General features: G+C 59.6%; 194 protein-coding genes and 8 pseudogenes (1 of these 202 cut by a window edge). 95 read left to right on the top strand and 107 right to left on the bottom strand.

Going from position 1 to position 230,686, the window contains the following annotated elements; all coding sequences use genetic code 11:
- Window positions 1–104: 104 nt before the first annotated feature.
- Complete coding sequence (locus WHX55_RS14800) at window positions 105–995, bottom strand: LysR family transcriptional regulator (RefSeq protein ID WP_150755277.1); 891 nt, start codon at window positions 993–995, stop codon at window positions 105–107.
- Between the two features lie 180 nt (window positions 996–1,175).
- Between WHX55_RS14800 and WHX55_RS14795 the strand changes: the two genes are divergently transcribed.
- Together WHX55_RS14795 and WHX55_RS14790 are read left to right on the top strand one after the other, a co-directional pair.
- Window positions 1,176–2,165, top strand: coding sequence for a zinc-dependent alcohol dehydrogenase family protein (locus tag WHX55_RS14795; protein ID WP_150755276.1), 990 nt, complete (start codon window positions 1,176–1,178; stop codon window positions 2,163–2,165).
- A gap of 729 nt (window positions 2,166–2,894) precedes the next feature.
- Window positions 2,895–3,413: a cysteine hydrolase family protein gene (locus tag WHX55_RS14790; protein ID WP_150755275.1), complete on the top strand. Its 519-nt coding sequence runs from the start codon at window positions 2,895–2,897 to the stop codon at window positions 3,411–3,413.
- A gap of 151 nt (window positions 3,414–3,564) precedes the next feature.
- Here WHX55_RS14790 and WHX55_RS14785 read toward each other — a convergent pair whose 3' ends face one another.
- Both WHX55_RS14785 and WHX55_RS14780 read right to left on the bottom strand, forming a co-directional pair.
- The gene (locus tag WHX55_RS14785) at window positions 3,565–3,885 is read right to left on the bottom strand and encodes an isochorismate lyase (protein ID WP_150755274.1); all 321 of its coding nucleotides are present in this window, start codon (window positions 3,883–3,885) and stop codon (window positions 3,565–3,567) included.
- 309 nt (window positions 3,886–4,194) lie between these two features.
- Window positions 4,195–4,725, bottom strand: coding sequence for a DUF2867 domain-containing protein (locus WHX55_RS14780; RefSeq protein ID WP_151213471.1), 531 nt, complete (start codon window positions 4,723–4,725; stop codon window positions 4,195–4,197).
- Between the two features lie 649 nt (window positions 4,726–5,374).
- Between WHX55_RS14780 and WHX55_RS14775 the strand changes: the two genes are divergently transcribed.
- Complete coding sequence (locus WHX55_RS14775) at window positions 5,375–6,478, top strand: Gfo/Idh/MocA family oxidoreductase (RefSeq protein ID WP_151213470.1); 1,104 nt, start codon at window positions 5,375–5,377, stop codon at window positions 6,476–6,478.
- Window positions 6,479–6,482: 4 nt separating this feature from the next.
- On the opposite strand, the gene WHX55_RS14770 is transcribed toward WHX55_RS14775, so the two are convergent.
- On the bottom strand, window positions 6,483–7,367 hold the full coding sequence (locus tag WHX55_RS14770) for a LysR family transcriptional regulator (RefSeq protein WP_150723855.1): 885 nt from the start codon (window positions 7,365–7,367) through the stop codon (window positions 6,483–6,485).
- A 147-nt stretch (window positions 7,368–7,514) separates the two neighbouring features.
- Between WHX55_RS14770 and WHX55_RS14765 the strand changes: the two genes are divergently transcribed.
- The 3 genes from WHX55_RS14765 to WHX55_RS14755 all read left to right on the top strand — a co-directional run bounded on the left by WHX55_RS14765 (window position 7,515) and on the right by WHX55_RS14755 (window position 10,430).
- On the top strand, window positions 7,515–8,615 hold the full coding sequence (locus WHX55_RS14765; RefSeq protein WP_151213469.1) for an alkene reductase: 1,101 nt from the start codon (window positions 7,515–7,517) through the stop codon (window positions 8,613–8,615).
- Entirely contained in the window at window positions 8,612–9,049 is a 438-nt protein-coding gene (locus WHX55_RS14760) for an ester cyclase (RefSeq protein WP_257605503.1), read from the top strand. The genes WHX55_RS14765 and WHX55_RS14760 overlap by 4 nt, the downstream gene beginning before the upstream one ends.
- Before the next feature lie 208 nt (window positions 9,050–9,257).
- A complete protein-coding gene (locus WHX55_RS14755) occupies window positions 9,258–10,430 on the top strand; it encodes a heparan-alpha-glucosaminide N-acetyltransferase domain-containing protein (protein ID WP_353743052.1) in 1,173 nt (390 codons plus the stop codon).
- A gap of 211 nt (window positions 10,431–10,641) precedes the next feature.
- On the opposite strand, the gene WHX55_RS14750 is transcribed toward WHX55_RS14755, so the two are convergent.
- The 7 genes from WHX55_RS14750 to WHX55_RS14720 form a co-directional block, all read right to left on the bottom strand.
- Complete coding sequence (locus WHX55_RS14750) at window positions 10,642–12,039, bottom strand: LLM class flavin-dependent oxidoreductase (RefSeq protein WP_150758559.1); 1,398 nt, start codon at window positions 12,037–12,039, stop codon at window positions 10,642–10,644.
- Between the two features lie 35 nt (window positions 12,040–12,074).
- Window positions 12,075–12,920 carry an amino acid ABC transporter permease gene (locus WHX55_RS14745; RefSeq protein ID WP_353742972.1) on the bottom strand — a complete coding sequence of 282 codons (846 nt, stop codon included), beginning with the start codon at window positions 12,918–12,920 and terminating at the stop codon, window positions 12,075–12,077.
- Complete coding sequence (locus tag WHX55_RS14740; RefSeq protein ID WP_150755351.1) at window positions 12,917–13,738, bottom strand: ABC transporter substrate-binding protein; 822 nt, start codon at window positions 13,736–13,738, stop codon at window positions 12,917–12,919. Before WHX55_RS14740 ends, WHX55_RS14745 begins: the two co-directional genes overlap by 4 nt.
- Window positions 13,739–13,928: 190 nt before the next feature.
- Complete coding sequence (locus WHX55_RS14735; RefSeq protein ID WP_353742971.1) at window positions 13,929–14,891, bottom strand: DHH family phosphoesterase; 963 nt, start codon at window positions 14,889–14,891, stop codon at window positions 13,929–13,931.
- Window positions 14,892–14,905: 14 nt separating this feature from the next.
- On the bottom strand, window positions 14,906–15,694 hold the full coding sequence (locus WHX55_RS14730) for an SDR family oxidoreductase (RefSeq protein WP_353742970.1): 789 nt from the start codon (window positions 15,692–15,694) through the stop codon (window positions 14,906–14,908).
- 54 nt (window positions 15,695–15,748) lie between these two features.
- On the bottom strand, window positions 15,749–16,918 hold the full coding sequence (locus WHX55_RS14725) for a sulfotransferase (RefSeq protein ID WP_353742969.1): 1,170 nt from the start codon (window positions 16,916–16,918) through the stop codon (window positions 15,749–15,751).
- On the bottom strand, window positions 16,915–18,030 hold the full coding sequence (locus tag WHX55_RS14720) for a DUF1214 domain-containing protein (protein ID WP_223446899.1): 1,116 nt from the start codon (window positions 18,028–18,030) through the stop codon (window positions 16,915–16,917). The genes WHX55_RS14725 and WHX55_RS14720 overlap by 4 nt, the downstream gene beginning before the upstream one ends.
- 210 nt (window positions 18,031–18,240) lie before the next feature.
- On the opposite strand from WHX55_RS14720, the gene WHX55_RS14715 reads away from it, so the two are divergent.
- The 7 genes from WHX55_RS14715 (at window position 18,241) to WHX55_RS14685 (ending at window position 26,089) form a co-directional block, all read left to right on the top strand.
- Complete coding sequence (locus WHX55_RS14715; protein WP_353742968.1) at window positions 18,241–18,711, top strand: SRPBCC domain-containing protein; 471 nt, start codon at window positions 18,241–18,243, stop codon at window positions 18,709–18,711.
- 112 nt (window positions 18,712–18,823) lie between these two features.
- On the top strand, window positions 18,824–19,720 hold the full coding sequence (gene cysD, locus WHX55_RS14710) for a sulfate adenylyltransferase subunit CysD (RefSeq protein WP_150723865.1): 897 nt from the start codon (window positions 18,824–18,826) through the stop codon (window positions 19,718–19,720).
- Entirely contained in the window at window positions 19,720–21,612 is a 1,893-nt protein-coding gene (gene cysN, locus WHX55_RS14705; protein ID WP_353742967.1) for a sulfate adenylyltransferase subunit CysN, read from the top strand. Before cysD ends, cysN begins: the two co-directional genes overlap by 1 nt.
- A 398-nt stretch (window positions 21,613–22,010) precedes the next feature.
- Complete coding sequence (locus tag WHX55_RS14700; RefSeq protein WP_353742966.1) at window positions 22,011–23,183, top strand: helix-turn-helix transcriptional regulator; 1,173 nt, start codon at window positions 22,011–22,013, stop codon at window positions 23,181–23,183.
- Between the two features lie 246 nt (window positions 23,184–23,429).
- Window positions 23,430–23,885 (top strand): glycine zipper 2TM domain-containing protein, encoded by a 456-nt coding sequence (locus WHX55_RS14695; RefSeq protein ID WP_353742965.1) that lies wholly within the window; start codon window positions 23,430–23,432, stop codon window positions 23,883–23,885.
- A 201-nt stretch (window positions 23,886–24,086) separates the two neighbouring features.
- On the top strand, window positions 24,087–24,902 hold the full coding sequence (locus WHX55_RS14690; RefSeq protein ID WP_353742964.1) for an AraC family transcriptional regulator: 816 nt from the start codon (window positions 24,087–24,089) through the stop codon (window positions 24,900–24,902).
- Window positions 24,903–25,012: 110 nt separating this feature from the next.
- On the top strand, window positions 25,013–26,089 hold the full coding sequence (locus WHX55_RS14685; RefSeq protein ID WP_224789644.1) for a low specificity L-threonine aldolase: 1,077 nt from the start codon (window positions 25,013–25,015) through the stop codon (window positions 26,087–26,089).
- A gap of 67 nt (window positions 26,090–26,156) precedes the next feature.
- On the opposite strand, the gene WHX55_RS14680 is transcribed toward WHX55_RS14685, so the two are convergent.
- The 4 genes and pseudogenes from WHX55_RS14680 to WHX55_RS14665 all read right to left on the bottom strand — a co-directional run bounded on the left by WHX55_RS14680 (window position 26,157) and on the right by WHX55_RS14665 (window position 28,733).
- Window positions 26,157–26,414 carry an Atu4866 domain-containing protein gene (locus WHX55_RS14680; RefSeq protein WP_353742963.1) on the bottom strand — a complete coding sequence of 86 codons (258 nt, stop codon included), beginning with the start codon at window positions 26,412–26,414 and terminating at the stop codon, window positions 26,157–26,159.
- A gap of 15 nt (window positions 26,415–26,429) precedes the next feature.
- Window positions 26,430–27,151, bottom strand: a pseudogene (locus WHX55_RS14675) (SDR family oxidoreductase).
- A gap of 142 nt (window positions 27,152–27,293) precedes the next feature.
- Window positions 27,294–28,217 (bottom strand): NADP-dependent oxidoreductase, encoded by a 924-nt coding sequence (locus tag WHX55_RS14670; protein ID WP_353742962.1) that lies wholly within the window; start codon window positions 28,215–28,217, stop codon window positions 27,294–27,296.
- Window positions 28,218–28,292: 75 nt separating this feature from the next.
- On the bottom strand, window positions 28,293–28,733 hold the full coding sequence (locus WHX55_RS14665) for a DoxX family protein (protein WP_151213460.1): 441 nt from the start codon (window positions 28,731–28,733) through the stop codon (window positions 28,293–28,295).
- Window positions 28,734–28,928: 195 nt separating this feature from the next.
- Between WHX55_RS14665 and WHX55_RS14660 the strand changes: the two genes are divergently transcribed.
- The 3 genes and pseudogenes from WHX55_RS14660 to WHX55_RS14650 all read left to right on the top strand — a co-directional run.
- Window positions 28,929–29,846 carry a LysR family transcriptional regulator gene (locus WHX55_RS14660; protein ID WP_353742961.1) on the top strand — a complete coding sequence of 306 codons (918 nt, stop codon included), beginning with the start codon at window positions 28,929–28,931 and terminating at the stop codon, window positions 29,844–29,846.
- A 52-nt stretch (window positions 29,847–29,898) separates the two neighbouring features.
- Window positions 29,899–30,357 (top strand): metallophosphoesterase family protein, encoded by a 459-nt coding sequence (locus WHX55_RS14655; protein ID WP_150755348.1) that lies wholly within the window; start codon window positions 29,899–29,901, stop codon window positions 30,355–30,357.
- A 26-nt stretch (window positions 30,358–30,383) separates the two neighbouring features.
- Window positions 30,384–31,253 (top strand): annotated as a pseudogene (locus WHX55_RS14650) (MFS transporter); the annotation flags it as partial.
- Between the two features lie 102 nt (window positions 31,254–31,355).
- Here the strand turns inward: WHX55_RS14650 and WHX55_RS14645 are convergent.
- Window positions 31,356–31,934 (bottom strand): DUF4157 domain-containing protein, encoded by a 579-nt coding sequence (locus WHX55_RS14645; protein WP_150724310.1) that lies wholly within the window; start codon window positions 31,932–31,934, stop codon window positions 31,356–31,358.
- Window positions 31,935–32,330: 396 nt separating this feature from the next.
- On the opposite strand from WHX55_RS14645, the gene WHX55_RS14640 reads away from it, so the two are divergent.
- A complete protein-coding gene (locus tag WHX55_RS14640; protein ID WP_353742960.1) occupies window positions 32,331–33,653 on the top strand; it encodes a DUF1329 domain-containing protein in 1,323 nt (440 codons plus the stop codon).
- A 134-nt stretch (window positions 33,654–33,787) separates the two neighbouring features.
- Here WHX55_RS14640 and WHX55_RS14635 read toward each other — a convergent pair whose 3' ends face one another.
- Window positions 33,788–33,949 (bottom strand): DUF2986 domain-containing protein, encoded by a 162-nt coding sequence (locus tag WHX55_RS14635; protein ID WP_150723880.1) that lies wholly within the window; start codon window positions 33,947–33,949, stop codon window positions 33,788–33,790.
- Between the two features lie 951 nt (window positions 33,950–34,900).
- On the opposite strand from WHX55_RS14635, the gene WHX55_RS14630 reads away from it, so the two are divergent.
- Both WHX55_RS14630 and WHX55_RS14625 read left to right on the top strand, forming a co-directional pair.
- Entirely contained in the window at window positions 34,901–35,710 is an 810-nt protein-coding gene (locus WHX55_RS14630; RefSeq protein ID WP_150755253.1) for a glycosyltransferase, read from the top strand.
- Between the two features lie 83 nt (window positions 35,711–35,793).
- Window positions 35,794–36,597 carry a 2OG-Fe(II) oxygenase gene (locus WHX55_RS14625; RefSeq protein ID WP_150723882.1) on the top strand — a complete coding sequence of 268 codons (804 nt, stop codon included), beginning with the start codon at window positions 35,794–35,796 and terminating at the stop codon, window positions 36,595–36,597.
- Window positions 36,598–36,711: 114 nt separating this feature from the next.
- Here the strand turns inward: WHX55_RS14625 and WHX55_RS14620 are convergent, their stop codons facing one another.
- Window positions 36,712–37,296, bottom strand: coding sequence for a nucleotidyltransferase family protein (locus WHX55_RS14620; RefSeq protein WP_353742959.1), 585 nt, complete (start codon window positions 37,294–37,296; stop codon window positions 36,712–36,714).
- Between the two features lie 262 nt (window positions 37,297–37,558).
- Here WHX55_RS14620 and WHX55_RS14615 point away from each other — a divergent pair, with 262 nt between their 5' ends.
- Window positions 37,559–38,896, top strand: coding sequence for an MFS transporter (locus WHX55_RS14615; protein ID WP_150758579.1), 1,338 nt, complete (start codon window positions 37,559–37,561; stop codon window positions 38,894–38,896).
- A gap of 25 nt (window positions 38,897–38,921) precedes the next feature.
- Here WHX55_RS14615 and WHX55_RS14610 read toward each other — a convergent pair whose 3' ends face one another.
- The 3 genes from WHX55_RS14610 to WHX55_RS14600 form a co-directional block, all read right to left on the bottom strand.
- Entirely contained in the window at window positions 38,922–39,617 is a 696-nt protein-coding gene (locus WHX55_RS14610) for a tRNA (adenine(22)-N(1))-methyltransferase TrmK (protein WP_353742958.1), read from the bottom strand.
- A 284-nt stretch (window positions 39,618–39,901) separates the two neighbouring features.
- Window positions 39,902–42,340 (bottom strand): alpha/beta hydrolase fold domain-containing protein, encoded by a 2,439-nt coding sequence (locus WHX55_RS14605; RefSeq protein ID WP_353742957.1) that lies wholly within the window; start codon window positions 42,338–42,340, stop codon window positions 39,902–39,904.
- Window positions 42,327–43,997 (bottom strand): GMC family oxidoreductase N-terminal domain-containing protein, encoded by a 1,671-nt coding sequence (locus WHX55_RS14600; RefSeq protein WP_151213455.1) that lies wholly within the window; start codon window positions 43,995–43,997, stop codon window positions 42,327–42,329. The genes WHX55_RS14605 and WHX55_RS14600 overlap by 14 nt, the downstream gene beginning before the upstream one ends.
- A gap of 223 nt (window positions 43,998–44,220) precedes the next feature.
- Between WHX55_RS14600 and WHX55_RS14595 the strand changes: the two genes are divergently transcribed.
- The gene (locus WHX55_RS14595) at window positions 44,221–45,246 is read left to right on the top strand and encodes an AraC family transcriptional regulator (RefSeq protein WP_353742956.1); all 1,026 of its coding nucleotides are present in this window, start codon (window positions 44,221–44,223) and stop codon (window positions 45,244–45,246) included.
- A gap of 193 nt (window positions 45,247–45,439) precedes the next feature.
- Here WHX55_RS14595 and WHX55_RS14590 read toward each other — a convergent pair whose 3' ends face one another.
- The 6 genes from WHX55_RS14590 to WHX55_RS14565 form a co-directional block, all read right to left on the bottom strand.
- A complete protein-coding gene (locus WHX55_RS14590; protein ID WP_191629399.1) occupies window positions 45,440–45,727 on the bottom strand; it encodes a hypothetical protein in 288 nt (95 codons plus the stop codon).
- Window positions 45,728–45,878: 151 nt separating this feature from the next.
- Window positions 45,879–46,784 (bottom strand): amino acid ABC transporter substrate-binding protein, encoded by a 906-nt coding sequence (locus WHX55_RS14585; protein ID WP_150723890.1) that lies wholly within the window; start codon window positions 46,782–46,784, stop codon window positions 45,879–45,881.
- 48 nt (window positions 46,785–46,832) lie between these two features.
- Window positions 46,833–48,173, bottom strand: a complete 1,341-nt coding sequence (gene potE, locus WHX55_RS14580; protein ID WP_150723891.1) for a putrescine-ornithine antiporter — start codon at window positions 48,171–48,173, stop codon at window positions 46,833–46,835.
- A gap of 132 nt (window positions 48,174–48,305) precedes the next feature.
- Complete coding sequence (gene speF, locus WHX55_RS14575) at window positions 48,306–50,489, bottom strand: ornithine decarboxylase SpeF (protein ID WP_353742955.1); 2,184 nt, start codon at window positions 50,487–50,489, stop codon at window positions 48,306–48,308.
- Window positions 50,490–50,713: 224 nt separating this feature from the next.
- Window positions 50,714–51,586 (bottom strand): DNA/RNA non-specific endonuclease, encoded by an 873-nt coding sequence (locus tag WHX55_RS14570; protein WP_150723892.1) that lies wholly within the window; start codon window positions 51,584–51,586, stop codon window positions 50,714–50,716.
- Between the two features lie 328 nt (window positions 51,587–51,914).
- Window positions 51,915–52,349: a GFA family protein gene (locus tag WHX55_RS14565; RefSeq protein WP_150752999.1), complete on the bottom strand. Its 435-nt coding sequence runs from the start codon at window positions 52,347–52,349 to the stop codon at window positions 51,915–51,917.
- 280 nt (window positions 52,350–52,629) lie between these two features.
- Between WHX55_RS14565 and WHX55_RS14560 the strand changes: the two genes are divergently transcribed.
- The 3 genes from WHX55_RS14560 to WHX55_RS14550 all read left to right on the top strand — a co-directional run bounded on the left by WHX55_RS14560 (window position 52,630) and on the right by WHX55_RS14550 (window position 56,638).
- A complete protein-coding gene (locus WHX55_RS14560) occupies window positions 52,630–54,138 on the top strand; it encodes a PLP-dependent aminotransferase family protein (RefSeq protein WP_150752819.1) in 1,509 nt (502 codons plus the stop codon).
- A gap of 112 nt (window positions 54,139–54,250) precedes the next feature.
- Entirely contained in the window at window positions 54,251–55,321 is a 1,071-nt protein-coding gene (locus WHX55_RS14555) for a TIM barrel protein (RefSeq protein ID WP_150752818.1), read from the top strand.
- Window positions 55,322–55,372: 51 nt separating this feature from the next.
- Complete coding sequence (locus WHX55_RS14550; protein ID WP_150723895.1) at window positions 55,373–56,638, top strand: MFS transporter; 1,266 nt, start codon at window positions 55,373–55,375, stop codon at window positions 56,636–56,638.
- Window positions 56,639–56,704: 66 nt separating this feature from the next.
- Here the strand turns inward: WHX55_RS14550 and WHX55_RS14545 are convergent.
- Window positions 56,705–58,495, bottom strand: a pseudogene (locus WHX55_RS14545) (acyl-CoA dehydrogenase C-terminal domain-containing protein).
- 83 nt (window positions 58,496–58,578) lie between these two features.
- Here WHX55_RS14545 and WHX55_RS14540 point away from each other — a divergent pair.
- Window positions 58,579–59,496: a LysR family transcriptional regulator gene (locus tag WHX55_RS14540; protein ID WP_150752998.1), complete on the top strand. Its 918-nt coding sequence runs from the start codon at window positions 58,579–58,581 to the stop codon at window positions 59,494–59,496.
- 19 nt (window positions 59,497–59,515) lie between these two features.
- Here WHX55_RS14540 and WHX55_RS14535 read toward each other — a convergent pair whose 3' ends face one another.
- The 7 genes from WHX55_RS14535 to WHX55_RS14505 are packed head-to-tail and all read right to left on the bottom strand — an operon-like array spanning window position 59,516 to window position 65,810.
- On the bottom strand, window positions 59,516–60,883 hold the full coding sequence (locus WHX55_RS14535; protein WP_150752816.1) for an ATP-binding protein: 1,368 nt from the start codon (window positions 60,881–60,883) through the stop codon (window positions 59,516–59,518).
- The gene (locus WHX55_RS14530) at window positions 60,880–61,542 is read right to left on the bottom strand and encodes a response regulator (protein ID WP_150723897.1); all 663 of its coding nucleotides are present in this window, start codon (window positions 61,540–61,542) and stop codon (window positions 60,880–60,882) included. Before WHX55_RS14530 ends, WHX55_RS14535 begins: the two co-directional genes overlap by 4 nt.
- A gap of 11 nt (window positions 61,543–61,553) precedes the next feature.
- Window positions 61,554–62,198: a tetratricopeptide repeat protein gene (locus WHX55_RS14525; RefSeq protein ID WP_150723898.1), complete on the bottom strand. Its 645-nt coding sequence runs from the start codon at window positions 62,196–62,198 to the stop codon at window positions 61,554–61,556.
- Window positions 62,195–63,004, bottom strand: coding sequence for an SDR family oxidoreductase (locus WHX55_RS14520; protein WP_150752815.1), 810 nt, complete (start codon window positions 63,002–63,004; stop codon window positions 62,195–62,197). The genes WHX55_RS14525 and WHX55_RS14520 overlap by 4 nt, the downstream gene beginning before the upstream one ends.
- Window positions 62,991–63,665, bottom strand: a complete 675-nt coding sequence (locus WHX55_RS14515) for an iron-containing redox enzyme family protein (protein ID WP_150723900.1) — start codon at window positions 63,663–63,665, stop codon at window positions 62,991–62,993. The genes WHX55_RS14520 and WHX55_RS14515 overlap by 14 nt, the downstream gene beginning before the upstream one ends.
- A complete protein-coding gene (locus tag WHX55_RS14510; RefSeq protein ID WP_150752814.1) occupies window positions 63,662–65,143 on the bottom strand; it encodes an AMP-binding protein in 1,482 nt (493 codons plus the stop codon). Before WHX55_RS14510 ends, WHX55_RS14515 begins: the two co-directional genes overlap by 4 nt.
- Window positions 65,133–65,810 carry a thermostable hemolysin gene (locus WHX55_RS14505; protein WP_353742954.1) on the bottom strand — a complete coding sequence of 226 codons (678 nt, stop codon included), beginning with the start codon at window positions 65,808–65,810 and terminating at the stop codon, window positions 65,133–65,135. Before WHX55_RS14505 ends, WHX55_RS14510 begins: the two co-directional genes overlap by 11 nt.
- 322 nt (window positions 65,811–66,132) lie before the next feature.
- Here WHX55_RS14505 and WHX55_RS14500 point away from each other — a divergent pair, with 322 nt between their 5' ends.
- Window positions 66,133–66,411: a DUF2790 domain-containing protein gene (locus WHX55_RS14500; protein WP_150752812.1), complete on the top strand. Its 279-nt coding sequence runs from the start codon at window positions 66,133–66,135 to the stop codon at window positions 66,409–66,411.
- 138 nt (window positions 66,412–66,549) lie between these two features.
- Here WHX55_RS14500 and WHX55_RS14495 read toward each other — a convergent pair whose 3' ends face one another.
- From WHX55_RS14495 to WHX55_RS14485, 3 genes are all read right to left on the bottom strand, one after another.
- Window positions 66,550–68,676 carry a TonB-dependent siderophore receptor gene (locus WHX55_RS14495; protein WP_353742953.1) on the bottom strand — a complete coding sequence of 709 codons (2,127 nt, stop codon included), beginning with the start codon at window positions 68,674–68,676 and terminating at the stop codon, window positions 66,550–66,552.
- A 231-nt stretch (window positions 68,677–68,907) separates the two neighbouring features.
- Window positions 68,908–70,263 carry a dicarboxylate/amino acid:cation symporter gene (locus tag WHX55_RS14490; protein ID WP_353742952.1) on the bottom strand — a complete coding sequence of 452 codons (1,356 nt, stop codon included), beginning with the start codon at window positions 70,261–70,263 and terminating at the stop codon, window positions 68,908–68,910.
- Between the two features lie 106 nt (window positions 70,264–70,369).
- A complete protein-coding gene (locus WHX55_RS14485; protein ID WP_150752810.1) occupies window positions 70,370–71,425 on the bottom strand; it encodes a tartrate dehydrogenase in 1,056 nt (351 codons plus the stop codon).
- Between the two features lie 136 nt (window positions 71,426–71,561).
- On the opposite strand from WHX55_RS14485, the gene WHX55_RS14480 reads away from it, so the two are divergent.
- Entirely contained in the window at window positions 71,562–72,485 is a 924-nt protein-coding gene (locus WHX55_RS14480; RefSeq protein ID WP_056724978.1) for a LysR family transcriptional regulator, read from the top strand.
- 98 nt (window positions 72,486–72,583) lie between these two features.
- Here WHX55_RS14480 and WHX55_RS14475 read toward each other — a convergent pair whose 3' ends face one another.
- From WHX55_RS14475 to WHX55_RS14460, 4 genes are all read right to left on the bottom strand, one after another.
- The gene (locus WHX55_RS14475; RefSeq protein WP_150752809.1) at window positions 72,584–74,080 is read right to left on the bottom strand and encodes a multiheme c-type cytochrome; all 1,497 of its coding nucleotides are present in this window, start codon (window positions 74,078–74,080) and stop codon (window positions 72,584–72,586) included.
- 545 nt (window positions 74,081–74,625) lie between these two features.
- Window positions 74,626–75,084 carry a MarR family transcriptional regulator gene (locus tag WHX55_RS14470; protein ID WP_008051025.1) on the bottom strand — a complete coding sequence of 153 codons (459 nt, stop codon included), beginning with the start codon at window positions 75,082–75,084 and terminating at the stop codon, window positions 74,626–74,628.
- Between the two features lie 127 nt (window positions 75,085–75,211).
- On the bottom strand, window positions 75,212–75,664 hold the full coding sequence (locus WHX55_RS14465) for an Ohr family peroxiredoxin (RefSeq protein ID WP_057714894.1): 453 nt from the start codon (window positions 75,662–75,664) through the stop codon (window positions 75,212–75,214).
- Between the two features lie 601 nt (window positions 75,665–76,265).
- Window positions 76,266–76,916, bottom strand: a complete 651-nt coding sequence (locus WHX55_RS14460) for a hypothetical protein (RefSeq protein ID WP_150724312.1) — start codon at window positions 76,914–76,916, stop codon at window positions 76,266–76,268.
- 337 nt (window positions 76,917–77,253) lie between these two features.
- Between WHX55_RS14460 and WHX55_RS14455 the strand changes: the two genes are divergently transcribed.
- Entirely contained in the window at window positions 77,254–77,586 is a 333-nt protein-coding gene (locus WHX55_RS14455) for a DUF2252 domain-containing protein (RefSeq protein WP_224789646.1), read from the top strand.
- Window positions 77,587–77,640: 54 nt separating this feature from the next.
- Here WHX55_RS14455 and WHX55_RS14450 read toward each other — a convergent pair whose 3' ends face one another.
- The gene (locus WHX55_RS14450) at window positions 77,641–78,477 is read right to left on the bottom strand and encodes an alpha/beta hydrolase (protein WP_150752997.1); all 837 of its coding nucleotides are present in this window, start codon (window positions 78,475–78,477) and stop codon (window positions 77,641–77,643) included.
- A 234-nt stretch (window positions 78,478–78,711) separates the two neighbouring features.
- Complete coding sequence (locus tag WHX55_RS14445) at window positions 78,712–79,503, bottom strand: cysteine hydrolase (RefSeq protein WP_191633608.1); 792 nt, start codon at window positions 79,501–79,503, stop codon at window positions 78,712–78,714.
- 193 nt (window positions 79,504–79,696) lie between these two features.
- On the opposite strand from WHX55_RS14445, the gene WHX55_RS14440 reads away from it, so the two are divergent.
- On the top strand, window positions 79,697–80,686 hold the full coding sequence (locus tag WHX55_RS14440; protein WP_150752808.1) for a GlxA family transcriptional regulator: 990 nt from the start codon (window positions 79,697–79,699) through the stop codon (window positions 80,684–80,686).
- 108 nt (window positions 80,687–80,794) lie between these two features.
- On the opposite strand, the gene WHX55_RS14435 is transcribed toward WHX55_RS14440, so the two are convergent.
- Window positions 80,795–81,751 carry a threonine dehydratase gene (locus tag WHX55_RS14435; protein WP_150752807.1) on the bottom strand — a complete coding sequence of 319 codons (957 nt, stop codon included), beginning with the start codon at window positions 81,749–81,751 and terminating at the stop codon, window positions 80,795–80,797.
- A gap of 96 nt (window positions 81,752–81,847) precedes the next feature.
- On the opposite strand from WHX55_RS14435, the gene WHX55_RS14430 reads away from it, so the two are divergent.
- The 3 genes from WHX55_RS14430 to WHX55_RS14420 all read left to right on the top strand — a co-directional run bounded on the left by WHX55_RS14430 (window position 81,848) and on the right by WHX55_RS14420 (window position 83,812).
- Window positions 81,848–82,669, top strand: coding sequence for an AraC family transcriptional regulator (locus tag WHX55_RS14430; protein WP_150752995.1), 822 nt, complete (start codon window positions 81,848–81,850; stop codon window positions 82,667–82,669).
- Between the two features lie 157 nt (window positions 82,670–82,826).
- Window positions 82,827–83,117, top strand: a complete 291-nt coding sequence (locus WHX55_RS14425) for a hypothetical protein (RefSeq protein ID WP_150723913.1) — start codon at window positions 82,827–82,829, stop codon at window positions 83,115–83,117.
- Between the two features lie 134 nt (window positions 83,118–83,251).
- The gene (locus WHX55_RS14420; RefSeq protein ID WP_150723914.1) at window positions 83,252–83,812 is read left to right on the top strand and encodes a magnesium transporter; all 561 of its coding nucleotides are present in this window, start codon (window positions 83,252–83,254) and stop codon (window positions 83,810–83,812) included.
- Window positions 83,813–83,844: 32 nt separating this feature from the next.
- On the opposite strand, the gene WHX55_RS14415 is transcribed toward WHX55_RS14420, so the two are convergent.
- Genes WHX55_RS14415 through WHX55_RS14395 form a run of 5 tightly spaced genes read right to left on the bottom strand, consistent with a single transcriptional unit; the run spans window position 83,845 to window position 88,879 of the window.
- Window positions 83,845–84,162, bottom strand: coding sequence for a cytochrome C oxidase subunit IV family protein (locus tag WHX55_RS14415; RefSeq protein ID WP_150723915.1), 318 nt, complete (start codon window positions 84,160–84,162; stop codon window positions 83,845–83,847).
- A gap of 13 nt (window positions 84,163–84,175) precedes the next feature.
- Window positions 84,176–84,889: a heme-copper oxidase subunit III family protein gene (locus WHX55_RS14410; RefSeq protein ID WP_150752806.1), complete on the bottom strand. Its 714-nt coding sequence runs from the start codon at window positions 84,887–84,889 to the stop codon at window positions 84,176–84,178.
- Between the two features lie 6 nt (window positions 84,890–84,895).
- Entirely contained in the window at window positions 84,896–85,588 is a 693-nt protein-coding gene (locus WHX55_RS14405) for a cytochrome c oxidase subunit 3 (protein ID WP_150752805.1), read from the bottom strand.
- Window positions 85,585–87,357: a cytochrome c oxidase subunit I gene (gene ctaD, locus WHX55_RS14400; RefSeq protein WP_150752994.1), complete on the bottom strand. Its 1,773-nt coding sequence runs from the start codon at window positions 87,355–87,357 to the stop codon at window positions 85,585–85,587. Before ctaD ends, WHX55_RS14405 begins: the two co-directional genes overlap by 4 nt.
- Before the next feature lie 49 nt (window positions 87,358–87,406).
- Window positions 87,407–88,879, bottom strand: coding sequence for a cytochrome c oxidase subunit II (locus WHX55_RS14395; RefSeq protein WP_150752804.1), 1,473 nt, complete (start codon window positions 88,877–88,879; stop codon window positions 87,407–87,409).
- Between WHX55_RS14395 and WHX55_RS14390 the strand changes: the two genes are divergently transcribed.
- From WHX55_RS14390 to WHX55_RS14375, 4 genes are all read left to right on the top strand, one after another.
- Window positions 88,873–89,136, top strand: a complete 264-nt coding sequence (locus WHX55_RS14390; protein WP_353742951.1) for a hypothetical protein — start codon at window positions 88,873–88,875, stop codon at window positions 89,134–89,136. The genes WHX55_RS14395 and WHX55_RS14390 overlap by 7 nt on opposite strands.
- A 58-nt stretch (window positions 89,137–89,194) precedes the next feature.
- Window positions 89,195–89,533, top strand: a complete 339-nt coding sequence (locus tag WHX55_RS14385; protein ID WP_150723919.1) for a hypothetical protein — start codon at window positions 89,195–89,197, stop codon at window positions 89,531–89,533.
- Between the two features lie 624 nt (window positions 89,534–90,157).
- On the top strand, window positions 90,158–90,811 hold the full coding sequence (locus WHX55_RS14380) for a hypothetical protein (protein ID WP_150723920.1): 654 nt from the start codon (window positions 90,158–90,160) through the stop codon (window positions 90,809–90,811).
- Window positions 90,812–90,895: 84 nt separating this feature from the next.
- Window positions 90,896–91,102 carry a co-regulatory protein PtrA N-terminal domain-containing protein gene (locus WHX55_RS14375; protein ID WP_150723921.1) on the top strand — a complete coding sequence of 69 codons (207 nt, stop codon included), beginning with the start codon at window positions 90,896–90,898 and terminating at the stop codon, window positions 91,100–91,102.
- 284 nt (window positions 91,103–91,386) lie between these two features.
- On the opposite strand, the gene WHX55_RS14370 is transcribed toward WHX55_RS14375, so the two are convergent.
- Both WHX55_RS14370 and WHX55_RS14365 read right to left on the bottom strand, forming a co-directional pair.
- Window positions 91,387–91,707: a hypothetical protein gene (locus WHX55_RS14370; protein WP_257605558.1), complete on the bottom strand. Its 321-nt coding sequence runs from the start codon at window positions 91,705–91,707 to the stop codon at window positions 91,387–91,389.
- Window positions 91,708–92,015: 308 nt separating this feature from the next.
- A complete protein-coding gene (locus WHX55_RS14365) occupies window positions 92,016–92,657 on the bottom strand; it encodes a response regulator transcription factor (RefSeq protein WP_150752802.1) in 642 nt (213 codons plus the stop codon).
- Between the two features lie 297 nt (window positions 92,658–92,954).
- Here WHX55_RS14365 and WHX55_RS14360 point away from each other — a divergent pair, with 297 nt between their 5' ends.
- The 6 genes from WHX55_RS14360 (at window position 92,955) to WHX55_RS14335 (ending at window position 101,315) form a co-directional block, all read left to right on the top strand.
- Window positions 92,955–97,817, top strand: coding sequence for a HAMP domain-containing protein (locus tag WHX55_RS14360; protein WP_151214716.1), 4,863 nt, complete (start codon window positions 92,955–92,957; stop codon window positions 97,815–97,817).
- Window positions 97,818–97,866: 49 nt separating this feature from the next.
- Window positions 97,867–99,000 carry a response regulator gene (locus tag WHX55_RS14355; protein WP_150723925.1) on the top strand — a complete coding sequence of 378 codons (1,134 nt, stop codon included), beginning with the start codon at window positions 97,867–97,869 and terminating at the stop codon, window positions 98,998–99,000.
- Window positions 99,001–99,257: 257 nt separating this feature from the next.
- Window positions 99,258–99,536: a DUF2790 domain-containing protein gene (locus WHX55_RS14350; RefSeq protein ID WP_150752800.1), complete on the top strand. Its 279-nt coding sequence runs from the start codon at window positions 99,258–99,260 to the stop codon at window positions 99,534–99,536.
- A 277-nt stretch (window positions 99,537–99,813) separates the two neighbouring features.
- A complete protein-coding gene (locus WHX55_RS14345) occupies window positions 99,814–100,467 on the top strand; it encodes a hypothetical protein (protein WP_150758073.1) in 654 nt (217 codons plus the stop codon).
- Window positions 100,468–100,550: 83 nt separating this feature from the next.
- A complete protein-coding gene (locus WHX55_RS14340; protein ID WP_150758074.1) occupies window positions 100,551–100,757 on the top strand; it encodes a co-regulatory protein PtrA N-terminal domain-containing protein in 207 nt (68 codons plus the stop codon).
- A 51-nt stretch (window positions 100,758–100,808) separates the two neighbouring features.
- Window positions 100,809–101,315 (top strand): thiol-disulfide oxidoreductase DCC family protein, encoded by a 507-nt coding sequence (locus WHX55_RS14335; protein WP_353742950.1) that lies wholly within the window; start codon window positions 100,809–100,811, stop codon window positions 101,313–101,315.
- On the opposite strand, the gene WHX55_RS14330 is transcribed toward WHX55_RS14335, so the two are convergent.
- Both WHX55_RS14330 and WHX55_RS14325 read right to left on the bottom strand, forming a co-directional pair.
- Complete coding sequence (locus tag WHX55_RS14330; RefSeq protein WP_353742949.1) at window positions 101,303–103,426, bottom strand: TonB-dependent siderophore receptor; 2,124 nt, start codon at window positions 103,424–103,426, stop codon at window positions 101,303–101,305. The genes WHX55_RS14335 and WHX55_RS14330 overlap by 13 nt on opposite strands.
- Before the next feature lie 212 nt (window positions 103,427–103,638).
- The gene (locus WHX55_RS14325) at window positions 103,639–104,595 is read right to left on the bottom strand and encodes an AraC family transcriptional regulator (protein WP_353742948.1); all 957 of its coding nucleotides are present in this window, start codon (window positions 104,593–104,595) and stop codon (window positions 103,639–103,641) included.
- A gap of 187 nt (window positions 104,596–104,782) precedes the next feature.
- Between WHX55_RS14325 and WHX55_RS14320 the strand changes: the two genes are divergently transcribed.
- Entirely contained in the window at window positions 104,783–105,736 is a 954-nt protein-coding gene (locus WHX55_RS14320; RefSeq protein ID WP_353742947.1) for a diiron oxygenase, read from the top strand.
- Between the two features lie 78 nt (window positions 105,737–105,814).
- Window positions 105,815–106,237 carry an MAPEG family protein gene (locus WHX55_RS14315; protein WP_353742946.1) on the top strand — a complete coding sequence of 141 codons (423 nt, stop codon included), beginning with the start codon at window positions 105,815–105,817 and terminating at the stop codon, window positions 106,235–106,237.
- Between the two features lie 11 nt (window positions 106,238–106,248).
- Here WHX55_RS14315 and WHX55_RS14310 read toward each other — a convergent pair whose 3' ends face one another.
- Window positions 106,249–106,641 (bottom strand): GFA family protein, encoded by a 393-nt coding sequence (locus WHX55_RS14310; RefSeq protein ID WP_150752794.1) that lies wholly within the window; start codon window positions 106,639–106,641, stop codon window positions 106,249–106,251.
- A 34-nt stretch (window positions 106,642–106,675) separates the two neighbouring features.
- Window positions 106,676–107,244: pseudogene (locus WHX55_RS14305) on the bottom strand (hypothetical protein).
- Window positions 107,245–107,551: 307 nt separating this feature from the next.
- Here WHX55_RS14305 and WHX55_RS14300 point away from each other — a divergent pair.
- From WHX55_RS14300 to WHX55_RS14255, 10 genes are all read left to right on the top strand, one after another.
- Window positions 107,552–108,232, top strand: coding sequence for a DUF3313 domain-containing protein (locus tag WHX55_RS14300; protein WP_150723934.1), 681 nt, complete (start codon window positions 107,552–107,554; stop codon window positions 108,230–108,232).
- Window positions 108,233–108,347: 115 nt separating this feature from the next.
- Entirely contained in the window at window positions 108,348–108,809 is a 462-nt protein-coding gene (locus WHX55_RS14295) for a hypothetical protein (protein ID WP_150752993.1), read from the top strand.
- Window positions 108,810–108,894: 85 nt separating this feature from the next.
- Window positions 108,895–109,236: a hypothetical protein gene (locus tag WHX55_RS14290; RefSeq protein WP_353742945.1), complete on the top strand. Its 342-nt coding sequence runs from the start codon at window positions 108,895–108,897 to the stop codon at window positions 109,234–109,236.
- A 664-nt stretch (window positions 109,237–109,900) separates the two neighbouring features.
- Window positions 109,901–110,722, top strand: a complete 822-nt coding sequence (locus tag WHX55_RS14285; RefSeq protein ID WP_150758081.1) for a winged helix-turn-helix domain-containing protein — start codon at window positions 109,901–109,903, stop codon at window positions 110,720–110,722.
- Window positions 110,719–111,201 carry a hypothetical protein gene (locus WHX55_RS14280; protein ID WP_150723937.1) on the top strand — a complete coding sequence of 161 codons (483 nt, stop codon included), beginning with the start codon at window positions 110,719–110,721 and terminating at the stop codon, window positions 111,199–111,201. Before WHX55_RS14285 ends, WHX55_RS14280 begins: the two co-directional genes overlap by 4 nt.
- 183 nt (window positions 111,202–111,384) lie before the next feature.
- On the top strand, window positions 111,385–111,684 hold the full coding sequence (locus tag WHX55_RS14275) for a hypothetical protein (protein WP_223448835.1): 300 nt from the start codon (window positions 111,385–111,387) through the stop codon (window positions 111,682–111,684).
- A gap of 177 nt (window positions 111,685–111,861) precedes the next feature.
- Entirely contained in the window at window positions 111,862–112,194 is a 333-nt protein-coding gene (locus WHX55_RS14270; RefSeq protein WP_150723939.1) for a hypothetical protein, read from the top strand.
- A 127-nt stretch (window positions 112,195–112,321) separates the two neighbouring features.
- Window positions 112,322–113,335: a helix-turn-helix domain-containing protein gene (locus WHX55_RS14265; protein ID WP_151214708.1), complete on the top strand. Its 1,014-nt coding sequence runs from the start codon at window positions 112,322–112,324 to the stop codon at window positions 113,333–113,335.
- Between the two features lie 263 nt (window positions 113,336–113,598).
- Complete coding sequence (locus WHX55_RS14260; protein ID WP_353742944.1) at window positions 113,599–115,194, top strand: EAL domain-containing protein; 1,596 nt, start codon at window positions 113,599–113,601, stop codon at window positions 115,192–115,194.
- A gap of 70 nt (window positions 115,195–115,264) precedes the next feature.
- Window positions 115,265–115,765: an outer membrane beta-barrel protein gene (locus WHX55_RS14255; RefSeq protein ID WP_150723942.1), complete on the top strand. Its 501-nt coding sequence runs from the start codon at window positions 115,265–115,267 to the stop codon at window positions 115,763–115,765.
- Between the two features lie 153 nt (window positions 115,766–115,918).
- On the opposite strand, the gene aspT is transcribed toward WHX55_RS14255, so the two are convergent.
- The 32 genes from aspT to WHX55_RS14095 form a co-directional block, all read right to left on the bottom strand.
- The gene (aspT, locus tag WHX55_RS14250; RefSeq protein ID WP_353742943.1) at window positions 115,919–117,610 is read right to left on the bottom strand and encodes an aspartate-alanine antiporter; all 1,692 of its coding nucleotides are present in this window, start codon (window positions 117,608–117,610) and stop codon (window positions 115,919–115,921) included.
- A gap of 25 nt (window positions 117,611–117,635) precedes the next feature.
- A complete protein-coding gene (locus WHX55_RS14245) occupies window positions 117,636–119,246 on the bottom strand; it encodes a mechanosensitive ion channel domain-containing protein (RefSeq protein WP_353742942.1) in 1,611 nt (536 codons plus the stop codon).
- Window positions 119,247–119,583: 337 nt separating this feature from the next.
- Entirely contained in the window at window positions 119,584–120,039 is a 456-nt protein-coding gene (locus WHX55_RS14240) for a hypothetical protein (RefSeq protein ID WP_353742941.1), read from the bottom strand.
- Between the two features lie 67 nt (window positions 120,040–120,106).
- Complete coding sequence (locus tag WHX55_RS14235; RefSeq protein WP_150752786.1) at window positions 120,107–120,460, bottom strand: Rieske 2Fe-2S domain-containing protein; 354 nt, start codon at window positions 120,458–120,460, stop codon at window positions 120,107–120,109.
- On the bottom strand, window positions 120,457–120,774 hold the full coding sequence (locus tag WHX55_RS14230) for a YciI family protein (RefSeq protein WP_150752785.1): 318 nt from the start codon (window positions 120,772–120,774) through the stop codon (window positions 120,457–120,459). The genes WHX55_RS14235 and WHX55_RS14230 overlap by 4 nt, the downstream gene beginning before the upstream one ends.
- 3 nt (window positions 120,775–120,777) lie before the next feature.
- On the bottom strand, window positions 120,778–121,650 hold the full coding sequence (locus WHX55_RS14225; protein ID WP_150752784.1) for a dioxygenase: 873 nt from the start codon (window positions 121,648–121,650) through the stop codon (window positions 120,778–120,780).
- A 37-nt stretch (window positions 121,651–121,687) separates the two neighbouring features.
- Window positions 121,688–122,755: a maleylacetate reductase gene (locus WHX55_RS14220; RefSeq protein ID WP_150752783.1), complete on the bottom strand. Its 1,068-nt coding sequence runs from the start codon at window positions 122,753–122,755 to the stop codon at window positions 121,688–121,690.
- Between the two features lie 8 nt (window positions 122,756–122,763).
- Window positions 122,764–124,227, bottom strand: a complete 1,464-nt coding sequence (locus tag WHX55_RS14215) for an aldehyde dehydrogenase family protein (RefSeq protein ID WP_353742940.1) — start codon at window positions 124,225–124,227, stop codon at window positions 122,764–122,766.
- 93 nt (window positions 124,228–124,320) lie between these two features.
- Window positions 124,321–125,340 carry a hydroxyquinol 1,2-dioxygenase gene (locus WHX55_RS14210; RefSeq protein ID WP_150723950.1) on the bottom strand — a complete coding sequence of 340 codons (1,020 nt, stop codon included), beginning with the start codon at window positions 125,338–125,340 and terminating at the stop codon, window positions 124,321–124,323.
- Window positions 125,341–125,388: 48 nt separating this feature from the next.
- Complete coding sequence (locus WHX55_RS14205; protein ID WP_353742939.1) at window positions 125,389–125,883, bottom strand: hydroxyquinol 1,2-dioxygenase; 495 nt, start codon at window positions 125,881–125,883, stop codon at window positions 125,389–125,391.
- 242 nt (window positions 125,884–126,125) lie between these two features.
- On the bottom strand, window positions 126,126–127,055 hold the full coding sequence (locus tag WHX55_RS14200; protein WP_353742938.1) for a LysR family transcriptional regulator: 930 nt from the start codon (window positions 127,053–127,055) through the stop codon (window positions 126,126–126,128).
- Between the two features lie 207 nt (window positions 127,056–127,262).
- On the bottom strand, window positions 127,263–128,297 hold the full coding sequence (locus WHX55_RS14195) for a branched-chain amino acid ABC transporter permease (RefSeq protein WP_353742937.1): 1,035 nt from the start codon (window positions 128,295–128,297) through the stop codon (window positions 127,263–127,265).
- Window positions 128,297–129,160: a branched-chain amino acid ABC transporter permease gene (locus tag WHX55_RS14190; RefSeq protein ID WP_150758092.1), complete on the bottom strand. Its 864-nt coding sequence runs from the start codon at window positions 129,158–129,160 to the stop codon at window positions 128,297–128,299. The genes WHX55_RS14195 and WHX55_RS14190 overlap by 1 nt, the downstream gene beginning before the upstream one ends.
- Before the next feature lie 2 nt (window positions 129,161–129,162).
- Complete coding sequence (locus WHX55_RS14185) at window positions 129,163–129,855, bottom strand: ABC transporter ATP-binding protein (protein ID WP_116261334.1); 693 nt, start codon at window positions 129,853–129,855, stop codon at window positions 129,163–129,165.
- 3 nt (window positions 129,856–129,858) lie between these two features.
- Window positions 129,859–130,584 carry an ABC transporter ATP-binding protein gene (locus tag WHX55_RS14180; protein WP_150723955.1) on the bottom strand — a complete coding sequence of 242 codons (726 nt, stop codon included), beginning with the start codon at window positions 130,582–130,584 and terminating at the stop codon, window positions 129,859–129,861.
- Window positions 130,585–130,609: 25 nt separating this feature from the next.
- Window positions 130,610–131,920, bottom strand: a complete 1,311-nt coding sequence (locus tag WHX55_RS14175; protein ID WP_353742936.1) for an ABC transporter substrate-binding protein — start codon at window positions 131,918–131,920, stop codon at window positions 130,610–130,612.
- A gap of 87 nt (window positions 131,921–132,007) precedes the next feature.
- Window positions 132,008–133,354 carry an outer membrane beta-barrel protein gene (locus WHX55_RS14170; protein WP_353742935.1) on the bottom strand — a complete coding sequence of 449 codons (1,347 nt, stop codon included), beginning with the start codon at window positions 133,352–133,354 and terminating at the stop codon, window positions 132,008–132,010.
- Between the two features lie 356 nt (window positions 133,355–133,710).
- Entirely contained in the window at window positions 133,711–134,073 is a 363-nt protein-coding gene (locus WHX55_RS14165) for a DUF6124 family protein (RefSeq protein ID WP_150752774.1), read from the bottom strand.
- 496 nt (window positions 134,074–134,569) lie between these two features.
- Complete coding sequence (locus WHX55_RS14160) at window positions 134,570–135,280, bottom strand: NAD(P)H-dependent oxidoreductase (protein WP_353742934.1); 711 nt, start codon at window positions 135,278–135,280, stop codon at window positions 134,570–134,572.
- Window positions 135,281–135,367: 87 nt separating this feature from the next.
- Entirely contained in the window at window positions 135,368–136,783 is a 1,416-nt protein-coding gene (locus WHX55_RS14155) for an aldehyde dehydrogenase family protein (RefSeq protein ID WP_353742933.1), read from the bottom strand.
- The gene (locus tag WHX55_RS14150) at window positions 136,776–137,966 is read right to left on the bottom strand and encodes an aminotransferase class I/II-fold pyridoxal phosphate-dependent enzyme (protein ID WP_353742932.1); all 1,191 of its coding nucleotides are present in this window, start codon (window positions 137,964–137,966) and stop codon (window positions 136,776–136,778) included. The genes WHX55_RS14155 and WHX55_RS14150 overlap by 8 nt, the downstream gene beginning before the upstream one ends.
- A 24-nt stretch (window positions 137,967–137,990) precedes the next feature.
- The gene (locus WHX55_RS14145) at window positions 137,991–139,598 is read right to left on the bottom strand and encodes a 5-guanidino-2-oxopentanoate decarboxylase (RefSeq protein ID WP_353743051.1); all 1,608 of its coding nucleotides are present in this window, start codon (window positions 139,596–139,598) and stop codon (window positions 137,991–137,993) included.
- A gap of 10 nt (window positions 139,599–139,608) precedes the next feature.
- The gene (locus WHX55_RS14140; RefSeq protein WP_353742931.1) at window positions 139,609–141,708 is read right to left on the bottom strand and encodes an acetate--CoA ligase family protein; all 2,100 of its coding nucleotides are present in this window, start codon (window positions 141,706–141,708) and stop codon (window positions 139,609–139,611) included.
- 18 nt (window positions 141,709–141,726) lie between these two features.
- The gene (locus tag WHX55_RS14135) at window positions 141,727–142,887 is read right to left on the bottom strand and encodes an acyl-CoA dehydrogenase family protein (protein ID WP_150723967.1); all 1,161 of its coding nucleotides are present in this window, start codon (window positions 142,885–142,887) and stop codon (window positions 141,727–141,729) included.
- Between the two features lie 40 nt (window positions 142,888–142,927).
- On the bottom strand, window positions 142,928–143,719 hold the full coding sequence (locus WHX55_RS14130; protein WP_150723968.1) for an enoyl-CoA hydratase-related protein: 792 nt from the start codon (window positions 143,717–143,719) through the stop codon (window positions 142,928–142,930).
- A 331-nt stretch (window positions 143,720–144,050) separates the two neighbouring features.
- Window positions 144,051–145,463, bottom strand: coding sequence for an amino acid permease (locus tag WHX55_RS14125; RefSeq protein ID WP_353742930.1), 1,413 nt, complete (start codon window positions 145,461–145,463; stop codon window positions 144,051–144,053).
- A gap of 208 nt (window positions 145,464–145,671) precedes the next feature.
- Window positions 145,672–147,927 carry an ATP-binding protein gene (locus WHX55_RS14120; protein ID WP_353742929.1) on the bottom strand — a complete coding sequence of 752 codons (2,256 nt, stop codon included), beginning with the start codon at window positions 147,925–147,927 and terminating at the stop codon, window positions 145,672–145,674.
- The gene (locus WHX55_RS14115) at window positions 147,924–148,697 is read right to left on the bottom strand and encodes a transporter substrate-binding domain-containing protein (protein ID WP_150723972.1); all 774 of its coding nucleotides are present in this window, start codon (window positions 148,695–148,697) and stop codon (window positions 147,924–147,926) included. The genes WHX55_RS14120 and WHX55_RS14115 overlap by 4 nt, the downstream gene beginning before the upstream one ends.
- 5 nt (window positions 148,698–148,702) lie before the next feature.
- Window positions 148,703–149,419 (bottom strand): response regulator, encoded by a 717-nt coding sequence (locus WHX55_RS14110; RefSeq protein WP_353742928.1) that lies wholly within the window; start codon window positions 149,417–149,419, stop codon window positions 148,703–148,705.
- A 92-nt stretch (window positions 149,420–149,511) separates the two neighbouring features.
- A complete protein-coding gene (locus tag WHX55_RS14105) occupies window positions 149,512–150,159 on the bottom strand; it encodes a TetR family transcriptional regulator C-terminal domain-containing protein (protein WP_110659255.1) in 648 nt (215 codons plus the stop codon).
- A gap of 246 nt (window positions 150,160–150,405) precedes the next feature.
- Entirely contained in the window at window positions 150,406–151,194 is a 789-nt protein-coding gene (locus WHX55_RS14100) for a class II aldolase/adducin family protein (protein WP_353742927.1), read from the bottom strand.
- A gap of 75 nt (window positions 151,195–151,269) precedes the next feature.
- Window positions 151,270–152,319, bottom strand: a complete 1,050-nt coding sequence (locus tag WHX55_RS14095; protein WP_353742926.1) for an ABC transporter substrate-binding protein — start codon at window positions 152,317–152,319, stop codon at window positions 151,270–151,272.
- 313 nt (window positions 152,320–152,632) lie between these two features.
- On the opposite strand from WHX55_RS14095, the gene WHX55_RS14090 reads away from it, so the two are divergent.
- Window positions 152,633–154,594, top strand: a complete 1,962-nt coding sequence (locus WHX55_RS14090; protein WP_353742925.1) for an FAD-dependent oxidoreductase — start codon at window positions 152,633–152,635, stop codon at window positions 154,592–154,594.
- 176 nt (window positions 154,595–154,770) lie between these two features.
- The gene (locus WHX55_RS14085; RefSeq protein WP_353742924.1) at window positions 154,771–155,358 is read left to right on the top strand and encodes a cupin domain-containing protein; all 588 of its coding nucleotides are present in this window, start codon (window positions 154,771–154,773) and stop codon (window positions 155,356–155,358) included.
- Here WHX55_RS14085 and WHX55_RS14080 read toward each other — a convergent pair.
- Entirely contained in the window at window positions 155,355–156,287 is a 933-nt protein-coding gene (locus WHX55_RS14080) for a helix-turn-helix domain-containing protein (protein ID WP_150723979.1), read from the bottom strand. The two genes, WHX55_RS14085 and WHX55_RS14080, sit on opposite strands and share 4 nt — an antisense overlap.
- Before the next feature lie 162 nt (window positions 156,288–156,449).
- Here WHX55_RS14080 and WHX55_RS14075 point away from each other — a divergent pair, with 162 nt between their 5' ends.
- The 3 genes from WHX55_RS14075 to WHX55_RS14065 all read left to right on the top strand — a co-directional run bounded on the left by WHX55_RS14075 (window position 156,450) and on the right by WHX55_RS14065 (window position 160,369).
- Complete coding sequence (locus tag WHX55_RS14075; protein WP_090455086.1) at window positions 156,450–157,808, top strand: glutamine synthetase family protein; 1,359 nt, start codon at window positions 156,450–156,452, stop codon at window positions 157,806–157,808.
- A 174-nt stretch (window positions 157,809–157,982) separates the two neighbouring features.
- Complete coding sequence (locus WHX55_RS14070; RefSeq protein WP_353742923.1) at window positions 157,983–159,071, top strand: polyamine ABC transporter substrate-binding protein; 1,089 nt, start codon at window positions 157,983–157,985, stop codon at window positions 159,069–159,071.
- Window positions 159,068–160,369: an FAD-binding oxidoreductase gene (locus tag WHX55_RS14065; RefSeq protein WP_353742922.1), complete on the top strand. Its 1,302-nt coding sequence runs from the start codon at window positions 159,068–159,070 to the stop codon at window positions 160,367–160,369. Before WHX55_RS14070 ends, WHX55_RS14065 begins: the two co-directional genes overlap by 4 nt.
- 92 nt (window positions 160,370–160,461) lie before the next feature.
- Here the strand turns inward: WHX55_RS14065 and WHX55_RS14060 are convergent, their stop codons facing one another.
- On the bottom strand, window positions 160,462–160,674 hold the full coding sequence (locus tag WHX55_RS14060) for a hypothetical protein (RefSeq protein WP_224789082.1): 213 nt from the start codon (window positions 160,672–160,674) through the stop codon (window positions 160,462–160,464).
- Window positions 160,675–160,831: 157 nt separating this feature from the next.
- On the opposite strand from WHX55_RS14060, the gene WHX55_RS14055 reads away from it, so the two are divergent.
- From WHX55_RS14055 to WHX55_RS14025, 7 genes are all read left to right on the top strand, one after another.
- A complete protein-coding gene (locus WHX55_RS14055; RefSeq protein WP_150756068.1) occupies window positions 160,832–161,428 on the top strand; it encodes a paraquat-inducible protein A in 597 nt (198 codons plus the stop codon).
- Entirely contained in the window at window positions 161,425–162,081 is a 657-nt protein-coding gene (locus WHX55_RS14050; RefSeq protein ID WP_150756067.1) for a paraquat-inducible protein A, read from the top strand. Before WHX55_RS14055 ends, WHX55_RS14050 begins: the two co-directional genes overlap by 4 nt.
- Complete coding sequence (locus WHX55_RS14045; RefSeq protein ID WP_150756066.1) at window positions 162,062–163,738, top strand: MlaD family protein; 1,677 nt, start codon at window positions 162,062–162,064, stop codon at window positions 163,736–163,738. The genes WHX55_RS14050 and WHX55_RS14045 overlap by 20 nt, the downstream gene beginning before the upstream one ends.
- 17 nt (window positions 163,739–163,755) lie before the next feature.
- Complete coding sequence (locus tag WHX55_RS14040) at window positions 163,756–164,313, top strand: PqiC family protein (protein ID WP_150756065.1); 558 nt, start codon at window positions 163,756–163,758, stop codon at window positions 164,311–164,313.
- A gap of 373 nt (window positions 164,314–164,686) precedes the next feature.
- Complete coding sequence (locus WHX55_RS14035; protein WP_353742921.1) at window positions 164,687–165,700, top strand: iron ABC transporter substrate-binding protein; 1,014 nt, start codon at window positions 164,687–164,689, stop codon at window positions 165,698–165,700.
- Window positions 165,701–165,704: 4 nt separating this feature from the next.
- Window positions 165,705–167,303 (top strand): iron ABC transporter permease, encoded by a 1,599-nt coding sequence (locus WHX55_RS14030; protein WP_150758110.1) that lies wholly within the window; start codon window positions 165,705–165,707, stop codon window positions 167,301–167,303.
- A complete protein-coding gene (locus tag WHX55_RS14025; protein WP_353742920.1) occupies window positions 167,300–168,370 on the top strand; it encodes an ABC transporter ATP-binding protein in 1,071 nt (356 codons plus the stop codon). Before WHX55_RS14030 ends, WHX55_RS14025 begins: the two co-directional genes overlap by 4 nt.
- Window positions 168,371–168,374: 4 nt before the next feature.
- Here the strand turns inward: WHX55_RS14025 and WHX55_RS14020 are convergent, their stop codons facing one another.
- Complete coding sequence (locus tag WHX55_RS14020; RefSeq protein WP_150756061.1) at window positions 168,375–169,313, bottom strand: tyrosine-type recombinase/integrase; 939 nt, start codon at window positions 169,311–169,313, stop codon at window positions 168,375–168,377.
- A 371-nt stretch (window positions 169,314–169,684) separates the two neighbouring features.
- Here WHX55_RS14020 and WHX55_RS14015 point away from each other — a divergent pair.
- The 6 genes and pseudogenes from WHX55_RS14015 to WHX55_RS13990 form a co-directional block, all read left to right on the top strand.
- Window positions 169,685–169,774, top strand: a pseudogene (locus WHX55_RS14015) (4-amino-4-deoxy-L-arabinose-phospho-UDP flippase); the annotation flags it as partial.
- Complete coding sequence (locus WHX55_RS14010) at window positions 169,771–171,150, top strand: UDP-glucose/GDP-mannose dehydrogenase family protein (RefSeq protein WP_150756060.1); 1,380 nt, start codon at window positions 169,771–169,773, stop codon at window positions 171,148–171,150. The pseudogene WHX55_RS14015 and the gene WHX55_RS14010, both read left to right, overlap by 4 nt.
- Window positions 171,151–171,152: 2 nt before the next feature.
- Window positions 171,153–171,317, top strand: a pseudogene (locus WHX55_RS14005) (MFS transporter); the annotation flags it as partial.
- A 242-nt stretch (window positions 171,318–171,559) separates the two neighbouring features.
- Window positions 171,560–172,267: an HPP family protein gene (locus WHX55_RS14000; RefSeq protein WP_150756059.1), complete on the top strand. Its 708-nt coding sequence runs from the start codon at window positions 171,560–171,562 to the stop codon at window positions 172,265–172,267.
- Between the two features lie 97 nt (window positions 172,268–172,364).
- Window positions 172,365–173,837, top strand: coding sequence for a nucleobase:cation symporter-2 family protein (locus WHX55_RS13995; RefSeq protein ID WP_353742919.1), 1,473 nt, complete (start codon window positions 172,365–172,367; stop codon window positions 173,835–173,837).
- Window positions 173,838–173,895: 58 nt separating this feature from the next.
- Window positions 173,896–174,384, top strand: coding sequence for an LEA type 2 family protein (locus WHX55_RS13990; protein ID WP_353742918.1), 489 nt, complete (start codon window positions 173,896–173,898; stop codon window positions 174,382–174,384).
- 17 nt (window positions 174,385–174,401) lie between these two features.
- On the opposite strand, the gene WHX55_RS13985 is transcribed toward WHX55_RS13990, so the two are convergent.
- Entirely contained in the window at window positions 174,402–175,418 is a 1,017-nt protein-coding gene (locus WHX55_RS13985; RefSeq protein ID WP_353743050.1) for an AraC family transcriptional regulator, read from the bottom strand.
- Between the two features lie 168 nt (window positions 175,419–175,586).
- Entirely contained in the window at window positions 175,587–176,930 is a 1,344-nt protein-coding gene (pssA, locus tag WHX55_RS13980; RefSeq protein ID WP_353742917.1) for a CDP-diacylglycerol--serine O-phosphatidyltransferase, read from the bottom strand.
- Between the two features lie 215 nt (window positions 176,931–177,145).
- Here pssA and WHX55_RS13975 point away from each other — a divergent pair, with 215 nt between their 5' ends.
- The 3 genes from WHX55_RS13975 (at window position 177,146) to WHX55_RS13965 (ending at window position 179,205) form a co-directional block, all read left to right on the top strand.
- Window positions 177,146–177,709 carry a TetR/AcrR family transcriptional regulator gene (locus tag WHX55_RS13975; RefSeq protein WP_353742916.1) on the top strand — a complete coding sequence of 188 codons (564 nt, stop codon included), beginning with the start codon at window positions 177,146–177,148 and terminating at the stop codon, window positions 177,707–177,709.
- 56 nt (window positions 177,710–177,765) lie between these two features.
- On the top strand, window positions 177,766–178,242 hold the full coding sequence (locus WHX55_RS13970; RefSeq protein ID WP_353742915.1) for a nuclear transport factor 2 family protein: 477 nt from the start codon (window positions 177,766–177,768) through the stop codon (window positions 178,240–178,242).
- Between the two features lie 183 nt (window positions 178,243–178,425).
- The gene (locus WHX55_RS13965) at window positions 178,426–179,205 is read left to right on the top strand and encodes a TSUP family transporter (protein WP_150723998.1); all 780 of its coding nucleotides are present in this window, start codon (window positions 178,426–178,428) and stop codon (window positions 179,203–179,205) included.
- Here the strand turns inward: WHX55_RS13965 and nudC are convergent.
- Both nudC and WHX55_RS13955 read right to left on the bottom strand, forming a co-directional pair.
- On the bottom strand, window positions 179,173–180,003 hold the full coding sequence (nudC, locus tag WHX55_RS13960; RefSeq protein ID WP_353742914.1) for an NAD(+) diphosphatase: 831 nt from the start codon (window positions 180,001–180,003) through the stop codon (window positions 179,173–179,175). The genes WHX55_RS13965 and nudC overlap by 33 nt on opposite strands.
- A gap of 6 nt (window positions 180,004–180,009) precedes the next feature.
- On the bottom strand, window positions 180,010–180,822 hold the full coding sequence (locus tag WHX55_RS13955) for a crotonase/enoyl-CoA hydratase family protein (protein ID WP_150724000.1): 813 nt from the start codon (window positions 180,820–180,822) through the stop codon (window positions 180,010–180,012).
- Window positions 180,823–181,380: 558 nt separating this feature from the next.
- Here WHX55_RS13955 and glgA point away from each other — a divergent pair.
- The 12 genes and pseudogenes from glgA (at window position 181,381) to WHX55_RS13895 (ending at window position 200,379) form a co-directional block, all read left to right on the top strand.
- Entirely contained in the window at window positions 181,381–182,964 is a 1,584-nt protein-coding gene (gene glgA / locus WHX55_RS13950) for a glycogen synthase GlgA (protein ID WP_151214676.1), read from the top strand.
- A 12-nt stretch (window positions 182,965–182,976) separates the two neighbouring features.
- Window positions 182,977–184,773: a malto-oligosyltrehalose trehalohydrolase gene (gene treZ / locus WHX55_RS13945; protein WP_353742913.1), complete on the top strand. Its 1,797-nt coding sequence runs from the start codon at window positions 182,977–182,979 to the stop codon at window positions 184,771–184,773.
- Complete coding sequence (gene malQ / locus WHX55_RS13940) at window positions 184,770–186,848, top strand: 4-alpha-glucanotransferase (protein WP_353742912.1); 2,079 nt, start codon at window positions 184,770–184,772, stop codon at window positions 186,846–186,848. Before treZ ends, malQ begins: the two co-directional genes overlap by 4 nt.
- The gene (locus WHX55_RS13935; protein ID WP_353742911.1) at window positions 186,845–189,640 is read left to right on the top strand and encodes a malto-oligosyltrehalose synthase; all 2,796 of its coding nucleotides are present in this window, start codon (window positions 186,845–186,847) and stop codon (window positions 189,638–189,640) included. The genes malQ and WHX55_RS13935 overlap by 4 nt, the downstream gene beginning before the upstream one ends.
- Before the next feature lie 21 nt (window positions 189,641–189,661).
- Window positions 189,662–189,982, top strand: coding sequence for a DUF2934 domain-containing protein (locus WHX55_RS13930; RefSeq protein WP_150724005.1), 321 nt, complete (start codon window positions 189,662–189,664; stop codon window positions 189,980–189,982).
- 190 nt (window positions 189,983–190,172) lie between these two features.
- Entirely contained in the window at window positions 190,173–192,335 is a 2,163-nt protein-coding gene (gene glgX / locus WHX55_RS13925) for a glycogen debranching protein GlgX (RefSeq protein WP_353742910.1), read from the top strand.
- Window positions 192,336–192,548: 213 nt separating this feature from the next.
- A complete protein-coding gene (locus WHX55_RS13920) occupies window positions 192,549–193,307 on the top strand; it encodes a PIG-L family deacetylase (protein ID WP_353742909.1) in 759 nt (252 codons plus the stop codon).
- 96 nt (window positions 193,308–193,403) lie between these two features.
- Window positions 193,404–194,204 carry an endonuclease/exonuclease/phosphatase family protein gene (locus WHX55_RS13915; RefSeq protein WP_150724007.1) on the top strand — a complete coding sequence of 267 codons (801 nt, stop codon included), beginning with the start codon at window positions 193,404–193,406 and terminating at the stop codon, window positions 194,202–194,204.
- Window positions 194,205–194,385: 181 nt separating this feature from the next.
- Window positions 194,386–196,983 carry an autotransporter outer membrane beta-barrel domain-containing protein gene (locus WHX55_RS13910; RefSeq protein ID WP_353742908.1) on the top strand — a complete coding sequence of 866 codons (2,598 nt, stop codon included), beginning with the start codon at window positions 194,386–194,388 and terminating at the stop codon, window positions 196,981–196,983.
- 110 nt (window positions 196,984–197,093) lie between these two features.
- Window positions 197,094–197,350 (top strand): annotated as a pseudogene (locus WHX55_RS13905) (autotransporter outer membrane beta-barrel domain-containing protein); the annotation flags it as partial.
- Window positions 197,322–197,447, top strand: a complete 126-nt coding sequence (locus WHX55_RS13900; RefSeq protein WP_257605560.1) for a hypothetical protein — start codon at window positions 197,322–197,324, stop codon at window positions 197,445–197,447. The pseudogene WHX55_RS13905 and the gene WHX55_RS13900, both read left to right, overlap by 29 nt.
- Window positions 197,448–197,529: 82 nt before the next feature.
- The gene (locus tag WHX55_RS13895; protein ID WP_353742907.1) at window positions 197,530–200,379 is read left to right on the top strand and encodes an RHS repeat-associated core domain-containing protein; all 2,850 of its coding nucleotides are present in this window, start codon (window positions 197,530–197,532) and stop codon (window positions 200,377–200,379) included.
- Window positions 200,380–200,668: 289 nt separating this feature from the next.
- Here the strand turns inward: WHX55_RS13895 and glgB are convergent, their stop codons facing one another.
- The 3 genes from glgB to WHX55_RS13880 all read right to left on the bottom strand — a co-directional run bounded on the left by glgB (window position 200,669) and on the right by WHX55_RS13880 (window position 208,325).
- Complete coding sequence (gene glgB / locus WHX55_RS13890; protein WP_150758124.1) at window positions 200,669–202,900, bottom strand: 1,4-alpha-glucan branching protein GlgB; 2,232 nt, start codon at window positions 202,898–202,900, stop codon at window positions 200,669–200,671.
- A 2-nt stretch (window positions 202,901–202,902) separates the two neighbouring features.
- Window positions 202,903–206,244, bottom strand: coding sequence for a maltose alpha-D-glucosyltransferase (gene treS / locus WHX55_RS13885; RefSeq protein ID WP_150756044.1), 3,342 nt, complete (start codon window positions 206,242–206,244; stop codon window positions 202,903–202,905).
- 83 nt (window positions 206,245–206,327) lie between these two features.
- Window positions 206,328–208,325 carry an alpha-1,4-glucan--maltose-1-phosphate maltosyltransferase gene (locus WHX55_RS13880; RefSeq protein WP_150756043.1) on the bottom strand — a complete coding sequence of 666 codons (1,998 nt, stop codon included), beginning with the start codon at window positions 208,323–208,325 and terminating at the stop codon, window positions 206,328–206,330.
- A 214-nt stretch (window positions 208,326–208,539) separates the two neighbouring features.
- On the opposite strand from WHX55_RS13880, the gene WHX55_RS13875 reads away from it, so the two are divergent.
- Together WHX55_RS13875 and WHX55_RS13870 are read left to right on the top strand one after the other, a co-directional pair.
- The gene (locus WHX55_RS13875; protein ID WP_353742906.1) at window positions 208,540–208,707 is read left to right on the top strand and encodes a hypothetical protein; all 168 of its coding nucleotides are present in this window, start codon (window positions 208,540–208,542) and stop codon (window positions 208,705–208,707) included.
- 245 nt (window positions 208,708–208,952) lie between these two features.
- A complete protein-coding gene (locus tag WHX55_RS13870) occupies window positions 208,953–209,189 on the top strand; it encodes a hypothetical protein (protein ID WP_353742905.1) in 237 nt (78 codons plus the stop codon).
- Window positions 209,190–209,212: 23 nt separating this feature from the next.
- On the opposite strand, the gene WHX55_RS13865 is transcribed toward WHX55_RS13870, so the two are convergent.
- Window positions 209,213–209,713: an MgtC/SapB family protein gene (locus WHX55_RS13865; RefSeq protein ID WP_150758129.1), complete on the bottom strand. Its 501-nt coding sequence runs from the start codon at window positions 209,711–209,713 to the stop codon at window positions 209,213–209,215.
- Window positions 209,714–209,835: 122 nt separating this feature from the next.
- On the opposite strand from WHX55_RS13865, the gene WHX55_RS13860 reads away from it, so the two are divergent.
- The 3 genes from WHX55_RS13860 to mapR all read left to right on the top strand — a co-directional run bounded on the left by WHX55_RS13860 (window position 209,836) and on the right by mapR (window position 213,165).
- Complete coding sequence (locus WHX55_RS13860) at window positions 209,836–210,069, top strand: DUF3203 family protein (protein WP_150756041.1); 234 nt, start codon at window positions 209,836–209,838, stop codon at window positions 210,067–210,069.
- A gap of 195 nt (window positions 210,070–210,264) precedes the next feature.
- Entirely contained in the window at window positions 210,265–211,677 is a 1,413-nt protein-coding gene (gene ccoG / locus WHX55_RS13855) for a cytochrome c oxidase accessory protein CcoG (RefSeq protein WP_353742904.1), read from the top strand.
- A 78-nt stretch (window positions 211,678–211,755) separates the two neighbouring features.
- Entirely contained in the window at window positions 211,756–213,165 is a 1,410-nt protein-coding gene (gene mapR / locus WHX55_RS13850) for a GntR family transcriptional regulator MpaR (protein WP_353742903.1), read from the top strand.
- Window positions 213,166–213,205: 40 nt separating this feature from the next.
- Here the strand turns inward: mapR and WHX55_RS13845 are convergent, their stop codons facing one another.
- From WHX55_RS13845 to tpx, 8 genes are all read right to left on the bottom strand, one after another.
- On the bottom strand, window positions 213,206–215,890 hold the full coding sequence (locus WHX55_RS13845) for an RHS repeat-associated core domain-containing protein (protein ID WP_353742902.1): 2,685 nt from the start codon (window positions 215,888–215,890) through the stop codon (window positions 213,206–213,208).
- A 203-nt stretch (window positions 215,891–216,093) separates the two neighbouring features.
- Window positions 216,094–216,840: an SDR family oxidoreductase gene (locus tag WHX55_RS13840; RefSeq protein WP_150756037.1), complete on the bottom strand. Its 747-nt coding sequence runs from the start codon at window positions 216,838–216,840 to the stop codon at window positions 216,094–216,096.
- 85 nt (window positions 216,841–216,925) lie between these two features.
- On the bottom strand, window positions 216,926–219,043 hold the full coding sequence (locus WHX55_RS13835; protein WP_353742901.1) for an EAL domain-containing protein: 2,118 nt from the start codon (window positions 219,041–219,043) through the stop codon (window positions 216,926–216,928).
- Between the two features lie 282 nt (window positions 219,044–219,325).
- Window positions 219,326–220,807 carry an efflux transporter outer membrane subunit gene (locus tag WHX55_RS13830; protein ID WP_353742900.1) on the bottom strand — a complete coding sequence of 494 codons (1,482 nt, stop codon included), beginning with the start codon at window positions 220,805–220,807 and terminating at the stop codon, window positions 219,326–219,328.
- On the bottom strand, window positions 220,804–223,911 hold the full coding sequence (locus WHX55_RS13825; protein ID WP_353742899.1) for an efflux RND transporter permease subunit: 3,108 nt from the start codon (window positions 223,909–223,911) through the stop codon (window positions 220,804–220,806). Before WHX55_RS13825 ends, WHX55_RS13830 begins: the two co-directional genes overlap by 4 nt.
- Complete coding sequence (locus tag WHX55_RS13820) at window positions 223,908–227,012, bottom strand: MdtB/MuxB family multidrug efflux RND transporter permease subunit (RefSeq protein ID WP_353742898.1); 3,105 nt, start codon at window positions 227,010–227,012, stop codon at window positions 223,908–223,910. The genes WHX55_RS13825 and WHX55_RS13820 overlap by 4 nt, the downstream gene beginning before the upstream one ends.
- The gene (locus tag WHX55_RS13815; RefSeq protein ID WP_150724023.1) at window positions 227,009–228,325 is read right to left on the bottom strand and encodes an MdtA/MuxA family multidrug efflux RND transporter periplasmic adaptor subunit; all 1,317 of its coding nucleotides are present in this window, start codon (window positions 228,323–228,325) and stop codon (window positions 227,009–227,011) included. Before WHX55_RS13815 ends, WHX55_RS13820 begins: the two co-directional genes overlap by 4 nt.
- Before the next feature lie 179 nt (window positions 228,326–228,504).
- Entirely contained in the window at window positions 228,505–229,005 is a 501-nt protein-coding gene (gene tpx, locus WHX55_RS13810; RefSeq protein ID WP_103393591.1) for a thiol peroxidase, read from the bottom strand.
- A 410-nt stretch (window positions 229,006–229,415) separates the two neighbouring features.
- Between tpx and WHX55_RS13805 the strand changes: the two genes are divergently transcribed.
- From WHX55_RS13805 to WHX55_RS13795, 3 genes and pseudogenes are all read left to right on the top strand, one after another.
- Window positions 229,416–229,841 carry a YciI family protein gene (locus WHX55_RS13805; protein ID WP_353742897.1) on the top strand — a complete coding sequence of 142 codons (426 nt, stop codon included), beginning with the start codon at window positions 229,416–229,418 and terminating at the stop codon, window positions 229,839–229,841.
- A gap of 368 nt (window positions 229,842–230,209) precedes the next feature.
- A pseudogene (locus WHX55_RS13800) lies at window positions 230,210–230,489 on the top strand (hypothetical protein); the annotation flags it as partial.
- 79 nt (window positions 230,490–230,568) lie between these two features.
- On the top strand, window positions 230,569–230,686 hold the 5' end (the start) of the coding sequence (locus WHX55_RS13795; protein ID WP_353742896.1) for a DUF1254 domain-containing protein. It continues 1,334 nt past the right edge of the window; only the first 118 of its 1,452 coding nucleotides appear in the window; it begins with the start codon at window positions 230,569–230,571; its stop codon lies off the right edge, out of view.

Here is a 230,686-nt window from a genome sequence, read left to right as displayed (position 1 = left end):
CGTTGTCGGTCGCGGCGGGATTGTTCCTGGAGCACTTGCTCGAAAGGGAGTAAGCGATATCAGGCTCAAGGGCTCGAAGGTGCAGTTACGAGTGGGTTCATCGATCAGGGGGCTCGGCCAAACGCAGCACTGGCAAAGTCCAGAAAGCTTCGCAGCTTGGGAGTCAACCGACGGTCAGGCGCATATAAAAGGTTCATGGGTGAGACCGGCACCTCGTAGTGAGGTAAAAGGCTGACCAACGTCCCATCCCTCAATGCATCCTTGACCAGCTCCAACGGCTGAAGCATCACGCCCAATCCAGCGACGGCGGCTGCGAGTAGCGGATCGCCCTGATTAATCGTCAATCTGCTTGTAATGGGCACATCTATACGCCCTTCCTTCCCGTCGAAACTCCAGTGTGAGCGCCCGTCGGAATACGCAAAGCCCAGGCACTCGTGCTGTTGCAGATCCCAGGGTGTAGTAATGCGAGGCCGCCGAGCCAGATAGGACGGCGCAGCGCAGAGCACCATCTGGTAGGGTCTCAATGGCAACGCTTTCAAACCGCTGTCCGAAAGCCCACCAACCCGAAACACTACGTCATAGCCGTCTTCCACGAGGTCTACGATCTCGTTTGATAACGTAAGGTCCACTGAGACCTGCGGATACTTGACCATGTACTCCAGCAGGCGCGGCGACAGCGTACGCATACCGTATGTGACGGGTGCGTTGATTCTCAGTCGACCGCTTGGAACCCCGCGCGTCACGGCAGCCATGCTTTCCGCAGCGTCCATATCGGCAAGGATCATCTTTGCTCGCGGATAGAACGCGCGGCCAAATTCGGTGAGGCTTTGTTTGCGAGTCGTTCGGTTAAGCAGCGACACCCCCAAATGCTGCTCGAGCATTTTCACCTGTTTACCTACCAGTTGCGGGGATAGATTGAGATCTTCCGCCGCCGCACTGAAGGAACCGAGCTGTACCGCCTTGACGAATGTGGCCATCTGGGTGAGACGATCCATTGGAAACCCATTGTTTCTAGTGTTGCGCCATCCTAGTCCTTTATCCGAGGGGGGGCCAAAGCCTATATTTGATTGCCATGACTCAGGCGCGCTCACAATCCCGACCACTGCCTGGGTTCCCGCTTTCACTCAAATCAGGTCGGCATTCACCCCGGCCCCTTGATTACAACAGAGGTAACGATGGCCCGCATTGTCAGAATCCATGAGTACGGTGACGCAAGCGTCTTGAAGCTGGAAGCAGTCGATGTGCCTGCTCCAGGATCGGACGAGGTGCAAATTGAAGTAAAAGCCATAGGGCTGAACCGGGCGGAAGTCATGTTCCGCAACAATGCCTACCTGCAAGAGGCGGAATTTCCAAGTCGTCTGGGGTATGAAGCCGCCGGCGTTGTCGTCGCGGTCGGTACCGGCGTCACTGACTTCAAGGCAGGCGATGTTGTCAGCGTCATTCCGCCACTGGACATTGCACGCTGGGGCACATATGGCGAATTGGCGAACGTGCCCGCCAACCTCACTGTCAAGCATCCCGAAAACCTGTCTTTTGAACAGGCTGCGGCCTCCTGGATGCAGTACGTTACAGCGTGGGGTGCATTAGTCGAGCAGGCAAAACTGCAAAAAGGTGATTTTGTTCTGGTTACCGCTGCTTCCAGCAGCGTCGGATTGGCAGCCTTTCAGATTGCCAGAATGGTGGGCGCCACCGCCGTCGCCGTTACCCGCACGCGGGCAAAGAAACAGGCGTTGCTGGATGCAGGCGCCGCACATGTCATCGTCAGCGAGGAAGAGGATATTGTCGAAGCGACAATGGCGCTGACCGGCGGATTGGGTGCCCGTGTCGTTTTCGATCCCATAGGCGGCCCCTCCTTCGTACCTCTCACCCAAAGCATGGCCAAGGGCGGTATCCTGCTTGAGTATGGTGCGTTGAGCCCGGAACCCACGCCATTCCCATTGTTCACCGTATTGGGTAAAACCCTGACCCTCAAGGGCTACCTCTATTCTGAAATCGTTTCCGACCAGGTGACCTTGTCGCGGGCCAAGGCGTTCATCCTGAATGGACTCGAATCAGGCGCGCTTCGGCCGATCATCGCCAAGACCTTCACACTCGATAACATTCAAGAGGCGCACCGCTTCCTTGAAACCAACCAACAGATCGGAAAGATCGTGGTGACCGTTTAACGTTTGCATCAGAACCGCGTATGGCCGGTTTGCTTCTCAAAACAGGAGAGATCCTGAAAGCGAAACAACCGGCCTCTCTGCGAGGCATCGGAGTTCGTCCTGATCGAGTGGAAAAGCAGTTCAAGCTGCTTGAATACCCCCCCCGGCGTCGGTTTTAAAACCGGAATCGCCCCTTTCTCCGCGTATAGCCTTGGCTACCGGGTCCATGTCAAATATGACGCAGGACCACGCATCAAAGTACATCTCTACGCTCACGACGAAAAACAGGTAATTGCATAGATTTGCCCACCCATTTGCATTCGACCTGACCAATCATTTGCATCGGATTTGACCAGCACGCTTCGTGGTCATGACCGTCAGAGAGCGACCCATTGCTGCCGGTGGCGATAGTCAAAAACGGCCATTTGCATTCGTTAGCGAACGGCTATATTGGGTCGATTTCAGCCGGTCGTGAAAGGCAGAAATCGGCCAGGAGCTGTCGTTGAGTCCCATCTGCATGAAATGACTTTCATCCCGGGCATGCTCACTTGCAAGACCGGCGCGCCACAGTTAAGGTCATGCTTCATGACTACGCCATGCATCGAATCGACCACAACCTTCACGACCGCCACAGGCGGGTCGTGGGAGGTTGTGTGAGTTAAAACAACGCATAACCCCAAAGACCCGCCAGTAATGGACCGGGTCTTTTTTTTGCCCCGGTTTTATTGGCACAAACGTAAGGAAACGCACATGTATGCACTTCTGATTCTCGACATGCAGGTAGGGCTTGTTCACGGCCCGGATAGACCTTGGGGCAGTGAAGCGCTTCTCGATACATTGAATAGGCTGATGAGAAGTGCACGGGAGACTGGCGCCCCCATCTTTCTCGCCCGCCACATAGGTCCGGCCGGGTCTCCTATCGAGCCGGGTAGTCCGCTCACCGAGCTTGTCCAGGAGTTGCAGCTAAGAGGTGACGAAGTGATTTTTGAGAAAAAACGTCCCAACGCCTTTGCTCAGACTGAGCTGGCTGGTCAGCTACGCGAACGCGGCTGTGAAGGCATCGTCGTTACAGGAATGAAAACTCAATACTGCGTAGATAGTACTTGCCGTGCTGCCCGCGATTGCGGCTTCGATGCTGTGCTCATCGCCGACGGACATACCTGCTCTGATACTCCAACGCTCAAAGCAGAGGCCATCGTTGCCCACCACAATGCAACCTTGGCGGGGCCATTCTGCCGAGTCGTTCAGGCTGAGGAATGGAGTTTCTAAGAAACTCCCCTGATCGACCCCGGCCAGGGTCGATCAGTCCGCTTGGCGCTGATGGGTTTCTTCTCCACTGGCCACTATCGGCCAGCCCGTCAATCACAGCGTGAGTCAGTGTCCGCTTCACGCCCCGAGGAAGTCAGTCCGGACACTAGAGTCAGGTGTCGGATTGATGAGCCGTCCAGTGTTTCATTTCTTCTGCAATGAAGTGGTTCACCAGGTCACTGTACATCTTCTCGATTGCATCCGGGCTCAGGCCCTCAGCCTCGGCCCACTCGCGTCGTGTCGCCAACATGGCCTTGAAACGCTCCGGAGCACGCACCGAAGTCACTGAGGTCTTGTACTTCGAGGCAGCCAGTACGTAGTGAAAGCGCTTACCCAACAGCTTGATAACAACCTGATCTAGGGCATCGATTTCGCGTCGGATATCCTCCATGCCTGCACACTCTTCGGGCTGCAGCTGATTGATGACGTCCATGTTAGGTGACTCCGTTTGCTGAAAAATTCGTGTGCCTTCGGAAGAAGTATCGGCGCGCTGACTTCCGTGAACGATACAGCCTGAATACCATAAAATCCGCTGTCCGCCGCACGATGAGCGTTTTTTCGCTAAGGCAGATCGGCGAACTCTTTAGACCACGTTAATCGAAAAGGCAGTGTGCAATGGTACCGGTGTTTGACTGTCCGCTTGTGGCCGATTGTTGCCTGTCATGAAGGGCTGCAATCGACTGTGGATTCAATCGCTCGATGGAAGGGTTAAACTTCAGAGGGGCACACAGCGTTCTCAGCCTTAGGGGCAGGTAGCCAGAGGCCAACCGACGCGCGCCGCACGCAGGAGGCTGGCTTTAACAACCAAGCGGTGAAATGGGGCAATGACGAAGATGTAGGCCCGGCCTAGACGGTTGTGGCACTGGACCACGGTTGAAACAACGAGTTGGTGACTGCCTTCTGGCTCTGCCTCTCCAGAACACAGAACCGATATCCGGAAGTCGAGGTGCTTGTCGTCCTCTCCCAACACGATTTCAGTCTGGTTAGTGCTGTAGACCTTGAAGATTCCAATCCGATTAGCAAGTGTTGCCAAGTGTTTGGCTGTCTTGAGACCGAAACAGGCAACGATAGTGTCTCGGACTTTCATGAGCCATCCGATCCAGGATGGCTGGTGGGAAAAGATGAATCGAGCCAGCAAATCTGGATTGCTAGATGTGCCCGCAGGGAGCCGAATCGCAAAAGCGTCCGCTAGGTTCATCGACTTGTAAAAGTGGGAGATGCCGGACCTCGAGGGGACTGGCACGGACGTAATGAGCTCGAACTCTCTGGGCATCGGGGATCTCTCCTGAGATCTAACTACTAATTAGGCGACATGCCATGTCATGTTTCTTGTTGCGATGGCTTGTCGTATAACGCTCCTTGTCGCCCTGTCAGTGCTTGTCTAGCTTAGGGCAAACGCGACATCGCCCTGAGAGAAACACGACAAGGGCGACGGTAGGCCCTGTTGCCTTCTAGACTCGAAAGCAGCATCGGTAACGCTACCCATTTGCCATCACTGTGTCCACCGTCCGCTCCTGGCCGTTCTCTGCCGATCGTGGTTACAAAGCATTCCGGTCAAATCCGTCGCAATCACTGGTCAGGTCGAATGCAATCGGGTGGTCAAGTACCGTGCAATTTTCCCAAAAAAGGACTGAAGTCAATACGGAAGGCTTGGGCCAAACGTTTCGGTAGTCCTGGTGCGGAGTATTCCGGACACCAGCGTCCGAAGTGTTCGGATCTCTAACGCATTTTTTCCGACTACATCTCTTCCTACACTGGCTCGACCAGGTTTTCCGCAGTTGGAATACCTCGGCGCCATGACGTTATTTGCCGTGGCCAACCTTGGCTTTATCAGCGCCCTTTGCGCGGTATTGGCCTTATGCCGCCAGCCGTCGTCGCCCGACAACGCAACCTTTCCCTTCAAACCAGGCTCAGGAGCTTCCATGACCCTGTCATCAAAAAAAATTCGAGTGGGTCTCATTGGCGTCGGTCATTGGGCCGAGTACGGTCACTTGCCCGCCCTCCAGTTGCTTCCCGACTATGAGCTGACGGCAGTCCACAGTCGCAGCCCGGAAAAAGCCGCCGACCTGGCGCGGCGCCACGGCATCCGCTTTGCGCTCGATTCCGTGGAGGCTCTGGTCAACCATCCGGAAGTGGATCTGGTGCTCGTGCTCAACACGGCACCCCAGCACGAGGCCACCGTACGAGCAGCCATCGCCGCCGGAAAAGATGTGTACTGCGAATGGCCGCTGACGCCCAGCAAGGCCGTGTCGCAGGAACTGATGGCGCTTGCCGAGAAGGCTGGCGTTCGGCATATCGTCGGATTGCAGCGTCGACTGAACCCGGATTATCGCTATGTACGCGACCTGTTAAAGGACGGCTACATCGGGGAACTGCGTTCGGTGCGGTTGCATGTCAGCGTCGAATATTTCCAGCGCGAACGCCTGGCCGCCCTGTACTTCACCATCCCGCCGGAGAACTTCTCCAGCCTGCTTTCCATCTATGGCGGTCACTATTTCGATGCGGTGTTCAGCATGCTGGGCCATCCGCAGAGCATCAGCGCGCTGACTGTCAACCAGTTCCCGGAAGTGACGCTGATCGAGACAGGTGAGGTACTGAAACACACAACGGCCGACCAGGTTCTGGTCAACGGTACCTTCTCCAACGGGGCTGTGCTGACGGTCCATATCGAAGCCGGGAAACGCAGCAACCATGGCATACAGCTGGACCTGACCGGCACCCAGGGTGATCTCAAGATCTGGAACACCACCAGTTTTGGCGACCAGTTCAATACCATCGAAGCGGCCCAGGGCGACTCGCAACCGATGCATACACTCACGGTGCCGCCGCGCTACAACTGGCTCCCGGAGAATGACCTGGGCGGCAGCCAGCAGGAACTGGCCCACTTGTATGCCGCCTACGCCAATGATGTGCGCGACGGTACCCAGGTTGCACCGACCATGGCGGATGCCTTGCGCATGCACGAATTGATCGATGCCATCGAAATCTCCAACCGCGACGGTGTGCGCCTGAAGCTGCAGGCGTAAGCGATCAGATGCGCAAGTGCGCACTCATGTAGTCAATGAAAACGCGCAACTTGGGCGAGGCATACCGGCTGGCTGGCCACAGCATCCAGAAGACGACTTGGCGGTCAATGTAGTCGTCCAGCACGGTGACCAGTTGGCCGCTTTCCAGCGCTTCGCGCACCAGGAAAGTCGGCAGAAAGGCAATGCCCCTGCCCTGGATTGCGGCGTAGGCAAGAGGCTCGATGGTGTTCGACGTCATCGTGGCGGGCAGCACCAGTTCAGCCTCGGAAGCTTCGAGCCGCAGCGGCCAACGCTCCAGCTTTCCGGTTGCGGGGAACTTGTGCTGCAAGCATGCATGGCGTTCCAGTTCACGCGGATACGCGGGTACACCATGCCGCTTGAGATACGTCGGCGACGCCACCAGCACATGTGCGCAGGAACCGAGGCGGCGCGCAGTCAAGCGAGAATCGGTCTGCTCGCCGGTGCGAATCACCGCGTCGAACCCCTCCTCGATCACATCGACCATGCGGTCGCAAAAATCGATATCCAGTTCGACTTCCGGATACTGCTCCATGAACCCGTCAAAGGCCGGCATCATCAGGTCGCCCAGTAGCGGCGTGCCCACCCGAAGCCGCCCCCGTGGACTGCCAGCCAGGCCTGACAGCTCGGACTCGGCAGCAGTGACCTCGCTGAGGATGCGGCGGCAGCGCTCAAGGAACAGGGTCCCCTCGGCCGTCAGCGTGATGCTGCGTGTACTGCGATGAAACAGTCGCACATGCAAGCGCTCCTCCATCCGCGCAATGGTTTTGCCCACGGTCGAGGATGACACCCCCAACTGGCGGGCGGACTCGGTAAAGCTGCGCGTTTCGGCAACCTGCACGAACATCGAGATGCCATTCAGACTTTCCATCGCTTTTCCTGCCTGCTCCGGTAGAACCCCACCAACAAGGTGGGATTACGGAAAAAACATCCGAAATGTTCGGCATCGCGGGATATTTTTCTCCGCGAATTTTACGCCTACATTGCGCCCATCCCACCACTGACAGGTATCGTTGTCATGTCCAAACTGCATACGAACATCCAGATAGGCCCATACCGGATTTCCCATCGCGTCGTTCTGGCGCCACTTACCCGTATGCGTGCCGAGCCGGGCGCCATCCCTGGCCAGTTGATGGCCGAGTACTACGCCCAGCGTACCACCGCCGGTGGCCTGCTGATCGGCGAGGCGACTATCGCCGCAGCCAATGGTAATGGCTACCTCGGTGCTCCCGGTTTGTATGACGACAGCCAGATCGCCGGCTGGAAGCTCGTGACCGACGCCGTTCATGCCAAGGGCGGGAAAATCTTTTTGCAGCTCTATCATGCGGGGCGCCAGTCCAATAGCCTCCTGCAGCCAGGCGGCGCCCAACCGGTGGCCCCTTCCGTCGTAGACCACGGCGGCCTCGCCTTCACCGAAACCGGCTGGACCCCCGGCTCCCCGGCGCGCGAACTGACCATCGCGGAAATCCGCGGGCTGGTGGAAAGCTTCCGCGCCGCAGCCGAACGCGGTATCGCAGCCGGATTCGACGGTGTGGAGTTGCACTCAGCCAACGGCTACCTGTTTGATCAGTTCCTCCAGGACGGCAGCAACAAACGTACGGATATCTACGGTGGCTCGTTCGAGAACCGCAGCCGGTTCCTGCTCGAAGCAGTAGAAGCGGTGATCTCCGTCTGGGGCAGCAATCGGGTGGCGGTACGCCTGGGGCCGAGCGGCAATTTCGGTGATATGTCCGACAGCGATCCCATTGGCCTGTTCACCTATATCGCGCGCGAACTGAACAAGCTGGACCTCGCCTATCTGCACCTGATCGAACCGCGCATCCTGGGTGTCGCCGAAGACGAGCGCCGTGACCAGAGTCCGGTGGCGTCCCAACTCATCCGCCAGCACTACAAGGGCACCCTTATCGCGGCGGGCGGCTTCTCCGGTGAATCGGCCAACGCGATCCTCGAGGCCGGCGATGCAGACCTGGTCGCGTTCGGCCGCCACTTCATCGCCAACCCTGACTTGCCGGAGCGCCTGCGCAATGGCTGGCCACTGAACCCGTACGACCGCGAGTCGTTCTTCGGTGGCACGGAAGTGGGTTACACGGACTATCCTTTCCATACTGAAGTTGCGTGAAAACCTGTTCCACTGGTAACTGGGGTCATAGTGCCCCAGCTACTGCCCCTTCAAAAAAAAACACTCACCCATGCACCGATTGCGCCAGCTTACTGCCCTGTTTCACCGTAGCTTCTGCCAGCGGACTCAAGGCGCTAACCCATGAAGGATCTTTTCTCCTACAGGCTTTTCACAAGGGTGACGCGACCAATCGCAAGGATCTGGCTGCGGCCGAACGCTTCTGGTCGCCCTCCTATATTCAGCACAGTGCCCATGTACCCCCGGGTCGCGAGGGTCTGTTCGAGCTGGTCGCCGCAGGAGCACCCGATTTGCGTTACGAATGCCAACTGGCAGTCGCTGAAGACGACTTCGTCATGTTTGTGATTCAGGACGAGGCGACGCGCGAAGGTTCCGCCGGCGGGTACCCGATGTTTGGGGATCAGTTCCCAGGCTGATGCTCCATTAAACAGTTCAAAGAGTTCAGGCCGAACTCAGGCGACGCTCGATTGCGGGACGCATTCCTTGAGTTGAAGGCGTCTCGGTAGACAGCTATCAACGCAATCAGGCGGTCGTTCTTGGTGGGCGTGTTATGTTATACCTTATACAAATATATACTGTCAGTCGCCACTGGCAGAGCCATCCACTCCTTGCTTGCGACATTCGATGACAACTTCTACTCATATCCCACCCATCACACGCTTGAACCAACGCCTGCTGTCCATTGATGCCCTGAGGGGACTGGTAATCCTCCTGATGCTGCTGGATCACGTGCGCGAGACGTTCTTTTTGCACCGTCAGGTAACAGACCCGATGGACATCGGCTCCACTGAGCCGGCGCTATTTTTCAGCCGCACACTTGCCCATTTGTGTGCGCCGATTTTCATACTGCTCACTGGACTTTCCGCTTACCTGTATGGCCAAAAGCACCAGGGCAAGGGCGATGTGTCAGCCTTTTTATTCAAGCGCGGTCTGTTCCTGGTACTGCTGGAGTTCACCCTGGTGAATTTCGCCTGGACCTTTCAGTTCCCGCCTACGGCGATCTACATGCAAGTGATCTGGGCCATTGGCATCTGCATGATTGCCCTGGCCGGACTGGTCTGGTTACCCAGGTCCATGCTGTGCTGCCTGGGTCTGGTGATCGTGGCCGGGCACAACCTGCTGGATAATGTGCACTTCGCGACAGGCTCGCCCATGCATATACCTTGGGCGATTCTGCATGATCGCGGCTGGATCGACTTCTCCGACAGCTTGCGTCTGCGCACCTCGTATCCTGTACTGCCGTGGATCGGTGTGATCGCCCTTGGATACAGTATCGGCCCCTGGTTTGCTGGCCAGGTTTTGGCCGCGGAGCGTCAACGTAATCTGCTGCTGGCAGGGGCCGGGACATTGATCGGATTTGTCGCACTGCGAACCGTCAATGGTTATGGCGAGGCGCATTGGGTCGCCCATGAAGGCCTCACGCAAACCCTCATGAGCTTCTTCAACATTACAAAATACCCACCCTCCCTGCTGTTCCTTTCGCTGACCTTGGGCATGGGCCTGTTACTGCTTCGTGCCCTGGAACGGGTTCAACAACGCAAGTGGGTCAATGCATTGGCAGTCTTTGGTGCGGCGCCGATGTTCTTCTACTTGCTCCACCTTTACTTACTCAAGACGCTGTATCTGGTCAGCGTGGCGTTGTTCGGATTGAACCAGGGAATTTTTTTCGGTTTCGACGGCATTTGGGCTGTGTGGCTGACGGCGGTGCTCTTGGCTTTATCCCTGTATTTACCCGTGCGCTGGTTCGCGGCATTGAAGTCACGCCGTCGCGATATCGGATGGCTCAAATACTTCTGATCAGGACATTTGCCCACAAAAGGGGCCTCTGGAGAGAATGCCCGTCAGTTAAGTGTTTGAACACCGCAAACCTTGTGGGAGCGAGCTTGCTCGCGATGACAGTCGCACATTCAAAATCAATGTATCTGACAGTCCGCCATCGCGAGCAAGCTCGCTCCCACAGTGTCCCGGGCTTAACTGACTGGCATTAGCCTCTGGAGAGCCCCTTTTTTTAGACTGCCCCGTCCTGAAAACCTTTATCAAAGCGGAATGAAGCGCCGTAGGCCGAATCTGGTAAATGGTTAGCGCCATCGTCCCGTAACCGCGAACGGAAAGTACCGCTCTGTGGCTGGGTGCGATACAAACCACGTTTTTGCAGTTCAGGAATGACCAGTTCAACGAAGTCCTCAAGGCTGCCCGGGCTGATCAGCGGGTTGAGCATGTAGCCGCTGGTGCCGGAAATACGGGCGTGCTCTTCGATCCGGTCGGCCACTTGTTGCGGTGTTCCCACCAGAATCAGATCACTGCCCCGGGTGACGTTGGCAAAGCGCTGTTTGACATCGCCGGCGGTCAAGGGCTTGCCACTGCCATCGGGACGCATCACGTAGGAGGTCATTCCTTCGGTGTGAGTGGACAACGCGTCGCTGTCCGCGTAGCGGCTGATGTCGATACCGGTATCACCGGCATAGCTAACCAGTTGCGCCTGCAAGTGATAGTTGCTTTGCAGCTCGTCATATTTGCGTTGAGCTTCGATCTCGGTCCTGGCCGTGACGATGCGCAGTACCGTCAGTGATTTAACATCTTCAGCGTGACGCCCCCATGCCCTGGCCTGCGTCCATATATCTTCCAGTCCCTGGCGAATCTCCAGTGGGTTGGACTTGGCGATGAAAATCAGTTCGGCGTGCTTGGCCGCAAACTCGCGACCACGGCCTGACCAACCGGCCTGGATCAGCAAGGGTGTGCGTTGCGGTGACGGGGACGTCAAATGCGGCCCGGCCACCCGGTAGTGCTCGCCAACATGATTGATCGGTCGCACGCGATCGCCCTTGGCATAGACCTGGCGAGACTTGTCGGCCACCACGGCATCGTTTGCCCAGCTGCCTTCCCAGAGTTTGTAAACCACATCGAGAAACTCCTCTGCGCGTTCATAGCGATCATCGTGCTTGATCATCTGCTCCAGGCCGAAGTTGCGGGCGGCACTGGTCAGGTAGGAGGTGACGATGTTCCAGCCGACCCGGCCATTGGTCAGGTGGTCCAGCGTGCTGAAGCGCCGGGCATGGGTGAAAGGATGCTCGTAACTGGTGGTCACAGTGACGCCGAAGGCGAGGTTTTCCGTCACGGCGGCCAATGCCGGGATGATCATCAACGGATCGTTGGCCGGTGCTTCCACCGCCCACTTCATGGCCGCGTCGGCATTACCGCCAAACACATCGTAGAAACCCAGCACATCACCAAAAAACAGCATGTCGAGATGAGCCTGGTCGGCGATGCGTGCCAGGTTCGACCAGTAGCCCAGCGAGTTGATGGTCAGTCGCTCGTCAGCCGGGTGCGTCCAGAGGCTCGGCGCGCCGCCACAGCCAACACTGGCTTGCTCGTATAACGCAAACAACAGAGGTTTTGGATCGGACATCGTAGTACCTGTAAAAAGTCATTAAACGGAGCGGGTCAGCGCTGATGCTTGAAACCTTTGCCGTAGTGGCGTTCAAGACGGTTCTGTATCAACTCCAATCCAATGGACAGGAGCCAATAGATAACGGCTGCGGTGGTGAGCATTTCGATGTAGCGGTAGGACGAGCGACCGTACGACTGCGCCAGGAACATCACTTCCCAAACGCCCATCACCGATATCAACGAGGAGTCCTTGAGCATTGAAATGAACTGACTGGTTGTCGGGGGAATGATCGTGCGCATGGCTTGCGGCAAGACGACATGCAGGAACGTTGCCGCCGGCCTCAGACCCAGGGCCATCGCCGCTTCGCGCTGCCCGGGTGCTACAGCCATGATACCGGCACGAAAAATCTCGCTGAGGTAGGCACCATAGTTGAGCGAGAGCGCAATGATCCCCGCACTGATGGCGCCAGGAACAACACCCAACTGCGGCAGACCCAGGTAGATCAGCAGGATCTGGATCAGCAGCGGAGTACCTCGAAAAAAGGACGCATAGAAACTGGCAATGCCGAAAGCCACTGCACTGCGAGACAGGCGCGCCAGTGCCGTCACGAAGCCAAGGAGCAACGAAAGCCAGATCGAGCAGAAGCACAAGAACAGCGTCAGCGCGGCGCCTTGCAAGAAACCGTCAGGCCCCAAATGCAGGCCGACCAGGTTGGGCAGCTTCTGCAGAATGATTGAGAACTTCAGATCGAAGCTCATGAAAAACATGACGCACAGGCCGAACAGCACGGTCCAGGTCAAATACAGGCGAGAGCGAAAACCCAGTAGCGGGCTGAAACGACGCGTCTCGGCTTCGGGGGCGACAGCCGTCTTGGCCGGGTGTGGATTGAGGGCTGTCATTGGCTGATATCGGCACCGATCCACTTCTGTGAAATCTTGCTTAATGTGCCGTCGGCCTTGAGTTGGGTGACGACCTCAGTGACTTTGGCGTTCCATTGCGGATCGCCCTTTTCAATCGCGACCACGTTGGGCTCTGCATACAGCGTGTCGCCGGCAATTTTGAAGCGAGGATCCTGGGCGATGCGTTCGCGAGCGGTGATGAGGTTGGTGACCATGGCATCCAGACGCACGCCTGTGCCCAAGGCCAGATCCTGGAAGGCTACCGTTTCGTTGTCGTATGGCGCGACCTGGACGCTTTCGAATGGATAGCTCAACGGCTTGTCCTCGGCGCCCTCGATCACCAGATCCTTGTTCAGATAGGCTTCATAGGTCGACGCACTGATCACACCGACTTTTTTACCTGACAGATCCTTGCCCGTGACAATGTCCTGGTCTTTGGCATTCACCACGATCACGGCAGGTGACTGGTAATACTCCACCGGGAAGTCGAACACTTCGGCGCGTGCCTTGCTCGGGGTCATCGAGCAGACGCAGATGTCATATCGTCCGTTCCAGTGTCCGGCAGCGATGACATCCCAGGACGGTGTTTGCAGCTTCAGCTTCACCCCTAGCCGTTGCGCAACAGCCTTGGCGACATCGACGTCAAACCCGTCCAGTTGGTTCTGTTCATTGAGAAAGGAGAATGGCGGATAGCTTTCCATCAGAACGCCGGTCAGCTCCCCGCTCCTGGTTACGCGATCCAGAGTGGCGCCCGCGAAAGCCGTCGAGCAGGTAGCCAGTAATGCCAAGCCAAAAGGTAAAAGCGCCTTAGTGTTCACAGACAAGTGCTCCAATCGATTCAAAATACTGAATAGATTAAAACGCACTATAAAAATACTTTGTACTTCCTTTATGGAATATAAGACTGCATTCAAGCTATATTGGATCGAGCGGTCCAGGCGCTTGCAGCGCTGACTCCTGGTGACAAGCAACACCCCCGACCGATCCGTTCGGGGCGTTGCTCTTGGCTCAGCGATAGCAATCGAGCAGGCGTGCGGCGACTTCCTTCAACTGCGTGTCGGCCAGACGGTTGATCCCGGCAGCACGCTTGCGCCCGCCCCCCGTGGGAAACTGCCGGCAGAAGGCATCCGCCGCCAGCCCGGCCTCCTCCGGTACCCGCAGGCTGAACGCCCAGTCACCGTCCGCCCTGGCGCTGAGCAAGCCGATCGCCTTGCGCGGAGAACCGGCCGCCAGCTGGTTGGCCAGCACGCCGCTGACCCGCCGCGCCCAGGGTTGCGCGGGCAGGCGGTACAGCCGCGCGCCCCGGCCCTCGTGCCAGGGTTCAAGGCCTGCAGCAGCGGCCATGTCGGCGGCGTGGCCCATGCGCAGGGTGGTGAAGCTTGTGCTGTGGCGGATGAAGTCCAGCGGGTCGTAGTAAGGCAGCAGCTCGGCGGCCAGCGCCAGCGGCTCGAAGTGCAAGTCCGACAGGCTGTCACCATAGGCGTTGTAGTTGAGCAGCAGGCCCAGCTCCTCCAGGGCCTGCACCTCATCGTTGGCCAGGCCATGCTGCGTCGCCAGCGCCCGTGCCGGGCCGGTCAGGCCGTCACCAAAGGCGGCGGCCACCGCCCAGCGGTGATGACGCCCGTCCAGGTAGGTGTTGACCAGCAGGCTCGTGCACACCTGGGCGCCAGTGTCGATGAAGGACTCGAATGCCGGGTGCCGCGGCAGTTCGCCGGCAAAGTGGTGGTCGAAGTAGCGTACCCGGGCGCCGCCGTCGAGCAGGCGCCGGGTGGCCTCGCGGTTCTGCTCGTGGGCCACGTCCAGCACCGTGACCCGCTCGCCGGGCCCGGCGTGGACCCGGCACAACAGCTCGATGTCGCGCTTGACCCCGCTGACCAGACGCACCTGCGAATCCAGTTCGCCCGCCAGGCGCAACTGCTGCAGGGCACAGAGGCCGTCTGCATCGCCATTGAAGGCACAGTGATCAATCATTTTTATCTCCACTGTCAGTGCATCACTTCGCCGCCGTTGGCATCGAGTTGCGCGCCATTGATCGCACTGGCGTAGTCCGAAGCCAGAAACAACGCAGCGCGGGCGCACTCCTCGTCGCTGCGCATGCGCCCACCGGGGATGCCGACACTGAACTCGGAGCGCACCTGTTCTTCGCTGACACCCCGGGCAGCAGCCGTCTGGCGTACCAGGGCCTGCACCGGCTCGCCCCACATCCAGCCACAGGCCAGAGCGTTGACCCGCAAACCGTGGGCCGCCTGCTCGCTGGCCAGGTAGCGCACGCTGGCCGCCAGGGCGCTTTTCGACGCGGCATAGGCCGCCCCACCCTGATACGGCTTGCGCACACCCAGGGTGTTGATCATGACGATCGCCCCCGCGCCCTGCGCGCGCATGGGTGCCAGCACCGCGCGGCTCATGTTCAGCGAGCCCAGCAGGTTGACCTCCAGCGCCTCGCGCAGCGGGTCGTTGTTCGCCTCGTCCACCGCCTGGAAACCGCCATGGGAAAAGGCGCTGTTGATCAGCGCATCGATTCGGCCGAATTGCTCGAGGGTGGCTTCGGCGAAACGCTTGCAGGCCTGCATATCGGTGATGTCGGTGGCCACGCACAGCACTTGGCAATGCCCGGCAACCGCCTTGATGCGCTGTTGCGCCTCAAGCAGGCGGCCCATGTCGCGGGCGCCGATGGCCACGGCCCGCGCCCCTTCGCGCGCGGCCTCCAGGGCCAGTTTGATACCCAGCCCGGGGCCGATGCCCGAGACCATCACGACTTTATCTTTCAATAGCATGAGTGAATCCTTTTATTGTTATGGGCGACTTGCAGCGTCTGACCAGCACAGGTTTCAGGCTGGAATATGCCGGGTTCGATACTCCGCATAATCACGTTGCAACATGTCCTCGCTGAGGCCGAACTGGCCGGGGTTGTAGTGATGTACAGCTCGTTTTTCACGGCCGTTTTCCGCCAGCCAGCGTCCCATGGCGATCTCGACCTGCGGTGTCTGCTCGAGGCCGGCAAAACGATAGATACGCTCGACTACGGCTTGCGGTGCGGCCAGCGTGTCCTCGAAATGCACATCGAGGAAGCGTTCGGAAGGCATGCGTTCGCGGACCGCCATGGTGTGGCGCAGAGCACGTGCCATACGCCGGTTCCACTGTTCGCCAACGGCCTCGGCATCGGCCTCGTCGCTGTAGAGCATCCAGAGGGTATGGATAAAACTGGCCAGGGAGGGAATGGTCTTGGCCGGTTCACGATGAGTGAGGATCACCTGCGCTTTCGGGAAAACCTCGAACAGCAGTTCCAGGGTATGCAAGTGCTGAGGACTCTTGAGCAACCAGCGACGGCCAGGCTCGATGCCACGACGTGCTTGCTGCCATTGCAGGAATTGCAGGGTTCGCTTGAGATACTGATAAACCTGGGTCTGGTCCTGGCGATCAAGCCACGAGGTATAGCTCGGCACGTTGACATAGGAGTCCATGGCGCACAGGAACGAGTGCTCCATGAGCATGAATTCTTCATCGGGCTGCTCTGCATCGAGGGGGTGAATGGCGAGTAACTGCGGGAGGAACTCAATCATCCCCGCCACTTCGTCACGTGCCCGGGCAATGCGCAGCAGCGGCTGTTCCAGGGTTTCACCCGGCAATGGCGCAGGGTAACGGGTCTCCCACCACTGCGCCTTGCTGAACTGTGGGTCCACCGCCAGGGTGCGTTGCAGCAGCGTGGTGCCGGTGCGTGGTAGGCCGACGATCACCAGTGGGTCGTTGATTTCCAGTTCGAGGATTTGTGGGTAACGCCGACAGTGATCCTCGATGATCAGACGGTTGACCAGTTGCGCCAGCAGCTTCTCACGCAAGAGTCCGCGCCCCGACGGTGATAGCCGCGCTTCTTTCTCCAGGGCGTCAGCCAGCACCACCAGGCCCTGGCGAAAATCGCCCGGGCCGAAATCGTCGAGGCCGCCCGCACGTGCGCAGGCTTCAGCCAGCAAGGCATCCAGGGCGAAGTCATTGGCACTCATCGCACAAGCTCCTTCAGATCATTGAGTTTGACCACGCGTGTCGTTGGCTGCACCGGCTGCTTTGCTCCCACCCATCGCAGGCAGAGGGTGCCATGCGGATGGCTGGCAGTTTCCAGCCAGTTCGCCAGACCGGGGTCAACGGCGCAGAGGATCATGCGCAAGCGGCCATCCGCCTCCAGCTGCGCCGACTGTTTGTTCAGGCAGATGCGGTGATAGCGGTAGTCGAGCGACTCCATCCAGTAGTTGTTGATCTGCACATTCCAGAAATCGCAGTCGGGTACCTGATCGACCTCGATCAGCAATGCCTCGTCATCCGCCAGCGCCCAGTAAGAGTGGTAATAGAAAATGTTCGGGTCGCCTCCCACCGACTGGCACAGTGCCTGGTCGGCGGCGGGCAGTTGATTGGTGTGCTTCTGGTAACCCTGAGCCCAGTCGGCGAATAACCGCGCGGTGTTCTCGACGAAACTGCCCACCCGCTGCAGGCTTTGTTGCAAGCGCGGCGCATCCAGCGGTTCGGGTGTCTGGCGGGCATTCAGACGTTCAATGCGCAGTTGCGCCGGCTGCTCGCTGCTACGGTCCAGAAAGGTTTGGCGGACAATCAGGGCATTGCTCTGCGGTTCAAGCCGCAGCCAGTTACCGATGCCAGGCGGGTGCTGGCTGAGGATGATTTCGAAGTTGCCCTCGGCATCCGACTGCAACATCCCCGCATCGAGAAAGCCGGTCTGGATCATCTTGCCATCTGTCTCATAGCCCCCCTTCTGGGAGCCGAAACTGAGGTAGGCAACACTGCCGCGCTGGCCGCTGACCCGATACTCGTGCGCGCCGTTGAGGCGCGCATAGCTATACAAATTATCGGGGTTGTCAGCGCCAATTTTCGCCGTTTCATGGGAGGGGGTGATGAAGCCCGGGAAGTCCGGATCAGCAAATTCCAGGTGCATTTCCAGCGCAATGCGCAGCAACCGCGTGAGATAGCGAAAACCTTCGGCGCGGGTCTGCACATCGGCCGGAGCCTCGGCGCGCAATATTTGCTCGCCGCTACGTCGCAGTTGCTCGCAGAAGAGGTTCCAGCTTTCGCCGCTGAGTACCTCCTGATCGATCCTGTCTGTAACCATGTCGGTCTCCTCTGTTGGCGGAAAGTCCGCCGCTGCCAGTGACCTTAGGGAGGACCCGCTTGCCGATTCTTCGTCCAAGCGGACTAAATCGCCGGTTAGTCCGCACGGACGAGGAGCCGTCCACCGTGAGCGGCGAGGATCGCGCCTGAGCCCTTGGCTTACTCCCCACCGCAGTTTCGTGGCGCGGAGTCATCCTCAGAGGAGTTACCCATGACCGCAGAGAAAAACCTGGTCCGTTCAGTGACCGTGGACATCGCCGCACCGGCCGAATTTGTCTGGTCGGTACTGATCGACCTGGTGCGTTATCCGCAGTGGAACCCCTACACCGTCAAGATCGAGTCCAGCTTGCGATTGGGCGAACCGGTCAATCTGTTTCTGCCCAATCCGGGGCGGCCAGGTGAATTGCTGCACGTGATCGAGTACCTGGCGGACTTCGAACCCCACCGGCTGCTCGCCTGGGAGATGTATGCCAACGCCGACAATCCCGACGCTGCCCGTCGCGAGCAGCACATCGAGCACACCGGCGCGGCCCGTTGCCGCTACCACACCACCGACCAGTTCCTCGGCGCCACCGCCGACCAGGTCATGACCGATCATGGCGCCTGGGTCAAACAAGGGTTCGATGCCGTTGCCCACGCCCTGAAGATCCGTGCCGAGACGCTGTACGCGTCCGTCGCGTGACCTTCAACTGCCGGCGCCTCTTCGTCCGAGCAGACGAAGAAGCGCCGGCGGTGCTTTACCTACCGTGGTGTTCAGCCGGCGCCAATCCCGGCAGAACACGAGGAGGTATCCGATGTTGACTCATCTGCAATGGCTGGAAGCGGAAAGCATCCAGATCATCCGCGAAGTGGTGGCCGAGTGTGAAAACCCGGTGATGCTCTACTCCATCGGCAAGGACAGCGCGGTCATGCTGCACCTGGCGATGAAAGCCTTCGCCCCGGGCAAGCCGCCCTTCCCCCTGCTGCACGTGGACACCACCTGGAAGTTTCGCGAAATGATCGCCTTTCGCGACCAGACCGCCGAACGCCTGGGCCTGGAGCTGCTGGTGCACATCAACCCCGAAGGCGTGGAAAAGGCCATCGACCCCTTCATCCACGGCTCGGCCTTGCACACCGATGTGTGGAAGACCCAGGGCCTTAAGCAGGCCCTGGACCACTACGGTTTCGATGCCGCATTCGGCGGCGCCCGGCGCGACGAAGAAAAGTCGCGGGCCAAGGAGCGGGTGTTTTCGCTGCGCTCCGAGCAGCACCGCTGGGACCCCAAGCAGCAGCGCCCGGAGCTCTGGCGCCTGTACAACACCCGCAAGCGCAAGGGTGAAAGCCTGCGGGTGTTCCCGCTGTCGAACTGGACCGAGCTGGATATCTGGCAATACATCTACCTGGAACAGATCCCCATCGTGCCCTTGTACTTCGCCAAGGAGCGCCCGGTGGTGCGCCGTGACGGCACGCTGATCATGGTCGATGACGAGCGCTTGCCGTTGCGGCCCGGAGAAACCCCGGAACTGCGCAAGGTGCGCTTCCGCACCCTGGGCTGCTACCCGCTGACCGGCGCCATCGACAGTGACGCCGACAATCTGCCGGCGATCATCAGCGAGATGCTGGTCAGCCGCACCTCGGAACGCCAGGGCCGCCTGATCGACAGCGACTCGGCGGGCTCCATGGAGAAGAAGAAACAAGAGGGGTATTTCTGATGAACGCGATCACCGATGCACGCAATGACGACCTGACGCCCTACCTGCAACAACAGCAGAACAAGCAACTGCTGCGCTTCATCACCTGTGGCAGTGTCGACGACGGCAAGAGCACCTTGATCGGCCGCCTGCTGTATGAGTCCAAGGCGCTGTTCGAGGACCAGCTTGGCCAGCTCGAAGCCGACTCGAAAAGACTCGGCACCCAGGGTGACGAACTGGATTTCGCCCTGCTGGTCGACGGCCTGAGCGCCGAGCGCGAGCAAGGCATCACCATCGATGTGGCCTACCGTTTTTTTGCCACTGACAAGCGCAAGTTCATTGTCGCCGACACCCCCGGCCACGAACAGTACACCCGCAACATGGTCACTGGCGCCTCGACCGCGGACCTCGCGGTGATCCTCATCGATGCTCGCCAGGGCCTGTTGACGCAGACCCGTCGGCACAGTTACCTGGTGTCGCTGCTGGGCATTCGCAAGGTCGTTGTCGCCATCAACAAGCTGGACCTGGTGGGCTTTTCACAAGCGGTGTTCGAACGCATTGAAACCGAGTATCGCGCGTTCGCCACGCAGATCGGCCTGCATGACATTCAGTGCATCCCGCTCTCTGCGCTACGTGGCGACAACATGCTCGAAGCCAGTGCGAACACCCTCTGGTATCAGGGGCCGACCCTGCTCCAGCATCTGGAGAACGTCCCTCTGGAGCAGGCTCGACAAGTCGAGGCAGCGTTCCGCCTGCCCGTACAGTGGGTAAACCGTCCCAATCTGGATTTTCGTGGCTACTGCGGCAACGTTGTCGCAGGCAGCGTCAACGTGGGTGACCGCATTCGGGTGCTGCCATCAGGGCAACAGAGTGAGGTCACCGCGATCTTCGGTAGTGCCGGGGAACAGCAACAAGCCCTGTGCAACCAGGCTGTCACCCTCGTTCTCAAGGATGACATCGATATCAGCCGTGGCGACTTGATTGCTCTGGCCGACGCACCACCGGCAGTGGCCGACCAGTTCGAGGCGACTCTGGTGTGGATGGACGATGAGCCGATGTTGCCCGGGCGTCCTTACTTGATGAAGATCGGTTGTCGGACCATCGGCATGAGTTGCGCCAACCTCAAGCACCGGGTCGATGTGAATAGCCTGGAGCACCTGGCGGCCAAGACCCTGGAACTGAATGGCATTGGCGTATGCAACCTGCATCTGGACCGTCCGATCGCCTTCGATGCCTATGCCGACAACCGCGATACCGGGGGTTTTATCGTCATCGACCGTTTAAGCAATCGCACGGTCGGTGCCGGCATGCTGCACTTCGCCTTGCGCCGTGCGCAGAACGTGCACTGGCAGGCCATCGACGTCAATCGCGAGGCCCACGCCGCGCTCAAGGGCCAGTCGCCGCGGGTGCTGTGGTTTACCGGTTTGTCCGGCGCGGGCAAATCGACCATCGCCAACCTGGTCGAGCGCAAGCTGCATGCCCTGGGCCGGCACACCTATCTGCTCGACGGCGACAACGTGCGCCACGGCCTGAACCGCGACCTGGGCTTTACCGAAGCCGACCGGGTGGAAAACATCCGCCGGGTCTCGGAGGTGGCCAGGCTGATGCTCGATGCCGGGCTGATCACCCTGGTCTCGTTCATCTCGCCGTTCCGTGCCGAGCGTGACATGGCCCGCAGCCTGGCCGGCGACGGCAACTTCCTCGAGATCTTCATCGATGCGCCGCTGGCCCTGGCCGAGCAGCGCGACCCCAAGGGCCTGTACCTCAAAGCCCGGCGCGGTGAGCTGAAGAACTTCACCGGCATCGACTCGCCCTACGAGCCGCCGGTGGCGCCGGACATCCATATCGACACCCAGCACGAGTCTGCCGAGGCCGCCGCCGAACGCATCGTCCAGGCCCTGCTGGGGCTGTAACGGCTACCGGGCGCAGCCTTGCCCCTTGGGTATGCGCTGCGCCCGTCAGTGCCTAGGGGGCGTTCTCAATTAGTTTCCCTACCGCGCCGGGTCTGCTGTTGTGCAGGGCAAGGCGCGAGAAGCGCAGTTTGGTCATTCCAAATCAGCTTCGAGCAACACAGCCCTGCACAACAGCAGGCCCGGCCCTTCGGGTTGTGCCTTAAAGCTGGCCATGCTGCGTTGCAGGCCTTGGAAAGGGAACAACCATTCCCGGCGGCCTACGCCTTGCCTGGCCAGCTTTAAGGCGACAACGCGGTAGGGAAACTAATTGAGAACGCCCCCTAGGCCAAACGGACGATTTTGCCGTCGTGACCCCGGTCGATACTCGCCCATGACAACACGCAGCCAAAGAGGCGCGCATGACCCTGCCCTTTTCCACCTGCCCGGACCTGCACGCCAGCATCGACATCCCCTCTGCCGAGCTCAGCAGCCTGCTCGGGCTGGTCTACCACGGCACGCTGGAGCCCACGCCCTGGGCCAGCTTGCTGGAAGCGCTTCGCCAGCGCTTCGCCGCTAGTTTCTTCACCCTGGTGCTGCGCAATCCCGACCATGAACGCCCCGGGCTGATCGTCAATGCCTCGGTGCATGGCACGCTGTTGCCCGGCGAGCCCTCCTACAGCGAGCATTTCTATTCGATCTGCCCGTTCCTCGACTGGCCCGCAGACCAAGTGGCCAGTGCCGACCAGGTGCTGGGCACAGAGGCGTGGCTGGCCCATGATTTCTACCGCAACTACCTGCAGCCACTGGACCTGCGCGATGTGCTGGTGGCCAACATGCGCACCACCGCCGGCATGCACTGCGCGCTGTTCGCCTGCCGCGACCACGCCAGCGAAGCGTTCACCCCGGCGCAGATCAACCTGATCCGCCTGTTGTTGCCGCACCTGCAACAGGCAGTGGACCTGCACTCAGCGGTGGACCAACTGGATGCCGAACGCCAGCTCTACGCGGCCACCATCGACCGCCTGATGGTGGGCACGGCCATCCTCGACGAGAACGGTCGGATGATGCGCTGCAACCGCGCCGCCCAGCGCCTGTTCGACAGCCATGACGGCCTGGAATGCAGGCACGACAAGCTCAGTGCCTTCGCCGGCCATGAGAACCGCACACTGCAGCAGGCCATCCAGGCGGTGCTGAAACAGCGCCCGCGCGGCCTCGACGACCTGCAAGTCCTGACCTTGTCGCGGCCCAGCGGCGAGATGCCACTGAACCTGCTGCTGCGCCCGATTGCCATGAACTACCAGACCCACAACAGCACCCGACGCCCGGCAGTGGTGGTGTTCATCCGCGATCCCGCCGACTCGCCCCAAGCCTCGCGCGACCTGCTGCGTAGCCTGTTCCAACTGACCCGCACGGAAACCGAAGTGGCCATGCTGGTCATGAACGGCCAGACCCTCGATGAGACGGCCGAAGCGCTCGGGGTTTCGCGCAACACCGTGCGCGCCCACTTGCGCGGTGTGTTCGCCAAGACTGGCGCCACGCGCCAGGCGCAACTGGTCAAGACCTTGCTTAATAGCGTGGCGTCTTTGGGCTAGCCGTCTGCCCCTGATGCCCATGACTGCACCTGGTCGGCCCAGAGGGATGAACCCGAACTCCAGAGAATCCTGTTTACTGAAACGCTGTGTCAACAGCGCGTGAAGCCCGCTTATCCGCGCCTGGCGTTCTGATTCACCCACCTCAAGCGCTGTGCGCAGCCAAACAAGCGCATGCACCGGACTTTTTCGTCTAACGTGAATGGATGCGTTTGCATGATCCACTTCCTCTGAAAATGGAGTTCGACGATGAACACAATCGCTTCCTGGCTGACGATTACGCTTTTGGGTCTGGTGCTTGGCGGCTGTGCCGCGGTGGGCGCCGGGAGCGGAGGCGCTGGCGAGATGGAAATTCGCTCGGGGAAGATCGAGCAAATTACACAGACCCAGATGCAGACCAATCACGATAGCGGTGTCGGCGCCATAATGGGGGGTATTGGCGGTCTGGCCCTGGGAAGCCTGATCGGCCAGGGTACCGGCCGGGATGTGGCCATGGTCGCCGGTGCCCTCGCGGGTGCGGCAGGCGGCAACTACGTCGAAAAGAAAAAATATGATCAGCCCGTGGACGCACAGCAGATCATCGTTCGCACCCAGAGCGGCGTACTGGTTCAAGTGACCCAGCCGATCAACCCGGTGCTGAGAAAAGGCATGAACGTTTATGTCGAGGGTGCGGGCAACGAAGCGCGGGTGGTGCCACAAAGCTAGGGGCGGCTACCGGACGTTGCGCAGCGGACAAGTGAGCCGTCGTCACTTGCTGCGCAACATCCTCATGGCGAGCGAGTTCGGTTGCCACTCAATGACTCATGCACGACCTCAGGCCAATTGCTGGAAACCCATGGATCTATAGCGCTTGCGGACCTAAACTTTGGGTGCCTCGCCCTCCTCGCCGATTGTTGAACGGGTTTCATGACTGAGCATGCCAAGTACCATCACGTGTCCGAAGTACCAGGCTTGGTGCTGGGGTCCGCACGCTTTGTAGACAGCGGTTTCGATCGCCATTACCACCTCGATTTCCACGTTGGTTTGGTCACCGAGGGCATCCAGCGTCATCGATCCAAAGGCGAGTCGTTTCTTTTAGGTCCGGGACGGATTGCCCTGATGCCGCCGGGTGAAATCCACGATGGTGTGCCCGAGGGCGGCGACGCTTATACGCTCAAGACATTCCGTCTGTCCCAGGCGCTGGTCGCGAGCCTGACCGAGGAGATCAGCGGTCAATCGAGAGAGCTTGAGTTGACCGGTGTGTTGCTGGAAGACGCGGGGCTTGCCGGCAACCTGCGCGGGTTGCACGACGCGATGCAGCAGGCCGTTGGGCCAGGCAGCCTGGCGCTGCAGACGCAATGGATCACCCTCCTTGAACACCTGTTGAGCCAGTCACGGGCGACCAGGCCCGAAACGATTACCGGCACGCTATCGCCCCTGCAATGGTCTCGTGTCAGGGACTATTGTTTCAGCCACATCGATCAGCGAATCACCCTCGATGATCTCGCTGGCCTGTGCGGGCTGGGCCGCTTCCCGTTCCTCAAGCAGTTCAAGCGGACCATTGGCATGACGCCGCACGCATGGCTGCTTCGCCTGCGTCTCGAACGGGCCTGTGGCCTGCTATCACGCAGCGGACAACCGATCGTCGAGGTCGCCCACGCCGTCGGCTTTTACGATCAAAGCCATTTCAATCGCGCCTTTCGACAGGCATTCGGCGTCGCGCCATCGCGCTACAGGACTTAGGCCGTCGACTACCAGGCAACCGTCAATTTTTTACAAGCGCAACAACCTTCCCTCTCCATAGGATGCGCCAATCCGGGCGAAACACCTTCGCCTGCGCAGCCGAGAACTGGATGATGAACGGTGAAACAAACAGACCGCCCGCTCTGGGTTTTTCAAGTGACAACATCGCCGGTGCATCGCCGGAGGTGGCACAAGCCCTGGTCAAACACAGCACGGGGCAGGCGAGTCCCTATGGCACCGACGAGTTGACGGTGCAGGTCCAGCGCAAGTTCTGCGAGATCTTCGAGCGTGACGTGGAGGTTTTTCTCGTGCCCACCGGCACCGCCGCCAACGCCCTGTGCCTGAGCGCGATGACGCCACCCTGGGGCAATATCTACTGTCATCCGGCCAGTCATATCAACAACGATGAATGCGGCGCGCCGGAGTTCTTTTCCAACGGCGCGAAGCTGATGACCGTCGACGGCCCCGCGGCCAAGCTGGATATCGTTCGTCTGCGCGAGCGGACTCGCGACAAAGTCGGCGACGTGCACACGACCCAGCCCGCCTGCGTCAGCATCACCCAGGCCACTGAAGTCGGCAGCATCTACACCCTGGATGAAATCGCAGCCATTGGCGACGTCTGCAAGTCCTCTTCCCTGGGATTGCATATGGATGGATCGCGCTTTGCCAACGCCCTGGTGTCGCTTGGATGCTCACCGGCCGAGATGACGTGGAAGGCCGGCGTGGATGCCCTGTCGTTCGGAGCCACCAAGAACGGCGTGCTGGCGGCGGAAGCCATCGTCCTGTTCAACACCTCGCTCGCCACCGAGATGAGTTACCGGCGCAAGCGCGCAGGTCATCTGTTTTCCAAGATGCGTTTCCTTTCGGCGCAGATCGATGCGTACCTGACCGACGATCTCTGGCTGCGCAACGCACGCAAAGCCAACGCTGCCGCCCAGCGTCTGGCCCAGGGACTTGAAGGCTTGAGCGGCGTTGACGTGCTCGGGGGCACCGAGGCGAACATCCTGTTCTGTCGGCTGGACTCGGCAATAATCGAAGCGCTGCTAAAGGCCGGCTTCGGGTTCTACCATGATCGCTGGGGACCGAATGTCGTTCGCTTCGTCACCTCGTTCGCCACCACTGCCGAGGATGTCGATCACCTGTTGAGCCAGGTGAGGCGAGCTGTAGATCGGGTACAAGAACGATAGTCGATGGCGGGTGGCGGCTGTGCTCACTCTGGTTCCAATGAGCAGCCGCCACTACAATGCTCGGCTTCTACATCTCGCGAAAAAGAATCATGCCAGCGTGATACAGGATCCCGTCGCGAAACTCCCCATCAGCCGTGAAGCCGGTGTCATCCACGTACTCGATGTGGTCACCTTCCAGCCAATACTGCCCCTGGTAGGCACTCGCCTTCCGGCCCCGGGCTTCATCGTATCGACCACCCGGTAAAAGCTCATGCCGAATGAGCCCGTCAGCCGTGACCCACATACCGATGTACTTGTCTTGTTCAGCAGATTTTTTAACCGTCATGTTCAAACCCTCGATTCAGAACGGACTGGCCGTTGGGCGGACAATCAGTTCACTGACGTCCACATCGGCAGGCTGTTCGATGGCGTAAGCGATAGCGCGCGCGACGGCCATTGCAGGGATGGCGATCTTGCGGAACTCACGCATCTCGGCCCGCCCGCCTTCATCGGAAATGCTCTCGGCCAATTCAGACTCGGTCACGCCGGGCGAAATCACCGTGACACGAATGTCCCCGCCGACCTCCTGACGCAATCCTTCCGAGATGGCGCGCACCGCAAACTTGGTCGCGCAGTAGACCGACGCCGTGGGGCTGACGGTGTAGGCGCCAATCGACGCGATATTGATGAACTGGCCTGATTGCTGTTTTTGCATCAGCGGCAAACCGGCCGCGATACCATGCAAGACACCGCGAATATTGACGTCAATCATCTGATCCCATTCGGCGACTTTCAGTGCCTCGAGTTTCGACAGCGGCATCACCCCGGCGTTATTGACGATCACATCGACCCGGCCATACAGGTCCGAAGCAAAATCGACAAACCCTTGTACATCGGCTCGACGGGTGACATCCAATGCATGGAAGTGAGCACTTCCACCGCTGGCGTTGATCTCGGCGCAGAGTATTTCGAGGCGCTCCGTACGGCGTGCGCGCCCTTGCTGGCTAGAAGGCGCGCTGTCGCCTCGCCTATACCGCTGCTCGCGCCCGTGATCAGAACGACTTTTTTCGAGATGTTCGACATGACTTTAATCCCTCACTTGAGTGCCTGGTGACGCGAGAACGGTGTCTCGCTGCCAGTCCAGAGTAGGGATAACGCCGGTCGGCCAGTTAGTCAGATCCTTCTGACAACTTGCCTGATCCTGTCGGGGATGACTGGCGACAACTTACTTCGTTGGATCGAGGACAAGTCTGCCCCGTAAGTGACGGCCCATGCTTTTGCCGATCGCCACTTTCGCCTCACTCAGGGGGTATGCCTCAACGTCGACCGTGAGGTGTCCCTTGTCGAACAGCTCGGCGATGAGCGAGAGCTGCCGGCCATCCGAACGGGTGGCAAAATTCGCGGGTGTCACGCCGTAGTCGTTGGCCAGCGACATGTTGGGAGCGCTTACCGGCGACACCAGCACACCGTTTCTTTTCAGTACTGCAAACGAACGGGTTTGTGTTTCGCCACCCACCAGATCCAGTACCACGTCGAGGCCGGACACCAGTTCATCGAAGGCCTGAGTCGTGTAGTCGATGGTGTAATCCGCTCCGATTTCCTTCAGGTAGGCATGATGGTGTGCCGAGGCCGTTGCGTAGACTTCAGCGCCCAGGTACTTGGCTATCTGCACGGCCATGCTGCCCACGCCACCGGCCGCGGCATGGATCAACACCTTCTGGCGACGTTGCACGCCAGCGTGCTCGGTCAGCGCCTGCCAGGCCGTCAGGGCTGTTGCGGGGACCGCGCCGGCCTGCACGATGCTGAGGGATGTTGGTTTCATCGCCAGTTTGGAAACCTGGGCAACCGCTTTGGTTGCATAACCGCCGACGATGTTGATGAAGCCGAACACTTCATCACCGATGTTGAACTCAGTGACGCCCTCCCCCAACGCGACGACAGTGCCGGCCACTTCGACGCCCGGGGTAAAAGGCAGCGGCAAAGGGATGAACGCCTTCATGGCGCCGGACAGGATCTTCCAGTCAATCGGGTTCACGCCTGCCCCGGCCACATCGATCAGCACTTCACCAACACCGGCGACTGGGTCTGCGATCTCTTCCAGACGTAAAACTTCAGGACTGCCGTATTCGTACACACGTAGGGCTTTCATGGAGGTCTCGACTATTCATAAAAAGGGAGAACGCATTGCGCTGCGAGGGAGCGGGCCCTGCGCAGCGCGGGGGTATCAACGACGGCGGGCGTCGAGGCTGAAGCGACCGGCACCGAAGGCCACGACCTGCAACAGGCCACCGGCCATCGCGATGTTCTTGAAGAAGTGGATGAACTGGTTCTGATCGCCCAGTGCGTTATGGAACGCCAGCGCGGTGAACACGCCGAACACGGCCAGTACGGCGGCAACGGTGCGGGTGCGGTAACCGGCGATCAATGCCAGGCCGCCGCCGATCTCTACAATGATTGCCACCGCCAGTGCCAATTGTGGAAGAGGAAGCCCGACAGAGCTGATGTAGCCGACCATCATGGCCGGAGCGGCGAGTTTCGAAAAACCGGAAAGGATGAAGATTGCGCTGAGCAGTACGCGGCCGATCAACGCGGCCGAGGCTTGGGTCACGTCGGAACGGCTCTGTTCAGAGGTGGTTGTTTGAGCGATGTTTGCGGAAGTCGTCATGAGGTATTTCCTTCAATTGGGTGCGATTCGACAGGAACCGCCCTGGTGAGGAAATGTTGCTCTTCGTCAGCTAACCTGAATAGCTGACTAATTTAGATCATTAGATTCGATAAATTAGAAAAGCAAACCTGCATAACCGGTAAAGGAGTTCAATCGTGCAATTTGCCAAGCGACGTCTGATTCAAGGAAACAGGCATGATCTCTGACCCGGGAACACCGACTCTGGACCAACTGCGGGTGTTCCTGACGGTCGTGGAAGTCGGCAGTTTTGCAGCCGCCGCCAGAAAACTTCATCGCGCCACTTCGGTTGTCAGCTACTCGATCGCCAATCTTGAAATGCAGCTTGGTGTGTCGCTGTTCGACCGCCAGACGACCCGCAAACCCCAACTCACCGATGCCGGCCGCACCGTACTGGCCGAAGCCAGGACCATTGCCAACGGTGTTCATGGCTTACGCGCCAAGGTCAAAGGCCTGCTTCAGGGGCTCGAAGCCGAAGTTCATGTGGTGCTCGATGTCATGCTGCCCCCCGAGCGCGTGGTGGATGCACTCAAATCCTTTCGCGAAGAGTTCCCGACCGTTGCCCTGCACTTGCATATGGAAGCCCTCGGTGCGGTCACTGAACGGGTGATCAACCGCGGCGCAATCATCGGCGTCAGTGGCCCCATGAACGAGGGCATCGACGGTATCGAAAGAATGGGGGTCGGCTGTGTCGAGTTGATTCCAGTGGCGGCCCCGAATCATCCTCTGACCTCAAGCGACTCGAATGTTCCGGGCGCCGGGCGCGAGTTCACTCAACTGGTGCTGTCCGATCGCTCGGTCCTGACCAAAGACAAGGATTTCGCCGTACTCAGTAACCGCACCTGGCGGCTGGCGGACCTGGGCGCCAAACACATGCTGCTGCGTGAAGGCATCGGTTGGGGGAACATGCCAGCCCCGATGGTCCAGGAAGACCTGGAGAGCGGCCGACTCGTGCAACTGAACATTCCGGAATACAAAAGCGGCATTTACGCCTTCGACGTCATTTACCGTACGGATCTGCCACCGGGGCCGGCTGCGAGGTGGTTGATCGACCGCTTCGTTCAACAAAGCTCAGCGCAGGAGACATCCGTTTGAACGCGTTACTTGCCGATTTTCTGGAACCTGAATGCCGCTCGAGCCGCCCGCGATGAAAATCGGCATCATCTCCGACACCCACGGTTTGCTCCGCCCTGAAGCGATTGCCGCCCTGCAAGGCTGTGATCGCATCCTTCACGCGGGCGACATCGGTAGCGCGCAGATCCTCGACCAATTGGCCGCAATCGCGCCGGTGGATGCAGTGCGTGGCAACAATGACCTGGACGCGCCCTGGGCGCGGGAGTTACCCGATTGCCTGCGCCTGGATATCAACGGCTGGACGGTTTTGCTGGTGCATGACATCGCCGATGTGGCGGCCAATCTTGATAGCCGTATCAAGCTGGTGATCACCGGGCACTCGCACAAACCGTGCATCGACTGGCGTGGAGAACGGCTGTTCCTGAATCCCGGTAGTGCCGGACGTCGACGCTTCAAGCTGCCTGTCACGCTGGCGTTGCTCGACGTGCACACTCAGTCAATCGAACCACGGCTGGTGTCACTGCTCGACTGATTCGCCTTCAACCGATCGATTCACGACTCGTCGCAGTGATGGTTCAAGTGCTGGTGGCCTACACCGCCGCGCTGGCAACGCCGTCACAACGTGGCCAGGCCGTGGGAACCGTAACCAGCGGCATTGTCCTGGGCATACTTCTGGCGCGGTTTACCTCTGGGCTGATCGCAGATCTGGCGGGCTGGCGCGCCGTGTACTTCGTTTCCTCGGGATTGATGCTGACCCTCGCGGCGGTGTTCTGGAAAGTGCTTCCTCCCGCAGTGTCTCCACGCAATCGATACACCTACCCGGCACTCATCCGGTCACTCTTCACGCTGTTCATGACCGAACCGGTCTTGCGGATCAGGGGCCTGCTGGCCTTACTGATCTTTGCCGCTTTTTCCGTGTTCTGGACATCCATGGTGCTGCCGTTGAGCGCTCCTGCGCTGTCGCTTTCACACACGGCCATCGGTATGTTTGGCCTGGCCGGCGTCGCCGGTGCCCTTGCCGCAAGAAGATCCGGTTGCTGGGCCGACCAGGGTTTGGGACAACGCGTAACCGGCGTTTCGCTGGTGATCCTGACGCTGTCCTGGCTGCCCATCGCGTTTGCGCAGACATCACTGATCGCGCTGGTTTGCGGAGTGATCTTGCTCGACTTCGCCGTACAAGCCGTACACGTCACCAACCAGAGCCTGGTTTTTGCGGCACGCCCCGACGCCCAAAGTCGCATGGTCGGCGCCTACATGTGCTTTTACTCGGTGGGCAGTGCACTGGGAGCCGCAGCCGCGACGCAGGTTTATGCACTATGGGGCTGGATTGCAGTCAGCCTGCTGGGCGCCTTGATCAGTGCGACTGCCCTGGTGCTGTGGTTTCTCACGTTGCATTTCTCAACGATCCATCAAGGAAGATCCGTATGAAAACCCGGCACTTCTTGCTCGCCATTTCGATTACGGCCATATGGACAGCGCGTCCTGCGTGCAGGGGTCGTACATGAAAATGAAGGGGAAGTACTCCGCCCTTCAGTAAGTCCCTGCCCGCAGCGAGCGCCTGACCTCAGCCTGTATGGCATAAGCCGGCGCCTCCACGGCATTGAAATCCTGTGTATACCGTTGGGCAAATCCCAGCACCCCCCACTCCTGATACTGCTGCACATGTTTGAGTTCGTGAGCCCAGAGCGCAATGTCCTGTTCTGCGGATTGCGCGTCCCGGAACAGGATGATGTCGATCAGCGTCACGGCACCGACATCGGGGTTTTGCAGCATGGCGGTGGCGGCGTTGAATTGGCCGTTGTCGCTGATTTTGTAGCGCGCGGTATCGAGGACGCTGGGGGCGTACCAGTGCAGTAGCTGCTCGCGGATGTGCGGTGGAATGGGTTGGATGCCGGCGTTGGCTGCTTCAGCACGAGCTTGGGTCAGCCACAGCGCCAGCCCAGGCGCCGCGATCTGGTAGATGTCATCAGGCACCACGTCTGGCAGGCAGATGCAGTCGTCCAGGCACACTTGTTTCTCGCCAGCCGGGCAGCCGTTGGTCTGGGCTGGCACTTCAAGCGTCAGGCAAAGAATCAGCAGCGCTAGCAGGCGCGTGATGATGGGTGACATTGGACTCTCCAGGTAGCGGACAGTGGTGAACCCCTGGCGATCGAGCAGTGAACTCGCCAATAGCGCCTCCAACCCCATTGGCTTGGCGAAATGATAACCCTTGGCCTGCCCTGCCACCATTTCGCGCAGCAGGTCAAGCGCCAGCAGGATCCGTTCGGCAATTTCGATCATCACGTCCAGCGGCGCCTCGGGAGCCAACACCGAAAGCTCGTCGCCCCCCAAGCGCGCCTGGGCCTGTCATGAATAGCCAAGGGACTGTCGTCAAATGAAAAGCGCCCCTGATTCTGGGGCTATTTAATGGCAGCACTGAAAAAGTCTCTGGCGATTGAACCGACGGTTGCGACTGTTGCGCCTGAGTCACGAGTTGCCTGGTACGCCAGGCAGGAGAATAACAATATGAAATTCGTGAAAAGTTTTCTGGCTGCTGTCCCCCTCATGGCGCTGGGCATCGATGCACAAGCCTATGTATCGAGTCAGGAAGCCGCCCGGCTGGGCACCAGCCTGACGTGGGTGGGTGCCGAAAAGGCCGGTAATGCCGATGGCTCCATTCCGCCCTACAGCGGTGGCCTGACCACTGCCCCCTCCAGTTTCAAGACCGGCGACAGCATGCGCCCGGACCCCTTTGCACACGAAAAACCGCTGCTGGTGATCAACGGCAAGAACGTCGAGTCGTACAAAGACATGCTGACCGCCACCACCGTAGCGTTGGCCAGGCGCTACCCTGGTTTCCGCATCGATGTGTATCCGACCCACCGCACTGCATCGCTCCCGCAGGCGGTACTGGACAATAGCCGCAGGAATGCCACCGCTGCCCGGTCCCTCAACGGCGGGATCGCCATCGATAATGTGATGCCCGGGGTGCCCTTCCCGATCCCGCAATCAGGCGCCGAAGCGATGTGGAACTTCCTGCTGCGCTACCAGGGTGTCAACATCCATTCCAAGTACGACTCCTGGAGCGTCGACACGGCGGGCATACCGAGCCTGGCGGTCACCGGCGAGGCATTCGTCTCCTTCCCGATTTACGAGAACATGTCCAAGCCCTTCAACAGCTCTGACATCTACTATCAGTTGAAACTGTCCTATACCGGACCTGCGCGTCGAGCCGGCGAGTCGATCATGCTCAAGAACGCCACCAACCCGACGCAGTTCCCTGGCCGCGCCTGGCAGTACATGCCTGCCCAACGCCGCGTCAAACAGATTTCGATCCTGGCCTACGACACACCCAATCCCGGTACCGCCCGTGCACTCGAGTTGTACGACTGGACGCTGGTGGGCAAGCAGGAAATGATCGTGCCCTACAACACTTACAAACTGACCTACGCTCGCGACGCCAAATCGCTGACCACCCCCAATTTCATCGCCCCGGACTTCGTACGCTGGGAAAAACACCGGGTCTACGTCGTGGAGGGCAACCTCAAGCCCGGTGCAAAACACATCTACCAGAAGCGCCGCTTTTACCTGGATGAAGACACCTGGGCAGCGGTGGCCTCCGATCAGTACGACACCAGTGGCCAGCTATACCGTGGTTCCTTCGCGTTCTTCAGCCAGAGCTATGACCAGCAGGTCCCGGACGCCACCCCTTTCATGACGTACGACCTGTCGAAAGGCACCTACAACATCAATGGCGTGGTAGGCCCTCATGGCGGCATCCGCTACATCGAGCCGCTATCGACGGCGCAGTGGGTACCAGAGACCATGGCGGGCACCGGCATTCGCTAGGCCCCGGGTTCGATTCAGCGCCGCGAAGTGGCTTCGGCTTGAATGTAGTCTCAGGCCGCGTCTTCGCGGTAAGTGCCATCGGAATGTATAGCCCTGTCAAACTGTAGATTCCGGTGGTGCTGAAGCTGAATAACTCAGCTTTCAGAGGACATGATTGAGTCGTCACTTGATTCAGCAGCCAGCTTCAATCGGTCAGCCTTACTAATGTATTTTGACTTGCTTTTCGGTGCCAATTTGGCACTAGCCTTCTTGGCGTTAGCCTTTAGTATCTGATTTAATTTTTTACGACGATTCATGTTTTTCTACTCGGTTTGTACGTTCTTGAATGATATCAGCTTGGAACATTGAACCAGATTCCTCTGGTGCACACTCAGTGCATAACGCTGCGAACAGGCGTTGATCGCCCCTGGCACTGGCTTGGGACTCAGGCTCCCTCTGGGTGGCATCCGAACGCACGCCCCCACATGTGGGGGAATCTCACTTTTTTTGGGGGGGATTCAGTGTCGGTTTTCGTCTGAAGGAGGCAGTTCGCAGCGCTGGAGGCCCGGGGCTGGTAGCCAGGCTTCCTTTACTCAAATGGCTTGATTATTGCTGATTCCACTCCATGGGTTTCTCGGTACCCAATTTACCAGGCAACAATGTAAAACCAGCGGGTTTTGGGAGGTTAGTGCCATGTGGCATCACCCTTTGATGTTTTTGGTTTTCTACCTGCTTTTCACCCTCGGCATCGGCTGGTTGTGGTCCACTGCTGTCCTGTATTTGCTTTGAACCAATGGAGAAAGTGTCCCTGCAACCCATCACAAAACCAGACGACAACCTTACACGCCCCCGTTTCAGCTTTCTGGCCCAGCCACGCACTCACACACACTCAACCGGCACATGTACGCAGCGCGTGACTCCCTGTTCGGGAAGGCTCTGCAGGTGCCGGCACACCGTATGACGTAACAAATCACCTGAATGCCTTACGCAAGCTCGGTTCACACCGTCCCAAGACGCTCGCCTGACCAGCCTCCGGATGTAACGAATCAAGTCAAAATGTTTACCTATAGAGCAGATCCTTATACGATGAAGTCCGCTTCTACTGCTCTCCATCAGGTCTGAGTAAGCCATGGTTATAATGCATGACAAAGCGACTTAACAAATTGTGCTCTATAGTCACGCAAGATTTTGCGCGAAAAACAAGCAAAAGCCGTATACAGGTTAAATTATTTCCACAATTAAGTATAACAACATTGGGCACATGAACAATGAACAACCCTGATTTACTGGCCGAAGGCTCCAAATCCTTCAGCATAGTTATAGTAAATTACAAAACACCAGAAATCACCAAGATATGCCTGGACTTATTGCACCAGCATTTTGGCAGCAACAGCGTCCCGGTATGGGTGGTTGACAACTATTCCGCCGATGAAAGCACTGAGTATTTACGAACGCTTGACTGGATCAATCTAATCGAGCGCTCTGTTTCCGAGCCAGAAGCAGGCCATATCGCGCATGGCAAAGCACTTGACCTGGTTCTGCAGCGAATTGATACCGATTATTTATTCCTGATGCACACTGATACATTTGTTTTTGATAAAAACGTTTTTCCGATGATGCTGAATAAATGCTTGAAGAACCAAAAAGTCGTGGCCGTCGGTTGTGTCGAGCAAATAAACCGTGGCACCGCGAGAACGCTTTGGCGCTTTAGCTCACGACTATTCAAGCACCATTTCAGACGCCTGAAAATCTCCATGGGATTGCGTTCAAGAGAACCAAAACCGTACAAAGAAGTGTACTTGAAAAGCTTCTGTACATTGTGGAACTGCAAACTTATCAAACAGCACAACATGCATTTTTCGATGGACGATCGCGTGCCTGGCTATACTCTTCAGGATCGCATGACCGAGCTTGGCTATGTCGTTGAAATGTTATCACCGCGTAAAATTTTCAGTTATCTGGATCACATTCAGGCTGGCACTGTCGCAGCGGCTGGTGGCTATGATAAAAATCATAGACGAACCAAAATGTACAACAACATCCTTAAGCGTCTGAACAAGGACGACAGTAAAAATTAAGCTACGAACAGGCGCAACGAGCAGCCAGTTAAACTCTGCTTGAAGTCACCCACAAGTCTTTATATCAAGTTATTGGAGCGGTAATGGCACCCATCACTCAAGCACTACCTATCACCCTGTCCCCGGAGCTTGATTTCGACCAGAATGCCGCCAGCGCCCTTGGTGCCTCGTTGGCCAGTCGCTATGTTCAGGCTACGCCATTTCCGCACATAGTCATCGACAACTTCTTGCACGAAGACCTGATTGCGAGCATCTGCTCGCACTTCCCGGTCGAGCCAACCAACAATGAAATGCTCTACGAGCGCGGCTATAAAGGTCAACGAAAACGTCAAATCAGTCCCAACGAATGCCCCCCCTATCTGAAGACTGTTTTCAACGCCTTTAACTCGGCCCCCATGTTGCAGTTTCTTGAAAAGCTCACAGGCATCGAAGGTTTGATACCCGACCCCTACTTTACCGGCGGCGGCCTGCATGAAACGAAAAGCGGTGGTTTCCTGGGGGTGCACTCAGACTTCAGGCTCAACAAAAAACTTAATGTTGAGCGCAGACTGAATATCATCATTTATCTGAATGAAGACTGGCAAGAAGAGTATGGCGGCAACCTGGAACTTTGGGATGTCGGCATGAAGACCTGCCTTAAAAAAGTCCTGCCCATTTACAATCGCTGCGTCATTTTCAACACAGACAAAGACAGCAATCATGGGCACCCGGAGCCTTTGACGACTCCGGAGCACATCACCCGCCGGTCTATCGCGCTTTATTACTACACCGCGGGAACCATGGCGATCGATCCGGCACAAAGAAACAAAACCCACTACAAACCAAGGCCCAAAGATCGTTTAAGCCTGAAGTACTACATTAATAAACTGATCAAGAAGAAAAACTGAACGGTATCGCCAGACGATCAAGTTCGTGCTTTTTTGAGCGTTAGCTTGCAAATCCGGATATGCCCCCACGCCCGGTTACAGCCATGTCATGGTTTTTTGATCTCTTCACTCTTCTCAGAGTCGTGGCACTACCGACAGTGGGGGCTCTACAATCCTGAGCCAGGGCCAGCGAGCCTGATAACTTTTCGCCTTCTGATCGAACAGGTCTGGCCTGGGATTCTTTGGATTGATTCGAAGTAGCCCGTGCTCTGTGTCGGCCAGGCCGTTGGGCGCATAGACCTCGCCAGTTTCAACATCCAATCCAATGCAGGTACCGGCAATCAGGTAGCGATCAACCCCGTCTTTAGCCGACTGAAGCTGCGGATAATCCCCGCCAAACCGCTGCCTGTACCACAGGTGAACGCGAGCCTGATTCTTCATTTCGACGTTCACGTCGAGGTCCTGGAACAGATGCTGAGCGCAATGGATGACCTCATTCTCTGCTTCCCAGGACAGATCCTCATCGAAGTAAAAGACGTCGTAGTCCTTCACTCCCCACTCTGGCGGTAGCTGTGACTGGTGATTCCACACGGCCTGGAACAAGCAACCGGCCGTGAGCAGGCATTGGTTCAAACCGAGCTCAGGCAAGCGAGTGGAAATTTCTGCGTTTACTGGATTGGCCATTGCGATCCTGACCAGGCTTTCGACTGTCAATGTCATCTTCTTCCCTTTAAATCGATCTGATCCCGGCGATCGACAATACCGTCAGCGCCTTACAAATTCGAGAACAACACCGCCCTTTCTTCACCCTGGGTCAATAGCGCCCTTGGCAACCCGCGACTATCGGCCAATCTGGCGCGAATCATGCGTAATTCAACGGCATGAAGTCGGTACTGACTATGTGGATGACACTTTTGAAGTGAGCCGCCGCTGTGCCTGCCCCGATAATCGATAGCATACTCACGAACTGCCGAGGTCAAGCATGACAAGCGCAACGACAGAACAAGTCAGCCCAGCAACGCTGAGAAAAGTGATTGTGGCCGCCGGCATCGGCAATTTCGTCGAGTGGTTCGACTTCGCCGTCTACGGCTTTTTGGCCACGACCATCGCCCAGCAATTTTTCCCCAGCGGCGATGCCAGTGCCGCGCTGCTCAAGACCTTTGCGGTATTCGCCGTGGCCTTCGCGTTTCGGCCCCTTGGCGGGATTTTCTTCGGCATGCTGGGGGACAGGATCGGCCGCAAGCGAACCCTTGCGATGACGATTCTGCTGATGGCCGGTGCAACGACTTTGATCGGTCTGCTGCCCACTTATGCGGCAATCGGGGTCATGGCGCCGATTCTTCTGTCCCTGATCCGTTGCGCCCAAGGCTTTTCCGCCGGCGGAGAATACGCAGGTGCCTGTGCCTACCTGATGGAGCATGCACCGCGTGACAAACGCGCCTGGTACGGCAGCTTCATTCCGGTGTCGACATTTTCCGCCTTCGCCGCGGCAGCCGTGGTGGCCTACGCACTCGAGGCGTCATTGTCCGCCGAAGCAATGGGTAGCTGGGGTTGGCGCCTGCCGTTCCTGATTGCCGCGCCACTGGGCCTGGTGGGTCTTTACTTGCGCTGGAAGCTCGATGAGACACCGGCATTCCAGGCGGTGACCGAGGAACACGCAGTCGCCCATTCCCCACTCAAGGAAACCTTGCGCAACCATGGTGCGGCGATCTGTTGCCTGGGTGCTTTTGTGTCACTCACGGCACTCTCGTTTTATATGTTCACCACCTATTTCGCGACCTACTTGCAAGTCGCCGGTGGCCTGAGTCGCGCTACAGCGTTGCTGGTGTCACTGATTGCATTGCTATTCGCTGCAGCGATCTGCCCGCTGGCCGGGCTGTATTCGGACCGGGTCGGGCGTCGAATCACGGTGATGACCGCTTGCGCGCTGTTGATTGTGGTCGTGTATCCATCGTTCCTGATGGCCAGCTCCGGCTCGTTCGCCGCGTCCATCATCGGCGTCATGCTCCTGGCGATTGGCGCGGTGTTGTGTGGCGTGGTCACCGCGGCCTTGCTCTCGGAAACCTTCCCTACCCGTACTCGATACACCGCCTCGGCTATCACCTACAACATGGCGTATACCCTTTTCGGCGGCACCGCACCGCTGGTGGCGACGTGGTTGATCAGCACGACCGGCAGCAACTTGTCGCCGGCGTTCTATCTGATCGCGATTGCATTGCTCGCGCTGGCGGGCGGGCTGGCATTGCCGGAAACTTCAAGGATTTCCCTGCATGACGTTGCGTCGGGGGAAAAAGGCGTAGCAGTGAGCGCTGCGGCCTGAAACACCAAACGAGCCGGGACGGTGCTCAAGTCAGCAGTTCGCTGATCCACCGGGCCTGGCGCGCGATGTCCTGCACTTTCTCCTCGGGCACGGCTTGCTGCGCCCGGGCTAATTGGGCCAGGGTCTTCTGCTTCTGGCGCAGCTTGCGCTGCCATTTGACCAGGAACGCCGGGCTGCGGGCCTGCATCTGCAACGGGCCGAAGTACAGCTCCTCGGCGGTGTACTCCACCGGCCCGGCGCGCTCGGCGACGATGATTTCGTAGTCGAAGCGGTTTTCCCGCAGGACTTCCTCGCGGAGGATGCGGTAGCCATTTTCCATCAGCCATTGACGCAGTGGCTGCTCGCCGCCGTTGGGCTGCAGGATCAGGCGTTCCTGACCGCTCAGGCATGCCTTGCCGCTGTCGAGGATGTCGCGGATCGTTTCGCCGCCCATCCCGCAGATGCTGATCGCCGTGATCCCGTCTCCCGGCTCTATCGCCGCCAGGCCGTTGGCCAGGCGCACGGTGATCTGCCGGTCCAGGCCGCTTTCGCGTACGGTGCGTTCGGCCGAGTGGAACGGCGTCAAGGCCACCTCGCCGGCCACCGCCGCGACGATGGCGCCACGGCGCATCAACGCCACCGGCAGGTAGCCGTGATCCGAGCCGATATCGGCCAGGCGCGCACCGGCTGGCACATGCGCCGCCACGCGCTCCAGGCGCATGGACATAGTCTGCTCGTTCAACTGCTGCCCCTTTTCACCACGAACGTCCGACACCTTTGGCCAGACAGGTGCGCGATTCTGTCGAGCATCGCCGTGCATTTCAAATTTATTTGACTGGCTGGTACCTGATCGAGTCCCGACATCGCAGAGCCATTGAGCGCACCCTGCACCGTGCACCCGAAAGCATTTTCCGATCCGTTGGTCGCGCTCACCTTTAGTGACAACGCACCCGCACCTCCACCGAACAGGTCCACGGCATAACAGATCACGCGAATTGCCCAACTGTGTGATCACAGCGCCCGGCTTTACGCCATATCAGGCTTCGTGCGTGCCAGTTGCTCCCGGGCAAATGCGCCGAGGGTCTTCAACGCCTTGGCCGCCGAACGCAGGTAGAAGGCTTGCAACTGGAACACGTGCCAGCGTGCGGCGTACACCTCCAGGCGGCAATTCACCCCGCTGCCAAGCGCATGCTCGGCCAATCGGGTGGCGTCAGACAACAACAGCTCATGGTCACCGACCTGGATCAACATCGGCGGCAGCCCATGCAGGTCCACCTCAAGCGGATTGTCCATCACCTGCGTACCGGCATACCAGCGCAGCCCTTGCTCCAGCCAGCTGCGACGGATCATCGGATCCTGTTCAACCCGCGAGGTCATGGAAGCACCGCTCAGGCTTTCGTCAGCCACTGGCGAAATTAGAAGCATGCCGGCGGCGAAATGCGGGTGAAGATCACGCAGCTTGAGCGCCAGAGCCAACACCAGCGCGGCGCCCGCCGAATCACCGGCGAGGAAGATTCGGTCAGCGGCATACCCCTGAGCCCGGAGTGCCTGATAGCAGGCCAGCGCATCGTCCAATGCCGCCGGGCAAGGATGTTCTGGCGCCAGGCGATAATCAGCTACCCACACCGACATCCCCGAGGCCTTGGCCAAGCGGCTGGTGATGCTCCAATGCGTACCCGGCGAGCCAAGGCAGAACGCCCCGCCATGCAGGTACAGAATGACCCCGCCGTTTTCACCCTGCTTCGGTGCGACCACTTGCACCGGCACGCCGTTGGCCTGTTGGCGATAACGAATCACGCCGCCAGTGCCAGGCATCAACGTGGACAATAGGCTCACGACCTTTCTCTGCGCTGGCGCAGCCAACCCCGGCCCGATCAGCGAGCGGAACGTGGTGCGCAAAAAAAATCTCAGGAATCCGGCGCTCAATTTTTCCGGCCAGTCGCGGGATTCGCCAACGGTCGTGGCGCCTTCAAACTCGTGTGTGAAACGGTATGCATGCAACCCGGAAAACCGCGTCAACCAGCGATAGCTCAAGGTGAAACCCGGCCAGTTGGTGCTGTTGTTGCCAGCGTCATCCACATACCAGCTCTTGCAGCCGTTCCACACCGTGTTGGCCAGGCGTTGCTGGACCTGCCCATGGAAGCGCTCATACACGCTTGAGTCGACTTCCACGGTGTTGGCGCCGGTGCCCTTCATCGTGCGCCAACAGCGCATGACGTGGGCGATCTGACTTTCCAGCATGTAGACAATCGAGTTGTGGCCCAGGTTGGTGTTGGGCCCATACAACATGAAGAAATTTGGGAATAACGGAACCGTCAGCCCCAGATAAGCGCGGGTGCCAGCGCGCCAGGCATGGTTAAGGTCCACGCCATTGCGCCCGACGATACGCATCGGTGACAGAAACTCGGTGGCCGCGAACCCGGTGCCGTAGATGATCGCATCGACTTCATGCCGCTGGCCGTCAACGGTTTCAATGCCGCTTTCAGTGACTCGCGCAATGCCGTCGGTCACCAACTCCACGTTGGACCGGCTCATGGTCTTGAGGTATTCGCTGGACAGCAGGATACGCTTGCAGCCGTACGGATAATCCGGGGTCAGTTTGCTGCGCAGTACCGGGTCCGCCACTTGCTCGGACAGCAGTCGATGGAACGGAACGCCCACTGCCCACTTCATCAAGCCCTTGAATCGGGTGAACGCCAGCGCCCGGGATTCGTAGCGCATGTATATCGAAGCGCGGTACGCAGTCATCGTCCAGGGCATGTTGCGCAGCAATGATTTTACCCGCTCGGAGTAGGCCCGATCAGGTCGAGGCATCAGGTACGCGGGCGAGCGCTGGAACACTTTCAGGTGCCCGACAGTCCCGGCAATCGCCGGCACGAACTGAATGGCCGAAGCACCGGTGCCGACCACCGCCACGCGTTTGCCTGCCAGCGAATAGCTGTGGTCCCAGGTCGCCGAGTGGAACACGTGCCCCTTGAAGGTTTGCATACCCGCCAGTTTCGGGAACGCCGGGCGACTCAACTGACCGGTGCCACTGATCAACAGCGATGCACTCAGGACACTGCCATCCTGCTGAGTCACGTGCCACAGCGACGTGCGTTCATCGAACTCGGCGCACACCACTTCGGCGCCGAAACGAATGTGCTTGTCCAGTCCGTACTTGTCGGCGCAATGCCGCAGATAGGCGTGAATCTCTACCTGGGGCGCGAACACCCTGCTCCAGTCCGGGTTCGGCTCAAACGAAAACGAATACAGGTGCGAAGGTACGTCGCACGCGGCGCCGGGGTAACTGTTGTCCCGCCAGACACCGCCGACGTCCTGTTTCTTCTCCAGGATCACAAAGTCCTTCACACCGGCCTTTTGCAAGGCAACGGCCATGCCGATACCGGCAAAACCGCTGCCGATGATGATGGCGCTCAAGGCTGTTGCCGACTGGCGACCGGTTTCAACTTCATGCAACGACATAAGGTGCCCCGTTGTTGTTTTTAGTAGTGGCTGGCGTTTCAGACCGGGCAGACGAACTCACCCGCTGAATACCGCGAATAAGGTCAACGGCTTTCTCGGCGATCATGATGGTCGGTGCGTTGGTGTTGCCGCCGATCAGGGTCGGCATCACCGATGCGTCGACGATTCGCAGCCCTTGCAGACCGTGTACACGAAGTTGCGCGTCGACCACGGCCAGTGGGTCATCGCCCATGCGGCAAGTGCCCACCGGGTGATAAACACTGTCGGTACGACGACGCAGTACGGTGCGGATCTGCTCGTCGGTGTCGACCCCTTCGGTGTACAGATCGCGGGTGATCCAGTTGGCCAGCGCCGGTGCCTGCATCAATCGGCGTGTCAGTCTGAATGCCGCGACCATGTCTTCCAGGTCCTGCGGGTCCTGAAGAAACGCCGGATCAATCAGCGGTGCCGCTTGCGGGTCTTTGCTGGCCAGGGATACGGTTCCGCGACTGCGCGGACGCAACAGGCAAACGTGGCACGACAACCCATGACCCAGGCGCAACTTGCGCGCATGGTCCTCGACCGGGGCGACAACAAAATGCAATTGAATATCCGGTTTATCCAGCGCTTCGCGCGTCTTGAGAAACGCTCCGCCCTCGGCAAAATTCGAGGTCAGCATGCCTCGACGTTCCCGGCGGAAACGGCCGGCTTCCTTGAGCATTCTGGTACTGCCAGCGAATGAAACGCCCATGGCATCCAGGCTTGAGGTCTTGTAGACGAAAACGAAATCCGGATGGTCTTGCAGGTTCTGCCCGACACCAGGCAGGTCCTGCAAGAGCGGGATGCCATGGCGTTGCAGTTCCTCTTTCGGCCCCACTCCCGACAACATCAACAGTTGCGGGGTCTGGAAGGCCCCGGCGGCGAGGATGACTTCCCGCCTGGCACGCAGGGTGCGAACCTGACCGTTTTGCAGCACCTCGACAGCCACGGCGCGAGTGCCTTCGAACAGGATCCGTTGCACCTGGGCCCGGGTTTCGACGCTCAGGTTGTTGCGCACCCCCACATGCGGCAACAGATATGCGCGCGCCGCACTGCAACGTTCACCGTGCTTTTGCGTGACTTGATAGATGCCAACGCCTTCCTGTTCTTCACCGTTGAAGTCGTCGTTGAGCGGCAAACCGGTCTCGCGGGCCGCCTGCAGAAAGCGTTGCTGGAATGGATTGTCCGAACGTAAATCGCTGACCCATAACGGCCCGCCCCGCCCGTGCAAGACACTGTCGATGCGCTCGTTGTGCTCACTGCGACGGAAGTACGGCAAGACATCCTTGAATGCCCAACCGCTATTGCCCAGGGCGGCCCAATGGTCGTAGTCCCATTGATGACCCCGCACGTAGATCATGGCGTTGATCGCTGAGGAACCACCCAGTGCCTTGCCCCGTGGCTGGTAGCCCTTGCGCCCTTCCAGCGCCATCTGCGGGACGGTGTCGAAGGCCCAGTTATTCACCGAAGTCGGCACCATTGCCACCATCGCTGCGGGGATATTGACCAGGCTGGACTGCCCGCCGCCACCGGCCTCCAGCAAGCAAACACTGACGTCCGGATCTTCGCTCAGCCGACCGGCCACCACACAACCACCGGAACCGCCGCCCACTACGATGTAATCGAAGGTCTTTTTCATTGTTGTTCTCCCTTGTGCAAGGCAGTGCGAGATTTGCGGGGTTACCCGAAACCACACAATTGCGCCTCCTGGTTTTCGCCAAGTGCTGCAACGGCCTTTTATGGTTGGTTAAACGACGAACCGTGCGTAACGGATGGTGACGGCCATTGATAAAGAACCGAATGCTGGAATGGGACAATTGCTTTATTATTCGGGCCAACCTTTTCGCCACAGGCACATGGGTATGAGCTTTCGGGATTTTTTGCGTGGCCCGGCCAGCGCTTTGTTGCTGGTGCAGTTCGGCGTCGAAAAAGGCTTGGTGGCCAGCGCGATACTGGCCGGCTCGGGGCTTACGGCAGCGCAACTGGCCGACCCGAATCTGGAGCTGACTGCCGATCAGGAACTGCGGGTGACCGGCAATCTGTTGCAGTTGCTCGATCATCCTCCGGGGCTTGGCTTCGAAGTCGGTGCGCGCTATCACTTCTCGACCTATGGCCTGTTTGGTTACGGCCTGATCAGCAGCGCGACCACCGGGGATGCACTAGCCCTGGCACTGAGCTTTTTGCCGCTGACCTACGCATTCACCGTGGTGACCTATGAAGAGCAAGGCAGTGAAGGTGTGCTGACTTTCGCCACGCCCGGGCTGGCACCCGACCTGCGCGATTTTCTGTTGGCCCGGGACATGGCAGCGGGGGCGCTGTTGCTCAAGGAACTGGGGGGCGATGACTTTTCGCTGTCGCGCTTCACGTTACGTGCCGGCCCAGCTCACGAGTGCGATAACGACCGTTTATTGGGGCTGGCGCCTACTTACGCAGCCAGCAGCAACAGCCTGGCCTTTGATCGCTCATTCCTTGCGCGCCCCTTGCCACAAGCCAACGCCGTCACAGTGAGCATGTGCGAGCAGATGTGCACACAGTTGATGCAACGGCGAATCGCCCGTTCCGGCATGACGGCGCTGGTCCAGCACTACCTGACCAGTACCGACACCACGCCACCGGACCTTTGCGCCATGGCCCGCCTGATCCACGTCAGCACACGCACCCTCAAGCGTCGCCTGCACGATGAAGGCACCACCTTCCGTGCCTTGCTGGCCGAGGCCCGCAGCCGCAGCGCCATCGAGATGCTCAACGACAAACGCTTGAGCCTCAGCGAGATTGCCGAGCGACTGGGTTTCAGCGACCTGTCGAGTTTTTCCCAGGCATTCAAGCGCTGGTATGGGGTAGCTCCGAGTAATTTCTCGCTGCGAAACAGTAGCGGTGGCGAGTGCTAGATAACGAACTGGAGTGATGTGCTCGCCTTCGTATTGCTCGTGGTATTGAGCGTCTGGATGTGGTCGCTCACACAGTCGCGAGCAGGGTGAGGCTGATTCATCCTGATCGAACCGCTTCCTGGGTCACTTCGGGGTGATGCTGATGCAGTGCCGACAGTCATTCCTGGCTGATCAGCTGGTGCGATCCCGACATTCAATCTCTGCGCTTATCAAGACACTGACGACGCAGGACAAGGTTATTGATCTCCATGCAACTGACCGAGTAATCGTCATCATCATTATTTTTGGCCTTGTCCTTGGCCTTGCCGCAATTGCCATTGTCATTGCAATTGCCTTGCCCTTTTTGATCATTGCTGTTTTTCAAGCAGTTTCTGATATCACTTGCACTGCCCGCATCATCGCAATTGGAACCGGCAAACGTGATTGATGGCAAAGCCAGGGAGAATAGGAGTGTGCACACAGCGGCTGCGACGATTCGCATGATAGAGCTCCTGAGTGGATTGCTACTTGCCTGCAAGTAATGGCCTTGAACAAACACTGGCGAATTGGTGCTGACCAGCAAGCCAGTGGCCGTCCACAGACGTGATGCTGCTCATCTGTCGGAGCGAGCAAGCTCGCTCCGACAAAACTCATCAGGGCAATGCATAGACCCTGAACAGTTTTTTCACGGTAGCGTTGGTCCCGCCCAGGTACTGGTCGTAGGCCTTTTCTATGTAGCCCGAGAAATAGGCTTCACTCAGGGCCATATCGACCAGCAAGCGGAAGTCTTCGTCGTTGCGCTCCACGATCATCGCCACCGGCGAGTACTCGAAGATGCGGTCCAGGAGCATCAGGTTCTTGGCCGCGCCCTCCTTGGCGACTTCGTTGCGCAGCAGCATGCGTTCGGAGAAGAAGGCATCGGCCTTGCCCTCGGCGACCAGTTTGATGCCCTCGTCGTTGTTGGCCACGGTCACCAGCGAGGCAATCACGTTGAGCAGGCGCATCTGTTCACGAATCCAGTCTTCGGTCACGCCCCCCTCCAGGGTCGCGTAGGTTTGGTTGGCCAGACCGTTGTTGATGCTGGCACGCCAGGTCGGGCCGGTATTGGCGACCTTGCCATTGAGCACATTGAGCAGCGGTTCGCCAGCATCGGTGCGCACCACGACCGAGAGGCCGGCGGTGTAGATCGGTATGGAGTAACTGATCATCTTGCGCCGTTCCAGGGTGGGCGGTGTCGGCGTGCAGAGAATATCGACTTTACCCTGACTCACGGCGTTGACCTCGTCCGAAATCTTGACAGGCTGGTAGTGCACTTGCAGGTCGGGCAGACCCAGTTCGCTCTTGAGCTTGTCGGCGACTTTCAGGCACAGGTCGATGGCATATCCGCTGGCCTTGTCGCCCTCCTGCTTGCTGAAAGGGGCCAGGTCAGGCAGGTAGCCCAGGGTAAAGGTGTGGCTGCTGCGTACGCGTTCAAGGGTGTTGGCGCCGGCCACTAGCGGCAGCGTCGAGAGTGCGAAGGCAAGCAGCAGTCTGGTGGTTGTGGCAAATGGTACGTTCATGTCCGGTTTCCCCGTATGCAGATGTCTGTGCAGTCCTGTTGGCCACGCCTAAGGGTTTGCGGCCCTGGCCTGGTTGGCCGCTGGCGCTTCGGTGAAGCGCTTGGCGAGGAATCCATAGAGCAGGTAGCCGACAGCGAGCACCAGGGTGCCGCCCATCACTGCATCCTTGCCGCAGGCATACAGGGCGTACAAGGAGTACGTTATGGCAATCAGCAAGACCACCAGGTTACGCGAGTAAATGGCCGACGAGACCCCGGCCTTGTGCATGATCACCAGCAGGCCGGTCATCGCCGTTATATAGGGGATCAGGTTGGTGACCGCCGCCAGGCTGACCAGTTTGCTGAACTGGGCGGCGGCATCGGGCGAGATGGTCGACAGGGCCATGAGGGTCTGCAGCACACCGCAGACAATCATGCCGACGACGGGCGCATTCATCGAGTTGACCTTGCTGAACAGCTTGAGGAACAGGTTCTGGTCAGCCGTCATCTTGGCCGTTTGCGCCAGGGTGAATTGCCAGCCCAGCAGCGAGCCGACACAGGCCATGACCGCCAGCGCCATGACGATATTGCCCACCATCGGGCTGAACATCGTGGCGTAGACCAACGCGAAGGGCGCCGAGGATTTGGCCAGTTCGTCATTGGGAATGATGCCCTGGATGACGGTGGTCGACAGCACATAGACCACGGCGGCACCGAGAGTGCCGAACAGGCAGGCCAGCGGCACATTGCGCTTGGGGTTTTCCACGGCGTCAGTGGCCTGGGCCGCCGACTCCATGCCCAGGAAGGCCCACAGGGTCAGGGGTATGGCTTTGCCGATGGCTTCGGAAATCGGCAGGCTGTTGGGGTTCCAGGCGGCGGCGAGCACATCGGGCTTGAACCAGAACCAGCCGATGATGCTCAGGCCCGCGACCGGAATGATCACGCCCCACACCGTGAACGCACCGATCTTGCCGGTGATGCCCGGGCCACCGAAGTTGGCGAAGGTGGTCAGCCAGATCAGCCCGATCGTGCCGACGCACAATGGAATGGCACCGGTGCCCAGCCAGGGCACGAAGGCCGTCATGTAGCCCACCGCCGAAATGGCCACGGCCACGTTGGCGATGGCCAGTGACAGGAAGTACAGGTACGAGCAGAGGAAAAAACCCGACTTTGAATGGGCTTCTTCGGTGTAGGCGGACAAGCCGCCGGAGCGCGGACAGAAGACCCCGCACTGGGCAAAGCAGTAGGCGATGGCCATCGAACCGATCGCGGTGAAGATCCATGACAGCAGCGAGACGGCACCCAATTGAGCCATGTTGGTGGGCAACATGATGATGCCCGAGCCCATCATGTTGACCGTTACCAGCGTCGTGAGCCCCATCAGGCCCATTTTCTTGCTTGAATCAGCCATCGCAAACTCCTTGCCTTATGCAGAGTTTTGAACCTGGGTCTGGCGACGTGCAGCACGCGGCCGGACAGGGGCTAATGCTTACTGCTTGACCACATGAACCTTGTAGGTTGGGCGCTTCTGACCCGTGCAGCATCAGGCCTTGATCACGTACCCATACGCCCGGGTACGACCGCCTTCCTGCTTCAGGTACACCCCTTGCAACTCCGGCGTGAAACCGGGCAAGCGGTTGATGCCTTCTTCCAGGGCCAGGAAGTACTTCAGTACGGCGCCGCCCCAGATCTCCCCCGGTACCACGCACAAGACGCCCGGCGGATAAGGCAGCGCGCCCTCGGCGGCAATGCGCCCGTCGGCCTGCGCCAGCGCCACCAGTTCGACGTTGCCGCGGATGTACTCGATTTGCGCTTGCTGCGGGTTCATGGCCTTTTTCGGGAAGTGTTCCTTGCGGAACATGTCCTTCTGCAACTGCTGCACGTTGTGATGGCGATACAGATCGTGCATTTCCTGGCAGAGCTGGCGAATGGTGTAGTTGCGATAGCGCTCCTGATGCTGCGCGTAGATGGCCGGCAGCACCCGGCTCATCGGCGCGTCATCGCTGATGAAGCGTTCGAAACGGGCGATTTGCGCCGCCAGGTGGGTCATCTTCGCCCAGTCTTCGGCCGGGGTGAGCAGGAACAGGATCGAGTTGAGGTCGCACTTTTCCGGGACGATGCCGTTCTCGCGCAGGAAGTTGGCCAGGATGCCGGCGTGAATGCCGAAGTCGGTGTAGCTGCCGTCCACCGGGTCGATGCCCGGCGTGGTGAACAGCAACTTGCACGGGTCGATGAAGTACTGCTTCTCGGCGTAGCCGGCAAAGGCGTGCCAACGGTCCTTGGGATGGAACTCGAAGAAGCGGATGTCGTTGGCGATTTCTTCCGTCGGATAGTCTTCCCACGCCCGCCCTTCAATGCTGTACGGCACGAACGGGCGGACCATGGTGCAGGCTTCGAGGATCAACTTGCGCGCTTCGATGCCGAACTTCACGCAGTCTTCCCACAGGCGCAGGCCGCTGCGGCCCGAGTGAATGCGCGCATTCACATCCAGCGAGGCGAACAGCGGGTAGAAGGGGCTGGTGGAGGCCTGGGCCATGAACGCGTTGTTGAGCCGGTGATGGTTGCAATAGCGTGCCTGGCCTTTGATGTGGCGGTCCTTCTTGTGCACCTGGGAGGCCTGGGAAAAACCCGCCTGCTGCTTGTGCACCGACTGGGTGACGAAGATGCCCGGGTCGTTCTCATTGAGATCCAGCAACAGCGGCGAGCAGTCCTTCATCATCGGGATGAACTGCTCGTAGCCGACCCACGCCGAGTCGAACAGGATGTAGTCGCACAGCTTGCCGATGCCGTCGACCACTTGCCGGGCGTTGTAGATGGTGCCGTCATAAGTGCCCAGTTGAATGATCGCCAGGCGGAACGGCCGCGGCAGCTGGGCCTTGTCCGGGGCGACCTCGGCGATCAGTTCGCGCAGGTAGTCCTCTTCGAAACAGTGGGCGTCGATGCCGCCGATGAAGCCGTAGGGGTTGCGCGCGGTTTCCAGGTAGACCGGCGTGGCGCCGGCCTGCAGCAACGCGCCCTGGTGATTGGACTTGTGGTTGTTGCGGTCGAACAGCACCAGGTCGCCGGGGGTTAGCAGCGCGTTGGTCACCACCTTGTTCGAGGCCGAGGTGCCGTTGAGCACGAAGTAGGTCTTGTCCGCGTTGAACACCTGCGCGGCGTGTTTCTGCGCCAGCAGCGCCGGGCCTTCGTGGATCAGCAGGTCGCCGAGCTTGACGTCGGCGTTGCACATGTCGGCGCGAAACAGCGTCTCGCCGAAGAAGTCGAAAAACTGCCGACCCGCCGGGTGCTTGCGAAAGAACTGGCCGCCCTGGTGACCGGGGCAGGCAAAGGTCGCGTTGGCCGCCTCGGTGTAGTGTTTGAGCGAATCGAAGAACGGCGGCAGCAGACTTGCTTCGTAGGCCTTGGCGGCGGTCTCCAGTTGGTTGCCGTGGTATTCGGCATTATTGCTGGATAGGTCGAAGACACCATTGACCTGCAAGATGACATCCTGCAGTTGCTTGTAGATCGCCAGGGAGCGATTGCTGCGGCCCTGAGAGGCCACCAGGAAGATCGGGATATCGAAGCCGGTGCGCTTGATGGCATCCAGCGCCCCTGCTGCCAAATCATCTTTCGAGAGTACGGCGACAGCGACATCGGTAAAGTCAGTCTGGTCGAGCCGGACGATTTCACGGGAACTACGAAAGCAAGCTCGAACCGCATCGCTGGCAGCGATTTTCAATGCGTTCATAACCAGAATCTCTCGGTCTGCTTGACGTTGAAGTTCCTGGGACGAGTATTTGTGGAGGCATCATGTCCCGGGGGCAGGAGCGATTGCTCTATTGGGTATAGTTCATTTTTACTATTTGTTACTTCTTGTTGAATTTATTTCCTTGACCTTGTTTTTGCGTGGTTCATGGCAATGAAACACCCCATCGGTTGCCTCCAACCTTTGGGGTGCTGTTCAACCAGCCATCAGGTGCGCCCTGCGGAACCTGTAACGGGCAGGTTCCCAAGCAGCTTGAGCCCGGTGCTCTTCACGAACGTCTCATAGTCCATCGGCTTTTCGATTCGGGTTTCTGCGTTAGGCAGCACGTAGGCCCAGGCACGTTTGGACGATGCGTCGTACACCAGCTTGAACAGTCGGGTCGGCACCCAGACCTGGTTGTCGCCGATGGTCGAGTGGCCCGGGTCGAACAGCGGGCCGGTAAAGACAAACACATTGCCATCGGCGCGCTTGGCAAACTTGCGGACATCAGACTCGACCTTGCTCCAGATCTTCCGGTTGTTGGTCGGGTCTTGCGGCACCATGTTCGACAGCGCAAAGGATTGGGCCATTGCCTTGGGGTTCGGTGCATCGGCTGCCGGGGATTGATGGCCACGGTCCACGGCCGGGTGCTGGCTGCGGTAGTCGCTCAACTCGGCGCGCCCACTCTTGGGAATGCGTGGATCCGGGTAGAACTGGTTGGTGCGCTCTTCCCCTTTGGCATCCTGCAACAGGGCCGCATTCAGGCGTTCGACCACCACCAGCGGGGTTTTGCTGGTTTGCGAGTACAGCACCGCGAAGTTGTCGGAACACAGCGCCAGGGGTTTCATCGATGCGGGCACTGTGGCCGTGTTGATCGGTTTCGCTGCCGGGAACAGGTCAGCGCAGCCGTCAAACGAAGCCTGTTTCTGTTTGCTTGAATAGAGGTCCAGGGCCGCATTCTGGCTGATCGAGCCCGAACGGGACGTTTGTTCATGTTGCGCGGTAGGAGGCTTGAGGAGATCCAGCAGGTTGCGGGCTTGCGCCCCGGTGGAAAGCAAAACAAGGGCCGACAGCCCAACTGCAATTTTGCGTAGGTACATGGGTTAAATCTTCGAATGGGATTGAGGGATAAACGTACGGCGAGACCCGACTCTCGGAACCGGGTGGAGGGCGTTGCTGATTATGTGGCGGCGATCATGCTTTCACTGTCCTTGATCAAGTTACCGATGAGGGGGCCGGTCGGTTACGGGCCGTTCGACCGCTGAGGGTCGTGCGGGGGTTATGGACCATGACAAGCCCCGTTAGTGCTGGGCAGCGTTCAGATTCTATTGGCCGGTGTTCGTCGAAGAAGCGGTCGGCAGCGTTTGGTCACGCTGTTCGGTTTGGGCCAGGCTGCCAATTCGTCTGCATGCCGACCAGGCTCCTGAGTCAATCGTTATTGACCTGGAGTTCATGCAAAATAAACCCAAGTGACTCCGGGGCTGCGCGATGACTTCTTTGCGAGCGTTGTTCATCCCATGGCATAGCGTCATCGGTGCAGAAATCTCCAACACACTCCATGCTCAACTCGACATCGAGAAGCCCAAGCGGAATCCAGAAGTAAGGCGTCTCGCGAAGAAGATTAGGCACGGTCGAGCCACATCGTGAGCAAAAGTCATTTCTGTACCCGCTGGGTTTGCGCCAACTCGTGATCGCACCCTGCCCTTCTTCCCAGCGAAAATCGCAAGCCTTGACCAGCGTGGCGAGATTATGACCAACCCCGGTTTGCTTGCGGCATAGGGTGCAATGGCAGCGATAAAAGAATCGTGGTTCAACCTCCAGGGAAAAACGTACAGCCCCGCAAAGACATTGTCCTGATGTCATGTGCCTCTCCATTGAAGAACGATTCACCGGTTTATGTACCGGCTCGAGTGCAGGTATCGAAAAAGCGATGGCCGTCATGGTACTGGCCTTTCATTGCCATGGATAATGCCGTGCTCAGCAGCCATATTATTGTGACGCGGTTCATAACGGCCGGCGTTGCCATCGCAGGGCTATCAATGCCTGTGGTGGATGACTTATCCAGCACCCCTCGATACCCTTTCGCCCCCGGGTGCCTGACGGCAATTCAGGCCAAACCACACTTCATCCAGACGAACCAAAAATGAAATCCTCCGCAGGTTTGCTGTTGTCAGGTATCGAACTGGACCGTGCCAGTTCCATCCCCTTGTACCGCCAACTCTACTTGCAGATTCGCAAACAGATTCTCAGTGGCAGGATTCAGGGAGGCGTGCGCCTGCCGTCCACCCGGACCCTGAGCAAGGAACTGCAGCTGTCGCGAATCAGCATTCTCAATGCGTTCGATCAACTGATTGCCGAAGGTTTTCTGACGTCGCGGACCGGGGCCGGGACCTATGTCGGTCATGAGTGGGAAAACCGCGGTATCGATGACGATGAGCACAAGCGCCAGCCTCCTCGCCTGTCCGACCTGAGCCAGTCCATGCTGTCGTTGCGCAGCGATCATTTCCGCGGTGTTTCCTATGCCGGCTGGGCGACCGGGAGCCCGACCTCGTTCCTGCCCAGTCACAGTGCTTACGATGCGTTCCCGCAATCGGTCTGGAAGCGGCTGATGAATCGCCACCTGCATAAGCCAACCAAGGCCATGCTCGGCTATGGCGAACTGCAAGGGTTGCTGGCCCTGCGCGAGGCGATTGCCGAGTACGTCTTCGATGCCCGTGGCATCGACTGCACTGCCGAGCAGGTGGTCATCGTTTCCGGCGCCCAGCAAGCCTTCAACCTGCTGGGCATGCTGTTGCTCAATCCACAGGACAGCTTCTGGATGGAGGATCCGGGGCATATCGCGGCACGAATTGCGCTCCAGGCCCAAGGGGGTCTGGTCGTGCCGTTGCGTATCGACGAACAGGGGATCGATGTCCAGCAAGGCCTGGCTCAATGTCCTGACGCCCGCCTGGTGTTTACCACACCTTCTCGTCAGCATCCCTTGGGCGTCACCATGAGTTATGCGCGACGTCAGGAACTCATCGACTGGGCCGCCCAGAATCAAAGCTGGATCATCGAGGACGACTGCGACAGCGAGTTTCGCTACAACGGGCGCCCCCTGCCGGCACTCTATGCCATGGACCAATGGGCTCGGGTCATCTACGCCGGCACCTTCAGCAAAGTGCTGTTCCCCTCGCTACGACTGGGTTACGTGATACTGCCCAACGCCTTGATCGAACCCTTCTGTACCCTGCGAGCGGTCATGGATCGCAGCCCGCCGACACTGCTGCAGGCCGTCACCGCTGACTTCATGCGCGAAGGCCACTTTCTCGGCCATATTCGTCGAATGCGTGCTCTGTACCAGGCTCGCCAGCAGGCACTGGTCGAACAACTGCAGCTACAGCTCGGCGGTTTTTTCAGGATCACGCCTGTAGAAGCCGGCATGCACCTGATTGCCTGGTTACCAGCCCATCTTGATGACGACACCCTGGCCAGTGAACTCAGCCAGCATGACATTCATACCTATGCCCTGAGCGACTACTGCGTTGCGCATGTCTTGCCGCCGGCGCTGTTGATCGGCTTTGCCAGCACCCCTGAGGACCAGGCCGCAGCGCGCGTCGAAGCGCTTGCCCAGGCCCTGGACAAAATGGGCTACCTGCAGCCGACCATTTGACCCAAGGCAAGTGGTCTTATGAATTAACTGATAATGGATCTATCGAGAGTTCCTGACTGGCGCGATAAAGGCTGCGCCGGTAGACCCGGTGTCTGAACCAGGAACGACTCGAATGAACAATAAGATCCAGGAACGATTCAACGCCTTGCTCAGCCATAAGGCTGTCGAGGCCGAGGCTCCCCCCCTACTGACCGAGGCACTGGCCCGCCAGTTGCTCGACCGACTGGCGCAACTGCGCCTGTTTGCCCATGCCTACCCCTTGCTGACCAACCTGACCCACGGCCGCGTCACACCGGGCGACCTGCTGGACTTCGCTTATCGCCATGAACTGCAGGGCCTGAGCCTGCACTTGCTCGACGGTGAGGAAAACAGCCTGAGTCAAATGACCGCCGCGCAGCTTCAGGCGTTCGCTGCCAAGGCCAATGCCCTCGGGCTGGACGTGCATCTGGAAATCAGCAGCACCCTGAAAAAGGATGTCGATCAAGTGATCGCCATCGCCAAGGCGCTGGGCACCCACAATATCCGTGTCTACTCACGCTACGAAGGGGCGCTGTCCCGGGTCATGGACGTGATCGAGTCAGACCTGCACTACCTCGCGCAACAGGCAGACGAGCACGACCTGTTCTTCGACTTCGAGCAGCATGAAGAACTCAAGAGCGGCGAGATCGCGCAACTGCTGAGCCGTCTGAACCACCCTCGCCTGCACGCCCTGTTCGACTTCGGCAACATGATCAATGCCTGCGAGCAGCCCCTTGCTGCACTGCGCAACCTGGCGCCGCACATACGCCAGACCCACCTCAAGGGTGTGCGCATCGTGCCTGAGCAAAACGGCTTCGGGCATTACGGCGTGCTGCAAGGCTGTGCCGAAGACGACCTGCCCAGCGCACGCATGTTGTTCGAACTGCTGATGCTCGGCGAATCAACCCCGCAAGTGATCGCCTTCATTCTTGAACAGGAAAACCACTACGTCGCCCCGGCCTTCCGCCAGTTCGACGAAGCCGCCGACCCGTTCATTGCGTACCGGGAAATGAGTGAAACAGCGCTGCCCGAAGGCTTCTCGCTGGAGCGAATGCTGGCCGATGAGCACCGTTGGGCAAACAACCAGGTCGCCTACGTACGAGGTCTGCTGGCCGAGTTCCGAACCCTGGCCGAGTTGACCCTGGCCCATTGCGCTAACGCCTGAACCTGACGTGCCGACCGGCACTGCCTACCCAAAAACGCCTGGAGAACAATAATGACATCCCAAGACAAGGCCAAATGGCTCAGATTCCTGATTCTCATCCTCGGTGGCGGCACCATCTACAAGCTGGCGAATCTCAAAGACGCCTTTTATATCCCCATGCAAGAATTCATGGGGCTGTCCCACACTGAAATCGGCGTGCTGCTGAGCGCCAACGCCATCATCGCCACCGCACTGTTCGTGGTGGGCGGCATGCTCGCCGACCGGTACGACACGCGCAAGCTGATCCCCCTCGGCCTGATCGGTACCGGTGGCCTCGGGCTTTACCTGGCGACCTTTCCGCCCTTCAGCAATCTGCTGGTGGTGTTCTGCCTGCTGGCCGTGTGTGCCGACTGCCTCTTTTGGCCTTCGCTGCTCAAAGCCATCCGCAACCTGGGCGACGATAAGGAACAGGGGCGCCTGTTCGGCCTGCTCGAAGGCGGGCGTGGCGTCATCGATACCCTGGTTGCCTTCTCTGCGCTGGGCGTCTTCGTCGCCATGGGCTCCGGTGAAAACGGCCTGAAGTCGGCGATCCTGTTCTACTCGGTCATCGACATTCTTGCCGGTACCCTGACCTGGCTGCTGCTCAAGAGCGGCAAAACCCAGTCGACCGTCAAGCCGAAGAACGGGTTGTCCAACCTGCTCGAGGCCATCAAGGTGCCGGGCATCTGGCTGGTCAGCCTCAACGTGTTCATGGTCTACATCGTCTACTGCGGCCTGACCTATTTCATTCCCTACCTCAAGGAAATGTACGAACTGCCCGTGGCCCTGGTAGGCGCCTACGGCATCATCAACCAGTACTTCCTCAAGATCCTGGGCGGCCCTGCCGGTGGCTTCATTGCCGACAAGCAGTTCAAGAGTTCGAGCCGCTATCTGAAGTGGGCATTCCTGGCGTTGTTGCCGATGATGGGCGTCATCATGCTCATCCCGAAAAGCCCGGATTACATCTACGCAGGCATGGCGGCCACCCTCTCCTTCGCGCTGATTGTGTTTTCCATGCGCGGCGTGTTCTGGGCCCCCATGGGTGAAGTCGGCATTCCCCAACACATCACCGGTTCAGCCTTTGGCATCGGTTGCCTGATCGGCTATGCGCCGGGCATGTTCGCCTACGTCATCTATGGCGCGATCCTTGACCACTTCCCGGGTCAACAGGGCTACAACTACGTGTTCTCGTTGATGAGCGTATTGGCCATTGTCGGGTTCATGGTGTCCAGCCTGCTGTATCAAGCGGTCCGCAAGAATGCCACGATCACTGGCAAGGTCAGCGCCGCGCAAGCCTGAACATAGACGGTGTATGCAGCGCGGCGGTAACCGGAGTCTCTCGGTTACCGCCGCACGCTGCTGCCATCAAAATGCGAAATCGGCCTCGTCCATGGCCATCAGGCAATGGGCTCCGCCCCGAAGGCTTTCACGATGGCCACTGGCACGGGGCAGCACCCGACGCCAGTAAAAATCCGCGGCTTGCAGCTTGGCCCGATAGAACCCGGGTTCGTCAGTACCTGCGTCCAGCGCGGCTTGGGCACGCACAGCCGCCTGCAACCACAGCCCGCCCACCAGCACGTAAGCGCTGTACGCCAGGAAGTCCACCGACATGGCGCCGATTTCCTGCACATCACGCCGGCACGCCTCGACCACCTCGACACCCAGTTCACGCCACTCGGCGAGACGCCACTGCATGGCCTCGGCCATTTCCCTAAGCGCGGCTTGCGAGCCAGCCGCATCGACATGCACGGCCAGTTCATCGATCAGGGCACCCAGTTCCGTGGCGCCATCGCCCAGCACCTTGCGCCGAAGCAGATCCAGCGCCTGGATACCGTTGGTCCCCTCGTATAGCTGGGTGATACGGCTGTCGCGCATCAACTGCTCCATGCCCCACTATCGGATGTAACCGTGGCCGCCGTACAGCTGAACGCCCAGGCTGGCGACTTCCTGGCCGACGTCGGTAAAGAAGGCCTTGACGATTGGAATCAGCAGCGCCGCCCTACGACTCGCCTTCTGGCGAGCCTCGGGTTGCGGGTCGCCGTGTTCGAGGTCCAGTTGCAGGGCGGTGTAGGCCGCGAGCAATCGGCAGCCTTCGCTCAAGGTCTTTTGCGTCAGCAGCATGCGCCGGACATCGGGGTGCACGATGATCGGGTCGGCGCTCTTGTCTGGCGCCACCGGACCGCTGATGGCCCGCGACTGCAGGCGCTCGCGGGCATAAGCGAGACCACCCTGGAAGGCGGCCTCGGCGATGCCCAGTCCCTGCAAGCCAACCTGGAAGCGTGCATCATTCATCATGGTGAACATGCACGCCAGCCCCTGATTCGGTTCACCGATCAACCAGCCTTGTGCGCCATCGAAGTTCATCACGCAGGTGGACGCGCCCTTGATGCCCATCTTGTGTTCCAGTGCGCCACAGCTCAGCGAATTGCGCAGCCCCGGTGTCCCATCGGCCGCGGCAATGAACTTTGGAACCAGGAACAGGCTGATGCCCTTCACCCCGGCCGGCGCATCCGGCAAACGGGCAAGCACCAGGTGAATGATGTTGGCGGTCAGGTCTTGCTCGCCGCCGCTGATGAAGATCTTGCTGCCGCTGACCTGATAACTGCCGTCGGTTTGAGGCTGGGCACGGGTGCGCAGCAGGGCAAGGTCGGTACCGGCCTGGGGCTCGGTGAGGCACATGGTGCCGGACCATTCACCACTGACCATTTTTTCCAGATAAGCCTGTTTGAGCGCCTCGCTGCCATGCCGATGCAGAGCCAGCACGGCGCCTTCGGTGAGGCCGGAATAAATGCGAAAGGACAATGAGGCGGCCATCAGCATTTCGTGGAAACTGGCCGAAATCAGCTGCGGAAAACCCTGGCCGGCGAACTCCTGCGGTCCGGTCATGCTCGCCCAGCCGTTATCGACGTACTGCCGGTAGGCGTCGCGAAAGCCCTGGGGCGTGGTGACGCGTCCGTCGATCAGCTGACAGCCCTGCTCGTCACTGTTGCGGTTCAGCGGTGCGACCACTTCGGTGGCGAAGCGGGCGGCTTCTTCGAGGACACCGTCGATGGTTTCCCGGTCCAGCCCCTTGTCCAACCGCTCACAATGGCCGCTGACATCGAACACTTCGTGCAGCACAAAACGCATGTCGCGCAGGGGAGCTTGATACTTCATGGCGGGCCTCATGGGTTGGCGCAGTGGAAAAGATTGCCGTCACCCTAAGCAGGCGCCTACTATTTTTGAAATTTCATTTTCATATGCCTGGTATTTGTAATTTGAATTTAAAAAGCTTCGATCTGAATTTGCTCCGGGTGCTCGATATGCTGCTGCGCGAACAGAACGTGTCGCGAGCGGCCGAGCGCCTGGCCCTCAGCCAGCCCACCGTCAGCAATGCCCTCGCACGCCTGCGTTCACTGTTCGACGACCCCTTGCTGGTGCGCGTTGGCCGTCACATGCAACCCACCTCCCGGGCGCTGGCGCTGGCGGGACCGATTCGCGCGGCCTTGCAACAGATCGAACAGACACTCAATGCCGGGGAAACCTTCGACCCACGCCTGAGCCAGCAGCAGGTGCGCATCGCCCTGACCGACTTTGTCGAACAGCTGTGCATGCCGCCCTTGCTGGCGCGCCTGGGAGAACTGGCGCCAAACCTGCGTATCGACGTTGCTCACCTCGCCCCCAGCCTTCCTGCCGAGCTACTGGACCGGGGTGAACTGGACATGGTTCTGGGACGCTTCGAAGAAGTGCCGGCGCGCTTCACCCGCCGGGCCTGGCACAGCGAAACCCTGCGACTGGCGGTGCGCAAGCAGCATCCGCTGGCACACGACCCACTCACGCTGGATAACTTCCTGGGGCTGCGCCATCTCTGGGTCAGTGGCGGCCAGTCGCGTGGCATGGTCGATCAATGGCTGGGCAAGCAAGGCCTGTCGAGGAAAATCGTCTACACCACACCCAACTACCTGCAAGCGGCGCACCTGGTCGCCCATTCAGATTTGAGCGTCGTCCTGCCGACCCAGTTGGCCAATCAATTCGCGCAGTTGCTACCGCTGCAGGTGTTCGAATTACCCTTCGACGTCGGCTCGTTCCACCTCGAACTGGTGTATCTGGCACAACGCCAACATGAGCCGGCACTGGCGTGGCTGATCGAACAAATCCTGGCGGTACGGCCGGCTTGAACGGACGCCCGGCATAACCTCAAAAGCGGCGGATTTCTAACGTAGCGCGTAATCCTCCATGGGTACGGTTCTCCAGTTTGATCCGCCCACCAAAGCGATCGGCAATGGCCTTGACGATGGTCAGCCCCAACCCTGCACCCTGGTCATTTCCGCGGCTGTAGAAACGCTCGAAAAGCCGATCGCGATCTTGCTCATTGATGCCCGGCCCCTCATCCTCGACAGACAGCTCGTAGCTGGTTTCCTTTTCGACCAGCCTTACAGTGATGACTCCGTTCCGGGGGGAGAAATTCGCCGCATTGGTCACCAGGTTGTTCAAGGCAATATCAATCGAGGTTGGGTCGACTCTCGCAAGGCTGATGTCGTCGCTCACATCAAAAACCAGTTCAAGCCCCTTGCTCAGCAACCAGGGCGTCAACTGAACCAGGCTGTCGCGAACGGTGCTGGCCAGATCAACAGGTGCAGGCGGTTCAGTCCCTGCTCCAGGCTCAATACGAGCCATCGTCAGCAATTGATTGACCAGTCGGCTGGTACGGTCCACGCCGGCAATCAGGAATTCGAGCGATGCGCGACGGTCCTCTTCACTCCCCGCCTCCATCAGGTTTTCCGCGTGGATCCTGAGCACGGCCAGGGGTGTACGCATTTCGTGGGCGGCGTCGGCGATAAAGCGTCGCTCGCGCCCCATGACTTCCTGAATTTGCGCGAGCATGCGATTGAGGGCGGCCTGCATGGGCTCAAGCTCAGTGGGTAGCGGCGTCAATTGCAAGGGTTCGAGTGAGCCGGGCTTGCGGGCCCGCAGCGTTGCAGCCATATTGACCAGCGGCTTCAATCCCCAGCCGATGGCCAGCCAGATCATGGCGGCCAGCAACAGACTCCCCAGGATATTGGGCCACAGCGTGTGGCGTACGATCCGGTCCACCAGGTCCATTCGCACATCGTCCCGTTCGCCGACCCAGATGCGCAGGTTGTTCTGCTTGTCTTCAAGCAGGAAGGCGCGCCAATGCCGGTTGTTCAGGTCGACTACATCGCTGAAACCCGGTTTGACCGCAGGTGTGCTGAAGGACGGAGAACTGGCCGTATGTACCAGCACTTCGTTCCTGGCGTTCCAGACCTGAAACGCAATCTTCGTTTCATACGGATGCCCCTCGGCCCCGGGTGTCGCCTCGTTCAGGGCCTGGTTGAAAGCCTTGTACAGATCCGCATGGTCCTTGCTCACCATGGGCATACGCATGACGCCTTGCAGCAGGCGAGCGTTCTGGGCCAGATGGGCATCATAGACTTCGGCGATTTCGTGGTTGCTGTCGTGCAGATTGAACACACTGATCACGGCCAGCCCGGCGAGCATCAGGCCGATGATCAGGATCAGGGTGCGACGCCGGATCGAGCTCATCGACGCTCCTCCACCAGGTAACCGATACCACGGACGGTGCGGATCAGATCGGTGGAGAACTTCTTGCGCAGGTGATGGATGTGCACTTCCAGGGTGTTGCTTTCGGCCTCCTCGTTCCAGCCGTACAGCAACTGCATCAGATGATCGCGAGTCATTACTCGGCCGGGTGGCGAGAGCAGTTCGTGGAGCAACTGGTACTCCTTGGGTGTCAGGGCCACCGGCTCGCCTTTGTAGCTGACTTGCTGGGTGCCGGGGTTCAGGCTGATACCGGCGTGCTCGATCAGCGATTGTCCACGCCCGGCGCTGCGCCGAAGCAACGCACGTATGCGCGCCTTCAATTCTGCCAGGTCGAAAGGCTTGATCAGGTAGTCATCGGCGCCGGCATCCAGGCCGGCGATGCGGTCTTCGGTGGCATCGCGCGCGGTCAGGATCAACACCGGCAGGTTGGAACCGCTGTCGCGCAAGCGCCTCAGCACTTCGAGGCCGTCCATGCGTGGCAGGCCAAGGTCGAGCACCGCCAGATCGAAGATTTCACTGAGCAACGAGTGCAAGGCGCTGGTGCCGTCCTGCAACCAGTCGACGGTATAACCTTCACGGCCGAGGGCCTGATGAATGCCCTCGCCGAGTGCCACGTCATCCTCTATGAGTAATAAACGCACAGGGTCTCCTGTCAGCCGAGTTGCTTGTTCACGTCCACCAACAGCGTCTCGATCTCCTTGCGGCGCCCGGCATCAGCGCTCTCGCGGCCAGGTCGAGGCGCAGCCAGCAAGGCTTTTTGCAGCGCTGCCCTGGCTTCGACATAACGCTTCTGACGGTAGAGGTGATCGCCCCAGAAGTACAGGCTGTCGATGCCGTTGGGGTTCATTTGCAATGCCAGCTTGAGCAACTGTTCGGCCTTGTCCGAATCGCCAAAACCGATGGGCCAACCCGGTACGCGGTCATAGAGTGCCCCCAGGCTGGTATAGGCTGAACCTTGCAGGGCCTTGGGGTCCAGCGTAAGGGCTTTTTCCAGGTCAGCTTTGGCATCCTTGACCTTGCTCAGCGCACCCAGCCCTCCCTGGGCGCCTGCCCAGCTACTGGTGACAATGCCAGACCAGATCCAGGCCTCAGCCACCGTTTGGCGTTCCTGCTTGAAGCTCGAAGCCTGAGCGGCCAGTGTTTCAAAAGCCGCGGTTCGTTGTCCCTCGGGCAACTCGTACTGAATGTGCGCCCAGCTTTGCTGGATACCGTTGAGACGCTGCTGGTCGGCGGCATCCAGCGCCCAGACACTCTGGCTCAATGCGCCAAGCAGCAGGCAAGCGATGATCTTGTTCATGGTTCGAGATTCTCCTGGTCGGGTTTCTGGCTCAGGCGGCGGATCAGTGGCAATTGTTTGCGTAAACCACGGTCCACCAGATGGGGCAGGAGGCTGTTCAGGCGTACAAAAAAACGTTCAGGCCAGCCCAGGTACAAGTCGCGACGTTCACCGGCAATGGCGTGAATTACCGCAGCCGCCACGGTTTGCGGATCGTCGACATTGGCTTTGAGCGCATCGTTCAGTGCCTGGGCTGCCGGGCTGTTCATGCCGGTACGGGTCGCTCGCGGGGCGACGTAAAGCACGCTGACCCGGGTGTCCGCCAGCTCCCGGCGCAAGGCTTCAGAGAACCCGCGCAGGGCGAACTTGGTGGCGCAGTAACTGGCGTAACCGGGGTAGCCAATGGAGCCATAGGTCGAACCGACGTTCACCACCATGGCACTGTCGGCTTGCTTGAGCAGAGGCAACATCAGTTTTGTCAGGCACATCGGCGCACTGATGTTCACCGCGAGCATCGAATTGATCTCGCTGTCGTCCAATTGTTCGAGCATGGCGAAATGGTTGACCCCGGCGGCATTGATCAGCAGGTTGATGCCGCCGATACCCTGGGCCTGCGCCAGCACCTGGCGGCGGTCGGAGAGCAACGTCAGGTCTGCACGGACCCAGCACAGATTGCGGGGATAAAGCTCCAGCAGCGGCACCAAGGGTTCCCGATGCCGAGCCACGGCCAGCACCTGGGCACCACTGGCGCACAGTGCGGTGGCGATGGCCAGGCCGATGCCGCCGCTGGCACCGGTCAACACGACGCGAGCTTCAGACAGGCGCATGCAGGTTCTCCCCGTTACGCGGCAAGCCACGAAACATATCGGCGTAGAGCCGGTACACCACTTTGGAGGCATGAATGACGGCGGCCTGGTCGCCCGGGTCTTCAAGGCTGTTCATCAGTCGACGGTAGGTCTGCATATGTTCGATATCCAGTGAGCCGTGGGAACTGAGGTAGCTGAAGGCGCTTTCCGGCAAGTCCAGGCGCTGGCGAATACTGCCAGCGGCGTGGGTGGCCAAGGCGATGCTCGTGCCTTCGAGTACGTTGACCATGCCGAACAGCCCCACCGGATTGTCCCTGGCGATCAGGTCGTAGAGGAAGCTGACCATCAACTCGATAGGCAATGACGGGCGCCCGTCCCGTACAGCGTCCCTGTCGCCGCCGCAGGCTTGAATGTCATCGAGTACCCATTGTTCGTGGCCGTATTCGTCCTCGATGTATTCACATACCGCTTCGCGCAGCCATTCCAGGCGCAATGGCAGGCGCGCACCGCAGGCCATCATCAATGGCACGGTATGGCGCACGTGGTAATAGGCCTGTGCCAGAAAGCCCCGGTAACTTTCCAGGCTGACGTCGCCCTGCAGCGCATCACGGATGATCGGCAGGTTGAACAGCTCATTACGTTCTTGCTCGGTGGCTTGTTGCAGCCTGTCAAAAAAACTCATGGTGCGGATTCCTCGGAGAATGCAGATTCGCTCAATTGCCCTCGGTAGCGTTCGACGATGGCGTCACGGCGGGGCCGGCCATTGGCGGTGAGCAAGCCGTTGGTGGCAGTGAAGGGTTGGTCGAGCCGGCTCCAGTGATGGACCTGGGCGTACTCGGGCAAAGACTCGTTGGCCTGGGCCACGGTAGCGGCCAGTTGTTCGTCGGTGCAGTCCGGGCGGTGGGGCCAGAGCAGCGCATGGTTGTGAGGCATGGCCTCGCCATAGACGAAGGCCTGGGCGACAGGCCCGCGCTGGGTCAATTCGGCTTCCACCCACTCGGGGTTTACGTTGCGTCCGAAACTGGTGACGAACTGATGTTTCTTGCGTCCCTTGAGGTAGAGAAAACCCTCGGCGTCGAACTCGCCGAGATCGCCGCTGGGCCACCACTGGGCGGTGTGCGGCGCCTCTCCCAGATAGCCCAGCAAGGTTGAACCCTTGATCAGCACTTCGCCGTCGTCCGCCAGGCGGATCTCCACATGGGACAATGGCCGTCCGACACTGCCGGTGCGCCGTGCTTGCGGGCGATTGAGGCACACTACCGACGCGCACTCGGACAACCCGTAACCTTCATAGACAGGTATGCGGACCCGTTGAGCGCGATGCAGTAGATCTTCGCTGACCCGGGCACCGCCCACGGCGGTAAAACGCAGATGCTGTGGGTCGAAAGCCTGCTGCTCGGCCGCACTGACCAGCATCAGCAACAACTGCGGCACCAGAATCAGGCTCTGGGGCGAACGGCTGGCCAGGCATCCCAATAGCTGAGGCACATCCACACCGCTGGCGCCTTCAATCCCCAGGGTTTTCTGGCTGGGCAGGCTCAAGGTAGCGCCGGCATACAGTGCGGCGTAACAACCGATGTTCTCCAGCAAAATGGCCAGCGGCAGCAGCGCCAGGTGGTGTTGCGGGTCGGTGGGCTGGCTGGCCAGGTGCAGCTCGCGAGCGACTCGCAGAATGCTGTCGGCACTCAAGCACACGCCCTTGGGTGTGCCTGTGGTGCCCGAGGTGAAGGTCAACTTGGCGGTGCCTTCAGGCATCCGGTTCGGGTCACTGAAGGTGCGATGCCAGAACTCGCCGCACTTCTGATATCCAGCCGCTAGCAGCTCGTCGTGCAGTTGCGGCTCGGCAATGACGTGTTCGGCCTGGCTTTGCTCCAGGCAGTGCTTGCGTTGCGCCGGACTGAAAAAAGGCGGCAAGGCTACGCAGGTCAAACCCTCGAACAACGCGGCCAGGTCCCAGAGCATGGCTTCGACGCCATTGTCCAGGGCCAGGGCGATCACCCTTGCCTGCTCATCGCGCAGGCGCTGCCGGCGATAAATGACCTCGGCATACAGCGTGGCGTAGTCCAGCTTCAGATGATCGCCCCACAAGGCAATGGCATTGGTTTTTTGCTCGGCATGATGACGCAGGGTCTGTTTGAAACGCTCCATTTCAGGCGACATGGCAGGCCCCTTCAATAGAGGTTGGCAAGCCCAGGCGGCTGAACAGGCCAATGTTGCGCAAATGAATGAATCCGGAGCGGATATTGCCAACATGAACCCACGGCTTGCTTTCGTAGTAACTGCCCCAGGCGTGGCGGTCCTCGCCCAGACGCGCCGGGTCGGCAGCACACAGCGTCACGGGCTTCAAGCCAAGGCGATGAAAGCTATTGACCAGCCCCAGGTTCCCGGTGAAGGCAACCCATTCCAACCCCCCCATGGCCAGCAGGTAGGTCATCGCGATGATGCTCATCCGTGCGCTGCCGGTGTCGCTGGCAGCCAGGTTGCCTACCTCGACGATGGCTGAGCGGCCTACGGTGTGGTCGGCCGCAGCACTGATCAGCGGATCGATCGCCTCGTCCAGGTAACCTTCCAGGAACAGCGGCCCGGCGCTCGCCAGACGTACCCCGACCACCGCACAAAGCGCGCCGGACGCATCGCTCATGCCAAACAGCTCCGGCATGAAATGGCGAATATCGGCACCGTGGGCCTTACGAAAACGTTGCTGGATAAAGGCTTCGAAGGCGCTCCGTTGCGGAGCGTCCGGCAAGGCCCTGACGAGATACATCTGCTTTGTTTCGGCCAGGCCAAAGTGCAGCGGCAACTGAACGTTCCAGTTGAAATCGGACATTGAAAAACATCTCCCCGGATCAATTGGGGAGAAGTATCAAAGGCATTTCTTAACGAAGTCTGAAGGTGACAAAACAGATTGTCGCCTTGCGTGTCAGTCCGTCATGACATGTCATGACCTCCTTCAGAAACGGACTTTGCCCAACAAATACGGCGTTTAAAGGACGAATGGTCGAGAGGCGTCAAGCGTGGGGAATTGCCGGGAGTTTGTAGCCACTACAGGCTTTTCAGGTAGGCGCGTTCGTCGCGGTGATGTGAACTTCACTTTCTCAACGTGTCACATTAGGTCCCTGTCAAGTGAAATCCAGTAGAGGTAAAGCCTTATGAGCATGGCCACAATTGTCAGTGCCGTGATTTCCAGTCTCGCACCCAGTGTCTTCGACCAGAACAGCCTGCAAGAACCCGGCGCGCATGTCTCAGCCGTCGATTACCACTACGGAATGGAAATCGATGTGAAACAGGTGCTGCAGCGCACCGATACATCCGACAAGACCGGCGTGGTACCGGTGACTGTGGTCTACCTGGACAGCGAGGGCGAGGTTCACAAGATCCGTTTTCTCGAATGGGGTGGAAGTGCCGCCGACCCCACCAGCATTGCCTGATCCGCTCGCCGAATGGGTTCCAGGCCAAGCCTGCGCGCTGCAGGCCGGAACCCCCGACTGGTTGGCCACGAGATACTCGTGGCGCGGATGGTCCGGGAGCAAGCCTGAAGGCGCCGCAACGCGCGGCATTCATCCGGACTACAACGTGTAGGAAACACCGACCTGCACCGTTCTTGGTGCCCCTGGATAGGCGTAAACGTTGCCGAATGCGCCCTCCTCATAATCTTCGTCCGTCAGGTTCTTAACATCCAGGTTGAGCCTGATCCTGTCGTTGACCTTGTAATAGCTCAGCAGGTCGACAACGGTGTAGCTGCCCATCGAAAACGCCGTGTTGGCCGTCTGCCCTGCACGCTCATCGACGTACTTGAGCCCGGTGCCAAGCCCCAGTCCCTTGAGCGCGCCATCCTGGAACTCGTAGACGTTGAGCAGGCTGAAGCTGTTCTGCGGGATGTTCATCAGCCGGGTGCCGGACTTGATGACGTTGTCCTTGGTCACTTCGGCATCGACATAGGCGTAACCGCCAATCACCCGCCATTGCGGGGTCAGGTTGCCGGCGATGTTCAGGTCGAAACCACGGCTGCGCACCTCGCCTGCCGCCACGCTGAACGTCGAGTCCACGGGATCGGTGGTGAGTACGTTGCGCTTTTCGATCTGGTAGATCGCCGCGTCGACACTCAATTGACTGTCCAGCGCTTCCCACTTGATACCCAGCTCATAGGACTTGCCCTTTTCCGGTTCGAAACCACCGCCCTGGCGACTGGCACCGGTATTGGGCTTGAACGAGCGGGCCGTATCGGCATAGATCGCCACGGTGTCAGTGAGGTCATAGGTCACCCCAACGCGCGGGGTCACCGCATTGTCGCTGGCCTCCCAGCTTTTGCCGCCTGGCACAAAGGTTTGGTAATCATGCTCGAAGCGCTCGAAACGGGCCCCGGCCAATACTCTCAAACGCTCGGTCAAGGCCACCTGTTCCTGGACGAATGCCGCGTAGGTCTTGAGGTTTTCCTTGTCATTGGTCGGGGTGCGGGTCAAGGCTGGACGCGGCTGGCCGTACACCGGGTTGAAGATATCGATCGGGTAGGCACTCACCGCGCCGCTGGAGCGCTGGATGATCGACTTGTAGTCGTAATCCTCGTACTCGACGCCGGTCAGCAGTGTGTGATCGAAACCGCCTGCGGTGAAATGTCCGGTGAGGTTGAGCTGGGTGTCCTTGTCCGTCCACTCCAGCTTGCGGTAGTTGAAGTTACGGCCCAGGGTGCGCCCGTCCGCGGCCACACCGTTGGCTTCGACCGCATTGCCCTCGAGGGTGCCGTCGAGCCATTGGAATCCGCCGCCCAGCGTCCAGTTATCGCTCAGCAGATGCTCGAACCGCAGCTGCGCCATGTTGTTGTCATTGTGCAATTTGCCAACGTCTTTTTCGCCGAAGAAGGTATCGCGGGACGCGGTGCCAATCTGATTCGGATAGCGCGTCACGCCGCGATCGAGCGGGTGATTGTTGCGCATGAAGTCGCCTTCGAAAATCACCTTGGTGTCGTCGGTGGCCTGCCAGGACAGCACCGGCGTCACGCCGTAGCGTTCGGTTTCGACATGATCGCGGAAGGTATCACCGCCCTCACCCACCACGTTCAGGCGATAGGCCAGGCGGCCCTCTTCGTCCAGCGGGCCGGAGGCGTCCAGCGTGCCACGCTTCATTCCCTGATCATCGAGTTGGCTGCCCAGGGTCACAGTGGGCACGGCCAGGGGTTGTTTGGAGATGACGTTGAAGGTGCCGCCCGGATCGCCTCGGCCATAGAGCATGGTCGCCGGTCCTCGCAGCACTTCCAGTCGCTCGATGGTGTTGGCATCGGGCATGTTCGGATAGCCACGGTTGATCGGGAACCCGTTGCGATAGAACTCCCCGGTGGTAAAGCCACGCACGGTAAAGGTGGTCAGGCCCTGGCCACCGAAATTGTTGGCCCGCCCCACACCACCGGCGTAATCGAGGGCGTCCTGCAGTCGGGTGGCACTGATGTCCTCGACGACATCCCTGGTGACCACGCTGATGGACTGTGGGGCTTCGTGGATCGATGTGTCGGTGCGCGTGGCGCTGGCCGAACGCGTCGCGCGATACCCGTCAACCGGCCCCAGGGCGGTTTCAAAATCTGCTGTGCCAACGATGTCAGTCGCTTGCAACTCCAGACTGGATTTATCGGTAGTTGCCTGCTCCGCCCAAGAGGAAGCGGAGAACGCCTGAAGCACGCAGATAGACACCAGAGTACGACGCATCTAGGAAACCTTGTGAAAATAGCCAAATGGGACGGCATACATGCCAATAAATCGCGGCGCATGGTATACCATGTCACCACGTCTTGATACGTATTCTCATTTGAATTTTCTGAACGCGACCTGGTTCATTTCAAATCGCCGATGGTTCAAGCCCCCCCTGTCGAAGCCGCCGGCATAACAATAAAGGGCCCCGAAGGGCCCTTTGCACTCAGGACGTAAGCCCCCGGATATCTACACTCGTGAAGCTTGGTCAAGGCCGGGCAACAAGGGACTGTTCTTTGTCGATGAATGGGCATGAACAACCTCCGCCCGCACAGCCTCGGGCTTCTGCACTTCGACCTCACCATTGAGCGCCTTGTGCATCTTGACGGTGTCCAGCGCCCCGACCCATTTGGCAATCGCCATGGTGCCCACGCCATTGCCGATGGTATTGGTGATTGCCCGCGCTTCCGACATGAACCGGTCAACGCCCAGCAGCAACACCATGCCCGCCACCGGTATGGTGCCCAGGGAAGACAATGTGGCGGCCAGAATGATGAACCCGGAACCCGTGACACCTGCCGAGCCTTTGGAGGTGAACATCAGTACCGCCAGCACGATCAGTTGATCGGTCAGGGTCAGCGGCGTGTTGGTAGCCTGGGCAATGAATATCGCGGCAATGGTGTAGTAGATCGCTTGCCCGTCCGGGTTGAAGGTGAGGCCGGAGGGAATGATCATCCCGGCGACGGGTTTGGACACCCCGGCCTTCTCCATTTTGGAAATCATCTGTGGCAGCACCGACTCCGAAGAACTGGTACCCAGCACGGTGAACAACTCTTCCTTGATGAACTTCAAGAACTTCCACAGGCTGAATCCGCTGTAGCGGCAGATCGGGCCGAGGACGAAGATCACGAACACGGCACAGGTGAGATAGACGCAAGCCATCAACTTGCCCAGAGAGAACAGCGAGCCGAAGCCATACTTGCCGATCGTGAAGGCGATGGCACCAAATGCGCCAATCGGTGCCAGGCGCATGACCATGTTGACGATGCGGAACATACCCTGCATCAGGCTATCCAGCGTATCGACGAATGCTTTGCCCCGTGGCCCTACATGCGCCAGGGCGATGCCCAACAGAATGGAAAACAGCAGGATCTGCAGCACATTGCCCTTGGCGAAGGCATCCACGATGGTGTCGGGGATGATGTTCATGACGAAGTCCATGAACGATGCATGTTTCACGGCCGTGGTGTAGGTGGTCAGGCTGGTGGTGTCGAGGGTGGCGACATCGATGTTCATGCCGGCACCGGGTTTGAACACATCGACCACCACCAGGCCGACCACCAGCGCCAGGGTCGAGACCACTTCGAAATAGAGCAAGGCCCGAAAGCCCACACGCCCCAGTTCCTTCATGTTTTCCATGCGGGCAATCCCTGTGACCACGGTCAGGAAGATCACCGGAGCGAGGAGCATCTTGATCAATTTGATGAAGGCATCGCCCAAGGGTTTGAGCGCAGCGCCGGTTTCGGGAACGAACACGCCGACGATGGCGCCGAGGATCACGGCGATCAGCACTTGCACATAGAGTTTGCCGAATATTCTTTTCATGACAGGACCCTGATTTTTTATTGTTGTCAGGAAATGCCAAGGAGTCAGATCAACTGACCTGCCCCTCGGCGTTGTGCCGCAGTACTGCCTGGAAGCGCTGGAAAAATCAGCGGTTGATCAACGCGATGACCGCATCCGTGATCTGGCGGGTGGTGGCGTTGCCGCCAAGATCCGGGGTATGCACACCACTTTCGGTCACCGCTTCGATCGCTGACATCAACTGCTTGGCGCTGGCGTGTTCGCCGAGATGCTCGAGCATCATTGCAGCCGTCCAGAACGTCGCGATCGGGTTGGCCACACCTTTGCCGGTGATGTCGAACGCCGAGCCGTGGATCGGTTCGAACATCGACGGGAATTGGCGTGACGGGTTGAGGTTGGCGGTCGGTGCGATACCCAGGCTGCCGGACAGTGCCGCGGCCAGGTCAGACAGGATGTCGGCGTGCAAGTTGGTGGCGACGATCACATCAAGCGTCGACGGTTTGAGCACCATGCGCGTAGTCACCGCATCGACCAGTTCCTTGTCGATCCTGACGTCCGGGAAATCCTTGGCGACTTCATAGAAAATCTCGTCCCACAACACCATGCCATGACGCTGGGCGTTGGACTTGGTGACCATGGTCAGGTGCTTGCGCGGACGACTGCGTGCCAGTTCGAAAGCGAAACGGTGAATGCGCTCGACGCCGGCACGGGTGAATACCGAGACTTCGGTGGCGACCTCTTCCGGCAGGCCACGGTGTACCCGACCACCGTTGCCGGAGTACTCACCTTCGGAGTTTTCCCGCACCACCACCCAGTCAATTTGATCGCCGTTGTGCAGCGGGCTTTTCACCCCAGGCAGTACCCTGGCAGGACGCACGTTGGCGTATTGGTCGAAACCCTGGCAGATCGGCAGGCGCAAACCCCAAAGTGAAATGTGATCCGGCACATTGAGCGCGCCCACTGCACCGAAGAAGATGGCATCGAAGGTTTTCAGTTCTTCCAGGCCACCTTCGGGAATGTAGTAGCCGTTTTTCAGGTAGTTATCCGAGTTCCAGTCGAAGTGTTTGAAATCCAGCTGGAAGCCGGACTTCTTCGACAGGGCTTGCAGCACCTCGACGCCAGCGGCAATCACTTCGACACCGATGCCATCACCTGGAACCGCTGCAATCTTGTATGCACTCATGGTCAACTCCACTCTCGTAAGTTTCTTGTTGTGCCTGTCGAACGGGCTGTTCAATCAGGGTGTGAGCGGAGTATATGTAGTGAACAAATAGGTGTGAGTTACTCATAATCACTACATAAATAACTTTGAGTTACGAATGAGCCAGACCCTGGATTTGTCGTTTTTCTACCTCTTGGCCAATAAAGGCAGTCTCGCCGCGACCGCGCGGGAACTGGGTATCACGCCGCCAGCGGTCAGCAAGCGTCTCACCGCGCTGGAGGCTCGATTGGGCATCCGCCTGGTCAATCGCACCACGCGCTCCATGAGCCTGACTTCGGAAGGTGAGCTGCTGTTTTCCCACGCCGCCCGTATCCTGACGCAGATCGATGAGGTCGAGCAGTTGATCCACAGCAGTCGGGCCACACCCAAGGGCCTGATTCGGGTCAACGCGTCGCTGGGTTTCGGCCGCCGATACATCGGCCCTGCCCTGGGTGCATTCTTCGCCCAGTACCCGGAGGTGGAGGTACAGCTGGAAATCAGCGATCACCCCCTGGACCTGACGACCCATGGGTTCGACCTGGGCATACGCTTCGGCACCTTGCCGGACGCCGCCTTCCATGCACGCAAGATCGCGTCCAATCGTCGTCTTCTATGCGCTTCGCCGCTGTACCTGGAAAAGCATGGTGTGCCGCAACGCCTGTCGGACCTGCAGCAACACAACTGCATCTTTCTCAGGCAAAACGAAACGCCCTACGGTGTGTGGAGTTTCACCAACGGGGGGCGTACGCAAAACATCAAGGTCCGTGGCGCACTGGGCTGCAACGACGGCGAAGTGGCCCTGAATTGGGCGCTTGAAGGCTACGGCATTCTGTTGCGAGCCGAATGGGACATTGCCCGATACGTGCGCAGCGGCCGCTTGCGACTAGTGCTGGAAGACCAGACTCCGACCCGCGCCGATGTTTATGCGGTGTACCCGCAACAGTTGCACCTGTCAGCCCGTGTGCGCAGCCTGATCGATTTCCTGGTCGAGCGTTTCAGGCACATTGACCACCTGGATGAAACGGCAGGCCTGCACGACTGAACAGCCTGGGCTCGCAGGCGCTTCGGCTAACAGCGCGAGTTACTGGATGCTGCCGCTGTCCGAGACGCGTTACCTGTTCGACGATGGCAATGACATGTTCATTCTTTGTAGTAGGCGCTGACGTCGTCGAGTTTCAACTTCGCGGGTACCGCCCGCTTCGCCGTCTCGGATCCGGTCGACAGGGGTACGCTCTGCGTGACGTTGGCCATCCGGGTGATTTCCACCTGCACTTTATCCTTGCCGAGCAGGTAGTCGGCCAGTTTCTGGGAAAACGGCCAGTAGTTCAGATCGGCAGTCAGGGTCAGCGGCCCGACGGCGTCGGCCGGCACCAGGAAGGAGAACTCCCCGATATCGTAGCCCTTGGGCAGAATGCGGTTGTCCGAGAGAATCTGCGTGGCATTCCAGACCTCGACGTCCAACGGATTGCCGTCCTTGTCGCCTATATGCACCTTGAAATTTCGCGTGTTGACCTCGGTCTTGCCGTCCTTGATCGAGCCCAGGCGATAGATCTCGCGACCATTGGCATCCTGCACCCGGAAATCGATCCACATCTCCCGACCCTCGGGAAAGCCGGTCGGCAGCTTGTGCCCGGCGCCGACGTTGGTCACTTTGACGGCTACCGAGGTGTATTGCCCGGGCGTCATGGCTGCCGGCACTTGCTGGAACTTTATGTCCCCGGCACGCGCGAGCATGTCGCGTGCGCGTTGCGCGCCCTCCTCCTGACCGAGATGCTTGAGCATCGTCGCGTTGGCTCCGCTGAACCAATGCGAGGCGACCTCCTCGCGGTCTGGCCCCATGATCGCGGCCTTACCCGCAAAGCCCGGCATGTGACAGTTCTGGCAGGTCACATTGTTAAGGCTGTAGGTGCTCTCCTGCCACTCGTCATAAGTACGCTCGACCGCCACACTGCTGAAGGGATGCGTGACGTTGTGGCAGGTGCCGCAAAAGTCCGAGCGCGTGTGCAGAGCGGAATACACGGTGTCGTGATAAGGCGAAACGGCATCCTTGCGCGGGCCGAACTTGGTCGGTTTGCCGTTTGCCCGAGGGCTCAGGACATAGGCACCGTTATCGAGGCCTGTGCGGGCACTGATGTTGTGGCAGGTCTCGCAATCGACCCCGGGCATCGGATGATTCTTCTCGCTGTCTTCAATCGAGGAGCGGTTGACTTGCGAAGTGATCTGCCCGGTCGTGAGACCGATCGGGGTATGGCAGCCGGTGCAGAAGTTATCGACCTTGCCCTCGGTGGCCGCACTCGCGCGCTTGAGCAAGGCCCGATAGATGGGTTCATCCCAGGCCTGGGACATCATCGATGAACGCCACTGCCTGTAGATCTCCGTATGACAAGCGCCACAGACCTGGGCATTGTCGAAGTCCTTCACATTCAAGACCAGGTTGCCGGTGGTATTGGCCCGATGGGGAAAGAACGGCATCCCGCCAATCACATGCATGAGCCTGGAGCGTGCCGGCTCCAGCCACTTCTCATTGCCTTGACTGTCATTGCCCTGAGGTTCGTCGGCCGCCACCAGCGTTACCGTGAGCAGGCAAACCAGCAAGCACAACAGACGACGCAGCGGCGCTACCTTGGAGTGGTTCATAACGACTTCCCCTGGACAGTTGCAGAGGATGACTGCAGCACTTCCATTGAGTAACCAAGGGTATTTCGTGATGCAACCCGATGGTTACATCAATCACTCAATGGGGTACTTACAGCTCCACGGCGTCCCGACACCTTTCATGAACGGGATACCCTCGCTCAGCAATTACCCTGCCATCGATGTAACAATACTTGTCGGCATACCTGAACGCCCCGCAAACATTGCTCGGAATTTGAAATGTCTGAGTTGATGGAGATGCGAACCCTGCTGGGGATTCGCGCCCATTGGCGGGGTGAATTCACGCCGAAATCGGGGGGGGGGGGGGGATTCAGATCAAGGGCCAGTCCTGCGATACAACCGCCGCACAACATCCGATAGCTGCATTACCCTCCGGGGTTAATGAGCCGCTCTGATCCGTTACTTGGCCCGCCGACGCTCTAGCGCTGCAACCTGCTGCACTTATGCACTTGATTGCGGAATAGGAAAGCGTTTCTCCGCGCAGTGCACCTCGCCAATCCGGGGCCACTCACTTTACTCGATAGAACTTACTCCCGGTCTTTCGTCGACCGGATGAGACTGCCCCGTAACTTCACAATGGCCTTCTGCATTTGCACGAAGTCGTCAGGGTCAAGACCGGTTTGCGGAAAGCCGTCTTCGGTGAGGCCTTCGCGCAGTTTTCGTCCCTCTTTGGTGAGACTGATCCGCACCTGGCGTTCGTCTTCCGGGTCGCGCTGGCGCAGCAAATAACCCATCGCTTCCAGCTTCTTCAGGATCGGCGTGAGGGTATTGGATTCGAGAAACAGCTTTTCGCCGAGGCTGCCAACGGTCTGGTTGTCTTCCTCCCACAACGCAACGAGGGTGATGTATTGCGTATAGGTCAGGCCGAGCCGTTCAAGCATCGGCTTGTAGGCCTTGCCGAAGGCCAGGTTGGTGGAATAGACCGCAAAACACAGGAACTCGGAGAGTTTGAGATCCAGGGCGGATGTCTTGTCGGTGTTTTTCATGGACGTTCTCTTGGCCCAATCTGGCGAGGCTGAAACTATACGTCGTACGCGATGGTATCGGAAGTGCGTATAAACACCGACGGCCGGCTCACCGGGAAGATCCCTGGTGAGTCGGCCGTGCAGTGGGTTATGCGGTCAGGACGTTGATGTCGACATCAATGTTGCCGCGTGTGGCCTTGGAGTACGGGCAGATTGCATCGGCGTTGTGCGCCAACTCGGTCGCCACCCCTTGGTCCAGCCCCGGCACCCGCAAGGTCAGTCGGGCCTGGAGGAAGTAGGCCGCGCCGGTCTGGCCCAGGTCCACTTCGATGTCGACGGCCGTATCTGTCGGCAGTGTCACCTTCATCTGTTGGGCGGCCAGCCCCACCGCTGCGATGTAGCAGGCCGACCACGCTCCGGCGAACAGTTGCTCGGCTTTCGGGTGTGGCTGGACGGCGGTGAGCACGTGTGCCGGTGTGTCGCTGCCGGGGGACGACAGCACGATGTCGAGGTTGCCGTTATGGCCGCGCGATGTATTGCCTGCGCTGTTATGAGTGGTGTGGGTTTTGCCGCTGGCCAGTACTTTTTCGATCTTGCTCATGGGGACTTCCGCAGGATTTAATGTTTCGTGCGATTATATCGCATACGATATTTGTAACATTTAAAAAGACAACGTTCATCAATTGGCGTGTGCAATGATCCAGTTGTTGCCGTTTTGGCCATGGGAAGCGTGAGCGGTCGAGTTAAACATTGTGCGGCGGCTTCCTGTGTTCATGGCTGAGTCTCCAAACGGCAAGGGTTATTGTTGCTTCTTATCGCTTTCGATTAGATCGCATGCGATATGTGAATACTCAACCAAAGCCCCAATGATGTCAAAGCCTATTTTATGCCTTGGCGATGAGCGGTAGACGCGAGGTCAACCTCGCTACCCTCCCCCTTGTCGAAAGGATGATGGGCTTCTCACCGTCCGGCCCTGCGGGGACCTCTGGTTACGCGCTTCGGATCGCTCTCACGCATGACGATCAACTCGTTGGCGCTGAAATGAAATGGACGTATTTCACTCGAAAAAAAACCGGCCAATCGAGCCGGTTTTCTTTGACTTGCTGATACCCGCACCCACAAAAAACCCCCTCACAAGGAGGGGGTCTGCTGTTTGAACGGTTCAGACGGTTTCACCCGTCTTTCCCTGGACTTTCGTCAGCTCAGCGCAGCGCAGGAATACCCGCAAACAGCCACGAAGTCTCTTGAACCGGAGTTGCTTCGTTGCGTTTACGCGCCCACTGGGTCAGCGCCACCATCATCGCAAAGCCGAGCACGATCAACACCGGATAGGCCATCAGCAACTCGGTGAGCGAATACTTCCAGGCCAGCGGTCGACCGACACCGAGCATGGCGGCATACAGCCAGGACACGCCCGACAGTGCGCCAGAGAACAGGGCAAACATTCGCACATTGATCTGGAGATCAAGCAGTGAACCGGCCTTCAGCATTGCCGGCAATACATAGCGGTGCAACAACATGCCGTTGAACGTCAGCAGCAATACAATAATAACTTTGGCTTGAAGTTTCGGATTGGCAAAATAGGTCATGCCTTTTTCAAGGTAATCAATACCTATAATCGCAGCTCCGGTGACCCACAAGAATATCAACGCATTGGCAACAGACTTCTGAAGACTGGCCATATGCTCATTGTCGTGCCCCGACGACACGCGACCTTTCAACAAGTCCTTGACCATGGCGGCATCGCTGGCAAACACCAGGCCGATAGCTACGCAGCAAGCCAACAGGTGAACGTACACAACGCCTAAACGCAAAAACTCCATGGATTCTTTCTGGCCGATCAGGCCGATCATTGTATTAATATCCAAGACTACATCTCCACTTATTGCGGCAGTGCAAATTGACCATGCCCCAGGCATGCGAATTAATTGATTAATTAATTGCGCCTGCACGATCAAGTTAGCATTGATTGAAGCAACTAAATAATTGGGTATTACAAGAGAGAGCGACTCGCCCAGCGAGTCAGTGATGACGGCATACTATCACTCCAGGTCTCAGGTAAAAAAATCCCCATGCGCATTCCATTCAATGCAGATGAGGTATACGTCCATTTTTCTAGTGAGTGCAGCGGGTCTCTAAGGATCCGCCTGCTGGAAAATCAGAGCCCAGCATATCCCGATCGTTCATTTTTTGAGCAAAAACATCGACAAACGGTACTGTTTCCAGCACCTGGGGATCCCTGCCCCATTGGCTGAAACCCGCGTCGCTACGCCGCTGAATCGTTTCTTGTTCCCTGCCGAAAAAAAAACCGCTTTTGTGCTGAACTTTCGTCGCCAGACCCGACCAACGGCGAAAATTGCTTACCACGAAGGCCTGCGAAAAATTTCGAAAATGGGCCCGCTGGACTCTTTCGACCAGGCTGTCGGCAAGTTCTCCATCGCCTATGCCAATCAAAATGCGAAAGATCATGCCGCGCTGATAGCTGCGGAAAAATCAGGACGGATCAATGCACTCAGGGAATAAGAGTAATGAACCCCTCCATGGCCCTGCGAGCAGCAGAGCCATGGCTCGAACGGATCAGCCGCGAATGAACTTCAGCAGATCCTGATTGACCACATCGGCGTGCGTCGTGCACATCCCGTGCGGGTACTTCTCGTACACCTTCAGGGATCCATTTTTCAGCAACTTGCTCGACAGCAGCGCAGAGTCGGCAATGGGAACGATCTGGTCGTCATCACCGTGCATGACCAAAGCAGGTACGGTGATCGCCCGCAGGTCATCCGTGAAGTCGGTTTCAGAGAAGGCCTTGATGCACTCATAGTGGGCATTTGCCGCGCCGGCCATGCCTTGCCGCCACCAGTTCTGGATCATGCCCGGCGAAACAGCGGCACCCGGGCGGTTGAAGCCGTAGAACGGGCCACTGGCAACATCCAGATAAAACTGAGACCGGTTGGCCGCCAGTTGCTTGCGCATGTCATCGAACACCTCGATTGGAAGACCGCCCGGGTTTGCCGGGCTCTTGACCATGACCGGCGGTACCGCACCAATCAAAATCAGCTTGGCCACGCGCTTGTGCAATTGACCATGCCGGGCGACATAGCGCGTCGCCTCCCCGCCGCCGGTCGAGTGGCCGATATGCACGGCGTTGCGCAGGTTCAGTTGCTGTACCAACGCGGCGACGTCCGCCGCGTAGTGGTCCATGTCGTGGCCATCGCTTACCTGAGACGAGCGGCCGTGGCCGCGCCGATCGTGTGCAATGACGCGATAGCCCTGGCCAACGAAGAACAGCGCCTGGCTGTCCCAATCGTCACCGCTGAGCGGCCACCCATGGTGGAACACGATGGGCTGGGCGTTCTTCGGGCCCCAGTCCTTGTAGAAGATTTCAACACCATCTTGGGTTGTCACTTTGCTCATGGTCATGTTTCCGCTATGGGTGTCAGGAGAGTTGAAGGACGCGAGTGCAAGGCCGGGTGCCGTGGACAAGGCAACGAGGGCCGTGGCACTCAGGCCGAGCACCAGAAAATCCCGTCGGTCCGGGCTGACAAGCCCTGAATTTTCGCTATCGCTCATGGGTGACTCCGCGTCAGTCAGTGACACGGGAGCCGCAAGGACTCCCCTGTCTGGTCAGGAAATGGGCCATGCCCAAGGTCAGCGCCCTTCCAGCTTTTTCACGACCTCATCGGTCGTCATCACACCGTTGGCGATGTAGCGGAAGTTGACCAGCGCGCTACCGTACCCGTCGCCATCAGGCAGCTTCGGGCCGGCGACGGCGTCACGTACGACAACCACCTCGAAACCGCGCTCCAGAAACTCGCGAAGGTGCGATTCGACGCACAGGTTGGACGCCATGCCGGCCAGGATGATTTTGTCGACCCGCTGCTTGCGCAGCTGCAGCATCAGGTCGTTGCTTTGCGGGCCATACAACTTGTGCGGTGAGGCGACGAGGGTCTTGCCGTCTTCGATGAAGGGTTTGAACTCCTTCATGAAATCGGCACCCGAATTGCGGAATCCATCCAGCGTCAGGGCGCCCTTGCGGTCGAACATACCCAGCTTGTGTTGGACGGTCTCCGCTGGCGCTTCAAACTCCCACTGATGATCGTGGGGGTAGTAGTAGTGCGGCGAGATCGCTACGGTCGCTCCGGTCTGCTTGAACGCCGTGAAAAGCCGGGTCAGATTCGGCACCAGATTTTGCTCGGTAACGCTCTGGCCGAAGATTGACCAGCCCGCCCCCTCCGGGCTCATGAAGTCTATCTGCGGGTCGATCACGACCAGTGCGGTTCGACTGGAATCCCATTGAAAGGTGGAGGCCGGGAGTGCCGGTTTGGCTGGATCGACGTAGGGGTTCTCGGCGGCGTAGCCGATGCCGGGCGCCATCAGGATGGCCCCCAGCAAGGTGGCGCAGGAGATGAGTCTGGCGGGATGAATTCGGTTGAAGGTCATGTTGCACGTCCGCAGTGTGGGGGTGGTGCATTCACGGTACGGCGAGAAGGCGGCACGAAATGGACATATATCCCTGGATTTCGGCCGACAAGCTCACTCACCTTGCATGAGACGGGTGGGCTCAATGCCACCCGTGACCTTCCAGACAGCAAGCGCGTACCATGGCCCCATTCAGACTGTGGATGTTCCGTGCATGCAGCGTCACATATGTTTCCTGGTCTATCCGGGCTTCGTATTGCTCGATCTGAGTGGCCCGCTCGAAGCCTTCTCCAACGCCAATCGTGCGCGCCCTTCTGGCTATCGATTCACAGTCGCTTCGCTTGAAGGCGGATTGATCGGCGCTTCGAGCGGACTGCAAGTCGCGACCGAAGCCTTGCAGGTTGTCGACCAACTCGACACGCTGATCATCGTCGGTGCACCCACCGCTCCAATCGATGACAGGATGCTGCCGATGGCAGCGGCGATACGACAGATGTCCCCGCGCTCTCGCCGCACTGCCAGCGTCTGCACCGGCGCCTTCCTGCTGGCCGAGAGCGGCCTGCTTGACGGTCGTGTCGCGACCACGCACTGGAACTACGCGCCGCAATTGCAGGCACGCTATCCGGCACTGCGCGTGGACGGAGATCGAATCTGGACCGAAGACGGGAATGTCTGGACGTCCGCCGGTATGTCGGCTGGCATCGACATGGCCCTGGCGATGATCGAGCAGGACCTGGGCAAGGAGGTGTCACGCTCCGTCGCGCGCATGCTGGTTGTCTACTATCGGCGACCCGGTGGCCAGTATCAGTTCTCTTCGCTGCTGGATTTCGACCCTGGCTCGGATCGGATCCGCACGGTGCTGAGCCATGTGCGCGATCACCTGCGGGATGATCTGTCAGTTGAGCGTCTGGCAGATGTTGCACATATGAGCGTACGCCAGTTTGGTCGCGTGTTCGCGGCGTCGGTCGGGGTGACACCGGCGAAAGCTATCGAGCGCCTGCGTATCGAGTCGGCGCGGCCAATGGTCGAGGACGGACACCAGACTTTCGAAGAGATCGCCAGGTGCTTCGGATTCGGCGATGCCGATCACATGCTTCGCAGCTTCGTGCGAGTCGTGGGGCGCACGCCACAGGAACTGCGTCGCAGCGCCCGTCAGGCCAAAGGTAATGGTTCCGGGAAAAAGGTCGATCCATCGCCCGCGTAAGCGAAGACTCGTACAAACCCCGGACCGGGCTCAAGCCGGCAGCTCGGTGATCCAGCGGGCCAGGAGCTGCTGTTTCGCCCGATCAGCAGTCGCTCTCACGGCACCCCTTCACGCTATTACACGCGCATACACCGATCTGTCGACGTTCCCACCGGATAGAATCACCCCTACCCTTCTTCCCGACATGGCTTCACGCTCCTCGATGAGCGCGGCCAGCGCCGCCGCACCGGCCCCTTCGACGAGGTTGTGGGTATCGGTGTAATACACACGCATGGCCTCGGCGATCTGGTCATCGCTGACCGATACGATCCGCGCGGCACCTGCCGCGTAGACAGCAAAGGCTTCAGGAATTGGCTTACGCACGGCAAGGCCGTCGGCAAAGGTGTTGGCCGAGGCGGTTTCGCGTATTGCTCCAGCATCAAACGATAACTTAGCGGCCAGGGCCTCACTGGAAACCACGCCAACCACCTGTGTTTCCAGACCCAGCGCATCGCGAGCGGCGATCACCCCGCAAATCCCCGATCCACAGCCAATCGGCACATAAACGGTATCCAGGTCTGGCGCTGCGTTGAACAGCTCCAGCGCATAAGTGGCGACGCCTTTGACCAGCTCGGTGTGAAACGGCGGAACCAGGAACAGGTCATGCACGCGCGCAAGACGGGCAGCCTCTTCACGGGCATCATCGAAATCGCGGCCATACTCGACCACTTCAGCGCCAAAGCCGCGCATGGCGTTGTTCTTTTCTACCGAGTTACCTTGCGGCACGACGATCAACGCCCGCAAACCCAATGCGCCAGCCGCCAGCGCCAGGCTCTGGCCATGGTTGCCGCGGGTAGCGCTGACGATGCCCTTCGCGCCCGGGTGCTCGCGTTTGAGCCAGTGCATGAAGGTGATACCACCACGTACCTTGAAGGCACCGGTAGGCGTGTGATTTTCGTGCTTGACCCACACCGTGCAACCCAACCGCTGAGCCAACAAGGGCCAAGGGTACTGGGCGGTGGCAGGCATGACCTGGTAAACGCTGCGAGCGGCCTGTTCGATATCGTCGCGAGTCAGTCTGTGCATGAGTGGTCCCCCTGAGATTTTGCCCAGTCTGAACACGGGCGCAGTGTTCCGGCTTTCAGAAAACTGACCTGACTTTTGCCCCCACTCTTCACTACTATGGTGTCCATGAGTCATCGAAATCGCCTGCCGCCACCACTTCTGTCCGAACCGGTCCGCCGTATCGAGGCCGGGCCTTGGGCAATCGAATTACTCCCCGGCTGCGCCTACGCGACCCGATATGTCGCGACCCAGGCAGGAATCGGCTTCGCCTTCGACAGCCAGCGAGGCCTGCACGCCATCGGCAGTGACCGAATACGCCCCTTCGATGCCGTGCCCAACGGCCTGGCGTTTGTCCCCGCCGGGTGTGACGTGCTGTCCGAATCACCCCAGGGCGGTGAATACCTGCGGGTGATGCGCACCGACGGTATGGCGTTGGTGGGGGATCGTGCCTTCAACAATCGTATCGATCGGCAGGCCACTGCCCTCGCACAGCGAATGCGTGCCGCGCTGTTGCTGGCCTCTGTGGAGGACGATTGGGAAGCCTGGGCACTCGCATTGTCCGAGCGGGCGACGGGTAGCGAAGCCGTGTCGACAGCACCCCATGGCTCGATAACCGGCAACCGGATGCGCTTGCTCGATGAGTTCATTGATGCAGGCCTCGATGGCCCCTTGAGCGTACCGGCGATGGCGGGGTTGCTTGGATTGTCCGAAGGATATTTCATGCGGGCATTCAAAAACGCTACCGGCAAAAGTCCGCACAGTTACCTGATCGACCGACGCCTCGCCAAGGCCCGTGCCTTGATGCGCGATTCGACTGCCACGCTGACGGAGATCGCCTACGCCTGCGGTTTCAATTCACAGGCGCACATGGCGACCACCTTCAAGCAACGCCTTGGGGTGAGTCCGGCGCAGTTGCGCCAGCGTGCGAGGTTCAGTTAGCGCCAGGTTATTTTGATGTTTGCAATGGGCTGATTTCTGCCTTTGCTGACAGGCAGAAATCGGCCGAGAGTGGCCGGTGGTCGTTGCATTTCGATTGTCGCCGGCGTTTGGCTAAGCTTAATAAATCAGGGCGACGGTACTCCCAAAGGAGACGACTATGTATGCGGTTATAAGAACCTACCTGGGTACTGGAGCAAAGCAGCTTTTCGAGCTTCTGGAAGAGCGCAAAGTCGACGTCGAAGCGACCCTGCGGACAGTGCCTGGCCTGGTAAGCTACACACTGCTGAATACCGGTGATGGTGGTACGTCAATCACTGTTTGCACGGACAAGGCCGGCAGTGATGCGAGCATGAAAGTCGCGCGTGACTGGATTCAGAAAAACACCTCGAATATCCACGCGAACCCGCCGATCGTAACGGAAGGTCCGGTCATTGTGCAGATCAACTAACGACCGATCCGCAGGGTGGTGAGTGCTATACTTTTTTTCAGATTGCATGAAGTGTGCAACGTTCCCAAGGGTACAAATACCGAGTGCTGCCGGACAGAGGAGGTCTACAGCAAACACGAGATGGGAGGTGTGGCATGAACCGACACTATTACATCAGTGACAATCTCAACGATCTTGAAAACGTTGAAAATGAATTGGAAGCCAGCGGCATCAATTCCGAACAGATTCATGTACTCAGTGAAAAAGTTGCTGATGTAGAAGAACATCACCTCCACGAGGTCAACTCGTTAATGGAACAGGATGCTGTTCACTCTGGTGAGATTGGTGCGGTGGTCGGTGTGCCACTCGCGGCGCTGGTGCTGGGTGGCGCCTATTGGATGGGTTGGACCGAGTCCGCCGCAGGCTGGATGCCTTTCATCTTCCTTGCCATTGTTGTATTGGGCTTCTGCATCTGGGAAGGCGGCTTTTTTGGGTTCCAGGTGCCGAACACACACTTCCGCAATTTCAAGCAGGTGGTAAAAGAAGGCAAACATATCTTCTTCGTGGATGTTGAACCGGATCAAGAATCGGTACTGGACCAGGTAATCAAACAGCATCCAAAACTGAAGATCGCTGGCACGGGAGCAGCAGCCCCCCACTGGACAGTGGCTTGGCAGCACAAATGGCATCAGTTCAAGCGAGTGATATCGGGTTAGTGCCTGGAGACTCAAGGCCATCCGAAAGCTGCTTACTGGCCAAAGAAAATGCCCCTGCTGAGGAAAATATAGTCTGCCTCGGTGGCCATCAGCCCGATGAGCACCAGTAAACACAAAGGCGGGACCAGTATGGCGTAGACCAACGCCAGGCGCTCCCAGGCCATATGCATGAAGATGGAGACAATCAAACCTGCCTTCAACAACATGAAAGTGATAATCAGGGACCACCGAAGGTAGCCATGGAAGTGGAAATAGTCGACAAGGTACGACAGCGTGCTGAGGACGAATAACAGCCCCCAGATTTTAAGATACAAACTGATTGGATGTTGCTGACCCTGAGCATGTGCCATCACCCGTGCTCCTCTACCATAAATAGAAGAATGCAAAAATAAATACCCACACCAAATCCACGAAGTGCCAGTAAAGCCCGGCTATCTCGACGTTCTGATAGTTTCCGGAGCGCTCATAATCTCCGCGCCATACTTTCAGCGCCACAATGCTGAGGTAGAGGGCGCCGATTGACACATGCAGTCCGTGAAAACCGGTAATCATGAAAAAGCTGGCACCAAATTGCGCCGCCCCCATGGGGTTCCCCCAGGGACGCACCCCTTCTGCGATGAGCTTGGTCCATTCAAATGCCTGCATGCCGACGAATGTCACACCCAAGGCAGCGGTGGCCAGCATCAGGGCCGTGGTTTTCGCGCGATTACGGCGATAGGCGAAATTGACGGCCATGGCCATGGTGCCGCTGCTACTGATCAGCACAAAGGTCATGATGGCGATCAGAATAAGCGGGATTTCCCTGCCGCCGATCGTCAATGCGAACACTTCACTGGGGTTCGGCCAGGCGCTGGTGATGGTCATGCGTACCGACATGTAGCCGGTCAGGAAACAGGTGAATATAAACGTATCGCTGAGCAGGAATATCCACATCATCGCCTTGCCCCAAGGCACCTGCTTGAAGGCCTCTTTATCCGAGGACCAGTCGCTGGCGATGCCCTGCCATCCCGGTGCAGGCGGCGAACCTGGTGGATTGGATGTACTGGATTCGACTTGGGCTTGTGAGTGCAATGCCATGGCTGTTCACCTCAGGCCGCAGAATCTGGCGATGGCTTCATAGGTTTGCGGCGTGCTGGCCAGCAGCGCGAATAGCACGAACCAAAGGCCCAGCAAGTAATGCCAATAGATGGCACAGAGCTCTACGCTGGCGCCAAGTTGCGCCAGTGGCACATGACGCAGAAATCTGGCGACGATCCAGCACCAGGCGATCAGCCCGCCCAGCAGGTGGAACCCATGCAGGCCGGTCAACAGGTAGAAGAAACTGTTGGCCGGATTGCTGGCGACAAAGTAGCCCCAGGCGACAAACTGCTGCCAGACCCAGAGTTGCCCCGCCAGAAAGGCAATGGCAAAGACACCCCCCAATGCAAAACCAATGACAGTTGCGCCCGGGCGAGCCTTTCGGGCGGCCATACGCGAGCACTGCAGTGCGATGCAACTCAACACCAGGAAAGCCGAATTCAGCCATAGCGGCCGGAGATTGCCTAACGGCGCCAAAGGCTCTGTCAGGGGTAGCCAGTCGACCATTTGAGAACGCGCAATAAAGGCGATCAGGAAGAGGAAGAATAACGAACTCACCACCACCAGAAACAAGCGCAGGCCTACCCTTGCAGTTTGCCTTCTATCGGCATCCTCGGCGGCGTGAATACCCTCAGGGTCGCGACTCCAGCTGCCACCGGGATCAGCGCCGTCGGCGTTTCTCAATAGCAGCCTGTTCATGTCTTGATGTCCGCCTTGGTTCCGGCACTGAGTTGCCGCATGTGCTCCAGCTCCTCGGCGGAGACCGTTTGCGGCACGAAATCCTGCTCTATCCCCGGCACACTGTAGTCATAGGCCCAGCGATGCACGACCGGCAACCTCTCTCCCCAGTTACCGTGTTTCGGTGGGGTGTTCGGCGTTTGCCATTCCAGGCTGGCCGCGCTCCAGGGATTACTGCCTGCGGGTTTGCCCTTGAATGTACTCCAGGCCAGGTTGAACACGAACAGCAATTGGGAAACGCCGACGGTCAATGCGATCACCGTAATGAAGGCATTCAAGTCTTGCGCCGACTGCGGGATGAACGCGTAGTTTTCATAGGCGTAGTAGCGGCGTGGCATGCCCTGGAAACCCAGGTAGTGCATGGGGAAGAAGATGGCGTAGGTGCCCAGAAAGGTAATCCAGAAATGCAGCTTGCCCAGGGTGTCGTTCAACATGCGCCCGGTGACTTTCGGGAACCAGTGATAAATGCCGCCGAACACCACCAGTACCGGGGCGACCCCCATGACCATATGAAAATGGGCCACGACGAAATAGGTGTCCGAGAGCGGTATATCCACGATCACATTGCCGAGAAACAACCCGGTCAGACCGCCGACCAGGAAGGTGACGATAAAGGCCAGGGCAAACAGCATCGGCACGGTCAGATGGATATCGCCGCGCCACAGGGTCAGCACCCAGTTGTAGACTTTCAGCGCGGTCGGCACTGCGATGACCAAGGTGGTGACGGCGAAGAAAAAGCCAAAGTACGGGTTCATTCCGCTGACATACATATGGTGCGCCCAGACCACGAAGCTGAGTACGCCAATCGCAATAATGGCCCACACCATCATTCGGTAGCCGAAGATATTTTTACGCGCATGCGTACTGATCAAGTCAGAGACCAGACCAAACGCAGGGAGAGCAACGATGTAGACCTCCGGGTGGCCGAAGAACCAGAACAGGTGCTGGAACAATATCGGGCTGCCACCCTGGTGATCGAGCTGCTGCCCCAGCGAGATCATCGCCGGCATGAAGAAGCTGGTCCCCAACAGCTTGTCGAACAGCATCATGACCGCACTGACAAACAACGCCGGGAAGGCCAGCAAGGCCATGATCGAGGCCATGAAGATGCCCCATACCGAGAGCGGCATGCGAAACAAGGTCATGCCGTGCGTGCGCGCCTGCAACACCGTGGTGACGTAGTTCAACCCGCCCATGGTGGCCGCGACAATAAAAATCGCCAGTGAGACGAGCATCAGGACAATGCCCCACTCGACCCCCGGTGTTCCCTGAGTAATGGACTGTGGCGGATAGAGCGTCCAGCCGGAACCTGTGGGGCCGCCAGGGACAAAAAAACTGCTGAGCAACACCAGTACCGCCACCAGGTAAAACCAGTAGCTGAGCATGTTGACGTAGGGGAAGACCATGTCGCGGGCGCCCACCATCAACGGGATCAGATAGTTGCCGAAGCCCCCCAGAAACAAGGCCGTCAGCAAGTAAATGACCATGATCATGCCGTGCATGGTCATCGCCTGATAGTAAGCACTGGCGTCCATGAACGCCAAACTACCGGGGAAGCCTATCTGCATGCGCATCAAGCCGGACAACACCACGGCGATAAGACCCACGAATAAAGCCGTCAAGGAATATTGAATGGCTATGACCTTGTGGTCCTGACTCCAGATATATTTGGTCAGGAAGCTTTTAGGCTCGTGCAGTGCCTCTGTTTCGGCTTGCTCCGCATAGGCCATCACGTCATCCTCCTGCCGAAGTTTCAGTGTATTCCTGGCTGTTTTACGGCTACTTCCCTGGCTCCGCCTTGTTCGCATCAGCGTCAGCATTCGCTTTGGATTTGATAAAAGCGATCAGTGCATTCAGCTCCTCGTCACTCGGAGCCAAGGCCGGCATGACGGCTGCATAGCCCTTGACGATTTTGGCATTAGGATGAAGAACCGATTCTTTGATATAGCCCTCATCGACCTTTACGCTCGTATCGTCGGCAAGGGTTTGCGTCTTGCCATACAGGCCCTGCCAGCTGGGGCCGACGCCCTTGTTGCCATCGACACTGTGGCAGGCCAGACAGCCAAGCGACCCGGCCAGTCGCTGTCCCTGCGCCACCAGGTCTTCACCCGGGCTCGACGCTTCGCCGGTCGAAGGTTCGTCGTCTTGCCCCGCAGCACCCAGTGATTTGATCAGGGCGATGACGGCACCCAGTTCATCGTCCTTGAGAGTATAGGCCACCATGACCGGCGGATAGCCCTGTACCAGTCGGGCCTTCGGATCGAGGATCGACTCTTTCAGGTAGGCCTCATCGACCAGCACACTGGTGCCATCGGCAAGCTGTTCAGTGCGGCCGTACAAATCCTTCCATCCCGGGCCGAGACTGGCACTGCCATCCTGGCTATGGCAGGCCTTGCAGCCGTACTGTTCGACCAACTGGCGGCCTTTTTCCAGCACGCTGTCTCGAACGGGTTTGGCAGCTGTGGTCAGTGTCTGCGCAAAAGTAGGCTGGCCTTTTAGCCATTGATCGAAGACGCCCTGCTCTTCCACGATCATATGGCCGCGCATGTTGTAATGACCTACACCACAGAATTCAGCGCAAAGGACTTCGTATTTTCCGGTTTTAGTCGGTGTAAACCAAAAGTACGACACCATCCCTGGCACCATATCCATCTTGCTGCGAATTTGCGGTACATAGAAATCGTGCAGAACATCTTTAGCGCGCAACAAGACTTTCACTGGCCGATCGAGCGGAAGGCGAACTTCATTATTCATTACAAGCACATCGTCCTGCCCGGCAGGATCCTTGGGATCAACACCGAGGGGATTGGCGGAATCAACAAGCTTGATATCCGACTTGCCCAACTTCCCGTCCTGGCCGGGAAAACGAAAGGCCCACTGCCACTGCTGGGCGACCACTTCAAGTTCGTAGGCATCTTTAGGCACCCGGATGAAATCGTTGTAGACAACCAGGCCTGGCGCCAACATTCCGGCAATACCTACCGAAGTAATGATAATCAACCATAATTCCAGCTTTTTATTTTCTGGCTGGTAGGCCGCCCTGGAACCTTCCTTGTGACGATAGCGCATCACCGCTACCGCCATGAATACCGTGATGGCAATGAAAAATATTCCGCTAATGATCAGGGTGATGAACAGGGTGGTGTCTATGGACCCCCAGTTGGATGCTGCCGGTGTCGCCTGCCAAGGCGCTAGTATGTGGAATAGCACGGATGCAATAACGATTAGTATCAGGATAATTGCTATTGCCATTTCCTCTTCATCCTATTCCTGTTGTTCATTGGTTATGCAAAAGCATCGCCACTGACGTCCAAGCAGGGCTGACAAATACCACCCATCCGGGCGGCAAAGTCAGTAAGAAGTATAGAGCCATCGGCTTGTACCGCGAGGTCGGCAAGCGAGGCCCGGCGGCCAGCTATACTGAATTTCTGATGACGGACGGCAGAGATCGGCCAGAAACGGCGCCAAAAGACGAACCCTGCCCTGATGTAGTCATCAAACATATGTAATGGCATTGAGCAGAGACGATTGCTACAGAGTCCAACAATCCACATGGGAGGTTTCGTCATGAGTGCACTGACGATCGAAGGCTGGTGCAAAACCAGCGGCGCCCAAAAGTCCACCCCGATGGGGGAAGTCCATTTCTACGTCGACGGACCTCTCCATGTCCGTCTGGAGGAGGCCGAAGAGCGCTTGCAGAAGACTCACGAGCCTGAAGCCATGGTCGATGTCGATATGGACTCGATGGATCTGATCATGCCCGAGGGATACGCGCCCTTGTCCGACTGCCAGATGCGTGTCTATCTGCAGCACGAACGCGGACAGTTCCATCTGGTCGGACACCGAGCGAGTGACGGCAGCTTGATCTACACCAATGCGGTGTTGATTGATCAGTTGCTTGAGTAGCAACTACGCGATTGCCGGTATCGGTCTTTCTCCGTGGGGTGCCCCCACATGTGGGGAACCTCACTTTTTTTCGGGGGGAAATGGCAGTGCCTTGACCTGGTTTGTAAACCCGGCCAGGTGCTTTTTTATGGCCGACCAGCTTGTTTCCCCCCGATTTCCCCATGGAATCTGGAAAAAAAGACAAAAAAATCGGCGCGGCCCTCATCTGCCTCCCAACTCGCCGCAAAGCCAGTAATGGTGCTGGCTGCGCTATCCAGGCAGGCAATAAGCGACTAGCCATTTCACTGCCGTTGGTCAGAACAATTGATCAAAAAACGAACGGATCCGGGGTTTTTCGTTCAGAATACGCCACAGGTGACACGGGCTCGGCCCCTCACCTGACCCCAGAAGCGGAAGTAAAACCTCCTATGCACAAAGTGCGATTGAGGTTTTTTGTTACCTGAAAATGGACATGATCGAATGACTAAAAAGTTCATTCGCGAAACCCGCTATTGTCTTGGCAGCGTAACGCCGCAAGATTAATTAATAGAAATTCCTGGATCTTCATGGCAATCAGCAACGGCAAATACCAACCAAGCCGTACTGAGAGCCATGTTGATTCACTATTATAACCAAGAGGTCACCATGGAACTTAGTATGTTTTCTTCGTCCACCGTGGAATATGTGCGTTTGGGCGTTGTGTATTTCCATCTTATCGCCTGCTGTGTGGCAATTGGACTGGTTTTGACCAGTGACATTGCAATGGTCAAGCAACTCCTGAAGGGGGATGCGTCAGGTCACCATGATGACGCGCACCTGGAAAGCCTTCAAAAAACCGTATCGCTTGCACTTGTAGCGCTTTGGATTACAGGCATTGGTATTATCGGGATCGATTATGCCGGCAAGGGGATGGAGTATTTCCTCAATCCAAAACTGCAAGCCAAGATCGGCATCGTTGTGCTGTTGACCTTTAACGGCTTCCTGTTGCATAGCGCTGTATTGCCGGCGCTGAAAAAAGCCGGTTCGTTACTGAAACTCTCCTTCAATCTGCGCATGCTGGCGCTGTTCTCGGGCGCCCTCTCTGGCGTGTCGTGGTTCTATGCCGCCATGCTCGGTGTTGGTCGTCCGCTGGCCTGGAAGTACTCGCTGGTGGAGTTGCTGGCAGCCTATCCGGTTCTCATCGTCGGTGGATTCGCGATGATGGTACTGCTCACTGCCTGGGCAAAAAACAAAGACACCGAAGCGCGCATGGAGCGAGGCACCTGGTCACCAGGAAACGCCGCCCTGGCTGGATGGTGAAGCCAGGTTGAACAAGGAAGTTCAGTTTCAGTAAATGAATTCCGCTTTTTAGCTGTTAACAGAATCTCACTTGAGGATACCCAAATGAAATCCATGAAAGTTCTCTTCGTAGTCGCCACCCTGACCGCCTCTTCTCTGGCCATGGCCACCGGTGGCGGTGACAAGACCTTCGCACGCATGGAGTCGGCCCGGAAAGTCTCGGTGGAAACCTACCAGGTTGCACAGAAACAGAAGACTGAAGCCGCTGTCGCTGAAAGCAAAGCCAAGGCGACCGATCGCGCCAAAAGCTGATCTGTGTAGCGCGTCCCCCGGCCGACAGAAATGTGCGGTCTCAAGTCTCGAATGCAGCACTCAAGGTGCTGCATTTGCCGTTTTAACCGAAACCCCGTTTACACAAAATCCAGTGTGTTGAATCCACAGTCGTAAGCAGCCTTTCGCGAAGGGCTGCTTCACGCCCTGAGGAAGTCAGTCAACCTAAATCAAGACTCTTGAGGAGCGCCTGACCGGCGGAGTTCCCCCTGCCGGCCGACGATCGTGAAATATCAAATACCCGCAGTAGTCATGGAGATAGGAAACTATCGCTTCCCCTTCATGCAGACTACGGAAAGATAAGCACCCCAAAGAACACCACACAGGGCAAGTATCAGCTCCGGATTGAAAATGTTCTGATCGACCGGTGCCACCAGGATTTCGCTATAAAGGCACATGGCGCCCGCGATCAACGCAATAAAGTAGCCGGTCCGGGTCCTGGTCCGGCGCAGCAACAGAACCTTTTTCAGACCCTCGTCTTTCCATTCTTGAAGGGGCATGAGTTGGATCTCCTCCAGCAGCACCACACCCCACAGCAACGCACACAACCAATAACCTATCATCTTGATGCCCTCCAGTTTGAACATTGATTCAACATGAATGCAGCGGACGAAAATTTGTCGAGAGGTAAATATGCTTGATTGGAACGGCCACCACTATCGACGTTAGCAGGACTTGTTTGTGGCGATATCGGCCAAACGCTTGTAGTGATTCCACTACAAGCAGGCTGGATCCGGCGAAGCCGGGCATGTGCTGCGCATCATTGCTGTACAGTTCGTTAAACAGCACCTGAAGTTCAATCAGGACGATTCAATGATGCCCGGGCGTTTATCGCAGAGAGTGGAGGATGCCGAGAACGATTGAGTGACTCGGCTGCGTCGGATGGCAGGGTATTCTAAGTTAACAGGCCGTTTTCGATGGCATAGCGGGCCAGTTTCGCGTTGCTGTCCATCCCTGTTTTTTCCAGGATGCGTGCCCGGTACGTCGTGACGGTACTCGGGCTCAAGTGCAATATCTCAGCGATGCGGACAATTCTCTCGCCTGAAGCGAGGAGCTTTAGTACTTCAAGCTCCCGGTCGGATAGCGCTTCGTGGGGTGCCCCGTCGCCTCTGCCGATAGCGTTGACCAGTTTTTCTGCCAGCTCAGGACTGACGTGCTTGCCGCCTGAGGCCACCTTGCGAACTGCCGTAACCAAGGTGGCTGCGGAAATATCCTTGGTGAGGTATCCCGCTGCGCCGTGCTTGATTGCGCGTAACGCATAGGCCTCGACCGAATGCATGCTCAGCATCAGAACGGCGAGCTTGGGTTTCTCTGCACGCATGAGCTTGAGGAGTTGCAGGCCGGTCTTGTCGGGCAGCTGAATATCGACCAGCGCCACGTCGAAATCCTGCTCCCGGACCAGGAGCATTGCGTCTTGTGCCGTCGCGGCTTCGCCCGTTACGTCGATCTCGCCGGCAGTCTCCAACATGCGTCGCACGCCATTACGCACGATGCTGTGATCATCCACCAGCAAGACTCTGATTTTGTGGTCAATCATCTGTATTTTCCATTCGGCAGTAGCCAGCAAGCCATGGAATCTGCTGCAGAGCTTGACGTTAGCAGGCGCAGAGCACACTTGCACTTTTGCCTCAGGCGTTAGTGCCCACTTCTCCGGACTGCGGGTGCAGTCGGTTGGAACGGCCTGTTCCCGGGCAATTTCCCCAGGATCCGGGGCATTGCGCCAACCTTGCTAATATTCCGTAAGCCAACGCTCAGCTTTCAGCATGGTCAATACTGCAATGCCGGCTCCTGCATGACGCCTTGCGCGTGGCATCCATCTTGACTGGACATAGACATGGCCACAGTGACGACACCGATCGAAGTTTTCGACATGAAGACGTTGCTGACAGCGCTGAAGGCGTTGCGCAATGGTGACTTCACCACGCGTATGCCGGAAGACTGGACCGGCATGCCGGGCAAGATCGCCGACACGCTCAACGAGATCATCGACATGGCGGCCGACACCGCCACCGAATTCGAACGCGTGGCGCGACTGATCGGCAAGCAGGGCAAGGTCGATGAGCGTATCGAATTGCCGATGATGAAAGGCTCATGGCAAAAGATCGTCAACTCGAGCAATGCGCTGACCAGCGACCTCATCAGCCCGATGAGCGAGATGATTCGCGTTATCGGTTCGGTTGCCGAGGGTAATCTGAGCCAGCAGGTACCACCGGTACTCGACGGCCTGAAACTGCGGGGCCAGTTCCTCAAATCCGCCAGGATCGTGAACACCATGGTGACGCGACTGGGCTCCTTCGCTTCCGAGGTGACCCGTGTGGCGCGCGAAGTCGGCACTGAAGGGATTCTTGGAGGGCAGGCCAATGTCAAAGGGGTGTCCGGCACCTGGAAAGACCTGACCGACTCCGTCAACGACATGGCCGCCAATCTGACCACCCAGATGCGCAACATCGCTTACGTGACGACCGCGGTGGCCAAAGGCGATCTGGGCAAGACGATTACCGTCGAAGTCAGGGGGGAGATTCTCGAGCTGAAAAACACCATCAACACGATGGTCGGCCAGCTCTCGAGCTTCGCTGCGGAGGTGACCCGCGTGGCGCTGGAAGTCGGTACCGAAGGCAAGTTGGGCGGTCAGGCGGAAGTGCGCGGTGTATCAGGCACCTGGCGCGACCTGACCGAATCGGTCAACGGCATGGCGGCGAACCTGACCACCCAGGTGCGCAACCTCGCACAGGTGACGACGGCGGTGGCGCGCGGCGACCTCGGCAAGAAAATTACCGTTGAAGCCAAGGGCGAGATTCTCGAACTGAAAAACACCATCAACACGATGGTCGACCAGCTCTCCAGCTTTGCCTCGGAAGTGACCCGCGTCGCGCTGGAAGTCGGTACCGAAGGCAAACTGGGCGGACAGGCCGAAGTGACCGGCGTGTCCGGTACCTGGAAAGACTTGACCAATTCGGTCAACGGCATGGCGGCCAACTTGACCACCCAGGTGCGCAACATTGCCGACGTGACGACGGCGGTGGCCAACGGCGACCTGTCACGCAAGATCACAGCCGAAGCGAAAGGTGAAATTCTCCAACTCAAGGAAACCATCAACACAATGGTGGACCAGCTCTCGACCTTTGCCGACGAAGTGACGCGCATGGCTCGCGAAGTGGGGACTGACGGCAAGCTCGGTGGCCAGGCCAGGGTGACGGGCGTCGGTGGAACCTGGAAAGACTTGACCGACTCGGTCAACAGCATGGCGGCCAACCTGACCAATCAGGTCCGCAACATCGCCGACGTGACGACGGCGGTAGCCAAAGGCGACCTGGGGCGCAAGATTACCGTGGAAGCCAAGGGCGAAATCATGGAGCTGAAGAACACCATCAACACCATGGTGGACCAGCTCAATAGCTTTGCCGCCGAAGTGACGCGGGTGGCGCGCGAAGTAGGCACCGAAGGCAAGCTCGGGGGACAGGCACAGGTGCAAGGCGTGTCCGGCACCTGGAGGGATTTGACCGAAAACGTGAACTTCATGGCGGCCAACCTGACCAGCCAGGTGCGAGGCATCGCCAAAGTGGTGACCGCAGTCGCCAACGGCGACATGAAGAAGAAACTAACACTGGAAGCCAAGGGCGAGATCGCCGAACTGGCCGACACCATCAACGGTATGACCGATACGCTGGCGCTGTTCTCCGATCAGGTCACCTCGGTGGCGCGTGAAGTGGGGGTCGAGGGCAAACTGGGGGGCCAGGCCAACGTGCCGGGTGCTGCCGGCACCTGGCGGGATCTGACCGACAACGTGAACGGTCTGGCGGCCAACCTGACCAATCAGGTGCGCGCAATTGCCGACGTGGCGACTGCCGTGACCAAGGGCGATCTGACTCGTTACGTGGAGGTGGAAGCAAAGGGTGAAGTGGCGGAATTGAAGGACAACGTCAACGAGATGATCCGCAACCTGCGCGAAACCACGCGGCAAAACGCGGAGCAGGACTGGCTCAAGAGCAATCTCGCGAAATTCAACCGCCTGCTGCAGGGCCAGCGCGATCTGGCGGCAGTCTCCAAGATGGTGCTGTCTGAACTGGCTCCGCTGATCAACGCCCAGCACGGTGTGTTCTACATGATGAACGAGAGCCCGCCCGATCCTGCGAAACTCAAACTGCTGTCCGCTTATGCGTACAAGGGCAACATCAATGTGAACGATGAGTGGCGGCTCGGCGAGGGCCTGGTCGGGCAATGCGCTTACGAGAAGCGGCGCATCCTGTTGACCGATGTACCCGCCAATTACGTCGCGATTTCATCGGGACTGGGTGCGGCCGCCCCGCTGAATATCATCGTGTTGCCGATCCTGTTCGAGAACAAGGTCAAGGCCGTCGTCGAAATGGCTTCGTTCACGCGCTACAGCATCATTCATCAAACCTTCCTTGATCAGCTTGCTGAATCGATTGGTATCGTGCTCAACACGATCGAAGCCAATATGCGTACCGAAGAACTGCTCAAGCAGTCGCAATCGCTGGCGCAGGAGCTGCAAAGGCAACAAGAAGAATTGAGACAGACCAACGAGGAACTGGGGGACAAGGCTGGACTGCTGGCGGAGCAGAAAGCCGAAGTCGAGCGCAAGAACCGCGAAGTCGAAATCACCAAACTGTCGCTGGAGGAGAAGGCGGAGCAGTTGATGCTGACCTCCAAGTACAAGTCCGAATTCCTCTCCAGTATGTCCCATGAGCTCAGAACGCCATTGAACAGTTTGCTGATCCTGGCCCGGCAGCTCAGCGACAACGCGGAACACAATCTCACGCCCAGACAGGTCGAATATGCCAAGACCATCCGTAGCGCGGGCAAAGACCTGCTGGAGCTGATCGACGAGATTCTCTATCTGTCCAAGATCGAGTCGGGTACGGTCACACTGGATCTGAATGAAGCGCTGTTCGCCGATCTGCACGACCAGATCGAACGCACCTTCCGGCCGGTCGCCGAAAGCCGGGGCCTCACCTTCACGATTGAACTGGCGCCTGCCCTGTCCCCCGTCATCTGGACCGACGAAAAGCGCCTGCTGCAGGTGGTCAAGAACCTGCTGTCCAACGCCTTCAAGTTCACTGAGCAAGGCAGCGTCAAGATCAGCATCGCGCCTGCTGTGTCCGGGTGGAGCGTGGACAACAGCGAACTCAATCGTGCCGATGCGGTGGTCGCCTTCGTGGTCACCGACACCGGCATTGGCGTATCTGCCGGCAAGCAGAAGCTGATCTTCGAAGCGTTCCAGCAAGCAGATACCGGAACCTCACGAAAATACGGCGGCACCGGCCTCGGCCTGTCGATCAGCCGTGAGCTCGCACACCGGCTGGGCGGTGAGCTGCGGCTGATCCCCGGTGAGATCGGCAAGGGCAGTACTTTCGCGCTGTACGTGCCCTTGCGTACACCGGATGCCCAGCATCAGACCCTGGACGAATCAACGACAGAGGCAGTACCTGGCCAGGTCAAGCGCGACCTCATGCCAAGCCCGTCTGCACAGATACCGGACGACCGCGAGTCTGTCCAACCCGGGGACCAAGTGCTGCTGATGCTCGAGGGCGACGCCCGATTCGCCAGCATTCTGCTCGAGGCCGCGCACCAGAAGGGGTTCAGGGCTATCGTCACGACCCGTGGCGCGGATGCACTGGAGCTTGTCGAGCGCTTCAAACCCGCCGCGATCACGCTAGACCCGGGCCTGACGGACATCGATGGCTGGTCGCTGCTCGAGCAGTTGAAGCGCAATTTCGCCACGCGTCACATCCCGGTCCAGATCATCTCGATCGCTGACGACCACACACGCGGGCTGCGCTATGGCGCTTTCGACTATCTGCTCAAGCCGGTCACAGCCGACGAGATTCAAAATGCGCTGGTCGGCATCGTCGCATTCGCTCGGCGCGAGACCAGGAATCTGCTGCTCATCGACGGCAACGAAGGGAGCCGCGCCCGCATCCTCGATCTACTCGGCAACACCGACGTGAAGATCGAAACGACCGCCAGCGGCGCTGAAGCCTTGAAGAAACTGGCGAAGAAACGCTACGACTGCATGGCAATCAATCTCAAACTGCCCGACGCATCCGGCATCAGGTTTCTCGAGGCGTTGCAGGAAGACCACGCCATGCGTGAATTGCCGATCGTCGTCTATGGTGCAGAGACACTGACCAAGCCGGAACACGAGCGTTTCAGGACACTGCTCGGCAAGGGCGTCATCAAGGCCGTTCAGTCCCCCGAGCGCATACTCGACGAAACCGCGCTGTTTCTACACCGCGTCGTCGCCAGGCTGCCGCAGACCCAGCGCAAGATGCTGGAAAAACTCTATGCGGGTTCGGACAGTCTCGAGGGTAAAAAGGCCCTGGTGGTCGACGATGACGTGCGCAATATTTTTGCCCTGACCAGCGTGCTCGAGTGCAACAAAATGCTGGTGGCCACGGCCGAAAACGGTCGAACCGCCATAGAACTGCTGCAGCAGCAGCCCGATACCGACATTGTGCTGATGGACATCATGATGCCCGAGATGGATGGCTTTGAAACCATGCGCCAGATCCGCACATTCAAGAGATTTGAAACCCTGCCCATGATTGCGCTGACGGCCAAAGCGATGATGGGTGACCGTGAAAAGTGCCTCGAGGCAGGAGCATCGGACTATGTCAGCAAGCCAGTGGATACCGACCAGCTGCTGTCACTGATGCGCAAATGGCTATATCGATGACTGTGTACCGCGCTCATTGCGCGCTAGCGCAAACAGAAGTGGCATAAACATGCAACAGGAACCTCCGGTATTCAATGAGAAACCCCAGGTACGGCACCCGCTCCCGCCTGATGGCGTGCCAGCATCCGTGTTGCTGGTGGATGACAATCCCGCCAAGCTTACGGCGCTCGCCGCGGTGATTGCCGACATGGGCCTCGATATTGCCACGGCGACTTCCGGGCGCGAGGCGCTGCGCCTGCTATTGCAGCGCGACTTCGCCGTCATTCTGCTCGACGTGAAAATGCCAGTGATGGACGGTTTTGAAACCGCTGCACTGATTCACGGCCGCCCGAAGTCGGCCCACACGCCCATTATCTTCGTCACAGCTGAGGCCGAAACGGATTCCGAGCGTTTCCGCGGTTATACGTCCGGCGCAGTGGATTACATCTTCTCGCCGATTGTGGCCGAGGTGCTTCGCGCCAAGATCCGGGTGTTTGTCGACCTGTTCTACCTGCAGCGCAAACTGACGATGCAGGCCGAAGAGTTGCTGCAATCGAAGCTGCAGTTGCGTGAACTGGCCTCCTATCAGGAGCACATCAAGGAAGAAGAGCGAAAGCGGATCGCACGCGACATCCATGACGAGCTGGGACAGAGTCTGCTGGCGTTGCGGATCGATGTCTCCATGTTGCAGGCGCGCACCAGTACCCTGCACCCCAAGCTCAACGAAAAGGCCAGCGATGCTCTGAATCAACTCGATACAGCCATCCGCAGTGTGCGCAGTATCATCAATGATCTTCGGCCACCCGTACTCGATCTGGGACTGCAGGCAGCGATCGAGTGGCAACTTGAAGAGTTCCGCCAGCGCAGCGCGATCGATTGCACGATGTCGGCGAAAGACGAAAATTTCCGTTGCGATCTGAATGAAAAATCCGCCACGACGCTGTTCCGCATCGTGCAGGAATCGCTGTCGAATATTGCCCGGCACGCGCAAGCGACACAGGTGCATATCCAACTCTCCAGGGAGGGTCGCCGGCTCTACCTGCGGATCAAGGACAATGGCGTAGGCATGACGGATCGCAAAAAATTGAACTCGTTCGGGTTGGTGGGAATGAAGGAACGCATCAGCATGCTGGGTGGGGAATTCACGATCGACAGCGCACCGGACAAAGGAACGAGATTAACGATATCGCTGCCACTCGACTGACCCGGATGGCACTGATTCACCTGCGTGAAAATCCGTCATGACATGTCATGACCTCCTTCAAAAAACGGACTTTGGCCAACAAATACGGGGTTTAAAGGACGAATGGTCAAGAGGCGTCAAGCGCGGGGAATTGCCGGGAGTTTGCAGCCACTACAGGCTTTTCAAACGGGCACGTTCGTCGCGGTAAAGTGAACTTCACTTCCTCAACGTGTCACATTAGGTCCTTGTCAAGCGAACTACAGAAGAGGTACAGCCTTATGAGCATGGCCACAATTGTAAGTGCGGTGATTTCCAGTCTCGCACCCAGTGTCTTCGACCAGAACAGCCTGCAAGAACCCGGCGCGCATGTCTCAGCCGTCGAATACCACTACGGGATGGACATCGATGTGAAACAGGTGCTGCAGCGCACCGATACATCCGACAAGACCGGCGTGGTACCGGTGACTGTGGTCTACCTGGACAGCCAGGGCGAGGTTCACAAGATCCGTTTCCTCGAATGGGGTGGAAGCCCCGCCGACCCCACCAGCATTGCCTGATCCGTCTCGTCGATCGGGTTCCGGGCCTCGCCGTCCCCCAGAAGCGGAAGTTAAACCTCCTATGCACCCAGTGTGATTGAGGTTTTTTGTTACCTGAAAATGGACATGTTCGAATGAATAAAAGTTCATTCGCGAAACTCACTATTATCTTGGTGGCGTAATGTCGCAAGATTAACTGATAACAATTGCTGGATCTAAATGGCAGTCAGCAACGGTAAATTCCAATCAAGCCGTGCCGAGAGCCAAGTTGATTCACTATTGAGGCCAGGAGGTCACCATGGAACTTAGTATGTTTTCTTCGTCCACCGTGGAATATGTGCGTTTGGGCGTTGTATATTTTCATCTTATCGCCTGCTGCGTTGCAATCGGGCTGGTCTTGACCAGTGACATTGCAATGGTCAAGCAACTCCTGAAGGGGGATGCGTCAGGTCACCACGATGACGCGCACATGCAAAGCCTTCAAAAAACCGTATCGCTTGCACTTGTAGCTCTCTGGGTTACGGGCATTGGTATTATCGGGATCGATTATGCCGGCAAGGGGATGGAGTATTTCCTCAATCCAAAACTGCAAGCCAAGATCGGCATCGTTGTGCTGTTGACCTTTAACGGCTTCCTGTTGCATAGCGCTGTATTGCCGGCGCTGAAAAAAGCCGGTTCGTTACTCAAACTTTCCTTCAGCCTGCGCATGCTGGCGCTGTTCTCCGGCGCCCTCTCTGGCGTGTCGTGGTTCTATGCCGCCATGCTCGGTATTGGTCGTCCGCTGGCCTGGAAGTACTCGCTGGTGGAGTTGCTGGCAGCCTATCCGGTTCTCATCGTCGGTGGATTCGGGGCGATGGTACTGCTCACTGCCTGGGCAAAAAGCAGAGATGCTGAAGAGCGCAAGGAGCAAGGCACCTGGTCACCAGGAAACGCCGCCCTGGCTGGATGGTGAAGCCAGGTGGAACAAGGAAGTTCCAGTTTTGCGAATAAGTCCTGCTGTTAGCTATTAACTAAATCTCACTTGAGGATACCCAAATGAAATCCATGAAAGCCCTCTTCGTAGTCGCCGCTCTGACCGCCTCTTCCCTGGCGATGGCCACCGGTGGTGGTGATAAGACCTTCGCACGCATGGAGTCGGCCCGGAAAGTCTCGATGGAAACCTACCAGGTTGCACAGAAACAGAAGACTGAAGGCGCTGTCGCTCAAAGCAAAGCCAAGGCGACCGATCGCGCCAAAAGCTGATCTGTGTAGCGCGCCCCCCGGCTAACTGAAATGTGCGACCTCGAGCCTCAAATGCCAGCCTCGCAAATCCGCCCCTCACCCGCGCCCCTGCTCGAACCAGGCGAGACGGTGGTTCTGTTCGACGGTGTCTGCAAGCTATGCAATGTCTGGGTGAGGTTGTTGATTCGCCATGACCGCCAGCGGCGCCTGCGGTTGGCGGCGGTTCAGTCACCCGAGGGGCAGGCTCTGCTCGCGTGGGCAGGTTTGCCCATGGATCAATTCGACACCATGGCGGTGATCCGCGACCGGCACTACTGGGCGCGTTCGGAGGCATTTTTCGAAATCATCGCCCGGTTTCCCGCACGCTGGCGCCCCGTGAACCTGTTGCGCATCTTCCCTCGCAAGCTTCGAGATTGGGCATACGACCGCATTGCGCTTAATCGTTATCGGCTCTTCGGGAAATACGACACCTGCCTGTTGCCGGATCCTGATCATGAACTGCGCTTTTTGAAAGCGCCCCAAACAAACGCCCGACAATGCCGGACGCCTGTTCTTCAGGTCTGTACTCAGAAGCGATAGTTGGTGCTCAGCTCCAGCGTCCGTGGGGCACCGGGCGTGATCAGATCCACCGAACCATGCGCCGAAGCGTAGTAGTCCTTGTCGAAGACATTGCGCAGACGCAAGGCCATGTCCCATTTCGGCAGGTTGTACAGCAGCGCGGCGTCCACTGTCGTGTAAGCCGGCATGACCACATTGTTATCCAGCGCGGTATAGCGATCATCGACATAGTTGGCTCCCATGCCCACACGCCAGGTTTGCGTCAGCGAACGCACCAACCACAGGTTGGCGCTGTGGCGCGGCGTCAAGGTGGGTACCTGGCCTTCGTTGGCGACACCGTTGGTGAAGCTGTTGGACTTGGTGATCTCGGCATCCAGAAAGGCGTATCCGGCATAGACCTGCCATTTGTCACTCAACTGCCCGCTGGCGGTCAGCTCAAGGCCATCGGTGCGCTGCTCACCCGCAAGCACCAGTTTGGTCGGGTTCGCCGGATCGTTGGTTTTCATATTGGTGCGTTCCAGGCGGAACAGCGCCGCCGTCAACGCCAGGCGATTGTCGAGCAGGTCCCACTTGCCGCCGATCTCGAAGTTGGTGGTCTCCTCTGGTTCCAGGTCCTGGTTCGTCGTACTCAGGGCGAACATCTCGGCGGAGGGTTGGTAGGAACGGCTCACCGAGACGTAATAGGACTGCACTTGATCAGGCTGGTAGACCAGACCGACTCGCGGGCTCCAGGTCGTATCGGTGCGGGACAGTTCGCTGTTCGTCAGGTTGTCGGCGTACTCCTGGTCGAACACGTCGTAACGCACACCCACCAGGGCCTTCCACTTTGGCGCCAGTTCGATCAGGTCCTGTACATAGAAGCCGGCGGTGTCCTGGGTATTGGTACCCTTGGCGGTTTGCCGGTTGGCCTGGAACGGCACGTCGACCAGGGCATCGCGGTACACCGGCACCCTGGCCACATTGGATTGGCTGAATACGGACTGGTCCTTCACCTGGCGCCCCAGTTCCACACCATAGAGCAGGTTATGGTTCATCCCGGCGAGTACGGCGCGCTGGTTGAGTTCGGTCTGGTTGAACCAGCCGTCTTCCTTGCGCTGCACGTTGCCGCGGTTGAGTTTCACCAGCAGTTCACCATTGGGAGCAGTGACGAAACGTGTCGGGCTGGAGTCAGCGAGTGTGTTGTTGCGATCCAGGTCGTAGTGGTAGTAACGACTGGTATTGCTCAGGCTGAAGTCGTCGTTGATCCGGTAGTCGACACCCGCCGTGAACGAGAACACTTCGCTGCGGGTGTAGTCATCATCCGGGTCGGCGGCACCGAAGCGCTTGTCGCGGTCCACATCGACCGGACGGTCGCCTCGTGCCGGGATGCCGAAGTCGATCAGGCGCTTGTCATACAGATAGCTGGCGCCCAGGTTCAGTTCCAGATCATCCGAGAGTTTGAAGTAGGCCGAAGGCGCGATGGCCTTGCGGTCGATATAGCCGTCATCCCGGAAAGTGTCGCTGTTCTCCAGCGCACCGGTCACACGAAAGGCTTTATCGCCTTGCTGCTGATCGGCCCAACCGGCATCGAACTGAGTGCGTTTTTCGCCCTCGCTGTCGACGCTGACGCCGACCTCTTGCTTGGGTGCGAAGTTGGGTGTCTTGCTGATGCTGTTGATCAGCCCCCCCGAAGAGCCTCGGCCATAGAGCACTGCGGCCGGCCCCTTGATCACTTCCACCCGCTCGACGTTGGACAGATCCCGGAAGTACAGCGCATCGTCGCGAATGCCGTCGATGTACATGTCGCCGATGGCACTGAAACCACGGATGGTGACTTGGTCGCGCTGGCCGTCACCATTGGACAGGCCGATACCGGGGACATTCTTCAGCACGTCTTCCATCGACTGAGCCCCCTGATCCTTGATGACGCTCTGGGGAACCACGTTGACGGTTTGCGGGATATCCCGTAGCGGGGCATCGATCTTCAGCGCGCTCCTGCTCTCGGTCGACATGTAGCTCTGCTCGTTGTACTCACTGTTCACAGCGGTTGCCGGCAGGGTTAGAGCAGACTTCGTTTCTGCCTGTAGATCAGGTACAACCAGAACGCCCAGCAACGACAGAGAGGCTGGGTAAATGCGCGATCGAGCCACCATGGACACCTTTGTATGAATTATTGCGCGAATAATAACGATTATCTTTTGTAAGTAAATACATATCATTCCTATTCAATTCATTGACGTTACTCAGAACGATCGTCTCAATTTGATTGATGGGCGACAGAAGCGCTCCGTTCGGACGTCAAGCCAAGGGCCGCTACTGTTCAATACCTGACGCTCGGGGTAGGCGGCTAAAGCTCCCCCCCCTCTCATGCCGATTGTCTGCGCCAGATGCCGGGGGATGTGCCGAACTGGCGTTTGAATGCGCGACTGAACGCGGCTTCGGAGTCGTAGCCAACGGCAAAGCCGATTTGCGCCACATTGCCGCGACCTTCGCGCAATTGTTGAGCCGCCACGTGCATGCGCCACAGCGTCAGGTATTGCATCGGTGGCTGTCCGACCAATGCCGTGAATCGCTCGGCGAACACCGAGCGTGACATGCCCACCTCAAGCGCCAGTGCTTCTGCCGTCCAGCCCTCGGTTGGACGAGCATGCAGTAGCGCCAGTGCGCGCCCGATATGCGCATCCCGCAAACCCGCCAGCCACCCGCGCCGCTCAGCGGGTAGGCTGGCGACATACTGGCCGACGGCTTCGACGAACAGCAGTTCCGATAGCTTGGCGATGACCGTTGTCGAGCCGACGCGTCCCGCCGCGATCTCACTGACAGCAAAACGGAATGAGCTTTCGATCCAGGTGCCCGATGCCGTCGCCCGCAGGTCCAGTTTCAATAAGGAAGGCAGCGACGAAAGCAACGGACTGAAGGGTGTTTCCGAACCGAGGAACCCGCACAACAACTGTGTGGCCTCGCCGCCCCCGCCGTACTTGATCCGTGAAATGCCACCGACTTCTGGCGGCTCAATGACTTCTCTGGCCGGCATGGGCGCAAGGCTCAGGTCGCTACCAAAGGAATGAGCGTCGTTGCGAGGAAGCAAAACGAGTTCGCCAGCCCCTACCTCGATGGCGGCGCCACCGTCGATTTGAATTTGCATGCGCCCCGCAGCAACAAAGTGCGACGCAATGATGTGTCGAGGTGCCGCCAGGAACGGCTTGCAATCATCCGCCGAGATTCTGCCGTTGATGCACCAGGGCGCAGTGAGTTCCGCCTCGAGGAAGACCCCTCCAGACAGCCGAATCACACGCAAGACATCAGAAAGCGCATCCAACACTTGACCGCCCTCCTTTTCGGAGTCCGGAGCAGGTATTCAGGCGCACCGGTCATTCACCGCCTGAACTGCGACGCCTAGATTAGCACCAACGCGGACTCAACGATCGGGATTGTCCCCAGAGGTTCATTGGCTCCGACGTCAACCGAATTGCCCCATTCCAACTCAACCAGGGCAGCAGGAGATCCATATGAACAGCGTCGTTACCCTACCCCGCTCAGCGTCAGGCAACACCGCCCGTTATGCACAAATGGTCAGATCATCGAAGAAGACCGAATGGCAGATCGATCGCGATCTGCTCCAGGACCGCCGTTTCGACTTCTCGCGCAAATTCCTCCCCGACGGACTCTCGCAGGTCGACCGCCTGACCTTTCTCGATGCGGCCGAGGCGCGCCTGCTCAGTCAGATCCAGGGCCGAACCTATGCGTTTATCTTTGGCCTGGTCGAGCGTTTTATCAGTGCCAAGATGCTCGATCAGGGTCGAGCCCATGTATTTGACGATCAACTGGCGCTCGAAGCGCTGGTGCGTTTTTCCAACGACGAGATCAAGCACCAGGAACTGTTCCGGCGCATGGAAACGATGATGAGTTCGAAATTGCCAGCGGGATATCGTCAAGTTGCCGATCCGAACGAGGTGGCGCGCGCGGTACTCGCGGCCAGCACCTGGTCGGTGCTGGCGCTGACCTGCCATATCGAGCTGTTTGTTCAGGCGCACTACGTGCAAAGCATCGCCCCGCGCGAGGAGCTGTGCCCGTTGTTCAAGGATGTCTTCAAATTCCACTGGAAGGATGAAAGCCGGCACGTCGTACTCGATGAACTGGAGTGGCGGGACGAGCACGCGAAACTCTCGCCCGCCGAGCGCGACCAGGCAGTGACTGACCTGATTGCGCTGGTGGCGGCCGTCGACGCAATCCTGCAGGCACAATCGGCAGCCGATGCCGACTACTTCATTGGTAATGCTTCACGATCGTTCAGTGTCGATGAAACGGCGCAAATCAAGGCCAGCCTACTGAGCGCCTACCGCTGGCAATACATTATCTCGGGCGTGCAGCATCCACACTTCGGCCGTTTGCTGACGCACATGACAACGCCCGCACAGATGTCCCGGATTCAGACCGCACTGGCGCCCATCATGAGCAATTGACCGACAGCGCGCGACCGACTGCTCGCCGGTCGCGCTGCGGGATGACGTGCTGATAATGATCTTTCGAGGATGGCGGCCATGACGATACCGATGTGGATGCTGCTTGGGTTCGCGACCTGGACTTTGCTGTTGTTGATGGCAACCGTCGGGGTTTATCGCTGGGTTGGAATCCTGTTCTCCAGTGTTCCGATCGCCTCTTTCCGCAGCGATCGGCTCGAAGGCGAGGATTGGTATCGACGCGGGACAAGGGCACACGCCAACTGTGTGGAAAACCTGCCTGTCTTTGGTGTCATCGTGTTCGTGATTACAGCCCTTGATGTCAACGGCGCTGCAGTGAACTACTTGTCCGCGCTCGTCCTTATCGCTCGCGTGTGCCAGTCTCTGGTTCACGTATCCCATGAGCAAACCAATGCGTTCGTGGCGGTTCGGTTTACTTTCTTCAGCGTTCAGTTGGTGTGTTTTCTCGCGCTCATTGTCATAGCCGCTTGTTATGGCATATGAGTATGTGCCCGTTAGTCCTCAAAACGCCCCGTGGTATCTCGATCGCGCTCGTAGTGTCGGGTGAGCGCAAACGCCGGCAACCAGGCCTCACGCCGCACAGTCCAGCTCTCGTAGGTTGGCGTCAGCTGGTCTGGGGCATCCAGGGATCCAAGGTTCACCTCGACTTCGTCTGCGCTGCGTGAGAACACCGACGAACCGCAGTGCGGACAGAAGTGCCGCCCGGCGTAGTCACGGGTTTCGCCCTCGATTGTCACGGCATCCTGATGAAAAATCGCGGACGCGTGGAACAGCGCGCCATGATGCTTGCGGCAGTCGAGACAGTGACAAACGCCAACCCGGAACGGGCGCCCCGATGCGACAAGGCGCACCTTGCCGCACAAACAACCACCGGTGAATCGGTCCATGCGGTATCTCCTCCAAGCCGTCCGAAACGGCGTATCAGCGTGGAAACAGGAACATCACGGCGGCGCGAAAGCCCCAGCCTTGCGGGCCGTCGTCCAGGCCCCAGATATGGTTGGCCAGAATGCCTCGGGTCCAGCCATTGGACTGTTTCAATGCCACCGCCGTCGGGCCGAGGCCCCATTGCTCGCTGCCGAGCAACTCATCACTGCCGGTCGGTATCAACAACGCCGGGCCGCCGCCGAGTATCCAGCCACTGTCCGTGGGCTTGGTCGGCGAGAAGAAAAAACTCTGGGTGATATCGCCGGTGCCGGATTTGTCCGCCGCGCCATTGGGGCCAGGCCGTGCTGGTCGATGATCGGCAGAATGGTCCGGGAAATGAGGTTTCAGTCTTCGTTCAAGGCAAACGGCAGCACAGGCTGGATATTGGTGAAGCTGTGCATGCCCTCCCCGGTCGGCCCTATCTTCTGGCCCCAGTTGTACTGAACCGGCAGGCTGTACATCGCGGCGACCGGGTTGAGGGCTTTCTTCGCCAACTCTGCCGAATCGTCGGCCTGGGCCATCGGGATGCAGCCCAACACAACGACGAGTGTCGACGCGGTGCCCATCCATCGTTCTTTCCAATCCATGCTCACTCACCTGTAGACGCCAAAACCGGCGTTGCAAAGGGTTAGCGTAGGCAACTGTGATCGATGTGCAATTTTCCTCACCGCGTGTTTAACAGTTTTTGAGAGTTATTGATTCGGATTATCCCGCCGCTACGGGCAGCATTCGGCCCGCATTGACCGGCGTGCAAGCACCTGCTTTGCGTAACCGACCGGCAAGTACCAGTGCCTGAATACAAGGCGCCCGGACCAATGCCCGGGGCCAGGTCGGAACCCGAATGACAACTTTCATCACTTGAGAACCAAACACATGGGCATGTCGAATAAATGGATTGCGGGTATTGCTTTGAGCTGTGTATTTCAGGTCGGCTGTGTCTCGAAAGTCGCGCAGCAAGAGCAATACTCGGGCTTCCTGGGCAATTACCAGGGCCTGGAGGAGCAAACTACGCCGAGTGAGCAGAAAGTATTGCGCTGGGTATCGCCAGGGTTCGATCCTCGCGCGTATTCCACTGTGGTGTTCAGGCAGATGGAACTGTATCCATCGCCGCAGCCGACCGCACGCGTCAGCCTGAAGACCCTGCAAGACCTGCAATTGATGGCCAGCAACAGCGTCAAGACCGCCTTTGCCCGCCGCTATACGATCGTCCCTTATCCACAGTTGGCACCAACCGATTCGCGGTCGCTGATCCTGCAAGCGGCGATCACTCACGTCAGCGCCAACAACGAAGGCATGCACTGGTATGAGGCGGTTCCAATCGGGGCCATTGTCGGGGCGACTCAAGCCGCCACCGGGCATCGGGATCAGACCGCCGAGATGTACATCGAAGCCAACCTGATCGACGCCAAAACCGGTATGCCGGTCGCGAAGATCGTGCGCAAGGTATTCGGCGAGACCGTCAAGAATGCCGAACAGCCGATTGTTGCCAATGACTTCAAGGTTGCACTCAAAGGCATGTCAGACGATATGCAGGCCCTCCTCCTCAAGCGTTGATGCTCAAGCAAACCCCATCGCAAGCAGACCTGCATGGGGTTTCAATGTGATACCTTGCCGTGTTTTCCCTCTGACAAACCGTTAACCGTACCGACGCCTGACGTGAGACTCAATGATGAAAATACTGGCCCATACCCTAGCGGTCGTTACGATGTTGCTGAGCGCCAGCGCCCTGGCGGTGACGGTGGTTCCCCAAAAAGGTCAGACTTCCCAGACCATCCAGCAGGACACCAGTGCCTGTCAGTCCCAAGCCAACGCGCAACATCCGGTACAAAGCACCGTGCCATCCGGTGGCCGGGTAAAGGGCGCTGCAACCGCCGCGGTCGCAGGTGCAGCGGCGGCAGAAGTTCGGGGCCGCCAACATGAAAACCTCTATGACCAGATCGACGACGATACCAGGCAAGACTATCGCCAGAACAACGCACGCAGTGCCGCGGCAGCCGGCGCCATCGTGGGGGGCTCCAGGCAACGCCAGGAGCGCCGGCAGAATCTGAGTGCGAGCGAACAAAGCGTTACCGCCAACAACTCCGTCTACAGCAGTTGCCTGCAACAACGTGGCTACGATGTCTTGCCTTGATTGGCGGCGACGACCTGCAGCGTCTATTGACCTTCCTGGCCATGACTCAACGAACCAAACCGAATCGAACTTGAGGGTTCCACCGATGCGCCGCGTGTGTGTTCCTGCCGTGATGCTCGCCTCCTGGCTTCTGGCCGGCTGTGTCTCCTCCGCGAACGACCCGACTTTAACTTTGCTAACGGACAAATCGCCCGAGCAGTATGTCGACTGCCTCGTACCGAAGTTAAAGGACAAAGAGATGAGCCCTGTCGTGTCAGGGAGCGCACGCAGCTACCGGGTTGTCGTTTCGAGCAAAGTTGCCGTAGACACTGTGCTGGAAACCCATAGGGCACAGGATGGAGGCAATGTGTACCTTTACGAGCGCCAATTGCTGACCTCGACCTTCAAGCCATCGAGCTTCGAGCGTGCCGCACAGGAATGCCTGTAGCGCCAGACAGCGACTTGCCTGCCCTCTTCTCCTCCAGACATCGCCTGCCCCCCTCCAAAACAAAAAAAGCCCCGAGCCCTTCATGAAAGGACTCGGGGCAAAGCCGTAGAACGAGAGGTGAGGATCGTTTACGCCGCGACAAACAAACCATGAACGCGATGTGTGTCAACGCTCCTCGATATCCATTTAAATCGCTAACGCCCCTGGTTCAAAGCTAATAAGAATCAAAAATAATCTTCAACAAGCCAGGCGCACAAAAACACAATCATTGATTTGTATCCTGATAGTTCAGGCTGCAATTGAAGCCTTTCGCAACAGCGAAGTTAGTTCATTCAAGCGTGGCGGCGCGCAAACCCACCTGCCCGAGCTTGCAGTTTTCGGATAGCGCAGAAAATCCATTCCAAGCATTATTCACGGAGTCCAAATCAAAAACCGTGGGTCATCCAGCAATGCTTTTCCCTTGTCTGATTCAACTGATACCTCTGACAGGCCGGGCTGTTTGCCGCACGGCACGCCTCTGAAACGAGCCAGTCCGGCATTGTAAATGCGACACACAGTGCACCTTCCGCCTGGCCCTCCTCTTCGTTCACCTCCCAGACCAGAATGTACCGAGCCAAATCCGGCCCCTATACTCAGGCCAGTACCGCCTGAACGGAAGATTTCTATGAGCTACACCTTCAAGTTGAAAAATGGCGCCGTGGCGGTATTCGACCCGGACAGCGCCATGCTTTCCATTACAACACCCCATGGAGATGTACAGAATTCCACGCTAGGGAGAGCTGAGTCGCGTCTGTTGGACCTGCTGCTCATGGAGCCAGGTGTCACTAAAAGCCGCGATGAAATCATCGACTACACCTGGAATGACCGCGTGGTTGCCTCCGGCAGTTTGAACCAAACGGTTTTCTCACTACGCAATATTCTCAATGACAGTCGGGATCACGAGATCCTGATGACTGTTCCTCGACGAGGATATTGCTTCAACCGACAATGTGTCGTCGATGCACAAGCAGATGTCCCAGCCCCCGGAGAGGAAACAGCGCAGCCACCCGCCCCCATCCCTGGACAACTACCGCCACCTGATAGTGATGGGCTGCTTGCACCCTCAGGTAAAACCAATAAATCCACGCGCATTACAAAACCCCAACTGATCGCTTATATGGTTACGCTGGCAGTCGTTGCCTTTACCTTTTTTCAATTCGACTTCGACGCGCCAAAAATTGAAATTTCCAGCGTCGACAAGAATGGGCTGGTCATACACGCCGTGGGCGGCGATCTTGCCGAGGCTCAAGCGCTGATGGATCTGTCGGCCAAACAAACTGAACAACTACCGCCAAACCTGAAGGGCCAGGTCTGGATCAACCTGTATAAAGCCAATTATTCCGTATCGTGCATTCGCCCGGATCTAAGCACTGCAAATCTACAATTGAACAGCAGCGAAAGAGACCTCGCCTTGATGATCCGTCAATGTTTGGAAGTCACCCTATGAAGTTTGAAATTCCGCAAGCCGTTCACTGGCCGATCATCGCCTTGATCAATGCAGTCTGCATTTTCTCCCTTGTGTACTCCCCTTCGCACTACATGGAAAACACCAGTTATCAAACAAAAGCCCGACAATGGCTGGAAGATCTTGATCAACTGAACACCGAAGAGTACCTCACTATCGGGCATGGCCGACTCACTGGAACCACGCTGGAAAGCCTGAATGGAAAAATCCGCAATGCGACTATTTCAGCGAACATAATCGGCGAAAGCAAAACCCACGTCGAAATAAAAGTCAGCAACATCAAGCTCAGCCAGGACAGTGAACTTTTTGCCATTGAAAAGACCCCTGACCTATTCTTCAGACGTCAATACGTTTTGCAGGAAGGCGCCATTCTAAACTACGAATTGATTCCAACATCGGATAAAAACGCCGTGTGTTTTTATGTACATGAACTTGGCCGTTTGCGCTGCATGAACCATTAATCGGCCTCCCGAACTGACTCAACACCCGCTTGGCACAGGTTCATCTCAAAGAGTTTTTCAAACAAAAATAACACTTATTGATTTGAATCAAACGCCTCTCCTGTCAAAAATCCCTCGCCGATAATCTTTGGAATCGAGCCTGCTTGATTCTCGTCCGGGACAATGCCCTTACAGGAGAATCAAGTGAAAGCCCTACATTTCCTGCGAACCCACAAATCGACGACTTTCGGATTCCTGGCGGTATTATTTTTTTCTGCCATGCCACTTTATTCGCTGGCGCACGACGAGCACTCCGTCGAAAGCACGACCATTGAATATTATGAAATTGAAACAAGCCCGGATGACCGCCAGAAACTATCGCATCTGAAAATCCAAAGCGAGAATGAGTATCATGCGGACGAGCAGGACAGTGATTTCCCTCTCTCCACCCCACCACAAGGTGATACCGGCACGAGTTACGCCAGCTCGCTCATATTACTCTGACGCGTATGGTGCAAGCAGGGGCAAACGGTATTTTTAACATCGTGACGACCTCGTAAATATGAGTTATTGACTGTGGCAGGCACTATCGAAGTGAGATTATTTGCAGCCCAAGTCGTGGCAGAGATGCAGCTGACATTCTGCTCTGCCTGAATAAACTGTTAATAAGGAATCGCCTCGATGCTACTGAAAAACTTCGTCACCGTGTCGTTTGGTTTATTGCTTTCTCTCAAGGCCATGGCCGACGACAAGGGTGTCTACAGTGCCAAATTGACGAGTGTCGAAACCAACAAGAAGGTCCCAAGTGCAGTGAAAACCAGCTATCAGGTAAAATCCGGTTATCGTATTGACGACTTTTACGCCTTTACAGCTGCAGCCATTGACCCGATGAAACCCCAATCGCAGATCTTCAGTTCGAAAATTGACCCGCGCAACGTTCAACACATGGACGATTCACCGTTGGACAACAAGTACGCATTTTCGGCGGAGCTGGAACTGATCCGGGGACTCTGACAACCCGTTCAAAGCCAATGGCAATGGGGTCGATCTCACCGACCGACAGGACGCCGAATCGCGTACTTTCTCCATGACTGCCCGTCAGGCTTGACCCTAATCATTTAACAGATGAGCCTTCAACTTCATGAGTATCGCACCGCCCGACGAGATCTTTCATTTGTCTTCTGCCTTGCCGAGTCAACTGAATAGAACAATAGGCAAATGGCAAATGAGCCTTATTCCGACCGAGCAAGAGGCGCGCATTCGGCAACACAAGCTCTTTCACAGTCCGGAACTGCAGTGCAGCCGTCTTGAGTTCGACTCATCCGTCACCCTGGTCAGTTCTGTCCCTGTCGGGTTCGTGACATTCGCCATCTCGCAGCCCCCGATTGGACGCCCCGTCGTAAACAATCACCAACTACGGCCTGACGAAATCATCGTACTGCACAGCGATGAATCGGTGCATTACACCTGCGAACCGAATGAAACACTTTTCACCATCACCACAACACTGGAAAACTATGACCGGTGCCGCCAACATCACTCTGTAATAGATGTACTTGCAAACAGAACACAACACAGCTTCCAGGCTGAAAACTTTCAATTCATACAATCTGCCATTCAAGCCATCAGCGCTTGCTGTGTCGACATCAACGACGCTGCTTCAGCACAACGCAGCGCAGCAGAGAGTTCAGCGATTGAAAGTGCGGTACTTGCTTCTCTATTGCAGTCATTGACGCCCGCTGGTGGCTTCAGCCGCAAAGTCCCGACAAGAAGAAAGGTGGCGATAGAAGCCATACAGTACATTCATGAAAACACAAAAAAAACGCTCTCTATAAAAACGCTCGTAAGGCAACTTGAAACCACCACTCGCACCCTGCATTTTGGCTTTATTGAAACGTTCGGGATGTCGCCAATCGCCTATATCAGAAACCTGAGACTCGCCAGTGCCCGTCGCGACCTGATCAATAAAACGTGGCCCACCGTGACAGAAACCGCGATGTTCTGGAACTTTCACCATCTGGGTCGGTTTTCCAAGGCGTATCAGATTGCTTACGGAGAGACTCCGTCAGAAACGGCCAGGCGCAACTCAGCCAAGCCCAGGAACACGTCCTCATCCGTTTACATCCAGGTTGCTGGCGATAAGAGTTATCGTTAACAGATGTTTATAAATGCCCTGCAAATGATGATTAATAATTTCCTTTGCTTGAACACAGGTACCCACCATTGCTTATTTGCCCACTCAAGGAGATAAGCATGCAACATCGAATAAACACACTGCCACTCAAGCATAAAATCGCCCTGTGCATTGCCATCTATGCAAGCGGCATCTTATTGGCCTGGGTCATTGACTGGTACTGAAGACGTTTAATCCGCGACTACAAGGTGCACAGTGAAATATTGATACCTCGGGGTTTTTCGATGATTGCCGCATATAAAGCGTTACTTGGAAGGCAAGCAGTCACTGTATGCCTGATTGCTGCGACGGGCTGGGCCGCATGGTTCTGTGCTGAAGGACTGGCTGAGCAATTCATCGCACGGAAGTTGAATAACGTTTATGCCGATCTGCGTGCTGCTCAAGTGGAGCCCAATACGCAGATCGACAAAGTACTGGAAACCCTCGGCGATCTTGATCGTTCGGGTCAGGAATGCTCCGTCGAGCAATACTCACTACTGGCTGATCTGGTCAAGAACCTGCGATTTGTTGATCAAGCGGCAATCCAGTTGCCCAACGGCAAGATCTGCTCCTCCTACGGACAAGAACTCCAGTCGATACTGGCCGGTAACGAGAAGCGCAAGTTCTCCGTTGGAAAACGAAGCTATTGGATCGATTCCGGTCACGCAGTATCTGCGGACACCGACTTTATCATTGTGTCGGAACAGTCAACCTACGTTTGGGTAAACAAGAAGATCCTGCTCGACAACTTGAAGTTTCCCGAGGACCTGCAACTGGACCTCATCGGTCCCGGCGGCGCAGTACCCATTGCCTCCACGGGCCCCAAGCCGCTGACGATGCAGAAGCCGTTCCACCTTGAAGAACTGGTTACCTCGGCAGACAAGGTCCTGATCGCCTTTGCGGGCAACCGAAATGAACTGATCGCCGTCATTTCTCTTCCGTTGAGTTACCTGACAGGTCTCAAATTCAAACTATTCATTGGCCTTGTGTGCGTGTTCGCAGCGCTGCTCTTGCTCGCAAGGTGTGCCCAACGGCATTACACGTCTATCGCCGTACGGCTTCGCAATGCCCTGAAAGCCAACACGCTGGGTGTTCACTACCAGCCTATCGTTAACTTGACGACGGGCTATCTGGTTGGCGCCGAATCACTTTCTCACTGGAGCGACAACGGCACCCACGTGCCTGCGGATGTTTTCATTCCGGTCGCGGAGAAGTCTGACTTGATCCGCAAACTTACGCGCTCGGTGATTCGACAAGTGGCGCAGGATTACAGCACCTACCTTTGGGCGTGCAAGGACTTCTACATTACGGTCAATCTTTGCGCCCAGGATATTCAGGACCCAACCCTTCCAGACTATGTGGCCGACCTGCTGGCAACCTACAACATGCCCGCGTCCGCCATGACGTTTGAAATCACCGAAAGGACCTTGCTCGATCAGAAGCCTGCCGCCCTGCAATTGCGACGGCTTCGTGCGTGTGGACATCGCATTGCCGTGGACGACTTCGGTATCGGCTATTCCAACCTCTCGCTTCTGGATTCGGTGCCTTTCGACATTCTGAAAATAGATCGCTCATTCATAGCAGACGACAAGATCGCTGCCGAGGATGCCTTGTGGCGACACATTGCCCGGTTGGCCAGGTCGCTAAGACTCAAGGTCGTGGCCGAAGGTGTCGAGAGTCAGCAGCAACTGCCGCATCTGGTTTCGGAAGGGGTTGTATTGGCGCAAGGCGGGTTGTTCTGCAAAGCGCTGCCTGTTCAAGCGTTGGCAAGACGCTACTTTCAATGCCCGGCAAACATCCCGCCGTACGACTCAAAAATATCAATCAATGACTTCTATTAACCCCTCACGGCCCCTCAAATGCTCGCCGAACCCTAACACCAGACAAACCTGTACAAGGACTCCACCACACATGCGACTTCGAAACCTTGGCTTCGCTTCACTGCTATCGTTGCTGTCTTTTCAAGCGCTCGCTGATGACAAAGGCTTATATCTTGGAGCTGGCGTAAGCAGCATACAGACCGACGAATCCAGACTGGACGACGACGACACCAGCTACAAGGTTTATGCCGGGTATCGCGTCAATAGCTACCTGGCCTTCGAGGGTGCCTATGTCGATCTCGGTCAATTCAAGGACAAGAATGTCGATTTCGACGGCAAATCGGCCCAGGCTGCCGCCCATGTCGGCTTTCCGCTGGGCGATCGGGTGCGGGTATTCGGCAGTGTCGGTGCTCATGCCTGGGACGCCGACGGCAATGCCACCGACGACGATACCGGGGTTGACCTGACCTACGGTGTCGGCGTCGAGGTCGATGTCTTCCGCAACATTGGCCTGCGCGCGGAATACGAAGTTCTGGAAGTCGGAGAGATCGACCTGAACCAGACGACCGCATCCGCCTATATGCTTTTTTAACACCGCTACAACTGAGCGGCCTTACCGGTCGCTCAACGCACTCTGCGCAACGTCCCCCGCCTGGCACCGGGCCCGATAACCGGTGCTTGAGTTTGCCTTTGCTCCCGCAATACGCACTCCCTCGCCACAGAAGTCACTACGGTTTCAAAATCGCTAGCCGGCCACCACAAACACAATGATCGGCCCACACACCGCGAGCAACACATTGGAAATCGCATAACACACGGTAAAACCGATCACCGGGGTGTTGCTGCCGGACTGTTCGATAATCTTGTTCATCGACGCCGCTTCGGTCTGTGCACCGGCCAGTGCACCGAACAGGATCATCGGGTGCAGGCGCAGCACATAGCGGCCGAAGTACAGCGCCACCAACGGCGGCACGATGGTGACCACGGCGCCGGACAGCAGCAATGCCAGGCCTTGCTCCTTCATCGCGGCAAAAGCCGCGGGGCCGGCCAGCAGGCCGACCACCGCGCCGAACGCGGTCAAGCCGAACTCGGAAAACGCCCATTGCGCAGCCGGCGGCAAGGCGCCGATTTCCGGGTGGCGCGAGTTGTACCAACCGATCACCAGCGCGGCGACCAACACCCCGCCACCGATGCCCAGTTCCACGGGGATCATCCCGATATGGGTCGACAACAGCCCCAACAACGAGCCCAGCACCATGCCGAGGGTGTGCACGGCAATGTCGCTCTTGTAGTTGTTTTCGCGAATCCGCCCCAGGCGCTTGGCCACCGCTTCGACGCTGGCAGTACGGCCTGTCAGGGTAATCACGTCGCCCCGACGCAGCACCGTGTTGGGCAGCAACGGCAACTCGTAGCCCTGGCGGGTGATGGTATTGATGAAGCAGCCCAGGCGCCTGGCGCTTTCCAGGCGGCTTTTCGCCTGATGGATGGTCTTGCCGGCGAACTCCGGTGAGGTCACCACGATGTCCACTTCGCGGGTGGGGAAAGACAAGGATTCGGCATGGTCGATTTCCGGTCCGATCCACTGGGTGAGCGTGCCCACGGCTTCGCGCAAGGCGTAGACCCCGACGATATCCCCGGCCATCAGCGTGAAAGCCTCGTCACGCTCGATAACTGTTCCTGCACGCACCACGCGCTCGACGGTCAGCGATTCGTACTGTTTCTCCACATCGGCAATGCGCTGCCCATTCGCCGAACCGTTGTCCGCCACCTGATGGGCGCGCACGACAATGCGGGTGTACGGCACAGTAATCGCGTCTTCTTCCTTGGCGATGCCCAGCTCCAGTTCCAACTCCCGTGCCGACGCCTTGAGGTCCACGCCCAGCAGCTTCGGGGCAATGCTGCCGACGAACACGATCAGGCCGATGGTGCCGAACAGGTACGTGATCGCGTAGGCAATCGCCATATGGCTGTTGAGTTGGGCCCTGGCCGCGGTGTCGATCGACAGTTGATTGATGGCGCTGGTGGCGGTGCCCATGATCGCCGTATCGGTCAGTGCCCCGGCGCCGAGCCCGGCGGTGAAACCGGCGTCGAAATCGAAGACCGCATTCATCAGCAAGATGGCCGCCAGCGCGGTCCCGCACAGCACCACGCTCAACACCACCAGTTTCAGCGTGCCGCGATTGAGGCTGCCGAAAAGCTCCGGCCCGCTCTTGAAGCCGACCGCGTAGATGAACATCACGAAAAATACCGATTTCAAACCGGTCGGCACTTCCAACCCGATCTGGCCGATCAGCAGCCCCATCAGCAGTGCACCGGCCACGGAACCGAGGTGAAAACTGCCGATGTGGATACGGCCGACGAAGACGCCCAGGGCAATGGCCAGGAACACCGCGATTTCCGGGTCGGTCCGCAAGGCATGGAGCACAAACTCGATCATGGTGCGAACTCCCTTTCAGGCGACATCAGGATTCCTTCGTTTCTTGCGCGGGGGCCGGGTACCACTTGTCCCTGGGCACCCATTTCTCCTGTTGCGGATCGCCCAGGTAATGCGGCGACATGATCTGCACGCCGTACTCGTTGAACACATCCTGGATGTTGGCGTGCAGCATGCTCAGCAGCACCGCGCGCGGCCGGGGCTGACTGGGAATGGCCTGGGCCACCAGCCGGTATTCCGGGTAGAAGTCCGACAACGCCGTCTGGAATACCTGGGCCGGCGGTACTTCGAGAATCCCCGGTGTACGCTTTGCGGCCTCCAGCAACATCGCCTCCACCTGCCGCCACGGCGTGTCGTAGCCAATGGTCACGACGGTGTCGACCACGTAGCCGGGGCCTTGTACCACCCGCGAGTAGTTCTTGGTGACGGTGCCGGTGATCATCGAGTTGGGCAGGGTCAGCACCTCGCCCAGGCCGGTGCGAATGCTGGTGGTGAACATGCCCAGTTCGGTCACCGTGCCTTCGTAGTCGCCAATGCGCACAAATTCGCCGGGGCGCAGGGTTCGGGTGTAGGTCAGGATCAACCCCGCCGCCGCCTGGCCCACCACGCTGGTGGCGCCCAGGGAAATCATCAGGCCGATCAACACCGACAAGCCTTTGAAGGCATCGGTGCCGGCACCCGGCAGGTACGGATAGGCCATGGCCAGGGCAAACAGCCAGATCGCCAGGGACGTCAGGCGTTGGGTCGGTTGCAGGGTTTCATGGTTGAGCCAACTGAGGGTGCCCGGTGCAGCCATGCGGCGCAGTATCCGCCGCATGAACGCGGTTGCGCCGCGGGCGATGAAGAAGATTGCCAGCGCCACGCCCAGCCCGGGTATGGCGCCAACGATCCCTTGCAGCAGATAGCCGCCGAGCTCCAGCAGATAGTTGTTGAGGCTTTCGCCCCAGGGACGGGTATAGGGAAAGCGCGACAGGACAAAGCCCAGCCATTCGTACGTCAGCAGCAACACGATGATCCAGCGCACCAGCTCCAGCAGGCGGCTGGCCAACGGATACAGGTAATTGGCGTCGAGCAGCGGCACCCTTCCGACTTTCAGGGCCTGGGTGTGCCGATGCATCAGCTCGGGCAGTTTCTTCAGCACTCTGCGCCGCAGGTACGACATGCCAAACAGCAGCGCGATGTAAACGCCGGTGGCGATCAACGCGGCGACCACGGAGCGCAGGATCAACCGCAGGCTGCGCGCCTCCCGGGTTTCGGCCACGACCTGGCGCAGCTTGCCGGCCGCGGCTTCGGCGGCCTGCTGTACCGAGTCGTATTCGGTCTCGTCGAAATCATTGGGCGAAACGATAAAGGCACGCCGGCTTCCCAGCAGCACCATGTAGCTTTTCATGATCGGGTCGATGGAGACATTGAGGTCATCGGCGTCATCCAGCGCCTCACTGATCACCGCTTTCGCCCGCTTGACCCGCGAGGCCGGGGCTTCTCCGAGGATGGTCGCGCGAAACACCATGATGGTGCGGTTGGCCACTTTCAATTCAACGGGAGCATCAACCACCTTCGGTGCGTCTTCGGCCCACAGGTGCACCGACCAAAACATCCCGAAAACAGTAAACATTACAGCGAGCAGCCTGCTCCGCATGTGTCGGATCCTTACGTCACGAAATTCAGATCGAGGGTACGTATCGCAGCGTAGTTCACCGATGAACGGTTGTCAGATTTGAGCTATAGGCAGTTTCCACAGGGGTCTTTTCCTTTGAAGCAGTGCCCCGGCACCAGCCCATGAAAGTGGCTCAAGCAGCAGAAAGCGTGTAATTAACCGGAGTCAGAAAACACTTAAGCCCCCTGTGGGAGCGAGCCTGCTCGCGATAGCGGTGGATCAGGCACGGGGATGTCGAATGTGCCGCCGCCTTCGCGAGCAGGCTCGCTCCCACAGGTTGAGATCTGGTCAGGCGGTCAGTGCCCGGTTCAAGGTAAGTTCAAGGGTTGACCTGATAACCCTTGCCCTGCAAACAGCTGGTGTAAGCCGTCGTGGTGTTCACCTGCGTAGTATTCGATTGCTCCCGGCGCTCCTGACGCTGGCGCGAACCACCGACAACCATACCGGCCGCGGCGGTTTCCTTGGCGCGGTCCTGGCGGACGTTCTGTTTCACATCACTGTCGACACGATCATCATACGCATCGTGCTGATTACTGCGCACACCAGACGCCACGGCGCCGGCAGCAGCCCCCACTGCCGCCCCTTTGACCCGCCCGCCCGATGGTGTCGAAGACGTCGATGCAGCCTGACTGTTGGCGATGCTCTGGCATTCGGACATATCCGCCTGCGTTTGTTGCGAACTTTGCCCTTTCATCGGCACCACCGATTGCGCCCATAGCGGGGCACTCAAAACCGACAAGGCGAGACACAGACTGATGGGTGACAATTTTTTCATGATGACCTCCGGATGAACGTGGTTCACCCCCAACAGGAGTTTAGATCAGCCCCCGTCAGCCACCCGGTTACTGACCGGCGGTGGGCTCGATCTCCATCACCAGTCGGTCGTCGACCCAACGCACCGGCACGGCCTCCAGTTGCGCGCCTTTACACGGGCCGTCGATGCAGTGCCCGTCGTCATAACGAAACATCGCGCTGTGATGGGCGCACATCAGGACCTTGCCGCGATAAGTGCAGAACTGCTGCGGATTGAAGTCCAGCGGCACCGAGAAATGCGGGCAGCGGTTGACGTACACCCACACCTGTTCGCCCTGACGCACCGCCACCAGCCCCGCAGGATGCAATTGCTGGTGCTGCGGCAGTCCCAACGCCCCGCCGTCGGCGATGTCGTCGAGTCGGCACAAGGTAATGCCGGTCATGGAAAACCGCGCAGTTCAGGGTTGCCCAGGCTCCAGTGCCAGGGGCGAATCTGAATGCTGGCGAACAGACCCGCCTGCACGTAAGGATCATCCTGCATGAACGCTTCCACCTCCGGCAGACTGGCCGCCTCAATGACCAGCAACGTGCCAGTCATCGCCGTGCCGGCATCGTCGAGGATGGGACCGCCGAGCCGCACTACCACTCGATGGTCTCCTGTGGCACGCAAATGCGCCTGGTGATTGGGCCGCAGACGCTGGCGCAGCGCATGAGCGTCCGAATGATCAGTGGCAAATACCGCAAAGAACTGGCCCATGATTCACGCGGATTCCATGACAAATTCATAACAGGCACGCTTGAACGGCACGTCCATACCCAACCTGACGGACACATCGTCGTGGCTGTTCAGGTCTTCATAGATCACTTGCAACGACTGTTTCACCCCGAACACGGCGTCGGACGCCAGGTACGGATCATCGTGATTGAACAGGTGCGTCACCAGTTTGCGATAGCCCGGTACATCAATCATGAAATGCAGGTGCGCTGGCCGCCACGCATGCCGGTTGGCAGCGTCGAGCATGCGCCCCACCGGGCCATCGGTCGGTATCGGGTAAGCCACCGGGACAATGGTGCGAATTGCGAAGCACCCATCTGCGTCGGTGCGATAGCGCCCGCGCAAGTTGCCGAAAGGTTGTTCGGTGTCCTGGCCGGAATACATGCCGTTTTCAGCGGTCTGCCAGACGTCCAGCACCGCACCGGCCAGTGCATTGCCGTGAGTGTCGACCACGCGGCCGCGCACCAGCGCCGTTTCGCCGGCGGTGAAGGCCATGTTTTCGCCGAATTCGCGATCCGGCATGCCATCGATGTAGAACGGCCCGAACACCGTGGTCTCGGTCGCCGTCACGCTGTGCCGATGGTTGATCGCATCGACCAGCATCGAAACGCCAAGGGTGTCCGACAGCAGGATGAATTCCTGGCGCACCAGGCCATCGCACTTGTGCCCGGTGTCGGTCAGAAAACCAATGCCTTCGATCCACTCCTGTTCGGTCAATTCGACCTCGCTGACAAACGCATGCAGGTGGCGCACCAGGCTCTGCATGATCTGTCTGTAACGCGCGTTGGGCGCATCGTTGAAGCTGTTCACTGCCTGTTGGGAGATCAGTGGCTCTATGGCTTTGTCTTGATCGGTCATTGTTGTTATTCCGACGAGGATAAAAGTGGCTGGCAGATCAGGCTGGGGCCTGACCTTTCAGGGCACGGTTCAACAACGCCTCAATCGGGCCTTGTTCAAATGGCCGCGGGTTGTAGTAAGGGCTGGCGCAGGCGATTTGTGCGGCTTCGGCCGGGCCGCTTGCCGGGAAGCCGATGTCTGCCAGGGCCAGTGGAATGCCCAGTTTCTGGTTCAGTGCGTACAGCAAGGCACCGACCTCACTCGCCTCGCTCCCGCCCAATGCCCGTGCAGCCCGCTGCAATGGCCCCGCTGCCGCTTCGCGGTTGTAATGCGCGGCGTGGGGCAAGACGATAGCGTGCGCCTGGGCATGGGGCAGATTGAACGTGCCGCCCAGGGTGTGGCAGAGCTTGTGGTGCAAGGCCATGCCGACCGAGCCCAGGCAAATGCCCGCCAGCCACGCGCCATACAACGCCTGGCTGCGCGCCTCGGGGTCATCGGGATTGCTGACCACGCCCGGCAAGGCCTGCGCCAGGGAGCGAATCGACTCTTCGGCCATGAAGCCGATGATCGGGTTGGCATCCTGGGCATACAGTGCCTCGACCGCGTGGGCCATGGCGTTCATGCCCGAGCAGGCGGATATCTGCGATGGCAGGGTCAGGGTCAATTGCGGATCGTAGATCACGGTCCTGGGCAAGACCTTGGGATCTCGTCCGGTTTTTTTCAGGCGGTTTTCGGTCAAGCCATAGATCGGCGTCATCTCGGAACCGGCATAGGTGGTCGGCACCGCCACGATGGGCAGGCCGGAATCCATCGCAATCGCCTTGCCCAGGCCGATGGTCGAGCCGCCGCCAATGGCCACGCAGCAGTCGGCGTCCAGCCGAGCCGCCTCAATGCGCGCCGCTTGCGCCACCTCCAGCGGAACGTGCATCACGGCCTTCGAATAAACGCCGGCGGCACGATCACCGAGCAATGCGGCGACCTGTTCGCCGAGCCCATGCTGTTCCGGCGTGGTCAGGATCAGTGCGCGCCGGGCGCCCAGCCGCTCGATTTCCTCCGCCAGCGCCGAGAGCTTGCCCCAGCCGAACACCACACGGGTCGGCAGGCTTTGGTAAACAAAAGGATTCATGGCAGGCCTCAGCGTTTGTAGTACGCAGGAATGTTGGCGTCGACATTGACCCAGACCGAACGGGCTTCGGTGTAGTCGTGGATCGCTTCGAAGCCCATTTCCCGACCGTAACCGGATTGCCCGACACCGCCAAACGGACTGCCCGGGTTGACCCGTTTGTAGCAGTTGATCCAGCACATGCCAGCGTGAATCGCGTCGGCCATTTTGTGTGCGCGGCTGATGTTCTGCGTCCACAGGCCGCTGCCCAGTCCGTATTCGGAGTCGTTGGCGATGGCCAGGGCTTCTTCATCGGTGCCAAAGCGCACCACGGTCACGAACGGGCCGAAGACTTCTTCCTGGCAAACGCGGTCACCGGGCTTGGCTTCGACAATCGTTGGTTCGACATAAAAACCATTGGCCAGGGCTTTATCGTCCGGTGCCTTGCCGCCGGCGAGAATCTTGCCGCCCTGCTCGATGGCAATGTCGATGTACGCCATCACCCGGTCGCGGTGCAGCGCCGAGGTCAGCGGGCCCATTTCGGTGTCCGGGTCCAACGGGTCGCCCAGGCGAATGGATTTGGCCAACGCAATGAAACGCTCAAGGAATTGATCAGCGATGTCTTTGTGCAGGATCAGCCGCGAACCGGCAATGCAGGCCTGGCCCTGGTTGTGAAAGATCGCCCAGGCCGCACCGTTGACCGCCGCGTCCAGATTGGCGTCCTCAAACACGATATTCGCGCCCTTCCCGCCCAATTCCAGCTGGATGCGCTTGAGGTTGCTTTGGGAGGCTTCGACGATCCGGCGCCCGGTGGCGGTCGAACCGGTAAAGGCAATCTTGCCCACATCGAGGTGTTCGGCCAGCGCTTGCCCGGCGGTATGGCCATAGCCCGGCACCACGTTGACCACGCCTTTGGGGAAGCCGACTTCGGTCATCAGCTCGACGATGCGCAAGGTCGACAACGGGGTGATTTCCGAAGGCTTGATCACGATGGTGTTGCCCGCCGCCAGCGCCGGGCCCATTTTCCAGCTGGTGAACATCAGCGGGAAGTTCCACGGCACGATCTGCCCCACCACGCCAATCGGCTTGCGTTGCACGTAGTTGAGAAACCCGGCTTCGACCGGAATCACCGAACCTTCGATCTTGTCGGCCATGCCGCCGAAATAACGGAAGCACGCCGCCGTGCGCGGCACGTCGAGGCCACGGGAATCGCGGATCGGGTGCCCGGTATTGAGGGATTCGAGCTGCGCCAGTTCTTCGCCGCACTCTTCGATCTTGTCTGCCAGCTTGAGCAACAGGCGTCCGCGTTCGGCGGCGCCCAGGGCCGACCAGGCCGGAAAGGCGCGCTTGGCGGCGGCAACGGCCAGGTCGATGTCAGCGGCTTCGGCGGCAGCGATGCGGGCGATCAAAGAACCGTCGTGGGGCGATACCACGTCAATGGTGCCGCCAGCGACCGCGTCCACGAAACGGCCATCGATATAGAGCTGATTTTGCATAATGGTTTCCTCGCACCGCGCGGCTGGCGCAGTGTTTGACGAAGTGATTCTTGAGCGCTTTGCCCGGCGCGAGGCCGGGCCGGACACGAAGTCCTAAAACTCGATCGGATACGGCTTGAGCTCGCCGCTTTCGTAGCGTTGCGGCAGGTTCGGCGTGGCGTTTTCCCAGACCATCAGCATCGAGCGCTTGGTCGAGTAACCCTGGTGGCGGATGTCGGCGGGCATGGCGCAGATGTCGCCGGCTCGCATGGTGATCCGCGCACGGGGATTGCCATCATCCTTGTCGCCGACGTCCCAGATGATCTCGTCGGACATCTGCAAGAACCATTCGATACGGTCGTTGCCGTGGAACACCGGCAGGATGAATTCCTCGGTGGTCGGGCAGAACAGGCTGGCCTTGCACACCGAGGTCACCGACGGGTTCCAGGTCACGTCGGAGCGCGACAGGTACTTGAACAGGTTGAAGGCATGCAGTTCGCCTTCAAAGCCTTCGGCGGCATGAACCTCCGGTTCATCCTGCGGCACGTCGATGAACTGGCGGTTGACCGGCAGGTCGTCGCGCAGCGGCGAGTCATCCTTCAGGCCCGGCATGCGTTTGGTGGCGATGCGGGAGCGCTCGATGGCTTCGATGTTGTTGCCGTTCTTGCGACCGAATGCGCTGCCGGTTTCTTCCGGGGCGGCGAAGGGGTCGAAGGTGGCGTTGGTCCAGTCCCGCAGGATGGCCTTGAAAGTGGCCATGATCAGCGGCGTTTCGAAGTTTTCGGTGTAGTTGACCCCGGCCGCCTTGAGCGTGCCGTTGAAGGTGCCGGCGTACAGGTCGACCTTGCCGTAGTAGTTGCGGGTGCCGATGACGTGGTCAAAGTTGACCCAGCCGTAGAAAAAGCCCCAGGCCACGTCGCGCATCATGGCGCGCAGGAAGGCGTCGACCGGAATCAGGTGCGAGCGGGTCTGGCCCTTGGCCGGCCAGGTGATGCGAGCGAAATACTCGTCGCGCGACAGTTCGAAGGCGCCGAGTTTGAATGAGCAGTAGCCGGTGACGGCGTGGGGGGCGCTGGCCTGGACTTCATCGTCGGCAAAATGCGCGGAGTCGGCAGCGGTTTCAAGCATGGCCATGGCGGGATTCCTCTTGTTCTTTTGGATTGGGCGGTCAGATACGGCAGATCACTTGAAGCAGATGTCTGCCCATTTCTCGACCGACAACGGGCCTTTGATGGTCTGCTGCAGAATCACGCCCGGGCGACTGGCTTCGAAGCGATAGGCGGTGCCGACCGGCAACAGGCACTGATGACCGCGCTTGAGCAACACGTAGCCCATCGGTTTGCCCGCCGGCATTTCACCGGCCAGGTGCGTGCCCTCGCCGGCTTGCAACGGCGCATCGAGCTTGAGGAAGTCCACCCGCACTTCACCGTCCATGACGATGGCGAACTCGTCGTGCGCGGCGGTGTACCAGGGCGACTGGCCTTCGGCGCGGATGGATTCAACGACGTAGCCGAGGTTGAAACCGACCACGACCTTTTCATAAGGGCCGGAAAGATCGGCCACTTCGAAAATGTTGGAAAAGGCGTAGTGACTGGCCTGGCCGCTGATGATTTCAACCGACCCTTTGGTGTAGTTGTCCAGCGAGCCGAAGACCGTTTCGATTGCAGCGCTACTCATGGTTTTCACCGTTTTGTTGTTGTAGTAACAGTGAGCCAACAGTACGTCGCACCCGCTCTGCGGACAATTAGAGGACCGGCGACAACAGTGTTTGCGAAACGCAAACACTGAAGCCCGCACACCCCCTGTAGGAGCGAGCTTGCTCGCGATGGACTCAAGAGCGCCGCGTTTCGTCAGTAGTCACGCGCAATCGTTAACGACCATCGCGAGCAAACCCGCTCCCACAGGTTTCGTGTATTGGCTCAACGGACCCAGCCACGCTCCAGCAAGGGCTTGTCCCAGCATGGCTCATCGCCGAAGTTGTCCACCAGAAAGTCGATCAACGTACGCACTTTCAAGGCCCGGCGCTGGGTGGCGGGATACACCGCCGAGAAATTGAACGACGACAACGCATACTCCGGCAACACCGGAATCAGCTTGCCGCTGAGCAAGTCATCGCTGGCCACCAGGGTCGGCAGGCAGACAATGCACACACCAGTCTGCGCGTAATCGCGCAGTAAATGCACCGAGTTCGAGCGCACCTGGCCCGGCAGGCTCAGTTCCACTTGCTCGTCGTCGCGGGTGAAGATCCAGCGATTGCGCGACGGATAGCCTTCGTACAAGGCGATCTTGTGTTGCAACAATTCCTGGGGATGGGTGGGCACGCCGAACTCCTCGGCGTAATCGGGCGACATGCAGAACAATCGGCGCACGCTGAACAGCTTGCGCTCGATCAAGGTTTCGGCCATCGGCGGGAACATCTGGAACGCCACATCGAAACCTTCTTCGATGGGGTCCACCACCCGGTCATTGACGATCACGTCGACTTCGATGTCCGGGTACAGTCGGGTGAACTCGGCCAGCATTCGGCCGAAGTGACCGATGGCAAAGCCCGGCAGCATCTGCACGCGCAATTTGCCGGTGGGTTTGGCCCGCAGTTCGCGCATGTGCTCGGTCAGCGAGTTGAAACCCGCGACCATGTCGGCGCATTCCTTGTAGTACGTCTCGCCTACTTCGGAGAGCCGCACATGGCGGGTGCTGCGGTGGAACAGCGGCGCGTTGATGAACTGTTCCAGTTGCTGGATGCGATGGGTGATCACCGAGCGAGTCACGCCCAGTTGCTGGGCCGCCTTGGCGAAGTTGCCGGTTTCGGCCACCCGCACAAAGGCTTCGACACTGAGTAAACGATCCATGGGCAGGTTCTCTGGATGCTTTTGTTCTTATAGGAACAGCGAGGTTAGCCTGTCGGCACCTCGCACTCCAGATCCCGGGCGAAAACCTGCCTGTAGGAGCGAGCTTGCTCCGGGCGGCGTTCCGACGATGGACCTGAGAACACCGCGGGGTGTCAGGTACCCGGCGTTATCGTTAACGTCCATCGCGAGCGAGCTCGCTCCTACAGGTCATGGCCGGGGCGCAGCGGACAACCGCCGCTGCATCGGGAAAACCTGCCAGCCAAGGCGTTCGCTGATCAGTCCCCACACCCCTTGCGGGGCCTTGAGCATCATCACCACCGCGACCACGCCAAGAATGATCATGTACACCGCACCGTACTGCGCCAGGCAGCCTCGCAATACGAAGTAAATCAGCGTGCCAATCAACGGTCCTTCGAGGGTGCCGATGCCGCCGATGATCACGATAAAGATCACCACCGCCGTCCAGTCCTGCAGGTTGAACGCGGCGTCCGGGGATATGCGCAGTTTTTGCAGGAAGATCAGCGCCCCGACCACCCCCGTGCAACCGGCGGCCAGTACGTAGACCATCAATTTAGTGCGGAACGTATCGACACCGAGGCTACCGGACGCTGGTTCAGAATCACGAATCGATGCCAGTGCCAGGCCCTGACGCGAGCGCAGCAGAAAAAACACCACTGCCACGGCGGCAATGGCGATGGCCAGCGCGGTGAAATAGATCAGCGTTTCGCGCCCGTCCCGGTCATTGCCGATCTGCCGCACAATCGCCGCCGGCAGGCTTTGCCCGGAACCACCGCCGAGGCTGCTCATCTGCGCCAGGCCCAAACGGAAGACCTCCGCCACCACCCAGGTACCGATGGCGAAATAGGCGCCACGCAGACGAAACACGATCAGCGCCGTGGGAATCGCCAGCAATGCCACCAACACGCCGGAGAGCAATACCGCGACCAAGGGCGGCACTCCGAATTGGCTCGCCAGCATGAACAGCAGATAGCCGCCCAGACCGACGAAGGCCTGCTGCCCTACCGAGACCATGCCGGCGTAGCCCGCCAGCAAGTTCCACATTTGCGCCAACGCCAGGTAATAGGCGAACTCCACCACCAGGCGCAGGGTCGCCCGGTCGGCCCACAAGGGTGCACTGAGCAAGATCAATACGCACAGGCCCAGCAACGACAGGCCGATGGTGCTGCTGGTGGTCGTGCGTTGTACGCGAAACCTAAGTGCTGGGTTGTTCAAGGCATTCATCAGTCGACACTCCGGGGAAACAGGCCACGCGGGCGCACGACCAGGATCAGCAGGAACACAAGATGACCGGCGAGGATTTGCCAGCCGGGATCGATTTTTGCCCCCAGAGATTGCGCAACGCCGAGAATCACCCCACCGGCCAACGTGCCCCACAGGCTGCCCAATCCACCGATGATCACCGCTTCGAAACCGTACAACAGCCGCGCCGGCCCCACGGTGGGGTCGAAGCTGGTGCGAATCGCCAGAAACACCCCGGCAATCGACACCACGGCCATCGCCAGCGCCATGGCCAGGCCGAAGATGTGCGCATTGTTGACGCCCATCAGCCGCGCGGTGTGCTGGTCATCGGAGGTGGCGCGAAACGCCCGGCCCAACGAAGTCTTGTAGAACAGCAATTGCAGGCCGCCGATGATCAGCAGCGCACTGCAGAACACGATCAGCGGCATCACGCCGACGCTCAGGCTGCCAATGCTGACGCTGGCGACCTCCAGGTCGCCTTGAGCCAGTTTCTGGCTGTCGGCACTGAAGAATTCCAGCAGCACGTTCTGCACGATGATCGACAGGCCGAAGGTCACCAGCAACGGCGGCAGAATGTCCTGGCCCAGCGTCCGGTTGAGCAACAGCCGTTGCAACAGGTAGCCGAAACAGAACATCAGCGGCACCACGATCAGCAAGCTCGCCAACGGGCTGAACCCCAGATGATTGACCACCAGCAGCGCCATGTACGACGCCAGGACGATGAAGTCGCCGTGGGCGATATTGACCAGGCGCATGATGCCGAACATCAACGACAACCCCACCGCGAACATCGCGTACAGGCCGCCGAGCAACATGCCTTGAAGCAAAGTATTGAGCCATTCCATCACTAGATCCCGAAATACGCGGCTTTGATTTGTGCTTTGTCCGCATCCCCAGGACGACCGGTCAGGGACACGCGCCCTTCCTGGAAGCAATAGAAGCGGTCGCACACACTCAGTGCCTGATTGATGTCTTGCTCGACGAGAATCACCGTGGTGCCGTCGGCCTTGATCGAGGGCAGCGCAGCGTAGATGTCCTTGATCGTCGTCGGCGCCAGGCCCAGGCTGATTTCGTCGCACAACAGCAAATGCGGGTTGGCCATCAGGCCCCGGCCAATCGCAACCATTTGCTGTTGGCCGCCGGACAGCGCGGTGCCGGGACGCTTGCGCAGTTTTTCCAGCACAGGAAACAGCTGGTAGATCCGCGCCAGGGTCCATGGACCGGGGCGTTTGCTGTAGGCACCGATCAACAGGTTTTCTTCGACCGTCAGCGAGGGGAACAGCTTGCGGCCTTCCGGCACCAGCGCGATGCCCCGCTCCAACACCTGATTGGCCGCCAGGTCACCGATGGCCTGGCCCTTGAAGTGGATGGCGCCCGGCTGGTTCTTGATCAGCCCGGCGAGTGAGCGCAGGAATGTTGATTTGCCCGCGCCGTTGGAACCGATGATCGCCACGGTTTCACCGGCATCAAGGGTCAGGCTGATGTCGAACAACGCTTGAAAGTCGCCGTAACCGGCACAGAGTTTTTCAATGGTCAGCATGCGTCAGCTCCCGATGCCCATGTAGATGTCCTGGACCCGAGGGTCGGCCATGACACTGCGCGGCTCGCCTTCGGCCAGCTTGGCGCCGAAGTTGATCACCGTCAGGCGACTGACCACCGCCAGCAAGGCATGCACGATGTGCTCGATCCAGATGATGGCGACACCGGACTTGTGGATGCCCTGAATGGTTTCCACCAGTGCCAGGCATTCCGGTTCGGTCAGGCCACCGGCAATTTCGTCGAGCAACAGCAGGCGCGGTTGCGTCGACAAGGCCCGGGCCATTTCCAGGCGTTTGCGGTCGAGCAAGGTCAGTGAGCCGGCCAGCACGTTGGCCTTGCGCATCAAGCCGGTGAGCTCCAATGTTTGCGCACACCACTGACTGGCTTCCTTGTCCCGCAACCGCGCACCAAAGGTCGCGCCCACCAGCAGGTTCTCGAACACGGTCATTTTCACGAACGGGTGCGGGATCTGGTGGGAACGGCCAATGCCTTGCTGGCAGCGCTTGAACACCGGTTCTCGGGTGACGTTGCGGCCCTCGAAATGAATCGTGCCTTTGTCCGCCGCCACACCACCGGCGATCAGGTTGAACAGCGTGCTTTTACCCGCACCGTTGGGCCCGATGATGCCCAGTGCTTCACCGGGTTGCAGGGTCAGGTCGATGGCATCCGTGACCTTCACCTGGCCGTAGCTTTTGTGCACATCGGTCATTTGCAGAAGTGGCTGTTGCATGGTGCACCCGTGTACTGTTGCGCGATCAATACGTAATGGCCTGCATCTCGCCACCCAACGGAATCGCTGGCGCGGTGGCATTGCTGGTCACGATCAGGTCGTATTTGTTGTCCTTGCCCAGGCGCCACTGGCCGCTGACCAGAGGCGTCTTGGCGACGTTCTTCACCGGCCCGCCGCTCCAGTTGATCGGGCCGACCACGGTGTTGAGGTTGGTCTTGAGCAAGGCATCGCGGACCGCTTGGGCGTTGCCGATTTCTTCGGTGCGCTTGAGGATGTCCACGGCCAGTTCGAACAGGGCATGCACGAACCCCAATGGTTGCGTCCACTGCTTGCCGGTCGCCTGGGTAAAACCCTGGGCCAGTTGCCCGGCGCTGGCGCCAGTCAATGACGAGCTGAACGGATGCGTCGGGCTCCACCAGATTTCGGTCGACAGGTTGTTGCCGGCCTTGCCCAGTGCCTCGACTGCCGTCGGGAACAACAATGCCTTGCCCACCGACACGGCTTTCGGATTGAAACCTTGCTGCCGGGCCTGGGTCCAGAACGTGCTCAGGTCCGGCGGGATGACCACGCCGGTCACGATCTCGACGTCGGCCTTTTTGAACGCGGCGATTTGTGCGGAGAAATCGTCGGTCAGGCTCTGAAAGCGACCAGGGTCGACCAGTTGAAAGCCCTTTTGCGCCAGTACCTGCGGGAAACCGAGCTTCTGGTCGCCCCACGCATTGCCGTCGCCGTCATTGGGGAACAGGCCGCCGACGACTTTGTTGGACGGCATCGCCCCCCACATGGCGCTGTAAGTACCGATCACATCTTCCAGGCCCCAGAAAAAGTGGTAAGTCCATTCGAAACCTTGCTCCGGCTTGCCGCCACGGGTAAAGAACCACGGCTGCCACGGCGCCACCGTGGAGATGCACGGGATTTCGTTGATTTCGCATTGGTCGGACACCGGGTTGGTGGTTTCCGGGGTCGACGACACCAGCATCAGATCGACCTGGTCCGAGAGAATCAGCTCGCTCGCCACTTCCGCCGCGCGGTTGGGGTTGGACTGGCTGTCCTTGACGATGACCTCCAGGCGATAGGCCTTGCCGGCCACGGTGATCGAGTTCTTCAAGACTTGCTTGAGCGACTCGATGATGTAGTTGTCGGCCGCCGCAAAGGGCGCCAACGGCCCGGTCTGCGGGCTGACATAACCGAGCTTGATCACCCGCTCGCTGCCAATGGCAAAGTTGAACGGCAGGCTGGCCAGTGCCACGCCGCCGGCAGCCACGCCGGTACTGCGCAGGAAATCACGGCGGGAGAAGTCGCGGCCAAACAGGTTTTTATCGTTGTTGTCTGTCATGTAAGTACTCCAAAAGCCTGGACGAACAGGGTCGCCACGTGTGGCCGGGCCATCACGCAGGGTCAGGGGTAAACCGGAGAAATCCGTTTAGAAGAAAAAACTGACGTCGAATGACGCAACCACTTGCGAGTCCTTTTCGCCATCGGCATAGGCATCGCGGCCGGAGCCTGAGTGGATGTCGTAGCGCAGTTCCGGACGCAGGCGCACGTTGGGTGTCGGCGTCCAGGCCAGGTTGGTGGTGACGCCGTAGAAACTGCCCCAGGTCGGATCGGGAATACCGGTGTGCGGGTCGATATTGGCCATCATCACGTGGACCGGGGCGTCGGTGTAGAACCACTCGGCGCGACTGTTCCACATCAGGTTTTCGCTGAGTTTGTGGTACCAGTTGACGTCCGTGCCATACCAGGTGGCGTCGTTTTTGTTGGCAAACCCGGCGAAAGCGCCCTGCTCCTGCTTGCCGTAATTCAACTCCAGCGCCACGCGGTTGTTCGGATCGATGATCTGCGAAAGCGTCAGGTAAGACGCCAGACGCTTGTAGTCGTCATCCTTGGTGCCCGCCGGCAGCGGCGACCCACAGCTGCATTCGGCGAAACTATCGCCAGCGCCATTGCCGTAGATGTTTTCCCAGTCGATCCAGGTGCCGAAGTCCGCCGAGCGCCAGCGTACGTTGGCGATCACGTCCGGCGAGTGATTGGGGTCTTGCAGGTTGTTCCAGCCCTGGACCACCCCCAGTTCGAAGCCGAGCATGCTTTCGCCAGGCGCCGAAGGCAGTTTGAACGAGTACAGCGCTCCGGCATGTTTGGCCGGGCCGTGCATGAATGAGTAGGTGTGGGAGTAAAAGTCAGTCGGTGCCGGGGATGGCAAGGCGAAACCGATTTCGTTTTCCAGCGGCGTGTGGAAAATCCCGATCATCAACTCCGAGCCGCCGAGCACGGGGAAGTAGAAGTTGACGTAAGCCTGGGCGACGGTGAACGCCGGATCTTCAGGCTTGTTGTCGCGGTTGACGCTCAGGTCTTCGTCCCAGCCGTAAGTCTTGAAGAAGCGTGCGTCCTTGCCGTACAGCGCCGTGACGTTAAAACCCCAGTCAGCTTCTTGCGGCATCGCGCCGGGAAACGGTCCCACGCGGCCGATCACATTACTCTTGGGTTTCTTTTCCACGGCCAGGGCGAACTGGTTGAGGTTCACACCTTCGTCGGTATTGAAGAAGCTTTGCTTGCTGACGTCATCCGTGCCGTTGTTGTTATAGATCACACCGGCCTGAGCCCAGCCGTAGACCTTGATCCCGTGTTCGCGCTCAAGGCTGTCGCCGAACACACTGCGCACCAGCGAACCCATGGGATCGTCTGCTGCCAGAGCCATAGAGGGAAACAAAACCTCGGCACCCAGAACGGGCGCGACCAGGGTTGCTGCGCAAACCCATGCACGAATACTCATACCTGCCTTCCTTATTTTTATTAGGCGCCAATCCCCCGAAGGGGCATGAGGCCGAAAGCAAGGTATGACGTCTTGATGAGCCCTGGCCCGGGCTCCACTCGATCGTTGGCGGATCGTGGTGTTCGGCGTAATGGAGGCTACAAGTCCACCACTGCACCAACAATTCCATTCTCGGCGACATCAGTGTTTGCGTATTCAGAACAATGGCGCGTGGATTCGAACGCACTGAAGATCAAACTGTGGGAGCGAGCTTGCTCGCGATGAGGGCATCAGTCTCAACATCCAAGTTGACTGACCTACCGCCATCGCGAGCAAGCTCGCTCCCACAGGTCATTCTGTGATCTGGAGATTTGTGGTTATTCAGGCGGATCGAGTTGATCCAGCGCCCGATTCACCGCCAGTTCTCCGAGCATGATCACTTGCGCAATGCCCAGCAGCGCATTGCGGCTGGTGCCTTGCAGATGATCCACCAGATCGTTGGCCATGACATGGGCCGAAGCCAGCGACTCGCAGGCGTGCACCAGCAGGGTCTCGGTACACAGCTCGGGATTAACGATGAACATGCTGCCGGGTTTACGCGGCGTGGCCATGATGCCGGGGCCGGGGTTGAGGTAATGATCGAGGGCGCGCTCGGCGGCTTCGTGGAGTTTTTGGGAGTCGAGGCTTTCGTACGGGGATGCGGGATCGGTGTCCGGGGGATTGGGTGTAACTTTGAACATGGAATGGACCTCTAGCGCGAATAATAAGGAACCATCACCCTCGCTACCAAACGAAGGGTGGCGGCCACACGCGGGTTGGTAGACCGGTCGCACTAGAACCCGGCGCCCGCAAGGGAGCCCCGCGCATGGCCACCATATAAGACACAGCCCAAAAAATGACTGCATTAAGGTGACGCAATGCGCCTAGAACGAAGACGGGCTACCAAACCCGATCGCTGCTGTTTTGCAGCGACCGGCAAACGATAGAACCCGGCTCCAAGACGCACAAGCCGGCGGATTCTGGCGTAGCTGTAGGCAAAGACGCAAGCCGTTGTAGCTTGCCAGACGTAACGCTGACACCCGCTAAACAACCTCTTAAACACCCCCAAATAGGACAGCCAACACAAAGAACTGTAGGAGCGAGCCTGCTCGCGATGAGGGCGTGTCAGTCAACATCTTGCTTACTGACCCACCGCTATCGCGAGCAGGCTCGCTCCTACAGGGTATGAGGTGTCAGTCAGGCATTGGTGGTCAGTGGATAGAGCTTGTCATCGAACTGCGCCAACTTCGGAAACACCAGAGGCTGATCATCACTCAGGTGTTGCAAACGCTGGCTGTAATCAACCAGAAATTGCTGGCGCGCCTCTTCACTGATGTACGGCACATGCCACGCCACGAACGGTTCCAGCACGTCAAAACCGACATAGGCCAACGTGCCACGCAAAATCGGTCGCAGCATGTCCTCCAACGGTCCATGAATCGCGCCCTCACCAAACATGTGTTCACGACCACCCAGGGTCACTGTCACCAGCGCTTTCTTGCCGGCCAAACCACCCTGATCGTAGAAGCGCTTGCCGCCATAGCAGATGCCGGACACCAGCACCCGGTCGATCCAGCCCTTGAGCATGGCCGGGGTGGAGAACCAGAAGATCGGAAAGTTGAGGATCAGCAGATCGGCCCACAGCAGTTTGTCCAACTCAGCCTGGATGTCCGGCGCCATTGACTGGCTCTTCACGCCCAGGCGTTGTTCCAGGGCATAGACCAGGTATTCAGGGTTTTCCCGGGAGGAAAAGTCCGCGTCGCTGGCCACCGGGTTCCAGTTCATTTTGTACAGGTCGCTGACCTGCACTTCGTGGCCCTGGGCTTCGAGGGTGGCGACGGCCTGGTCACGCAGGGCGGCGGTAAAGGATTGCGGCTCCGGGTGGGCGTGGACGATCAGTACTTTCATGGTGGTTCCTTAGACTTGTTCCAGCGAATCGGTTGAAGGTGTGGAGTAGCAACATCGTGGGTGATGAACAGTTTGCGTCGCCAACCGTCACACCTGGATCGCCTTCACTTCGACGAACTCGTTCAACCCCTCTTCACCCCATTCACGACCGTTACCCGACTGTTTGTAGCCACCGAATGGCGCCTGATAATTGAACGCCGCGCCGTTGAGGAAGCACTGACCGGCGCGCATCTGCCGTCCCAGGTGCAAGGCGCGCTCGGCACTGCCGGCCCAGACGCCGCTGGACAGGCCGAACGGCGAGTCGTTGGCGATCTGGATCGCTTGCGCCTCATCGGTATAGGGAATCAGGCACAGCACCGGGCCGAAGATTTCTTCCTGGGCGATGCGCATGCGGTTGTCGACATCGGCGAACAGCGTCGGGCTGACATAGAAGCCGCGTTCGAACGTCGACGGCGTGTCACCGCCGCACAGCAGCCGTGCGCCTTCCTGTTGGCCAACCTTGATGTAGTCGAGCACGGTGCATTTTTGCCCGACCGAACACATCGGGCCGAGAAAGCTTTGTGGGTCGAGGGGATCGCCCATGCGCAGGCTCAGGGTTTCCGCCAACGCCAGTTCCACGGCCTCGGCGTAACGGCTGGCCGGCAGCAGCATGCGGGTCAGCGCGGTGCAGGTCTGGCCCGAGTTGATCATCACGTCCTGCACGCCGTAGCGCACCGCCGCTGCGAGATCGGCATCCTCGGCGATCAGTAGCGGCGACTTACCGCCCAGTTCCAGGCACACCCGTTTGACCGATGGCGCCGCCGCCTGCGCGACCCGCACCCCGGCGCCGGTGGAGCCGGTGAACGACACCATGTCCACGTCCGGGTGTTTGGCCAGCGCTTCGCCGACTTTCGAGCCCGGGCCGCTGACCAGGTTGAACACCCCGGCCGGCAGGCCGATGTCCTCGATCATTTGCGCCAGCAGGAAGGCATGCAGCGGGGTTTCCTGGCTCGGTTTGACCACCACCGTGCAACCGGCGGCCAGTGCCGGGGCGAGTTTGCCGATCAGCTGGTGCAGCGGGTAATTCCACGGGTTGATGAACGCGCAGACACCCACGGCCTCGCGGATCACCAGCGAATTGCCGACTTCGCGCACTTCGTCCATGAGATGAGCCAGTTCGACATACTGCTCAAGGCCAGCGATCGGCCCGTCGACCTGCACCGAACGACACCATTGCACCGGCATGCCCAGTTCAGTGGTGATGACCGCGGCCATCTCATCGGCACGATTGCGCAGTTGATCGGCCAGGGCGCGGATGTAACCGGCACGCACGCTGGACGGTGTACGCGACCATGAGTCGAACGCCCGGCGTGCAGCCGCCACGGCGTTTTCGACATCGAGTTCATCACCCAGTGGAACGCTGCCGCACACTTCTTCGGTGGCCGGATTGATCACCTCGGCGATGCCCTGCCCCGACGGAGTTTGCCAGCGACCATCAATAAACAGTGACTTGTGATTAAGCATGATTCTGGGCCTCCATCAATTCGTGAGCACAACGGGCAATGCGCTGGCAGGCATCGCGCAGCGGTTCGGCGCCGACCACCAGACCGAGGCGAATATGCCCCGCCGCGCTCGGACCAAAGGCCTCGCCCGCCAGGACCGACACGCCGTGGCGATCCAGCAGACGGTCGGCAAACGCCTGGGCGCTGAGCCCGGTCTGGCGGATATCGAGCATCACGAACATCCCGCCATCGGGTTTCAACGCCCGCACGCCGGGGCAATCGGCCAGGCTGTCGCACACCAGATCGCGACGTTGGCGATAGGCTTCGCGCATGGCTTCGAGTTCCGGCAGGTTGCTTTCCAGGGCCACCACGGCAGCATCCTGAATGAAATCCGGCGAGCCATAGAGCATGCACAACGCGAGGTTTTCCAGGTGCGCGGCCAGGGATGGCGGCGCCACCACCCAGCCGACACGCCAGCCGGTCATGGCGTGGGATTTCGACAGGCTATTGAGGGTCGCGGTGCGTTCGGCCATGCCCGGCAGGCTCGCCGGGCTGACGTGCTCGCCTTCGAACAGCAATTCGCTGTAGACCTCATCGGAAATCAGCCACAGGTCGTGGCCGATGCATAACTCAGCCAAAGCAGCCCAGGTGCTGCGCGGCAGACTCGCGCCGGACGGGTTGTGCGGGCTGTTCAGTGCCAGCGCCCGGGTACGTGGGGTGATACGCGCGGCGACGTCTTCGGGCAGCACGCGAAAACCGTTTTCCGAACGCACGGGCACCGGCACCACCACGGCGCCACAAGCCCCAAACACCGCTTCGTAGGTGACGTACATCGGTTCGGCGACGATCACCTCGTCACCCGGATTGAGCACGCATTGGGCCACGCTGAACAGCGCACATTGCGCCCCGGCCAGCACGGTGACCTGATCCGCCGAAACCGACTGGCCGCTGCGCTGCTGATGACGCTTGGCAATGGCTTCACGCAGGGCACGCTTGCCGCGCACCTCGGCGTAGTGAGTGTTGCCGCTCAACAGGCTGTCGATGGCGCCCTGCACGATAGGCTGTGGCGTGTCGAAATCCGGATCACCCACGGACAACAGCAGAATGTCTTCGCCTTGCTCGCGCAGTGCCAAGGCGCGGTAGTGAATGTCCCACGCGGCGGCGCCGTCGCCGGCGATACGTTGAGTCAGATCGGAAAAGCGCATGGCTTCATCCCCTTAAAATACAGATCAATGCGCACAGGCATGCTTGAGTTCGATCAGGGTCACGCCATTACGCTTGAAGCCTTGGCGCAAGTCGGTCTGCAACTCGGCCAGGCTTTGCGGCTGAGTCACGGTGCAACCGAAGGCACGAGCCAGGGCGGCGAAATCCGGGTTACGTGGCAATACGCCGATGGGTTCGATATCCAGGCCGATCATGTCGTCGCGGATCTGCCCCAGGGCGTCGTTGTTCCACAGCAGCACCACCAGCGGGCTGTCTAGTTCCTCGACAGCTGTGGCCAGTTCCTGGGCGGTGTAGAGGAAACCACCGTCACCTACCAGCACCAGGCCCGGCCGCTGCGGCGCGCCGAACTTGGCGCCGATACCGGCCGGCAGGCCATAACCCAAGGTGCCGTAGCCGGTGGGGTGCAACCAGCTGCGGATGGCCAGGCTGTCGAAGGCGTAGTTACCCGTATACGCAAGCTGGGTCATGTCGGTGCTGATGAATGCGTTGTCCGGCAGCTCTGCGGCGATACGGTCGAGAATCGATTGATGGATCGACTGCAACGGGCCATGGCTGGCCTTGACCGCTTCGCGCAGAGTGGTGACCGAGGCAGTCGCAGCGCTGGCATCGCGCACATCAGACGGCAAACGCTCAAGCAATCCACTGAGGGTTTGTTGTGCATCGCCGTGCAATGCCACCGCGCATGGGTAGAAGTCGTTGAACTTGCGCGGGTCGATGTCGACGCGCAACAGTTCGCCATTGAGCGGCAGGCGTTCACGCCAGAAGTCGGTGTCGGCCATTTCGGTGCCGACGGCCAGCACCACGTCGGCCTCGGCGATCAGGTTCCAGCCCGGCTCCACACACAGGGATGAACCGGCATTGAGCGGCGCGCCCGGCGGCAGCAGACCCTTGCCGGCGACGCTGGTGAACAGCGGCGCAGCGAGCCGGGTGCTGATGTCTTGCAGTTGCGAAGCGGCATTGAGCGCACCACCACCGGCGATGATCATCGGTCGCTTGGCAGCCTTCAGTTTGGCCACGGCTTGATCGATGGCGGTGGCGGAAGCCGGACCACGACCCGGGCGACGCACCACCTCATTGCTCCAGTCACGGGCAATCGGCGCCGACAAGACGTCCAGCGGAACCGAAATGTGCACCGGGCGCGGACGCTCGCTGTCGAACACCGCGTAGGCACGGGCGATCAGTTCCGGCAGGTCTTCGGCGGTCAGCGCCACTGCCGAGAACGCAGTGATCGGTGCGGTCATCGCCCGTTGATCCTGACACTCGTGCAGGCTGCCCCAGCCCTTGCCCAGGCTGGCGCTGTGGTTGACGCTGGAAATCACCAGCATCGGAATCGAGTCGGCGTAGGCCTGGCCGATGCCGGTGGCGGCGTTGGTCACGCCGGGGCCGGTGATGACGAAGCACACGCCGGGTTTGCCGCTGACCCGGGCATAGCCGTCGGCCATGAAACTGGCGCCCTGCTCATGGCGTGTCAGCACGTGGCGAATGCCGCTGCCTGGCAAGCCGCGATACAGCTCCAGGGTGTGTACGCCGGGGATGCCGAACACGGTATCGACGCCGTAGTTGGCCAACAGACGCACCAGGGCCTGGCCACCGGTCAAGGTTTTGCTTTGCATTTTCATGTCCTCACTCCTGGCCGAAGCGAATCAACGCATCGACCGCAGTCGTGCCGTGGGCACCGACCAACAATGGGTTCACATCGAGTTCCAGCAGGTGTCCGGCGTTTTCGCAGGCGTAGTCCGCCACGGCGCGGATGGCGGTCACCAAGGCATCCAGGTCCGCAGACTCGCGACCACGGAAACCTTGCAGCAACGGTGCGCTGCGCAGGCTGAGCAAGGCATTGCGGATCGCGCCGTCGGTGGTCGGCAGCAACAGGCTGCGACTGTCCTTGAGCAACTCCACCAGAATGCCGCCGGCACCGATCACCAGCGCGAGGCCGAAATCGTTTTCGCGCTTGATGCCGACAATCAGTTCAGCCAGTGGCGGCTTGGCCATGGGTTCGAGTAACAGTTGATCGAAGGCTACGCCCGGGGCGTAAGCGGCAATGCTGCTGCGCATCTTCTCCAGTGCAGCGCTCAATGCCGCGCCGTCCTTGAGGTTCAACGCCACGGCACCGGCCTCGGTCTTGTGTGGCAGTTGGGCACTGACCGCTTTGAGTACCAGCGGATAGCCCAGGGTTTCGGCGTCCTTCAGGGCCTTGTCCGGGGTGCTCAAAACGCCGTTGGGCGTCGGCAGGCCAAAGGCTTTTAATGCCTGTTTGGAATCCCATTCATTGAGCAAACGCCCCTCGCCTTCCAGCGCGTGCGGGCACAGCGGCACCAACGCCGATTCGCCCAGCGCCAGCAAGACCTGGCGGTTGCGTTGATAACCGGCGATGCGACCCCACGCGGCCAACCCGTCCTCAACGCCCTGCAAGGCCGCGACGCCTTGGGCGTGCAGACGCTCACGGGCATGGGCCGGCAGCAACTCGGGGAAGGCCGAGGTGACAAAACCGGTCTTGCCGTGACGTTGCAGTGCCGCGCAGTACAACTCCAGCAGCAGGTCGCATTCCTTGCGCTCGCCGGTGAACTCCGACGGGTAGTCGAGCACCAACATCGCCGCGTCGGCTTCGGTGCGCAGCGCGCTGTCGAGCATGCGGTTCAAGGCTTCGCCGTCGCCCCAGATCGCCGTGGTGAAATCCAGCGGGTTGACCAGGTTGGCGTAGGTCGGCAGCACTTGCGCGAGTTCGCTGACCTGCCCTTGATCGAGTTTCGGCAGGTCCAGGTCGTTGCGTTCGGCGTAGTCGGCAATCAGCCCGGCGTCGCCGCCGGAACAGGCCAGCGCGATCAGGCTGTTGCCCGCCGGCAGGTTGCCGCAGGCCGCGGCCTTGAGGGTTTCGACAAAACTCACCGGGCCGCTGACGCGGATCACCCCGAGACGATCAAACAGCGCGTCGTACAGCGCATCGGAACCGGACAGCGAACTGGTATGACTCAAGGCCAGTTCGGCGCCGATCTGCGACACGCCGGTTTTCAGGGCGATGATCGGAATGCCCTTTTCCAGCGCCTTGTGCGCGGCGCGGGCAAAACCCGGCACGTTCTTCAGGCCTTCCAGGTGCAGGCCGATGGCGGTGACGCGCGGTTCGTCGAGCAACACGTCCATCAGTTCAGCCACGCCCAGTTGCGCCTGATTGCCCACCGAAGCCATGTAGGCCACCGGCAGCGAGCGGTCGCTCATGGACAGGTTGTAGGCGAAGTTGCCGCTCTGGGTCAGCACCGCCACGCCCTTCTCCACCGCTTTGCCGCCATGGGCCACCGGCCACAGCGCGGAGCTGTGCAGGTAGTCGAGCAGGCCGTAGCAGTTCGGCCCGAGCAAGGCCATGTCGCCTGCGGCCTTGAGCAGTTGCTGTTGCAGGACCTGGCCTTCGGCGCCGGTCTCGGCGAAGCCGGAGGCGTAGCAGATCGCGCCGCCCGCGCCGATGGCGGCCAGTTCAGCGACGCAGGTCAGCGTCAGCTCGCGGTTGGTGGCGATGAAGACTGCATCCGGTCCACATGGCAGATCGGCAATATTGCGTACGCACGGTACGCCTTCGAGGCTGTCATTCTGCGGATTGACCAGCCACATTTGCCCTTGGTAGCCGCCTTCGGCACAGCGCATGAGGGCGCGGGCCATGCTGCGGCCGCCGACAAACGCCACGTGTTGCGGCGCGAGCATGCGTTTGAGGTTGTCACGAATGGTTTGGGACATGGGAATTCTCCAGGCCGATCAGCGCAGCAGCGGCCGCAGCAGCTCGCGGGAAATGATGTGGCGCTGGATTTCCGAAGTGCCTTCCCAGATCCGTTCGATCCGCGCATTACGCCAGATGCGCTCCACCGGACCTTCGTCCATCAGGCCCATGCCGCCGAAGATCTGCACCGCTTCATCGGCGGCGCGTCCCAGCACTTCGCTGGCGAACAGCTTGGCCATGCCGGCCTCGCCATCGGTCATGGTGCCCTGGTCCATTTTCCAGGCGGTGTGCAGGGTCAGCAGTTCGGCGGCGCGGATTTGCGTGGCCATGTCGGCCAATTTGAACGACACGCCCTGGTAAGTGCCGATCGGCTGGCCGAATTGCTTGCGGTCCGCCGCCCATTGCAAGGACACGTCCAGTGCACGCTGGGCCTGTCCGACGCAGTTAGCGGCGACCATCACGCGCCCGGCGGTCAGCCAGGCGTTGGCCACGTCCCAACCCTTGCCGACTTCGCCCAGCACTTTGCTGGCCGGCACGCGGCAGTCATCGAAGAACATTTCGAAGGTGTGGTAACCACGGTTGCTCACGCACTTCGGCCCACGGCGGATGGTCATGCCCGGGGTGTTGCGGTCGACCAGGAACGAGGTCACGGCGTTACGCTTTTTGCCGTTGTGTTCGTAGGTGTCGGTCACGGCGAAGACGATGGCGAAATCGGCATGGCCGGCGTGGCTGATGAAGTGCTTGCTGCCGTTGAGAATGAAGTCGTCGCCTTCACGCACGGCGCGGGTCTTGATCGCGTTGGCGTCAGAGCCTGCACCCGGCTCGGTCAGGGCGAAGCAGTCGATTTTTTCGCCCTGGATGCTCGGCAACAGGTAGTCGTTGATCTGGTCGCCGGTGCAGGCCATGAGGATTTTCGACGGCCGTGCGACGAACACATGCAGCGCCCAGGACACCTTGGACAGCTCACGTTCGATCAGCGCCTGGGACAGGTAATCCAGGCCGCCACCACCCACTTCTTCGGGCATGTTGAAGGCGTAGAAACCTGCCGCGATCGCCTTGCCGCGAATCTGTGCCGCCAGCTCCGGGGAGACCTCGTCGGCGCGGTCGACTTGCTCTTCATAGGGCAGCAGTTCCTTCTCGACGAAGCTGCGTACCGAGTCCACCAACATTTCTTGTTCTTGGGTCAGTTGGAAATTCATGCTGCTACCTGTTGTTCGTGTTCTGGGAGATGGAGAGGAATCAACGACCGATGAAACGTGCCGGGCGTTTTTCCATGGCGGCGCGCAGGGCTTCGTTGCCGTCTTCGCTGCGACCGCAGAGCAAACCGGCGGCAAGCTCGGCTTGCAGTTGTTCCGGCAGGCTGCGTTCGGCGCCTTCACGCATGAGTTTTTTGGTCTGGGCGAAGGCGAAGGTCGGACCGGCAGCCAGGCGTGCGGCGAGTTCGCTGGTGACCGTCAGCAGTTGATCGTCGGCACAGACATCGCTAACCAGACCGGCGTCTAGGGCACGGTCGGCGCCCCACAATTCGTCGAGGAACAGCAGGCGCTTGGCCTGTTCGCTGCCGATCAAACGCGGCAGGTGCCAACTGGCGCCGGCGTCCGGCGAGTACGCCATGCTGGTGTAGCCGGCCTTGAAGCGTGCCGATTGCCCGGCGATGCGCAGGTCGCAGCACAGGGTCAAGTCCATCCCGGCGCCGACGGCGGTGCCGTTGATGGCGGCGATGGTGGGTTTTTCCAGGCTGTGCAGGCGGGTCATCAAGGCGTGGGCGGTTTCGGTCCAGCCGTAGGTTTCCAGCGCGCCCCGAGCTTCAGCATCGGCCCATTCATCGAGGTCAGCGCCGGCACAGAAACTGCGGCCGCTGCCGGTGAGCACCACCACGCGCACCGCTGGATCGGCGTTGAAACCGTCGAGCAAGGTGTGCAGGTTTTTCAGCGTCGGAATGTCCAGCGCATTGCGCTGGGCAGTGCGATTGAGGGTGATCCAGGCAACGCCTGCTTCGACCTGGCTGAGCAGCGACGATTGAGTGGTCATGGGAATCCTCGAATTATTGTGATTGGTCTGAGGTGATGCGACTTGAGGCCATACTAAACGAGTGTTCAGTAAGGCGGCAATCGGCGGAGGAATGGGCTGTAACAAGCTCAATAATCATGTAACACATTGATTTTTTTGAATTATTTATAGATGGGCGAGCGTAAGCCGTTAGCGCTGTTACAACTTCGAACAACTGCCTACACCCAGCACAAAACAACTGTAGGAGCGAGCCTGCTCGCGATGAGGGAATCACATTCAACATTTCTGTTGACTGATCCACCGCTATCGCGAGCAGGCTCGCTCCTACAGGGGAAACGGTTATCTGGAGGTGTTATGCAGTCGGCAAGCTCGGCGCCAACACGCCCTGGCGCTTGCGATGAATCAGGAAGTACGCGCCATAGCACAGCGCAATGAATCCAAAGCCCCAATACAACGACGGGCGCTGGGTTTCATCCAGGGCCAGGAACACGAACAGCGAGCAGCACAGCGTGATGCACATCAGCGGCAATACCGGGAACCAAGGCGCGCGGTATTTCAGGTCGCTGAGTTTGCCGCCATCACGCAGATACGCCTTGCGGAACTTGTACTGCGCCAGCGCGATGACAATCCAGGTCACGGTGCCGGACATGCCGCTCACCGCCATCAGCACCATGAACAAGGTGTCGGCGGCGACGAAGCTGGTCATCAGCGACACCAGTGCGAAGCACAGGGTGATGCTCAAGGCGCGCAATGGCACACCGCGTTTGCTCAGATGCGACAGGCTTTTCGGCGCCATACCGGTTTTCGACATCGCCCACAGGATGCGCGTCGAGGCATACAGGCCGGAGTTGCCCACCGAGAGGATCGCGGTGAGGATCACGAAGTTCATCAGGTCGGCCGCATAAGGAATGCCGACCATGTCGAACACCTGCACGAACGGGCTTTCCATCAGGCCCGCCTGCTGCCACGGCACGATGGCCGACAGCACGATGATCGCCAGCACGTAGAAGATCAGCACGCGGAACACCACGTTGCGTACGGCGCGGGGAATGCTCTTTTCCGGCTGATCGGTTTCACCGGCCGCCACGCCCATGATCTCGCAACCCTGGAACGCGTAGACCACGGTCATCATCACCGCGAACACCGCCGACAGGCCGTTGGGGAACAACGAATCGCCGATCAGGTTGCTCGCCATCGGTGCCGGTGCGCCGCTGCTCAGGGGCATCACGCCGAAGATCACCAGCACGCCGACCACGATGAAACCGAGAATCGCCGCGACCTTGATCCCCGAGAACCAGTATTCGGCTTCACCAAAGGCGCGGGTCGCCATGGCATTGATACCGAACAGCACCACCACGAACAGCGCCGACCAGTACCAGATCGGCACCTCCGGGAACCAGCGGGTCATCAGCATGCCGGCGGCGGTGAACTCCAGGCCCACGGTGGTGGCCCAACTCATCCAGTACACCCAGCCGATCATGAACCCGGTGGCCGGGCCGATGTATTTGGTGGCATGGGTCTGGAACGAACCGGACACCGGCATCTGCACCGACAGTTCACCCAGGCAGACCATCACCAGGTACATCAGGAAACCCGCGACCAGGTAAGCCAGGATCGCCCCCACCGGGCCGCCCTGATTGATGGTCACGCCGGAGCCCATGAACAACCCGGTGCCGATGACGCCGCCCAACGACAGCATGAAGATGTGCCGGCTCTTGAGGGCGCGGGTCAGCTGGATGCCTTTATGATCAGTATTTTCGTTCATGTCGGCACCTCAGCAGTCAGTGAGGTTTGCAGCGCGCGACAGCTCGTCACGGCGCAGGGAGGGATCAGCTTTACGGCAATTCATTATTATTATCTCCAATAAGCTTCGAAGACCGCGCTGCGGCGGTTGCGTCGATTATTGGAAAGCCATGTAAGTTCGCGTTGACCGTAAAGATCGAAGTTGTACAAAGTCGTAACAAACTTGTACGTCAGCTTTGCAACAGGCCTTTCAGGGTGGTCAGTGCCTGCTGCATTTGTTCATCCAGCGCGGGGTTCATGTGGCGGATCGCCGATTCATCGTTGCCCAAGGCCAACGTCTCCAGCGCCCTGAGCATCGTGGCCAGTGAGCGAAACCCCAGCGAATCACAACTGCCGGCCAGACGGTGCGCCAGTTGCGCGACCTCGGTGCAGTCGTCGGCGGCAATGGCTTCATGCAGCGCATCGCGGTGCTGAAGAATCGAGTCGCGCAGCACCGCCAGCAAACTCTGGACTTTTTGCTCGCCGAGCAAGTTGCGATGGGTCTGCAACAGCGGCCAGTCCATTGCCTCATCGCTCGGCAGCGACTCGGCCATAGGCGCCTGCCCTTCCAGCACCTGGCGCAGGTTTTCCAGCTTCAAGGGTTTGGCCAGGACACCGTCCATACCGGCCTCCAGATAACCGCGCACCAGTGCCGGTTGCACGCTGGCGGTCAAGGCGAAAATGCGCGTATGGCGGTTCGGTCCGTCACCGTTGCGGATCTGCCGGCATAACTCGACACCGCTGATGCCCGGCAGATGCACGTCCAGCAGCATCAGATCGAACACCCGCGCCGCGCAGTGTTCCAGTGCCTGATCCGCTTCTTCGGCGAGCCACACCCGGTGGCCGTCCCGTTGCAGCAAGCCCTTGACCACTTCGCGATTGAGCGCCACGTCTTCGACCACCAGGATGTTCAGTGCCGGCCCCGCCGCCCGCACCGGCGGGGCCTCAGCCACGCCGCTTGCCGGCGGCAAGGACAGTTCGAACCAGAAGCAACTGCCGCGCCCCTCTTCACTGTCCACGCCGATGCAGCCGCCCATCTGCTCCACCAGATGTTTGCAGATCGCCAACCCCAGCCCGGTGCCACCAAAACGTTGCGCGACTTCTTCGCTGGCCTGGGTGAAGCGCTCGAAAATCTTCGCCTGCGTCAAAGGGGCAATGCCGATGCCGTCGTCCGTGACACTGACCCTCAGCCGCTGCCCCGCCTGTTCACCGGTTTCGCTGAGCAGCGCTACCTCGACGCTGACTTCGCCGCCTTCGGTGAACTTGATCGCGTTGGCCAGCAGGTTGCTCAGCACTTGACGCAGGAACTGCTCGGCACCGTGGTGATACTCGGCAATCCGTTGATCGATGCGGCAACTGAGGATCGTGTCGTTGTTCAGCGCTCTCGGTTCCAACAGCGTGAGTACCTCGTCGAGCAACTGGCGCAGCGAGAAATCCACCGGTTCGGGATGGCTGACGCCCTCCTCCAGCTTGGCGAAATACAGCACCTCATTGAGTATCGTCAGCAAGCCTTCGCCGGCCTTGTGCAAGGCATCCAGGCGTTTGCCGTCCTGGGCGTCCAGACGCGCGCCGCGCAGCAGCTCGGCCATGCCGAGAATGCCATTGAGTGGCGTGCGCAGTTCGTGGCTCATGGTCGCCAGGAACCGCGACTTGGCAAGGTTGGCCGCTTCCGCCTCGTCTTTGGCGCGCATCAGGCTGGCGGTGCGGCGCTCGACCATTTTCAGCAGCTCGTCACGATTGTCCTGCAAGGCCAGGCGATCGGTTTCCCGGCGCTCGATGTCCCGCAGGATCGCCCGGCGCATATCGTCCAGCGCATGGGCCACGGTGTCGATTTCATCGCTGCCGCGACGCTTGTCCAGGTGCAGGGGTTCATGCCATTCACCGGCGGCGATGCGCCGGGCAAACTCGGCCATGACTTTCAGGTGCCGGGTCACCAGTCGATAAAACAACCCCGACAACGCCACGGCCAGACCGCAGAGGAACACCGCCATCCACAACAGACTGGTCAAACCGGTGGCGTAGAGACGCTGGTACACCGCCCCCAGATCCGTACTGACCTCCAGCTCGCCAAGGTTGCGCAAAGGGCCGGACGGCGGCTGATAGTCCAGGACAAAACGCTCGATACGCAGCGGTCCCGTGGGGTCCGGGTTGCCCTGAACCAGGTCGAAATCGGCGCTGGTCAAGTGCACCCGGGCGACGTCGGAGAAGTCCACCAGCCCGCGCAACTGCACGTTCAACTGCTCCTGGTTCAAGTCCCAGAGGCTGCGTTCCAGGCTGGCCAGGTAGCCGGCGCGGATCAGCTCCATGCGCGAATCGATGTCGCGCATTTCCCGTCGATACTCGATGTACAGCTGCACGCTGCTGGCCAGCACGGTGAAGCACAGGCTGAACAACAGAATGAACAGCAACAGGCGCCGCAACAGTCCACCGGGACGGGCGCGAATCATTGCGCATCCGCCGGCAGGTTGATCATGTCGCGGTAGGTCACTTCGCTCTCGTTGAGCCAGCGCTCGATGTCACCGGCATCGACCATGCGTTGCAACTGCGCATTGATCTCGGGCATGCGAGCGGCCAAGGGCGAGCGCCGCGACACGGCAACCCGCAGATAGTCCACGTTCAATGCCTTGGGCAAGGCAATGATGTCCTGGCCACCGGGCAGGTTTTCCACGTACAGCTGGCCGGTGCGTCGCTCCTGGGTGATGAAATCGATGCGCCCGCGAATCAGCTTGCCGAAGTTCTGGTGGCTGTCGGAAACCCATTCGATATTGTTGTTGCGCGCGACCATGCGATCGAACTCCACACCGTAGCTCTCGCCAAACAACAGGCCACCACGGTAATGGGCCAGGTCGTCCAGTTGTTCGAATTTCACCGGGTGCTGGCGGTTGATGAACAACGCCACTTCTTCACGCAATACCGGCACTGTCGAGAACAGCATGCTTTGCTCCCGTTGCGCGGTGCTGTAGGCCAGCACCACATCGACCCGGCCTTCGGCGGCGTCCAGCAGGCAGCGTTTCCAGTTGCCCAGCACCACGATCTCGACCTCGTAACCCAACTGGCCGAACAGGTTTTTCACCACGTTCGGTGCCAGGCCGCGCACCTGCTTGCCATCACTCCAGGAGATCGGCGGGTACACCGGGTAATCGCAATAGCGAACCTTGTCCGCCGCGACGGCATGGCCGGCCACCAGCAGCGCCAGCAAGCAAAACCATCGCGCCATCAGCTTCAGGCCGCCACGCTGGCGGTGAACAGGTAACCGGCGCCGTGAATGGTGATGATCAACTGGGGTTCGGCCGGATCGTCGTGCAACTTGCGGCGCAGGCGCCCGACCAGCACGTCGATGGAGCGGTCGTTGGGCACCCATTCGCGGTTGCGGATCTGGTCCATCAACTGGTCGCGGCTGAGGGTGTGGCCGCTGTTGCGCAGGAACACGCTGAGCAACTGGTATTCGCCGTGGGTCAGCAGGGTTTCGCTGCCGGACGGGTCGATCAGGCGACGGCGGTCGGTGTCCAACGCCCAGTCGGCGAACTGCTTGACCGGCTTGGCCGCCACGACGGCCGGCGCTGGGGTTTGCGCATGACGGACCCGGCGAATCAGGTTTTTCGCCCGGGACACCAGTTCCCTTGGATTGAGGGGTTTGATCACGTAGTCATCGGCGCCGCATTCAAGGCCGACGATGCGGTCGATTTCATCGTTGCGCCCGGTGATCAGGATGATCCCGACCTCCGACCGCACCCGCAGCTCGCGGGTCAGGGTCAGGCCGTCCTTGCCCGGCAGGCGGATGTCGAGCATCACCAGGTCGACGGTCTGGCTGGCGAGGAAGGTTTCCGCCAATTCCGCCGTGGCGGCGCAATGGACTTCGTAACCTTCCTGGGACAGGTAGGCGTGCAGCAGATCACGAATCAGCGGATCGTCATCGACGATCAATACCCGAGGAGTCATCGCTTGGTGTCCGGCTCAGGCCCGAAGGCCAGTTTCTTATTAGAGTGTTTTCCTGCATCGGCGCCAGAGAGTATCCAGTACTGAACGACTGATCAACAGTCGCTCGTCTGCACGCAAAAACGCTGGCGTCCGCCGGCCTGTAAACCATCGACCCAGGCCTCGCAAATCTGGATGCCTTGCTCCGGGGTGAAGGTACCGGGGTTCAGCCCGGACTCCAGCCACAAGCCGTCGAGCAACGCGCTGAGACTGATAGCGGCAAGGTCGGCGTCGAAATTTTCCCAGCCTTCCTCCCGGGCCAGTTCCGCCAGAACCTTGCGCAGGATGCCGCGATACTCGCCATAGGAATGATCGTGGGCCTGGTTGATGGCCTCGGCGGTTTTCACCGCGCCCCAGAACGCCAGCCACGCATCGATCAGTTGCGGATCGAGCAGCTCGGCGGAAAACGATCCACGGAAAAACGCCGACAAGCGCTCCCGGGCATTCGGCGCGGCTTGCTCCATGGCATCGCGCAGCAAGGTCATGACCCGCCCGGTGATCGCCATGTAGGCCTCGGCCACCAGTTCATCCTTGCCGGAATAGTGATGGCTGATCAGCCCCACCGAGACCCCGGCCTCGGCGGATATCTTGCGGATCGACGCGCCCTGGAAGCCGTGACGCTTGAGGCACACCAGCGTCGCCTCGATCAGGTTGGCTTTGCGCAACTCCGGTTCCATGCGGGAAAAACGGGCTTCCTGATTCATCGGCGACACGCTCCTTGGTTCAATCGTTTAGGCCTGTGCGGGTAAGCGGCGGGCTGAACGACTGTACAGCAAGAGCGGGCCATTGCTCCAGTCAGTTGCCAGTCTGGTAGACCGTGGTGCCTGCTTCGCGAGCAAGCCCGCTCCCACATTTGATCCGGGTTGCCACATATTCCGTGTACTACGCAAACCCCCTGTGGGAGCGAGCCTGCTCGCGATGAGGCCAGACTGAACAACCGAGAGCCGAGGTCAGTCCCGATACCCCGGCGCCACCCGATCCAGCATCCGCAACAACGCCGCCCAGGCCAGTTGCATGGCATCGGGATCACTCAGTTCCCCGTCCTCCAACGGTCGCCCCGGATCATTGAACTGCCGCTCGGTATGCGCGCAAACCTCCGCCGGCGGCAGCACCAACTCACCGGCAGCCATGGCCGCCAACTGAATCTCACAGGCCTTTTCCAGGTAGTACATGCGCAGGAACGCTTGGCTCACCGTCTCGCCCACCGTCAGCAAACCATGGTTGCGCAGCATCAGTACCGACTTGTCGCCCAAGTCCGCCACCAGCCGTTGCTGCTCGCTCAGGTCCAGCGCCACGCCTTCATAGTCGTGGTAGGCAACGCGGCCATAGAACTCCATGGAAATCTGGTTCACCGGCAACAACCCGCACCTCAACGCCGCCACCGCACACCCGGATTTGGTATGGGTATGCAGCACGCATTGCGCATCTTCACGGGCACCATGGATCGCGCTGTGAATCACAAAACCGGCCGGGTTGACCGGATACGGCGACGGCTCCACGGCGTGACCATCGAGGTCGATCTTCACCAGATTCGACGCGGTGATTTCATCGAACATCAGCCCGTAAGGGTTGATCAGAAAGTGATGCTCCGGCCCCGGAATGCGCACCGAGATGTGGGTGAAGATCAGATCGGTCATGCGAAAGTGCGTAATCAAGCGGTAACAGGCCGCCAGCTCCTCACGCAGGCGCTGCTCGGTGGCGCTGCGTTCAGGGGCCAGGTGGGTAGCGATGTTGTTCATTCTTGTGGTTCTCCAGGCTGATCGGCTGGGGCAGACAGTATGGTTGGACGCTTGGACACGTCCAGCCATCCGTGATTATTTGCTGGCCCAGGCGTTGAAGCGCTCTTCGAGCTCTTCGCCATGATCGACCCAGAAACCGACGTTCATCGACAGTGCGCCCTTGAGGTTCTGCGGCGCGGTGGGCACCCATTGCGCCAGTTTGTCGTCCAGCCGTGCGGCGGCCTGGGTGTTGGTCGGGCCGTAGGGGATCTGCTGCACGTAGTTGACCTGGGCGTCCGGCTGATTGGCGAAGGCGATAAAACGCTTGGCCTGATCCACATGCCGGGAGCCTTTGATGATCGCCCAGTAGTCCATGCCGTACAGGCTGCCGGGCCAGACCAGAGCGAGGTGGCTGCCTTTCTGCGCGGCGTCGGCGATGCGTCCGCTGTAGGTCGAGGTCATCACCACATCGCCGGCGGTCAGCCATTGCGGCGGTTGTGCGCCCGCCTCCCACCACTGGATGTAAGGCTTGAGCTCAGTGAGTTTGGCGAATGCCCGGTCCACACCCTGCGGGGTGCCGAGCACCTTGTAGACGTCTTCGGTCTTGACCCCGTCGGCCAGCAAGGCGAACTCCAGGTTGTACACCGCGCGTTTGCGCAGCCCACGCTTGCCGGGGGTTTTCTTTACGTCCCAAAAGTCTGCCCACGAGGTCGGGGCCTGGGACAGTTTGTCGGTGTCGTAGGCAATCGCCACGCTCCACACCAGCGCCGCAGACCCGCATTCCTGCGCCGCCTCGGGGATCAACTGGTCGGCGTGGCCCAGACGTGTCCAGTCCAGACGCTCGTACATGCCTTCCTCGCAGCCGCGCATCAGGTCCGGGCCTTCGATCTGCACCACGTCCCAGTCGACGTTGCCGGTGTCGACCATCACTTTGATTTTCGCCATCTCGCCGTTGTATTCGCTCTGGATCACCTTGCTTTGATCCTCGGCGGCGAAGGGTTGAAAGAACGCCATGTCCTGGGCTTTTTGTCCGGCTCCGCCGTATCCGACCACCACCATGTCCGATGCTGCCTGAGCGCTGCCCAGGCCCATGGCCACGGACAACACCAAGGGATAAAAACCGTGCTTGAGCGTGTGCGATTTCATCAGTGGTTCCTCTTGCAGGTGCCACGGGACCCAAGGCCCGCGCAGCCCTTTTTTATTGTTGTGAGGTTCGGCCCGGGAGCGGGCTCGAGACGAAACTACTCCACGCCACAGTAAAAAAACAAGTTGATTTTTTACTGAAGGTAAATTTCTATAGCGCAATAATTACAACGAAACCTGATGCCTCTGTAGGAGCGAGCCTGCTCGCGATGGACCTGAGAACGCCGCGGGGTGTCAGATACCCAGCGTTATCGTTGACGACCATCGCGAGCATGCTCGCTCCTACACAGGTCAGCCAGCCTGGAGTACCCGCACCATGCCGACCTCGACACCCGCCTTCGCGCACCTGTTCGAACCCCTGGAGATCCGTGGCAAGCGCCTGAAGAACCGCATCATGTCCAGCGGACACGACACCTCGATGCCCACCGACAACCTGGTCAATGAACAATTGATCGCCTATCACCGGGCGCGTGCCGAAGGCGGTGCCGGGTTGATCGTGCTGCAAGTGGCCGGCGTGCATGACAGTGCGCGCTACACCTCCCACGTGCTGATGGCCACCGACGACGCGTGCATCGAGGGCTACCGCAAACTGGCGCAAACCTGCCACGCCCACGGCACCGTGGTGTTGTCCCAGGTGTTCCATCCGGGGCGGGAGATCATGGAGTCCAGCGATGGCCTGCTGGCGGTGGCCTACTCCGCCTCGTCGGTGCCCAACGAACGCTTCCGGGTGATGCCCCGCGCGCTGGACCAGGCCATGATCGACGAGATCGTCGCCGGTTATGCCGCTGCCGCCCGCCGCCTGCACCAGGCAGGCATCGACGGCGTCGAGGTCGTGGCCAGCCACGGTTACCTGCCGGCGCAATTCATCAATCCGCGGGTCAACCGGCGTACCGATGGCTACAACGGCGGGTTGGAACAGCGTTTGCGTTTTCTGCGCGAGGTCATAGCCGCTGTGCGCGAGGCGACCGACGAGCAGTTCATCGTCGGCCTGCGCATCTCCGCCGACGAGCGCGACCCGGAAGGCCTGACCGAAGACGAATCCCTGGCCGCCGTGCAGTTACTGCAAGCGCAGCTCGATTACGTGCATATCGTCGCCGGCACTTCGGCATCCCTTGGCGGCGCGGTGCACATCGTGCCGCCGATGGCGATCGAAGCGGCGTACCTGGCTAAAGAAGCCGGGACGTTCAAGGCCGGTTTGAACATTCCGCTGTTCGTCACCGGGCGCATCAACCAGCCCCAGGAAGCCGAGCTGATTCTGGCTCGCGGCCAGGCCGATGTGTGCGGCATGACCCGGGCGCTGATCTGCGATCCGCAAATGCCCAACAAGACCGACACCGGCCGCGTCGAAGACGTGCGGGCGTGCATTGCCTGCAATCAGGCGTGCATCGGCCACTTCCACAAGGGCTTGCCGATTTCCTGCATTCAGCACCCGGAAACCGGGCGCGAACTGATCTTCGGCGAACGCCGACAAGCGCCACGGCGCAAACGCATCATGATTGCCGGCGGTGGTCCGGCCGGGATGAAAGCCGCCACCGTCGCGGCCCAGCGCGGCCATGAGGTGACGCTGTACGAAGCCAGTTCGCAACTGGGTGGTCAGGTGTTGCTCGCGCAACTGCTGCCACGGCGCAGCGAATTCGGCGGTGCCAGCACCAACCTGCAACGGGAAATGCAACTGGCCGGCGTGCGCGTGGTGCGCAATACCCGGGTCGACCGGGCACTGGTGGAGCAGGAAAAACCGCACGTGGTGATCGTCGCTACCGGAGCCGAGCCCTACTGGCCGCCCTTCGAGCGCGGCGGTGAATTGCAGGTGGTGGATGCCTGGCAAGTGCTGCGCGATGAAGTACGGATCGGCCGTTCGGTGGTGGTGGTCGACTGGCGTTGCGACTGGATCGGCCCAGGCATCGCCGAACGCCTGGTCCGCGCCGGGCACCAGGTGCAACTGGCGGTCAACGGCACCCATTGCGGGGAAAACCTGCCGCTGTACGTACGCGATCAACTGGCCGGCGAGCTGCATAAGCTGGGCGTGCCGATCACGCCCTACGCGCGGCTGTATGGCTGCGATGACAACACGGTGTACCTGCAACACACCGCCAGTGGCGAACCGATGCTGATGGAGAACATCGATACGCTGGTGCTGTGCCAGGGCCATCAACCGGTGGATACCCTGGGCGCTGAGTTGCAAGGGCTGGTGGAGTTTCGCCGCATCGGCGACTGCCTGGCGCCGCGTACCGCCGAAGAAGCGATTTATGAAGGACTGAAAGTCGCGTGGGAGCTTTAAGGCTGTTTATACTCCGGGGCTTTAACGGCTAACACCGCCCCTGTAGGAGCGAGCCTGCTCGCGATGAACCCGAGAACACCGCTGGGTGTCAGGCTTCCAGCGTTATCGTTAACGACCATCGCGAGCAGGCTCGCTCCTACAGGGGGATGTGGCCCCTTCCCGGTTCGGAATTTTCCATGAGCAACAATAGCAAGTCCCAGCCCGCCGCCGAACCGCATTTTCTCGGCACGCGCATTCGCGGCCTGCGCAAGCGCCGGGGCATGACCCTGGCGGAACTGGCGCAACAGAGCGAACTCACCGCCGGCTACATCAGCCAGCTGGAACGCAACCTCGCCTACCCGTCGATTCCGGCGCTGTTCAACATTGCCCGCAGCCTTGGCGTCACCATCCAATGGTTCTTCGCCAGTGAAGCGGTCACCGCGCCCGAAGACGATGGCGTCGTGGTGCGCAAGAACAGCCGCCTGAACGTGCATTACGAAGACGGCATCGTCGACCAGTTGCTGACCCCGCAAGCCAACCGCCAACTGGAAATGCTCCACTCGCGTTTCCCGCCCGGCACCTACAGCCAGCAAAGCTACAGCCACGACGGTGAAGAGGCCGGCTACTTGCTCTCGGGGAGTTTCGAGTTGTGGGTCGGCGAGCGCCATTTCCAGCTCAATGAAGGCGATAGCTTCAGCTTTTCCAGCCAGGAACCGCACCGCTATGGCAACCCCGGCGATGTCGATGCAGTGGTGATCTGGGTAATTACGCCACCGACGTTCTAACGTCGGCTGCGACCGCTTGCCTGAGTGGTACTCGCACGCTTGAGGGTGTCGCTCGGCAGCTCGTTGAACAACGCGCGGTAGCTGCTGGAAAACCGCCCCAGATGCCAGAACGACCAATGCATCGCCACTTCGGCCACGGTGGTTTGCGTGGGCGTGCGGCTGAGCAGTTCGCGGCGGGCGCTGTTGAGTCGGCGCAGGCGCAGCCATTGGGTCGGCGCCATGCCGGTGTAGGTCTTGAACGCATGCTGCAACTGGCGCAATGAAACCCCCGCGACCTGGGACAACTCCAGCAGGTTGAGGTGTTCTTCCGGGGTGTCCGCGGCCCATTCCCCTACCCGCTTCATGATCGCCCGCTCCCCGGCCCGACGCTGCAAGGCCCCTTGGTCGAGGCCGACACAGGCGTTGTCGAGGATGAACAGGCAGTCCTCCAGCAGTTGCTGGGTCAGCGCTTCGCGGCTCGGTGGATCGAAAGTCTGCGACAGCCGCGTCAAGGTCCCGCTGAGCCAACGGCAGAACAGCGCGTTCTGCTGGGAGTTGAGCGGTGCCATGAACAGCCCTTCAAGCCTGGCGATGTCGAGACTGTGGCGCTTTACAAACTCCGGCCCGAACACCACGGCGATTTCCTGATAGTTCTCCGGGGTGATCCAGATGTTGCGGCTCTCGCCATTCAACAGGTACAGCGCGTTGTCGCCGCGATCGAAACAGAACGACAACGAGCCCTGGGGCGCGCTGAAATTCTGCTCGACCCGGGTGTTCATCGACTCTTCGTAAATTTCCACGCCCTGCAGATCCAGATAACGCACCAGGCCTGCGAAGTGCCCCGGCGACATCTGCTGGTATTGCTGCACCCAGCCCGGCGTGGCACGGATTTGCTCGGCGACATCGGCGGTGTTGAACGCTTGGACCTGAAGGGAAGTGGAACCTGTCATGGGGCGACCTTACGCACTCTTTTGGTGCGCTTTGTGCTGCTTAAAGTGGATAGATGGAACCGCAAGGCTCGCACAAGATAGTCGTCAACGCGCTACAGGGGAAGTGTCCGGCGGATGAAACCGGTCTCTCCTGGCGTTAATAAAACCAATAACGAGGTCTTTATGAATGTCCCTTTCGATCAGCTGTTCACTTGGCTGAAAGATCACAAGATTACCGAAGTCGAGTGCGTCGTCAGCGATCTGACCGGCATTGCACGCGGCAAAATCGCACCCACCAACAAGTTCCTGCATGAGCGAGGCATGCGCCTGCCGGAAAGTGTGTTGTTGCAAACGGTAACCGGGGACTTTGTCGACGACGACATCTACTACGACCTGCTCGACCCGGCCGATATCGACATGGTCTGCAAGCCGGACGCCGACGCCGTCTACGTGGTGCCATGGGCCATCGAGCCGACCGCCATCGTGATCCACGACACCTTCGACAAGTTCGGCAACCCGATCGAACTGTCGCCGCGCAACGTGCTGAAGAAAGTCCTGCAGTTGTACACCGACAAAGGCTGGCGGCCGATCGTCGCGCCGGAAATGGAGTTCTACCTGACCCAGCGCTGCGAAGACCCGGACCTGCCGCTCAAGGCGCCGATGGGCCGTTCGGGCCGTGCCGAAAGCGGTCGTCAATCGTTCTCCATCGACGCGGCCAACGAATTCGACCCGCTGTTCGAAGACGTCTACGACTGGTGCGAACTGCAAGGTCTGGACCTCGACACGCTGATCCACGAAGACGGCCCGGCGCAGATGGAAATCAACTTCCGTCATGGCAACGCCCTGGACCTGGCGGACCAGATCACAGTGTTCAAGCGCACCATGCGTGAAGCGGCGCTCAAGCACAACGTGGCCGCCACCTTCATGGCCAAGCCGGTCGGCGACGAGCCGGGCAGCGCCATGCACCTTCACCAGAGCGTGGTGGACATTGCCACCGGCCAACCGATCTTCGCCGATGCCGATGGCAACATGAGCGAGCTGTTCCTGCACCACATTGGCGGCCTGCAGAAGTACATCCCGAAAGTGCTGCCGATGTTCGCGCCGAACGTCAACTCGTTCCGCCGCTTCCTGCCGGACACCTCGGCACCGGTGAACGTCGAATGGGGCGAAGAAAACCGCACCGTCGGCCTGCGCGTACCGACTTCCAGCCCGGACGCCATGCGCGTGGAAAACCGCTTGCCGGGTGCCGATGCCAACCCGTACCTGGCCATCGCCGCCAGCCTGCTGTGCGGTTACCTGGGCATGGTCGAGCGCATCGAGCCGAGCGCAGCGGTACAGGGCCGCGCCTATGAGCGTCGCAACCTGCGCCTGCCGATCACCATCGAGGACGCCCTGACCCAGATGGAGGAATGCGACACCATCAGCCGCTACCTGGGCAGCAAGTTCGTGCGGGGCTATGTCGCGGTCAAACGCGCCGAGCACGAGAACTTCAAGCGGGTGATCAGTTCGTGGGAACGTGAGTTCCTGATGCTCAGCGTCTGAAAAACCTGGCTCCCGCATGTGATCACACATCCCCTGTGGGAGCGAGCTTGCTCGCGATGGCGTCAGTACATTCAACATTCATGTTGGCTGACAGGCCGCCATCGCGAGCAAGCTCGCTCCCACAGTGAGGAAGTACACCCAAAAAGAATCCAATAATTCCAAGAAGGTATCGATATGCGTCTATTGAAATCCATGGTTCCGGTCGCGCTGGCAGCAGTGTTCAGCGCCGGTGTTCAGGCCCAACCCCAGGTCAGCGTCTACAACTGGACCGACTACATCGGCGAAACCACCCTCGCCGACTTCCAGGCCAAGACCGGGATCAAGGTGATCTACGACGTATTCGATTCCAACGAAACCCTGGAAGGCAAACTGCTTGCCGGTCGTACCGGGTATGACGTGGTGGTGCCGTCCAACCACTTCCTCGCCCGCCAGGTAAAGGCCGGCGCATTCCTCAAGCTCGATCGCGAGCAACTGCCGAACGTCAAGAACCTCGACCCGAAATTGCTGGCGCTGCTGGAGAAGAACGATCCGGGCAACTCGCACTCGGTGCCGTACCTGTGGGGCACCAACGGCATCGGCTATAACGTCGACAAGGTCAAGCAAGTGCTAGGCATCGACAAGATCGATTCCTGGGCCGTGCTGTTCGAACCGGAAAACATCAAGAAGCTCAGCGCCTGCGGCGTGTCGATGATGGACTCGGCGGACGAAGTGTTCCCGGCGATGCTCAACTACATGGGCATGGACCCACGCAGCGAAAGTGTCGAGGACTACAAAAAGGCCGAAGCCAAGCTGCTGCAGATCCGCCCTTACATCACCTACTTCCACTCCTCCAAGTACGTCTCGGACCTGGCCAACGGCGACATCTGCGTGGCGTTCGGTTACTCGGGTGACGTGTTCCAGGCCGCCAACCGTGCCAAGGAAGCCAAGAACGGCGTGAACATTGCCTACGCCATTCCCAAGGAAGGCGCCAACCTGTGGTTCGACTTGTTGGCCATCCCCGCCGACGCCAGCAATCCAAAAGAAGCTCACACCTTCATCAACTACCTGCTGGACCCGCAAGTGATTGCCAAGGTCAGCGAGTCGGTCGGCTACGCCAACCCGAATCCGGCCGCCAAGCAGTACATGGACCCTGAGCTGGTCAGCAACCCCGAGGTTTATCCGTCCCAGGAAGTCCTCGACAAACTCTACATCTCCACCACGCCGTCGCAGTCGATCATGCGCCTGATGACCCGCTCGTGGAGCAAAGTGAAGTCCAACAAATGAATCAGTACACCAAGGAACACACCCACTCCTATTACGCAGCGTCTGCCAAAGGCATGAAGCAGCGTCCCGCGCTGGCCTCGGACCTTACGGCCGATGTCTGCGTGGTCGGCGCGGGTTTCACCGGCATCAACACCGCCATCGAACTGGCCCAACGCGGGCTCTCGGTGGTCCTGCTGGAGGCCCGGCGAATTGGCTGGGGCGCCAGCGGGCGCAACGGTGGCCAGTTGATTCGTGGTATCGGCCATGACGTCAGCAGTTTCGCCAAGCACATCGGCGCCGATGGCGTGCAATACCTGGAGCATGCCGGGACCGAATCGGTGCAAGTCGTGGCCAAGCGCATCCGCGAGCACGGCATCGATTGCGACCTGAGCTGGGGCTTCTGCGAACTGGCCAATACCCCTGCCCAGTTCAAAGCGCTCAAGGCCGAGCAGGTGGAACTGATCGAGTCCGGTTATGCCTTTGAAACCCGACTGGTCGCGCCGCAGCAGATCCGTGAACAGGTAGTGAACTCCGGTGTGTACGCCGGCGGCCTGGTGGACATGGGCTCGGGGCATTTGCATCCGCTGAACCTGGTCCTTGGCGAAGCGCAAGTTGCCGAGTCCCTCGGGGTGCGGATTTTCGAGCAAAGCCCGGTGCTGGAGTTGATCCATGGCAGCACGGTGCAGGTCCGTTGCGCTGGTGGCACTGTGAGTGCAGGCACGTTGGTGCTGGCCTGCAACGCGCACCTGGAAGAGTTGGAACCGAAGCTCAGCGGCAAAGTACTCCCGGCAGGCAGCTACATCATCGCCACCGAGCCGTTGTCGGAAGACGCCGCTGCAAAACTGATCCCGCACAACCTCGCGCTGTGCGACCAGAAGGTCGGCCTGGACTACTACCGGCTCTCGGCTGGCCGGCGTTTGCTGTTCGGCGGTGCCTGCCATTACTCCGGGCGCGATCCTTCGGACATCAGCGCCTACATGCGCCCGCAGATGCTCAAGGTGTTCCCGCAACTGGCCGATGTGCGCATCGACTATCAGTGGGGCGGCAAGATCGGCATCTCGGCCAACCGCTTCCCCCAGGTTGGGCGCCTGAGCCAGCACCCGAACGTGTTCTACGCCCAGGGTTACTCCGGCCATGGCCTGAACGTGACCCACTGGTGCGCGAAGTTGTTGGGCGAAGCGATCCATGCCGGCCACAGCCAAGGCTTCGACGTGTTCAGCGCCGTGCCGCACATGACCTTCCCCGGCGGACGCGCTCTGCGTTCACCCTTGCTGGCCCTTGGCATGTTCTGGTATCGGATGCGGGAAGTGCTGGGTTGACCACCGGGCGCCTGATGCGAGTTGTCCCTCGCTTCAGGCGTCCCGGCAGGTCAGGTGGGGCTGCGGCGACCTCTAGAGATCGCCGCGCACATTCATTGAGGCATCTGGATGTTAATGCCCTCCTTCTGCATTTCTTCCCGTACCGACTGGAATTTCTGGTACTTGGACAACTCGATCGGCCCGTCGTAGGTCATGCTTTGCATCTTGCGTGGCGGGTATTTGATGTAGGTCTGCATCAGTTTGTTGATCGCCTGACTGATCGGCACCATTGTCCAGGTACGCTCGGTGATGTTACTCGGCGACAACTCGTTTTCGGTGAAGTAGAACCACTCTTTACGTCGCTCGATTCATCCCCCCTGCGGCGGATAGTGTTCACGTTGCGACTTTCGATTTGCTCAATTGCAAGTCACCTCTATATTGAGGGGGTGCTCTGAACTTCCTGCCTTCTGTTGAGCTTGACCCATGGCGACTACTGATCAGCTGATCATCTGCGAGCACTGCGACAGCGTGTACCAAAAAGTAACGCTCGCCAAACATCAAAAAACCCTGTGTACGCGCTGTGGCGGCGTGCTTCAGCGCTATAACGGCCTCACGGTGGAACAGCGTCTTGCGTTGACCTTCACCGCGTTGATGCTCTGGATATTCGCCAATTTCTATCCGGTGATGAGCATCAACCTCAAAGGCGTGAAGAACAGCGCAACGCTCTGGGACTCGGTGCTGGCCCTGAGCCTGGGACCTATCACCTTCATCGCCATGGTGGCGGCAATCGCCATGATCATCGCGCCGATTTTCCAGTTGCTGCTGCTGATCTGGGTGCTGGGCTTCGCCCTCGCCCGGCAACGCTCGCCCGGATTCAAATTCTGCATGCGCTGGCTGGAAACACTGAGGCCCTGGAGCATGCTCGAAGTCTGCCTGCTGGGTGCCATGGTCGCGGTGATCAAGCTCGCCGGACTGCTCGATGTGTTGCCCGGCATCGGCTTGTTTGCCTTGGCTGCGTTGAGCCTGATGATGATCCGCATCGCCGGGCGCGACATCCGCGAACTATGGGACATTGTATGAGCACGCCTCCTTACGCCGACGAGCTCAACCTGTGCCTGTGCCACACCTGCGGGCTCGCCTGCGACATGACCTTCGAGCCCCACGAATGCGAGCGTTGCGGTGCACCGCTGCACCGGCGCAAAAACAATTCGCTGACACGCACCTGGGCCTACATGATCGCGGCTCTGGTGTTCTATATCCCGGCCAACCTGTTGCCGGTGATGAACACCGAAATGGTCGGCCATGGCGCCGACAGCACGATCATGAGCGGCGTGCTGGAGTTCTGGGAGGCCGGAGCCTGGGACATCGCCCTGATCATTTTCATTGCCAGTATCGCGGTGCCGGGCATCAAGTTCGTCGCCATCACATTGCTGCTGGTCACCGTGCAGCGCGACAGCGAGTGGGCACGTAAAGAGCGCTCGACGCTGTACCGCTTCGTCGAGGTCATCGGTTACTGGTCGATGCTCGATGTGATCGTGGTCGCCCTGGTGGCCTCGCTGGTCAAGTTCCAGGCCCTGGCCGATATCGAACCGCGCCCGGGCATTCTGTTTTTTGGTCTGGTGGTGGTATTTACCATGCTGTCGGCAATGAGTTTCGATCCACGCTTGATTTGGGATAAAGAACGGGAAAACCCACACAATGAGGAGGTCACGGATGAAGTCACAAGCCACTGACGGGCCGCAAGCCCCCGGGCTCGCGCCGATCAAGACCCGCCGTTTCAGCGTTTCGCTGGTCTGGATCGTTCCGATCGTCGCGGTGCTGGTGGGTATTTCGCTGGTGGTTCACAGCATTTTGCAACAAGGACCGACCATCGTTGTCACGTTCAAGACCGGGGACGGCCTGACCGCGAATAAAACCGAGGTCAAATACCGCAATGTCGTGATTGGTCATGTCTCCGATGTGGAGCTCAGCGGTGACCAGAAGAGTGTCAACGCCACCATCAAACTGGAAAAGCAGGCCGAAAGCTTTACCCGCGAAGATTCGCAGTTCTGGGTCGTGCGGCCGCGCATTGGCGCGGGCGGTGTGTCCGGTATCGATACGCTGCTGTCGGGCGATTACATCGGTGCCGATATCGGCCAGGCCAACGGCCGGGCAAAAAACTTCAAGGGGCTGGAAAACCCGCCACCCATAACCTACGGCGAGCCGGGCAAGCGTTTCACCCTGTTCACCCAGGACCTGGGGTCGCTGGATATCGGCTCTCCGGTCTACTACCGCAAGATCCCGGTGGGTCAGGTGGTGGCCTACGCGCTGGACCCGGATGGCAAGGGCGTGAACATAGAACTGTTCATCCATGCACCCCATGACAAGTACGTTACCGAAAACACCCGTTTCTGGAACGCCAGCGGCATTGATGTGAACGTCGGCGCCAACGGTTTTGCGGTCAAGACCGAGTCGTTGTCTTCCTTGCTGGTGGGCGGCATTGCCTTCCGTGCGCCCGACTACAGCCCCGGCGATAAACCTGCTGCCGCAGAGTACGCCTACGAACTGTTCGAAGACCAACAAACCGCCCTCGCCCCGCCTAACGGCAAGCCGCAGTACCTGGCCATGCGCTTCGACCAGGCACTGCGCGGGCTCAAGGTCGATGCCCCGGTGGAATTCCTCGGCGTGGAAATCGGCAAGGTGGTGGCGGTCAATCTGGATTACGACGAGACAAAGCGTTCCTTTCCAATCAACGTCGGTATCGTGATCTACCCGCAGCGCCTGGGCCAGGCCCACATCAAAATGCTCAAGGCGCTCAAGCATGATCCCAATGACGAAGCCGCTGGCGTGCGGCTGATCGGCACCTTCATCGAAAACGGCCTGCGTGCCCAGGCCCGCACCGGCAACTTCCTGACCGGCCAGTTGTACATTGCCCTGGATTTCTACCCCAAGGCCGACAAAGTCGCCTTCGATGCAAACGCGCGCCCGGTCATGATTCCGACCCTTCCCGGCAGCCTTGAGCAATTGCAGGAAAAACTCGAATCCATGGTCGACAAGATCAACAAACTGCCGATCGAGCGTATCGCCGGCAATCTCGATGGCAATCTCGTTGAACTGCGCAAAGGCATGATGCAATTCAACGGCAAGATCTTGCCTGGTGTGCAAACCACCTTGTCGGACGTCAGCAAGACGCTGGAAACGGCCAATACGACCCTGCAATCCGCCAGTTCGACCTTGGCCGATGACTCGCCACAACGGGAAAAACTGGGGCAGACCCTGGATGAACTGGGACGCACGTCGAGATCCTTGCGTGATCTTTCGGATTACCTGGGACGGCATCCGGAATCGCTGCTTCGCGGCCGTCCGAACAATGCCGCACCCATGGATCTGCAAGGGCCACCGCGCAATTGAACACAGGAGCAACACCCATGGCTTTTCCGCTGAAGTTCACATTGGTCACCGCGATGTTGCTGCTCGCCGCCTGCCGCAGTGACCCGATTCAATTCCACACCCTGACCCCGGCGCAGCAGGGCGATCATTCAAGGACCACCGTTGGGGTGATCCAGATCGAGACGATCAGCGTGCCGCCCCAGGTCGATCGAGCGCAGATCGTCATTCGCGAGGGCAACAGCGGCCTGGCGATCCTGGAAACCCAATGGTGGGGCTCGACCCTCGTGGACGAATTGCGCAGTGCGCTGGCCGACCAACTGAGCAACAGTCCTGTACAAGGCCGACATTCGGTGCGGGTCGATGTGCAGCGTTTTGACTCGGTCCCCGGCCAGTACGCCTTGATGGACGTGGAATGGCGCCTGCGCAGTGCCAGCACCGGCGACACGGCACGGGTGATTTGCCGCAGCGCCTTGCAAACGCCTTCGGGCGCGAGCGTCGATGACCTGGTGCTTGCCCAGCAAAACAACGTCAAACGCCTGGCCGCGCTGATCAGCCAGGCTGCCGCCAGGCCACAGGCGAGTTGCCCTTCGCCCTGAACGCCTTCCCCCCGGATTAACGGCGACAAGTTCGCCGTTAATCCATCCCGACTGTTTCCTGCTGTCATTCCCCGCGACAGGCGGCCAGCAGCAACTGGCACCGTCAAGTGCGCCGAGGCGCACGACAAAAGGCGGCCGGGGGCAGCACGATATTCTGATCGACGGTATCGTTTGATCGACGAGTCGAACCACAGTGGATACAGTGCTGCTAATCTGAATGAAAATTACATGTATTAACGGTTTTTTTGACGTTATTTTCTCATTTGGATCTCTACATTTCCCGCACTTCAAAAACATGCAAATGATTCGCATTGGTTAACTGGCGTTTGAATGCGCATGACTTTCAAAAAATGCACCAGGAGCAGCCCGCAGAATGATTCCAAAAATCCCTTCGTTCTTGAAAAAAGCCCTGCTGGCCACCGCTTTGCTAAGCGCTGGCCAGGTCTATGCCGCTGACTCCGTCGGCATCGTGGTGTACAACGCGCAACACGCAAGCCTGACCAAGGCCTGGGTCGAGGGATTTACCCAGGAAACCGGTATTCCCGTCACCCTGCGCAACGGTGATGACACCGAGATGGGCAACCAGATCGTGCAGGAAGGCGCGGCTTCGCCGGCGGACGTATTCCTGACCGAAAACTCCCCGGCCATGGTCCTGGTCGACAACGCCGGGCTGTTTGCGCCTGTCGATAAAAACACGCTGGAGCAGGTTGACTCCGCCTACCGTCCGGCCCATGGCAAATGGGTAGGGATCGCCGCACGCTCCACGGTGTTCGTCTACAACCCGAGCAAACTGCCGGAAGCCGACCTGCCGAAATCGATCATGGACCTGGCTTCGCCGAGCTGGAAGGGTCGCTGGGGTGCATCGCCCGGTGGTGCTGACTTCCAGGCCATCGTCGCAGCAATGCTCGAACAAAAGGGTGAAGCCGCCACGCTGGATTGGCTCAAGGCGATGAAAACCAACTACGCCAACTACCGCGGCAACAGTTCGGTCCTCAAGGCGGTGAATGCCGGACAGATCGACAGCGGCGTGATCTACCACTATTACAGCCTGGTGGATCAGTCCAAGACGGGCGAAAACAGCAAGAACACCGCCCTGCACTATTTCAAGCACAAAGACCCGGGCGCTTTTGTCAGCATCTCCGGCGGCGGCGTCCTCGCTTCCAGCAAACACCAGGAACAGGCCCAGGCGTTCCTCAAATACATTACCGGCAAGGATGGCCAGGCTGTCCTGAAGAACGGCAAGTCGTTTGAATACGCCGTGGGCAAAGGCGCTGCATCCAACCCTAAACTGGTGCCTCTGAATCAACTCGATGCGCCGACTGTCGATGCTTCGAAACTCGACAGTAAAAAAGCCGTGGAGCTGATGACACAGGCCGGACTGCTCTAAATTGATGCCAGAAACCCTGCCAGCGGGGGTCGCTGAGGCGACACCCGCACATTTGCGTCGACGTTCCCGTGGAGTCTTTGCGGGACGTGGCGGTGTATGGGTGATCGGTTTGTCGGTGCTGGTTTCATTACTGGCACTGCTACCGATCGCCTACGTTATTGGCGTGTCCCTGCAGACCGGCTGGTCAACCGTTGTGGCCCTGGTGTTCCGACCTCGGGTCGGTGAACTGCTGGTCAACACCGTGTTGCTGGTGCTGCTGACGATTCCCTTGTGCGTCGCCCTGGGGGTGACGCTGGCCTGGCTCACAGAACGCACGAATCTGCCGGGGCGGCGCTGGTGGTCGTTGCTGGCCACCGCGCCGCTGGCGGTGCCTGCGTTCGTTCACAGCTACGCCTGGGTCAGCCTGGTGCCACCGATTCACGGCTTGTTTGCCGGTGTCCTGGTCTCGGTCATCGCCTACTTCCCGTTCCTGTATTTGCCGGTGGCGGCCACCTTGCGCCGGCTCGATCCGGCCATCGAAGACGTCGCCGAATCCATGGGGCTCAAACCCTGGAAAGTGTTTTTCCGCGTGGTGTTGCCGCAATTGCGCCTGGCGATCTGCGGCGGCGCCTTGCTGGTCGGCCTGCATCTGCTGGCCGAATATGGCCTGTACGCCATGATCCGCTTCGACACCTTTACCACCGCGATCTTCGATCAGTTCAAATCGACCTTCAACGGTGCGGCTGCGCACATGCTGGCCAGTGTCCTGGCGCTGTGTTGCCTGGCGATGTTGACGGCCGAATCCGCCGCCCGGGGTTCCGCGCGTTACGCTCGCGTCGGTTCGGGAAGCGCCCGGGAGCAACGGGTCGTGCGCCTGAACCCGACCTCCACCCTGCTCTCGCTGACGCTGCAAATCGTGACCTGCGCCCTGGCCCTGGGCGTGCCCTTGATTACCCTGGGTAAATGGCTCATCGCCGGCGGTGTGGAAGTCTGGGACATGGCCGAATTGTTGCCCGCACTGGAGCAAACCCTGCTGCTCGGCATCGCGGGCGCGGCGCTGACCACCTGCGCGGCGATCCCGATTGCCTGGCTGTCGATCCGCTACCCCGGTCGAATGCAACGGGTGCTGGAGAGCTGCAACTACATCACCAGTTCCTTGCCTGGCATTATCGTTGCCCTGGCGCTGGTGACCGTCACGATCCATTTTGCCCGGCCGATCTACCAGACCACCTTCACCGTGCTGCTGGCGTACCTGTTGATGTTCTTGCCCCGTGCCCTGGTGAGCCTGCGCGCAGGCATTGCCCAGGCCCCGGTGGAACTGGAAAACATGGCCCGCAGCCTTGGCCGCTCGCCGGCCCGGGCACTGTGGCTGATCACCCTGCGCCTGGCCGCACCGGGGGCTGCCGCCGGCGCGGCGCTGGTGTTCCTGGCGATCACCAACGAATTGACCGCCACCCTGCTGCTGGCCCCGAACGGCACGCGGACCCTGGCGACCGGGTTCTGGGCCTTGACCAGCGAAATCGATTACGCAGCCGCTGCGCCCTACGCCTTATTGATGGTTGTGCTGTCGCTTCCGTTGACCGGACTCCTTTATCACCAATCGAAAAAAACGGCTGGCCGATGAACACTCTTGAATTGAATGCCCTCTACAAGTCCTATGGCGCCCATTGCGCCCTGGACAACGTCAGCCTGTCGGTGCCCAGCGGCAGTCGCACGGTCATCGTCGGCCCTTCAGGCTCAGGCAAGACCACGTTGCTGCGGATGATTGCCGGCTTCGAGTTCCCCGATTCCGGCCGCCTGTCGCTCAACGGCCAGACCCTGGTCGACGGCACCCACGAAGTGCCGGCCCATCAACGTCTGATCGGCTATGTGCCACAGGACGGCGCACTGTTCCCGCACATGACCGTGGCGGCAAACATCGGCTTCGGCCTGGCGACCAAGGGCACTGAAAAACAGCAGCGCGTCGCCGAACTGATGGACAGCGTGGCCCTGGAGGCGAAGATGGCCGAGCGCTGGCCCCATGAATTGTCCGGTGGCCAGCAACAGCGCGTGGCCCTGGCCCGAGCCCTGGCGCAACAGCCACGGCTGATGCTGCTGGACGAGCCGTTCTCGGCGCTCGATACCGGCTTGCGCGCCGCCATGCGCAAGATGGTTGCGCGGCTGCTGGAAGACGCGGGCGTCACCACCATCCTGGTCACCCATGACCAGAGTGAAGCCCTGTCGTTCGCCGACCAGTTGGCGGTGATGCGTCATGGCCGACTGGTGCAGTCAGGGCATCCGCTGGACCTTTACCGTTATCCCGAAGACGAACAGACCGCCTTGTTCCTGGGGGATGCCGTGGTGATGCCCGCGCGCATCGAGGCCGGTTGGGCCCATTGCGACCTGGGGCGGATCCCGGTCAACAACCACCGCAACAACAGCTCGGCGCAGATCATGCTGCGACCCGAACAGCTGCAACTGGCCAGCATCCTCCCCAGTGACCTGGAAGCCAGCGGGTGCCGGGCGGTGGTCACCGATCGGGACTTCAGCGGCAACACCTGCACGCTGACGGTGGAACTCCAGTCATTGACTCGTAGCGAGCAACCGGGCCGATCACTGCTGGTGCGCAGTTCCGGCATGTATGCACCACCCGCCGGCAGCTCGGTTCAGGTCTCGACCATCGGCCATGCCCATGTACTGAGCGAGATGTGATCGTTCACAGATCGAATCGATCCACCGCCCGACGCCGCTCGTTGTCATCGCGCACATCGTAGTTGGCCGTGGTCTGGATATTGCTGTGGTGCGCCAGCTTCTGCGCAATCGACAAGTCATGCTCTTCGATTACCCGGGTAATGAATGAACGCCGGAAGTCGTGGGGCATGATTTTCACCCCGACCTGCGCGCCCCGTTGTCGGGCGATGTAGTAAATCGCGTGTTTGGTGATGCGTTCACGGGTGATGTGGCTGCCACGGCGGATGCGGTTGAACAGGAACGGATCGTCCGGCTCGCCGTCCTTGAGCAACGAACGGCGCAGCTCGAGCCAGGCTTCAAGCTTGGCGAAGGCCCAGGCCGGGGCGTACTTGATCAACTGTTTGTTGCCCTTGGCGGTCACCCGCAGGCTGCGCTCGGTGAAGTCGACCTGGTTCAGCTCCAGGTTCACCGATTCGGATTTGCGCATCCCGGAACCGTACAAAATCCCGATGATCGCTGCATCCCGCAGGCCTTGTGGCCGCGGATCGGCAGCGCAGACCGCCATCAACTCCTGGATCAGCGTGCGCCTGAGATTGCGCCCCTGGGACAGCCGTGTCCCGGCCATGCCCTTCACGGTACGCATCTTCAACAGGTGCTCCTGAGAGATCAGGCTCATGCGCCACGCTTCGTTCATCACCCCGCGCACTGCGTTGACATACAGCGAAGACGTGTTCGGCGCATAGCCGTCCGAACGCAAGGTAGCCACCAGCGCAATGACGTCCTCGGGCTGCAGATTGTGCCAGGGAATTTCCTCGATATCGTGGTCTTCGAAACCCAGGCGGTCGGCAGCATCCTGCAGCACATAACGCATGGTCAGTTGGCTGGACGGCGCCAGTCGCGCCAGATACAGGGTCAGTGGATTGGTGATGGGGGTGCGGGAATCAGTTACAGGTAAGTCAATCAAACGAAACGGCCTTGAATTAAAACAGTTCAATGAAACAACTAAGAAGTAAAAAAACAATGATGTAAAGCCTAATTGCGTTTACAGCCCCAGAGTTGCCCAAGAGACAGGCATTTCTCCCTTTTCCCGGCCCTGTATCGGCGACGAGGAAATCACTGCCGTAGGGCATGCCGCTGTTCTTCAGGCCTTGCGCCCGCTGCAGTGCTGGGCAGCCTGGGCATTGTCCTGGGGGTTGAAACGGCCGGAAGTGGCTTTTTTCAACACGATACGCGAATTGAAATATGGCCTTGCCTATCCTGACTCGATTTTGATTATTCCTCAGGTGGCACCATGAGCCCGCTATTGCTGCTGGTCGCCTGTCTGCGACCTGCCTGGAAAGCCTTGGCGTGGCATTGCTCACCCTCGGCGTCATAACCATCAATTCTCGACCAGCTCGTGCGCCTGAATCAAGGAATGCCCCATGAGAATCAGTGTATTTGGTAGCGGATATGTCGGCCTGGTGCAGGCAGCGGTATTGGCGGAAGTCGGCCACGACGTGGTGTGCATGGACGTTGACGAGAATAAGGTCGAACTGCTCCAACAGGGCCACGTGAGTATTTTCGAACCCGGGCTTGCCAGCCTGGTACGCGAAGGTCTTGACGCCAGACGGTTGCAATTCACCAGCGACGAAAAATTCGCGATACAGCATGGCCAGGTGCTGTTCATCGCGGTCGGTACACCTTCCCGGGACGACGGCTCGGCGGACTTGCGCTACGTGATGTCGGTAGGCGACGCCGTGGCCCGTCATCGCGAGCAACCGGCGATCCTGGTGGAGAAGTCCACCGTCCCGGTCGGCACCGGGGATGCCTTGCGCACACACATCGACAAACGCCTGCTCAGCGCTGGGCGCGTATTGCAGTTCGATATCGTCTCCAACCCGGAGTTCTTGAAAGAAGGTTCGGCCGTGGCCGACTGTCGACGCCCGGACCGAATCGTCATCGGCTGTGAACGCGAAGAAGTGCGTGAGGTGATGCGTGACCTGTACTCGCCCTTCAACCGCAATCATGAACGCATCATGTTCATGGACCTGCGCAGTGCCGAGCTGACCAAGTACGCGGCCAACTGCATGCTGGCGACCAAGATCAGCTTCATCAACCAGATCGCCGAACTGGCCGAGCACCTGGGCGCCGACATCGAATCGGTGCGCCTGGGCATCGGCGCCGACTCGCGTATCGGCTATCACTTCATCTACCCCGGTTGCGGCTACGGTGGTTCATGTTTCCCCAAGGACATGCGCGCCCTGATTCACAGCGCCGAACAGGCCCATTGCTCCAGTGACCTGCTGCAAGCGGTGGAAGCCATCAACGAGCGACAGAAATTCAAGCTGTTCGAGCGCATCAACGCGTTCTACAAGGGCGACTTGCGTGGTAGGACCTTTGCCTTGTGGGGTCTGGCGTTCAAGCCAAACACCGACGACATGCGCGATGCACCGAGCCGGGTGTTGCTCGAATCCTTGTGGGCCGCCGGGGCGAATGTCCGTGCGTTCGATCCGGAAGCCATGCAGGAAACCCAGAAGCTGTATCCCGATGAATCGAAGCTGATGCTCATGGGCACGCCCGAGTCGGTCTTGTCCGGTGCCGAAGCACTGATCATCTGCACCGAATGGCAACAGTTCAAGGCGCCGGACTTCGAGCTGATCCAGCAGCGGCTCAATGCACCGGTGATCTTCGACGGCCGCAACCTGTACGACTCGGACCGTCTGGCACGCATCGGTTTCACCTACTTCCCGATCGGCCGGGGCGAGTCGAGCAAATTGCCGATTCCGTACCAGCAATGGTTTGCCGAGTCAGTGGTTGCCTGAACACCCTGATCCCCCTGAAAAACGACCGCACTCTGATCCTGTTCACCGCCGGCTGCCTGCTCAGCACCGTGGTGCACGGACGATTTACCTTTTACCTGTCGCAGTACCTGCTGGTGACCAGCAATCCCCGGCACACCATGGAAATCATGGCCGCCCTGCTCGCCTGCATTATGCCTTGAGTGCACTCGCTGCCCTGGGTGGTTTGCTGTGCTACACAAGCGGCCGACGGGGCGTTTTAAAGCAATATTAATGCACTGAAAGCTCATTAATATGAATTTGTCAGTAGCTGGATTGAACGGCACACTGTGCGCGTTCCTCCCCCAACAGTTGGAACAACTTCAAGGGCTTTCTGGGTTCCCCAGCTAAGCCTTTTTTTTGCATGGATTTTTTCTGCCGGAGTTTTCTCGGAATGCTTGCTCGCTGGTTGCCTGCCGCCATCAACACCCGCCCCACCGAATGGAGCCGCGCCGCCATCGGCATGGCCTTGGGGACACTGATGAGCGTGTGGCTCTGTAGCCAGGTGTTCGGCATCGAGGTGGCCCAGCACCTGATCGGCCCGCTGGGGGCTTCGGCGGTGCTGTTGTTTGCCGTGTCGTCGGGCGCGCTCGCCCAACCCTGGTCGATTCTCGGCGGCTACTTATCCGCCGGGGTGATTGCCTTGCTGGTGGCCCATGTGTTGGGCCGAACCCTGGGTAGCGCTTGCCTGGCGGCGGGCATGGCGTTGATCCTGATGTGCTGGCTGCGCTGCGTGCATCCACCGGCCGGTGCATTGGCCCTGACCCTGGTGCTGGCCGATCCGGCGACCATTGCCATGGACTGGAGAGCCATCGGACCGGTGATGCTCAGCGCGGCGACGATGCTGCTCTGTGCCCTGGCCTACAACAACCTGACCCGCGTTCGTTACCCCAAGAGTGCCAGCGAACCGGTGGCCAGGATTCCTGCCGATCACCTGCCGGTCGACCGTCAGGCCATCACCGCCGAAGACCTGAAACTGGCGTTGGCCGACATGGAAGCGTTCTATGACGTCACGCCCGAAGACCTCGAACAGTTGATCCAGGCCAGCCAACTGCACGCCAAACGCCGCAGCGTGGGCGAGGTGCTCGCCCCACGGCTGTAAGTCACTGTTTTGGAGGTTCTTTTGCCGTGGCCGGGCGGTTCTGGCATCCTGCGCCTCCATTTTCTGACCCGGCCCGCCTTCTGGCACGCAAACCACCATGACCGCCTCCGAAAAAGCCCCCGCTCCACGCCACAGCGACCTGATCTACGGCCTCGATGACCGCCCGCATCTGACCGCCACCGTCTTCGCCGCCCTGCAACACGTGCTGGCGAGCTTCGTCGGCATCATCACCCCGACGCTGATCATGGGCAGCGCCCTGGGCCTGCAAAGCGAAATCCCCTACCTGATCAGCATGGCGCTGTTCGTCTCTGGTCTGGGCACCTTCGTGCAGGCGCGGCGCTTCGGTCCGGTGGGCTCTGGCCTGTTGTGCCTGCAAGGCACCAGTTTCTCGTTCATCAGTGTGATTCTCAGCGCCGGCTTCATGGTCAAGGCCCGGGGCGGCGGTACCGATGAGATTCTCTCGACCATTTTCGGCGTGTGCTTTTTTGCCGCGTTCATCGAGGTGGTGTTGAGCCAGTTCATCGGCAAATTGCGCATGCTGATCACCCCGGTGGTGACCGGCACGATCATCACGCTGATGGGCTTGTCGCTGATCAAGGTCGCCATGACCGACATCGCCGGCGGCTTCGGCGCCCCGGACCTGGGTGCTGCCAGTCACTTGGCCCTGGCGGCACTGGTGTTGGGAACCATCGTGGTGTTGAACCGGGTGGACGTGCCGTTTCTGCGCCTGGGGGCGATTGTCATCGGCCTGACCCTGGGCTACGGGGTGGCATGGCTTATGGGCCAGGTCGATTTCAACAGCCTGCCCGAAGTGCCGTTGATGAGCGTGCCGGTACCCTTCAAGTACGGGTTCTCCTTCGATTGGGTGGCGTTCATCCCGGTGGCGGTGATCTTCCTGGTGTCGCCGCTGGAGGCCGCCGGTGACCTCACGGCCAACTCGATGATCTCCCGGCAACCGGTCAAAGGCCCGGTGTACATTCGCCGGATCAAGTCCGGCCTGCTCGCCGATGGCCTCAACTCGGCCATGGCCGCGGTGTTCAACAGCATGCCGATGGTGACCTTCGCCCAGAACAACGGGGTGATCCAGCTCACCGGCGTGGCCAGCCGCTACGTGGCGTTTTTCATTGCCGGATTACTGGTGGTGCTTGGCCTGTTCCCGATGATCGGCGCGGTACTGCAACTGATGCCGAAACCGGTGCTGGGTGGCGCGGAACTGGTGATGTTCGGCACCGTCGCGGTGGCCGGGATCAAGATTCTCGCCGAGGCCGGCCTGCATCGGCGCAACATGCTGATCGTGGCGATTTCCGTCGGCATGGGCCTGGGCGTGGCCGCCGTGCCGGAAGTCCTGCGGGAACTGCCCAAGGCCCTGCACAACATTTTCGAATCGCCCATCACCGTCGGCGCGCTGTGCGCTATCGTTCTTAATATCTTCCTGCCCGAGGAATTCATCGAACTGGAAGAGGACGAATTCGATCCGGAGGCCTCGGTGCTTCAGGTCATGCAGAACCCCGATGTGACCGCCAGGGATGAACCCGCAAAGCCTGCGATGGTCGCACAGTCGAACCACTAGACGGACTCAAGGGCTGAGCCGCTGGCGGTTCAGCCCTTTTTCAGATGAGAGCACGTCCATGCGCAGCGTCCACGCGGTCCTGATTTCCCTCCTGCTCTGCCTGAGCGCCTGTTCCTCGCTACCCAATCGAGACCCGTTGAGAATCAACGTCGTGGGTGTCGAGCCCCTGCAAGGCGAGGGCATGGAAGTGCGATTTGCCGTGAGAATCCGCGTGCAGAACCCCAATGACACCACCCTCACCTACAGCGGTGTCGCCCTGGACCTGGACATCAACGGCCAGCCCTTCGCCTCTGGCGTCACCGATGAGCGGGGTACGATCGGGCGTTTTTCCGACACCGTCGTCAGCGTGCCGGTCAGCGTTTCGGCGTTTTCGGTGATCCGCCAGACCTATGGCATCAGCCAGATGAAAACGCTCAACAACATGCCCTACGTCCTGCGCGGCAAGCTCTCGGGTGGCGTGTTCAACACGATGCGTTTCGTCGACAGTGGCACGCTCAATCTGCCAATGGCGACCACGGGCAGCCGTCGAACGCCTGCGAAGAAATGACGGTTGCGCCGCTGAACTTACTCAGTGTCATTGAGAATCAGGCTGCGGTAATGCCCCGGATTTGACCCCGACCACTTGCGAAACGCCTTGTAGAACGAACTGACGTCAGCGAACCCCAGCCGCGTGGCGATTTCACTGAAGCTGATCGCCGGTTCGGCCAGCCAGACAATCGCCAGCTCCTTGCGCACGCCGTCCTTGAGGCCTTGGTAGGTTTGCCCCTCTTCGGCCAGTCGACGGCGCAGGGTTGAAGCCGACATGCACAGGCGTTGCGCCAGGGCTTCGGTTTCCGGCCAGTGTTCGCCCGGCAGGTGGCGCAAGTCGTGTTTGATGCGGCTGGCCAGGCTCTGCGGATCGCGGTACTTCACCAGAATGTTCGCCGGCGCACGGGCCAGGAATCGCTCGAGTTCTTCAGGGCTGCGCTTGATGGGCAGGTCCAGGCAATCGGCGGAGAAAATCATCCGCGTGCGTGGGCGGTCGAAGCGCAGGTTCTCGGAAAACATCACCTGATAGTCATCGCAGAAATCCGGCTTCGAACAGCGCAGTTCGATGGCCAGGATCGGAATCCGCCGTCCAGCCAGCCAGCAGGCAACACCGTGCACGATCATCCAGTAGGTGAAATAGGTGAAGGCCCGGCGCGGGTCCTTGTCGTCCTCCAGCAGGACGATTTCCGCCAGGCTTTGCTGACGCACCAATTGCGCTGGCAGGTGTTCGAGGATCAACGACAAAAACCCCAGGCCGCTGGCCACTCCCGCCGCCACGTTGGGCTGGAGCATGGCGCTGCGACACAGGAACGCAAAGCTGCCGGATTTGAGTTTGCGTGGGTCCATGCCAAAGAACTCATCATCCCCGCGCCGTGCCAGCAACCGCCACAGGCGCGCATAGGCCGTGGCCGGAACACGGGCGTCGGTGCTGCCCAGCAGCTGCGGGTCGATGCCGACCTTGCTCAACACCTCATCCGTGGCGATTCCTGGCGCGCAGCTTTGCAACAGTGCTTCACGCACCAGTTGAATGGAGATGGTGTCTTTTTCCGACATGGATCGCGGCAAGCCCTGTTCTTGTTCGAGTGGGGGGCATATTAGCTGAAACCGCTACCGCACCGCCGCCCCCACACTGGATCTGCGTCGCTCACAAATGCTGTGAACAGCCCGGATCCCCTGTGGGAGCGAGCTTGCTCGCGATTGCTTTTCTGAGATCCACCGGCTTTACAGAATGCGGTAAAGCAACCGCTCGATCCGCACGCGACTCACGCGCTTGAGGAACTTGGCCACGCCCGTCGGGTATTCGGCCAGGGTTTCCAGGTTCTGGAAGTGCTCGATGCGACGGGTGTGCTGGAAGATCTCTGCCAGCTCTTTGCGACGCGGCTCCAGCAGTTCGCCATGGGGATCATCGATCAACAAGGCGTTTTCCAGATCGAGTCGAAACGCCCGCGGGTTGAGGTTGTTGCCGGTCAGCAAGGTATAGCGCCGGTCGATCCACATGCCCTTGAGGTGATAGGTGTTGTCGCCATCACGCCACAGGTGCAGGTTCAACTGGCCGCTGTCGATGTTGCGCTGATGACGCTTGGCGAACCGGCGCAAGCTGATTTCGTACAGGTACGGCAGCGCCGAAATGACCCGGAACGGTTCGCTCGGCGGAATGTAGAAGTCGTTGGCCGTCTTGTCGCCGACCACAATGTCGATCTTCACCCCACGGGCCAGCGCGCGGTTGATCTCGCGGATGATCGCCAGCGGCAGGTTGAAGTACGGGGTGCAAATGATCAGTTGCTGCTGGGCGCTGGCGATCAGTTCGCAGATCACCCGGTTCAGCGGATTGTTCTTGCCGACGCCGAGCAGCGGGCTGACGGACAAACCGGTCCTGTCGGTGGTGCCCTGCGTGGTGTCGTACGCCGCGTGCTTGAGGCGGCTGCGCAGGTCACCGATGTCATTGCGCAGGCTGCGGGTGGTCGGCAGGTTCGGCAGGTCGAGGCGGTGCACCGCCTTGGACGCCACCAGGCCGTGCTGCACCAGGTGCTCCATCGAATCGGCCAGTTCACGATTGTGCAGCAGGTGATAGCGGTCGTAGCGGTACTTGTCGAACTTGTGCAGATAGACGTTGTTCAGGCTCGCGCCGCTGTAGATCACGCAGTCATCGATCACGAAGCCTTTAAGGTGCAACACACCGAACAATTCGCGGGTTTGTACCGGGACGCCGTAGATCGGCACTTCGCTGGCATGGGTGCGGGTCATTTCCTGATACCAGGCGGAGTTGCCCGGTTGCTTGCCGGCACCGATCAGGCCGCGCTGGGCGCGCAGCCAGTCGACGACGACCACCACGTCCAGTTCCGGACGCGCCAGTTTGGCCGCGTGCAAGGCATCGAGAATTTCCTGGCCGGCCTCATCCTGTTGCAGGTACAGCGCAACGATGTAAATGCGCCGGGTCGCGCTGGCGATTTTCTCCAGCAGGCAACGACGGAATTCGGCAGCGCCGGAGAGGACGCTAACGGCATCGGCCGTCAGCGGAAAACTGCGCAACTTGGGCAGCAGGGAGCGTTTGAAAAACGACGGCATAGGGCTCGCAGTGGGTCGAATCCGAAGAACCCGTGAGCTTACACCATGCAAAGGTTCGGGTCTTGTTACTGTCTGTAATGTCCCCTTCGCGAGCAGGCTCGCTCCCACAGGAGAATGCAATTCAATGTGGAAGCGAGCCTGCTCGCGAAGACAATTTGTCAGACACCACAAAAAACCGATTGACCAAGGAGAACGATCGTTCTACTGTTTGCCGCATGAACGAAATCACTAGCAATGACACACGCGACATCATTCTGGATGTCACCGAAAAGTTGATCTACAAAAGTGGCATAGCCGCCACTGGCATGGATCTTCTGGTGAAAACCGCCGGCGTCTCCAGAAAAAGCATCTACCGCTACTTCGCCAACAAGGACGAACTGGTGGTGGCCGCCCTGCAACGCCGCGACCAGCGCTGGATGCACTGGTACAGAGGCGCAGTCGGCCAGGCACAAACCCCGGCCGAGCGACTGCTCAACCTGTTTACCGTGCTCAAATCCTGGTTCGCCTCCGAAGGTTTCCGCGGCTGCGCCTTCATCAACACCAGCGGTGAAACCGGCGACCCGCAGGACCCGGTACGCCTGGTCGCCAAAGAGCATAAACAGAAGCTGCTCGACTACCTGTGCGAGCTGTGTACCGAACATGGCGCCGAGGATCCGCAGCTGCTGGCCAGACAGCTGCTGATCCTGATCGACGGTGCCATTACCGTGGCGCTTGTAATGGGTGATCACAGTGCCGCCGATAATGCGCAATGCATGGCGCGAAAGTTATTAGACCTGTAGCAACTCAATCAAGCTCGACACAATGTTTGAACTTTAACTTGATACGGAGACTTGAAATGTCTAATGCCGAAATTCGTCCGCCATTACCCCCTTTCACCCGTGAATCGGCCATTGAAAAAGTTCGCCTGGCCGAAGACGGCTGGAACTCTCGCGACCCGGAGCGCGTGTCCCTGGCCTACACCCTGGACACCCAATGGCGCAACCGCGCCGAGTTCGCCCACAACCGCGAAGAAGCCAAGGGCTTCCTGACCCGCAAATGGGCCAAGGAGTTGAACTACCGGCTGATCAAGGAACTCTGGGCATTTACCGACAATCGCATTGCCGTGCGTTATGCCTATGAATGGCACGACGACTCGGGTAACTGGTTCCGCTCCTACGGCAACGAAAACTGGGAGTTCAACGAAGACGGCCTGATGGCCCGTCGCTTCGCCTGCATCAACGACATGCCGATCAAGGAAAGCGAGCGCAAGTTCCACTGGCCGCTGGGGCGTCGGCCGGATGATCATCCGAGTTTGTCGGACCTTGGCCTGTAAACACTGATCAAACTGTAGGAGCGAGCCTGCTCGCGATAGCGATCTATCAGTCAACATGAATGTTGAATGTGATGACGCCATCGCGAGCAGGCTCGCTCCTACATTGGTTTTGTGTTGTGCAGGTGGTTAAGATGCTGCCCTTCCCTGCAGCCTCTTTCTGCACCCGCCGAATAAGCCGATCCCATGCCTTTCGAACTCAGCGTTGACCTCTCTACCCTGGCCATCCTGGCCCTTGTCGCTTTTGTTGCCGGTTTCATCGACGCCATCGCCGGTGGTGGTGGGCTGTTGACCACCCCGGCCTTGCTGACCGCAGGCCTGCCGCCGCACCTGGTGCTGGGCACCAACAAACTCAGTTCGACCTTCGGCTCGGCGATTGCCAGTTTCACCTTCTACCGGCGCAAGCTGTTCCACCCCGCGCAATGGGTACATGCCATCGTCGGTACCCTGGTCGGCGCGCTGACCGGTGCCGTGGTCGCGCATTACCTGCCAGCGGAATGGCTGAACAAAATGCTGCCGGTGATCGTCTTCGCCTGTGGCGTTTATCTATTGTTTGGCGGCACGCCGAAAGCGCCGCTGGACAGCAACGCACCGATCAAGAAAAAGTGGCAGTCGACCCAAGGCTTCAGTCTCGGCTTCTATGACGGCGTGGCCGGTCCCGGCACGGGCGCGTTCTGGACCGTGAGCAGCCTGCTGCTCTACCCCGTCGACCTGGTGAAAGCCAGCGGCGTAGCGCGCAGCATGAACTTCGTCAGCAACGCGGCGGCGCTGTCGATCTTCATCTTTTCCGGTCAGGTGGACTGGGTCATCGGCCTGTGCATGGGCTCGTCGTTGATGGTCGGCGCCTTCTTCGGCGCCCGCACCGCCATCAGTGGCGGCGCGAAATTCATTCGTCCGGTGTTCATCACCGTGGTGCTGGGCCTGACCGTGCGCCTAGCCTGGCAGCACTGGTTCAGCGTGGCCTAAGCGCCGCGCCACATAGACGTCGATCAGGTAACGGGCAATCGAGCGTGACGCCGGCAACGGCGGCAGCTCGTGCACGTTGAACCACTTGGCGTCCTCGATCTCGTCTTCCTGGCAGACGATCTCGCCACCGGCATATTCGGCGTGAAAGCCGAGCATCATCGAGTGCGGGAACGGCCAGCACTGGCTGCCCATGTACTGGATATTCCTGACCTCGATGCTCACCTCTTCACGAACCTCGCGAATCAGGCAGTCCTCGGCTGATTCACCCGGCTCGGCAAACCCCGCCAATGTGCTGTAGACACCGCTGACAAAACGCGGCGAGCGTGCCAACAGCACTTCATCGCCTCGAGTCACCAGTACGATCATGCTCGGCGAAATCCGTGGGTAGCTGCGCAGATCGCACGGTTGGCAATACATCGCCCGTTCGCGCGGCACCTGGGCCATGGCCTGACCGCAGTTACCGCAAAAACGGTGTTCACGAGCCCAGGTACCGATCTGTGCGGCGTAACCGAGCACCTTGTAGAGCGTGTGATCGCCTTCGAGCATGAACACCCGCAACCCTTTCCAGTTGCAACCCGGCACTTCGCTATGACTGCGCAGTTCCAGCAGATAGACCGGCTCGCCATCGAGATGACCGATGCCATGTTCGGCAAGAATCGGCAGGTCCTGACGCTTCAGCCATTCGCGCGCGAACAGCGCGCCATTGTCATCGAACAGAAAGCCTTCGGGGCTGCGCGCGATGGCCCAGCCGCCGGGTTGATCGGTGTCCAGTACTGCGGTGGTCCAGCGAGGAATCATGGTTAATCAATCCAGAAATTCGGGTTTCTGTTTGCTCATATGGGCGGCCATGGCCACGCGCAGATCGGTGGATTGCAGCATGGCGGCGTTCCAGGTGGCGATGTATTCGAGGCCGTCATCGATGCGATGGTCACGCATGTAGCTGATCATCTCCTTGGTGCCGGTGACGGCAATCGGCGACTTGCTGGCGATTGTGCAGGCAATGCCCATGACGCCGTCGAGCAGACTGGCGTTGTCGCTGTAGACACGATTGACCAGGCCCATGCTCCGCGCTTCGTCGGCGCCAAACGTGCGACCAGTGTAAGCCAGTTCGCGCAGCATGCCGTCACCGATGATCCGCGGCAAGCGTTGCAGCGTGCCAACGTCGGCGGCCATGCCGATGTCGATTTCCTTGATCGAGAACTGTGCATCCTCGGCGGCATAACGCATGTCGCACGCGGCAATCAGGTCGATGGCGCCCCCCAGGCAGTAACCCTGAATGGCCGCAAGCACCGGTTTGCGGCAGTTATCGACCGCATTGAACGACGCTTGCAGGGTGAGAATCTTGCGCCGCAGCAGGCGCGCATTGCGTCCGACGTCCTTGCCCAGTTCATTGGCCACACCGGCCAGCATCATCAGGTCGATACCCGAGGAAAAATGCTTGCCTGCCCCGCTGAGGACCACCACGCGCACTTCATCGGTGTCGTCGATCCACTGGAAGATCTCGACGATCTCGCTCCAGAACGCGGCGTTCATCGAGTTGATCTTCTCCGGACGGTTGATCTGCACATGGGCGATTTTATCGACCAGTTCGACGTTGAACGCAGTGTACTGAGACATGCCAATGATCCTTTTGCGGGCAAAAATGAGGCCCGAACTATAACAAGGCACCAAGGTGGGCAGTAAGGCAGTGGTTCGGCCAAATGCAGGACTCAAAAGTACGCACCACAACGGTGCGCATCTGATAAATCACGTCGCACATTTATGTGACTGCCCAGTGACTTTTTGAGGCCAAAACGCAAAAAAACATGCACTTCGTCGGGGCGTTTGCACCTCGATCAGGCACGTCCGTACCGCTACAAACCGATTGTCGAACAATTTTGCCATCTGCCCTTTACCGCTCTAAGTTCTGGCCTAGACTCATTTTCTCAAAGCGAAACCGGTCGGTCACAAAATGGAAAAATAGTCGAAACTTTTTCCAATCCCGATCGGTCCTCTGACAAGAAGGTGCGTTGCGACTGGTGCAATCTTTGCAACGGCTGATTCAACCCTTTTGCCTAGACGCATTGGGCAGCGCTTGCTCACTGATGCGTAGCGCGTTTGCGCCGGCCACGGGAATTGGCCATGGAACACCGTTTGCCAGACCTAAGAATTAGATCAACAACACGGGAGATTCATATGATCAGTACGGCTTTGGAAATACAGGGAGAGCGTGCTCATCAGGTCGGCGAATCGAGCGCCGTTACTGCCGCAAACACCCAACCCGTCAGCGTTCCAGGCACCAGGACGTTGACCCCGGCAGCCAAGCAGAATCCGAACCGTAAAAAAGTCCTGTTCGTCACCTCGGAAATTGCCGACCTGGTGAAAACCGGTGGCCTGGGCGACGTTTCCGCGGCCCTGCCACGGGCCATGGCCCATCTGCACGATGTACGGGTGTTGATCCCCGGTTATCCGCAGGTGCTGCACAGCGAAAACCCCATCCATATCATCGGTGAGCTTGGCGGTCATGCTGCGCTGCCACCGTGCAAGATCGGGCGCATGGACATGCCCGATGGCCTGGTCATTTACGTACTGATCTGCCCCGAGCTCTACGAGCGCGAAGGTTCGCCCTACGGCGCCAACAACGGCCGCGACTGGCCGGACAACCATATCCGTTTCGCCCGCCTGGGCCTGGCGGCGGCCGATATTGCCGCCAACCTCGCGCAGATCCACTGGTGCCCGGACCTGGTGCACGCCCACGACTGGCCTGCTGGCCTGGCTCCGGCCTACATGCACTGGCGTGGGCAGCGCACGCCGACGCTGTTCACCATCCACAACCTGGCTTATCAAGGCGTGACCAGCCTGGGCTCGTGCCCCGAACTGGGCATTCCCCATCACGCGCTGCAACAGGAAGGCATGGAGTTCTACGGCAAGATGTCGTTCCTCAAGGCCGGCATGGCCTATTCGAGCCACATCACCACGGTCAGCGCGACCTACGCCCAGGAAATCACCACCCCGGATTTCGGCTGCGGTCTCGACGGGTTCCTTGCCGCCAAGACCCAGCAAGGCCTGCTCAGCGGCATTCCCAACGGCATCGATGAAAGCTGGGATGCGGCGACCGATCCGCACCTGTTCTGCCCGTTCAACATCGGCGACTGGGATGGCAAGGCTGTGAACGCCGCCCATGTCCGCGAACTGTTCGGCCTGGAAGATTCCGAAGGGCCGCTGTTCGCCGTGGTTTCGCGGCTGGTCTACCAGAAAGGCCTGGACCTGACCGAAGCGGTGTCCGAGTACATCGTCAAAAACGGCGGGCAGATCGCGATCATCGGCCGTGGCGAGCCGGAAGAAGAACAGTCGATGCGCGAACTGGCCCTGCGTTTCCCCGGGCAGATCGGCGTGCGCATCGGCTTCAACGAAACCGACGCCCGGCGCATGTTCGCCGGCAGCGACTTCCTGCTGATGCCCTCGCGTTACGAGCCATGCGGCCTGAGCCAGATGTACGCCCAGCGCTTCGGCTCGTTGCCGGTGGCACGCAACACCGGTGGCCTGGCCGACACCATCGAAAACGGCGTGACCGGTTTCCTGTTCGATGAATCCACGGTGCAGAGCTACCAGGAAGCCCTGAGCCGCGCGTTCAAGGTGTTCGCCTTTCCCGACCTGCTGCACGCCATGCGCTGCCGGGCCATGGCGGCGCCGTTCAACTGGTGCAAGGCGGTCGAACCCTACGCCGAGCTCTACGAACAGCTTGTGGCTAAAGCATTGGGGAAATCGAACAAACAGTAAGAGGCTTTCAAGATGCCGTTACGGACCCTTGAGACCTGGCCCCACGGCGCAATCATGCTGGACGCAGAGCACACGCGATTCGCGTTGTGGGCGCCAGATGCGTTCTACGTCAGTGTCGAACTGGAAAATGGACAGTCCTTGCCGTTGCTACCCCAGGCCGACGGCTGGTTCGTGAGCAACACCCGATGCGCGGCGGGTACGCGTTACCGCTACAGCATCGACGGCGAACTGGAAGTGCCCGACCCGGCCTCCCGCGCTCAGGCCGGCGATATCGACCGGCACAGTGTGGTGGTCGATCCGCTGGCCTATGCCTGGCAACACAGCGCCTGGTTGGGGCGGCCTTGGAACGAGGCGGTGATCTACGAACTGCATGTCGGTGCGCTCGGCGGCTTCAGCGCCGTCGAGCAGCATCTGGCACGCCTGGTCGAACTGGGTGTCACAGCGATCGAACTGATGCCCGTCGCGCAGTTTCCCGGTGAACGTAATTGGGGATATGACGGCGTGCTGCCCTACGCGCCCCAGGCTTCCTATGGTTCACCCGAGCAGCTCAAGCACTTGATCGACACCGCCCATGGTCATGGCCTGGCGGTGATTCTCGACGTGGTCTACAACCACTTCGGCCCGGACGGCAATTACCTGCATCGATATGCCAAGGGCTTTTTTCGCGAAGACAAACACACGCCGTGGGGCGCAGCCATCGACTTGCGCCGTCGCGAAGTGCGGGACTTCTTCATCGAAAACGCCTTGATGTGGCTGCTCGAATACCGTTTCGACGGTTTGCGCCTGGACGCGGTACACGCCATCGAAGACCCGGATTTCCTCCAGGAGCTGGCACGACGGGTGCGCCAGCAGACGGGACCGGCGCGGCATGTGTGGCTGATGGTGGAGAACGAACACAACCAGGCCAGCCTGCTCGAACAGGGTTACGACGCGCAATGGAACGATGACGGCCACAATGCCCTGCATGTGTTACTGACCGGCGAAACCGACGCCTATTACGCTGACTACGCGCATAACCCCACCGAACAATTGGCGCGCTGCCTGAGCCAGGGTTTCGTGTTCCAGGGCCATCTCAACCGCCATGGTGTGGCGCGCGGTGAACCCAGCGGGCATCTGCCGCCCAGTGCCTTCATCCTGTTTTTGCAGAACCATGACCAGATCGGCAACCGGGCCTTCGGCGAGCGCCTGCATCAACTCGCCCACCCACAAGCGCTGCGGGCCGCCACCGTATTGCTGCTGTTGTCGCCGATGATTCCGCTGCTGTTCATGGGCGACGAGTTTGCCGTCGAGCAACCCTTCCTGTTTTTCACCAGCCATCACGGTGAATTGGCCAAGCAGGTTCGCGACGGCCGGCGCAACGAGTTCGCGGCTTTCAGCGCATTTGCCGACCCAAACCTGCGCGAACACATTCCGGACCCGAACGATCCGCAGACGTTTGCAGCATCCCGTCCGGTCCTGCCATCGACCGGCCATTGCGAGATGCACGACCTGTATTGCCGACTGTTGCAAATCCGTCACCGGCACATCATCCCGCGCCTGCCGGGCGCCCAGGCACTGGGCAGCTACGTACTAGGCGAAGGCGCGGTCAGTGCATCCTGGCGTTTGGGCGATGGCAGCCAACTGCGCATTGACCTGAACCTCAGCGCCAGCCCCGTAGTCCACACCTCACAGACCGATGCCATGTGCTTGTTCGAATACCCGCCACAGAACCCCGACCTGCCGGCCCCAAACACCCTTGCCCCGTATTGCGCGCTCGTCAGCCTCGCCGCCGCAACCCCCTTTGCTACCTCGTTTGGAGAGCGTCCATGAGTGATGCGCAACTGGAAATCCTGGCCAGCCGTGCCGGCCTGGCCGTCGACTGGCTCGACGCCAACGGTCGCCCGCAAAAAGTCGCGCCGTCCGTGTTGCGCAACGTGCTGACCGGCCTTGGCCACCCGGCCGGCAGTGCCCAGGAAATCGACGCCAGCCTGCTGGAACTGCAAGCGGTGCAACAGACCCATCACTTGCCGCCATTGATCACCGCCGATGTCGGGGCGGGCCTGGACCTGGCGCGTTTCTTCGAGCCCGGGACCCCTTGCGAAATCCACCTTGAGGACGGTTCGCGGCTCAACCTGAAACTGGACGCCAACGCGGTGCTGCCGGGGCTGGTACCGGTCGGCTATCAACAGGTCAGCATCGACGGACAAAGCTTCACCCTGGCCGTGGCCCCGGCCCGTTGCTACAGCGTGGCCGATGCCGTGGACAACCCGATCCCCCGTGCCTGGGGCCTGAGCGTGCAGTTGTATGGATTGCGCCGCCCCGGCGATGGCGGGTTTGGTGACACCCAGGCGCTGGAAGACCTCGCCCGGGTGGCCGGCGAGCGTGGCGCCGAGGCGCTGGCGATCAGCCCCTTGCATGCGATGTTTTCCAGTGACACCCAACGCTACAGCCCCTATTCGCCATCCAGCCGTTTGTTTCTCAACAGCCTTTACTGCGCCCCCGGCACCATTCTCGGCGAACGCGCGCTGCGTACCGCCATCGATGCAACCGGGCTGGCCATTGAGCTCAAGACGCTGGAAGAGCGTCCGCTGATTGACTGGCCGGCCGCCGCTGAAGCCAAGCATCGGTTGCTGCAGTCGCTGTACGAAGGTTTCGTCCAGGGTGAACACCCGTTGCACGAAGACTTCAGCAGTTTTCGTCACGCTGCCGGCGAAGCGCTGGAGAACCACTGCCGCTTCGAAGCCATCCAGGAGGCGCGCGCCGCCCGCGGTGAACACCTCGACTGGCGGCAGTGGCCCGAACCCTGGCGCAACCCGCGCAGCGCCGAACTGGCGGCATTCGCCGAAGAAAATGCCGGGCGCATCGGCTTCTTCGCTTTCTGCCAGTGGCTGATCACGCGCTGCCTGGAGCGCGCGCAAACCGCCGCCCGCGCCAGCGGCATGAGTATCGGCCTGATTGCCGATCTGGCCGTTGGCGCCGACGGCGGCGGCAGCCAGGCCTGGAGCCGTCAGGACGAACTGCTCGCCTCCCTCACCGTTGGTGCGCCGCCGGACATTCTCAACCGCACTGGCCAGGGCTGGGGGATTTCCGCGTTCTCCCCTGAAGGCCTGGTGCGCAATGGTTTCCGGGCCTTTATCGAAATGCTGCGGGCCAACTTCGCCCACTCCGGTGGCTTGCGCATCGATCACGTCATGGGCTTGCAGCGTTTGTGGGTAATCCCCAATGGCTCGCCGCCGGCCGACGGCGCTTACCTGTACTACCCGGTGGACGACCTGCTGCGCCTGCTGACCCTGGAGTCCCATCGTCACCAGGCCATCGTCCTCGGCGAAGACCTCGGCACCGTGCCGGACGGCCTGCGGGAAAAACTCATCGCACGCTCGATGCTCGGCATGCGGGTGTTGCTGTTCGAACAGGACAACACGCACTTCAAGCCGATCCTCGACTGGCCGGACAACGCCCTGGCCACCACCAGCACCCATGACCTGCCGACCCTCAACGGTTGGTGGCATGGTCGCGATATCGACTGGAACGCCCGGCTCGGCCTGGTCGATGCCAGCGCAGAAATCGAATGGCGTCAGCACCGCGAGCGCGAGCGTGAAGGCCTGCGCCGGGCGTTGAGCCAGGACCCGCAAAACTTTCGCGAAGAGTCCCACGAAACCGACCAAGTGCTCGATGCCAGCGTGCGTTTCCTCGGTCATACCCGCTCGCCGTTGGTGCTGCTGCCGCTGGAAGATGCCCTTGGCGTCGAACAGCAAGCCAACCTGCCTGGCACCATCGACACACACCCCAATTGGTCGCGGCGCTTGCCCGGTTACAGCGAAGCCCTGCTCGATGGAGCGGATGCCGCACGACGCCTGGAATTGCTCGCCTGTGCGCGACTTCAGGCGGCCGAGCGTGATCGATGACCCAGGTGCCGACCCGTCCACTGCGCGCCACCTTGCGCCTGCAATTTCACAAAGGCTTCACGCTGGAAGATGCGGTGCCACTGGTGCCGTACTTCGCCCGCCTCGGCATCAGCCATGTCTACGCCTCCCCACTGTTGCGTGCCCGCGCCGGGTCGATGCATGGCTACGACGTGGTGGACCCGACCCGGGTCAACCCGGAACTGGGCGGAGAGGCGGCGCTGCGCAGCCTGGTCACTGCCCTGCACGGACACAACATGGGGTTGATCCTCGACGTCGTCTCCAACCACATGGCGGTCGGCGGCAGTGACAATCCCTGGTGGCTGGATTTGCTGGAGTGGGGACGCCTGAGCCCCTACGGCGAGTTTTTCGATATCCAGTGGCACTCACCCGATCCGTTGATGGAAGGCCAGTTGCTCCTGCCGTTTCTGGGCAGCGACTACGGCGTTGCGTTGCAGGACGGCAGCCTGCCCCTGCGGTTCGATGCCTGGCACGGCACCTTTTATGTCGAGCACTACGAACACCGCTTTCCGATTTGCCCCAGCGATTACGGGGAACTGCTCAGGACCGATGCGCCGCTCGATACACAGCAGGCCGAACAACTGAAAAACCTGGCTGATCGCTTCAGCACCCTGAGCTATCAGACCGACGCCCACAGCCTGGCCCTGCCGCTGAAAGCGGAACTTCGCGATCTGGTCAACGATCCGGCCCTTGCCCAAGCCATCGAGCAGCACCTGAACAACTACGACTCATTGACCGGCGAAGGCTTCCAGCGCCTGCACAACCTGCTGGAGCGCCAGAGCTATCGCCTGGCCAGTTGGCGCACCGCCGCCGATGACATCAACTGGCGGCGCTTCTTTGATATCAATGAACTCGGCGGACTGCGCGTCGAGCGTCCCGCCGTGTTCGAAGCCACCCACGCGAAGATCTTCCAACTGGTGGCTGAAGGGCTGATCGACGGGTTGCGCATCGACCACATCGACGGCCTCGCCGACCCGCGGGGCTACTGCCGCAAGCTGCGCCGCCGAGTCGACAGCCTTTCGGCGGGCCGCCACCTGCCCATCTATGTCGAAAAGATCCTCGGCGAAGGTGAAACCCTGCATCGCGACTGGTCGGTGGATGGCACCACCGGTTACGAGTTCATGAACCAGTTGTCACTGCTGCAACACGATCCACGGGGCGCGCAGACACTGGCCGAACGCTGGCAGCGTCACAGCGAGCGGCCCGCCGACTTCTCCCGGGAAGCACAACTGGCCCGCCAGCAAATCCTCAGCGGTTCCCTGGCCGGAGATTTCGAAAGCGTTGCCCAGGCCTTGCTGCAAGTGGCCCGGGACAATCTCATGACCCGCGACCTGACCCTGGGCGCCATTCGCCGGGCCTTGCAGGCGCTGATCGTGCACTTCCCGGTGTACCGCACCTACATCAGCCCCCTTGGCCGGTCGGCCCAGGACGATATGTTTTTCCGACAGGCCTTGGACGGTGCCCGCCAAACCCTCGGAGAAGCGGACTGGCCGGTGCTCGACTGCCTGGCCGGCTGGCTCGGCGGCGAACCCTGGCGGCAGCGTCCGGCCGGTCGCAAACGCAAACGCCTCAAGCACGCCTGCGTACGTTTCCAGCAACTGACCTCGCCAGCAGCGGCGAAAGCGGTGGAAGACACCGCGTTCTATCGTTCGGCCGTCCTGCTCTCGCGCAATGACGTTGGCTTCAACACCGAACAGTTCAGCGCACCGCTCGCCGATTTTCATCAGGCCTGCATCGAGCGCCTCGACACCTTCCCGGACAACCTGCTGGCCAGCGCCACCCACGACCACAAACGCGGCGAAGATTCACGGGCGCGGCTGGCGGTACTGAGCGAGCGCAGCGGCTGGTACGCCGACCAGATCGGCCTGTGGCGCGCCCTCGCCCGGCCCTTGCGCAACGACGATCAAATGCCATCGGCGGGCGATGAGTTGATTCTGTACCAGACGATCCTCGGCAGTTGGCCGCTGGAGTTGGCTATCGATCATCCGCCGGCACTCGAGAACTACGCAAAACGCCTCTGTCAGTGGCAACGCAAGGCCCTGCGCGAAGCCAAGTTGCAAAGCAGCTGGAGCGCGCCCAATGACATTTACGAGCAGGCGAGCGAGGACTTCATCCTGCGCCTGTTGCTCAGCTCCGAAGGCGAGCTGCTGCGTGCCGCCCTGGTCAAAGTTGCCCGCTCGATTGCCGCCCCCGGTGCACTCAATGGTTTGGCGCAAACCTTGCTGCGCATGACTGTGCCCGGGGTGCCGGATTTGTATCAGGGCAACGATTTCTGGGACTTCAGCCTGGTCGACCCGGACAACCGTCGCCCCGTCGATTACGCCAGCCGCCAGCAGGCACTGCAGCAAGCGGTGGACCTGCCGGACTTGTTGCAGAACTGGCGTGACGGGCGCATCAAGCAAGCCTTGATTGCGCGCACCTTGAGCCTGCGCGCCGAGCATGCCGAGCTGTTTCGGCGTGGCACCTACCAGGCTCTGGAAGTGGTGGGCAGCGAGGCCCATCGAGTGCTGTGTTTTGTCCGTGAACAGGAGGGAAAACGCGCCATCGTGATTGTGCCGATACGTTGTGCCGAACTGCTGGAAAACGGTGCCGAACCACAGGTCCACGCGCCGCTCTGGGGCGATACCCGGGTCAAATTGCCGTTCACCGTCCCTGACGAACATCTGCAGGGACTTTTTTCCCGCATCACAGTCACAAAACACAGGGAGCTGCCGATCAGCGCCGCGCTGGGGGAGTTCCCGGTCAATCTCATTTTTCAAACTGCCCACACTTGAGTTCAGTTCAGGAGCATTGCAATGAGTACCGACGATAAACGCATCCGCGAATTTGCCTATCAGATCTGGGAATCCGAAGGAAAACCCGAAGGTCAGGAAGCCCGCCACTGGGAGATGGCGTGCAAACTGGCAGAAGCCGAAGCCCTGGCCCCGAAACAACCGGCCAAGGCAGCCGCGAGCAAAACCCCGGTGAGCAAAAGGGCCAATGGCAAGGCTGGCGATGCCAAGGTCGCCGCGCCAAAAACCAAGGCCAAACCGGCGGCGGCTTCGAAGGTGATCCCGCCGGGGGAAAAGGCCCTCGAGAAAAAGCCCCGGGCTGCGCGAAAACCGCCGGCGATTTGAGGCGCACGGCGTTTGACCTGATTGAAAGGGTGCCGAGTCCGCTTGCCACGTTGGGTAATGCTCGCCCTGAAAAACTGTGGGAGCGAGCCTGCTCGCGATAACGGTCCACCATTCAATACCTGTGTGGACTGACACACCGCTATCGCGAGCAGGCTCGCTCCCACAGGTTGCAGTACTGACAGGAGTACCTATGACCAGTCCGAAGAAAGCCGCCGCGCCTGCCCCTCGTGCCGAAACCACACGAATCCGCGAAGGCCTGCCCTTTCCGCTGGGCGCCACCTGGGATGGCCTGGGAGTCAACTTCGCGCTGTTTTCCGCCCACGCCACCAAGGTTGAACTGTGCCTGTTCGACGACGCCGGCGAGGTGGAACTCGAACGCATCGAACTGCCCGAGTACACCGACGAGATCTACCACGGCTACTTGCCCGACGCCCATCCGGGGCTGATCTACGGCTATCGCGTCTACGGCCCCTACGACCCGGCCAAAGGCCATCGCTTCAACCCCAACAAACTGTTGATCGACCCCTACGCCAAACAACTGGTCGGCAAGCTGAAATGGTCCGAAGCGCTGTTCGGCTACACCATCGGCCACCCCGACGCCGACCTCAGCTTCGATGAACGGGACAGCGCGCCCTTCGTGCCCAAATGCAAGGTCATTGACCCGGCGCACACCTGGGGCCACGACCACCGCGTCAGCGTGCCGTGGGACAAGACGATCATCTATGAAACCCATGTGCGCGGCTTCAGCATGCGTCACCCTGCCGTGCCCGAGAACCTGCGCGGCACCTTTGCCGGGTTGATGGTCGATGATGTGGTGGAGCACATCCGCAAGCTCGGCGTGTCGACCGTGGAGTTGCTGCCGATCCACGCTTTCGTCAATGACCAGCACCTGCTGCACAAGGGCATGACCAATTACTGGGGCTACAACAGCATTGCGTTCTTCGCCCCCGACCCGCGCTACCTGGCCAGTGGCAAGATTGCAGAGTTCAAGGAAATGGTCGCGCACCTGCACGAAGCCAATCTGGAGGTGATCCTCGACGTGGTCTACAACCACACCGCCGAGGGCAACGAACAAGGCCCGACCCTGTCCATGCGCGGTATCGACAACGCGTCCTACTACCGCCTCAAACCCGATGACAAGCGCTTCTATATCAACGATTCCGGCACCGGCAACACCCTGGACCTGAGCCACCCGTGCGTACTGCAAATGGTCACCGACTCCTTGCGCTACTGGGCCTCGGAAATGCACGTGGACGGTTTCCGCTTCGACCTGGCGACCATCCTCGGGCGTTACCACGACGGTTTCGACGAACGCCACAGTTTCCTCGTGGCCTGCCGCCAGGACCCGGTGCTGCGCCAAGTCAAACTGATCGCCGAACCCTGGGACTGCGGCCCCGGCGGTTATCAGGTCGGCAATTTCCCGCCGGGCTGGGTCGAGTGGAACGACAAGTTCCGCGACACCGTGCGCGCCTTCTGGAAAGGCGACGATGGGCAACTGGCGGATTTCGCCAGCCGCCTGACCGCTTCGGGCGAAATGTTCAATCAGCGTGGCCGCCGCCCCTATTCATCGGTGAACTTCGTCACCGCCCATGACGGCTTCACCCTCAATGACCTGGTGTCGTACAACGACAAGCACAATGAGGCCAACGACGAAGACAATCAGGACGGCAGCAACAACAACCTGTCGTGGAACCACGGCGTCGAAGGCCCCACCGACGATCCCGACATCATCGCGTTGCGCCATCGGCAGATGCGCAATTTCTTCGCCACCCTGCTGCTGGCCCAGGGCACGCCGATGCTGGTGGCCGGCGACGAGTTCGCCCGCACCCAGGACGGCAACAACAATGCCTACTGCCAGGACAGCGAGATCGGCTGGGTCAACTGGGATCTGAGCGAAGACGGCAAGGCCCTGCTCAAGTTCGTCAAACGCCTGATCAAGTTGCGCCTGACCTACCCGATCCTGCGGCGCGGGCGTTTCCTGGTGGGTAGTTACAACGAGGACACCGGCGTCAAGGACGTGACCTGGCTGGCGCCGGACGGCACGCAAATGACCACCAGGCATTGGCACGATGCGCACAATCGTTGCCTGGGCATGCTGCTCGATGGCCGCGCCCAGGAAACCGGCATTCGCCGCAAAGGCATCGACGCGACGTTGATGCTGGTGGTCAACGCGCATCACGACATCGTCAATTTCCGCCTGCCGGAAGTGCCAGACGGCGGTTTCTGGACGTGCATGATCGACACCAACCAGCCGTCGATCCGCGGCCAGGAACGCTTCGAGTTTGGCCACGAGTACTCGGTCACCGGACGCTCGTTGCTGCTGTTCGAGCTGCAACATGAGGAAGAAGAGTAAAGGAGACTCCAGGCATTCATGGCCGCAACACCGCAGAGCGGAAAAATCATTCTGGATAAGCTCGCGACGCGACGAATAGCGTTACATGAGCAATACTCGATTCGCGGCAATCCAGGGTTTGGCTTGTCGCGCCGCTATCAACGAGCCCTCACGGGTCTGCCGGGTTTGTCCCATGCACGACTGAAGGCGACGCAGAACAAGGACGTATCCAGCATGAAACCCGTTTCCCTAAACGAAGCCAGCCTGCCATCACAAATCTGGAACAGTGCCCCGCAACTGGACAGCATCCCGGTCATCAGCACCCAATCCCTGGTGCCCACCGGCGCACGCGCGGTGCTCATTGCCCCGCACCCCGGCGATGAAGTCGTGACCTGCGGCGGCCTGCTGCAATTGCTCAGTAACCTCGGCCACCCGCTGCAATTGATCTCGATCACCGACGGCAGCGCCAGCCATCCGGGCTCTCGGCAGTGGTCGGAAAAACGCCTCAGCGTATTTCGTCCCCAGGAAAGCGTGGAAGCCATCCGCCGACTCGGGTTGCCGATGCACAGCCTGAAGTGGATTCGTGGCGGGTTTGCGGACAACGCGCTGGTGGAGCACGAAGATCAGATCGTCCAATTCATCATGCGCTACCTGCGCCCCGGTGATGTGGTGTTCAGCACCTGGCGCGAGGATGGCAACGTCGATCACGACACCGTTGGCCGCGCCAGCGCCAGGGCGGCAGCCAATATCGGGGCAACCTACAACGACGTACCGTTCTGGGCCTGGCACTGGCCGGCACGGGACCGGGAGCTGATTCCCTGGCACCGTGCCCGCAAGGTGCGCCTCGATACCTGGACCGTCGCCCGCAAGAGCCACGCCACCCACGCCTACGCCAGCCAACTCGACGGCGAACCGGCCATCGGCATCGCGCCGTTGCTGCCCCGGACGCTGCTGGAGCGTATCCGTTTGCCTTATGAAATTGTGCTGGTGTGAAACCATCGGTGATAGGTGTGGCGCTGCCAGGCAGACTGAACTGCCTGCCGTCACATCAGTCGCATACATAGGCAGCCCTGAATCAGAGGAGTGCATGTGGCCAGTCATCCAAAACGGCAGGCAGCCGAATCAACGCCGTTGAACACACCCCCGGCGATTCATCGGCTTCGCGTGCTGACGGTAAACACCCATAAGGGGTTTACCGCACTCAACCGGCGTTTCGTCCTCCCCGAGTTGCGTGAAGCGGTGCGCAGTACGTCGGCAGACCTGGTGTTTCTGCAAGAAGTCGTCGGCGAGCATGACCGCCACTCCTCCCGCTACAACGATTGGCCACAAACCTCGCAATATGAATTCCTTGCCGACAGCATGTGGAGCGACTTCGCCTATGGGCGCAATGCCGTCTATCCCGACGGTCATCATGGCAATGCCCTGCTGTCGAAATACCCGATCCGCGAGTATCGAAACCTGGATGTTTCCATTACCGGCCCCGAACGCCGTGGCTTGCTGCATTGCGTGCTGGACGTGCCGGGGCATCGCGAAGTGCATGCGATCTGCGTTCACCTCAGCCTGCTGGAAAGCCATCGTCAGCTGCAGTTGCAATTGCTCTGTCAGCTCCTCGAGTCCCTGCCGGATGATGCTCCGGTGATCATTGCCGGCGACTTCAATGACTGGCAGATGCAGGGCAATGCCGCCCTGGCCCGCCGCGATTACTTGCACGAAGCCTTCGAACGCCACCATGGTCGTCCGGCCAAAACCTACCCCGCGCGGTTTCCCTTGCTGCGCCTGGACCGCGTCTACCTGCGCAACGCCAGCAGCCATGAGCCGCAAATACTCGGGCACAAACCGTGGACGCACCTTTCTGACCATTTGCCGCTGGCGGTGGAAGTGCACCTGTGAATCACGGCCATTAGACGCCTGGCGCTGTGAAACCGCCCCCTACCTGTTATTTCTGACAGTAGCCACATTGAAGCAGTGCCTGCTACGTTGGTGATGCCCTGCCGATGCCGGTAGGCGCAGTCGGTCCTGGCCATTCCTGGCGGCCAAAGGAACGGAGGTTGATCCCATCGCGGAGGCATGCATGGAGTTTTCGACAGATCTGCCCAAATACCGTTTCGGCGCCTGCCTGTTCTCAATCTGGTTATGTGCAAATTGGCCCCAGGCAGCCTACGCCGCCTGCACACTCACCCCCACCGCCGGTAACGACAACTTCGTCTGCGACAGCGGCACCAGTGGGCCGTTGAGCGATTTGTCGGGCAATAACACCCTGACCTTCACCGCCACTGGCACCGGCAGGATCAACGGCAACGTGACCTTCGGCGCCGGTGCCGACACGGTGAACATGGCGTCCGGCACCGTGGCCGGCACTGTGAACCAGGGCGACGGGGCAGATAGTTTCACGATCAGCGCCGGGCAAGTCACCGGGGCGGTCAGCCAGGGCAATGGCATCGATAACTTCGTCATGTCTGGCGGGACCCTTCAGTCCCTGGCCCAAGGCGACGGTCGCGATACCTTCCTGATGACTGGCGGCACCATCGTCGGCGCTTTCGAGGACGGCGACGTTGCCAGGATGACCAGTGGCTCCATCGGCCGGGTTGACATGAAGCTCGATAACAATCTCTTCGAAATGTCGGGTGGGCAGATACTTCGCAACCTGGTGACCGGTTTGGGCACCGATACCATCATCGTTTCCGGGGGGAGTATCGGTGGCAACATCAGTGTCAGCAATGGCAACGACAGCATCACGGTCACCGGCGGGGAAATCGTCGGCGAGATCCGCGCCGGCAACGGCGATGACACCCTGGTGTGGGACGGCGACGGGACCATCCGCTCGCAAATCCTGCTGGAGGCCGGCATCGACAGCGCCACCCTGCGCAACCTCAGCGAAAGCACCCTCGCCCTCACCCCGAGCATCAATGGCGGCGTCGGCAATGACCTGCTGACCTTCGATCACACCACCTCGTCAGGCGCCGGCCGCTACATCAACTGGGAAACGGTCAACCTCGGCAACAGCTCACGTTTTGATCTCGATGGCGTTTTTCAACTGGGGGACAGCGCCACGGGCACCGGCGTGTTCAATGTCGACGGCAGCAGTACGTTGACGTCGGTGCAGGGCAGCATCACGCCATTGACCACAGGTCGGCTCGTTACCCTGAACAACAGCGGGGTCATCGACCTCACCCGTGGCAACTCGCGGACCAATGACAGCCTGACGGTTGAAGGCAATTACGTGGGTAACGGCGGCCAGTTGCTGTTGCAAAGCGCCGTGGGCGATGACAGCTCTCCCAGCGACAAACTGGTGGTCAACAACGGCACATTGACCGGCAGCACCCTGATCAGCGTCACCAACGTTGGCGGCGCGGGTGCCCTGACCGGGCAAAACGGTATCCAGCTGGTTCAGGCCCAAGGCACGGCGGTCAGCGACAACACCGCGTTCGCCCTCAAAGCCCCGGTGTCGGTTGGCGCCTTCGATTACCGCCTGTTCAAAGGCGGTATCACACCGGGCAGCGAAAACAGTTGGTATTTACGCTCCTCGGTGGTGGCACCGCCAGTGGTAGCCGTCGCCAACCCTGATCCCGCCTTGCCACCGACGCTGGTGCCCATCGTCGCAGTGCCGGTCGCCGCGCCAGTGGTTGTGGCCACCGGGGTTCAAGGAGTTGAAGGCGTCGTGACGGTCGAAGCCCCGGTGTTGCCGGCCGCCGTACCCGGCGCAGCACCAATCCCCCTGTATCGCGAGGCGGTGCCTACCTGGTCGGTGGTGCCGCCGGCTGCAGCACAATTGAGCCTGACAGCACTGGGCACTTTTCATGACCGTCAGGGAGATCAGCGCCTGCTGACGCAAACCGGTGCGCTCAGTGCCGGTTGGGGCCGGGTCTACGGCAAGAACCTCGAACAGACCTGGGCCGGCACCGTCACGCCAAGACTGGACGGCTCGCTCAATGGCTTTCAGGTCGGCAATGATCTGTTCAGCTCAGAGTTGGCGGGTGGGCAAACCCAGCGCAGCGGTTTCTTCATCGGCCACAGCCGCCTGCAAGGCGATGTCGACGGTTTCAATCAGGGCTTCGCAGGCAAGCGCTCCGGCAACGTCGAGTTGCAAGGCGACAGCCTTGGCGTTTACTGGACCCTGATCGATCGCGCCGGCGCGTATCTCGATACCGTGGCCATGTACACCTGGCTCAACGGCGACAACCGTTCCGACAGTGGACTGAAGATCGACAATGACGGGCACGTAACGACGTTATCGGCAGAAGTCGGATACCCGATCGCGGTGACCGGTAACTGGGTGGTCGAACCCCAGGCCCAGGCGATTTACCAGAAGGTCAAACTCGACAGCCAGGACGACGGCATCTCCCATGTCTCGTTCGATTCCGACAGTGCCTGGACCGGCCGCGTCGGCGCACGCCTCAAGGGTCGCTACGAGGTCGGCGGCCGGCCGCTGGAACCCTATCTGCGGGCCAACATCTGGCACACCTTCACCGGTACCGATACGGTCACCTTTGACCATCTCGATCAAGTCGAAACCCAACAACGAACCTCGTCCGCCGACCTCGGTATCGGCATGGTGCTGAGCGTTGCGGCCTCGGTCAGCGTGTACGCCGGACTCGACTACACCAGCAATATCGACAGCAACCAACAACGGGGAACATTCGGTAACGTGGGGGTCCGGGTGAAGTGGTAATGGAGGACATCTGCGCCGTCCCGAGGTTTTTTTTCCATTCGGTCGCCCCTCATTCGGGGTAGGAGAGACGCCATCGCGAGATACCGCCTGCGACTGCAAGGTAGACCGCCATGAAAATCCCGCTCACCCCACAAGAGATCAAAGTCACTTTTTGCACGGTGTCGAGTTCACTCCTGCTGTGTTTCACCATGCAAGTACAAGCCGCCACTGACGAGCAAGAAACAGCCCCGTGGTATCGCCAGGACATCCCGACACTCAGTCTGCCTGCCCTTGCAGAAACCTATCCCGGTCCAACCTGACCACCGCAGACGCCGCGCCCACGACCTGGGACCAACTCTATGGCCAGCCTTCTCGCCAGGCACAAACCGGTGAGCCTGTACATCAGCGCCGACTACAGCAGCGACGTGGACGACAATGACCTGAACGGGTTGATCGGCAACCTGGGTGTGCGGATACGCTGGTGAAAACTGGTATTTCTTACAGTATCCACAGCATTGATGGTGATGCATTGTGATGGGCAACTCACCCTGATCGAGGCCGTCACGGATGTCTGTGGACCATGCGCATCACGGCACGCCAACCCTTGCGGTTTCGGACGCGCGTGGGCTGACAGTCAGAACGGTGCAGTTTCATCGGCGGCAGGCGGCCGATCCGCTTGAGGCACGGGTCACGCATCAACGGTTCGATGCCGCAGGCAGGCCGGTGGCCAGCCGTGATCCGTATCTGTTTGCCCTGGCGCAGAACGATGCGTTGGTGCCGGCCAATTTGAGCCAGGTGTTCAACCTGTCTGGCGTGCCGTTGTCGAGTGACAGTGTGGATGCGGGGTGGCGGGTGGCGTTGCCCGGTGCGGCCGGGCAACGCATCGAGGCTTGGGACGGCCGTGGCAGCTACTCCCTGACCGGGTTCGATGTACTGCTGCGGCCGGTGACCATACAGGAGCGTGGTAAAGAGGTCGCTGAGCACGTCCTTGAGCGCTTCAGCTATGCGAGAGTCGATGCCGACGCCGCATCGCACAATCTGTGCGGCCAGTTGATTCGCCATGACGACCCGGCCGGGACGTTGCACCTGAACGATCTCGGCATCAGTGGTGCGGTGCTGCAACAGACGCGGCATTTTTTGCTGGATACCGACACGGTGAACTGGCCCGACAGCGTGGCCGCGCGCGATGCGTTACTTGAACCCGCCGAAGGTGCCACCACCTCACTACGATATGCCCCCAGCGGTGAACTGCTCCGGCAAATCGATGCGCTGGGTAATCATCGGCGTTTTACCTATAGCGTCGCCGGCGAATTGAACGACACGCGACTGATCTTGGCCGGCCCCGACCAGACAGAACGAACACTGGTCAGCGATCTCAGCTACAACGCCTCCGGCCAGATCGAAGCGGAAGCCGCCGGTAACGGCGTCGTCACCCGCCACCGCTACGACCCTGCGAATGGTCGCCTCATTGGGTTCAGCGCACACAAGACCAACGGCACGCCACTGCAGGACCTGAAATACCGCTACGACGCAGTCGGCAACCTGATGAGCATCGAAGACGCTGCCCAACCGATCCGCTACTTCAACAACCAGCGTATCGAACCGATCAAGACCTACCACTACGACACTCTCGATCAACTGATCGAAGCCACCGGATGGGAAGCCAAGTCCGGCCATGGCGACCCCGCCCTGCCCGACCTTCAACCTTTGCCGCTCGACCCTAACCAAGTTGGCAATTACAGCCAGACTTATCACTACGACGCCGGCGGCAATCTGCTGGACCTGACGCACGTCGGCGCCCAGGCACACAGCCGCACCTTGACCCGCGCGAAGTACAGCAACCGCTGCCTGCCCGAGCGCAATGGCCGTCCACCGACCGAAGCCGAACTGGCCGCCGGTTTCGATGCCAATGGCAATTTACGTGAACTGCAAGCAGGCCAGTCACTCGGCTGGGATCTGCGCAATCAACTGTCCACCGTGCGCCCGGTCGTCCGCGAAGACGGCAATGACGACTACGAACACTACCTCTACGACGGCGGCGGCCAACGGGTGCGCAAATTGCGTTCAAACCAGACCAACGCCCGGACGTTGATCAGCGAAGTACGCTACCTGCCCGGCGTGGAGATCCGCAGTCATGGCGGCACCGGTGAAATCCCCCACGTGACCAATGCCAGCGCCGGTAGCAACAGCGTGCAGGTGCTGCATTGGGTTGCCAATCCACCGGATGACATTACCAACGACCAGGTGCGTTACAGCCTCAATGACCACCTGCAATCCAGCGCGCTGGAGCTGGACCAAAACGCCGACCTGATCAGCCAGGAATGGTATTACCCGTTTGGTGGTACGGCTTGTTTCGCGGCCCGTTCGGCCACAGAAGCCAAGTACAAGACCGTGCGGTATTCGGGCAAGGAGCGGGACGCGACGGGACTTTATTACTATGGATTCCGCTATTACGCGCCGTGGTTGCAGCGGTGGATTAATCCGGATCCGGCGGGGTATGTAGATGGGATGAATTTGTATCAATTTGTAGGTTCCGACCCTGTCAATAATGTAGATAGCGTTGGCCTGGACAAAAAACGCTGGCAGATGCTTGTCCACAAACACTTACTACCAGGCCACGGACATGTATTAAGAGGGCGCCACCTCGACTATATAGGCGAGCAAATTAACGACAAAGACAGACAACTAAAAAACTCATTTAAATACAAAGGCATCAGATATTACAACCAACAAGAACGAGCAGACAATTTAATGACTCTAACAGTAAGGAACGGATTGCTTTCCAACAATAAGGAGCAGCTTGTCGGTTACAACAACACCACCACATCATCCTCAAACTGGCTTAAATTGAATACCAACTTGGGGTACGCATTAGGATTCAACGAGCAACATCAACCAGAACTTGCCATATTTAAACATACCCGCGATAAAAGGTACCACTCATCTCCTTTCTCCGGTCGCCCAGTTCTAGACGCCGGAATGATCGTAATAACGAATGGAGCAGTTTCATTTATTGAAAACAAGAGCGGTCATTACCGACCTAAAATCGAGCAAAAATTGCACACTTTGAATTTTTTGAAAAAAGGCGGAGCGAATTTAAAAGACATATTTGTTTCAGAACGAATCCCAGACAAACTCAAAGCCGAACCTCACATGCACCAAGAAGAACTTGAGACCTACTTCGAAAACAATCTCTACAACGCTTCAGACCTATACGAATGGAACATTAAAATAGAGGAGCGACACGCACAACTTCCAGCCAGCCATGTAAACATCCGCCCTACTGTCAACATTCCGTCCAGGGGCAAAAACGGACTATCCCCATTAGAAACTTTAACTTTCAGAGATTGGGCGCAGAGAGATAAAAACGGTAGACCAGGAAAACCTCTCAAGTCTTCCCGTCTACTCGTCAATTAGATTTAGTGGCCTTCTCAAGGTTGAACCCACAGGAACTACGGGCATGTTGTTATTGTGTCAGTGCTGTCTACACAGCGATAAAGACCGTGATCGCACATTATGCGCTGCGGCGACTCCCCCGTCATTTCCCCATGCTCCTCAAGACAATTAAGTTAACGAACACTCAGAAAAAAAGCGAACTCGTCAACACAACCGAGCTAATCGTCGTTACTAACTGCTCGGTTACGTCTCATGGAAAACTAACCGCGCTCAATCTATTAACGCGGCAATGAGTTAACTTCTGACTTTCCTAGCCCTGCGGCCTTAACATCAACACCGCCAACGGCGGCAAGTTCAGCACCAACGACAACGCCTGCCCATGGCTCGGCGTCTCCTCGGCCACCGCCCCGCCACTGTTGCCATAATTGGAACCGGCATAAATCGACGAATCGCTGTTGAGCACCTCACTCCACTGCCCGGCAAACGGCACCCCAACGCGATAAGCCTCACGCGGCACCGGGGTAAAGTTAGCCACCACCAGCAGCGGTTCGCCGTCCTTGCTCCAGCGCAACCACGCATAAACGCTGTTGATCGCGTCATCGCCGATCAGCCATTGGAAACCCTGCGGTACATCGTCCTGCTCATGCAGCGCCGGCGCTTCGCGGTACAAGCGGTTGAGGTCAGACACCAGTTTCTGCACGCCCTTGTGCTCGGGGTATTGCAACAGGTACCAGTCCAGTTGCTGGTCATGGTTCCACTCGCGCCACTGGCCGAATTCGCAGCCCATGAACAGCAGCTTCTTGCCGGGATGCGCCCACATGAAACTCAGGTAGGCCCGCAGGTTGGCGAATTTCTGCCAGCGGTCGCCGGGCATTTTGTCGATCAGCGAGTGTTTGCCATGCACCACTTCATCATGGGAGATCGGCAGGATGAAGCGCTCGGACCACGCATACACCAGGCCGAAGCTCAGCTCGTTGTGGTGATGGGCGCGGTACACCGGGTCTTGCTGGATGTAATGCAGCGAATCGTGCATCCAGCCCATGTTCCATTTGTAGGCAAAGCCCAGGCCGCCTTGCTGCGTGCCCTGGCTGACACCCGGCCATGCGGTGGATTCTTCGGCGATCACCAGCGCACCGGGCGCTTCGAGGGCGACCACGTCATTGAGGTGGCGCAGGAAGTCGATGGCTTCCAGGTTCTCCCGCCCGCCGTGGCGGTTCGGCACCCACTCGCCGGCCTTGCGCGAGTAGTCGCGGTAGAGCATCGAGGCCACCGCATCGACCCGCAGGCCGTCGACATGAAAATGCTTGAGCCAGTGCAGCGCCGACGCCAGCATGTAGCCGTGCACTTCGGTGCGACCCAGGTTGTAGATCAGCGTGTCCCAGTCCTGGTGGAACCCTTCCTGTGGGTTGCCATACTCGTACAGCGCCGTGCCGTCGAACTGGGCCAGGCCGTGGATATCGGTGGGGAAATGCGCCGGCACCCAATCGAGAATCACCCCGAGCTCGGCCTGGTGGCAGGCGTTGATGAACGCGGCGAACTCGTCCGGCGTGCCATAGCGCGCACTCGGTGCGAATTGCGACAGCAACTGATAGCCCCACGAACCGCCGAACGGGTGCTCCATGATCGGCATCAGTTCGATGTGGGTGAAACCGAGGTCTTTGACATAGGGAATCAGCCGCTCGGTCAATTCCGGCCAGGTGTACTGGCGGGCCACTTCACCCAGGTCGTCCAGCTCGCATTGCCACGAGCCGGCGTGCAATTCGTAGATCGACAATGGCGCCGTCACCCGCTGGCGGTCACCCCGGGACAACATCCAGTCCTGGTCCTGCCAGTCGATGTTCAAGGGTGAGGCGACTTTCGAGGCGGTGTCCGGTGGCAGGCTGGTGGCCAGCGCCACGGGATCGGCCTTCAACGGCAGGATGCCGTGGGCGCCGAGGATTTCGTATTTGTAGGTGTCCCCGGCCTGCAGGCGCGGGATGAACAACTCCCAGACGCCGGTGGGATGACGCAGGCGCATCGGATGCCGGCGCCCGTCCCAGACGTTGAAATCGCCGACCACCGACACCCGCCGGGCATTCGGCGCCCACACGGCGAAACGCACGCCGTCGACGCCGTCCACGGTCTTGAGTTGCGCGCCCAGGCACGCGCTGAGGTCGCGGTGATTGCCTTCGGCAAACAGGTACAAATCCATTTCGCCCAACAACGGGCCGAAGCTGTAAGGATCTTCTGCGGTTTGCTCGCCGCCGGCCCAACGGGTGCGCAGCAGATACGCTTGTGCTCGATCGAAATGCCCGACGAACAACCCTGGTGTCTGCGTGACCTCCAGTTGCCCCAGCTCTTCGCCGGAGTCCCTGGCCAGCACCTGCACACTCAGGGCGCCCGGCAGATACGCGCGAATGAATTGCCCGCCGGCACCATCAGCATGGGGGCCGAGAATGGCGAAAGGATCGATATGCTCGGCACGCACCAATGCATCGATATCCCGCGCCCTGGGCAGCAGCGCTTCTTTGTGATGACCCTGTTCCTTGTTCGAGACACTCATGACTACTCTCCACCAAGATCGGAAAAGGGTTTAAGCCCACTCAATAATCCATATAAACCGTGCAACGGCACGGGCAACCAGGCGGGGCGATTTTCCGCCTCATAAGCCACTTCATACGCCGCCTTCTCCAGACCGAACAACGCCAGCGCGGCATCCTCGCCTTCGGGATCTTGCCATGCATGGGCAAGACTAGCTGCCGCCAGCCGATAAGCGTCGACAAATGCTTGCCGCGCCTCGCTCAAGTAGCGATCGGTGACCCGCAAGCGCGCGGCATCGGCCGCCGCGGTGTTGTCGACGCTCTGCACGTTGATCGCCATCGCCGCCGCGTAGTCGAAGGAACGCAGCACGCCGCTGACATCCTTGTACGGGCTGTGTTTGCCCCGTCGTTCATGCAATGGCCGGGCCGGTTCGCCTTCGAAGTCGATCAGATAGGCATCGCCCTTGATCACCAGCACCTGCCCCAGATGCAGGTCGCCGTGTACACGAATGCGCAAGCCGCCCGCGGTCTTTTTGCCCAACGCTTGTACATGGCCGAGGATGGCTTTCCTGTTGTCCAGTAAACGGCCGACCAGGGTTTGGTCCGCCGGGTTCAGTTGATTTTTATGCTGCTTGAGCAAGTTCAGCGCGTGCTCGATTTGCGCCGCGACATCCCTGGCCGAGGCCAGCGCCTCTTTCTGCGTGGTGACCTGGGGCAAGAAGTCCGGGTTGGCACTCGGCGCCGCCAGCACCTGATGCATTTCCCCCAGGCGCTGACCGAGCATAGCGGCGAAGTCTTTCAGTTCGCCGAGCGCGTTGTAATGCTGTTCCTGCTCGGACACGGCGTCGGCCAGCTCATCGCGCAGCGCCCGTTCGAGGTTGTTCTGCGTCCATTCCCAGGCGTCGCCCTGGTTACTCAAATAGCCTTGGGCGATCATCAGCAAATTGTCTTCACCCGCCCCGTCGCGTCGCACCACGGCCCCCAGTAATGGCGAAATATTGCTGAACCCGGCTTCGGTCAGGTACGCGCTCATTTCCAGTTCCGGGTGCACACCGCAGGCGACCTTGCGGATCAGCTTCAGCACCAGGCTGTTGCCGATCACCACCGAGCTGTTGGACTGTTCGGCGGACAGGTAACGTACCGGCGACTCGGCATTGAGGCCAAGTTTTTCCAGCTCCGCGGTGGACTCGAAGCGAATGTCGCCATCGCTGGAAGCCAATACGGTGCCGGCCTGAATGCCCTGCAATACGGCATGCACAAAGGTGTCCAGGCTGAAGGCATCGGTGATCAGGCCGACCTGGCGTCCGCGCCGTACCCGCGACAATGCCAATTGCTGCGGCAACGGAGTACCGACCTGATCCTCCGAGATAAAGCCGAACGGCAACTGGTAGCGGCTGCTCTGGCCAGCGCTGGTGACATTGATCTCACTGAACAGCACCGGATGCTGCGGGTCGCCGAACCGCACGCCATAGGCCAGATCGACCTGCTCAATGGCCGCGTCCTTGCCGGCGAACCAGCGGCGATTCTGCAACCAGCTCGGCAGGATGCTTTGCTCCATTGTGGTGCGTGACGGCGCTTCGAGCAGTTCCTCCATGCGCTTTTTTAGCACCAGCGTGGTGAAGTCCGGCAGGCTTTGTGCGGGCTCCACGTGCCAGCTCGGCATCTGGTTTTCCGCGGCGAGGCCGAACCAGTAGAAGCCGTATGGCGCCAGCGTCAGGAGGAAATTCAGCTGGCCGATGGGTGGGAATGCGTTCCCCCCGAGCATTTCCACCGGCACCATGCCGACGTAGGCCGACAGGTCCAGCTCGGCGGCCTGGGCGCTGCGCGACACGTTGGCCACGCACAGAATGACTTCGTGCTTGCCATCCACCCCGGTGTACTCACGGGTGTAGGCCAGAATCCGCCGATTGCTCGGCGACAGCATCTTCAACGTACCGCGGCCAAAGGCCTTGGATTGCTTGCGCACGGCGAGCATGCGCCGGGTCCAGTTCAACAGCGAATGCGGGTCGCCGGCCTGGGTTTCGACGTTGACCGACAGGTAGCCATATTGCGGGTCCATGATCGGTGGCAGCACCAGGCTCGCCGGGTCGGCGCGGGAGAAACCGCCGTTGCGGTCGATGGACCATTGCATCGGCGTACGCACACCGTCGCGGTCGCCGAGGTAGATGTTGTCGCCCATGCCGATTTCATCGCCGTAATACAGGGTCGGCGTGCCGGGCATCGACAGCAGCAGGCTGTTGAGCAGCTCGACCCGGCGGCGGTCGCGCTCCATCAGCGGCGCCAGGCGACGGCGAATCCCCAGGTTGATCCGCGCCCGACGGTCGGCGGCGTAGTAATTCCACAGGTAGTCACGCTCCTTGTCGGTGACCATCTCCAGGGTCAACTCATCGTGGTTGCGCAGGAAGATTGCCCACTGGCAGTTGGCGGGGATATCCGGGGTCTGGCGCAGAATGTCGGTAATCGGGAAGCGATCTTCCTGGGCCAGCGCCATGTACATGCGCGGCATCAACGGGAAGTGAAAGGCCATGTGGCATTCGTCGCCGTTCAGGCCTTTCTTGTCGGTGGCGCCGAAGTACAACTGGGTGTCTTCCGGCCACTGATTGGCCTCGGCCAGCAACATGCGGTCGGGGTAGTTGGCGTCGATTTCGGCGCGGATCTTTTTCAGGACGTCGTGGGTTTCCGGCAGGTTCTCGTTGTTGGTGCCGTCACGCTCGATCAGGTAGGGAATGGCGTCCAGGCGCAAGCCGTCGATGCCCATGTCGAGCCAGTAACGCATCACCGACAGCACCGCTTTCATGACTTGCGGGTTATCGAAGTTCAGGTCCGGCTGGTGGGAGTAGAAACGGTGCCAGAAGTATTGGCCGGCGACCGGGTCCCAGGTCCAGTTGGACTTTTCGGTGTCGAGGAAAATGATGCGGGTGCCGTCGTATTTATGATCGTCATCGGACCACACGTAGAAGTCCCGCGCCGCCGATCCGGGTTTAGCCTTGCGCGCCCGCTGGAACCACGGGTGCTGGTCGGAGGTGTGGTTGATGACCAGTTCGGTGATCACCCGCAGGCCGCGTTTGTGCGCCTCGGCGATGAAACGCCTGGCATCGGCCATGGTGCCGTAGTCGCTGTGTACGCCGCGGTACTCGGCGATGTCATAACCGTCGTCGCGCCGTGGCGAGGGATAGAACGGCAACAGCCAGATGGTGTTGACGCCCAGGTCGGCGATGTAGTCGAGCTTGGCGATGAGGCCGGGAAAATCGCCAATCCCGTCGTTGTTGGAGTCGAAATACGATTTGACGTGAACTTGATAGATCACCGCGTCCTTGTACCAGAGCGGGTCCTTGATGAACGTGGCTGCCTTGGGTTTCTTCGCCATGTGAAACTCCTGGTGAATTCAACTTGGCCACAAGCTGAGAATCCCCTGTGGTGAGGAGGCTTGCCCCAGAGGTTGTGGTGTTCTCAAGAGGCGGTAATCCTCCAAATCCCGAACGGCTGGTACGCCGGGTCGATCCGCATGAATTGCTGCTTGCCATGCCAGGTCCAGCGATGGCCATTCATCAAGTCTTCGCCCTGGGTGCTGGCGTAGTCCGGCAAGCCCATTTCCCACAACGGCAACTCGAAGTTCGCTTCCTGCACGTTGTGCGGATCGAGGCTGACCGCCACCAGAATGAAGTTGCTGCCGTCAAAGTTGCGTTTGCCGAAGTACAGGATGTTGTCGTTCCACGCGTTATAGACCTTCAGGCCCAGATGCGTGTGCAACGCCGGGTTCTGCCGGCGGATGCGGTTGAGTTGGGCGATTTCGGCAATGATGTTGCCCGGCGCATTGAAGTCCCTGGGGCGGATCTCGTACTTCTCGGAATCTAGGTATTCCTCCTTGCCCGGCACTGGCGCCGACTCGCACAACTCGAAACCCGAATACATGCCCCACAAGCCCGAGCCCATGGTCGCCAGCACGGCGCGGATGAGAAACCCGGGGCGCCCTGAATCATGGAGGAACGCCGGGTTGATGTCCGGTGTATTGACGAAAAAATTCGGCCGAAAGCATTCGCGCCAAGGCGATTCGTTGAGTTCAGTGAAGTAGGTCGCCAGTTCGGCCTTGGTGTTGCGCCAGGTGAAATAGGTGTAGCTCTGGGAATATCCGACCTTGCCCAGGCGCGCCATCATTGCCGGGGTGGTAAAGGCTTCGGCGAGGAAGATCACCTCGGGGTACAGCGCCCGTACATCGGCGATCAGCCACTGCCAGAACGGCAACGGCTTGGTGTGCGGGTTGTCGACGCGGAAGATCTTCACGCCCTCCTCGACCCAGCCGACCACGATGTCGCGCAGTTCCACCCACAGGCTCGGAATCGCCTCCGGGGTATAGAAGTCGACGTTGACGATGTCCTGGTATTTCTTCGGCGGATTCTCCGCGTACTTGATCGTGCCGTCCGGCCGCCAGTTGAACCAGCCCGGGTGTTGCTTGAGCCACGGATGGTCCTGGGAGCACTGGATGGCAAAATCCAGGGCGATTTCCAGGCCATGGGCCGCAGCGGCCGCCACCAGTCGGCGGAAGTCTTCGCGGCTGCCCAATTGTGAGTGAATCGCCTCGTGCCCGCCCTCCTCGCTGCCAATCGCATAGGGGCTGCCCGGATCATCGGGGCCCGCCGTCAGCGAATTGTTAGGGCCTTTGCGGTAGCTGCGCCCGATCGGGTGGATCGGCGGGAAATACAACACGTCGAAGCCCATGTCCTGGATCATCGCCAGCCGCGAATGCACGTCATCGAAGGTGCCATGGCGCGCCGGGCTGTCGGTGATCGAACGTGGAAACAATTCATACCAACTGGCGAACTGCGCCAGTTCGCGCTCCACATCCACCGGGTACTCCGGGCTCAGGCTCAGGTAGGCGCGATGATTGACGCGGGCCATGAGGTCGGCGCTACGCGGGTGCAAAAACAGTGCAATCTGCTCGGTTTCAAGCAGCCCTGACAGTTCATGGTGCAACGCCGCCAATTGCTCGCTGAGTTGCCCTTCGCTGCGCTCGGCGGCTTGCTGGACATGAATCCGCCCTTCCTGCAATTCCAGGCTGACGGGCACCGCCGCCGCATGCTTCTTTTCCAGCTCATAGCAAAAACTGGCGAACTGATCGATCCAGGCTTCGATACAGAACAGATAGCGGCCTTGGCTGTCGGCACGGAACTGCCCTTGCCAGCCGTTGTTGCCCAGGTCGTGCATGGCCGCGCTTTGCCAGACGTCCTCGTCTTCGGCCCGCCAGCGCACGCGAACCGCCAGCTTGTCATGCCCGTCGGCGAAGACCTTGGCCGTCACCACCACGTCCTGCCCCACCACGGCCTTGACCGCGAATTGTCCGCCTTCAAGGGTTGGCATGATGTTTTCTATGACGATACGCGGCAGCAACAACGCCTGCGACAGCGGCATGTGCGGGTTGTAGCTCAACTCAGTCGGTTTTTCAGCCGTCATCGAGCCTCTCTCCTTACGCCCCATGGACGCGCTTGTGTCTGGTCGCCACCCCGCCGGGCAATCCGCCCCGGGATGCACTCACTTAGGTTCCGAGCGACAGCCGCCGGGAAAGTTTCATCGACAATTTCCGGAATCAAGTCCTTCGCGCCGCTGTCAACCAACCAGTCCACCTACTTAAGCACGACTCACGCCATGTGCCACCGCAGGCTGAACAATGAACAATCCATTCCCGGCTGAAACCCCCGATCCCAACATCGTCAGCCCGGTGATACCGCCCACCGAACCGCAACCGGTACCCGAACAGGATCCGCCCGGCACCAACCCGCTGCCAAGGGAAAAACCGCCAACGACGATGCCGCCGGTGATTGTGAATCCGGATTGACGACAGTTGATCGTTCCTGCGTCGAAACCAGGGACGATCATAAAAATGAATGACATTTCCCAAGAACGCGTAGTACCGGTCCTGAAGCGGCAATTCTGCCCGTCCGACACTTTACGAAACTCACATCCCTCGCCTTATATGGCCATTACTCCATTAGCCTTGCGTGTGGCCAGCCATGAACATTTTTTTCCCCAGCCTCTACGAATTCACAAACAGAGCGAGCGCACAGCACCACGCGCTCAACCGTGAACGACCAATCGACGGCTGGCCTTCCTTTGAAAATATTCAACTACGAATTTCTTTGCTTCGAAGCCGAGCGCAACACTGCAGAACAAACCACCAAAAGTTCAATAATCAAGGATCTGGAGAATCATTTGCTGCAGGGTAATATTGACTACAGCCAACACGAACTCTCAGAAACCCAGAGCAACGAGCAGGAATCAGGTTGTGAAACAACTTACGCGGACAAGGTGAATCCCTGATCAGCAGGAGCTACCGAAGGCTCCTACGGAGCGTGATCCTTGTCGATCAGCTTCACAACCCCCGGCATCACACTGAACACCCCCAGCGCCAACAACGTACTGAACACCGCCGTCGCCTCGCGGCCCAGCCCGGTAGCGACGCCGATGGCGGCGGTCATCCACAGGCCGGCGGCGGTGGTCAGGCCTTTGACGTGGCCTTCATCGCCCTCGTGGTTCTTCAGGATAGTGCCAGCCCCCAGGAAGCCGACCCCGGCAATCACGCCCTGCACTACCCGGCTCATGGCATCGGCCTGCGAGCCGGACATCTGCGGCACCAACACGAACAGCGCCGCCCCCATCGCCACCAGCATGTGGGTGCGCACGCCGGCGGCCTTGCCCTGGTGTTCACGCTCGAACCCGAGAATCCCGCCCAGCAAGGCGGCCATCAACAGGCGCACGGTCACTCGCGTCAATTGCGAGGCATCGCCGATGTCGGCGAACTCGGCTTGCAGGGTCACCCAGACTTCGTGCCACCAGGCGTTCATGCGGTTGTCCTTGTGAGGGGGTCATGGAAGGTGGACCGCAGCGACCATTAATCGGTTGCACAGAACGATGACCGGCGGTTGCGGCCTGAAACGTTAGATTCCACTGAAAAAAGGATTCCGCCGTGACCGTGCGCATCGAGAACCAGACCTGCTTTTTCACCATCGAAAATGGCGAACTCATTCGTCTGTGTCCCGACGTGACCATCATCACCGACGGTGCCAAAGCCATGTCGGCAGTGGACATCGAAGGCGAGCGCATCTACATCACGGAAGCCGAGGCCGACGCCTTGACCGTCGCAGGCGCGGTGGATGGGCGCCGGCACTTGAAAGCCACCGACAGTGGTTCGGTGATTTGACCGGGATTGATCCGCACCTGCCGCCGCTGTTTTGCAATGGCCCCCGGGGCCGGCAGCGACGGCTGCTTCAAGTTGTCGCAGGCCATGCAGGAACGGCCATCTGATCCGCTTTTTAATGCAATACCTGAGTCTGTTATGCAAACAGATCGCCGCTCATAGTGTTCATGCCTGATGGAGGCTGATGAGCGAAAGACCATGAGCGAGAGAATCCCCGTCCGAACCGTAGAAACATTCGAGCCTTCGCGTCTGAAGACGAAGGCCAAATCCAGCGACGACCTGATCCACACCCGCAGCTTCACCGGGCTGTTCCGCAACCTGCGCATCAGCGGCGCCGGTTTTCTGTTTGTACTGTTTTTCGGCACGGTGTGGCTGAACTGGGGCGGCCGCCAGGCGGTGCTCTGGGACCTTTCGGAAAGCAAATTCCATATCTTCGGCGCGACCTTCTGGCCGCAGGATTTCATTCTGCTCTCGGCGCTGTTGATCATCGCCGCGTTCGGCCTGTTTGCGATCACCGTGTTCGCGGGCCGGGTCTGGTGCGGCTACACCTGCCCGCAAAGTTCATGGACCTGGATCTTCATGTGGTGCGAGAAGATCACCGAAGGCGAACGCAACCAACGGATCAAGTTGCAAGCCGCGCCGTGGGGCCTGAACAAGCTGATGCGTCGCTCGGCCAAGCACACCTTGTGGCTGGCCATCAGCCTGCTGACCGGCCTGACATTCGTCGGCTACTTCACGCCGATCCGGCCACTGGCCGAAGAGCTGCTGACCTTCCAGATGAGTGGCGTCAGCCTGTTCTGGGTGCTGTTTTTTACCGGCGCCACGTACATCAATGCCGGTTGGCTGCGTGAAGCGGTGTGCATGCACATGTGCCCCTATGCGCGGTTCCAGAGCGTGATGTTCGACAAGGACACCCTGACCATTTCCTACGACGTGGCCCGGGGCGAAAACCGTGGCCCGCGCAAACGCGAGGTCATGCCCGCCGACGCCGGCCTTGGCGATTGCATCGATTGCCAGCTCTGCGTACAGGTCTGCCCGACCGGCATCGACATTCGCGACGGCCTGCAGATGGAATGCATCGGTTGCGCCGCGTGCATCGACGCCTGCGACTCAATCATGGACAAAATGGGCTACGCCCCAGGCTTGATCAGCTACACGTCCGAGCATCAATTGCAGGGTGGCAAGACACACCTGCTACGTCCGCGCCTGATCGGCTACACCGCCGTGCTGCTGGTGATGATCGCAGCCCTGGTGGTGGCGCTGGTGGAACGGCCGATGGTGTCCCTCGACGTCAGCAAGGACCGGGGCCTGTTCCGCGAGAACAGCCAGGGGCAGATCGAAAACATCTACAGTCTGAAGGTGATCAACAAAACCCAGCAGCGTCAGGACTATCAATTGAGCCTGGTCGATGCCGATGGTTTCGAGTTGCAGGGCAGGACCGAATTCAGCCTGGCGCCGGGGGAGATTGTCGATGTGCCGGTGTCGGTGGCGATGCTCACTGAGCGTCCGGCGAGCAGTTCGCAGAGCATCGGCTTCAAGATGGTCGACAGCGATGAGCCTGGCGTCTACAGCGTGGCGAAAAGCCGGTTTGTTGCACCGATGAATCGCTGAGCCTTTAAGATGCTGACCTTTGTGAGTTGTGGTCCCCCTCGCCACAATTAATCGAATCGACTCCATGACGGGATACCGATGAAACGCTACGAAAAATTCGCCGACGACATCGCAGAACTGATCCGCTCCGGCGTCCTCGGTCCCGGCCAGCGGGTGCCGTCGGTGCGTTACGCCAGCCAGACCTACGGCGTCAGCCCGTCGACGGTGTTCCAGGCCTATTACCTGCTGGAACGTCGCGGCCTGATCCGCGCCCGTCCGCGTTCCGGCTATTTCGTCAACGCCCACGCACCACGGCCGTTTTCCGAGCCGGTCATCAGTAGCCAGGTCAACGAGTCCACCGAGGTCGACGTCAGTGAACTGGTGTTCTCGGTGCTCGACTCGATCAAGGACCCGAACACCGTGCCCTTCGGCTCGGCGTTTCCCAGCCCGACGCTGTTTCCCCTGCAACGCTTGTCCCGCTCGCTGGCCAGCGCCAGCCGCGAGATGGACCCGCGCATGGTGGTCACCGACATGTCGCCGGGTAACCCGCAACTGCGTCGGCAAATCGCCCTGCGCTACATGGTTGGCGGGCTGATGTTGCCCATGGAAGAACTGCTGATCACCAACGGCGCGCTGGAAGCCCTCAACCTGTGCCTGCAAGCGGTGACCCAACCCGGCGACCTGGTGGCCATCGAAGCCCCGGCGTTCTACGCCTGCCTGCAAGTGCTCGAACGCTTGAAACTCAAGGCCGTGGAAATCCCCGTGCACCCGCGTGATGGCATCGACCTCGGTGTGCTCGAGCAAACCCTGGAGCGCTATCCGATCAAAGCCTGCTGGTGCATGACCAGCTTCCAGAACCCCATGGGTGCGACCGTGCCCGAGGCCAAGAAACAGCAGCTTGTGGAGTTGTTGCGCCGCCACCAGGTGCCGCTGATCGAAGACGATGTCTACGCCGAACTGTATTACGGCCAACAAGCACCGAAACCGGCCAAGGCATTCGATACCGAAGGTCTGGTGATGCACTGCGGCTCGTTCGCCAAGAGCCTGGCCCCCGGCTACCGCATCGGCTGGGTCGCCGCCGGGCGCTATGCGCAGAAAATCGAACGGCTGAAACTCATGACCTCGCTGTGCGCGTCGATGCCAGCCCAGGCCGCCATCGCCGATTACCTGCAACACGGAGGTTACGACCGGCACCTGCGTAAATTGCGCCACGCGCTGGAAGACCAGCAAAGCGCCATGCTCGCCGCCATCACCCGCTATTTCCCGGCACAGACGCGGGTGAGCCAACCGGCGGGTGGGTACTTTTTGTGGCTGGAATTGCCGGAGCAGATGGATTCGCTGAAGTTGTTTCAGATGGCGTTGGCGCAGGGGATTAGCATTGCACCGGGGCCGATTTTTTCGCCGGCGCAGCGGTTCAGGAATTGTATTCGGTTGAATTACGGGAGCCCGTGGACCGAGGACTCGGAGAAGGCGATGGAGACGTTGGGGCGGATCGTTAGGTCTTTTTGAACAAGTAAATATAGACCCCCAATTCCTGATCGCAAACTAACTAACATGCGTCTTTCTTTGCTCGATCAAACATCAATATAGAAGACATGGCAAAGCCCGCGAGACTGTCCGCATTATTACGGGCCATCCTGCTACGAAGTTCGAGATCCCCATTGAACCGTTCTAATGCACTGACACGACTTCCACTACCCGTTGCCAACATAAAATCATCCATGTCATTAGGAAGATCTATATCCGAGGCTTCACCCCTTAACATTTTTCGCGAATTCATTTGCATCGCCACACTGAACGCTTTTTCATCGGTGCCATTGCCTATGACTGATTTTGCATTCGCCATCTCATCCTCACCAGGAGCAATATAATAAAAATCAACCGGGCGATTTATCGGATCTCGATGGCTAGCTTCGTGAATCAAGGAATGTGCGATCTCCACTGTCATTTCATTATCCAGATGCGCCTTATCTATATAAATCTTGTTCCTCCTATCAGAAATACTAACGAATGCACTTGCATTTACAAGAGACCCTTCACTACGAAAAATAACTATTTTTTCCCGATTCGCTCCCACTCGTTCAAGAAACAATAAAATCCTCCGATATCGACCACTTAACTCTGCGATATATTCTGACTCAAAAGACCCAAAGTACGATCTATATAACAATTTACTGAGAGCCGGATCTGAAATGCTACTTATTGCATTTCGAACTGCTGCAATTGCAATCGCGATACTTTCATTAATAACACCAGCCACCTCTGGAAGTTTTTTTTGAATATTTTTCATTCCTCGCTGAACTACTAAGTGGCGAACTCCCATCTTTTTTTCAAACCGATAATCCAAGTAATGCCTCAGTATCGGTAAAAAACCTTGCTGATCAAAAAAGCTGACCGGGCAATTCCTCACAAACCGATAAAAATTCACCCCATCCACCTCCCCCGCCGGATCCGGGTTCAGCCACCGATGTAACCACGGTGCGTAATACCGCGCCCCATAGTAATAAAACCCAGTCGAATCCCGCTCTTTGCCTGAATAACGAATGGTCTTGTAACCGGTTTCCACCTCATGCCGCCCGGCCAGCCACGCTGTGCCGCCGTAGGGGTAATACACTTCCTGACTGATCACCTGCGCCTGAGCATCCACCTCAAAGGCACTCGAACCCAAGTGGTCGTCGAAGCAAAAACGCAATTGGTCATTGTCCAGTTCGGCCGGCGGCGGGCTGTCCCAATGCAGCAGGCGCACAGTGCAACGGCCGGCCTGAATGCTCAGCACCTGTAGCTGCTCCCCCGTAGCGCTGTTGCTGTGCAGTTCGATGCCCGGCAGATAACGTACCTCGGCGGCGTGGGCGATGGATTTCGCTGCAGTCGTGCGGGATTTGCGCAAGCGCGTGCCTTCACCGTCGTAGACATAACGCTCCAGGTCGTCAGCGCCATCGACTCGAGCGATCTGTGTGACCTGTGCCAACTCATTTCGCCCATTCCACAGCAACCTCTGTCCGGGTTGCAGCTCCAGCAGATTGCCCCGGGCATCGAACGACTCATCAATGGCAGATTGAGTTGGGTGAACCTTAACGCTGCGATTACTCAGCGGCGCCACTCGCATGGTCAAGGTATCGCCCACCGCGCCATGGTGGATGCGCTGCAATAGATTGCCCGCTTCATCGTACTGGTAGGTTTCGCTGTAGTTGCACCAGCGGCTGCCATCCGGCGGGCCAAACGCCTGCCACTCCGGCAAGTCTGGACCTAAGGAAGGTTTGGCACTCTCCCAACCAGTCGCGCTGATCAATTGGTATAGCGTGTCATAGGTGAATCGTCGCACCGGTTCGATGCGCTGGTTGGCAAAATGCTGGATGGGTAAGGCGGCGTCGGTGATTTCGGTGATGTTGCCGACGGGGTCATACCGGTAAGTAAGCTTCTGCAAGAAGCTCTGGTTCGGGCCTTGTGTGGCCAGCAGCATCAAATGCCCATTGGCTGGGTCATACGCGCTGGTGGTGCGCATACCATTGCCGGTGAGTTCCTGCTCCACCTGGCCGGATGCGCTGTAGTGGATGTCACTGACCAGCGTCTCGACGCTGATTTTCCCGGAGCGTTGCAGCCCTGCCGAGCACAACTGACCGGCGCGATCATGCGCAAAGTGCTGGATATGGCCTTTGGCGTCAGTTTGGGTCATCAGTTCGCCGGACGGTGCGTAGGTCCACGACGACTGCGCGCCGGCGCCCGGCTCCAGCAAGTTGTCGCGGTCAGCGTCCAGCGCCGGCCAATCGACCGGGTCGAAGCTGTTCAGGAAAAACCGCCGCTCGCGCAGCACCGTCGCCGACAGCCCATAGTCGGCCATCAACCGGCTGCCCGCCGGGTAGTCCTGCCGGATGGGTTGGCCACAGAGGTTGTGCCGGGCATGATCGTCCGACACTCCCCCAAATGTCATTCGTTCGACGCAGCGTTCGGGTTCCCCCGAACCTTGTTCGTGCACTGCGACAGGCCGCAACAATGGATCATGTTCAGTGCGACGATGCCAACCACGCTGGTCCCATGCTTCAAGCGCCTGCCCCGCCGCACCCGGCAACCCGAGTTGCCAACCGGCATCGACGCTATCGCTCCACAGCACCTGCCCCGTCAGGTTATGGATCGTGGCAAGGTTCGCCGGCACCGAGGCATCACCCTGCCTCAAGGCAAACAACCGTGGATCGCGCTGTTGAATGAGCCGCCCCAGCGGATCGAAAACCTGATGCATCACTCGCGCCGTGACCGACTCGTCCGCTGCTTGTCGAAAATACGCCAGCGCACGAACGGCTAAACCGCGTGGGTCAACGACGCTGATGGATGGCGTATACGCGTTCAAGTCGAGGCGCCCTTTTAAAGACTACCGCGAATCTAGGCACATCCATGACTGGTGTCTACTGTCAGGAATGACAGTAGATACCGCGCAAATTCTGCTTAGCGCCCACCACCGAGATCAACAAAGGTCCCCGTCGCATACGAAGCCTTGTCCGACAACAACCAGACAATCGCCTCCGCCACTTCATCCGGACGCCCGCCCCGGGCCATCGGAATCGCCGATTCCAGCTTGCTGACCCGATCCGGATCGCCGCTCAAGGCATGGAAATCGGTATAGATGAAGCCGGGGCGCACGGCGTTGACCCGAATCCCCTCGCCCGCCACTTCCTTTGACAGGCCGATGGTGAAGGTGTCCAGCGCGCCTTTGGAGGCCGCGTAGTCGACGTACTCGTTGGGCGAGCCCAAACGTGCGGCCACCGAGGACACGTTGACGATGCTACCGCCCTGCCCGCCGTGCCTGGGCGACATGCGCAGGATCGCGTGCTTGGCACAGAGGATCGGCGCCAGGACGTTGGTTTTCATGATTTTGAGAATGCGGAACTCGGACATCTCGTCGACCCGGGACTTTTGCCCGACTGTGCCGGCGTTGTTCACCAGCGCGGTGACCCGACCCAGTTCAGTGTCTACCCGGTGGAACAGTGCGATGACTTCGTCTTCGATGCTGACGTCGGCCCGTACTGCAATGGCTTGCGCACCGAGGGCGCGGACTTGCTCCAGCACGCCGAGTGCAGCCTTTTCGTCCGCCTGGTAGTTGATGCAGATCCGATAGCCCTGCGCGGCGGCCAACAGCGCGGTGGCGGCACCAATGCCGCGGCTACCGCCGGTGATGACGATGACTTTGTCCATGCGAGCTTTCCCCCAATCAAAGCTTAAGCGGTCGGGGGCTAGAATAACCGCCATTGGCGGTTTTTGCATGGCTTCACATCAGCTGTCATGCCATCGACATCTCGCGCCCGGCACTGGCTTTCAACTGCTCGACCAACTGCTCCCCGCGATGGATTTCCACCATGAAACCTGCGGCGGGCAGCGGATGCCCCAACAGGTAACCCTGCAACGAATCGCAGCCGAGTTGAGTCAGGAAGTCCTGCTGCACCCCCGTTTCCACACCTTCGGCGACGATACGCAACCCCAGCGCCTGGCCGAGGGCGACGATGGCCGAAACGATGGCGGCATCATCGCTGTCGTGCTCCAGGTCCCGGACAAAACCGCGGTCGATCTTCAGCTCGTTGGCCGGCAGGCGCTTGAGGTACATCAAGCTCGAATAACCCGTACCAAAATCGTCGATGGACAGGTCGACGCCCATTTCCGACAGCTCCTGCAGCACCGTCATGCTCGCATCGGCATCGCTCATCGCAGTGGTTTCAGTGATCTCCAGGGTCAGGCTGTTGGCCGGCAGATGGTGCGTCGCCAGGGCCTTGGCGACGCTCTGGACCAGCCCGGCATGGCAAAACTGAATGGCCGACAGGTTCACCGCGATGCGCCAATCGGTGTAGCCGAGCACGTACCACTCGCGCATCTGGCGGCATGCTTCGTTGAGCACCCACTCGCCGATAGGAATGATCAGACCGGTCTTTTCCGCCATTTCGATGAATTTGTCCGGCAACAGCATCCCTTGCGTCGGGTGCTCCCAGCGCAACAAGGCCTCGGCGCCCACTGGCCGGCCATTGGTGGCGTCGAACTTGGGCTGGTAATGCAGGCTGAATTCCTGATGTTCCACGGCATTGCGCAGGTCCTGCAGCAATTGCAGCTGTTTGCGGGCGTTACTGTTCATCGAGACATCGAAAAAGCTGTAGCCGTTTTTACCGGCACCCTTGGCGTGATACATCGCCGCGTCGGCGTTCATCAGCAATTCATGGGCGGACTGCCCGTTACCCGGGTAGAGCGCGATGCCGACGCTGGCGGAAATGTGCAAATCATGTTCGGCAACCCGGAACGCGCGCGCGATCAACCCGACCTGTTGGGCCGCGAGGTTCAAGGCATCGATCTGTTCGCTCAATTGCACCAGCAACACGAACTCATCGCCGCCGATCCGCGCCAGGGTGTCCGGGCTGCGCAAGTCTTCGCGCAGGCGCACGGCGACTTCGCGCAACAGCAGATCACCCATGTGGTGGCCGAAGGCATCGTTGACCGGTTTGAAGCCGTCCAGGTCGATGAACATCAGGGCAAAGCACCCCCCGTCTTCCCGGACCCGCGACATGGCCTGATCGATTCGATCGGCGAGCAGCGTCCGGTTCGGCAACCCGGTGAGGGTGTCGTGCAGGGCCAGTTGGGTCAGTTCACGGTTGGCCTCGGTCAGCGAATGGGCCAGGCTCGCGGTGCGCGCCTCCAGGCGTGCATCGAGGATCGAGGTCAGCAAGGCAATGCTCAGCACCGCCAACGTGGTGATCAGCACCAGGTTGTCCAGGCCATTGCCGCTCAATCCATTGGCCGCTGCGCCACAAAAACTGCCGTCGGCAAAGCGTGCGGCGGCCATCCCGGTGTAGTGCATGCCGACGATGGCGATGCCCATGATCACGGCGGCACCGCCACGGATAAGACGGACATAAGGCGTGTGCTGGCGCAGATGGAAAGCGATCGACAATGCCGCGCCCGAAGCACCGACAGCGATCAGCAGCGAGGCGCCGAACAGCGTCGGGTCGTAGTCGATGCCCGGTTGCATGCGCATGGCGGCCATGCCGGTGTAGTGCATCGCGCTGATGCCGGCGCCCATGACCAGCGCGCCAAAGGCCAGTTGCCAGGCCGGCAATTGCGGTTGGCTGACCAGCCACAGCGCAAAGCCGCTGGAGAGCACGCCGATCAGCAGCGACAACAGGGTGATGGTGCCGTCGTAGCCCAGGTCGATCGGCAACTTGAACGCGAGCATGCCGATAAAGTGCATCGACCAGATGCCCACGCCCATGGCAATGGCCCCGCCCGCGGTCCACAAATGCACGGCGCGGCCTTTGGCGGTGGCAATGCGTCCGGTCAGGTCGAGTGCGGTGTAGGAGGCGAGAATCGCTACACAGAGCGAAATGATGACCAGGGTGGGGGAATAGCTACCGATGAGCATGGGGACTTCTCGCGAATGCCCCCTTGTTAATGGCTTTCATTCTCGGGTGGGGGCAAATGCGGCGATTGTACTGATTCCAAATGAGAACGCACCCACAAAATGAGCAAAGGGCCATCAGTCCGATGAAACGCTTGTTTTAAGGTTTTACATTAACTCGCTTAAAGCTGCTGGCACCACAAAACCTGTGGGAGCGAGCTTGCTCGCGATAGCGGTGGGTCAGGCAACATCCATGCTGAATGTGACGCAACCATCGCGAGCAAGCTCGCTCCCACAGGGATTGCGCTATCGGCTATCGCTCACCTCAAGCTGCCCATCCCAGCCACCTCCCAACGCGGCAATCAATTGCACGCTGGCTATCAAGCGGCTTTGCAACAGGTCCAGGTTGCTGCGCTCATTGCTCAGTGCCGCCGCCTGGGTCACCACCACATCGATGTACGCGATCAAACCGGCCTTGTACTGGTTCTGGGTCAGGCGCAACGATTCCCGGGCGGCATCAAGTGCCTGTTGGCGCACGACGGCTTCGTCCTGAAGCACCTTGAGCTGCACCAGGAAGTTTTCCACTTCGCGGAAGCCGTCCAGCACGGTCTGGCGATACTTGGCCACCGTTTCGTCATAGGCCGCTTCACTGCGGTCGACTTCCGCCGAGCGCTGGCCGCCGTCGAACAGGGTCATGGCCAATTGCGGTCCGACCGACCAGAAGCGGTTCGGCAGGCTGATCCAGTTGGAATAGGTGCTGCTGCTGTAGCCGCCGTTCATGTTCAGGGTCAGGTCGGGGTAATAGGCAGCCTTGGCCACACCAATGTTGGCGTTGGCGGCCATCACCGAGCGCTCGGCCGAAGCGATGTCCGGGCGACGCTCCAGCAACTGCGAAGGCAGTGCCTGCGGTACTTGCGGTAACTGCGGAATGTCCTGGCTTTCCGCCAGGCTGAATTCTGCCGGCGGCAAGCCGATCAGCACGGCAATGGCGTTCTCGAACTGGGCGCGTTGCCAGATCAGGTCGATCATATCGGCTTCGGTGCCTTTGAGCTGTGTCTGGGCCTGGGCCACCGCGTCCTTGCCCGATACGCCTGCGCGGTACTGGTTCTCGGTCATCTTCAACGAACGCTGATAAGCCTCGACCGTGTCCTCGAGCAAGCGTTTCTGGCCATCGATCACGCGCAGTTGCAGGTAATTCTGCACCAGCTCCGACTGTTGACTCAGGCGCATCGCGGCCAGATCGGCAAAGCTTGCCTGAGCATTCGCGGTGTCGGCTTCGAGGCCACGGCGCAGCTTGCCCCACACATCCGCTTCCCAACTGACGCCCGCCTGGGCCGAGTACGTGTCGCGAATACCGCTGGACGAACTGCTCAGGCTGGAGCTGCTGCTGCCGGTGCCCTGGCTTGAACGGTTCTTGCTGACATTCAGGTCCACCGTCGGGAAAAATGCCCCCCGTGCGCTGCGCACCAAGGCCTGGGCCTGGCGGTACTGCGCTTCGGACTGGGCGACGGTCTGGTTGGCGCTGTTGAGTTTTTCGATCAGGTCGTTGAGCTGCCGGTCGCCATACAACTCCCACCACGCACCACGGGCCAGGGCATCGCTCGGATTCGCCTGACGCCAGCCTTCTGCGGCCTTGTACTGCACCGGCTCGGCGGTTTGCGGGCGCTGGTAATCCGGGCCGACGGCGCAGGCACTGAGCATCGCCACGCACAGTGACAGGCTCAACACACGCGAGCCTCGAGCCGTGATCAGCGGTGCAGCCAGGTTGAAAAGCGAACGTTCAGTCATAGCGGAGTTTCCAGAGCAGCATCGGTACGCACCCCACGCCATTTATTGAAGCGATGGCGCAGTTTGTCGAGATAGAGGTAAACCACCGGGGTGGTGTAAAGCGTCAGCACCTGGCTGAAGATCAGCCCGCCGATGATGGTCAGGCCCAGCGGCTGGCGCATTTCCGCCCCTTCGGCGCGGCTCAGCAGCAACGGCAAGGCACCGAGGATCGCCGCCAGGGTGGTCATCAGAATAGGTCGCAAACGTTGCAGGCAGGCGCTGCGAATCGATTCCAGCGGTGCCATGCCCTGGTGACGTTCCAGTTGCAACGCCAGGTCGATCATCAGGATGGCGTTTTTCTTCACTACCCCAATCAGCAGGAACAACCCGAGCAACGAGATCAGGCTGAATTCGCCACCCAGCACATAGATCGACAGCAACGCGCCGACCCCGGCTGACGGCAAGGTCGAAAGGATCGTCAGCGGGTGAATGTAGCTTTCATACAACACACCCAATACCAGATACACCGCCACCAGTGCCCCCAGAATCATCCACGGCTGACTTTTTTGAGTCGCCGCGAACGCGTTGGCTGTGCCGGCCATTTTCGCGATCACGTCTTCCGGCAGGCCGACCTTGGCAATCGCTCGTTCAATGGCGGCACTGCCCTGCTCCACCGTCACGCCTTCGGCCATGTCGAAGGCAATGCTTTCCGAAGCAAACTGGCCTTCGTGGCTGACCCGGTCGTTTTCCAGGCTGTTTTCGTAATGGGCGATGGTCGACAGCGGGATCCGTGCGCCGTCAGCGGTGATCACCTGAACCTGCTTCAGGGTGATCGGGTCCTGGGCGTACTTCGGATTGACCTCCATCACCACCTGATACTGGTTGAGGCTGTCGTAGATGGTCGATATCTGCCGCTGGCTGTAGGCGTTGTTCAGCACCGCGGTGACCATGTCCATGTCGACACCCAGCCGCTTGGCCTGGTCACGGTCGACGATCAGGGTCACTTGCCGCGCGCCCCGGCCTTCCCGCGCATCGATCGCCGTCAGCTCCGGCAAGGCCCTGAGCGCGGTGACGACTTTCGGATACCACTCGCGCAAGGCCCCCAGATCCCCGCTCTGCAGGATGTACGAGTATTGCGAGGTGGTCTGCTCGCGACCGCCACCGAATTGCAGGTCCTGGTCCGCCATGAGCATCAGTTGTGCCCCGGGAACCTTGGGCATTTCCTTGCGCAGGCGTTCGATGACTTTCTGCGCGGAAATGTTACGTTCCTTGATCGGCTTGAGGCGCACCAGCATGAAGGCGTTGTTGGTGCCGTTGTTGCCGCCAATGAACCCGGCGACGCTTTCTACCGCCTCATCCTTCAACACCGCACGGCGGAATATCTCCATCTTCGGCTGCATCACACTGAACGACAGGCCGTCGTCGCCGCGCACGAAACCGATCAGCTGACCGGTATCCTGCTGAGGCAAAAATGTTTTAGGAACAACTACATACAGCGCAATGTTCACACCAATTGTCACGAACAGACTGAGCAAGGTCAGACGCTTGTGGCGCAGTACCCAGTCGAGGCTGGTGGCGTATTTGCCGACCATCCAGTCGTTGGTCCGACGGCTCCAGCGTTGCAGGCGGTTCTCCTGCCCCGGCGTGTGCGGCTTGAGCCAGCGGGCGCAGAGCATCGGGGTCAGGGTCAACGACACTAACAGCGAGACCACGATGGCCGCCGCCAGGGTGATGGAGAATTCGCGGAACAGGCTTTCAATGATCCCGCCCATGAACAGGATCGACAGGAACACCGCCACCAGCGACACGTTCATCGACAACAAGGTAAAACCGACTTCCTGGGCACCCAGGTACGCGGCCTGCATCGGCCGCACGCCTTCGTCGATGTGCCGGGAAATGTTCTCCAGCACCACGATGGCATCGTCCACCACCAGCCCGGTGGCCAGGATCAGCGCCATCAGCGACAGGTTGTTCAGCGAAAAGCCGTAGAGGTACATCACGGCAAAGGTACCGACCAGCGACACCGGCACCGCCAGGGTCGGGATCAGCGAGGCGCGGAAGTTACCGAGGAACAGGAAAACCACCAGAATCACCAGCGCCACGGCGATCAGCAGGGTCATTTCCGCTTCGTGCAACGTCGCCTTGATCACCGGCGAGCGGTCCATGGCCAGGTTCAGCTTGACGCTGGCAGGCAGCACCGCCTGCAACGCCGGCAACTGCGCCTTGATCTCGTTGACCGTCTCGATGATGTTGGCGCCGGCCTGCCGGTTGATCACCAGCAGCACCGCCGCGTCATCGTTGAAGAAACCGCTGTTGTAGCGGTCCTCGACGCCATCGCTGACCTTGGCCACATCCTTCAGGCGCAGGGCCGCGCCACCGTTGTAGTGAATGATCAGCGACTCGTAGTCCTTGGCTTTTTCCAATTGGTCGTTGGCCTGGACCTGCCACAGCCGCTGATCGTCTTCCACCGAGCCCTTGGGCCGGCGCACGTTGGCATTGGCGATGGTATTGCGCACATCGTCCAGGGCCACGCCGTACTGGTTCAGCGACTGTGGTTCGAGTTCGATACGCACTGCCGGCAACGAACTGCCACCGATCTGCACCTCGCCAACACCCTGCACCTGGGACAGGCTCTGGGACAGAATCGTCGAGGCCAGGTCATAGAGCTGACCTTTTTCCAGTACATCGGACGTCAGCGACAGCACCATGATCGGCGCCTGGGACGGGTTGACCTTCTTGTAGGTCGGCATGCTGCGCATCCCGCTCGGCAACAGGGTGCGCGAAGCATTGATCGCCGCCTGCACTTCCCGCGCCGCGCCATTGATGTCGCGGTCCAGGTCAAATTGCAGGATCACCCGGGTCGAGCCCTGACTGGAGCGGCTGCTCATGGTGTTGACCCCGGCAATGCTGCCGAAGGAGCGTTCCAACGGCGTGGCCACGGTCGACGCCATCACCTCGGGACTGGCCCCGGGCAGGCTGGCCTGGACCACGATCACCGGAAAGTCCATTTGCGGCAGCGGCGACACGGGCAGCAAACCGAAGCTCACGCCGCCCAGCAGCATGATCGCCAGGCTCAGCAACATGGTCGCGACCGGGCGCTTGATGAAAGGTCCCGAAAGATTCATGGCTGCTCTACCGCTTCCACGGACTCAGGCTTGCGGCCCCAGCGCCGACCGAGACGATCGAAATACAGGTAAATCACAGGCGTAGTGAACAGCGTCAGAATCTGGCTCAGCAACAGGCCGCCGACCATCACCAGACCCAGCGGCTGGCGCAGTTCCGCGCCGGAACCGGTGGCCAGCATCAACGGCACGGCACCGAACAATGCCGCCAGGGTGGTCATCAGGATCGGCCGGAAACGCAGCAAGGCCGCCTGATAGATCGCCGTCTGCGGGTCCATGCCCTGGTTGCGCTCGGCGTCGAGGGCAAAGTCGATCATCATGATCGCGTTCTTCTTCACGATGCCGATCAGCAGAATGATGCCGATGATTGCGATCATGCCCAGGTCGTTGCCGCTGAGGATCAACGCCAGCAAGGCGCCCACCGCCGCCGACGGCAGGGTCGAAAGAATGGTGATCGGGTGGATGTAGCTCTCGTAGAGCACGCCCAGCACGATGTACATGGTCACCACCGCCGCCAGGATCAGCAGCAAGGTGCTCGACAACGAAGCCTGGAACGCCTGCGCCGCGCCCTGGAACTGGGTCTGCACGCCAATCGGCATGCCGATGTCCTTCTGCACCTGCTCGATGATCTCGACCGCATGCCCCAGCGCCACGCCGGGCGCCAGGTTGAAGGACATCATCACCGCCGGGAACTGGCCGATGTGGGTGATCGCCAGTTGCGCCTGGCGCTCTTCGATATGCGCCAGGCTGGACAGACGCACCTGACCGCCACCGGTGGTCTTGACGTGAATCTGGTTCAACGCATCCGGGCCGATTTTCTCGCCGGACTGCGATTGCAGCACCACGCGGTACTGACTGGCCTGGGTGTAGATCGTGGAAATCTGCCGCTGACCGAAGGCGTCGTACAGCGCATCAGTGATGTTCGACACCGACACACCGACCCGCGACGCCGCATCGCGGTCGATCACCAGGTAGACCTGCAAGCCCTTGTCCTGCAAATCGCTGGCGACGTCGGTCAATTCCGGCCGGTCGGCCAGGGCCTCGACCAGACGCCCGCTCCACAGGCTCAGCAACTCAGAGTCCGGCGACGACATGCTGAACTGGTACTGCGTGCGGCTGACCCGGTCTTCGATGGTCAGGTCCTGCACCGGCTGCATGAACAGGCGGATGCCGACCAGTTTGTCCAGTTCCGGTTGCAGCCGGGCAATCACTTGCGTGGCGCTCAGGTCGCGGTCGCGGTGCGACTTGAGGTTGATCAGCAACCGACCGCTGTTGAGGGTCGAGTTGTCGCCATCCACGCCAATGTAGGAGGACAGGCTCTCGACCGCCGGGTCGGCCAGGATGACCTTGGCCAGTTCCTGCTGGCGCTCGCTCATGGCGGTGAAGGAAATCGATTGCGGCGCTTCGGATATGCCCTGGATGACGCCGGTGTCCTGCACCGGGAAGAAGCCCTTGGGCACCACCATGTAGAGGAATACCGTCAGCGCCAAAGTGCCAATGGCCACCATCAAAGTCAGCGGCTGGTGCTTGAGCACCCACTGCAACTTGCGTCCGTAGGCGGCGATCATCCAGTCGATGAACGCACCGCTGGCACGATAGAAGCGGCCCTGCTCTGCTTCCTTGGGTTCACGCTTGAGCAACCGCGCGCACATCATCGGCGTCAGGGTCAGGGAAACCACCAGGGAAATCAGGATCGCCACCGCGAGCGTGATGGCAAACTCGCGGAATAGCCGCCCGACCACGTCCGCCATGAACAGCAGCGGAATCAGCACGGCGATCAGCGACAACGTCAGGGAGATCAGGGTGAAACCGATCTGCTTGGCGCCCTTGAGCGCCGCGTTCAGAGGGCTGTCGCCTTCTTCGATGTATCGGGAAATGTTCTCCAGCATGACGATCGCGTCGTCCACCACGAAACCGGTGGCGATGGTCAGGGCCATCAGGGTCAGGTTGTTGACCGAGAACCCCGCCAGATACATCACGCCGAACGTACCGATCAGCGACAGTGGCACGGCCACCGACGGAATGATCGTGGCGCTGGCGCGACGCAGGAACAGGAAGGTGACCATGACCACCAGGGCGATGGCGATCAGCAATTCGTGCTGCACATCCTTGACCGAGGCGCGGATGGTCTGGGTGCGGTCGGTCAGCACCACCACGTCGAGGCCGGCCGGCAGGTTGTCGGTGATGCTCGGCAACAGTGCCTTGATCCGGTCCACCACCTCGATCACGTTGGCGCCGGGCTGACGCTGGATGTTCAACAGCACGGCCTGGTTCTCGTTGGCCCACGCAGCGAGCCGCTCGTTCTCGGCACCGTCGACGATTTCCGCCACGTCCTTGAGGCGCAACGGTGCGCCATTGGCGTAGGCCAGGATCAGGTTGGCGTAGTCCTTGGGTGAGGTCAGTTGATCGTTTGCATCGAGCATCGAGACCCGGGTCGGGCCGTCGAAGTTGCCCTTGGGCTGGTTGACGTTGGAGGCGCCGATCAGGGTGCGCACATCCGACAGGTTCAGGCCATTGGCGGCCAGGGCTTCCGGATTGACCTTGATGCGCACAGCCTGGCGTTGGCCACCGGCAATGCTGACCATGCCGACGCCGCTGATCTGGGCAATCTTCTGCGCCATGCGGGTATCGACCAGATCGTTGAGCTTGGGCAACAGCATGGTCTTGGAGGTGATGGCCAGGGTCAGCACCGGCGTATCGGCCGGGTTGACCTTGTTGTACACCGGCGGTGCCGGCAGGTCCTTGGGCAACAGGTTGGTCGCGGCGTTGATCGCTGCCTGCACTTGTTGCTCGGCCACGTCCATGTTGATGTCGAGGCTGAAACGCAGGGTCAGCACCGACGCCCCGCCGGAACTGGTGGAGGCCATTTGCGTCAGGCCGGGCATCTGCCCGAACTGCCGTTCAAGCGGCGCGGTCACCGCACTGGTCATGACATCCGGGCTGGCGCCGGGGTACAGGGTCATGACGCGAATGGTCGGGTAATCGACCTGGGGCAATGCCGACACTGGCAGCAGCCGATAGGCGATGACGCCGGCCAGGATAATGGCCAGCATGCTCAGCGTGGTGGCTACCGGGCGAAGGATGAACAGCCGCGAGAGATTCATGCGCCGCCCTTTTTCGCCTTGTCAGTGGTCGCAGGCTCAGCCGCGTTGACCGCCGACCCGCCTTGCAGGTGTTCGGTTGGCGTGGTCGGCACGTCCTGGCTGTCGTTGACCACCTCCACGTCGCTGCCGTCCTTCAGGCGGTCGGTGCCTTCCAACACGACCCGGTCGCCCGCGGACAGGCCTTCGGTGACCACGGTGTTCACGCCGTCACTGGCGCCGACTTTCAACTGACGGATCTTGACCTTCTTGTCACCGTCCAGGGCATAGGCGAACGTGCCGTTGGTGCCGAACTGGATCGCGGCGGAAGGCGCCAGTACTACGTCTTTGAGGGTGTCGGCCAGCAGGCGCACGTTGACAAACTGGTTGGGGAACAGCGACTGATCGCGGTTCTCGTAACGGGCCTTGAATTTCAGGGTGCCGGTGGTGATGTCGATCTGGTTGTCCAGGCTCTGCAGCACGCCAGTGGCTTGCAATTTGGTATCACCGCGATCCCAGGCTTCAGCCGGCAGTTTAGCGCCGCTGCGATAACGGGCCAGCACGGTGTCGAGGCTGTTTTCCGGGAGAGTGAAGGCCACGCTGATCGGTTGGGTCTGGGTGATGATCGCCAATGCGGTGGTGTCGTTGGCCGCGACCAGGTTGCCGACGTCCAGTTGACGCAGGCCGACGCGACCGGTGATCGGTGCGCGGATCCGGGTGAATTCGAGATTGAGCTTGGCGTCGTTGACCGCTGCCTGATTGGTCTTGACCGTGCCCTGGAATTGACCGACCAGCGCCTCGGCGGTGTCCAGGGTCTGCTTGGCAATACTGTCTTCGCGGTACAGGCCGCGATAGCGCTCGACGTCGACCTGGGCGTTTTTCAGCTGCGCCTGATTCTGCAGCAAGGTGCCCTCGGCCTGGAGCAAGGCATTCTGGTAAGGGCGCGGGTCGATTTCGGCGAGCAGGTCGCCGGCCTTGACCATCTGCCCTTCTTCGAAATAGATCTTGACCAGCTCACCGCCGACGCGGCTGCGGACATTGATGGTGTTCAGCGCCGTGACCGTGCCCAGCGCCTTGAAATACAGCGGGAAATCACCCTTGACCGCCGGCGCCACTCGCACCGGTACCGGTCCGGACGCGCCACCGAATCCAGGTCGCATTCCGCCTGACCTGCCGGTTTGCCCGGCGACGGCTTTCTGCCCCGCAGCCTCTTTGGGTGCAGCGCTGCCGGGCCAGAATTTCCAGCACAGGCCAGCGATGACCAACAGGACAAGCAGGCCGAACAGCCAGCGACGGGGACTACGGGAAGCGGAGGATTGCATTGAGTGATCAACCATTGGGCGCGTGGGCTTTTTTACATGAGGCTGAACGATAAGCACTGGCGGGTTTTAAGCAAAGCGCCTTTACCGGCAATTTACCTTTGGCTTACGTAACAGGAGTTTTGTGTAAGACACTGAAGCACAAATGAAAACGGCCTGGACAGAGCCAGGCCGTTAACAATTGTAATGGAGCTAACTTACTTGAGAACAGCAAGTGCCGCTTCGTAGTTCGGTTCGTCAGCGATTTCACCAACCAGCTCGCTGTGCAGCACGTTGTCATTTTCGTCCAGAACCACGACGGCACGGGCGGTCAGGCCTTTGAGCGGGCCGTCGGCGATGGCAACGCCGTAGTTCTGGATGAACTCGGCACCGCGCAGGGTCGACAGATTCTGTACGTTTTCCAGGCCTTCGGCGCCGCAGAAGCGGGCTTGGGCGAACGGCAGGTCAGCGGAGATGCACAGAACAACGGTGTTCGCCACGTCGCTGGCCTTGGCGTTGAACTGGCGCACGGAAGTGGCGCAGGTCGGGGTATCAACGCTTGGGAAGATGTTCAGCACTTTGCGCTTGCCGGCAAAATCTTTCAGGGTGACGTCGGACAGATTGCCGGCAACCAGGGAAAAGGCTGGCGCCTTGGAACCGGCTTGTGGCAGTTGGCCGTTGACTTGAACCGGGTTGCCTTTAAGAGTGACTTGAGCCATGAACGGAGTCCTTCTGAACGTTGTGGTGGAGAATTTTGACGAGGCCGAAGTTAACCACGAAATTGTCCTACGACCTATGGTCAAACATAAATTGTCATGTAACAGGGCACAAAACTGGATACAACCCACAAACCTGTGGGAGCGGGCTTGCTCGCGAAAGCGCAATGTCATTCAACATCGCTGGTGTTTGATCTGACGCCATCGCGAGCAAGCTCGCTCCCACAGGGTTCGTGTGTCAGCCGAACAAGTCGGTAAAAGTACAGAGTACGCCCTCACCCGCCGCTACCCGATGTTCATGACGAAAGGCACGGGACACGTCATCGACGAAAACTTTTGTTAATACTCTGTCGAATTGCTCCACCGTCGTTCGACTACAAATCGAGCCACTCAACTGCAACGGAGACAAGACCATGCGATTCATGATCATCATCAAGGCCAGCCAGGATTCCGAAGCCGGTGTCATGCCCAGCCAGGAACTGCTGACGGCCATGGGCAACTACAACGAAGAACTGGTCAAGGCCGGCATCATGCTCGCGGGCGAAGGCCTGCACCCGAGCAGCAAGGGCGCACGGGTAAAATTTTCCGGTGACAAACATACGGTAATCGACGGCCCCTTCATCGAAACCAAGGAACTGATTGCCGGTTTCTGGTTGTGGAAAGTGAAGTCCAAAGAAGAAGCCATCGAATGGGTCAAGCGCTGCCCCAACCCGATGCCGGGTACCGAGGCCGAGATCGAGATTCGCCAGGTGTTTGAAGCCGAAGATTTTGGTGACGAGTTCACACCAGAACTGCGCGAGCAGGAAGAGCGGGTTTGGGAGCAAGCAAAGAAGAATTGAGATGCACTGACTGAACCGGCTGTTTCTTCAGTTTCCTGTGGGAGCGAGCCTGCTCGCGAAGAGGTCGTCACATTCAACACTTATGTTGACTGACAGGCCGACTTCGCGAGCAGGCTCGCTCCCACACTGACTAGATAGCGGTTTAACTTATTCTGGTAAGCCTTTGATCTGTATCTACTTTTTATTACACGAAATTAACAAAAAACTACACACAAAACGAAAGAATTAAGCCATTCAACTGGATAACCCGTGGTTAGCTGCTAACTTCATCCGACGAGTCCTACAGGCTTGATCGGAAAGGGATTACGCAGTCACGGCCAAAGATAACGGCCGTATGCCCAATCAGCCACCAGGGAACCGGGGGAATAATGTCTAAGAAATTGGGGAAGTACGCCTTTGTCCGGGTGACTTCGCTCGCACCTGCTTTTTGTGCTCACGCGGATAACGCCGAGACGGCCAACGATGGCCCCGAATGACTTTATCGGTGTCCCGCAATTACTGCGCGTCACCCTCCCCGTAAGCACCCGTCCCGATCCGCATAACGGTTACAGCACCGGCATCGGCAACCTGAACCTGTTCGATATTTTCCTGCTCAAGACTGAAGGCGTGCAGTTGGGCGTCGGCCCGCAAATTACCGCGCCGACCGCCGACCGCAAAGGCGACGGCTTGCCACAGTTCACGCTGTACACCGGGATCAACGTCACCTTCGGTAAATAAGGACTTTTATATGCACGGTGCAATTCGCACAGCCGGTTTCAGCCTGATGGCCCTGTTCGCCAGCTGCGGCGTGGGCGCCCAGGAACTTGATACTCGCATCGGCAAAATTGCCATGGAAGGCGAACTGC

The sequence above is a fragment of the Pseudomonas fluorescens genome, from assembly GCF_040448305.1.
GTDB lineage: Bacteria > Pseudomonadota > Gammaproteobacteria > Pseudomonadales > Pseudomonadaceae > Aquipseudomonas > Aquipseudomonas fluorescens_BH.
This window is presented reverse-complemented; position numbering and strand designations above follow the sequence as displayed.

Bases quoted from the DNA above. Each gene is read 5' to 3' on its own strand.
- WHX55_RS13990 (WP_353742918.1), top strand. From the start codon at position 173,896: ATGCGCAGCGTCCACGCGGTCCTGATTTCCCTCCTGCTCTGCCTGAGC.
- WHX55_RS14695 (WP_353742965.1), top strand. From the start codon at position 23,430: ATGAACACAATCGCTTCCTGGCTGACGATTACGCTTTTGGGTCTGGTG.
- WHX55_RS14340 (WP_150758074.1), top strand. From the start codon at position 100,551: ATGAAATCCATGAAAGCCCTCTTCGTAGTCGCCGCTCTGACCGCCTCT.
- WHX55_RS14330 (WP_353742949.1), bottom strand. From the start codon at position 103,426: ATGGTGGCTCGATCGCGCATTTACCCAGCCTCTCTGTCGTTGCTGGGC.
- WHX55_RS14100 (WP_353742927.1), bottom strand. From the start codon at position 151,194: ATGAACAACATCGCTACCCACCTGGCCCCTGAACGCAGCGCCACCGAG.
- WHX55_RS14500 (WP_150752812.1), top strand. From the start codon at position 66,133: ATGAGCATGGCCACAATTGTCAGTGCCGTGATTTCCAGTCTCGCACCC.
- WHX55_RS14480 (WP_056724978.1), top strand. From the start codon at position 71,562: ATGAGCCAGACCCTGGATTTGTCGTTTTTCTACCTCTTGGCCAATAAA.
- pssA (WP_353742917.1), bottom strand. From the start codon at position 176,930: ATGCCGTCGTTTTTCAAACGCTCCCTGCTGCCCAAGTTGCGCAGTTTT.
- WHX55_RS14125 (WP_353742930.1), bottom strand. From the start codon at position 145,463: ATGAACGAAAATACTGATCATAAAGGCATCCAGCTGACCCGCGCCCTC.
- WHX55_RS14080 (WP_150723979.1), bottom strand. From the start codon at position 156,287: ATGACAGGTTCCACTTCCCTTCAGGTCCAAGCGTTCAACACCGCCGAT.
- WHX55_RS14055 (WP_150756068.1), top strand. From the start codon at position 160,832: ATGGCGACTACTGATCAGCTGATCATCTGCGAGCACTGCGACAGCGTG.
- potE (WP_150723891.1), bottom strand. From the start codon at position 48,173: ATGGCTGATTCAAGCAAGAAAATGGGCCTGATGGGGCTCACGACGCTG.
- WHX55_RS14620 (WP_353742959.1), bottom strand. From the start codon at position 37,296: ATGACATTGACAGTCGAAAGCCTGGTCAGGATCGCAATGGCCAATCCA.
- glgB (WP_150758124.1), bottom strand. From the start codon at position 202,900: ATGAGTGTCTCGAACAAGGAACAGGGTCATCACAAAGAAGCGCTGCTG.
- WHX55_RS14485 (WP_150752810.1), bottom strand. From the start codon at position 71,425: ATGAGTGCATACAAGATTGCAGCGGTTCCAGGTGATGGCATCGGTGTC.
- malQ (WP_353742912.1), top strand. From the start codon at position 184,770: ATGAGTGATGCGCAACTGGAAATCCTGGCCAGCCGTGCCGGCCTGGCC.
- WHX55_RS14645 (WP_150724310.1), bottom strand. From the start codon at position 31,934: ATGTCACCCATCATCACGCGCCTGCTAGCGCTGCTGATTCTTTGCCTG.
- WHX55_RS14785 (WP_150755274.1), bottom strand. From the start codon at position 3,885: ATGGACGTCATCAATCAGCTGCAGCCCGAAGAGTGTGCAGGCATGGAG.
- WHX55_RS13865 (WP_150758129.1), bottom strand. From the start codon at position 209,713: ATGAACGCCTGGTGGCACGAAGTCTGGGTGACCCTGCAAGCCGAGTTC.
- WHX55_RS14800 (WP_150755277.1), bottom strand. From the start codon at position 995: ATGGATCGTCTCACCCAGATGGCCACATTCGTCAAGGCGGTACAGCTC.
- WHX55_RS14075 (WP_090455086.1), top strand. From the start codon at position 156,450: ATGAATGTCCCTTTCGATCAGCTGTTCACTTGGCTGAAAGATCACAAG.
- WHX55_RS14195 (WP_353742937.1), bottom strand. From the start codon at position 128,297: ATGAATGCCTTGAACAACCCAGCACTTAGGTTTCGCGTACAACGCACG.
- WHX55_RS13845 (WP_353742902.1), bottom strand. From the start codon at position 215,890: ATGCATCAGGTTTTCGATCCGCTGGGGCGGCTCATTCAACAGCGCGAT.
- WHX55_RS14535 (WP_150752816.1), bottom strand. From the start codon at position 60,883: ATGAGCTCGATCCGGCGTCGCACCCTGATCCTGATCATCGGCCTGATG.
- WHX55_RS14775 (WP_151213470.1), top strand. From the start codon at position 5,375: ATGACCCTGTCATCAAAAAAAATTCGAGTGGGTCTCATTGGCGTCGGT.
- WHX55_RS14290 (WP_353742945.1), top strand. From the start codon at position 108,895: ATGCGCCGCGTGTGTGTTCCTGCCGTGATGCTCGCCTCCTGGCTTCTG.
- WHX55_RS14490 (WP_353742952.1), bottom strand. From the start codon at position 70,263: ATGAAAAGAATATTCGGCAAACTCTATGTGCAAGTGCTGATCGCCGTG.
- WHX55_RS13895 (WP_353742907.1), top strand. From the start codon at position 197,530: ATGTCTGTGGACCATGCGCATCACGGCACGCCAACCCTTGCGGTTTCG.
- WHX55_RS14405 (WP_150752805.1), bottom strand. From the start codon at position 85,588: ATGAACAGGCTGCTATTGAGAAACGCCGACGGCGCTGATCCCGGTGGC.
- cysN (WP_353742967.1), top strand. From the start codon at position 19,720: ATGAACGCGATCACCGATGCACGCAATGACGACCTGACGCCCTACCTG.
- WHX55_RS14170 (WP_353742935.1), bottom strand. From the start codon at position 133,354: ATGAGTATTCGTGCATGGGTTTGCGCAGCAACCCTGGTCGCGCCCGTT.
- WHX55_RS14795 (WP_150755276.1), top strand. From the start codon at position 1,176: ATGGCCCGCATTGTCAGAATCCATGAGTACGGTGACGCAAGCGTCTTG.
- glgA (WP_151214676.1), top strand. From the start codon at position 181,381: ATGATCAGTACGGCTTTGGAAATACAGGGAGAGCGTGCTCATCAGGTC.
- WHX55_RS14790 (WP_150755275.1), top strand. From the start codon at position 2,895: ATGTATGCACTTCTGATTCTCGACATGCAGGTAGGGCTTGTTCACGGC.
- glgX (WP_353742910.1), top strand. From the start codon at position 190,173: ATGACCAGTCCGAAGAAAGCCGCCGCGCCTGCCCCTCGTGCCGAAACC.
- WHX55_RS13880 (WP_150756043.1), bottom strand. From the start codon at position 208,325: ATGACGGCTGAAAAACCGACTGAGTTGAGCTACAACCCGCACATGCCG.
- WHX55_RS14440 (WP_150752808.1), top strand. From the start codon at position 79,697: ATGCAGCGTCACATATGTTTCCTGGTCTATCCGGGCTTCGTATTGCTC.
- WHX55_RS14360 (WP_151214716.1), top strand. From the start codon at position 92,955: ATGGCCACAGTGACGACACCGATCGAAGTTTTCGACATGAAGACGTTG.
- WHX55_RS13935 (WP_353742911.1), top strand. From the start codon at position 186,845: ATGACCCAGGTGCCGACCCGTCCACTGCGCGCCACCTTGCGCCTGCAA.
- WHX55_RS14435 (WP_150752807.1), bottom strand. From the start codon at position 81,751: ATGCACAGACTGACTCGCGACGATATCGAACAGGCCGCTCGCAGCGTT.
- WHX55_RS14260 (WP_353742944.1), top strand. From the start codon at position 113,599: ATGATTGCCGCATATAAAGCGTTACTTGGAAGGCAAGCAGTCACTGTA.
- WHX55_RS14750 (WP_150758559.1), bottom strand. From the start codon at position 12,039: ATGTCCGATCCAAAACCTCTGTTGTTTGCGTTATACGAGCAAGCCAGT.
- WHX55_RS13835 (WP_353742901.1), bottom strand. From the start codon at position 219,043: ATGCTCATCGGTAGCTATTCCCCCACCCTGGTCATCATTTCGCTCTGT.
- WHX55_RS14245 (WP_353742942.1), bottom strand. From the start codon at position 119,246: ATGCGGAGCAGGCTGCTCGCTGTAATGTTTACTGTTTTCGGGATGTTT.
- WHX55_RS14770 (WP_150723855.1), bottom strand. From the start codon at position 7,367: ATGGAAAGTCTGAATGGCATCTCGATGTTCGTGCAGGTTGCCGAAACG.
- WHX55_RS13965 (WP_150723998.1), top strand. From the start codon at position 178,426: ATGCCTTTCGAACTCAGCGTTGACCTCTCTACCCTGGCCATCCTGGCC.
- WHX55_RS14095 (WP_353742926.1), bottom strand. From the start codon at position 152,319: ATGAAATCGCACACGCTCAAGCACGGTTTTTATCCCTTGGTGTTGTCC.
- WHX55_RS14090 (WP_353742925.1), top strand. From the start codon at position 152,633: ATGCCGACCTCGACACCCGCCTTCGCGCACCTGTTCGAACCCCTGGAG.
- WHX55_RS14300 (WP_150723934.1), top strand. From the start codon at position 107,552: ATGGGCATGTCGAATAAATGGATTGCGGGTATTGCTTTGAGCTGTGTA.
- WHX55_RS14765 (WP_151213469.1), top strand. From the start codon at position 7,515: ATGTCCAAACTGCATACGAACATCCAGATAGGCCCATACCGGATTTCC.
- WHX55_RS14670 (WP_353742962.1), bottom strand. From the start codon at position 28,217: ATGAAAGCCCTACGTGTGTACGAATACGGCAGTCCTGAAGTTTTACGT.
- treZ (WP_353742913.1), top strand. From the start codon at position 182,977: ATGCCGTTACGGACCCTTGAGACCTGGCCCCACGGCGCAATCATGCTG.
- WHX55_RS14460 (WP_150724312.1), bottom strand. From the start codon at position 76,916: ATGATCGGCCTGATCGGCCAGAAAGAATCCATGGAGTTTTTGCGTTTA.
- WHX55_RS14605 (WP_353742957.1), bottom strand. From the start codon at position 42,340: ATGTCGTTGCATGAAGTTGAAACCGGTCGCCAGTCGGCAACAGCCTTG.
- WHX55_RS14540 (WP_150752998.1), top strand. From the start codon at position 58,579: ATGCCTGGTATTTGTAATTTGAATTTAAAAAGCTTCGATCTGAATTTG.
- WHX55_RS14725 (WP_353742969.1), bottom strand. From the start codon at position 16,918: ATGAGTGCCAATGACTTCGCCCTGGATGCCTTGCTGGCTGAAGCCTGC.
- WHX55_RS14660 (WP_353742961.1), top strand. From the start codon at position 28,929: ATGATCTCTGACCCGGGAACACCGACTCTGGACCAACTGCGGGTGTTC.
- WHX55_RS14450 (WP_150752997.1), bottom strand. From the start codon at position 78,477: ATGAGCAAAGTGACAACCCAAGATGGTGTTGAAATCTTCTACAAGGAC.
- WHX55_RS13985 (WP_353743050.1), bottom strand. From the start codon at position 175,418: ATGTCGGAAAAAGACACCATCTCCATTCAACTGGTGCGTGAAGCACTG.
- WHX55_RS14050 (WP_150756067.1), top strand. From the start codon at position 161,425: ATGAGCACGCCTCCTTACGCCGACGAGCTCAACCTGTGCCTGTGCCAC.
- ccoG (WP_353742904.1), top strand. From the start codon at position 210,265: ATGAGCGAGAGAATCCCCGTCCGAACCGTAGAAACATTCGAGCCTTCG.
- WHX55_RS14145 (WP_353743051.1), bottom strand. From the start codon at position 139,598: ATGCAAAGCAAAACCTTGACCGGTGGCCAGGCCCTGGTGCGTCTGTTG.
- WHX55_RS14355 (WP_150723925.1), top strand. From the start codon at position 97,867: ATGCAACAGGAACCTCCGGTATTCAATGAGAAACCCCAGGTACGGCAC.
- WHX55_RS13820 (WP_353742898.1), bottom strand. From the start codon at position 227,012: ATGAATCTCTCGCGGCTGTTCATCCTTCGCCCGGTAGCCACCACGCTG.
- WHX55_RS13875 (WP_353742906.1), top strand. From the start codon at position 208,540: ATGAACAATCCATTCCCGGCTGAAACCCCCGATCCCAACATCGTCAGC.
- WHX55_RS14640 (WP_353742960.1), top strand. From the start codon at position 32,331: ATGAAATTCGTGAAAAGTTTTCTGGCTGCTGTCCCCCTCATGGCGCTG.
- tpx (WP_103393591.1), bottom strand. From the start codon at position 229,005: ATGGCTCAAGTCACTCTTAAAGGCAACCCGGTTCAAGTCAACGGCCAA.
- WHX55_RS14730 (WP_353742970.1), bottom strand. From the start codon at position 15,694: ATGCTATTGAAAGATAAAGTCGTGATGGTCTCGGGCATCGGCCCCGGG.
- WHX55_RS14600 (WP_151213455.1), bottom strand. From the start codon at position 43,997: ATGAAAAAGACCTTCGATTACATCGTAGTGGGCGGCGGTTCCGGTGGT.
- WHX55_RS14225 (WP_150752784.1), bottom strand. From the start codon at position 121,650: ATGACCGATCAAGACAAAGCCATAGAGCCACTGATCTCCCAACAGGCA.
- WHX55_RS14160 (WP_353742934.1), bottom strand. From the start codon at position 135,280: ATGAAAGTACTGATCGTCCACGCCCACCCGGAGCCGCAATCCTTTACC.
- WHX55_RS14370 (WP_257605558.1), bottom strand. From the start codon at position 91,707: ATGTTCAAACTGGAGGGCATCAAGATGATAGGTTATTGGTTGTGTGCG.
- WHX55_RS14415 (WP_150723915.1), bottom strand. From the start codon at position 84,162: ATGGCACATGCTCAGGGTCAGCAACATCCAATCAGTTTGTATCTTAAA.
- WHX55_RS13955 (WP_150724000.1), bottom strand. From the start codon at position 180,822: ATGTCTCAGTACACTGCGTTCAACGTCGAACTGGTCGATAAAATCGCC.
- WHX55_RS14625 (WP_150723882.1), top strand. From the start codon at position 35,794: ATGGCACCCATCACTCAAGCACTACCTATCACCCTGTCCCCGGAGCTT.
- WHX55_RS14335 (WP_353742950.1), top strand. From the start codon at position 100,809: ATGCCAGCCTCGCAAATCCGCCCCTCACCCGCGCCCCTGCTCGAACCA.
- WHX55_RS14630 (WP_150755253.1), top strand. From the start codon at position 34,901: ATGAACAACCCTGATTTACTGGCCGAAGGCTCCAAATCCTTCAGCATA.
- WHX55_RS14685 (WP_224789644.1), top strand. From the start codon at position 25,013: ATGATGAACGGTGAAACAAACAGACCGCCCGCTCTGGGTTTTTCAAGT.
- WHX55_RS14635 (WP_150723880.1), bottom strand. From the start codon at position 33,949: ATGAATCGTCGTAAAAAATTAAATCAGATACTAAAGGCTAACGCCAAG.
- WHX55_RS14165 (WP_150752774.1), bottom strand. From the start codon at position 134,073: ATGTTCAAAGTTACACCCAATCCCCCGGACACCGATCCCGCATCCCCG.
- WHX55_RS14000 (WP_150756059.1), top strand. From the start codon at position 171,560: ATGCTTGCTCGCTGGTTGCCTGCCGCCATCAACACCCGCCCCACCGAA.
- WHX55_RS14110 (WP_353742928.1), bottom strand. From the start codon at position 149,419: ATGACTCCTCGGGTATTGATCGTCGATGACGATCCGCTGATTCGTGAT.
- WHX55_RS14045 (WP_150756066.1), top strand. From the start codon at position 162,062: ATGAAGTCACAAGCCACTGACGGGCCGCAAGCCCCCGGGCTCGCGCCG.
- WHX55_RS14595 (WP_353742956.1), top strand. From the start codon at position 44,221: ATGAGCTTTCGGGATTTTTTGCGTGGCCCGGCCAGCGCTTTGTTGCTG.
- aspT (WP_353742943.1), bottom strand. From the start codon at position 117,610: ATGATCGAGTTTGTGCTCCATGCCTTGCGGACCGACCCGGAAATCGCG.
- WHX55_RS14315 (WP_353742946.1), top strand. From the start codon at position 105,815: ATGACGATACCGATGTGGATGCTGCTTGGGTTCGCGACCTGGACTTTG.
- WHX55_RS14735 (WP_353742971.1), bottom strand. From the start codon at position 14,891: ATGATTGATCACTGTGCCTTCAATGGCGATGCAGACGGCCTCTGTGCC.
- WHX55_RS14520 (WP_150752815.1), bottom strand. From the start codon at position 63,004: ATGCGCCTGTCTGAAGCTCGCGTCGTGTTGACCGGTGCCAGCGGCGGC.
- WHX55_RS14495 (WP_353742953.1), bottom strand. From the start codon at position 68,676: ATGCGTCGTACTCTGGTGTCTATCTGCGTGCTTCAGGCGTTCTCCGCT.
- mapR (WP_353742903.1), top strand. From the start codon at position 211,756: ATGAAACGCTACGAAAAATTCGCCGACGACATCGCAGAACTGATCCGC.
- WHX55_RS14270 (WP_150723939.1), top strand. From the start codon at position 111,862: ATGCTACTGAAAAACTTCGTCACCGTGTCGTTTGGTTTATTGCTTTCT.
- WHX55_RS14085 (WP_353742924.1), top strand. From the start codon at position 154,771: ATGAGCAACAATAGCAAGTCCCAGCCCGCCGCCGAACCGCATTTTCTC.
- WHX55_RS14130 (WP_150723968.1), bottom strand. From the start codon at position 143,719: ATGACCACTCAATCGTCGCTGCTCAGCCAGGTCGAAGCAGGCGTTGCC.
- ctaD (WP_150752994.1), bottom strand. From the start codon at position 87,357: ATGGCCTATGCGGAGCAAGCCGAAACAGAGGCACTGCACGAGCCTAAA.
- WHX55_RS14255 (WP_150723942.1), top strand. From the start codon at position 115,265: ATGCGACTTCGAAACCTTGGCTTCGCTTCACTGCTATCGTTGCTGTCT.
- WHX55_RS14010 (WP_150756060.1), top strand. From the start codon at position 169,771: ATGAGAATCAGTGTATTTGGTAGCGGATATGTCGGCCTGGTGCAGGCA.
- WHX55_RS14505 (WP_353742954.1), bottom strand. From the start codon at position 65,810: ATGTCCGATTTCAACTGGAACGTTCAGTTGCCGCTGCACTTTGGCCTG.
- WHX55_RS14380 (WP_150723920.1), top strand. From the start codon at position 90,158: ATGGAACTTAGTATGTTTTCTTCGTCCACCGTGGAATATGTGCGTTTG.
- WHX55_RS14210 (WP_150723950.1), bottom strand. From the start codon at position 125,340: ATGGCCATGCTTGAAACCGCTGCCGACTCCGCGCATTTTGCCGACGAT.
- WHX55_RS14140 (WP_353742931.1), bottom strand. From the start codon at position 141,708: ATGTCCCAAACCATTCGTGACAACCTCAAACGCATGCTCGCGCCGCAA.
- WHX55_RS14570 (WP_150723892.1), bottom strand. From the start codon at position 51,586: ATGTACCTACGCAAAATTGCAGTTGGGCTGTCGGCCCTTGTTTTGCTT.
- WHX55_RS14665 (WP_151213460.1), bottom strand. From the start codon at position 28,733: ATGACGACTTCCGCAAACATCGCTCAAACAACCACCTCTGAACAGAGC.
- WHX55_RS14265 (WP_151214708.1), top strand. From the start codon at position 112,322: ATGAGTATCGCACCGCCCGACGAGATCTTTCATTTGTCTTCTGCCTTG.
- WHX55_RS14280 (WP_150723937.1), top strand. From the start codon at position 110,719: ATGAAGTTTGAAATTCCGCAAGCCGTTCACTGGCCGATCATCGCCTTG.
- WHX55_RS13815 (WP_150724023.1), bottom strand. From the start codon at position 228,325: ATGGTTGATCACTCAATGCAATCCTCCGCTTCCCGTAGTCCCCGTCGC.
- WHX55_RS13995 (WP_353742919.1), top strand. From the start codon at position 172,365: ATGACCGCCTCCGAAAAAGCCCCCGCTCCACGCCACAGCGACCTGATC.
- WHX55_RS13805 (WP_353742897.1), top strand. From the start codon at position 229,416: ATGCGATTCATGATCATCATCAAGGCCAGCCAGGATTCCGAAGCCGGT.
- WHX55_RS14320 (WP_353742947.1), top strand. From the start codon at position 104,783: ATGAACAGCGTCGTTACCCTACCCCGCTCAGCGTCAGGCAACACCGCC.
- WHX55_RS14690 (WP_353742964.1), top strand. From the start codon at position 24,087: ATGACTGAGCATGCCAAGTACCATCACGTGTCCGAAGTACCAGGCTTG.
- WHX55_RS14420 (WP_150723914.1), top strand. From the start codon at position 83,252: ATGAACCGACACTATTACATCAGTGACAATCTCAACGATCTTGAAAAC.
- WHX55_RS13840 (WP_150756037.1), bottom strand. From the start codon at position 216,840: ATGGACAAAGTCATCGTCATCACCGGCGGTAGCCGCGGCATTGGTGCC.
- WHX55_RS14375 (WP_150723921.1), top strand. From the start codon at position 90,896: ATGAAATCCATGAAAGTTCTCTTCGTAGTCGCCACCCTGACCGCCTCT.
- WHX55_RS14445 (WP_191633608.1), bottom strand. From the start codon at position 79,503: ATGACCTTCAACCGAATTCATCCCGCCAGACTCATCTCCTGCGCCACC.
- WHX55_RS14310 (WP_150752794.1), bottom strand. From the start codon at position 106,641: ATGGACCGATTCACCGGTGGTTGTTTGTGCGGCAAGGTGCGCCTTGTC.
- WHX55_RS14025 (WP_353742920.1), top strand. From the start codon at position 167,300: ATGAACACTCTTGAATTGAATGCCCTCTACAAGTCCTATGGCGCCCAT.
- WHX55_RS14365 (WP_150752802.1), bottom strand. From the start codon at position 92,657: ATGATTGACCACAAAATCAGAGTCTTGCTGGTGGATGATCACAGCATC.
- WHX55_RS14185 (WP_116261334.1), bottom strand. From the start codon at position 129,855: ATGCTGACCATTGAAAAACTCTGTGCCGGTTACGGCGACTTTCAAGCG.
- WHX55_RS14475 (WP_150752809.1), bottom strand. From the start codon at position 74,080: ATGAACCACTCCAAGGTAGCGCCGCTGCGTCGTCTGTTGTGCTTGCTG.
- WHX55_RS14180 (WP_150723955.1), bottom strand. From the start codon at position 130,584: ATGCAACAGCCACTTCTGCAAATGACCGATGTGCACAAAAGCTACGGC.
- WHX55_RS13910 (WP_353742908.1), top strand. From the start codon at position 194,386: ATGGAGTTTTCGACAGATCTGCCCAAATACCGTTTCGGCGCCTGCCTG.
- WHX55_RS14555 (WP_150752818.1), top strand. From the start codon at position 54,251: ATGAACAATAAGATCCAGGAACGATTCAACGCCTTGCTCAGCCATAAG.
- WHX55_RS13970 (WP_353742915.1), top strand. From the start codon at position 177,766: ATGTCTAATGCCGAAATTCGTCCGCCATTACCCCCTTTCACCCGTGAA.
- WHX55_RS14040 (WP_150756065.1), top strand. From the start codon at position 163,756: ATGGCTTTTCCGCTGAAGTTCACATTGGTCACCGCGATGTTGCTGCTC.
- WHX55_RS14150 (WP_353742932.1), bottom strand. From the start codon at position 137,966: ATGCGCTTTTCCGATCTGACTCAACGTATCGCCGGCGACGGCGCCGCC.
- WHX55_RS14235 (WP_150752786.1), bottom strand. From the start codon at position 120,460: ATGACCGGCATTACCTTGTGCCGACTCGACGACATCGCCGACGGCGGG.
- WHX55_RS13900 (WP_257605560.1), top strand. From the start codon at position 197,322: ATGGCCAGCCTTCTCGCCAGGCACAAACCGGTGAGCCTGTACATCAGC.
- WHX55_RS14115 (WP_150723972.1), bottom strand. From the start codon at position 148,697: ATGGCGCGATGGTTTTGCTTGCTGGCGCTGCTGGTGGCCGGCCATGCC.
- WHX55_RS14240 (WP_353742941.1), bottom strand. From the start codon at position 120,039: ATGAAAAAATTGTCACCCATCAGTCTGTGTCTCGCCTTGTCGGTTTTG.
- WHX55_RS14065 (WP_353742922.1), top strand. From the start codon at position 159,068: ATGAATCAGTACACCAAGGAACACACCCACTCCTATTACGCAGCGTCT.
- WHX55_RS14410 (WP_150752806.1), bottom strand. From the start codon at position 84,889: ATGGCATTGCACTCACAAGCCCAAGTCGAATCCAGTACATCCAATCCA.
- WHX55_RS14680 (WP_353742963.1), bottom strand. From the start codon at position 26,414: ATGACGGTTAAAAAATCTGCTGAACAAGACAAGTACATCGGTATGTGG.
- WHX55_RS14430 (WP_150752995.1), top strand. From the start codon at position 81,848: ATGGTGTCCATGAGTCATCGAAATCGCCTGCCGCCACCACTTCTGTCC.
- WHX55_RS14585 (WP_150723890.1), bottom strand. From the start codon at position 46,784: ATGAACGTACCATTTGCCACAACCACCAGACTGCTGCTTGCCTTCGCA.
- nudC (WP_353742914.1), bottom strand. From the start codon at position 180,003: ATGATTCCTCGCTGGACCACCGCAGTACTGGACACCGATCAACCCGGC.
- WHX55_RS14215 (WP_353742940.1), bottom strand. From the start codon at position 124,227: ATGCAAAATCAGCTCTATATCGATGGCCGTTTCGTGGACGCGGTCGCT.
- WHX55_RS14525 (WP_150723898.1), bottom strand. From the start codon at position 62,198: ATGAACAAGATCATCGCTTGCCTGCTGCTTGGCGCATTGAGCCAGAGT.
- WHX55_RS14120 (WP_353742929.1), bottom strand. From the start codon at position 147,927: ATGATTCGCGCCCGTCCCGGTGGACTGTTGCGGCGCCTGTTGCTGTTC.
- WHX55_RS13930 (WP_150724005.1), top strand. From the start codon at position 189,662: ATGAGTACCGACGATAAACGCATCCGCGAATTTGCCTATCAGATCTGG.
- WHX55_RS14155 (WP_353742933.1), bottom strand. From the start codon at position 136,783: ATGCTTAATCACAAGTCACTGTTTATTGATGGTCGCTGGCAAACTCCG.
- WHX55_RS14615 (WP_150758579.1), top strand. From the start codon at position 37,559: ATGACAAGCGCAACGACAGAACAAGTCAGCCCAGCAACGCTGAGAAAA.
- WHX55_RS14780 (WP_151213471.1), bottom strand. From the start codon at position 4,725: ATGCCCAGAGAGTTCGAGCTCATTACGTCCGTGCCAGTCCCCTCGAGG.
- WHX55_RS14205 (WP_353742939.1), bottom strand. From the start codon at position 125,883: ATGAGTAGCGCTGCAATCGAAACGGTCTTCGGCTCGCTGGACAACTAC.
- WHX55_RS14200 (WP_353742938.1), bottom strand. From the start codon at position 127,055: ATGGATCGTTTACTCAGTGTCGAAGCCTTTGTGCGGGTGGCCGAAACC.
- WHX55_RS14515 (WP_150723900.1), bottom strand. From the start codon at position 63,665: ATGAGTTTTTTTGACAGGCTGCAACAAGCCACCGAGCAAGAACGTAAT.
- WHX55_RS14700 (WP_353742966.1), top strand. From the start codon at position 22,011: ATGACCCTGCCCTTTTCCACCTGCCCGGACCTGCACGCCAGCATCGAC.
- speF (WP_353742955.1), bottom strand. From the start codon at position 50,489: ATGAACGCATTGAAAATCGCTGCCAGCGATGCGGTTCGAGCTTGCTTT.
- treS (WP_150756044.1), bottom strand. From the start codon at position 206,244: ATGGCGAAGAAACCCAAGGCAGCCACGTTCATCAAGGACCCGCTCTGG.
- WHX55_RS14070 (WP_353742923.1), top strand. From the start codon at position 157,983: ATGCGTCTATTGAAATCCATGGTTCCGGTCGCGCTGGCAGCAGTGTTC.
- WHX55_RS14295 (WP_150752993.1), top strand. From the start codon at position 108,348: ATGAAAATACTGGCCCATACCCTAGCGGTCGTTACGATGTTGCTGAGC.
- WHX55_RS14590 (WP_191629399.1), bottom strand. From the start codon at position 45,727: ATGCGAATCGTCGCAGCCGCTGTGTGCACACTCCTATTCTCCCTGGCT.
- WHX55_RS14190 (WP_150758092.1), bottom strand. From the start codon at position 129,160: ATGGAATGGCTCAATACTTTGCTTCAAGGCATGTTGCTCGGCGGCCTG.
- WHX55_RS14385 (WP_150723919.1), top strand. From the start codon at position 89,195: ATGAGTGCACTGACGATCGAAGGCTGGTGCAAAACCAGCGGCGCCCAA.
- cysD (WP_150723865.1), top strand. From the start codon at position 18,824: ATGTTGACTCATCTGCAATGGCTGGAAGCGGAAAGCATCCAGATCATC.
- WHX55_RS13830 (WP_353742900.1), bottom strand. From the start codon at position 220,807: ATGACTGAACGTTCGCTTTTCAACCTGGCTGCACCGCTGATCACGGCT.
- WHX55_RS14715 (WP_353742968.1), top strand. From the start codon at position 18,241: ATGACCGCAGAGAAAAACCTGGTCCGTTCAGTGACCGTGGACATCGCC.
- WHX55_RS14230 (WP_150752785.1), bottom strand. From the start codon at position 120,774: ATGGGCCAGTTCTTTGCGGTATTTGCCACTGATCATTCGGACGCTCAT.
- WHX55_RS13825 (WP_353742899.1), bottom strand. From the start codon at position 223,911: ATGAATCTTTCGGGACCTTTCATCAAGCGCCCGGTCGCGACCATGTTG.
- WHX55_RS14565 (WP_150752999.1), bottom strand. From the start codon at position 52,349: ATGACATCAGGACAATGTCTTTGCGGGGCTGTACGTTTTTCCCTGGAG.
- WHX55_RS14655 (WP_150755348.1), top strand. From the start codon at position 29,899: ATGAAAATCGGCATCATCTCCGACACCCACGGTTTGCTCCGCCCTGAA.
- WHX55_RS14720 (WP_223446899.1), bottom strand. From the start codon at position 18,030: ATGGTTACAGACAGGATCGATCAGGAGGTACTCAGCGGCGAAAGCTGG.
- WHX55_RS14345 (WP_150758073.1), top strand. From the start codon at position 99,814: ATGGAACTTAGTATGTTTTCTTCGTCCACCGTGGAATATGTGCGTTTG.
- WHX55_RS14510 (WP_150752814.1), bottom strand. From the start codon at position 65,143: ATGTCGCCTGAAATGGAGCGTTTCAAACAGACCCTGCGTCATCATGCC.
- WHX55_RS14105 (WP_110659255.1), bottom strand. From the start codon at position 150,159: ATGAATCAGGAAGCCCGTTTTTCCCGCATGGAACCGGAGTTGCGCAAA.
- WHX55_RS14350 (WP_150752800.1), top strand. From the start codon at position 99,258: ATGAGCATGGCCACAATTGTAAGTGCGGTGATTTCCAGTCTCGCACCC.
- WHX55_RS14465 (WP_057714894.1), bottom strand. From the start codon at position 75,664: ATGAGCAAGATCGAAAAAGTACTGGCCAGCGGCAAAACCCACACCACT.
- WHX55_RS14745 (WP_353742972.1), bottom strand. From the start codon at position 12,920: ATGACAGCCCTCAATCCACACCCGGCCAAGACGGCTGTCGCCCCCGAA.
- WHX55_RS14175 (WP_353742936.1), bottom strand. From the start codon at position 131,920: ATGACAGACAACAACGATAAAAACCTGTTTGGCCGCGACTTCTCCCGC.
- WHX55_RS13920 (WP_353742909.1), top strand. From the start codon at position 192,549: ATGAAACCCGTTTCCCTAAACGAAGCCAGCCTGCCATCACAAATCTGG.
- WHX55_RS14470 (WP_008051025.1), bottom strand. From the start codon at position 75,084: ATGAAAAACACCGACAAGACATCCGCCCTGGATCTCAAACTCTCCGAG.
- WHX55_RS14425 (WP_150723913.1), top strand. From the start codon at position 82,827: ATGTATGCGGTTATAAGAACCTACCTGGGTACTGGAGCAAAGCAGCTT.
- WHX55_RS14285 (WP_150758081.1), top strand. From the start codon at position 109,901: ATGAGCTACACCTTCAAGTTGAAAAATGGCGCCGTGGCGGTATTCGAC.
- WHX55_RS14035 (WP_353742921.1), top strand. From the start codon at position 164,687: ATGATTCCAAAAATCCCTTCGTTCTTGAAAAAAGCCCTGCTGGCCACC.
- WHX55_RS14550 (WP_150723895.1), top strand. From the start codon at position 55,373: ATGACATCCCAAGACAAGGCCAAATGGCTCAGATTCCTGATTCTCATC.
- WHX55_RS14560 (WP_150752819.1), top strand. From the start codon at position 52,630: ATGAAATCCTCCGCAGGTTTGCTGTTGTCAGGTATCGAACTGGACCGT.
- WHX55_RS14220 (WP_150752783.1), bottom strand. From the start codon at position 122,755: ATGAATCCTTTTGTTTACCAAAGCCTGCCGACCCGTGTGGTGTTCGGC.
- WHX55_RS14135 (WP_150723967.1), bottom strand. From the start codon at position 142,887: ATGAATTTCCAACTGACCCAAGAACAAGAAATGTTGGTGGACTCGGTA.
- WHX55_RS14755 (WP_353743052.1), top strand. From the start codon at position 9,258: ATGACAACTTCTACTCATATCCCACCCATCACACGCTTGAACCAACGC.
- WHX55_RS14030 (WP_150758110.1), top strand. From the start codon at position 165,705: ATGCCAGAAACCCTGCCAGCGGGGGTCGCTGAGGCGACACCCGCACAT.
- WHX55_RS14395 (WP_150752804.1), bottom strand. From the start codon at position 88,879: ATGGCAATAGCAATTATCCTGATACTAATCGTTATTGCATCCGTGCTA.
- WHX55_RS13975 (WP_353742916.1), top strand. From the start codon at position 177,146: ATGAACGAAATCACTAGCAATGACACACGCGACATCATTCTGGATGTC.